General features: G+C 72.1%; 199 protein-coding genes, 4 tRNA genes, 2 pseudogenes and 1 riboswitch (1 of these 206 only partly in view). Of the genes and pseudogenes, 77 read left to right on the forward strand and 128 right to left on the reverse strand.

What is annotated here, in order from left to right; genetic code table 11:
- Positions 1 to 466: 466 nt before the first annotated feature.
- Entirely contained in the window at positions 467 to 1,474 is a 1,008-nt protein-coding gene (locus tag OG737_RS10885) for a stage II sporulation protein M (protein ID WP_328925998.1), read from the reverse strand.
- Positions 1,475 to 1,585: 111 nt separating this feature from the next.
- Between OG737_RS10885 and OG737_RS10890 the strand changes: the two genes are divergently transcribed.
- Entirely contained in the window at positions 1,586 to 2,509 is a 924-nt protein-coding gene (locus tag OG737_RS10890) for an RDD family protein (RefSeq protein ID WP_405679851.1), read from the forward strand.
- A 3-nt stretch (positions 2,510 to 2,512) separates the two neighbouring features.
- Here OG737_RS10890 and OG737_RS10895 read toward each other — a convergent pair whose 3' ends face one another.
- The 8 genes from OG737_RS10895 to OG737_RS10930 form a co-directional block, all read right to left on the reverse strand.
- Positions 2,513 to 3,130, reverse strand: coding sequence for a hypothetical protein (locus OG737_RS10895; protein ID WP_328926000.1), 618 nt, complete (start codon positions 3,128 to 3,130; stop codon positions 2,513 to 2,515).
- 77 nt (positions 3,131 to 3,207) lie between these two features.
- Positions 3,208 to 4,644 (reverse strand): adenosylhomocysteinase, encoded by a 1,437-nt coding sequence (gene ahcY / locus OG737_RS10900; RefSeq protein WP_328926001.1) that lies wholly within the window; start codon positions 4,642 to 4,644, stop codon positions 3,208 to 3,210.
- 270 nt (positions 4,645 to 4,914) lie between these two features.
- Complete coding sequence (locus OG737_RS10905) at positions 4,915 to 5,838, reverse strand: cation diffusion facilitator family transporter (protein WP_328926002.1); 924 nt, start codon at positions 5,836 to 5,838, stop codon at positions 4,915 to 4,917.
- Positions 5,839 to 5,910: 72 nt separating this feature from the next.
- Entirely contained in the window at positions 5,911 to 7,068 is a 1,158-nt protein-coding gene (gene manA, locus OG737_RS10910; RefSeq protein WP_328926003.1) for a mannose-6-phosphate isomerase, class I, read from the reverse strand.
- A 37-nt stretch (positions 7,069 to 7,105) separates the two neighbouring features.
- On the reverse strand, positions 7,106 to 8,239 hold the full coding sequence (locus OG737_RS10915) for an SIS domain-containing protein (protein ID WP_405921473.1): 1,134 nt from the start codon (positions 8,237 to 8,239) through the stop codon (positions 7,106 to 7,108).
- A gap of 69 nt (positions 8,240 to 8,308) precedes the next feature.
- Complete coding sequence (locus OG737_RS10920) at positions 8,309 to 8,494, reverse strand: Trm112 family protein (protein WP_037797711.1); 186 nt, start codon at positions 8,492 to 8,494, stop codon at positions 8,309 to 8,311.
- Between the two features lie 230 nt (positions 8,495 to 8,724).
- Positions 8,725 to 10,095: a phosphomannomutase/phosphoglucomutase gene (locus tag OG737_RS10925; RefSeq protein WP_405679850.1), complete on the reverse strand. Its 1,371-nt coding sequence runs from the start codon at positions 10,093 to 10,095 to the stop codon at positions 8,725 to 8,727.
- Between the two features lie 78 nt (positions 10,096 to 10,173).
- Positions 10,174 to 10,575, reverse strand: a complete 402-nt coding sequence (locus OG737_RS10930) for a DUF3499 domain-containing protein (RefSeq protein ID WP_405921474.1) — start codon at positions 10,573 to 10,575, stop codon at positions 10,174 to 10,176.
- Between the two features lie 90 nt (positions 10,576 to 10,665).
- Here OG737_RS10930 and OG737_RS10935 point away from each other — a divergent pair, with 90 nt between their 5' ends.
- Positions 10,666 to 11,133 (forward strand): metallopeptidase family protein, encoded by a 468-nt coding sequence (locus tag OG737_RS10935; protein ID WP_405679848.1) that lies wholly within the window; start codon positions 10,666 to 10,668, stop codon positions 11,131 to 11,133.
- A gap of 93 nt (positions 11,134 to 11,226) precedes the next feature.
- On the opposite strand, the gene OG737_RS10940 is transcribed toward OG737_RS10935, so the two are convergent.
- From OG737_RS10940 to OG737_RS10950, 3 genes are all read right to left on the reverse strand, one after another.
- Positions 11,227 to 12,717, reverse strand: coding sequence for a DUF5719 family protein (locus OG737_RS10940; protein WP_328926007.1), 1,491 nt, complete (start codon positions 12,715 to 12,717; stop codon positions 11,227 to 11,229).
- Positions 12,714 to 16,292, reverse strand: a complete 3,579-nt coding sequence (locus tag OG737_RS10945) for a glycosyltransferase family 2 protein (RefSeq protein WP_405921475.1) — start codon at positions 16,290 to 16,292, stop codon at positions 12,714 to 12,716. The genes OG737_RS10940 and OG737_RS10945 overlap by 4 nt, the downstream gene beginning before the upstream one ends.
- Positions 16,293 to 16,545: 253 nt before the next feature.
- Entirely contained in the window at positions 16,546 to 16,809 is a 264-nt protein-coding gene (locus OG737_RS10950; RefSeq protein ID WP_003983763.1) for a WhiB family transcriptional regulator, read from the reverse strand.
- A gap of 630 nt (positions 16,810 to 17,439) precedes the next feature.
- Between OG737_RS10950 and OG737_RS10955 the strand changes: the two genes are divergently transcribed.
- The 3 genes from OG737_RS10955 to OG737_RS10965 are packed head-to-tail and all read left to right on the forward strand — an operon-like array spanning position 17,440 to position 20,263.
- Positions 17,440 to 17,955, forward strand: a complete 516-nt coding sequence (locus OG737_RS10955; RefSeq protein ID WP_328926009.1) for a cysteine dioxygenase family protein — start codon at positions 17,440 to 17,442, stop codon at positions 17,953 to 17,955.
- Between the two features lie 32 nt (positions 17,956 to 17,987).
- Positions 17,988 to 18,947, forward strand: coding sequence for a 2-phospho-L-lactate transferase (cofD, locus tag OG737_RS10960; protein ID WP_328926010.1), 960 nt, complete (start codon positions 17,988 to 17,990; stop codon positions 18,945 to 18,947).
- Positions 18,944 to 20,263 (forward strand): coenzyme F420-0:L-glutamate ligase, encoded by a 1,320-nt coding sequence (locus OG737_RS10965; protein WP_405921476.1) that lies wholly within the window; start codon positions 18,944 to 18,946, stop codon positions 20,261 to 20,263. Before cofD ends, OG737_RS10965 begins: the two co-directional genes overlap by 4 nt.
- A gap of 36 nt (positions 20,264 to 20,299) precedes the next feature.
- Here the strand turns inward: OG737_RS10965 and OG737_RS10970 are convergent, their stop codons facing one another.
- A complete protein-coding gene (locus tag OG737_RS10970; protein ID WP_328926012.1) occupies positions 20,300 to 21,310 on the reverse strand; it encodes a DNA-3-methyladenine glycosylase 2 family protein in 1,011 nt (336 codons plus the stop codon).
- A gap of 134 nt (positions 21,311 to 21,444) precedes the next feature.
- Complete coding sequence (locus tag OG737_RS10975; RefSeq protein WP_405679845.1) at positions 21,445 to 22,821, reverse strand: peptidoglycan recognition protein; 1,377 nt, start codon at positions 22,819 to 22,821, stop codon at positions 21,445 to 21,447.
- A gap of 139 nt (positions 22,822 to 22,960) precedes the next feature.
- On the opposite strand from OG737_RS10975, the gene OG737_RS10980 reads away from it, so the two are divergent.
- The 4 genes from OG737_RS10980 (at position 22,961) to OG737_RS10995 (ending at position 28,867) form a co-directional block, all read left to right on the forward strand.
- Positions 22,961 to 23,710, forward strand: coding sequence for a TIGR03089 family protein (locus OG737_RS10980; RefSeq protein WP_328926014.1), 750 nt, complete (start codon positions 22,961 to 22,963; stop codon positions 23,708 to 23,710).
- Between the two features lie 210 nt (positions 23,711 to 23,920).
- On the forward strand, positions 23,921 to 25,138 hold the full coding sequence (locus tag OG737_RS10985; protein WP_328926015.1) for an LCP family protein: 1,218 nt from the start codon (positions 23,921 to 23,923) through the stop codon (positions 25,136 to 25,138).
- Between the two features lie 223 nt (positions 25,139 to 25,361).
- Positions 25,362 to 27,101 carry an LCP family protein gene (locus OG737_RS10990; protein WP_328926016.1) on the forward strand — a complete coding sequence of 580 codons (1,740 nt, stop codon included), beginning with the start codon at positions 25,362 to 25,364 and terminating at the stop codon, positions 27,099 to 27,101.
- A gap of 62 nt (positions 27,102 to 27,163) precedes the next feature.
- A complete protein-coding gene (locus OG737_RS10995) occupies positions 27,164 to 28,867 on the forward strand; it encodes an LCP family protein (RefSeq protein WP_405679842.1) in 1,704 nt (567 codons plus the stop codon).
- 73 nt (positions 28,868 to 28,940) lie between these two features.
- Here the strand turns inward: OG737_RS10995 and OG737_RS11000 are convergent, their stop codons facing one another.
- Entirely contained in the window at positions 28,941 to 29,966 is a 1,026-nt protein-coding gene (locus tag OG737_RS11000) for a glycosyltransferase family 2 protein (protein WP_328926018.1), read from the reverse strand.
- A gap of 300 nt (positions 29,967 to 30,266) precedes the next feature.
- Here OG737_RS11000 and OG737_RS11005 point away from each other — a divergent pair, with 300 nt between their 5' ends.
- Entirely contained in the window at positions 30,267 to 31,649 is a 1,383-nt protein-coding gene (locus OG737_RS11005; protein ID WP_328930286.1) for an LCP family protein, read from the forward strand.
- Between the two features lie 44 nt (positions 31,650 to 31,693).
- Here OG737_RS11005 and OG737_RS11010 read toward each other — a convergent pair whose 3' ends face one another.
- Positions 31,694 to 32,230: an acyl-CoA thioesterase gene (locus OG737_RS11010; protein WP_328926019.1), complete on the reverse strand. Its 537-nt coding sequence runs from the start codon at positions 32,228 to 32,230 to the stop codon at positions 31,694 to 31,696.
- Positions 32,231 to 32,336: 106 nt separating this feature from the next.
- Here OG737_RS11010 and OG737_RS11015 point away from each other — a divergent pair, with 106 nt between their 5' ends.
- The gene (locus OG737_RS11015) at positions 32,337 to 33,671 is read left to right on the forward strand and encodes an LCP family protein (protein ID WP_328926020.1); all 1,335 of its coding nucleotides are present in this window, start codon (positions 32,337 to 32,339) and stop codon (positions 33,669 to 33,671) included.
- A 143-nt stretch (positions 33,672 to 33,814) separates the two neighbouring features.
- Here OG737_RS11015 and OG737_RS11020 read toward each other — a convergent pair whose 3' ends face one another.
- The 3 genes from OG737_RS11020 to OG737_RS11030 form a co-directional block, all read right to left on the reverse strand.
- On the reverse strand, positions 33,815 to 34,897 hold the full coding sequence (locus OG737_RS11020) for an NDP-sugar synthase (protein WP_328926021.1): 1,083 nt from the start codon (positions 34,895 to 34,897) through the stop codon (positions 33,815 to 33,817).
- Between the two features lie 152 nt (positions 34,898 to 35,049).
- Positions 35,050 to 35,697, reverse strand: a complete 648-nt coding sequence (locus OG737_RS11025; protein ID WP_328926022.1) for a hypothetical protein — start codon at positions 35,695 to 35,697, stop codon at positions 35,050 to 35,052.
- Between the two features lie 130 nt (positions 35,698 to 35,827).
- The gene (locus tag OG737_RS11030; protein WP_328926023.1) at positions 35,828 to 36,985 is read right to left on the reverse strand and encodes an acyl-CoA dehydrogenase family protein; all 1,158 of its coding nucleotides are present in this window, start codon (positions 36,983 to 36,985) and stop codon (positions 35,828 to 35,830) included.
- Positions 36,986 to 37,181: 196 nt separating this feature from the next.
- On the opposite strand from OG737_RS11030, the gene OG737_RS11035 reads away from it, so the two are divergent.
- Entirely contained in the window at positions 37,182 to 38,525 is a 1,344-nt protein-coding gene (locus OG737_RS11035) for a UDP-glucose/GDP-mannose dehydrogenase family protein (protein WP_328926024.1), read from the forward strand.
- 87 nt (positions 38,526 to 38,612) lie between these two features.
- Here OG737_RS11035 and OG737_RS11040 read toward each other — a convergent pair whose 3' ends face one another.
- From OG737_RS11040 to OG737_RS11055, 4 genes are all read right to left on the reverse strand, one after another.
- A complete protein-coding gene (locus OG737_RS11040) occupies positions 38,613 to 39,680 on the reverse strand; it encodes a membrane dipeptidase (protein ID WP_405679838.1) in 1,068 nt (355 codons plus the stop codon).
- Between the two features lie 146 nt (positions 39,681 to 39,826).
- Positions 39,827 to 41,005, reverse strand: a complete 1,179-nt coding sequence (locus OG737_RS11045) for a dipeptidase (protein ID WP_405921477.1) — start codon at positions 41,003 to 41,005, stop codon at positions 39,827 to 39,829.
- Positions 41,002 to 41,538, reverse strand: a complete 537-nt coding sequence (gene purE, locus OG737_RS11050; protein ID WP_328926027.1) for a 5-(carboxyamino)imidazole ribonucleotide mutase — start codon at positions 41,536 to 41,538, stop codon at positions 41,002 to 41,004. Before purE ends, OG737_RS11045 begins: the two co-directional genes overlap by 4 nt.
- The gene (locus OG737_RS11055; protein WP_328926028.1) at positions 41,535 to 42,674 is read right to left on the reverse strand and encodes a 5-(carboxyamino)imidazole ribonucleotide synthase; all 1,140 of its coding nucleotides are present in this window, start codon (positions 42,672 to 42,674) and stop codon (positions 41,535 to 41,537) included. Before OG737_RS11055 ends, purE begins: the two co-directional genes overlap by 4 nt.
- A gap of 199 nt (positions 42,675 to 42,873) precedes the next feature.
- Between OG737_RS11055 and OG737_RS11060 the strand changes: the two genes are divergently transcribed.
- Positions 42,874 to 43,464 (forward strand): GtrA family protein, encoded by a 591-nt coding sequence (locus OG737_RS11060; protein ID WP_328930287.1) that lies wholly within the window; start codon positions 42,874 to 42,876, stop codon positions 43,462 to 43,464.
- Positions 43,465 to 43,534: 70 nt separating this feature from the next.
- On the opposite strand, the gene OG737_RS11065 is transcribed toward OG737_RS11060, so the two are convergent.
- Positions 43,535 to 44,803, reverse strand: a complete 1,269-nt coding sequence (locus OG737_RS11065; protein WP_328926029.1) for an ATP-binding protein — start codon at positions 44,801 to 44,803, stop codon at positions 43,535 to 43,537.
- 14 nt (positions 44,804 to 44,817) lie between these two features.
- On the reverse strand, positions 44,818 to 45,495 hold the full coding sequence (locus tag OG737_RS11070; protein ID WP_030296931.1) for a response regulator transcription factor: 678 nt from the start codon (positions 45,493 to 45,495) through the stop codon (positions 44,818 to 44,820).
- Between the two features lie 477 nt (positions 45,496 to 45,972).
- Here OG737_RS11070 and OG737_RS11075 point away from each other — a divergent pair, with 477 nt between their 5' ends.
- Positions 45,973 to 47,490 carry an oligopeptide:H+ symporter gene (locus tag OG737_RS11075; RefSeq protein ID WP_328926030.1) on the forward strand — a complete coding sequence of 506 codons (1,518 nt, stop codon included), beginning with the start codon at positions 45,973 to 45,975 and terminating at the stop codon, positions 47,488 to 47,490.
- A 67-nt stretch (positions 47,491 to 47,557) separates the two neighbouring features.
- Here the strand turns inward: OG737_RS11075 and OG737_RS11080 are convergent, their stop codons facing one another.
- The 8 genes from OG737_RS11080 to hutU form a co-directional block, all read right to left on the reverse strand.
- Entirely contained in the window at positions 47,558 to 48,874 is a 1,317-nt protein-coding gene (locus OG737_RS11080; protein WP_328926031.1) for a hypothetical protein, read from the reverse strand.
- Complete coding sequence (locus OG737_RS11085) at positions 48,871 to 49,902, reverse strand: hypothetical protein (RefSeq protein WP_328926032.1); 1,032 nt, start codon at positions 49,900 to 49,902, stop codon at positions 48,871 to 48,873. Before OG737_RS11085 ends, OG737_RS11080 begins: the two co-directional genes overlap by 4 nt.
- Positions 49,899 to 50,924 (reverse strand): hypothetical protein, encoded by a 1,026-nt coding sequence (locus OG737_RS11090; protein WP_328926033.1) that lies wholly within the window; start codon positions 50,922 to 50,924, stop codon positions 49,899 to 49,901. The genes OG737_RS11085 and OG737_RS11090 overlap by 4 nt, the downstream gene beginning before the upstream one ends.
- Before the next feature lie 16 nt (positions 50,925 to 50,940).
- Positions 50,941 to 51,615, reverse strand: a complete 675-nt coding sequence (locus OG737_RS11095; protein WP_328926034.1) for an LPXTG cell wall anchor domain-containing protein — start codon at positions 51,613 to 51,615, stop codon at positions 50,941 to 50,943.
- Between the two features lie 113 nt (positions 51,616 to 51,728).
- A complete protein-coding gene (hutI, locus tag OG737_RS11100) occupies positions 51,729 to 52,907 on the reverse strand; it encodes an imidazolonepropionase (RefSeq protein WP_328926035.1) in 1,179 nt (392 codons plus the stop codon).
- Positions 52,908 to 52,950: 43 nt separating this feature from the next.
- A complete protein-coding gene (locus tag OG737_RS11105) occupies positions 52,951 to 54,306 on the reverse strand; it encodes a formimidoylglutamate deiminase (protein ID WP_328926036.1) in 1,356 nt (451 codons plus the stop codon).
- Positions 54,297 to 55,487 (reverse strand): allantoate amidohydrolase, encoded by a 1,191-nt coding sequence (locus tag OG737_RS11110; RefSeq protein ID WP_328930288.1) that lies wholly within the window; start codon positions 55,485 to 55,487, stop codon positions 54,297 to 54,299. The genes OG737_RS11105 and OG737_RS11110 overlap by 10 nt, the downstream gene beginning before the upstream one ends.
- Before the next feature lie 23 nt (positions 55,488 to 55,510).
- Positions 55,511 to 57,175 carry a urocanate hydratase gene (hutU, locus tag OG737_RS11115; protein ID WP_328926037.1) on the reverse strand — a complete coding sequence of 555 codons (1,665 nt, stop codon included), beginning with the start codon at positions 57,173 to 57,175 and terminating at the stop codon, positions 55,511 to 55,513.
- Between the two features lie 105 nt (positions 57,176 to 57,280).
- On the opposite strand from hutU, the gene OG737_RS11120 reads away from it, so the two are divergent.
- The gene (locus OG737_RS11120; protein ID WP_328926038.1) at positions 57,281 to 58,660 is read left to right on the forward strand and encodes a diaminopimelate decarboxylase; all 1,380 of its coding nucleotides are present in this window, start codon (positions 57,281 to 57,283) and stop codon (positions 58,658 to 58,660) included.
- 73 nt (positions 58,661 to 58,733) lie between these two features.
- On the opposite strand, the gene OG737_RS11125 is transcribed toward OG737_RS11120, so the two are convergent.
- Entirely contained in the window at positions 58,734 to 59,291 is a 558-nt protein-coding gene (locus tag OG737_RS11125; RefSeq protein ID WP_405679829.1) for a TetR family transcriptional regulator, read from the reverse strand.
- Between the two features lie 106 nt (positions 59,292 to 59,397).
- On the opposite strand from OG737_RS11125, the gene OG737_RS11130 reads away from it, so the two are divergent.
- Positions 59,398 to 60,573: an FAD-dependent monooxygenase gene (locus OG737_RS11130; RefSeq protein ID WP_328926040.1), complete on the forward strand. Its 1,176-nt coding sequence runs from the start codon at positions 59,398 to 59,400 to the stop codon at positions 60,571 to 60,573.
- A 3-nt stretch (positions 60,574 to 60,576) separates the two neighbouring features.
- Here OG737_RS11130 and OG737_RS11135 read toward each other — a convergent pair whose 3' ends face one another.
- The gene (locus OG737_RS11135; protein WP_328926041.1) at positions 60,577 to 61,419 is read right to left on the reverse strand and encodes a MurR/RpiR family transcriptional regulator; all 843 of its coding nucleotides are present in this window, start codon (positions 61,417 to 61,419) and stop codon (positions 60,577 to 60,579) included.
- A gap of 141 nt (positions 61,420 to 61,560) precedes the next feature.
- On the opposite strand from OG737_RS11135, the gene OG737_RS11140 reads away from it, so the two are divergent.
- On the forward strand, positions 61,561 to 61,932 hold the full coding sequence (locus OG737_RS11140; protein ID WP_328926042.1) for a hypothetical protein: 372 nt from the start codon (positions 61,561 to 61,563) through the stop codon (positions 61,930 to 61,932).
- 311 nt (positions 61,933 to 62,243) lie between these two features.
- Here OG737_RS11140 and OG737_RS11145 read toward each other — a convergent pair whose 3' ends face one another.
- On the reverse strand, positions 62,244 to 63,629 hold the full coding sequence (locus OG737_RS11145; RefSeq protein ID WP_328930289.1) for a cystathionine beta-synthase: 1,386 nt from the start codon (positions 63,627 to 63,629) through the stop codon (positions 62,244 to 62,246).
- 134 nt (positions 63,630 to 63,763) lie between these two features.
- On the opposite strand from OG737_RS11145, the gene OG737_RS11150 reads away from it, so the two are divergent.
- The 3 genes from OG737_RS11150 to OG737_RS11160 all read left to right on the forward strand — a co-directional run bounded on the left by OG737_RS11150 (position 63,764) and on the right by OG737_RS11160 (position 67,523).
- Positions 63,764 to 64,849 carry an SGNH/GDSL hydrolase family protein gene (locus OG737_RS11150; RefSeq protein ID WP_328926043.1) on the forward strand — a complete coding sequence of 362 codons (1,086 nt, stop codon included), beginning with the start codon at positions 63,764 to 63,766 and terminating at the stop codon, positions 64,847 to 64,849.
- Positions 64,850 to 64,919: 70 nt separating this feature from the next.
- Complete coding sequence (locus OG737_RS11155; RefSeq protein WP_328926044.1) at positions 64,920 to 66,140, forward strand: acetyl-CoA C-acetyltransferase; 1,221 nt, start codon at positions 64,920 to 64,922, stop codon at positions 66,138 to 66,140.
- 576 nt (positions 66,141 to 66,716) lie between these two features.
- Positions 66,717 to 67,523, forward strand: coding sequence for a hypothetical protein (locus OG737_RS11160; protein WP_405681412.1), 807 nt, complete (start codon positions 66,717 to 66,719; stop codon positions 67,521 to 67,523).
- Here the strand turns inward: OG737_RS11160 and OG737_RS11165 are convergent.
- A complete protein-coding gene (locus OG737_RS11165; protein ID WP_328926045.1) occupies positions 67,507 to 67,842 on the reverse strand; it encodes a hypothetical protein in 336 nt (111 codons plus the stop codon). The two genes, OG737_RS11160 and OG737_RS11165, sit on opposite strands and share 17 nt — an antisense overlap.
- A 100-nt stretch (positions 67,843 to 67,942) precedes the next feature.
- Here OG737_RS11165 and OG737_RS11170 point away from each other — a divergent pair, with 100 nt between their 5' ends.
- Complete coding sequence (locus tag OG737_RS11170; protein WP_069920555.1) at positions 67,943 to 68,173, forward strand: DUF4287 domain-containing protein; 231 nt, start codon at positions 67,943 to 67,945, stop codon at positions 68,171 to 68,173.
- 106 nt (positions 68,174 to 68,279) lie between these two features.
- Here OG737_RS11170 and OG737_RS11175 read toward each other — a convergent pair whose 3' ends face one another.
- Together OG737_RS11175 and OG737_RS11180 are read right to left on the reverse strand one after the other, a co-directional pair.
- Positions 68,280 to 69,134, reverse strand: a complete 855-nt coding sequence (locus tag OG737_RS11175) for a Bax inhibitor-1/YccA family protein (RefSeq protein WP_405679823.1) — start codon at positions 69,132 to 69,134, stop codon at positions 68,280 to 68,282.
- A gap of 177 nt (positions 69,135 to 69,311) precedes the next feature.
- A tRNA-Leu gene (locus OG737_RS11180) sits at positions 69,312 to 69,393 on the reverse strand.
- A gap of 440 nt (positions 69,394 to 69,833) precedes the next feature.
- Here OG737_RS11180 and OG737_RS11185 point away from each other — a divergent pair.
- Both OG737_RS11185 and OG737_RS11190 read left to right on the forward strand, forming a co-directional pair.
- Entirely contained in the window at positions 69,834 to 70,607 is a 774-nt protein-coding gene (locus tag OG737_RS11185; RefSeq protein WP_328926047.1) for an ABC transporter ATP-binding protein, read from the forward strand.
- Between the two features lie 68 nt (positions 70,608 to 70,675).
- On the forward strand, positions 70,676 to 73,219 hold the full coding sequence (locus OG737_RS11190) for an FtsX-like permease family protein (RefSeq protein WP_328926048.1): 2,544 nt from the start codon (positions 70,676 to 70,678) through the stop codon (positions 73,217 to 73,219).
- 81 nt (positions 73,220 to 73,300) lie between these two features.
- On the opposite strand, the gene OG737_RS11195 is transcribed toward OG737_RS11190, so the two are convergent.
- Positions 73,301 to 74,692: a cyclopropane-fatty-acyl-phospholipid synthase family protein gene (locus OG737_RS11195; protein WP_328926049.1), complete on the reverse strand. Its 1,392-nt coding sequence runs from the start codon at positions 74,690 to 74,692 to the stop codon at positions 73,301 to 73,303.
- Positions 74,693 to 74,838: 146 nt separating this feature from the next.
- Entirely contained in the window at positions 74,839 to 76,215 is a 1,377-nt protein-coding gene (locus OG737_RS11200; protein ID WP_328926050.1) for an NAD(P)/FAD-dependent oxidoreductase, read from the reverse strand.
- A gap of 411 nt (positions 76,216 to 76,626) precedes the next feature.
- Between OG737_RS11200 and OG737_RS11205 the strand changes: the two genes are divergently transcribed.
- On the forward strand, positions 76,627 to 76,851 hold the full coding sequence (locus tag OG737_RS11205; protein WP_328930291.1) for a type II toxin-antitoxin system RelE/ParE family toxin: 225 nt from the start codon (positions 76,627 to 76,629) through the stop codon (positions 76,849 to 76,851).
- 64 nt (positions 76,852 to 76,915) lie between these two features.
- Here OG737_RS11205 and OG737_RS11210 read toward each other — a convergent pair whose 3' ends face one another.
- From OG737_RS11210 to OG737_RS11240, 7 genes are all read right to left on the reverse strand, one after another.
- Positions 76,916 to 77,914, reverse strand: a complete 999-nt coding sequence (locus OG737_RS11210; protein ID WP_405679822.1) for an exopolyphosphatase — start codon at positions 77,912 to 77,914, stop codon at positions 76,916 to 76,918.
- Positions 77,911 to 78,447, reverse strand: coding sequence for a DUF501 domain-containing protein (locus OG737_RS11215; protein WP_405679821.1), 537 nt, complete (start codon positions 78,445 to 78,447; stop codon positions 77,911 to 77,913). Before OG737_RS11215 ends, OG737_RS11210 begins: the two co-directional genes overlap by 4 nt.
- Before the next feature lie 49 nt (positions 78,448 to 78,496).
- The gene (locus OG737_RS11220; protein ID WP_328926053.1) at positions 78,497 to 78,985 is read right to left on the reverse strand and encodes a septum formation initiator family protein; all 489 of its coding nucleotides are present in this window, start codon (positions 78,983 to 78,985) and stop codon (positions 78,497 to 78,499) included.
- Positions 78,986 to 79,076: 91 nt separating this feature from the next.
- Positions 79,077 to 80,363: a phosphopyruvate hydratase gene (gene eno / locus OG737_RS11225; RefSeq protein ID WP_030028493.1), complete on the reverse strand. Its 1,287-nt coding sequence runs from the start codon at positions 80,361 to 80,363 to the stop codon at positions 79,077 to 79,079.
- 272 nt (positions 80,364 to 80,635) lie between these two features.
- Entirely contained in the window at positions 80,636 to 81,343 is a 708-nt protein-coding gene (locus tag OG737_RS11230) for a transglycosylase family protein (protein ID WP_328926054.1), read from the reverse strand.
- A 3-nt stretch (positions 81,344 to 81,346) separates the two neighbouring features.
- Positions 81,347 to 81,519, reverse strand: a riboswitch (cyclic di-AMP (ydaO/yuaA leader).
- A gap of 276 nt (positions 81,520 to 81,795) precedes the next feature.
- Complete coding sequence (locus tag OG737_RS11235) at positions 81,796 to 82,854, reverse strand: transglycosylase family protein (protein ID WP_405679819.1); 1,059 nt, start codon at positions 82,852 to 82,854, stop codon at positions 81,796 to 81,798.
- Between the two features lie 103 nt (positions 82,855 to 82,957).
- A complete protein-coding gene (locus OG737_RS11240) occupies positions 82,958 to 84,238 on the reverse strand; it encodes a cytochrome P450 (RefSeq protein WP_328926056.1) in 1,281 nt (426 codons plus the stop codon).
- A 121-nt stretch (positions 84,239 to 84,359) separates the two neighbouring features.
- On the opposite strand from OG737_RS11240, the gene OG737_RS11245 reads away from it, so the two are divergent.
- Positions 84,360 to 85,571, forward strand: coding sequence for a globin domain-containing protein (locus OG737_RS11245; RefSeq protein WP_328926057.1), 1,212 nt, complete (start codon positions 84,360 to 84,362; stop codon positions 85,569 to 85,571).
- A 22-nt stretch (positions 85,572 to 85,593) separates the two neighbouring features.
- Here OG737_RS11245 and OG737_RS11250 read toward each other — a convergent pair whose 3' ends face one another.
- Positions 85,594 to 86,595, reverse strand: coding sequence for a nucleoside triphosphate pyrophosphohydrolase (locus tag OG737_RS11250; RefSeq protein WP_328926058.1), 1,002 nt, complete (start codon positions 86,593 to 86,595; stop codon positions 85,594 to 85,596).
- Positions 86,596 to 86,650: 55 nt separating this feature from the next.
- Positions 86,651 to 87,274, reverse strand: coding sequence for a SurA N-terminal domain-containing protein (locus OG737_RS11255; protein WP_328926059.1), 624 nt, complete (start codon positions 87,272 to 87,274; stop codon positions 86,651 to 86,653).
- A gap of 192 nt (positions 87,275 to 87,466) precedes the next feature.
- On the opposite strand from OG737_RS11255, the gene OG737_RS11260 reads away from it, so the two are divergent.
- Positions 87,467 to 89,845 (forward strand): YfhO family protein, encoded by a 2,379-nt coding sequence (locus OG737_RS11260; RefSeq protein WP_405921478.1) that lies wholly within the window; start codon positions 87,467 to 87,469, stop codon positions 89,843 to 89,845.
- Here OG737_RS11260 and OG737_RS11265 read toward each other — a convergent pair.
- From OG737_RS11265 to mfd, 3 genes are all read right to left on the reverse strand, one after another.
- Positions 89,833 to 91,338, reverse strand: a complete 1,506-nt coding sequence (locus tag OG737_RS11265) for a serine/threonine-protein kinase (protein WP_328926061.1) — start codon at positions 91,336 to 91,338, stop codon at positions 89,833 to 89,835. The genes OG737_RS11260 and OG737_RS11265 overlap by 13 nt on opposite strands.
- The gene (locus OG737_RS11270; RefSeq protein WP_328926062.1) at positions 91,335 to 91,874 is read right to left on the reverse strand and encodes a hypothetical protein; all 540 of its coding nucleotides are present in this window, start codon (positions 91,872 to 91,874) and stop codon (positions 91,335 to 91,337) included. Before OG737_RS11270 ends, OG737_RS11265 begins: the two co-directional genes overlap by 4 nt.
- A gap of 303 nt (positions 91,875 to 92,177) precedes the next feature.
- Positions 92,178 to 95,714, reverse strand: a complete 3,537-nt coding sequence (mfd, locus tag OG737_RS11275; RefSeq protein ID WP_328926063.1) for a transcription-repair coupling factor — start codon at positions 95,712 to 95,714, stop codon at positions 92,178 to 92,180.
- Between the two features lie 209 nt (positions 95,715 to 95,923).
- Between mfd and OG737_RS11280 the strand changes: the two genes are divergently transcribed.
- Genes OG737_RS11280 through OG737_RS11290 form a run of 3 tightly spaced genes read left to right on the forward strand, consistent with a single transcriptional unit; the run spans position 95,924 to position 98,030 of the window.
- On the forward strand, positions 95,924 to 96,193 hold the full coding sequence (locus tag OG737_RS11280; RefSeq protein WP_328926064.1) for a type II toxin-antitoxin system prevent-host-death family antitoxin: 270 nt from the start codon (positions 95,924 to 95,926) through the stop codon (positions 96,191 to 96,193).
- The gene (locus OG737_RS11285) at positions 96,190 to 96,564 is read left to right on the forward strand and encodes a type II toxin-antitoxin system VapC family toxin (protein WP_328926065.1); all 375 of its coding nucleotides are present in this window, start codon (positions 96,190 to 96,192) and stop codon (positions 96,562 to 96,564) included. The genes OG737_RS11280 and OG737_RS11285 overlap by 4 nt, the downstream gene beginning before the upstream one ends.
- Positions 96,565 to 96,620: 56 nt before the next feature.
- Entirely contained in the window at positions 96,621 to 98,030 is a 1,410-nt protein-coding gene (locus OG737_RS11290) for a DUF2079 domain-containing protein (RefSeq protein ID WP_405921479.1), read from the forward strand.
- Between the two features lie 101 nt (positions 98,031 to 98,131).
- Here the strand turns inward: OG737_RS11290 and OG737_RS11295 are convergent, their stop codons facing one another.
- Both OG737_RS11295 and OG737_RS11300 read right to left on the reverse strand, forming a co-directional pair.
- Entirely contained in the window at positions 98,132 to 100,660 is a 2,529-nt protein-coding gene (locus OG737_RS11295) for an ABC transporter permease (protein WP_405922412.1), read from the reverse strand.
- 53 nt (positions 100,661 to 100,713) lie between these two features.
- Entirely contained in the window at positions 100,714 to 101,490 is a 777-nt protein-coding gene (locus tag OG737_RS11300; protein ID WP_405681411.1) for an ABC transporter ATP-binding protein, read from the reverse strand.
- A 331-nt stretch (positions 101,491 to 101,821) separates the two neighbouring features.
- Between OG737_RS11300 and OG737_RS11305 the strand changes: the two genes are divergently transcribed.
- Entirely contained in the window at positions 101,822 to 103,444 is a 1,623-nt protein-coding gene (locus OG737_RS11305) for an MFS transporter (protein ID WP_405679816.1), read from the forward strand.
- A gap of 79 nt (positions 103,445 to 103,523) precedes the next feature.
- Complete coding sequence (locus OG737_RS11310; protein WP_328926067.1) at positions 103,524 to 104,345, forward strand: hypothetical protein; 822 nt, start codon at positions 103,524 to 103,526, stop codon at positions 104,343 to 104,345.
- 9 nt (positions 104,346 to 104,354) lie between these two features.
- Here the strand turns inward: OG737_RS11310 and OG737_RS11315 are convergent, their stop codons facing one another.
- The gene (locus tag OG737_RS11315; protein ID WP_328926068.1) at positions 104,355 to 104,906 is read right to left on the reverse strand and encodes an ABATE domain-containing protein; all 552 of its coding nucleotides are present in this window, start codon (positions 104,904 to 104,906) and stop codon (positions 104,355 to 104,357) included.
- Positions 104,907 to 104,988: 82 nt separating this feature from the next.
- Here OG737_RS11315 and OG737_RS11320 point away from each other — a divergent pair, with 82 nt between their 5' ends.
- On the forward strand, positions 104,989 to 105,849 hold the full coding sequence (locus OG737_RS11320) for an alpha/beta hydrolase (protein WP_328926069.1): 861 nt from the start codon (positions 104,989 to 104,991) through the stop codon (positions 105,847 to 105,849).
- Positions 105,850 to 106,050: 201 nt separating this feature from the next.
- Here the strand turns inward: OG737_RS11320 and OG737_RS11325 are convergent, their stop codons facing one another.
- The 3 genes from OG737_RS11325 to OG737_RS11335 all read right to left on the reverse strand — a co-directional run bounded on the left by OG737_RS11325 (position 106,051) and on the right by OG737_RS11335 (position 110,542).
- Positions 106,051 to 106,923, reverse strand: coding sequence for a DivIVA domain-containing protein (locus OG737_RS11325; protein WP_405921480.1), 873 nt, complete (start codon positions 106,921 to 106,923; stop codon positions 106,051 to 106,053).
- Between the two features lie 123 nt (positions 106,924 to 107,046).
- Positions 107,047 to 109,521, reverse strand: a complete 2,475-nt coding sequence (locus OG737_RS11330; protein WP_405921481.1) for an SUKH-4 family immunity protein — start codon at positions 109,519 to 109,521, stop codon at positions 107,047 to 107,049.
- A 7-nt stretch (positions 109,522 to 109,528) separates the two neighbouring features.
- Positions 109,529 to 110,542, reverse strand: a complete 1,014-nt coding sequence (locus tag OG737_RS11335; RefSeq protein WP_328926072.1) for an SMI1/KNR4 family protein — start codon at positions 110,540 to 110,542, stop codon at positions 109,529 to 109,531.
- 335 nt (positions 110,543 to 110,877) lie between these two features.
- Between OG737_RS11335 and OG737_RS11340 the strand changes: the two genes are divergently transcribed.
- Both OG737_RS11340 and OG737_RS11345 read left to right on the forward strand, forming a co-directional pair.
- Positions 110,878 to 111,396, forward strand: a complete 519-nt coding sequence (locus OG737_RS11340; protein WP_328926073.1) for a YwqJ-related putative deaminase — start codon at positions 110,878 to 110,880, stop codon at positions 111,394 to 111,396.
- Between the two features lie 2 nt (positions 111,397 to 111,398).
- A complete protein-coding gene (locus tag OG737_RS11345; RefSeq protein ID WP_328926074.1) occupies positions 111,399 to 111,923 on the forward strand; it encodes an SUKH-3 domain-containing protein in 525 nt (174 codons plus the stop codon).
- 58 nt (positions 111,924 to 111,981) lie between these two features.
- On the opposite strand, the gene OG737_RS11350 is transcribed toward OG737_RS11345, so the two are convergent.
- A complete protein-coding gene (locus tag OG737_RS11350; protein ID WP_328926075.1) occupies positions 111,982 to 113,274 on the reverse strand; it encodes a histidine kinase in 1,293 nt (430 codons plus the stop codon).
- Positions 113,275 to 113,405: 131 nt separating this feature from the next.
- Here OG737_RS11350 and OG737_RS11355 point away from each other — a divergent pair.
- From OG737_RS11355 to pth, 6 genes and pseudogenes are all read left to right on the forward strand, one after another.
- Positions 113,406 to 114,018 (forward strand): annotated as a pseudogene (locus tag OG737_RS11355) (hypothetical protein).
- A gap of 37 nt (positions 114,019 to 114,055) precedes the next feature.
- A tRNA-Gln gene (locus tag OG737_RS11360) sits at positions 114,056 to 114,127 on the forward strand.
- Between the two features lie 109 nt (positions 114,128 to 114,236).
- The gene (gene glmU / locus OG737_RS11365; protein ID WP_328926076.1) at positions 114,237 to 115,682 is read left to right on the forward strand and encodes a bifunctional UDP-N-acetylglucosamine diphosphorylase/glucosamine-1-phosphate N-acetyltransferase GlmU; all 1,446 of its coding nucleotides are present in this window, start codon (positions 114,237 to 114,239) and stop codon (positions 115,680 to 115,682) included.
- 134 nt (positions 115,683 to 115,816) lie between these two features.
- Entirely contained in the window at positions 115,817 to 116,794 is a 978-nt protein-coding gene (locus OG737_RS11370; protein WP_030723354.1) for a ribose-phosphate diphosphokinase, read from the forward strand.
- Between the two features lie 192 nt (positions 116,795 to 116,986).
- Positions 116,987 to 117,571: a 50S ribosomal protein L25/general stress protein Ctc gene (locus OG737_RS11375; RefSeq protein WP_328926077.1), complete on the forward strand. Its 585-nt coding sequence runs from the start codon at positions 116,987 to 116,989 to the stop codon at positions 117,569 to 117,571.
- 99 nt (positions 117,572 to 117,670) lie between these two features.
- Positions 117,671 to 118,261: an aminoacyl-tRNA hydrolase gene (gene pth, locus OG737_RS11380; RefSeq protein WP_405921482.1), complete on the forward strand. Its 591-nt coding sequence runs from the start codon at positions 117,671 to 117,673 to the stop codon at positions 118,259 to 118,261.
- 3 nt (positions 118,262 to 118,264) lie between these two features.
- Here pth and OG737_RS11385 read toward each other — a convergent pair whose 3' ends face one another.
- Both OG737_RS11385 and ppc read right to left on the reverse strand, forming a co-directional pair.
- Positions 118,265 to 118,852: a Uma2 family endonuclease gene (locus OG737_RS11385; protein ID WP_328930295.1), complete on the reverse strand. Its 588-nt coding sequence runs from the start codon at positions 118,850 to 118,852 to the stop codon at positions 118,265 to 118,267.
- Positions 118,853 to 118,957: 105 nt separating this feature from the next.
- Complete coding sequence (gene ppc, locus OG737_RS11390; RefSeq protein WP_405921483.1) at positions 118,958 to 121,726, reverse strand: phosphoenolpyruvate carboxylase; 2,769 nt, start codon at positions 121,724 to 121,726, stop codon at positions 118,958 to 118,960.
- 378 nt (positions 121,727 to 122,104) lie between these two features.
- On the opposite strand from ppc, the gene OG737_RS11395 reads away from it, so the two are divergent.
- Together OG737_RS11395 and OG737_RS11400 are read left to right on the forward strand one after the other, a co-directional pair.
- Positions 122,105 to 123,103 (forward strand): acyl-CoA desaturase, encoded by a 999-nt coding sequence (locus tag OG737_RS11395; protein WP_328926079.1) that lies wholly within the window; start codon positions 122,105 to 122,107, stop codon positions 123,101 to 123,103.
- A complete protein-coding gene (locus OG737_RS11400; protein WP_386186608.1) occupies positions 123,100 to 123,774 on the forward strand; it encodes a TetR family transcriptional regulator in 675 nt (224 codons plus the stop codon). Before OG737_RS11395 ends, OG737_RS11400 begins: the two co-directional genes overlap by 4 nt.
- Positions 123,775 to 123,854: 80 nt before the next feature.
- Here the strand turns inward: OG737_RS11400 and OG737_RS11405 are convergent, their stop codons facing one another.
- The gene (locus OG737_RS11405) at positions 123,855 to 124,247 is read right to left on the reverse strand and encodes a VOC family protein (RefSeq protein WP_328926080.1); all 393 of its coding nucleotides are present in this window, start codon (positions 124,245 to 124,247) and stop codon (positions 123,855 to 123,857) included.
- 2 nt (positions 124,248 to 124,249) lie between these two features.
- Positions 124,250 to 125,107, reverse strand: coding sequence for a trans-aconitate 2-methyltransferase (locus tag OG737_RS11410; protein ID WP_328926081.1), 858 nt, complete (start codon positions 125,105 to 125,107; stop codon positions 124,250 to 124,252).
- Positions 125,108 to 125,267: 160 nt separating this feature from the next.
- On the opposite strand from OG737_RS11410, the gene OG737_RS11415 reads away from it, so the two are divergent.
- The gene (locus tag OG737_RS11415) at positions 125,268 to 125,765 is read left to right on the forward strand and encodes a MarR family transcriptional regulator (protein ID WP_328926082.1); all 498 of its coding nucleotides are present in this window, start codon (positions 125,268 to 125,270) and stop codon (positions 125,763 to 125,765) included.
- Here the strand turns inward: OG737_RS11415 and OG737_RS11420 are convergent.
- The 13 genes from OG737_RS11420 to rsmI all read right to left on the reverse strand — a co-directional run bounded on the left by OG737_RS11420 (position 125,724) and on the right by rsmI (position 141,772).
- Positions 125,724 to 126,506 (reverse strand): LuxR C-terminal-related transcriptional regulator, encoded by a 783-nt coding sequence (locus tag OG737_RS11420; protein WP_405679808.1) that lies wholly within the window; start codon positions 126,504 to 126,506, stop codon positions 125,724 to 125,726. The genes OG737_RS11415 and OG737_RS11420 overlap by 42 nt on opposite strands.
- A 476-nt stretch (positions 126,507 to 126,982) precedes the next feature.
- On the reverse strand, positions 126,983 to 127,954 hold the full coding sequence (gene galE, locus OG737_RS11425; RefSeq protein ID WP_405921484.1) for a UDP-glucose 4-epimerase GalE: 972 nt from the start codon (positions 127,952 to 127,954) through the stop codon (positions 126,983 to 126,985).
- Positions 127,955 to 128,051: 97 nt separating this feature from the next.
- Positions 128,052 to 128,744: a LuxR C-terminal-related transcriptional regulator gene (locus OG737_RS11430; RefSeq protein WP_328930297.1), complete on the reverse strand. Its 693-nt coding sequence runs from the start codon at positions 128,742 to 128,744 to the stop codon at positions 128,052 to 128,054.
- 125 nt (positions 128,745 to 128,869) lie between these two features.
- A complete protein-coding gene (locus OG737_RS11435; RefSeq protein ID WP_405921485.1) occupies positions 128,870 to 130,633 on the reverse strand; it encodes a PQQ-binding-like beta-propeller repeat protein in 1,764 nt (587 codons plus the stop codon).
- 40 nt (positions 130,634 to 130,673) lie between these two features.
- Positions 130,674 to 132,335 (reverse strand): PQQ-binding-like beta-propeller repeat protein, encoded by a 1,662-nt coding sequence (locus OG737_RS11440; protein ID WP_328926086.1) that lies wholly within the window; start codon positions 132,333 to 132,335, stop codon positions 130,674 to 130,676.
- A gap of 155 nt (positions 132,336 to 132,490) precedes the next feature.
- The gene (locus OG737_RS11445; RefSeq protein ID WP_328926087.1) at positions 132,491 to 134,293 is read right to left on the reverse strand and encodes an ABC-F family ATP-binding cassette domain-containing protein; all 1,803 of its coding nucleotides are present in this window, start codon (positions 134,291 to 134,293) and stop codon (positions 132,491 to 132,493) included.
- A 29-nt stretch (positions 134,294 to 134,322) separates the two neighbouring features.
- The gene (locus OG737_RS11450) at positions 134,323 to 135,645 is read right to left on the reverse strand and encodes an acyltransferase family protein (protein WP_405921486.1); all 1,323 of its coding nucleotides are present in this window, start codon (positions 135,643 to 135,645) and stop codon (positions 134,323 to 134,325) included.
- Between the two features lie 123 nt (positions 135,646 to 135,768).
- Positions 135,769 to 136,677, reverse strand: coding sequence for a 4-(cytidine 5'-diphospho)-2-C-methyl-D-erythritol kinase (locus OG737_RS11455; RefSeq protein ID WP_328926089.1), 909 nt, complete (start codon positions 136,675 to 136,677; stop codon positions 135,769 to 135,771).
- Entirely contained in the window at positions 136,674 to 137,576 is a 903-nt protein-coding gene (rsmA, locus tag OG737_RS11460; protein ID WP_328926090.1) for a 16S rRNA (adenine(1518)-N(6)/adenine(1519)-N(6))-dimethyltransferase RsmA, read from the reverse strand. The genes OG737_RS11455 and rsmA overlap by 4 nt, the downstream gene beginning before the upstream one ends.
- The gene (locus OG737_RS11465; protein ID WP_328930298.1) at positions 137,573 to 138,793 is read right to left on the reverse strand and encodes a ubiquitin-like domain-containing protein; all 1,221 of its coding nucleotides are present in this window, start codon (positions 138,791 to 138,793) and stop codon (positions 137,573 to 137,575) included. Before OG737_RS11465 ends, rsmA begins: the two co-directional genes overlap by 4 nt.
- A 531-nt stretch (positions 138,794 to 139,324) precedes the next feature.
- Positions 139,325 to 140,206: a TatD family hydrolase gene (locus OG737_RS11470; protein WP_328926091.1), complete on the reverse strand. Its 882-nt coding sequence runs from the start codon at positions 140,204 to 140,206 to the stop codon at positions 139,325 to 139,327.
- A 10-nt stretch (positions 140,207 to 140,216) separates the two neighbouring features.
- Complete coding sequence (locus tag OG737_RS11475) at positions 140,217 to 140,702, reverse strand: hypothetical protein (RefSeq protein WP_405679800.1); 486 nt, start codon at positions 140,700 to 140,702, stop codon at positions 140,217 to 140,219.
- A 161-nt stretch (positions 140,703 to 140,863) separates the two neighbouring features.
- Positions 140,864 to 141,772 (reverse strand): 16S rRNA (cytidine(1402)-2'-O)-methyltransferase, encoded by a 909-nt coding sequence (gene rsmI / locus OG737_RS11480; protein ID WP_328926092.1) that lies wholly within the window; start codon positions 141,770 to 141,772, stop codon positions 140,864 to 140,866.
- Between the two features lie 78 nt (positions 141,773 to 141,850).
- On the opposite strand from rsmI, the gene OG737_RS11485 reads away from it, so the two are divergent.
- Entirely contained in the window at positions 141,851 to 143,653 is a 1,803-nt protein-coding gene (locus OG737_RS11485) for a dolichyl-phosphate-mannose--protein mannosyltransferase (protein WP_405679799.1), read from the forward strand.
- Positions 143,654 to 144,163: 510 nt separating this feature from the next.
- On the forward strand, positions 144,164 to 144,640 hold the full coding sequence (locus OG737_RS11490; protein ID WP_405921487.1) for a hypothetical protein: 477 nt from the start codon (positions 144,164 to 144,166) through the stop codon (positions 144,638 to 144,640).
- A gap of 282 nt (positions 144,641 to 144,922) precedes the next feature.
- Here OG737_RS11490 and OG737_RS11495 read toward each other — a convergent pair.
- Positions 144,923 to 145,041, reverse strand: a tRNA-Gly gene (locus tag OG737_RS11495).
- A 343-nt stretch (positions 145,042 to 145,384) separates the two neighbouring features.
- Here OG737_RS11495 and OG737_RS11500 point away from each other — a divergent pair.
- Positions 145,385 to 147,031 (forward strand): penicillin-binding transpeptidase domain-containing protein, encoded by a 1,647-nt coding sequence (locus OG737_RS11500; RefSeq protein ID WP_405921488.1) that lies wholly within the window; start codon positions 145,385 to 145,387, stop codon positions 147,029 to 147,031.
- A gap of 133 nt (positions 147,032 to 147,164) precedes the next feature.
- Here the strand turns inward: OG737_RS11500 and OG737_RS11505 are convergent, their stop codons facing one another.
- Genes OG737_RS11505 through OG737_RS11520 form a run of 4 tightly spaced genes read right to left on the reverse strand, consistent with a single transcriptional unit; the run spans position 147,165 to position 150,972 of the window.
- Positions 147,165 to 148,337, reverse strand: a complete 1,173-nt coding sequence (locus OG737_RS11505; RefSeq protein ID WP_405681409.1) for a serine hydrolase domain-containing protein — start codon at positions 148,335 to 148,337, stop codon at positions 147,165 to 147,167.
- A 22-nt stretch (positions 148,338 to 148,359) separates the two neighbouring features.
- Positions 148,360 to 149,175 carry an energy-coupling factor ABC transporter ATP-binding protein gene (locus tag OG737_RS11510; protein WP_405679794.1) on the reverse strand — a complete coding sequence of 272 codons (816 nt, stop codon included), beginning with the start codon at positions 149,173 to 149,175 and terminating at the stop codon, positions 148,360 to 148,362.
- Positions 149,163 to 149,924: a cobalt ECF transporter T component CbiQ gene (cbiQ, locus tag OG737_RS11515; RefSeq protein ID WP_328926096.1), complete on the reverse strand. Its 762-nt coding sequence runs from the start codon at positions 149,922 to 149,924 to the stop codon at positions 149,163 to 149,165. Before cbiQ ends, OG737_RS11510 begins: the two co-directional genes overlap by 13 nt.
- Before the next feature lies 1 nt (position 149,925).
- Positions 149,926 to 150,972 (reverse strand): energy-coupling factor ABC transporter permease, encoded by a 1,047-nt coding sequence (locus OG737_RS11520; RefSeq protein WP_328926097.1) that lies wholly within the window; start codon positions 150,970 to 150,972, stop codon positions 149,926 to 149,928.
- Positions 150,973 to 151,155: 183 nt separating this feature from the next.
- Between OG737_RS11520 and OG737_RS11525 the strand changes: the two genes are divergently transcribed.
- Positions 151,156 to 151,572 carry an SsgA family sporulation/cell division regulator gene (locus tag OG737_RS11525; RefSeq protein ID WP_328926098.1) on the forward strand — a complete coding sequence of 139 codons (417 nt, stop codon included), beginning with the start codon at positions 151,156 to 151,158 and terminating at the stop codon, positions 151,570 to 151,572.
- Positions 151,573 to 151,643: 71 nt separating this feature from the next.
- Here the strand turns inward: OG737_RS11525 and OG737_RS11530 are convergent, their stop codons facing one another.
- Together OG737_RS11530 and OG737_RS11535 are read right to left on the reverse strand one after the other, a co-directional pair.
- The gene (locus tag OG737_RS11530; RefSeq protein WP_328926099.1) at positions 151,644 to 153,839 is read right to left on the reverse strand and encodes an MMPL family transporter; all 2,196 of its coding nucleotides are present in this window, start codon (positions 153,837 to 153,839) and stop codon (positions 151,644 to 151,646) included.
- Positions 153,840 to 153,975: 136 nt separating this feature from the next.
- Entirely contained in the window at positions 153,976 to 154,554 is a 579-nt protein-coding gene (locus OG737_RS11535) for a TetR/AcrR family transcriptional regulator (RefSeq protein ID WP_405922413.1), read from the reverse strand.
- Between the two features lie 188 nt (positions 154,555 to 154,742).
- On the opposite strand from OG737_RS11535, the gene OG737_RS11540 reads away from it, so the two are divergent.
- Entirely contained in the window at positions 154,743 to 158,033 is a 3,291-nt protein-coding gene (locus OG737_RS11540; protein WP_328926101.1) for a S41 family peptidase, read from the forward strand.
- Between the two features lie 82 nt (positions 158,034 to 158,115).
- On the opposite strand, the gene OG737_RS11545 is transcribed toward OG737_RS11540, so the two are convergent.
- From OG737_RS11545 to OG737_RS11560, 4 genes are all read right to left on the reverse strand, one after another.
- The gene (locus tag OG737_RS11545; protein ID WP_328926102.1) at positions 158,116 to 158,289 is read right to left on the reverse strand and encodes a hypothetical protein; all 174 of its coding nucleotides are present in this window, start codon (positions 158,287 to 158,289) and stop codon (positions 158,116 to 158,118) included.
- Between the two features lie 90 nt (positions 158,290 to 158,379).
- On the reverse strand, positions 158,380 to 159,273 hold the full coding sequence (locus OG737_RS11550; protein ID WP_328926103.1) for an SDR family oxidoreductase: 894 nt from the start codon (positions 159,271 to 159,273) through the stop codon (positions 158,380 to 158,382).
- Positions 159,270 to 160,205: an alpha/beta hydrolase gene (locus tag OG737_RS11555; RefSeq protein ID WP_328926104.1), complete on the reverse strand. Its 936-nt coding sequence runs from the start codon at positions 160,203 to 160,205 to the stop codon at positions 159,270 to 159,272. Before OG737_RS11555 ends, OG737_RS11550 begins: the two co-directional genes overlap by 4 nt.
- A complete protein-coding gene (locus OG737_RS11560) occupies positions 160,202 to 161,809 on the reverse strand; it encodes a flavin-containing monooxygenase (protein WP_405922414.1) in 1,608 nt (535 codons plus the stop codon). The genes OG737_RS11555 and OG737_RS11560 overlap by 4 nt, the downstream gene beginning before the upstream one ends.
- Before the next feature lie 159 nt (positions 161,810 to 161,968).
- On the opposite strand from OG737_RS11560, the gene OG737_RS11565 reads away from it, so the two are divergent.
- Positions 161,969 to 162,658 carry a MerR family transcriptional regulator gene (locus tag OG737_RS11565; protein WP_328926105.1) on the forward strand — a complete coding sequence of 230 codons (690 nt, stop codon included), beginning with the start codon at positions 161,969 to 161,971 and terminating at the stop codon, positions 162,656 to 162,658.
- Here OG737_RS11565 and OG737_RS11570 read toward each other — a convergent pair.
- Positions 162,640 to 163,443, reverse strand: a complete 804-nt coding sequence (locus OG737_RS11570; protein ID WP_328926106.1) for an exodeoxyribonuclease III — start codon at positions 163,441 to 163,443, stop codon at positions 162,640 to 162,642. The genes OG737_RS11565 and OG737_RS11570 overlap by 19 nt on opposite strands.
- A gap of 38 nt (positions 163,444 to 163,481) precedes the next feature.
- Here OG737_RS11570 and OG737_RS11575 point away from each other — a divergent pair, with 38 nt between their 5' ends.
- Positions 163,482 to 163,985 carry a GNAT family N-acetyltransferase gene (locus OG737_RS11575; protein ID WP_328926107.1) on the forward strand — a complete coding sequence of 168 codons (504 nt, stop codon included), beginning with the start codon at positions 163,482 to 163,484 and terminating at the stop codon, positions 163,983 to 163,985.
- Positions 163,986 to 164,168: 183 nt separating this feature from the next.
- Here OG737_RS11575 and OG737_RS11580 read toward each other — a convergent pair whose 3' ends face one another.
- Positions 164,169 to 165,515 (reverse strand): CoA transferase, encoded by a 1,347-nt coding sequence (locus tag OG737_RS11580; RefSeq protein ID WP_405921489.1) that lies wholly within the window; start codon positions 165,513 to 165,515, stop codon positions 164,169 to 164,171.
- 75 nt (positions 165,516 to 165,590) lie between these two features.
- Here OG737_RS11580 and OG737_RS11585 point away from each other — a divergent pair, with 75 nt between their 5' ends.
- Complete coding sequence (locus OG737_RS11585) at positions 165,591 to 166,577, forward strand: aldo/keto reductase (protein ID WP_405921490.1); 987 nt, start codon at positions 165,591 to 165,593, stop codon at positions 166,575 to 166,577.
- 71 nt (positions 166,578 to 166,648) lie between these two features.
- Here the strand turns inward: OG737_RS11585 and OG737_RS11590 are convergent, their stop codons facing one another.
- The 8 genes from OG737_RS11590 to galU form a co-directional block, all read right to left on the reverse strand.
- Positions 166,649 to 167,278 carry a hypothetical protein gene (locus OG737_RS11590; RefSeq protein WP_405921491.1) on the reverse strand — a complete coding sequence of 210 codons (630 nt, stop codon included), beginning with the start codon at positions 167,276 to 167,278 and terminating at the stop codon, positions 166,649 to 166,651.
- 275 nt (positions 167,279 to 167,553) lie between these two features.
- Positions 167,554 to 167,627: transfer RNA gene (locus tag OG737_RS11595), tRNA-Ala, on the reverse strand.
- A gap of 78 nt (positions 167,628 to 167,705) precedes the next feature.
- The gene (locus OG737_RS11600; RefSeq protein WP_405921492.1) at positions 167,706 to 168,740 is read right to left on the reverse strand and encodes a hypothetical protein; all 1,035 of its coding nucleotides are present in this window, start codon (positions 168,738 to 168,740) and stop codon (positions 167,706 to 167,708) included.
- A gap of 177 nt (positions 168,741 to 168,917) precedes the next feature.
- A complete protein-coding gene (locus OG737_RS11605) occupies positions 168,918 to 169,538 on the reverse strand; it encodes a GNAT family protein (RefSeq protein ID WP_328930303.1) in 621 nt (206 codons plus the stop codon).
- Positions 169,535 to 170,101, reverse strand: coding sequence for a molybdenum cofactor biosynthesis protein B (locus OG737_RS11610; RefSeq protein WP_405681408.1), 567 nt, complete (start codon positions 170,099 to 170,101; stop codon positions 169,535 to 169,537). Before OG737_RS11610 ends, OG737_RS11605 begins: the two co-directional genes overlap by 4 nt.
- Before the next feature lie 20 nt (positions 170,102 to 170,121).
- Positions 170,122 to 170,601 (reverse strand): cyclic pyranopterin monophosphate synthase MoaC, encoded by a 480-nt coding sequence (gene moaC, locus OG737_RS11615; protein WP_328926112.1) that lies wholly within the window; start codon positions 170,599 to 170,601, stop codon positions 170,122 to 170,124.
- Between the two features lie 74 nt (positions 170,602 to 170,675).
- Complete coding sequence (gene glp, locus OG737_RS11620) at positions 170,676 to 172,022, reverse strand: gephyrin-like molybdotransferase Glp (RefSeq protein ID WP_328926113.1); 1,347 nt, start codon at positions 172,020 to 172,022, stop codon at positions 170,676 to 170,678.
- Between the two features lie 4 nt (positions 172,023 to 172,026).
- On the reverse strand, positions 172,027 to 172,929 hold the full coding sequence (gene galU, locus OG737_RS11625) for a UTP--glucose-1-phosphate uridylyltransferase GalU (RefSeq protein WP_328926114.1): 903 nt from the start codon (positions 172,927 to 172,929) through the stop codon (positions 172,027 to 172,029).
- A 95-nt stretch (positions 172,930 to 173,024) separates the two neighbouring features.
- Here galU and OG737_RS11630 point away from each other — a divergent pair, with 95 nt between their 5' ends.
- Positions 173,025 to 173,645, forward strand: a complete 621-nt coding sequence (locus OG737_RS11630) for a 5-formyltetrahydrofolate cyclo-ligase (RefSeq protein WP_405921493.1) — start codon at positions 173,025 to 173,027, stop codon at positions 173,643 to 173,645.
- Here OG737_RS11630 and OG737_RS11635 read toward each other — a convergent pair.
- Entirely contained in the window at positions 173,629 to 176,472 is a 2,844-nt protein-coding gene (locus OG737_RS11635) for a penicillin acylase family protein (protein ID WP_328926116.1), read from the reverse strand. The two genes, OG737_RS11630 and OG737_RS11635, sit on opposite strands and share 17 nt — an antisense overlap.
- 307 nt (positions 176,473 to 176,779) lie before the next feature.
- On the opposite strand from OG737_RS11635, the gene OG737_RS11640 reads away from it, so the two are divergent.
- The 8 genes from OG737_RS11640 (at position 176,780) to mscL (ending at position 184,014) form a co-directional block, all read left to right on the forward strand.
- On the forward strand, positions 176,780 to 178,255 hold the full coding sequence (locus tag OG737_RS11640; RefSeq protein WP_405679790.1) for a potassium/proton antiporter: 1,476 nt from the start codon (positions 176,780 to 176,782) through the stop codon (positions 178,253 to 178,255).
- Between the two features lie 423 nt (positions 178,256 to 178,678).
- The gene (locus OG737_RS11645; RefSeq protein WP_405679788.1) at positions 178,679 to 180,088 is read left to right on the forward strand and encodes an MFS transporter; all 1,410 of its coding nucleotides are present in this window, start codon (positions 178,679 to 178,681) and stop codon (positions 180,086 to 180,088) included.
- Between the two features lie 67 nt (positions 180,089 to 180,155).
- The gene (locus OG737_RS11650) at positions 180,156 to 180,461 is read left to right on the forward strand and encodes an FmdB family zinc ribbon protein (protein ID WP_328926118.1); all 306 of its coding nucleotides are present in this window, start codon (positions 180,156 to 180,158) and stop codon (positions 180,459 to 180,461) included.
- Between the two features lie 72 nt (positions 180,462 to 180,533).
- Complete coding sequence (locus OG737_RS11655; protein ID WP_328926119.1) at positions 180,534 to 181,367, forward strand: S-methyl-5'-thioadenosine phosphorylase; 834 nt, start codon at positions 180,534 to 180,536, stop codon at positions 181,365 to 181,367.
- Positions 181,368 to 181,404: 37 nt separating this feature from the next.
- Complete coding sequence (locus tag OG737_RS11660; protein ID WP_405921494.1) at positions 181,405 to 181,887, forward strand: hypothetical protein; 483 nt, start codon at positions 181,405 to 181,407, stop codon at positions 181,885 to 181,887.
- A gap of 58 nt (positions 181,888 to 181,945) precedes the next feature.
- Entirely contained in the window at positions 181,946 to 182,638 is a 693-nt protein-coding gene (gene pyrF, locus OG737_RS11665; RefSeq protein WP_405921495.1) for an orotidine-5'-phosphate decarboxylase, read from the forward strand.
- 140 nt (positions 182,639 to 182,778) lie between these two features.
- Entirely contained in the window at positions 182,779 to 183,393 is a 615-nt protein-coding gene (locus OG737_RS11670) for a hypothetical protein (RefSeq protein WP_405921496.1), read from the forward strand.
- Positions 183,394 to 183,513: 120 nt separating this feature from the next.
- On the forward strand, positions 183,514 to 184,014 hold the full coding sequence (gene mscL, locus OG737_RS11675; RefSeq protein WP_328926123.1) for a large conductance mechanosensitive channel protein MscL: 501 nt from the start codon (positions 183,514 to 183,516) through the stop codon (positions 184,012 to 184,014).
- Between the two features lie 22 nt (positions 184,015 to 184,036).
- On the opposite strand, the gene OG737_RS11680 is transcribed toward mscL, so the two are convergent.
- The 4 genes and pseudogenes from OG737_RS11680 to OG737_RS11695 all read right to left on the reverse strand — a co-directional run bounded on the left by OG737_RS11680 (position 184,037) and on the right by OG737_RS11695 (position 186,079).
- Positions 184,037 to 184,249, reverse strand: coding sequence for a hypothetical protein (locus OG737_RS11680; RefSeq protein ID WP_328926124.1), 213 nt, complete (start codon positions 184,247 to 184,249; stop codon positions 184,037 to 184,039).
- A gap of 95 nt (positions 184,250 to 184,344) precedes the next feature.
- Positions 184,345 to 184,716 (reverse strand): hypothetical protein, encoded by a 372-nt coding sequence (locus OG737_RS11685; protein WP_328930306.1) that lies wholly within the window; start codon positions 184,714 to 184,716, stop codon positions 184,345 to 184,347.
- Positions 184,686 to 185,084, reverse strand: a pseudogene (locus OG737_RS11690) (molybdopterin-dependent oxidoreductase); the annotation flags it as partial. The pseudogene OG737_RS11690 and the gene OG737_RS11685, both read right to left, overlap by 31 nt.
- Positions 185,081 to 186,079 carry an MFS transporter gene (locus OG737_RS11695; protein WP_405681407.1) on the reverse strand — a complete coding sequence of 333 codons (999 nt, stop codon included), beginning with the start codon at positions 186,077 to 186,079 and terminating at the stop codon, positions 185,081 to 185,083. The gene OG737_RS11695 and the pseudogene OG737_RS11690, both read right to left, overlap by 4 nt.
- A 301-nt stretch (positions 186,080 to 186,380) precedes the next feature.
- On the opposite strand from OG737_RS11695, the gene OG737_RS11700 reads away from it, so the two are divergent.
- From OG737_RS11700 to OG737_RS11710, 3 genes are all read left to right on the forward strand, one after another.
- Positions 186,381 to 187,466 carry a MerR family transcriptional regulator gene (locus tag OG737_RS11700; RefSeq protein WP_328926125.1) on the forward strand — a complete coding sequence of 362 codons (1,086 nt, stop codon included), beginning with the start codon at positions 186,381 to 186,383 and terminating at the stop codon, positions 187,464 to 187,466.
- Between the two features lie 75 nt (positions 187,467 to 187,541).
- Positions 187,542 to 188,693: a low temperature requirement protein A gene (locus OG737_RS11705; protein WP_328926126.1), complete on the forward strand. Its 1,152-nt coding sequence runs from the start codon at positions 187,542 to 187,544 to the stop codon at positions 188,691 to 188,693.
- Between the two features lie 113 nt (positions 188,694 to 188,806).
- Positions 188,807 to 190,054, forward strand: coding sequence for a cytochrome P450 (locus OG737_RS11710; RefSeq protein ID WP_328926127.1), 1,248 nt, complete (start codon positions 188,807 to 188,809; stop codon positions 190,052 to 190,054).
- Positions 190,055 to 190,175: 121 nt separating this feature from the next.
- On the opposite strand, the gene OG737_RS11715 is transcribed toward OG737_RS11710, so the two are convergent.
- Together OG737_RS11715 and OG737_RS11720 are read right to left on the reverse strand one after the other, a co-directional pair.
- Positions 190,176 to 190,670 carry a DUF5949 family protein gene (locus tag OG737_RS11715; protein ID WP_328926128.1) on the reverse strand — a complete coding sequence of 165 codons (495 nt, stop codon included), beginning with the start codon at positions 190,668 to 190,670 and terminating at the stop codon, positions 190,176 to 190,178.
- Between the two features lie 57 nt (positions 190,671 to 190,727).
- Complete coding sequence (locus OG737_RS11720; RefSeq protein ID WP_328926129.1) at positions 190,728 to 191,381, reverse strand: hypothetical protein; 654 nt, start codon at positions 191,379 to 191,381, stop codon at positions 190,728 to 190,730.
- Positions 191,382 to 191,535: 154 nt separating this feature from the next.
- On the opposite strand from OG737_RS11720, the gene OG737_RS11725 reads away from it, so the two are divergent.
- Positions 191,536 to 191,982, forward strand: coding sequence for a DUF6299 family protein (locus tag OG737_RS11725; protein WP_328926130.1), 447 nt, complete (start codon positions 191,536 to 191,538; stop codon positions 191,980 to 191,982).
- Positions 191,983 to 192,074: 92 nt separating this feature from the next.
- On the opposite strand, the gene OG737_RS11730 is transcribed toward OG737_RS11725, so the two are convergent.
- The 5 genes from OG737_RS11730 to OG737_RS11750 form a co-directional block, all read right to left on the reverse strand.
- A complete protein-coding gene (locus OG737_RS11730; protein WP_328926131.1) occupies positions 192,075 to 192,242 on the reverse strand; it encodes a hypothetical protein in 168 nt (55 codons plus the stop codon).
- Positions 192,243 to 192,313: 71 nt separating this feature from the next.
- Complete coding sequence (locus tag OG737_RS11735) at positions 192,314 to 194,401, reverse strand: SpoIIE family protein phosphatase (protein ID WP_328930308.1); 2,088 nt, start codon at positions 194,399 to 194,401, stop codon at positions 192,314 to 192,316.
- Positions 194,402 to 194,415: 14 nt separating this feature from the next.
- Entirely contained in the window at positions 194,416 to 194,676 is a 261-nt protein-coding gene (locus tag OG737_RS11740; RefSeq protein ID WP_405921497.1) for a hypothetical protein, read from the reverse strand.
- Between the two features lie 22 nt (positions 194,677 to 194,698).
- Entirely contained in the window at positions 194,699 to 196,000 is a 1,302-nt protein-coding gene (locus OG737_RS11745; protein ID WP_405679779.1) for an NAD(P)-binding domain-containing protein, read from the reverse strand.
- A gap of 54 nt (positions 196,001 to 196,054) precedes the next feature.
- Complete coding sequence (locus tag OG737_RS11750) at positions 196,055 to 197,389, reverse strand: ATP-grasp domain-containing protein (RefSeq protein ID WP_405679778.1); 1,335 nt, start codon at positions 197,387 to 197,389, stop codon at positions 196,055 to 196,057.
- 294 nt (positions 197,390 to 197,683) lie between these two features.
- Here OG737_RS11750 and OG737_RS11755 point away from each other — a divergent pair, with 294 nt between their 5' ends.
- Positions 197,684 to 199,150: a glycoside hydrolase family 26 protein gene (locus OG737_RS11755; protein ID WP_405679777.1), complete on the forward strand. Its 1,467-nt coding sequence runs from the start codon at positions 197,684 to 197,686 to the stop codon at positions 199,148 to 199,150.
- Positions 199,151 to 199,155: 5 nt separating this feature from the next.
- Here the strand turns inward: OG737_RS11755 and OG737_RS11760 are convergent, their stop codons facing one another.
- The 9 genes from OG737_RS11760 to OG737_RS11800 all read right to left on the reverse strand — a co-directional run bounded on the left by OG737_RS11760 (position 199,156) and on the right by OG737_RS11800 (position 210,402).
- Positions 199,156 to 200,298, reverse strand: a complete 1,143-nt coding sequence (locus OG737_RS11760; RefSeq protein WP_328926136.1) for a GNAT family N-acetyltransferase — start codon at positions 200,296 to 200,298, stop codon at positions 199,156 to 199,158.
- A complete protein-coding gene (locus OG737_RS11765; RefSeq protein WP_328926137.1) occupies positions 200,295 to 201,077 on the reverse strand; it encodes a lipopolysaccharide biosynthesis protein in 783 nt (260 codons plus the stop codon). The genes OG737_RS11760 and OG737_RS11765 overlap by 4 nt, the downstream gene beginning before the upstream one ends.
- Before the next feature lie 53 nt (positions 201,078 to 201,130).
- The gene (locus OG737_RS11770; protein WP_405921498.1) at positions 201,131 to 202,360 is read right to left on the reverse strand and encodes a glycosyltransferase; all 1,230 of its coding nucleotides are present in this window, start codon (positions 202,358 to 202,360) and stop codon (positions 201,131 to 201,133) included.
- Positions 202,357 to 203,133: a polysaccharide deacetylase family protein gene (locus OG737_RS11775; RefSeq protein WP_405679773.1), complete on the reverse strand. Its 777-nt coding sequence runs from the start codon at positions 203,131 to 203,133 to the stop codon at positions 202,357 to 202,359. The genes OG737_RS11770 and OG737_RS11775 overlap by 4 nt, the downstream gene beginning before the upstream one ends.
- Positions 203,123 to 204,862 (reverse strand): lipid II flippase MurJ, encoded by a 1,740-nt coding sequence (locus tag OG737_RS11780; protein ID WP_328930309.1) that lies wholly within the window; start codon positions 204,860 to 204,862, stop codon positions 203,123 to 203,125. The genes OG737_RS11775 and OG737_RS11780 overlap by 11 nt, the downstream gene beginning before the upstream one ends.
- A 251-nt stretch (positions 204,863 to 205,113) precedes the next feature.
- Positions 205,114 to 206,520 (reverse strand): O-antigen ligase family protein, encoded by a 1,407-nt coding sequence (locus OG737_RS11785; RefSeq protein ID WP_328926140.1) that lies wholly within the window; start codon positions 206,518 to 206,520, stop codon positions 205,114 to 205,116.
- The gene (locus OG737_RS11790; protein WP_405679768.1) at positions 206,520 to 208,022 is read right to left on the reverse strand and encodes an exopolysaccharide biosynthesis polyprenyl glycosylphosphotransferase; all 1,503 of its coding nucleotides are present in this window, start codon (positions 208,020 to 208,022) and stop codon (positions 206,520 to 206,522) included. Before OG737_RS11790 ends, OG737_RS11785 begins: the two co-directional genes overlap by 1 nt.
- A complete protein-coding gene (locus OG737_RS11795) occupies positions 208,019 to 209,206 on the reverse strand; it encodes a glycosyltransferase family 4 protein (protein WP_328926141.1) in 1,188 nt (395 codons plus the stop codon). Before OG737_RS11795 ends, OG737_RS11790 begins: the two co-directional genes overlap by 4 nt.
- A 20-nt stretch (positions 209,207 to 209,226) precedes the next feature.
- On the reverse strand, positions 209,227 to 210,402 hold the full coding sequence (locus OG737_RS11800) for a DUF3344 domain-containing protein (protein WP_405921499.1): 1,176 nt from the start codon (positions 210,400 to 210,402) through the stop codon (positions 209,227 to 209,229).
- A 102-nt stretch (positions 210,403 to 210,504) separates the two neighbouring features.
- Between OG737_RS11800 and OG737_RS11805 the strand changes: the two genes are divergently transcribed.
- The 4 genes from OG737_RS11805 to OG737_RS11820 all read left to right on the forward strand — a co-directional run bounded on the left by OG737_RS11805 (position 210,505) and on the right by OG737_RS11820 (position 213,009).
- Positions 210,505 to 210,756 (forward strand): chaplin, encoded by a 252-nt coding sequence (locus tag OG737_RS11805; protein ID WP_328926143.1) that lies wholly within the window; start codon positions 210,505 to 210,507, stop codon positions 210,754 to 210,756.
- A 118-nt stretch (positions 210,757 to 210,874) separates the two neighbouring features.
- Complete coding sequence (locus tag OG737_RS11810; protein ID WP_328926144.1) at positions 210,875 to 211,285, forward strand: rodlin; 411 nt, start codon at positions 210,875 to 210,877, stop codon at positions 211,283 to 211,285.
- A 238-nt stretch (positions 211,286 to 211,523) separates the two neighbouring features.
- A complete protein-coding gene (locus OG737_RS11815; protein ID WP_328926145.1) occupies positions 211,524 to 211,757 on the forward strand; it encodes a chaplin in 234 nt (77 codons plus the stop codon).
- A 121-nt stretch (positions 211,758 to 211,878) separates the two neighbouring features.
- The gene (locus OG737_RS11820; RefSeq protein ID WP_405921500.1) at positions 211,879 to 213,009 is read left to right on the forward strand and encodes a chaplin; all 1,131 of its coding nucleotides are present in this window, start codon (positions 211,879 to 211,881) and stop codon (positions 213,007 to 213,009) included.
- A gap of 6 nt (positions 213,010 to 213,015) precedes the next feature.
- Here the strand turns inward: OG737_RS11820 and OG737_RS11825 are convergent, their stop codons facing one another.
- Positions 213,016 to 213,213, reverse strand: a complete 198-nt coding sequence (locus OG737_RS11825; RefSeq protein ID WP_328926147.1) for a hypothetical protein — start codon at positions 213,211 to 213,213, stop codon at positions 213,016 to 213,018.
- Between OG737_RS11825 and OG737_RS11830 the strand changes: the two genes are divergently transcribed.
- Positions 213,203 to 213,547 (forward strand): hypothetical protein, encoded by a 345-nt coding sequence (locus tag OG737_RS11830; RefSeq protein WP_328926148.1) that lies wholly within the window; start codon positions 213,203 to 213,205, stop codon positions 213,545 to 213,547. The two genes, OG737_RS11825 and OG737_RS11830, sit on opposite strands and share 11 nt — an antisense overlap.
- Positions 213,548 to 213,617: 70 nt before the next feature.
- Here OG737_RS11830 and OG737_RS11835 read toward each other — a convergent pair whose 3' ends face one another.
- Together OG737_RS11835 and OG737_RS11840 are read right to left on the reverse strand one after the other, a co-directional pair.
- On the reverse strand, positions 213,618 to 213,857 hold the full coding sequence (locus OG737_RS11835; RefSeq protein WP_328926149.1) for a chaplin: 240 nt from the start codon (positions 213,855 to 213,857) through the stop codon (positions 213,618 to 213,620).
- Positions 213,858 to 214,001: 144 nt separating this feature from the next.
- Complete coding sequence (locus OG737_RS11840; protein WP_405921501.1) at positions 214,002 to 214,481, reverse strand: hypothetical protein; 480 nt, start codon at positions 214,479 to 214,481, stop codon at positions 214,002 to 214,004.
- A gap of 272 nt (positions 214,482 to 214,753) precedes the next feature.
- Here OG737_RS11840 and OG737_RS11845 point away from each other — a divergent pair, with 272 nt between their 5' ends.
- Positions 214,754 to 215,164 carry a rodlin gene (locus tag OG737_RS11845; protein ID WP_328926151.1) on the forward strand — a complete coding sequence of 137 codons (411 nt, stop codon included), beginning with the start codon at positions 214,754 to 214,756 and terminating at the stop codon, positions 215,162 to 215,164.
- A 92-nt stretch (positions 215,165 to 215,256) separates the two neighbouring features.
- Here OG737_RS11845 and OG737_RS11850 read toward each other — a convergent pair whose 3' ends face one another.
- Entirely contained in the window at positions 215,257 to 215,898 is a 642-nt protein-coding gene (locus OG737_RS11850) for a vitamin K epoxide reductase family protein (protein ID WP_328926152.1), read from the reverse strand.
- Between the two features lie 192 nt (positions 215,899 to 216,090).
- On the opposite strand from OG737_RS11850, the gene OG737_RS11855 reads away from it, so the two are divergent.
- Positions 216,091 to 216,861, forward strand: a complete 771-nt coding sequence (locus OG737_RS11855) for a DUF6227 family protein (RefSeq protein ID WP_328926153.1) — start codon at positions 216,091 to 216,093, stop codon at positions 216,859 to 216,861.
- Between the two features lie 60 nt (positions 216,862 to 216,921).
- Here the strand turns inward: OG737_RS11855 and OG737_RS11860 are convergent, their stop codons facing one another.
- Entirely contained in the window at positions 216,922 to 218,526 is a 1,605-nt protein-coding gene (locus tag OG737_RS11860; RefSeq protein WP_328926154.1) for an MFS transporter, read from the reverse strand.
- Positions 218,527 to 218,589: 63 nt separating this feature from the next.
- On the opposite strand from OG737_RS11860, the gene OG737_RS11865 reads away from it, so the two are divergent.
- Complete coding sequence (locus tag OG737_RS11865) at positions 218,590 to 219,558, forward strand: WYL domain-containing protein (protein ID WP_328926155.1); 969 nt, start codon at positions 218,590 to 218,592, stop codon at positions 219,556 to 219,558.
- 87 nt (positions 219,559 to 219,645) lie between these two features.
- On the opposite strand, the gene OG737_RS11870 is transcribed toward OG737_RS11865, so the two are convergent.
- On the reverse strand, positions 219,646 to 220,623 hold the full coding sequence (locus OG737_RS11870) for a sigma-70 family RNA polymerase sigma factor (RefSeq protein ID WP_328926156.1): 978 nt from the start codon (positions 220,621 to 220,623) through the stop codon (positions 219,646 to 219,648).
- Positions 220,624 to 220,818: 195 nt separating this feature from the next.
- On the opposite strand from OG737_RS11870, the gene OG737_RS11875 reads away from it, so the two are divergent.
- Positions 220,819 to 221,352, forward strand: a complete 534-nt coding sequence (locus OG737_RS11875) for a GNAT family N-acetyltransferase (protein WP_405921502.1) — start codon at positions 220,819 to 220,821, stop codon at positions 221,350 to 221,352.
- Between the two features lie 61 nt (positions 221,353 to 221,413).
- On the opposite strand, the gene OG737_RS11880 is transcribed toward OG737_RS11875, so the two are convergent.
- From OG737_RS11880 to OG737_RS11890, 3 genes are all read right to left on the reverse strand, one after another.
- Positions 221,414 to 222,181, reverse strand: coding sequence for a class III extradiol ring-cleavage dioxygenase (locus tag OG737_RS11880; protein ID WP_328930311.1), 768 nt, complete (start codon positions 222,179 to 222,181; stop codon positions 221,414 to 221,416).
- Positions 222,182 to 222,310: 129 nt separating this feature from the next.
- Positions 222,311 to 223,855 carry an MFS transporter gene (locus tag OG737_RS11885; protein WP_328926158.1) on the reverse strand — a complete coding sequence of 515 codons (1,545 nt, stop codon included), beginning with the start codon at positions 223,853 to 223,855 and terminating at the stop codon, positions 222,311 to 222,313.
- A 62-nt stretch (positions 223,856 to 223,917) separates the two neighbouring features.
- On the reverse strand, positions 223,918 to 224,658 hold the full coding sequence (locus OG737_RS11890; RefSeq protein WP_405679762.1) for a TetR/AcrR family transcriptional regulator: 741 nt from the start codon (positions 224,656 to 224,658) through the stop codon (positions 223,918 to 223,920).
- Positions 224,659 to 224,906: 248 nt separating this feature from the next.
- Between OG737_RS11890 and OG737_RS11895 the strand changes: the two genes are divergently transcribed.
- The 3 genes from OG737_RS11895 to OG737_RS11905 all read left to right on the forward strand — a co-directional run.
- Complete coding sequence (locus OG737_RS11895) at positions 224,907 to 226,184, forward strand: M6 family metalloprotease domain-containing protein (RefSeq protein ID WP_328926160.1); 1,278 nt, start codon at positions 224,907 to 224,909, stop codon at positions 226,182 to 226,184.
- A gap of 32 nt (positions 226,185 to 226,216) precedes the next feature.
- The gene (locus OG737_RS11900) at positions 226,217 to 226,609 is read left to right on the forward strand and encodes a TOBE domain-containing protein (protein WP_328926161.1); all 393 of its coding nucleotides are present in this window, start codon (positions 226,217 to 226,219) and stop codon (positions 226,607 to 226,609) included.
- Between the two features lie 72 nt (positions 226,610 to 226,681).
- Positions 226,682 to 227,134, forward strand: partial view of an RNA polymerase sigma factor gene (locus tag OG737_RS11905; protein ID WP_405679761.1) — the 5' portion only. Its footprint extends 261 nt past the window's final position; only the first 453 of its 714 coding nucleotides appear in the window; the start codon lies at positions 226,682 to 226,684; its stop codon lies off the right edge, out of view.

The raw sequence follows: 227,134 nt of genomic DNA on the forward strand, positions 1-227,134 counted from the left end.
AACCTCATCCACCGAAGTGGACGGGGTATCAACTTCTGGCGTTGATTTTTGGCACGCTGTTGAGTTCTCAAGGAACGGACGCTTCCTTTGTACTCACCCTCTCGGGCTTTCCTCCGGGCTTTCGTTCTGTGTTCTTGCGTTTCCGACTCTATCAGACTCTTTCGTGTCCGACTTCCTCGGCGCTTTCCAGGTTCTACGCTTTCGCGCTTTCCCTTTCCGGCGATTCCGACTCTATCAGAAGTTCTCCACCGGATTTACCGGCTTCGGATTCCTGAATGAGGAGTCGACTGCGTCCCACCGGAATTCAATTCCTTGATTCCTCAGCAGGAGCGAGAGAGATTATAAACCGTCGCTGCCGGACCTGTCCAGCCCAGGCAACCGTTCAAATCTACCTCCCCGTCGCGGATGTGTCAACACCCGTTCCGGGACCTGTGGAGACTAGCAGCTCAGTGGGGTCCGGCGCACATCAGGCCGCCGTCGGGAGCGTCGCCGTGCGGTCGGCGGCCTCCACGTCGCCCGTCTCACCGGCGCGGGAGGCCCTGCCGCCCAGGATGTAGACGTAGAGCAGGAAGGCGGCCTCGGCCACGACGCCAATGGTGACGCGAGCCCAGGTGGGCAGGCCCGACGGGGTCACGAAGCCTTCGATCAGGCCCGAGACGAACAGGACCACGGCGAGGCCGATGGCCATGCCGAGGGCGGCGCGGCCCTGTTCGGCGAGGGCGGCGCGGCGGGTGCGGGGGCCCGGGTCGATGACCGTCCAGCCCAGGCGCAGGCCCGTGCCCGCGGCGACGAAGACCGCCGTCAGTTCGAGCAGGCCGTGGGGGAGGATCAGGCCGAGGAAGACGTCGAGTCGGCCGGCGGAGGCCATCAGGCCGAGCCCGACGCCGAGGTTGGCCATGTTCAGGAAGAGGATCCAGAGCACCGGGATCCCCAGGAACGCACCCAGCACCAGGCAGATCGCCGCCGCCTGGGCATTGTTCGTCCACACCTTCGCGGCGAAGGAGCTCGCCGGGTGGCTGGAGTAGTACGTCTCGTACTCGCCGCCCGGCTTCGTGAGGGCCTGGAGGTCTTCGGGGGCCGCGATGGCGCCCTGGACCTCGGGGTGCGTGGCGATCCACCAGCCGATGAGCACGCCGAGCGCCGTGGAGATCAGCGCGGTCGGTATCCACCAGCGGCGGCTGCGGTAGACCGCTGCCGGGAAGCCCACGGTGAAGAAGAGGACCGCGTCGCGCCAGCCGGCGCGGCGGGTGCCCGTCACCGTGGCACGGGCCCGCGCGACCAGCTGGGTCAGTCGGCCGGTGAGCATCGGGTCCGGGGCGCTGGACTGGACGAGGGACAGGTGGGTGGAGGTGCGCTGGTAGAGGGCGACGAGTTCGTCGGCCTCGGCGCCGGTGAGCTTGCGGCCGCGGCCCAGGAGCTGCTCCAGGCGGTCCCATTCCGCGCGGTGTGCCGTCACGAAGACGTCGAGATCCATCCGGTTGCCGCTCCCCTGCCCCAGTGCCCCTGCTTCTGCCTGTTCCTCGTGTGGTCAGCTTGGCAGACTGAATGACGATGGGGCGGGGCAGGTCACGTGAAAGGTGATGTGGTGAGCGATCTGGTGACGGGGGACGCGGTCGTCCTGGGGTTGAGGCCGGCGAGGGTGCCGAGCCGGGCGCTGGCGATCGTCCTCGACCTGGCCGTGTACATCGCCGGGTACCTGATCCTCTCGGTCGGCCTGACCGTCGCGACCGCCTCGCTGGACGACGCCGCGCAGGCGGCCGTAGGCGTGGCCGGTTTCGTGCTGCTGCTGGTCGGCGTACCGATCGCGGTGGAGACGCTCAGCCACGGACGGTCCCTGGGCAAGCTCGCGTGCGGGCTGCGGGTGGTGCGGGACGACGGCGGGCCGATCCGGTTCCGTCACGCGCTGGTGCGCGGGGCCATGGGGGTCGTCGAGCTGATCATGACCTTCGGCGCGGTGGCGTGCATCGCTTCGCTGGTGTCGGCGCGCGGCCGGCGGCTCGGGGACGTCTTCGCGGGGACCCTGGTGATCCGGGAGCGGGTGCCGGGGACGCGGGTGATGCCGGTGCCTCCGCCGCCGCCCTGGCTGGCCGGGCGGTTCTCCGGACTGGATCTGTCGGCGGTGCCGGACGGGCTGTGGCTGGCGATCCGCCAGTACCTGACGCGGATGAACCAGCTGGATCCGCAGGTGGGTGCGGCGATGGCGGCGCGGCTCGCGGACGACCTGGTGTCCCGTACGGGGGCGCCGCCGCCGGCCGGGATCCCGGCGGCCGCGTTCCTGATGGCCGTGGTGCACGAGCGGCAGTCGCGGGACGCGGCGCGGGCTTTCGCCCCGGTGCCCCCGCACGTTTCCGGGCCTGTGCCTGCCGCGATGCCCGGCGCAGTTCCCGCCGCGGTGCCCGTCCCTGTGACGACCCCTGTGGCCACCCCCGCCCCCCTGACGGCTCCGCCCGTCGTACCCGCCGCGCCCTCGGCGCCGCCGCGCGCCGGCGGGTTCGCGCCGCCCGCCTGAGGGTTACTGCTCGAAGGTCGAGGGCGGGGTCTCCAGGTGCTCCAGCTCGATGCCCGGGGCGGACAGGACCACGTCGCCGGCGATGTGGACGGTATGGACCTCGCCGGTGTCCAGGGCGCTGACCTGGTACTCGTCCACCAGGAGCGGGCCGCTGTCGGTGGGGTGCTCCTCGCGGCGCAGCAGGGCCCAGGCCTGGTCGACCGTACGCGGGGCCAGGACCGGGTCGGTGAGGGCGAGGAGACGTACGCGCGTGGCGGGGGCGCCCGGGGTCAGGCGCAGCAGGCGGGCCGTCGCGATCAGGAAGGCCGGTGAGGTGCCCGTGAAGCCGGGGGCCTGGACGTTGCCCTCGGTGGCCTCTGCGCCGGTGGGGTCGGTACGGACCCAGGTGACGCCGTCGATGGCGGCTCCGCGGACCTGCCAGCTGGAGGCGTTCACTTCGAGGCGGATGGGCCGGCCCAGTTCGTCGACGGCCAGGTCGACGGAGCCCCGGTGGTCGCCGTTGGGGGCCGTCAGCTGGGAGACGTAGCGCCAGCCGGAGGGGCCGGGGGCGCAGTGGAAGTGCTCCTCGCCGAGAGGGGTGTGGTCGTGCGGGTCGTGGAGGGAGTAGCGGCCGCGTGGCATGACGATCCTTGGGTACGGGGCAGGCCCCCGGCGGAGGTGCCGGGGGCCTGCCTGAGGTGCTGCGGATCCGCGGGAGATCAGTAGCGGTAGTGGTCCGGCTTGTACGGGCCCTCGACGGGGACGCCGATGTAGTCGGCCTGCTCCTGGCGCAGGGTGGTGAGCCTGACGCCGAGGGCGTCGAGGTGGAGGCGGGCGACCTTCTCGTCGAGGTGCTTGGGGAGCACGTAGACGTCGGTCGGGTACTCGGCCGGCTTGGTGAAGAGCTCGATCTGGGCCAGCGTCTGGTCCGCGAAGGAGTTCGACATCACGAAGGACGGGTGACCGGTCGCGTTGCCCAGGTTCAGCAGACGGCCCTCGGACAGCACGATCAGGACCTTGCCGTCGGGGAACTTCCACGTGTGGACCTGCGGCTTGACCTCGTCCTTCACGATGCCCTCGACCTTGGCCAGACCGGCCATGTCGATCTCGTTGTCGAAGTGGCCGATGTTGCCCACGATCGCCTGGTGCTTCATCTTGACCATGTCCGAGGCCATGATGATGTCCTTGTTGCCCGTGGTCGTGATGAAGATGTCCGCCGTCTCCACCACGTCGTCCAGCGTCGCGACCTGGTAGCCGTCCATCGCCGCCTGCAGCGCGCAGATCGGGTCGATCTCGGTGACGATGACACGCGCGCCCTGGCCGCGCAGCGACTCCGCGCAGCCCTTGCCGACGTCGCCGTAGCCGCAGACGACCGCGACCTTGCCGCCGATGAGGACGTCGGTGGCGCGGTTGATGCCGTCGATCAGCGAGTGGCGGCAGCCGTACTTGTTGTCGAACTTCGACTTGGTGACGGCGTCGTTCACGTTGATCGCCGGGAAGAGCAGCGTGCCCTCGTCCATCATCTCGTAGAGGCGGTGGACACCGGTGGTGGTCTCCTCGGTCACGCCGCGGATCTCGGACGCGAGCTGCGTCCACTTCTGCGGGGCTTCGCCGAGGGTGCGGTTCAGCAGGGTGAGGATGTGCGCGTACTCCTCGGAGTCCGCCGTGGACGGGTCCGGGGCCGCGCCGGCCTTCTCGAACTCGACGCCCTTGTGGACCAGCAGGGTGGCGTCACCACCGTCGTCGAGGATCATGTTCGGGCCGCCGGTGGGGGTGTTCGGCCAGGTCAGCGCCTGCTCCGTGCACCACCAGTACTCCTCCAGCGTCTCGCCCTTCCAGGCGAAGACGGGGACGCCCTGCGGGTTCTCCGGGGTGCCGTTCGGACCCACCGCGATGGCGGCGGCCGCGTGGTCCTGGGTGGAGAAGATGTTGCAGGAGGCCCAGCGGACGTCGGCGCCGAGGGCGACGAGGGTCTCGATGAGCACGGCCGTCTGCACGGTCATGTGCAGCGAGCCGGTGATGCGCGCCCCGGCCAGCGGCTGGGCGGCCGCGTACTCGGCGCGGATCGACATCAGGCCCGGCATCTCGTGCTCGGCCAGCGTGATCTCCTTGCGGCCGAACGCGGCAAGGGAAAGGTCTGCGACCTTGAAGTCCATGGGTGCTGCTCCTCATGGTTCGAGAGGGTGGGTACGGCTGAGCCGTGCGCCTGCCGTGCCTGAGCAGCGGGCGGCGCACCGAGCACAGTCCGTCGGGGGCCCTCTCTCCCCTCGGCCGGTCGCGAGACCGCCCGACCGCCATCAGCAGCGACGCCTGACACTGATGACGAATCTACACCGATCAACGCGGCGCGCCCCAGTCGGCCGAGGGGGAATGTACGAAGGCCCCCGCGGGCTGCTGCTCGCGGGGGGCCTTCGGTTGTCCGTGGGTTACTTGGCGGCGTCCGGACGGTAGATGTCCGGCTCCAGGTAGATCACGCGGGCGATCGGGACGGCCTCCCGAATGCGCGCCTCGGCGGCGTCGATCGCGTGCGCCACCTGGGTCGCGGTCTCGTCGTGCTCGACCGCGATCTTGGCCGCGACCAGCAGCTCCTCCGGGCCCAGGTGCAGGGTGCGCATGTGGATCAGGCGGGTGACGGTGACCCCGTCGACGAGCGCGGTCTTGATCTTCTCGATCTCTTCGGTGCCCGCGGCCTCACCGAGCAGCAGGGACTTGGTCTCGGCGGCCAGGATGATCGCGATGACGATCAGCAGGGTGCCGATGCACAGGGTGCCGATGCCGTCCCAGACGCCGTTCTCGGTGAGCAGGGCGAGGCCGACGCCGCCGAAGGCCAGGACCAGGCCGACCAGGGCCCCGAAGTCCTCCAGGAGGACGACGGGCAGCTCGGGGGCCTTGGCCCGCCGGATGAACTGGGTCCAGGTCTGGCGGCCGCGGAGCTCGTTCGACTCCTTGATCGCGGTGCGGAAGGAGAAGGACTCGGCGATGATCGCGAAGACGAGCACGCCGATCGGCCAGTACCAGTCCTCGATGGGGTGCGGGTGCTGGATCTTCTCGATGCCCTCGTAGATGGCGAACATGCCACCGACGGTGAAGAGCACGATGGAGACGAGGAAGGCGTAGATGTAGCGCTCGCGCCCGTACCCGAAGGGGTGCTGCGGCGTCGCCTCGCGCTGGGCCTTCTTTCCGCCCAGGAGCAGCAGCGCCTGGTTTCCGGAGTCGGCCAGCGAGTGGACGCTTTCCGCGAGCATCGACGAGGAGCCGCTGAAGACGAATGCCACGAATTTGGCCACAGCGATGGCGAGGTTGGCGGCGAGTGCCGCCACGATCGCCTTGGTACCGCCCGACGCGCTCATGGGTGCAGGGTGTCCTTCCTAGCCGCTGACTACCGGCCGCACATTGTTGCAGCTGGCACCGGGGACGCTACGTCAGACCAGCACGGTGGCCCGGAAGACGGTACCCGTTCCGGACAGTTCGGCCTTTTCGCCCACCGGTACGAAGACCGACTCGCCGGGGGCCAGGGCCAGTTCGCCGACCCGCGGTGAACCCGCCGTGCAGAGCAGGATCTGCGGGGTGTCCCCGGGGAGCACGCGGGAGGCCGCACCGGGCGCCAGGAGGAAGCGGGAGAGCCGGAATTCGTCGATGGGGGTCTCGTAGACCTCCTCGCCCTCGTCCTCCGGGCGCAGCAGGTGCGGGTCGCCCGATTCCAGCTTGACGATCTTCATCAGCTCCGGCACGTCCACGTGTTTGGGGGTGAGTCCCGCGCGCAGCACGTTGTCGGAGTTGGCCAGCAACTCGACGCCGAGGCCCTGGATGTAGGCGTGCGGGATGCCCGCGCCGAGGAACACCGCCTCGCCCGGCTGGAGTCGGAAGTAGTTGAGCAGCATGGCCGCGATGACGCCCGGGTCGCCGGGGAACTCGTGGGCCAGGGTGGCGTACGGGGCGTACGGGCCGCCCAGGCGCTCGGCGGCGGCCGCGACCTCGGTGACGGTGTGGGCCATCTCCTCGCGGTCCGCGGTCAGGACGGCGGTGAGCATCTCGCGCAGCGCGGCGTCCTCGGGGTGGGCCCGCAGCAGGTCGGCGTACGGCTTGAGCGAGTCGACCCCGAGGCCTTCGAGCAGATCGGCGGACTGCTGCGGCGGCCGGAAGCCGCACAGTCCGTCGAACGGGGTGAGCGCGCAGAGCATCTCGGGCTTGTGGTTGGGGTCCTTGTAGTTGCGGTGGCCCGCGTCCATCGGGATCCCGCGGCGCTCCTCGTCCTCGAAGCCGGCCCTGGCCTGGGCGAGGTCGGGGTGGACCTGGAGGGAGAGGGGGGCGCCCGCGGCGAGGATCTTGAGGAGGAAGGGCAGCCGGGGACCGAACTTGGCGACGACGGCGGCGCCCAGCTCGCCCTCGGGGTCGGCGGCGATGACCTCCGACAGAGCCGTCTCTCCGGCGCCGCGGTCGACGCGGGAGGGGGCGCCCGGGTGGGCTCCCATCCACATCTCGGCCTGGGGCTCACCGGTGGGTTCCACGCCGAGGAGCGTGGGGATGGCGGTGGTCGACCCCCAGGCGTAGGGGCGGATCGTGTTCGTCAGGCGGTCCATCGTCGTCTTCCTGGATAGAGCCGGGTACGGACGTACCTCAGCTGTGACCCGCGGAAGCCAACGCCAGGTAGGCGGTGGCGAAATCCGTGACGGCGAGGAGTTCGGCGAGCTGTTCCAGCTCCACGCCCTCCTCCGGTTCGAGTTCGCTGACGGCCGTGTCGTGGCTGAGGGCGAGCTCGCGTGCGGCGGGGGCGGCGGTGAGGCCGCCGGCCGGCCGGTCACGCAGCAGGACGACGCGGGCGCGCAGGGCCTGGGGCTCTTCGACGCGGTCACGGAAGAAGTCTTCGGGGTCGGCGCCGGCGGCGAAGGAGCCGGCGAGCAGGACGCCGTGGGCGGGGAGCGCCTCGGGGAGCGCCGCGGACAGGGCGGGACGGCCCGCGAGCTCGGCGAGGGTGGCGGCGAAGCGCCGTCCCGCCGGTCCGGCTCCGGCGCCCTCGCTCCAGATGAGGGGGAGGGAGTCGGCCAGCTCGGCCGCGAGGGTCTTGGCCGGGTTGGAGTAGGTGGCGATGGCGGGCCCGCAGCGCTCGGCGGTGCGGTCGAGCCGGTCGGCGACGAGCTGGAGGGTGTCGGGGGCGGCGGAGATCAGGCCGACCTTGTCGAGGAGCACCAGCAGCGGCGTCAGCAGGGCCCACAGGGCGCCGGGTCCGGCCGCGGCGGACTCGTCGTACTCCTGGTACGGGGCCTTGGCCATCGGTACGAGGAGTCCGTGCGCGCCGTCCACCGCCTCGCTCAGCGGTGAGCGCTCGGGGGCGACGGCGACGACGCTGCAGCCGCGCCGGTACGCCTGCTCGGCGAGGACGCCGAGCCCGGGCTCGGTGCCGTCGGTGGTGGCGATGAGCAGCAGGTCGACGGGGCCGGCCCAGCCGGGCAGGGCCCAGCGCAGGGCTCCGGCGGCGTGTGCGACGCCGGTGGGGTCCAGCCGGGTGACGGGCGCGGAGGCTCCGGCGAGGGCGCCGAGCAGGTCGGCGACGCCGGTGGCGGCCGTGCCGGGCCCGGCGATCAGAACGGAGCGTGGGCGGCCGTCCGGATGAAGGTCGCCCAGGCCCGCCTCGGCCGCGTGCCGGGCCGCGGTGCGGACCCTGGCCCCGGCTTCGGCGGCGCCACGGAGCAGGCCCCGTCGGTCGGCGCGGGCGAGATCGTCCGGTGCGTCGAGGAGCGACTCGTCGAGCATGGTGGCCTCCGGCTGTTGTGTGACGGAACCAGTCTGCGCGTCTCGTGGTGCGGAGGGGAGCGGCGCGGCCTAGGCGGGGCGGCGGGCCTCGTCCACGAGGAGCACGGGGATGCCGTCCCGGACCGGGTAGGCGAGGCCGCAGTCCTGGCCGGTGCAGATCAGCTCGGGTGCCGTCTCGTCGGCCGACTTGTCCTCGAGGGGCGAGTGGCAGGCGGGGCAGGCGAGGATCTCCAGAAGACCGGCTTCGAGCGGCATGGGGCGCGTTTCCCTTCGAACATGCGGATTGGGCGTGGTCAGCGTACCGCCGAGTCACCTCCGGTGCGGTGTTGTGCCGTCCGGAGGTGCCGCGAGGGCGGGTGTGGCGCCGCGGCCCGGGCTCCGCGGGGCGCGATCCCGGATCCCTGCCCCGGGGGGTGTCCCCGGGGGGGCCGGATGGCCTCGGCGCCGGGCAGGGCCGGATTCGCGCGGAGCGCGGTCCGGTCCCGTCAGGCCCGGATGAGGGACAGGACCTCGTCGCGGACCTTGGCGAGGGTGGCCGTGTCGCGGGCCTCGACGTTGAGGCGCAGGAGCGGCTCGGTGTTGGAGGCGCGGACGTTGAACCACCAGTCGGCGCCGGTGGCGGTCAGGCCGTCCAGCTCGTCGAGGGTGACCCCGTCGCGGCTGCCGTAGGCCTCCTTGACGGCGGCGAGGCGGGCGGCCTGGTCCGCGACGGTCGAGTTGATCTCGCCCGAGCCGGCGTAGCGGTCGTAGGAGGAGACCAGCTCGGACAGCGGGCCGTCCTGGCCGCCGAGGGCCGCGAGGACGTGGAGCGCGGCGAGCATGCCGGTGTCCGCGTTCCAGAAGTCCTTGAAGTAGTAGTGCGCGGAGTGCTCGCCGCCGAAGATGGCGCCGGTCTTGGCCATCTCCTCCTTGATGAAGGAGTGGCCGACGCGGGTGCGGACGGGGGTGCCGCCGTTCTCCCGGACGACCTCGGGGACGGACCACGAGGTGATCAGGTTGTGGATCACGGTGCCGGTGCCGCCGTTGCGGGCGAGCTCGCGGGCCGCGACGAGGGCGGTGATCGCGGACGGGGAGACGCCCTGGCCGCGCTCGTCGACGATGAAGCAGCGGTCGGCGTCGCCGTCGAAGGCGATGCCGAGGTCGGCGCCCTCGCCGAGGACGCGGGCCTGCAGGTCGACGACGTTCTTCGGGTCGAGGGGGTTGGCCTCGTGGTTGGGGAAGGTCCCGTCCAGCTCGAAGTACATCGGTACGAGGTCCAGCGGGAGGCCCTCGAAGACGGTCGGGACGGTGTGGCCGCCCATGCCGTTGCCCGCGTCGACGACGACCTTGAGGGGGCGGACGGCGGTGAGGTCGACCAGGCCCTTGAGGTGTGCGGCGTAGCCGGTGAGGGTGTCCTGCTCGGTGATCGTGCCGGGGACGGTGCCGGCCGCGACGGCGGGCGCGCCCTCGTCGGACCACTTCTCGACCAGTTCGCGGATCTGGGAGAGGCCGGTGTCCTGGCCGACCGGGGCGGCGCCCGCGCGGCACAGCTTGATGCCGTTGTACTTGGCCGGGTTGTGCGAGGCCGTGAACATCGCGCCGGGCAGGTTCAGGGAACCGGAGGCGTAGTAGAGCTGGTCGGTGGAGCACAGCCCGATGAGGGTCACGTCGACACCGCGGGCGGCGGCGCCGCGGGCGAAGGCGGCGGACAGGCCCGGGGAGGAGGGGCGCATGTCGTGGCCGATCACGATCGCCGTGGCGCCGGTGACCTCGACGAACGCGGCACCGAACAGCTCGGCCAGGGACTCGTCCCACTCGTCCGGTACGACGCCCCGTACGTCGTATGCCTTGACGATGTTCGAAAGATCTGCGGCCACTGCCTGCCCTCCTGAAGGTCCTGTGCGGTTTGGCAAACCTACCCTGCCCACTGCGCTGCTCTTCAGGCGATCGGAGTGTCAGGAATCGGGCGAACGAAGGACGCGCAGGTGTCCGCGGCGGGTCTCGCCCGTGGCCGGGCCCCTTTGGCCGGGACCTCCCCCGGAGTCCTTCCGGGCGGATCCCCAGGCCTCGGCGGCGCGCTCGGGCGGGCGAGCCGCCTCGCGTACGGCGTTGGCGAGGGCTTCGAGGTCGTCGCCGCTGGGGCGCGACGGCGCGGAGCCGTCGGACAGGCGGACGACTTCCCAGCCGCGCGGGGCGGTCAGGCGCTCGGAGTGCTCGGCGCACAGGTCGTAGCAGTGGGGTTCGGCGTAGGTGGCGAGCGGGCCGAGAACTGCGGTCGAATCGGCGTAGACGTACGTCAGTGTCGCGACGGCAGGGCGGCCGCACGCGGTGCGCGAACAACGACGTACAAGGCTCACGACGTTGGACGGTACCGCACTCTTGACCGGGCCGCGACGACTCTCCCGCCGCTCACTCCCCCGTGTCGTACCGGGAGATACCCTGCGGGGGTGACCGACAGCCCTCTGACTTCCCGTCCCGCAGAGCCCCCCGCCGAGCCTCGGCCGCGCCGGCGGGACCGGCACGGGCGCGGGATGCGCGGGCCGGTGGCGCCGCCGCAGGTGCCGCTGTCGGCGAGCCGGTCGGAGCTGTTCGGGGACCTCGTACGGGACTCCGTGGAGCGGCTGGAGCGGCGCTGGCCGCAGCTGGCCGAGGTGGAGTTCCTGGTCGGTGACGTGCCGGGGCCGTCGGGTGGCGCGGACGGCGGCTGGAATGACGAGGCGGTGCCGCTGGGCGCGGTCGCGGAGTCCCGCCAGGGCCGGCCGGCCCGGATCGTGGTCTTCCGCCGGCCGGTGGAGATCCGCACCAAGACGCGGGACGAGAAGGCGCTGCTGGTCCACGAGATCGTGGTGGAGCAGGTGGCGGAGCTGCTGGGACTCTCGCCGGAGACCGTGGACCCGCGCTACGGCCAGGACTGAGCGGCCTCGGGGAAGTAGGGCACGTCCCCGAGGCCGCTTGGGTCCTGCCGGGTCCTGTCGTAGCGCGGGGCCGGGCGGTCAGCGGGTCAGGGGTCAGCGGGTCAGGACCGACAGGTCCTGCGTCGCTCGGGGGACCGAGACCGTGGAGTGGTCGTCCGACAGGGTCTGGACGGTGAACATCGCGATGCCCTCGTGCGGGAGGGACAGGGTGCGGGCCGCGTGGACCGGGCCGCCGGAGAGGGTTTCGACGGTGAGGGCGTAGGAGCCTTTGGCGCCTGCCGGGGCCACGGCCACCGTCTGGGTGGTGCCCGCCTTGACGGTCACCTCCTGGGAGGACGCCTCCCCGCCGCCGGTGCCCGGCGAGGCCGTCACCTTGACCTTCGCGTCCTTGTCGCCCACCGCCGTCAGCGACAGGACGGTCGCGTTCTCCTCGGGCCGGTTGTCGGCCACGGTCGCCCGCGTGCCCACCGGCCCGGAGGCCGGGACGAAGCCCAGATCCTGCTTCGCGCCGGAGCCGCGCACCACCCGTACCGCCGCGACCAGCGGGGCGGCCTTCTTGGCGTCCACCGGCGTCAGCAGCAGTGAGCCCGGCTCGCCGCGGGTCACGTCCTTGAGGTCCACGCTCGCCGTCATACCGGCCTTGACGTGCAGTTGTTCGTTGCCCGCCGGGGTGATGGTGCCGCCGGGCCCGGCCAGCCGGATCTTCACGTCCGCGTCGTCCTCGCCGGGTACGAAGGCGACCAGCCTGACGGAGGCGGCGTCGGCCGGGATGCCCGGCAGGACGAGGGAGCCCGCCGGGTCGGTGGCGGCGGGCAGCCAGTCGGCGCCCACGCCTTCCTCGCCGACCTGCACGGAGGCGCCGACCCGGCCTGCCCGGGTCGTCACGTGGGCGGTGGCGTCCGCGAGCTGCGCCCCCGGGATCAGGGAGGAGAGCAGGACGGACTTGCTGGACTTGGGGTCGATGCGGATGTTCTCGCTGGTGCCCGCGTCGGGCTTGGCCACGCCGTCCGGGCCGAAGAGCTTGATGTCGACGACGGCGGCGGCGTCGTCGGGGTTGGTGAGGTGTACGTAGTCCTCGCGTCCCTTGGCGGTGCTCACCGCGGGGAACCAGAAGTCGGTGCCGGGAGCGGTGCAGCCGGCGCCGAGGACGCCCCGGGCCCGGCCGACGGAGACCTTGGTGGTCAGCTGCGCGGTCCAGCCGGGGGCGAGGATCCCGTCGGCGCTGCCGGTGAGCGCGGGGGCGTCGGCGCCGGAGGCGGTGGCCCCGAAGGGCTTGCCCGCCTCCTTGGGCTCCAGCACCGGCTTGGCGTCCTTGGTGGCGCCGAGCAGCCGGGCCGAGCCCTTGCCCTCGGCGGATCCGGCCGAGCCGGGGGTGAACGCCGTGTACGTGGTGTCCGCGATGTCCGAGGAGCTCGGCGCCGGGCAGACCAGCAGGGACCGCTCCACCGGCATCCGGGCGGCGGCCGCGGCCTTGCCGTCGGCCGCGGTGCCCTCGGCGGCGGGGGCCGTGAGGGCGGCGACGGCGGTGAGGGCGGCCAGCGCCGCGGTCACGGCCGCGAGCGTCAGGGGTGCGCGCTGCTTCACTGCTGGGGGCTCCCGTCCGGACGCGGGTCGTACTGTCCGTAGGTGTCGTACGGGTAGGGGTACTGCTGCTGGTCCGGGTCCTGGACCGGCTGCTGTTGCTGCGGGAACGGGTACTGCTCGTACCCCGGCGCCTGACCGTACGGCTGCGCCTGCGGCTCGTAGGCGTAGCCGCCCTGGTCCGGGTGGGGCTGGTAGGCGTACGCGTCCTGCCCGTACGCCTCTTCGCCGTACACCGGCTGCGCCGGGATGTCCGCGTACGGGTCGGCGGCCACGGCGGCCTCGACCGGTACGGGGGCGGGCGCGGCCTGTTCGCGCAGGCGGCGGGCGCGGCGGCCCTCGCCGGCCTCGCCCGGGCCGGGCTGGGCGGGGATCACGGCCTCTTCCTCGGGCAGGTCGTCGTCGAGCCGTTCGCGGCGGCCGGGCAGGGCCATGACGAGCAGGACCAGGGCGAGGACGCCCTGCGCCCAGTGCCAGACGGTGCGCACGAGGGAGTGCTCGTGGACGAGGTCGAGGCGGCCGGCGTCGGCGGGCAGTTCGAAGCCCTGTGCCCAGCCGTCGAGGGTCTTCGGCTTGAGGGGCTTGCCGTCGAGGGTGGCCCGCCAGCCGGAGTCGGCGCGGTCGGCGATGCGCAGCACGCGGCCCGCCTCACCGGCCGGGATCTTGCCGTGGGCCTCGACGGGACCGGCGGCGACCGGGATCGGGGCCTCGCCCTGCTTGCCGGAGACGATGACGGCGCGCGGCAGCCAGGGCTCGACGCCCCAGAGCGCGGTGCCGTCCTGCTGGTGGCGCCGGCTGAGCCCCGGGGTGGCGTCGAGGACGCGGCGGATGTCCTCGGGTCCGCCGGGGCGGAACATGACGAAGCGGATGGCGTAGGCGCTGAGCTGGCTGGACTGGTCGGCGCCGGAGCCGGCGACGAGGTTGGAGACGACCTTGTCGAGGCGGGGGTCGCTGCCGGTGCGGGCGGCGGTCTCGGCGTCGCCGAGGCGGCCGCCGGAGCCGCGGACGAGGCTGTAGGAGACGGTGGCGGGCTGGTCCACGGCGAGGATCAGGGTGCGGGTCTGGTTGTCGTCACCGCCCGCCTCGGCGACGAAGGCGGGCACCTGCACCGGGTCGCGGCGCTGGAGCGGGCCGTCGGCTCCGGCGATGAGCCAGCCGGCCGCGGTGAGGAGCGGTCCGGCGGCGGCGGTGAGGGCGATGAGCGCGGCCAGCGGCTGGCGCCAGCCGAAGTTGCGGGCGGCGACCCGCTCCCTGGCGCCGTCCGCGCCGAGCGCGGCGGCCACCAGCAGGGCGAGCCCGTAGACGAGGGTGGCGGGTCCGGCCCAGGCGGTCCGGTTGAGGAGGACGGCGAGGAGCAGCCCTGCGAGGGCGGTGGCCCAGGCGGCGCGGACGGCGAACCGCCGGTCGGTCCGCAGCAGGGCGCCCAGGGCGGCGAGGACGATGCCGAGCAGCAGCACGCCGCCGGTGGTGCCGGGGCCGCCGGGGCTGGTACCGAGCAGGTCCAGGGCGGAGGCGGAGCCGGCTCCGTAGGGCAGTCCGGCTTCGTGCAGCAGGCTGCCGGGGTGTGTGAACAGGCCCAGCGACCAGGGGGCGAGCACGAGGACGGGGACGGCGAGGCCGGCGATCAGCCGCGGTCCGTACGTCTTCCACTGCGCTCGGCGCATGACCAGCGCGGCGGCCCCGAGGGCGGCGGCGAGCGGCCACACGACGGGGGTGAAGGCGGTGGCCACGGTCAGCAGGAGGGTGTACGTCCACACCGCGCGCCAGCTCGTCCGCTCCCCGTCGGCTGCGCCGAGGGCGAAGGCGGCGACGGCGGAGCGGGCGATCAGCGGGAGCAGGACGGCGAGCACGGCGGTGCCGAGGCGGCCGCCGGCGAGGGCTCCGGTGACGGCGGGGAGGAAGGCGTAGGCGACGGCGGCCCAGGCGCGCAGCAGCCGGGAGGCGACGAGCGGCCGGGAGGCGAAGTACGCGGTGAGTCCGGCGAGCGGGACCGAGCCGACGAGCAGCAGGGTCAGGGCGGCCTGGGTGGAGCCGAAGAGCAGGGTGGCGAGGGCGCCGAGGACGGCGATGTACGGGGGTGCGGCGGCGGTGGAGCCGGTGGAGACGGGCTGCCAGCCGTCGGTGTAGGCACGCCAGAGATCGAAGCCGCCGTCGGGGGCGGGGAGCAGGGCGCCGCCCATGAGGGAGCCGCCGCCGATGAGGGAGCGGCAGGCTGCGAGGGAGACGAGCAGGAGGAGGCCGAAGAGGACGGGCGCGGGGTTGCGGGCGATCCGCTTGAGGCGCGCGAACCGCTCGGTGTCCCGGAAGTCGTCCTCGCCGGGCGCGTTGAGGATGCTGCCGCCGCCGTGCCGGCCGGCGGGGGCGGCCTCGGAGTCGCGGCCGTCGGCGAAGTAGCCGGCGAGCTGTTCGGCGTTGGCCCGCAGGGAGGCGCCCGGCGGGGGGAAGAGCGGGCGCAGGTCCGCGGCGGGGACGACGGGTCGGCGGCGGCGCTTGCGGGCGGCGAGGATCCGGCCCGGGCGGAGCAGGGTTGCCAGGAGGCCGGTGAACTCGTCGACGGCCTGGCCGGGGGCCTTGCCGATGAGGTAGGCGAGGGTGCGCAGCACGGTGCCGAGCAGGACGCGCAGCAGGACGTAGGGCAGGGCGCGGCCGGAGCTGTTGGCGAGCATCGTGTAGACGGCGCCGGCCTTGTCGACGCGGTGCGGGCTCGCGCTCGTACGGCCCGCGCAGTCGACGGTGCGGCGTTCGCGGGCGGAGGCCTCGGCGTGGCGCATGACGGCGTCGGGGGCGACGAGGACGGTGTGGCCGGCGCTCTGGGCGCGCCAGCAGAGGTCGACGTCGTCGCGCATCAGGGGCAGGCGTCTGTCGAAGCCGCCGAGCTCGTCGTAGACGTCGCGGCGCACCAGCATGCCCGCCGTGGAGACGGACAGGACGGGGCGGACCTGGTCGTGCTGGCCCTGGTCCTGTTCGCGGCGGTCGAGTCCGGTCCAGCGGCGGCCGCTGCGGGCGATGGTGACGCCGGCTTCGAGGAGCTGCTTCTTGTCGTACCAGCCGCGCAGCTTGGGGCCGATGACGGCGGCGTCGGGGTTCTCCTCGGCGACGCGGAGCAGCTCGGTGAGGGCGTCGGGCTCGGGCGCGCTGTCGTCGTGCAGGAGCCAGAGCCACTGGACGGGTTCGCCGTGGGGGAGGTCGGGCAGGTCGTACGCGTCGTCGCGCCAGGTGCGGCTGACGGGGTCCCAGCCGCTGGGGCGCTTGAGGTACGGGAGGTCCTCGGGGGTCAGGGTGCCCGCGTTGCGGGCGGATTCGTCGACGGCGGTGCCGAATCCGGTGCGGCGGGCGAGGTGCAGGACGCGGTCGTCGCCGAACGCCTCGGTGAGCAGCCGCGCGGAGTCGTCGGCGCTGCCGGTGTCGGCGGCGACGTGGTTCTGCGCGGGGCGTTCCTGGCCGAGGAGGCCGGCGAGTGTCCGGGGCAGCCAGCGGGCGCCGTCGTGGGCGACGAGGACCGCGGTGACGACGTGCCGGGGGAACTCGGGTGTGGCGGGGGCCTGGTAAGAGGCCGTCGACTGGCTGTGCGGGGACATCGCGCTACTGGCCCTCCGGCCTGGGGGTCCTCCCGGACGGAGTCCGGGGGGAGGGTCCGGGGGTGGTGTGCCCTCGGAGGCTGCTGGACAGCGCCACACTAACGGCTGGAAAAGCGACGGTCCGCCTCCTGCGGGGAAGGTGCAGGAGGCGGACCGTTTGCTCTGCTCGGTACGTTGCGGGCCGGGCAGTTCGATATGTCGTGGGATGTGCGATAGGTGCGGAAGGTACCTGTTGGGAAGCGTCCCGGGCGTATCAGACCGCTGCCTTTTTCAGCCGGCGGCGCTCGCGCTCGGACAGGCCGCCCCAGATGCCGAATCGCTCGTCGTTGGCGAGGGCGTACTCAAGGCATTCGGAGCGGACCTCGCAGGCGAGGCAGACCTTCTTGGCCTCGCGGGTGGAGCCGCCCTTCTCGGGAAAGAAGGACTCGGGGTCGGTCTGGGCGCACAGAGCGCGCTCCTGCCAGCCGAGCTCCTCGTCCGCCTCCTCGACCAGCAGTTCCTGAAACAGCTCGGTCATGTGCGCCCCTCGCTCTGTCTATGCGTCCCCGTGGTGGCGTCGTCACTGATTGCTACGTAACGACACGAGTGAAATTACAAGTGCGTGGCTCCGGAGCAGTCAAGCCGAGATCTGCTATTGGGCCCCTTATTCACTCTGCGGAACCAAGCCTATGCAGAAAGTGTTCATATCGCCAAAAATCGTGACACATGCAACGGGCGTCACATGATGCCCGCCTTTACCCGTAATCCACGCGCCACCCCGGGGCAGGGTTGCGATCCAGCCAAAGAAGCGGCGCAGATCACATTCCGGTCACGAAGCTGCGGGTGTGGTTTGAACTCGGTTGCAGCGCCACATCCCCGGACGCCGACTGCACAAACCTTTCTCCGTGCACAGCAACCGGATGAGGTGAAACTTTTCCGCCAAACCGGACATTGGGTTGACAGTCCGACCCCCGACCCGCTCTCCTTGCTCTCATGTCAGCGACCGCAGCCACCACCCGGACCCCCATTCGTGGGTTCCTGTGCGCTGCCCAGGTTCGCTGTTGCTGTTGCAGCTGTTGATGCCTCCGGAGCTCCGACTCCGTACCGGCTCCAGCCCGCCCCCGCAGCAACCGCCAGCACCACTGACATCCGTCGAGGTATCCCCACGATGAACAGCGCCAGCACCCCCACGTACGCCGAGAGCGACCTCCAGATCGCCGGCGACATCCTCGCCGTCCAGCACCTCCTCCAGCCCGCCCGCGAGCACCCGGCCACCGTCGCCGAGTTCGTCGGCCTCGCCCGCTCCATCGCCGAGGACCGCGCCTCCTGGGAGCACCTCGTCCAGTACGACGCCACCACCCGCTGGTACCACCGGCTGCGCACCGGCCCCGGCTACGAGGTGTGGCTGCTCAGCTGGGTCCCCGGCCAGGGCAGCGGCCCGCACGACCACGGCGCCTCCTCCGGCGTCCTGACCGTCCTCGAAGGCGAGCTCACCGAACACCACACCCGCGGACGGCTCGCCCTCGGCGCCGGCTCCCAGCGGGTCTTCGCCCCCGGCTACGCCCACGAGGTCGTCAACGACACCCTCGAAGGCGCCGTCAGCCTGCACGTCTACTTCCCCGGCCTGACCGAGATGCCGATGCACAGCTGCTCCCCGGCGCGCCAGGAGTCGGTCCCCGCCTGACCGCGGCCCTGCGGCCTGACAGACTTCGGCGCATGCGCATTGTTGTTCTGGCCGGCGGTATAGGCGGCGCCCGGTTCCTCCGCGGCCTCAAGGTCGCAGTCCCCGACGCGGACATCACGGTCATCGGCAACACCGGTGACGACATTCACCTGTTCGGGCTCAAGGTGTGCCCCGATCTGGACACGGTGATGTACACCCTCGGCGGTGGCATCAACGAGGACCAGGGCTGGGGCCGTACCGACGAGTCCTTCACCGTCAAGGAGGAACTCGCGGCGTACGGGGTCGGGCCCACCTGGTTCGGCCTCGGCGACCGCGACTTCGCCACCCACATCGTCCGTACGCAGATGCTCGGCGCGGGCTACCCGCTGAGCGCCGTCACCGAGGCCCTGTGCGACCGCTGGCAGCCCGGGGTACGGCTGCTGCCCATGTCCGACGACCGGGTCGAGACCCACGTCGCGATCACCGATCCCGCCACCGGCGAACGGCGGGTCGTCCACTTCCAGGAGTACTGGGTCCGGCTGCGCGCCGCCGTGGACGCGGAGGCCGTCGTCCCCGTCGGAGCCGAGCAGGCCAAGCCCGCGCCGGGCGTGCTGGAGGCCGTCGCAGCCGCCGACGTGATCATCTTCCCGCCGTCGAATCCGGTGGTCTCGGTGGGGACGATCCTCGCCGTGCCCGGCATCCGGGAGGCCGTGGCCGCCGCCGGGGCGCCCGTCGTGGGCCTCTCCCCCATCGTCGGGGGCGCGCCGGTGCGCGGAATGGCGGACAAGGTGCTGGCCGCGGTCGGCGTGGAGGCCACGGCCGCCGCGGTCGCCCGCCACTACGGGACCGGGCTGCTCGACGGCTGGCTGGTGGACACGGCCGACGCGGACGCCGTCGCCGAGGTCGAGGCCGCCGGGATCTCCTGCCGCGCGGTGCCGCTGATGATGACCGACCTGGAGGCCACCGCGGAGATGGCCCGGGCGGCGCTGGAACTGGCGGAGGCCTCGCGGTGACCGACGCGCACGCCTCCGCCGCGCCCGTTCCCTCCTACGAGGTACGGGCCGTCGAGGGCATACCCGAGGTCAGGCCGGGCGACGACCTGGCGAAACTGATCACGGTGGCCGCGCCCGACCTGCGGGACGGGGACGTCCTGCTGGTCACCTCGAAGATCGTCTCCAAGGCCGAGGGCCGGATCGTGGCGGCGGACTCGCGCGAGGACGCCATAGACGCGGAGACCGTACGCGTGGTCGCGCGCCGGGGTCCCCTGCGGATCGTCGAGAACCGGCAGGGCCTGGTGATGGCGGCCGCCGGGGTCGACGCCTCCAACACCGCCCCCGGCACGGTGCTGCTGCTGCCCGAGGACCCGGATGCCTCGGCCGCCGCGATCCGCGCGGGGGTGCGCGACGTCCTCTCCGTGGACGTGGGCGTGGTCGTCACCGACACCTTCGGGCGGCCCTGGCGCAACGGGCTCACGGACGTGGCGATCGGCTCGGCCGGAGTGCGGGTCCTGGACGACCTGCGGGGAGGCACGGACGCGCACGGAAACGCCCTGAGCGCGACGGTCGTGGCGACCGCGGACGAGCTGGCCGCCGCCGGCGACCTGGTCAAGGGCAAGGCGGCCGGGCTGCCGGTGGCCGTCGTCCGCGGGCTGGCCCACGTACTCGGCGAGGGCTCCGCGGCGCGCGACCTGGTGCGCACCCCGGCCGACGACATGTTCCGGCTGGGCACCTCGGAGGCGGTACGGGAGGCCGTGACGCAGCGCCGTACCGTACGGGCCTTCACGGCCGAGCCGGTGGACCCGGGCGCCGTACGGCGGGCGGTGGCGGCGGCCGTGACGGCGCCCGCCCCGCACCACACGACGCCGTGGCGGTTCGTGCTGCTGGAGTCCGAGGCCTCGCGGGTGCGGCTGCTGGACGCGATGCGGGACGCGTGGATCGCGGACCTGCGGTCGGACGGCAAGTCCGAGGAGTCCATCGCCAAGCGGGTGCGGCGGGGTGAGGTGCTGCGCGGCGCGCCGTACCTGGTGGTGCCGTGCATGGTGACGGACGGCTCGCACGACTACGGGCACGCCCGCCGGGACGCGGCGGAGCGCGAGATGTTCGTGGTCGCGATGGGCGCGGGCGTGCAGAACTTCCTGGTGGCGCTGGCCGGGGAGCGGCTGGGCTCGGCGTGGGTGTCCTCGACGATGTTCTGCCGGGACGTGGTCCGGGAGGTGCTGGGGCTGCCGGAGGACTGGGACCCGATGGGGGCGGTGGCCGTGGGTCACGCGGCCCAGCCGCCACGGGAGCGGCCCTCGCGGTCCGCCGCGGACTTCATCGAGGTGCGGTAGCCGGATCGGTCAGCGCTGACGGAGCTGACGGAGCTGTCAGAGCCTTCCGATGTCCGTCCGGGGCATGCGGGGCATGCGGCGGGGCGGCGTGTGACCGGCGAGGAGGATGAGGCGGGCGGCGCGGTGGCGCTGGCCCGCGTACGGGGCGAGGAGCTCCAGCATGGCGGCGTCGTCGGCGTCGCGGTCCCCGGCGAGGGCGTAGCCGATGATGCCGGGGAGGTGGAGGTCGCCGGTCGTGACGGCGTCGGGGTCGCCGTTGCTGCGCTGGAGGGTCTCGGCGGAGGTCCACGGGCCGATGCCGGGAACGGCCTCCAGCCGTCGCGCGGCCTCGGGCAGGGCCATGGCGGCCGCCTCCTCCAGGCGGTTCGCCACGCGGGCGGCCCGGACGATCGCCGCGGCGCGCTTGGCGTCGACCCCGGCCTTGTGCCAGTCCCAGGACGGGATCATCGCCCAGGTGCGGGCGGTGGGCATGACGTGCAGGCCGAGGTCCTGCGGACCGGGGGCGGGCTCGCCGTACTGGCGTACGAGGCGGCGCCAGGCGCGGTAGGCCTCGTCGGCGGTGATCTTCTGCTCCAGCACGGTGGGGATCAGGGACTCCAGGACCAGGCCGGTACGGGTGAGGCGCAGACCCGGGCGGCGGCGGTGGCTGGCGTGCACGAGGCGGTGGCGGGGGACGAAGACGGCGGGGTCGTCGCCGGCGCCGAGGAGCGCGGGCAGCTGTTCGAGGATCCAGTCGGCGCCGGGGCCCCAGGCCTCGGCGTGCACTTCCTGGCCGGGCCGCCCGGCCAGGCGCAGGGTGGCGGGGCCGTCGGGGGTCCGGGTCGCCCTCCAGACCGAGCCGTCGGGGGTGGTGCGGAAGGTGGGGTCGGCGGGGCCCCGTCTGAGCGGGCCGAGGGTGAGCCCGAGGTCGACCGGCCCCTCGGGGGTCCACCGGCGTTCCTTGGCGCCCGCGCCGACCGGTCGCCCCTGCCCGGCGGGCACGGCGGTCCGGCCGCCGCGCACGGTGGTGCGGGTGAGGGGATCGACGGGGTCGAAGCGGCCGGCCATGCGTCGAGCGTAGCCCTGCGGGGCTCCGGCCCACCCCGCCCCCTTCTCCCCCGGCCACCGCTGGGTGCCCCCGGAAACAGGGACCCGGGCCCGGACCCGCGGCCCGGGCCCGAGTCCGGCCGCAGCCCTGGTGGCTACGGGCGGCCCTGGAGCTTCGCCGATGAGGTGCGGGTCGTCGGGAGTTTGCCGTAGAGCTTCTTGCCCGGGCATTCGGTCGCGAAGCCGTCCCGGTGGCCCGAGATCACGTTCATCTTCACGTTCGTGCCCTTGGTGTAGAGGTTGCCGCCGCCCGACCTCAGGGTGGTCTTCGCGCGCGGGTCCCTGCCGAAGAGGCCGAGCTTCCAGGCCGTGAGGCGGGCGATCGCGTCGACCGCCGCCGTGGGGGGCGCCGTGGAGGTGTACGTGCCCAGCACCGCCACGCCCATGCTGTCGGTGTTGAAGCCCATGGTGTGCGCGCCGAGCACCGGCCTGGAGACTCCGCCCGCGCGGCCCTCGTACACCGTGCCGCACTTGTCGACGGCGAAGTTGTAGCCGAAGTCGCGCCAGCCGCTGCTGAGTACGTGGTAGCGGTACAGGCTGCGCAGCACCGCCGGGGCGTCCTTGCAGGCGTAGTTGTTGCCCGAGGCGCTGTGGTGGACGAAGGCCGCCTTCACGGTGTTCGTGTAGACGAAGCCGGGCTCTCGCAGGCTCTCGTCCGCGCCCCACCCCCTGCGCGTGACGATCCGCGGGCGCGGACCGATGAACGGGGCGGCCGCCTCGCTCAGTTCACCGTCACTCGCGTAGATCGCGTCGGCGGTGGAGTCGGCCTTGTCGAGGGCGATGATCTCGTTCGCGCCCAGCTCGGCGTGCGGGAGGTTCGCCGCGGAGGACTCGGCCATCTCCATCGTCAGGCCGTCTCCCTTGTCGTCGCCCACGGGGCCGCCGTTCTTGCCGTCCGGCCCCGCGCCGGGCGCCTCCGCGCCCGGGTCGACCAGCTCGATCCGCATGCCCGTGGGCAGCCGGGACGGAGCGCGGGTGGACGGTGCCGCCGGTTCCGCCTGGACGCGGACCTCCACGCCGTCGGACTCGCCGACCCACAGCGGGGCGGTGGCGCCGCGGACCCGGCCGGAACCTCTCTCCACCGCGTCGGGGTCGGCCGCGTGCTCGCTGTTGTGGGTCTCGACGTCCTGCCAGCCGGACCAGGCCGAGGTCTTCGCCGAGCGGGTACGGACCTGGACCCGGCCGTGGAGCTCGGTGGCGACGTCGTCCCAGACGACGCCGACCAGCGAGAACGTCTTGACCTCACGTGCGGCCAGGCCCTGTGCCTCGGGGAGGCGGGGCGAGGCGCTCATGCCGGGAACGCCGGGGGTCCGGTCCGCCGAGGGTCCCAGCGGGACGAGCGGCAGCGACTGGGTGGTCCCGGCGGGGGTGACCGGGGAGGCCTCTGCCAGGGCCGGAGTAGGGAGCGCGACGGGGAGGGCCAGTGCGGCAGCCGTCACGACGCCGATCGAGGAAGCAAGGAATCCACGCATGAAAAGGATGGTGAGTACGCTCAGCGCCCGGCGCCATCCGGGAACTGACGCTCCGTCTGGTGACACGCCGACACCCCTCCCCCGTACGGCGCAGTCACGGGCCACCGGACGGAGGACGCGCCCGCGTAACCTGGGCCGGGTGAACTCCACTGACCGCACCCCTGCCGACCTGCTGCGATCCGCGCTCGCCGCCGATCCGGGCCGCCCGCTCGTCACCTTCTACGACGACGCCACGGGCGAGCGCGTGGAATTGTCCGTCGCCACCTTCGCCAATTGGGTGGCCAAGACCGCGAATCTGCTCCAGGGCGACCTGGGCGCCGGGCCCGGTGACCGGCTCGCGCTGATGCTGCCGGCGCACTGGCAGAGTGCCGCCTGGCTGCTCGCCTGCGCCTCGGTCGGGGTCGTCGCCGAGGTGGGCGGCGACCCGGCCGGTGCCGACCTCGTCGTCAGCGGGCCGGACTCGCTGGAGGAGGCCCGGGCCTGCTCCGGGGAGCGCGTGGCGCTCGCGCTGCGGCCGCTGGGCGGGCGGTTCCCGCAGCCGCCGGCCGGGTTCGCGGACTACGCGGTGGAGGTGCCGGGGCAGGGCGACCGGTTCGCGCCGTTCGCGCCGGTGGACCCCGAGGGGCCCGGGCTGGTCGTCGGCGGCCAGGAGCTCTCGTACGCGGAGCTGACGGACCGCGCCCGCGAGGACGCGGCGAGGCTCGGCCTCGGGGAGGGCTCCCGGGTGCTGAGCGGGCTCGGCTACGACACGTGGGACGGCCTCTCGGCCGGGCTCTACGCCGCACTGGCGTCGGGCGGATCCGTGGTGCTGTGCCGGAACCTGGACCGGCTGTCGAAGGACGCGCTGGCGCAGCGGATCGAGAGCGAGCGCGTCACCCACACGGTCTGATCCCCGCCTGACCGCCGCCTGACCGCCTTCGGCCCGCCGTCGGCCCGCCCGTCACCCGGACTGGCCAACGGCGGAAACGGGCGATTTGTCACCCGCATGGCTCTAGACACGCCCCTGCCCCCGGGCCGCTGCCACAGCCCAGGGGCAGGATCGGCAGTGGCCGCACTCACCCGTACGGCCCGCGGTCGCAGCGGCGAGAGGTAGACGCCAGTGACGGACAGCGCAGGCATACCAGGCGGAAAGCAGACGGCCGCGGGCTCCCCGAAGCCTCCGCGCAGCCGTCGGCGCCGGCTGTTGCGCTGGATCGGGGTCGGGGCGACCGCCGTGGTCCTGGCGGGCTCGGCCACCGGGTGGTGGCTCTACCGCAAGCTCGACGGGAACATCACCGAGGACGCTTCGGCGGAGGCCGAGCTGCGGCGCTACGAGCGCGACCGGCCGGCGCACCTCGCGAGCGGCGCCCAGAACATCCTGCTGATCGGCTCGGACTCGCGCTCGGGCAAGGACAACGCCCGGTACGGGCAGGACCAGAGCGGGCAGCGCTCGGACACCACCATCCTGCTGCACCTGCCGGCGGACCGGCTGAGCGCGACGGCCGTGTCGATACCGCGGGACCTGATGACGGACATCCCCGCCTGCCTGATGGCGGACGGAAGGCGCACCCGCGAACAGTTCGCCCAGTTCAACTGGGCCTTCCAGTGGGGCGGGGCCGCCTGCACGATCCGTACGGCCGAGAAGCTCACCGGGATCCGGATCGACCACCACATGGTGATCGACTTCGGTGGCTTCAAGCAGATGGTCGACGCCATAGACGGCGTGGAGGTCTGCCTCAAGCAGCCGGTCAACGACTCCGAGGCCAAACTGAGGCTGCCCGCCGGGCGGCAGACCCTCCAGGGCGAGCAGGCGCTCGGCTTCGTGCGCGCCCGCTACAGCCTGGGCAACGGCAGCGACACGGAACGGATGGAGCGCCAGCAGCAGTTCCTCGGCTCGCTCGTCAAGAAGGTGCAGAGCAACGGGGTGCTGCTGAACCCGGCCCGGCTGTATCCGCTGCTGGACGCGGCGACCTCCTCGGTGACCACGGATCCGGGGCTGGCCTCCCTGCGCGGCCTGTACGAACTCGTACGGGGCGCACGGGACATACCGACCGACCAGGTGAAGTTCCTGACCGTTCCCCGCAGACCGTACTCCGGGAATCCGAACCGCGACGAGCTGGTGGAGCCCGACGCGGCGCAATTGTTCGAGCAGTTGCGGACGGACAGGCCCGTGACGGTCGCCCCGCCGAAGCCCGAGAGCGGGATCGCGCCGGTGGAGTCCGCGCCGAGCGCGGCGCGGACGGGCGGAACGAATGAGGGGCGCGAGGGAACCGCCACGCCCTCCGCACCCGTCCCCACCTTTACCGGAACGACGGCGGGAGTCGCCGACTGCCGGTAAAGCAATCCCAAAAGCCGGTGACCGAACCGAGTGGGATGGGTGGTTCGCCCCGTTATAAGGGGAGTGGAATTTGTCACCAGCATGGTTTGCATCCGAACCTGACGGATAGGGTGAGCGATCCGGTGCCCCGGCCGAACCAGAGGCCTGGCACCAGTAGCCGGACGTTGACCGTGCGCCTTGGGGGAGGCGCGTCGCGAGGCACCGACGGAGGATTCGAGCAACCGTGGATGCGCAAAGCCGTGGCCGGGCCGAGGAAATCGACCCCGCAGACCAGTGGGTGCTCAACCCCCGCACCGGTCACTACGAACTGCGACTGGCCGACTCCGCAGCGCAGCAGCGGCCCAAAGTCTCAGCCCCCCGCAGAGCGGCGGCGCCCTCGGCGCCCACCGCCCCCTCCCCTTCCCCCTCCCCCTCCGTGCCGAAGCCGCGGCGCGGCGACCCGCCTCCCGGCGGCAGGCGCGGCGGACGCTCCCGCAAGATCGGCGGCGGAGGCCGCAAGAAGGCGCTGATCATCACCGGTGGGACCCTGGCGTTCCTGTTGGTCGCCGGCTCGGTGGGCGCGTACCTCTACTACGAACACCTGAACGGCAACCTCAGCGTCACCGACGTGGCCGGAGCGGGCACCGGCGGTTTCAAGAAGGACCAGCCCATCAACATCCTGGTCATCGGAACCGACAAGCGCACCGGTGCGGGCAACGAGAGCTACGGGGACAAGGACAGCGTCGGCCACGCCGACACCACGATCCTGTTCCACGTCTCGAAGGACCGGACGAACGCGACCGCGCTGTCCATCCCCCGCGACCTGATCAGCAACATCCCGGCCTGCCCGACGAAGCAGCCGGACGGATCGACGAAGACGATCCCACCCACCAAGGGCACCCGCTTCAACACCAGCCTGGGCCAGGAAGGCCGCGACGCGGGCTGCACCATGCGAACGGTCAAGGAACTCACCGGCATCGAGGTCGACCACTTCATGATGGCCGACTTCAACGCCGTCAAGACGCTGAGCACGGCGGTCGGCGGAGTACCGGTGTGCCTGGCCAAGCCCGTCAACGACGAGGAAGGCTCCCACCTCAAGCTGGACGCCGGCGAACACCGGCTGGAGGGCGAACAGGCCCTCGCCTTCGTCCGCACCCGGCACGGCTTCGGCAACAACAGCGACCTCGACCGGATCAAGATCCAGCAGCAGTTCCTGGGTTCGATGATGCGTGAGATGAAGTCGAAGGAGACGCTGACCAGCCCCAAGAAGTTCCTCTCCCTCGCGGAGGCCGCCACCAAGTCGCTGGGTGTGGACTCGGGGATCGGGTCCATCGGCAAACTCACCGATCTGGCGGGTGAGTTGAAGGGCATCGACACGAAGAACATCACCTTCACCACCCTTCCGGTGCTCGACAACCCGGCCGAACCGGAGGGCAAGAAGGCCACCGTCGTCCTCGACAAGGCCCTGGCCGAACCGCTGCTGCAGATGATCCGGGGGGACGTCTCGCTCACGGAGGTCGAGAAGAAGGAACAGGCCGCCAAGGAGGCGGCCGACGCGGACGCGAAGGCCAAGCAGGACGCGCTGCTCCAGGGCAACAAGGCGCCCGCCGCGGACGTACGGGTGAACGTGTACAACGGCGGCGGCCCCTCGGGCTCCGCCTCCACCACCTTGAAGTGGCTGCAGATCACCAAGGGCGTGTCCAAGGCCAGCAACCTCGGCAACGCGCCCGCGAAGGTCGGGGCCACGCAGCTGGAGTACGCGCCCAACCAGGCCGACCAGGCCCGGGCGCTGGCGGAGATGATGGGGCTGTCGGCCTCGGCGATGAAGATCGGGACGGCCGACGCCGCGGCGAAGACGCCGATGAAGCTGACGCTGGGCCCGGACTTCCAGCAGCCGGGCAGCCCTCTGGCGGCGCCCGCTCCGCAGGAGTTGCCCAAGGACGTCCAGCAGGCCCAGGCCGACAAGGCCGTCTGCGCCAAATAAGCGCCCGTAGCGGGCAGTACCGGCACCATGCCGAGTCATCAGGACCTTGAGGGGGAGTACGCGTGAGGCAGAGCAGTGTGCGGGGGGAGGGGGCGACAGCCCGCGCCGCCGACGACACGTCCGGGGACATATCCGGGGGTGGTACGGGCGCGACCGGCTCGCCGCCCCCGCCGCGGGGCGGATCCCGCGCCGCCCGTCGGGCGGCCGGCGGCCGCCCGAGCAGGCGGGGTCGCCGGCGCGTGCTGCGCTGGGTGGCCTCCGTACTGGCCCTGCTCATACTCGGAACGGCGGCGGCCGGTTACCTGTACTACCGCCATCTCAACGGCAGCATCAAGACGGACCCGCTGAACCTGGGCGAGACCAAACTGGGCGGTTCCAAGCCCAACGCCTTCGGGCAGACCCCGCTGAACATCCTTCTCATCGGCTCCGACGCGCGCGACGACGCGGCGAACCAGGCCCTCGGCGGGGCGACCAACACCTTCGGCGGACCGCCGCTGGCGGACGTGCAGATGCTCCTGCACCTGTCCGCGGACCGCAGCAACATGTCCGTGGTGTCGATGCCCCGCGACACGATCCTGATGATGCCCAAGTGCACCGAGCCGGGCGGCAAGGTGCACCCCGCCAGCAAGGGGCTCGTCCAGACGAACGAGTCGCTCCAGCGCGGCGGACCGGGCTGCACGGTCGCCACCTGGACCGAGCTGACGAAGATTCCCATCGACCACTTCATGATGATCGACTTCAAGGGCGTGGTCTCGATGGCGGACGCCATCGGAGGCGTCCCCGTCTGCGTCCAGGAGAACGTCTACTCCCGCAACCGCGAGGGCAAGGGCTCCGGCCTGAAGCTGGCGAAGGGCACGACCGTCATCCAGGGCGAGCAGGCCCTGCAGTGGCTGCGCACCCGCTACGGCTTCGAGGACGGCACCGACATCGGCCGGACCCACGCCCAGCACCAGTACATGAACTCGATGGCCCGCGAGTTCCGCAAGAACGCCAAGCTCACCAACCCGGTCAAGCTCAACAGCCTGGCGCAGGCGGCCATCCAGGCCATGGTCGTGGACCCCGGCCTGAACAAGATCGACAAGCTGTACGACCTCAGCATGGAGCTCAAGAAGGTCCCGCCGGGGCGGATCACCATGACCACCATGCCGTGGGTCTACAGCACGAAGCCCGGCATGGACGGACGGGTCGAGCCCATGGCGGGCGAGGCCGAGGACGTGTTCCGGATGGTCCGCGAGGACATCGCGCTCGACGGCAAGGGATCGGGAACGCCGGGCGCCGCCGCCTCCCCTGGGGCGGCCGCCTCCACGGCCCCGACTCCCTCGGCCGCCCCGACCACGGCTCCCGCATCCGCTCCGGCCAAGATCGCGGTCTCCGTGCGCAACTCCACCGGCGGCAAGGACGGCGCCCAGGCCAAGGCCAAGGGCCGGGCGAGCGAGGTCGCCACGCTGCTGACCGGCAAGGGCTTCACCAAGGCCACCGCCGACAGCCAGACCGGGGCCGAGGACACCACCGTGATCCGCTTCGCCTCCGACGGGCAGGCGGCCGACGCCGCCGCCGTGGCCACCGCGCTCGGCCTGCCGGCCTCCTCCGTGCAGAAGTCCGACGAGGTACCGGGCATCACGCTGTTCGTCGGCAAGGACTGGCGGACCGGCGACGCACCGACCGCGCCGCCGCCCGCCCCCACCAAGGCCCCGGACTCCGCCCACGCCCTCAACGGCGACAACGACCAGGCCTGCATGGAGGTGCAGCAGGGCTTCACCTGGTAGGCGCGTACGCGAAAGGGGCCCGGCGCTGCGGCTGTGATCAACTCAGCCGCCGCGCCGGGCCCCTTCGTACGTCTCAGACCTGCGAGGCGTTGCGGTGCACGGCCGGGCGGCGGCTCGCGATCAGCTTGTTCGCGAGCGAGCGCGGGCTCGTCAGGAAGCCGTAGCCCCAGCACAGGTGCATGGTGGCCAGGGCGACCGGGATCTGCGCCCGGGCCTTGAGGGACAGGCCCTTGCCCGCCGGGACGGAGCCCGCGGCGATCGCCGCGAGGTAGCCGGCCGGAACGGCGAAGCCCAGCGGGCTCACGGTCACGCCCACGGCCACGCCGGCCGCGATCGCGCAGACCAGGGTCGGCGGGGCCAGGTAGCGCAGGTTGATGGAGCCCTCGTGGTAGCGGGCCACCACGTGCCGCCACCGGCCGTAGTCCTTGTACTGCTTGGCCAGGGCCCGTACGGAACGCCGCGGGCGGTACTGGACCTTCAGCTCCGGGGAGAACCAGATCAGGCCGCCGGCCTCACGGATGCGGAAGTTCAGCTCCCAGTCCTGGGCGCGGATGAACTCCTCGTTGTAGCCGCCCTGCTGCTCCAGCGCCTCGCGGCGGAAGACACCGAGGTAGACGGTCTCGGCCGGTCCCGCCTGGCCGCCGGTGTGGAAGGGAGCGTTACCGACGCCGATCTTGGACGTCATCGCGGCGGCGACGGCGTCTTCCCAGGCGTTCTGGCCCTCGGCGTGCATGATGCCGCCGACGTTCTGCGCGCCGGTCTCCTCCAGGAGGCGGACGGCGGTGGCGATGTAGTTCGGCGAGAGCATGCCGTGGCCGTCGACGCGTACCACGATCGGGTGACGCGAAGCCTTGATGGCGGCGTTGAGGGCCGCCGGGGTCCGGCCGGTGGGATTCGGGACGGTGTGGACTCGGGGATCCTCGGCGACGAGCTCGGCGGCGATCTCGTCGGTGCGGTCCGTGGACGGCCCGAGCGCGATCACCACCTCCATCTCGCCCGCGTACTCCTGTTCCAGGATGTGGCGGACGGAGTCGCGGAGGTAGTGCTCCTCGTCGAGCACCGGCATGATCACCGAGACTGCGGGCTGCTGGGCGGGCATGTGGTCCTTCAAGGTCGGGTATCGGTGTCACGTTACCGCTTACGGGGGAACCGGGTGCGCGCCGAGCGAGCGGTACGGACAGATGCTGATCGTATGGGCCTACTGTTCTGGCGAATCAGACCGATCTGGCCCGTCCGTCGACCGGGGTTCCTGCCGATCCCCGCGGAGGTGTCCACCGTGCCCCAGCCGCACCGTCCCGCCCGTCCCGCCAGGCCGCCCCAGCCGCAGCCGCAGCGCGCACGGCGCGGCGGTGGGGGCGGCGGTCCGGCCCGGCACCGGGGGGACAGACCCCGGTGGGGGGTGCGGATCGCGGCCGGGCTGTCGGTGGTGGTGCTGGGCTCCGGGGCCGTCGGGCACGCCGTGATGACCGGGCTGGACACCGGGATCGAGCGGGTGGACCCGTTCAAGGACATGAAGAACCGCCCGCAGGCCGGGCACGGCCTGAACTTCCTGCTCGTGGGCACCGACGGCCGGGAGAAGGTCAGCCCCGAGGAGAAGCGCGACTACCGCCTCGGCGGAGCGCCCTGCCACTGCACCGACACGATCATGCTGGTGCACCTGTCGGCGGACCGGAAACGGGCGAGCGTGATCAGCCTGCCCCGCGACAGCTACGCCGAGATCCCCGAGCACCAGGACCTGAACAGCGGCAAGCCGCACAAGGGGCACCCCGTGAAGCTGAACGCCGCGTACGCGGAGGGCGGGCCCAACCTGACCGTGCGGACCGTCGAGAACATGACCCGGGTGAAGATCGACCATTACCTGGAGGTCGACTTCACCAGCTTCATGAAGACGGTCGACGCCGTCGGCGGCGTGGAGATCTGCACCGCCAAGACCATGCGCGACGCGAACACCGGCCTCGACCTGCTGCCCGGCACCCACCGGCTGACCGGCGGGCAGGCCCTGCAGTACGTACGCTCACGCCACGTCGACGGGGCCTCCGACCTCGGCCGGATGCAGCGCCAGCAGCGGTTCGTCGCCGCCCTGATCCAGCAGGCGACCGGCGGCGGGGTACTGCTCAACCCGGTGAAGTTCAAGCAGGTCAGCTCCACGCTGCTCGGCTCGGTCCGGGCGGACACGGGCTTCGGCTCGGAGCAGATGCTCGCGCTCGGGCAGGCCATGCGGGACTTCACCCCGTCGTCCTCGGAGTTCGCCTCCGTGCCCGTCGGCGACCCCTCGTACCCGGTCAAGGGCATCGGCTCCACGGTGAAGTGGGACGAGCCGAAGGCCGCGAAGCTGTTCGAGGCGTTGCGGCAGGACCGGCCGCTCGCCCCGGCCCGGCCCGGGAAACCCGGCGGCCAGCCGGCGGCGGTACCGGTGGACGTGCCCCCTCAGCAGATCCGGGTCCAGGTGGAGAACGGGACCCGGATCGACGGACTGGGCGGCCGGGTCGACGCGGCGCTGCGCGCCACCGGCTTCGACACCACCCGGGCGCCGGGCAACGGCGCCAGCCGCGACGTCAAGCGCACGGTGGTCTCCTACGACCCGCGCTGGGACCGCTCCGCCCGCTCGTTGGCGACCGCGCTGCCGGGCAGCGAGCTGCGGGCGGTGGCCGGCCAGGGGCGGACGGTGCTGGTGGTCGCGGGCTCGGACTACCGCAAGGTGGTGCCGGTGCGCGCGGAGGACCCGTACCAGGGCGGCGAGACCGGGGTGATCACGGGCGACGACGTGGTCTGCGGGAGCTAGGGCCTCTCGTCAATTCCCGTCTGCCCCGCGGAGCCCGGCGGCGCTCATTCGTCGAAGCCCCGCGCCGCCCGCTCCTCGCGCAGGGCCATGATCGCCTTGCGGCGGGCGAGCCGGTGCGTGCGGCGGATCTGGGCCTCCTGGTAGCGCCGCTCGTCCTGTTCCGTCTCCGGGAGGACGGGCGGGACCTTGCGGGGCTTGCCCTCGGCGTCCACGGCCGCGAAGACGAGGTAGGCGCTGCCGACCTGGGTGGCGGGCGTGGACTCGTTCCACCGCTCCGCGAGGACGCGTACGCCGATCTCCATGGAGGACCGGCCGGTCCAGTTGCACTGGGCCTTCACGTGCACGAGGTCACCGACGCGTACGGGGGCGAGGAAGACCATCTCGTCCATGGACGCAGTGACCGCCGGGCCTCCGCAGTGGCGGCCGGCCACGGCGCCCGCCGCGTCGTCCACCAGCTTCATGATCACGCCGCCGTGCACCGTGCCCAGGAGGTTGGTGTCGTTGGCGGTCATGATGTGGCTGAGGGTCGTACGGGAGGCCGCGGTCGGCTTCCCGGGCAGCTCGCCCGGTATCTGTGTCATACGGACACCTTAGATGCGTATCGGAGGCATCAGCTCTGCAACAGCCCCGGCACGGATCGCACCCCGGGCTGTCGGACGACGCGCCCGGGCAGGCATCCTTGGGCGCATGAATGACTGGCCAGAGGGGTGGAGCGGCGACCGCGACGAGCGTGGCCGCCGTGACGACGGGTACGGACGCGGCAGCGGGCAGGCGCAGCCCGAGGGCGCGCAGCGGATGCGGCACGTCCAGCGGCAGCAGCCTGCGCGCCCGGCGGTCCCGGCGCCCGCCCGACGGCCCGGAATGCCGCCGTCCGCACCGGGTGTGCCCCCGCAGCAGACCCAGAGCCCCGACACGTACGGCGGCTACGACAGCGGTTACAACACGGGCCAGGTCTACGGCTCGCCCGCGGGGCCCGGCGGCCCCGCGCAGCCGCCGTCCGGGCCCGGCGGCCCCGGCGGCCCGGGGCGGGCGCCCGGCCCGGCGCCGGACTGGCGCAAGCGGATCAAGATCGGCTCGATCGTGCTGGTCTCCGCGCTGCTGGTGACCACCGTCTCCACCTACTTCTGGGCCGACTCCAAGGTGCGCCGCGAGGTGGACCTCTCCAAGGTCATCGAGCGCCCGAAGGAGGGCGACTGCACGACGTACCTGATCGTGGGCTCCGACAGCCGCGAGGGGATGTCCGACGAGGAGAAGAAGAAGCTCCACACGGGCTCGGCCGAGGGCAAGCGGACCGACTCGATGATGATCCTGGCGAAGTGCTCCAGCGGGAACACGATGATCTCGCTGCCGCGCGACTCGGACGTGGAGATCCCGTCCTTCGTGGGCTCCCAGTCCGGCAAGAAGTACCCGGGCACGGGCAAGCGCACCAAGCTGAACGCGGCGTACGCCGAGGACGGCCCCGAGCTGCTGGTGCGGACGGTGGAGTTCAACACCGGCCTGCGCATCGACCACTACGCGGAGATCGGCTTCGCCGGCTTCGCGAACATCGTGGACTCGCTGGGCGGGGTGGAGCTGGACATCGAGGAGGGCTTCAAGGACGAGAAGTCGGGCGCCGACTTCAAGGCGGGCAAGCAGACGCTGAACGGCGAGCAGTCCCTGGCCTTCGTCCGGACCCGGTACGCCTTCGCGGAGTCGGACCTCCAGCGGACGAAGAACCAGCAGAAGTTCCTGTCGGCGCTCGCCAACCAGGCGGCGACCCCGTCCACGATCCTCAACCCGTTCAAGCTCTACCCGCTGATGGGCGCGGGCCTGGACACGCTGATCGTGGACAAGGACATGGGCCTGTACGACATGGGCCAGATGTTCTTCGCGATGAAGGGCGTCAACGGCGGTGACGGCGTCTCGATGAACATGCCGATCTCCGGCCAGCGCGGCGGCAACCTCGTGTGGGACAAGGCGAAGGTGCAGCAGCTGGTGAAGCAGATCCAGAACGACGAGAAGGTCACCGTCCGCGGCAACTGACCGGGCCGGTCCGGGCGCCTGGTCTCCAGGCGCCCGGGATCGGACAGCCGGGGATCAGGCAGCCGGGGATCAGGCAGCCCGGGGTCAGGCAGCCCGGGGTCAGGCAGCCCGGGGTCAGGCAGCCCGGGGTCAGGCGTCTGTGATCAGGCGTCCGGGGAGAAGCGGATGGCGGCGGCGGGCAGCTGCGCCCCGCACCACACCCGGGCGCCCGCGCGGAGTTCGTTGTCGGCCCCCACGACGGCGTCGTCACCGATGACGGCGCCGTCCAGCACGGTCCGCGCGCCCACCGAGGCGCGGGCACCGATCAGGCCGGCGGTCACCTGCGCGTCGGGGCCGATGAACGCGCCCTCCAGCACGATGGAGCCCTGGACGACCGCCCCCGCTTCGATCCGGGCGCCGGCGCCCACGACGGTGCCCCCCGACAGCTTGGCCCCGGCGTCCACCTGGGCGCCGGGCAGCACGAGGGACTCGCCGCGCCGTCCGGGGACGGCCGGGGAGGACACCACGCCGCGGACCAGGTCGGCGGAGGCCTGGACGATGGCCTCCGGCCTGCCGAGGTCCATCCAGTACGTGTTCTCGGTGACGCCGTGCAGCGTGGCCCCGGAGGCGAGCAGACCGGGGAAGGTCTCTCGCTCGACGGAGACCGGGCGGCCGGCCGGGATGGAGTCGATCACGCTGCGCCGGAAGACGTAGCAGCCGGCGTTGATCTGGTCGGTGATGATCTCCTCGGGGGTCTGCGGCTTCTCGGTGAAGGCCAGCACCCGCCCCTCGGAGTCGGTGGGGACCAGACCGAAGGCGCGCGGGTCGTCGACCTGCACCAGGTGCAGCGAAACGTCGGCGTCGGCCGTTTCGTGGGCCTCCACGAGGCCGGCGATGTCCAGGCCGGTGAGGATGTCGCCGTTGAAGACGAGGACGGAGGAGTCGGGGCCGCCCGTGAGCAGCTGCGCGGCGTTGCGGATGGCACCGCCGGTGCCGAGCGGCTCGTCCTCGACGACGTACTCCAGGTGGACGCCGAACTCGGATCCGTCGCCGAAGTAGGGCTCGAAGACCTCGGCGAGGTAGCAGGTGGCCATGACGATGTGCGTGACACCGGCGGCGGCGGCCCTGGCTATCTGGTGGGCGAGGAACGGGACGCCGGCCGTGGGGACCATGGGCTTGGGCGTGTTCACCGTCACGGGACGCAGCCGCGTCCCCTGTCCGCCGACCAGCAGGATCGCTTCCGTCATTGCGTTCTCCCCAACCGATTCCGGCGTACGAAGGTCCAAATTTAGCCCATCCGGGAGCGCCCGGAGGCCGGTGCCGGATGTGTCGACCGGCGCGCGCACGCATACGGACGCCGCGCTCGGTATGTCATGGAATGAGTGTGTTGTTCGCCCGGTCAGGGGGCGAACGGATTGGCGTGGCCGGGCAGTTGCTGCCCGGGCCGCAGGAAGCTCTGCCTGCCGCGCTCGTCCCGTACCTGGATGAACCCGGCGTCCGTCAGCCGCCGGGCGATCCGCTGTCGGCGGATGTCGCCCAGTTTGAACGCGCCGGCCAGGAACGCGGCGAGCGCGCCTCCGCCGGCCAGCGCGACGAACGGCTTCCCGGACACGAGCAGGACGAGGGCCAGGACCACGCACATCGCGTAGCCGACCATCTTCCGGCCGCCGTCCGCGGCGTGGGAGGACAGGGCGTCGAACATGATCCGGTCCTTGACCCGGGCGACGGCGTCGGCCGCCCCGGGGAGGGGCCGGTAGGACCCCTGGAGCATCCCGGGCACCGCGCCGCCGTTGCCCGCCTGCGGGTACGCGGCGATGGTGGCCGCCCCGCGGGCGCGGGCCCCGGGGCTGGGGTCCCGGTACATCTCGACCAGGGCGAGCTGCTTCTTGTGCCCGGTCCGGTGCGTGCGCCCGTACTCGAAGCCGTAGTGCTCAGCCACGTGGGCCAGGGCCGCCATCCGCCCCAGGGCGGCCGAGGGGCCGATCTCGATGACGTCCTTGTGGGCGATCTGCCGTAGCAGCCCCGCCATCTCGCGTTCCACGGACATGTCTTTCCGCCCCACCCCACGCACCACGCACCGACGACTGGACCGGCGCACAGCCTAGCCCGCCGCCCCGTGCGCGAACGTCCCCGGCGGGCTGCCGGGGGCGTTCGCGTCGGTGCAGGTCAGACCCGGGTTACGGCAGGTTGCGGGCCATGACGATCCGCTGGACCTGGTTGGTGCCCTCGTAGATCTGCGTGATCTTGGCATCGCGCATCATGCGCTCGACCGGGTAGTCACGCGTGTAGCCGTAGCCGCCGAGGAGCTGGACGGCGTCCGTGGTGACCTCCATGGCGATGTCGGAGGCGAAGCACTTGGCCGCGGCGCCGAGGTACGTCAGGTCGGCGTCGCCGCGCTCGGAGGCGGCGGCGGCCTGGTAGGTCAGGGCGCGGGCGGCCGAGACCTTCATGGCCATGTCCGCGAGCATGAACTGAACGCCCTGGAAGTCGCCGATCGGCTTGCCGAACTGCTTGCGCTCCTGGACGTAGCCCTTGGCGTAGTCCAGGGCGCCCTGGGCGATGCCGAGCGCCTGGGCGGCGATCGTGATGCGGGTGTGGTCGAGGGTCTTCATCGCGGTGGCGAAGCCGGTGCCCTCGGCGCCGATCATGCGGTCGGCGGGGATCCGGACGTTGTCGAGGTAGACCTCGCGGGTCGGGGAGCCCTTGATGCCGAGCTTCTTCTCCGGGGCGCCGAAGGAGACGCCCTCGTCGCCCTTCTCGACGACGAAGGCGGAAATGCCCTTGGAGCGCTTCTCGGGGTCGGTGACGGCCATGACCGTGTAGTACTCGGAGACGCCCGCGTTGGTGATCCAGCGCTTGACGCCGTTGAGGACCCAGAAGTCGCCGTCGCGCACGGCGCGCGTCTTCATGCCGGCGGCGTCGGAGCCCGCGTCCGGCTCGGAGAGCGCGTACGAGAACATCGCGTCGCCCTTGGCCAGGGGACCGAGGTACTTGGCCTTGAGCTCCTCGGAGCCGGAGAGGATCACCGGGAGGGAGCCGAGCTTGTTGACGGCCGGGATCAGGGAGGAGGAGGCGCAGACGCGGGCCACTTCCTCGATCACGATCACGGTCGCGAGGGCGTCGGCACCCGCACCGCCGTAGGTCTCGGGCACGTGGACGGCGTGCAGGTCGCTGGCGACCAGGGCGTCCAGGGCCTCCTGCGGGAAGCGGGACTCCTCGTCGACCGCGGCGGCGAACGGGAGGATCTTCGCCTCGGCGAGCGAGCGGACCGACTCGCGGAGCATGTCGTGCTCCTCGGCCGGGCGGTACAGGTCGAAGTCGGCAGAACCCGCCAAGATCTCTCACTCCCCAAGGGTGATGCGTGATGCTAACTACCGTTAAGTAACCCAAGCTTAGTCGCCCGGTCACGGATGGCGATATGGACGGCCGACGTGAGTTGCGTGACAGCGGTGGTGCTCCTGGGGAACGTCCCCGGGGGTGGGCCCGACTATGCTCAGTGGCCGCAAACGGCCCCGCACCTCTGGAGCACCCATGGCCCCCCTCAGGATCACTGTGATCGGCACCGGATACCTCGGCGCGACCCACGCCGCGGCGATGGCGGAGCTGGGCTTCGAGGTGCTGGGGCTGGACGTGGTGCCGGAGAAGATCGAGATGCTGGCGGCGGGCCGGGTGCCGATGTACGAGCCCGGGCTGGAGGAGCTGCTCGCCGCGCACGTGGCCGGGCTGCCGGGCTCGACGGGGCGGCTGCGGTTCACGACCTCCTGGGAGGAGGTCGGGGAGTTCGGCGACGTCCACTTCGTGTGCGTGAACACTCCGCAGAAGCACGGCGAGTACGCCTGCGACATGTCCTACGTCGACGCGGCGATGGCCTCGCTGGCCCCGCACCTGACGCGGCCGGTCCTCGTGGTCGGCAAGTCGACGGTGCCGGTGGGATCGGCGGAGCGGCTGGCGGCGAAGCTCGTGGAGCTCGCTCCGGCGGGCGCGGACGTGGAGCTGGCCTGGAACCCGGAGTTCCTGCGCGAGGGCTTCGCGGTGCAGGACACCCTGCACCCCGACCGGATCGTGATCGGCGTGCAGGGCGAGCGCGCGGAGAAGCTGCTGCGCGAGGTGTACGAGACGCCGATGTCGGAGGGGACCCCGCTGGTGGTCACCGACTTCCCGACCGCCGAGCTGGTGAAGACCGCCGCCAACTCCTTCCTCGCCACCAAGATCTCGTTCATCAACGCGATGGCGGAGGTGTGCGAGGCCGCGGGCGGTGACGTGGTGAAGCTGGCGGAGGCCATCGGCTACGACGAGCGGATCGGCGCGAAGTTCCTGCGGGCCGGGATCGGCTTCGGCGGCGGCTGCCTGCCCAAGGACATCCGGGCCTTCATGGCGCGCGCGGGCGAGCTCGGCGCCGACCAGGCGCTGACCTTCCTGCGTGAGGTCGACTCCATCAACATGCGGCGCCGCGGACACATGGTGGAGCTGGCCCGGGAAGCGGTGGGCGGGTCCTTCCTCGGCAAGCGGGTCGCGGTTCTGGGTGCGACCTTCAAGCCCGACTCGGACGACGTACGCGACTCCCCCGCCCTGAACGTGGCCGGGCAGATCCACCTCCAGGGCGGCCAGGTCACCGTCTACGACCCCAAGGGCATGGACAACGCCCGTCGCGTCTTCCCCACCCTGGGGTACGCGGACTCCGCGCTGGAGGCGGCGCGTGGTGCGGAGGTGGTCCTGCACCTGACCGAGTGGCGCGAGTTCCGCGACCTGGACCCGGTGGAGCTGGGCCGCGTCGTCACCGACCCGCTGATCCTGGACGGCCGCAACGCCCTCGATCCCGAGCTCTGGCGCGCGGCGGGCTGGACGTACCGGGCGATGGGCCGCCCTCGCGCGTAGCGCCCGGCCGCCGCCCCGGACCCCGCCTCGCCGAAGCCCGGGGACCCGGTCGGGGCCGGGGCGCGCGAGGGCCCGTCGGGCGGTGCGTCATGAAGGGCTGCGCCGGTGCTGGGCGGCGCGGGAGGTGAATTCCACGTCGCGCAGGACCCGTTGGGCGTTGCCCCAGGTCAGCAGGGCCAGGTCGGCTTCCGGCCAGCCTCGGTCCAGGAGTTCCGCGATCAGGCGGGGGTAGCCCGAGGGGTCGGTCAGGCCGGTCGGGCGGGAGGTGCCCTGTTCGGTGCCGAAGGCGGCGCCGAGGCCGACACTGTGGGGGCCGGCGACCGCGCGGACGTGGTCCACGTGGTCCGCCACCGCGTGCAGGGAGTCCCCGGTCCGCGTGGCGTCGAAGGTGACCATCGCCAGGCCGTTCGCCTCCCGCAGCGCGAGCAGGACCTCGTCCGTGGCGTTGCCCGGGTGCGGGTTCAGGGCCGCGGCCGCCGTGTTCGAGATGACCACCGGGGCCTTGGAGGCCGCCGCGATCTGACGGGCCACGGTCGGCGGGCACCCGGTCAGGTCCAGCACGATCCCCAGCCTGTTGGCCTCCTGGACCACCTCGTGGCCGAAGGCCGTCAGGTCCTGCTGGGCCCAGGGCGCTCCGGCGGGCGCGAAGATCCGTACGCCCAGCGCGTGGAAGGCGTGCAGCGCGCCCAGGGAGTCGGTCAGGGTCCGGCCGGGCACCGGGCCGAGGAACGAGGCGATCCGGCCGCGGTTGCGGGCGTCGGACATGTCGTCGGCGGTCAGCGCGAGGCAGAGGCTGTCCGGGTAGCGGCGGATCAGGGCCAGCGCCACGTCGATCTGTTCCAGGGTGTCGGAGACGACCTGGTCCGTCGGGGCCCCCGCCTCGTGCGGGGTCAGCAGCGACCAGAACTGCGCGCCGACTCCGCCCGCGCGCAGCCGGGGGATGTCGGTGTCGACTCCGCTGTCCCCCGGCTTGTCGATGTCGTGGTACGGGCTCTGGCGCAGCGTCCAGACGAGCGTGTTGCACCCGTCGGCGACGGGCTGCGCCGACAGCAGCGCGGCGGCCCGTTCCAGGGCGCCGACCGCCGTTTCGGCTGGTGCGGGGAGATCTTCTGCTCCGATGCCCACGGAGTGGGGTTCATCCTGCAGGTCGGCCATGGCGTTCGCTCCGGTCTCGGCGGCAGCAGGGAGAGATGGTGCCACCGTGACATGTGGGACGCCTGGGTCGCCCGGCAGATGTGGCATTCGGGTGTAACTCGCAGGTCAGCGAGTCACACCCGGTCGCCGTATCCGCCCCGCTCCCGCTAGATCACCGCGTTGGACGGGCCCCGGGACGCCGAGAGGTCCCGCGCCACCGCCTCCGCGTCGCGCAGCGCCCGTACCGCGTTGGACCAGGTCAGCTTGGCCAGGTCGGCCTTCGACCAGCCGCGCGCCAGCAGCTCCGCGATCAGGTTCGGGTAGCCCGCCACGTCGTCCAGGCCGGACGGGGTGAAGGCCGTGCCGTCGTAGTCCCCGCCGATGCCGATGTGGTCGACCCCGGCCACCTCGCGCATGTGGTCCAGGTGGTCGGCGACCGTGGCGGCGGTGGCCATCGGGCGCGGGCTCTGCGCCTCGAAGGCCCGGTGCAGGGCCATCGCCTCGGGCGTGGTGTCCAGGTGGTGGAAGCCGTGCGCCCGCAGGTTCGCGTCCGCGGCCAGCGTCCACTGGACGGCCGCCGGGAGGATGAACTTCGGCACGAAGGTGGCCATCGCCACCCCGCCGTTGGCCGGGAGCCGCTCCAGCACGTCGTCCGGGATGTTGCGCGGGTGGTCGCACACCGCGCGCGCCGAGGAGTGCGAGAAGACCACGGGCGCGGCCGAGACGGCCAGTGCGTCGCGCATCGTCGTCGCCGCCACGTGCGAGAGGTCCACCAGCATGCCGACGCGGTTCATCTCGCGGACGACCTCGCGGCCGAAGTCGGTGAGGCCGCCGTGCCGGGGCTCGTCGGTCGCCGAATCCGCCCAGTCGATGGTGTCGTTGTGCGTGAGCGTCATGTACCGCACGCCCAGCTGGTGCAGGGCCCGCAGGGTGGCGAGCGAGTTGTTGATGGAGTGGCCGCCCTCGGCGCCCATCAGCGAGGCGATCCGGCCGTCGGCGCGGGCCGCCTCCATGTCGTCCGCCGTCAGCGCCCGCACCAGGTCGCCCGGGTAACGGTCGATCAGCTGGTCCACCGCGTCCACCTGTTCCAGCGTGGCGCTGACCGCCTCGTCGCCGGTCAGTTCGGTGCTCACGTACACCGACCAGAACTGCGCGCCGACCCCGCCGGCCCGCAGCCGCGGGATGTCGGTGTGCAGGTACGCCGACTGGTCGCCGGCGATGTCCCGCTGGTCCAGGTCGTAGCGGACCTGCTTGCGCAGCGCCCAGGGGAGGTCGTTGTGGCCGTCCACGACGGGGTGCTCGGCCAGGAGCTCTCGCGCCTCGTCCAGGCGCTGCGCCGCGCTCACTTGCCGAATCCGAAGGACTCCGTGCCCGCGACCTTCGCTCGCAGCCGCTTGCCCTTCTCGGTGGCCTGGTCGTTCAGCTCCTGCTGGAAGTCGCGCATCCGGGCCAGCAGCTCGGTGTCGTGCGCGGCCAGCATCCGTACGGCCAGCAGGCCCGCGTTGCGCGCCCCGGCGACCGAGACGGTGGCGACGGGAACGCCCGCGGGCATCTGGACGATCGACATCAGCGAGTCCATGCCGTCGAGGTACTTCAGCGGCACCGGCACGCCGATGACCGGCAGCGGGGTGACGGAGGCGAGCATGCCGGGCAGGTGGGCGGCGCCGCCGGCACCCGCGATGATCGCCTTGAGGCCGCGGCCGGCGGCCTGCTCCCCGTACTCGATCATCTCGCGCGGCATCCGGTGGGCGGAGACGACGTCGACCTCGTACGGGATCTCGAACTCGTCCAGGGCCTGGGCGGCGGCCTCCATGACTGGCCAGTCGGAGTCCGAGCCCATGACGATGCCGATGACGGGACCAGCGGCGGAAGTGCTCATTGGGTGACCGTTCCTCTGAGGTAGTCGGCAGCGTGGCGTGCGCGCTCCAGCACATCGTCCAGGTCGTCGCCGTAGGTGTTGACGTGGCCGACCTTGCGGCCGTGTTTCACGTCCTTGCCGTACATGTGGATCTTCACCTGCGGGTCGTGGGCCATGCAGTGCAGGTACGCCGCGTACATGTCGGGGTAGTCCCCGCCGAGCACGTTCGCCATGACCGTCCAGCGGGCACGCGGGCGCGGGTCGCCCAGCGGGAGGTCCAGGACGGCCCGCACGTGGTTGGCGAACTGCGAGGTGATGGCCCCGTCCTGGGTCCAGTGGCCGCTGTTGTGCGGGCGCATGGCCAGTTCGTTGACCAGGATCCGGCCGTCGGCGGTCTCGAACAGCTCCACGGCCAGGTGGCCGGTCACGTCGAGCTCCTTGGCGATGCGCAGGGCGAGCGCCTGCGCCTCGCCGGCCAGCTCCTCCGAGAGGTTCGGGGCGGGGGCGATCACCGTGTCGCAGACCCCGTCCACCTGGACGGACTCCACCACCGGATAGGCCACCGCCTGGCCGTGCGGGGAGCGGACGATGTTGGCCGCGAGCTCGCGGACGTACTCGACCTTCTCCTCCGCCAGGACGGGGACGCCCGCCCTGAAGGGCGCCTCCGCGTCGTCGGGGGTGCGGACGAACCACACGCCCTTGCCGTCGTATCCGCCGCGCACCGTCTTGAGGATGACCGGGAAGCCGCCCACCTCGTCCGCGAAGGCCGCCACGTCCGCCGGATCGCGCACGATCCGGTGGCGGGGGCTGGGCGCGCCGATCTCGTCGAGCTTGGCGCGCATCACCCCCTTGTCCTGGGCGTGCACCAACGCGTGGGGCCCCGGGCGGACGGGGATGCCGTCCGCTTCCAGAGCCCTGAGGTGTTCGGTGGGTACGTGCTCGTGATCGAAGGTGATCACGTCGCAGCCGCGCGCGAAGGCGCGCAGCGTCTCCAGATCGCGATAGTCGCCGATGACGACGTCGCTCACGACCTGGGCCGCCGAGTCCTGTGGGGTGTCACTGAGGATCTTGAATCTGATGCCGAGGGGGATGCCCGCCTCGTGGGTCATGCGGGCGAGCTGTCCGCCGCCGACCATGCCGACTACCGGGAACGTCACGCCTCCAGGGTATCCGGCGGGATTCCGCCATATGGACGTGGCCTGGCGCGGACCTGTCGGTGAGGCCCCGGTGTGCCGTGCGTCGCACGGTGTCCGAAGGCACAGACGGGCCACAGGGGGGACACTTACCATGTGGGGGTTGACGGACAAGACCGGACGCCCCGAGCGGGGCGGTGACCGACAGGGACTGACCATTCAGATGAGCACGCCGGGGAACGGATCGGTTCTCGAACGCGTACGCGGTCTCGTTCGGGAGGTCGCCAAGTTCGGGGCGGTCGGCGGTCTGGGTGTGCTGGTCAACCTGGGTGTCTTCAACCTGATCCGCAGCACGACCGACCTCCAGGTGGTGCGCGCGAGCGTGATAGCCACCGTCGTCGCCATCGCCACGAACTACCTCGGCTTCCGCTACTTCGCCTACCGGGACCGCGCCCAGAGCGGCCGCACCCGCGAGCTGACCCTGTTCGCCGCCTTCAGCGCGATCGGCCTGGTCATCGAGAACGGCGTGCTGTACGCGGCCACGTACGGCCTCGGCTGGGACGCTCCGGTCGCCAGCAACGTCTTCAAGTTCATCGGCATCGCCACCGCCACCGTCTTCCGCTTCTGGTCGTACCGGACCTGGGTCTTCAAGGCCCTGCCCGTGGCCGTACCCGTGGCCGCAGCGGCATTCGAGCAGTCCGAGCCGATGCCCGATCCGGCGCCGCTGCCCCGGCCCGAGCCCGGGCCGGAGCCGATGCCCGATCCGCTGCCGGATCCGGTGCCCAGTCCGATCCCCGCGCCCGCGAGCACCTAAGCGGCCTCGGGGAAGTAGGGCACGTCCCCGAGACCGCTTAGACCTGTCCTGGCGGGACCCGACCGGTCCCCTACCGGACGGTGGCCTCCTCCGGCTCGGCCCGCGGCGGTGCCGTACGGCTGAGGAAGAGCGCGAAGACCGGCGGCTGCGCCTGCAGCAGTTCGAGGCGCCCGCCGTCCGCCTCCGCGAGGTCCCGGGCGACGGCCAGTCCGATCCCCGTGGAGTTGCGGCCGCTGATCGCCCGCTCGAAGATCCGGCTCCCCAGATCGGGCGGGACCCCCGGCCCCTCGTCCGTGACCTCCAGCACCGCCTGGTTGCCGACCACCCGCGTGCGCAGCGCGACGGTGCCGCCGCCGTGCATCAGCGCGTTCTCCACCAGGGTCGCCACCACCTGCGAGACCGCTCCCGGAGTGCCGACGGCCCGTACGCCCTGCTTGCCGGAGCGCACGATCGCCCGGCCCGCGCTGCGGTAGGCGGGGCGCCACTCCTCCACCTGCTGTTTGACGACCTCGTCGAGGTCGAAGGGGACCGCCGAGCCGGTCCGCGGGTCCCGCGAGTTCGTCAGGAGGCGCTCCACGACGTCCGTGAGCCGCTCCACCTGGGTGAGGGCGATCGACGCCTCCTCCCGCACGGTCTCCAGGTCGTCGGTGACGGTGATCTCCTCCAGCCGCATCGACAGCGCCGTGAGCGGGGTGCGCAGCTGGTGGGAGGCGTCCGCGGCGAGGCGGCGCTCTGCGGTCAGCATCCGGCCGATCCGCTCGGCGCTGGAGTCGAGGACGTCGGCGACCCGGTCCAGCTCGGGGACCCCGTACCGCTTGTGCCGGGGCCGCGGGTCGCCGGACCCCAGCCGCTCCGCCGTCTCGGCGAGGTCGGTGAGCGGGGAGGCCAGCCGGTTCGCCTGCCGTACGGCGAGCAGTACGGCCGCCACGACGGCCAGCAGCGCCACGGCGCCGACCACGGCCAGGGTCCGCCCGACCTCCTTGGTCACGGTGGCGCGGGACTCCTCGACCGTCACGATCTCGCCCTGCTCGCCGCGTGAGGTGCCCCGGATGACGTCGTCGTCGATGCGGTCGCCGACCTCCACGGGCGGCTGCCCGGGGACGGTGATCCTGGCGTGGTGGCCGATGTCGAGCTGGTCGGCGAGCGCCTGGGGGTCGATGGGCTTCTTCTCGAGGACGTTCGCCTCGACGATGCCCACCAGACGCAGCGCCTCGGACTCGATGCGGTCCTGGGCGCTGCTGGTGATGGTCCGGGTCTCCACGATGACCAGGGAGACCCCGAAGACGGCGATCACGACGAGCACCACGGCGAGCGTGGAGTTGATCAGGCGGCGGCGCATGGCTCAGTCAACGCTCAGCTCTTCTCGAAGCGGAAGCCGACGCCGCGGACGGTGGCGATGTAGCGGGGGTTGGCGGCGTCGTCGCCGAGCTTCTTGCGCAGCCAGGAGATGTGCATGTCGAGGGTCTTGGTGGAGGACCACCAGGTGGTGTCCCAGACCTCGCGCATGAGCTGGTCCCGGGTGACGACCCGGCCCGCGTCGCGGACCAGGACCCGCAGCAGGTCGAATTCCTTCGCGGTGAGCTGGAGCTCCTCCTCCCCCATCCAGGCGCGGTGCGACTCGACGTCGATGCGCACGCCGTGGGTGGCGGGGGCCTGGGCGGCCTCGTTCGCGCCGCGCCGGAGCAGGGCCCGGACCCGGGCCAGCAGTTCGGCGAGCCGGAAGGGCTTGGTCACGTAGTCGTCGGCGCCGGCGTCCAGGCCCACGACCGTGTCGACCTCGTCCGCGCGGGCGGTGAGGACCAGGATCGGGAAGCCGTGGCCCTCGGCGCGCAGCCGGCGGGCGACCTCCAGGCCGTCCATGCCGGGCAGGCCCAGGTCCAGGACGACCAGGTCGACGCCGCCCTGCAGTCCGGCGTCCAGGGCCGTGGGGCCGTCCTCCCGGACCTCGACTTCGTACCCTTCCCGGCGCAGGGCGCGGGCCAGGGGTTCCGAGATGGATGCGTCGTCCTCGGCGAGCAGTACACGCGTCATGTGGGTGATGGTAGTCCGCAGCGGCTGCCAGGAGGGGCACGCCTGCGGGACCCTCCTGATCTGTGGTTATGAGCGAGGGGGTGCCTTCGAATATGGTTGATCGGTTCCCGGCTTACCTGTGATCCATGTCTCAAGTCCTTCCATATGCCGCAGTGTCCTGTCGTATGGTGGCGAGACGCCTGATGCACCACTCAGGGGATCTTTGTGCCGAAAAGCGAGCCAAAGACCTCAAATTCTGCTCTGGTCGGTTTGTTCGACCCAGATGGCAGTGAATGACCTGTGGGCCGGGCCTTGTCAGCGCGAAGGTGCGCGACAGGGCGTGGATCCCGGTTACGGCTGACCCTTCGCCTCCGATCCGTCGGAGGCGGGACCCCGGGGCGTGGGGCGGGTCACCCGCTGCCGGTGCCGGCCACCCCCCACCGGGCGTTGAACAGCTCACGAAGCGAAGCGCGTCCCGACCAAGCAAGGATCTCGACCATGGCTTCCAGCCTGACGAGGGACTCGGCGGATCCGTCCACCGAGAAGACCTTCTTCGGCCACCCCCGTGGCCTGGCCACTCTGTTCATGACCGAGATGTGGGAGCGCTTCTCCTACTACGGCATGCGCGCACTTCTCGTGTACTACCTGGTCTCGGGCGGCGCCGACGCAGCCACGGGCAGCCAGGGCGGCGGTCTGGCCATGACCGCGGCCACGACCACGGCGATCTACTCCGTGTACGTCTCCATGGTCTACCTGATGGCCATGCCGGGCGGATGGTTCGGTGACCGCGTCTGGGGCGCCCGCAAGACCGTCGCCATCGCCGGCTTCGTGATCATGGCTGGTCACCTCTCGCTGGCCCTCCCCGGCCAGGCGATGTTCTTCGTCGGTCTGATCCTCGTGGCGGCCGGTTCCGGTCTGCTGAAGGCCAACATCTCCACGATGGTCGGCCACCTGTACGACGGCCCGGAGGACCCGCGCCGCGACGGTGGCTTCACCCTCTTCTACATCGGCATCAACCTCGGCGCCTTCGTCGCCCCGCTCGTCGTCGGCACGGTCGGCAAGGAGCACAACTGGCACCTGGGCTTCGCCCTCGCCGCCGTCGGCATGGGCCTGGGTCTCACCCAGTTCCTGCTCGGCACCAAGCACCTGAGCCCGAAGAGCAGCGTGGTCCCGAACCCGCTGTCTGCGGAGGAGCGCAAGGCCGTCCTCACGAAGCTCGTCTTCGCGGTCCTGGGTATCGCCGTCTTCTACGGCGCCGTGGTCGCCCTCGGTGCCTACACGCTGAACTGGGCCCTGGTCCCGCTGACGCTGGCCGGCCTGTTCATCCCGATCGCCGTCCTGGCCCGCATCAAGCGCGACAAGGACCTGTCGGGGGCCGAGCAGTCGAAGATGACCGCGTACATCTGGTTCTTCATCGCGGCCGCCGTCTTCTGGATGATCTACGACCAGGGTGGCTCCACGCTGTCCCTGTTCGCGGACGACAAGACCGCCGGCACCATGTTCGGCTTCGACTTCTCGGCCACCTGGTACCAGTCGCTGAACCCGCTGTTCGTGATGGCCCTGGCCCCGGTCTTCGCCTGGCTGTGGCTGTGGCTGGCCCGCAAGAACCAGGAGCCGAACACCATCGTGAAGTTCGCGATGGGCCTGGTCCTGATCGGCGCCTCGTTCTTCGTCTTCATCGTCCCGATGGGCATGGCGACCGGCGACGTCAAGGTCTCCCCAATGTGGCTGGTCTCGATCTACATGATCCAGACCATCGGCGAGCTGTGCGTCTCCCCGGTCGGCCTCTCCGTCACCACGAAGATGGCCCCGCAGAAGTACGCCTCCCAGATGATGGGTGTCTGGTTCCTCGCGGTCACCGCCGGTGACTGCATCACCAGCCTCCTGTCGATCGGCGGGGTGGACCTCAACGGCACCTGGGTGATCGCCTTCCAGGCGCTCGCCGCGGTCCTGGCCGGCTTCGCGGTCTACACGTACCGCAAGAAGGTCCAGACCCTCATGGGCGGCGTGCACTGACGCACCCCCCTGGCACGTGAGCGGCCCGGCACACCGAACGGTGTGCCGGGCCGCTCGCGTTCGCGGGTCAGCGCGTGCCGCGCAGGCGGCGCCACGGAGTGAAGGTGAAGACCGCGCCGCCGAGCAGGATCACCGTGCCGGCGACGAGGGCCAGGGCCTGGATGCCGCCCTCGTCCTCGGCGCCGGTTTCGGCGAGGCCGCCCGAAGTGCCGGTGCCGGTGCTGGTGCCCGTGCTGGTCGAGGAGCCGGAGCCGCCCGGCTGGGCGGTGGTGTCCAGCTCCAGCGAGACGCCGCTGCTGGCCGCCTTGCAGGGGACGTTGATCGGCGGCGAGCCCGCGGCCATCGTGACGTCGATCGTCAGCCGGTCCGGGCTGAGCGTCACCTTGCCGGTCTTGCCGGGCTTGTAGGTGCCGGTCATGTCACTGAGGCTGACCGGCCCCTTGTCGGGGATCGCCTCGGCGTTGGCCGGGCCGGAGACCTTGACCGTGCCGCTGTCGGCGCCGCCGAGCTTGACGTCCATCGAGGGCTTGAGGGCCCCCGCCGGCAGGGGCACGGGCGCGGCCATCGCGCCCTTGGCGGTCTTGACGGTCAGGTCGTAGCTGCCGCCGTTCTTCTTAGCGTTGATCGTGACCGGGGTCTTGATGCCGCCCGGGACGACCGGCCCGCAGTCGAAGGAAACCTCGACGGGCTTGCCCGGGAAGTCGGTCTGGCCGCCGCCTCCCCCGGTGGTGGAGCCGCCCGAGGTGGTGGATCCGCCGGTCGTGGAGCCGCCGGTCGTGGTGGATCCGCCGGTGGTCGCCCCGCCCGTGGTCGTGCCGCCGCTCGTCGTGCCGCCGCTGGAGCCGGCCGACACGTCGATGGTCGCCCCGCCCTTCACCTCGCCCACCGGTGCGCACTTGGTGACGAAGGTGCCGAAGGAGAACGTGACGGCGACGTCGTACTTGCCGGGGGTCAGGGTGATCTTGCCAGCCTTGGTGAGCTTCAGCTTGCCCTTCATGGGCGACATGACCATGGGGGCCTTCTTGGGGATCGGCGGGTTCTTCTTCTCCCCGACGACCTTCAGCTCGCCCATCCCCCCGCCCAGCGTGATCCAGCCGGTGGGCTGGACCGCGTCCTTCGGGATGTCCATCAGGTCCGTGTTGTTCGAGGCGGGCTTGACCGTCTCCCAGACCACGTCGACCTCGTCGCCGACCTTGGCCGCGGCCGGGGCGGTGATCTTGGCAGTGGTCTCGCCCTCCACCGGGTCGCCACCGCCGGCCGGCGGCACGCATTTGACCTTGTACGTGGCCTCGGCGGCCACGGCGGGAGAAGCCGAAATGGCGATACCCGCGCCGCCGAGCAGCAGCGCGACCACGGCCGCGCTCACCCTCCGTTGGGTCTTCACGAATGTCCCTTCGTCGTCGAACGGTTCTCAGACGGTGCGGACGTCTGTGGTGCTGTCTCCGGCGCGCTGTCCGGGTTGAACCACGGCAGGACCGCCGTGGTGGTCTCAGGAGGCTCCGGTGCCTTCGCGGAGCGGGCCGGAAGGGGCCCCCGGTGGCGGCCTCCGGCGGCCGCGGCGCGCGGCCGGACCTTGTCGACGGCGGCCATGCCGACGCGGAAGAGGGCGGCCGGGATCACCAGCAGGAGCAGACCCCAGAAGAGCAGGACCCCGTACGGCCGGTCCACGCCCCAGGGCTGGGTGGCCACGACGGTCTCGCCGTACTTGAGGGAGATCGTGTAGTCGCCGTAGGCGCCCGCGGTGAGGGCGACGTCCAGGGCGATCTCCGCCTTGCCGCCCGGCGGGATGCTGCCCTTCCACCGGGCCTCCTCCCACAGGGGCGCGAACACCCCGTGGGCGGTGCCGAGCTGGAAGACCGGGTCCTTGACCGGGGCCGAGCCGAGGTTGCCGACGGTGACCTTGAACTTCCGGCTGGGCGGGGCTCCGAACCAGGTCAGCACCCCGTCCTCGCCTTCCAGCCGGACCCCGGTGAGCATCGCGAGGCGGGGCGTGCCGGATTCGGCGGGCAGCTCGGCCACCGCGTGGTCGGTGATCTTCAGGGGCGCAGCGACGGTGGACTGGTCGCCGTTGACGGAGGTGACGTTGACGACGCAGGGGCAGGGCTTGGGCGGGGCCACCACGGGCAGCCCTGCGGCGAAGTGCCCGTCCTCGGCGACGGAGACGGCCGCACCGTCGGCGTTGGCGCAGCTGTTGGTGCCGCCGATCATGTTCTGCCCGCAGACCAGCAGCATCACCAGCGTCCTGGGCCGCCACCCGGTGCCGGTGACGGTGATCTCGGTGCCCATGGCGGCCTCCTGGAGCGAGAGCGCCACGGCGGGCTTGCCCTCGTCGGCGGCGGCCGGGGTCGCCGGGAACAGCGCCAGCGCGCACACCGCCAGCCCCACCGCGAGCAGGGCTCCGACTCTTCTCACCTGGAGGCTCCCGTCAGTTCGTGTTCGGGTGCGGGGGTCGGCGCGGGCGGCTCGTCGTCCGACGGGCGCCGGCGGGGCCGCCGGCCGCGTACGAGGAACAGCGCGGCCGCGGCGGTCCCGCCGAGGCCGAGCAGGCCGAGACCCGTCCAGCCGGCGAGGTCCCAGGGCACGAGCCAGCGCGTACCGCTCCCGACGGCCCGGGCGGCGCCGGGGGCGGTGACGGTGAGGGTGACGCGGACCCGGTCCGCCACGGGGGCGCCGGGCCAGGGCTCGGTCAGCTCCACCCGCTGGCCGGGGAGCAGTTCCACCGGCAAGGCCCGGGCGCCGCGGCCCGGGACCTCGCCGAGGAGGCCCTCGGCGTGGATCGCGAGCTCGGGGGCGAGGGCCACGTTCCCCCGGTTGACCAGGGTGTAGGCGACGACCGCGGCCGGGCCCCGGCCCCGTACGGCGACGTCCTCGACGGTGAGGGCGGCCAGGGTGGGGCCGCTGACCCTCAGATGGATCCGTACGCCCACCTCGTGGCCGCTCTCGGTCGCGACCACCGCGGCGGGGTGGTCGCCGGGCGGGGACGCGGGCGGCACGGTGACGGTGAAGGGGACCACCGCGCGGGTGCGGGGAGGGATCTTCACCGTGGCTCCGGCGCCGAAGCTGATCCAGGCTCCGGCGCCGTGCACGGCACCCGCCGAGCTGCCTTCGGCCGCGGGCCCGGCCGGGCGCACCGCGAAGGCGCCGTCGGCCGTGTTGTAGGCGTCGGCCCCGCGCAGGGTGACGGTGCGTTCCCGGTCGGTGGTGTTGGCCAGGGCGAGGCGGTCCTCCAGCACGGTGCCGGGGGTGCCTGACATGTAGTAATACGGGCGCGGGAAGTACGGGCGGACCGCGCCGGGCCGGGCGGCCGTCCCGGCGGCGGGCTCGGCGGTCCAGCCCGGGTCGTCGGCCGCCGCGGGGGCCGCGGCGGCCGCGTACAGCGCGGTGGCCGCGAGGAGCGGCACCCCGAGCCGTCGGAAGGTGTGGAGCACGCGCATGGCCGGGGTGCTCCGTTCAGGACCGGGCCCGCTGGCCGCGCCGGGTCAGCCAGAGCACGCCGGCGGCGCCGGACAGCAGCACGGTGCCGCCGAGGGTGCCGAGGGCGAGGGCGGAGTCGGTGGGGCCGGTCTGCGGGAGGGTGCCGTCCGTGTCGCCGCCGGACTGCGCGGCGGCGCCGCCCGCGGCGGTGACGTCCAGTTCCAGGGACGGTCCGGGGCTGTTGCCGGGGGTGCAGGTGGTCGTGGTGCCCATCGCCTTGATGGTGAGCACTCCGGCGGTGAAGGTGACCTTGCCGCTCTTCTTGGGCGTGTAGGTGCCCGACAGGTCGGTGATCTTGATCGGGGTGTTGGCGGGCGCGGCCTCGGGGTTGGGCGGGCCGGAGACCGGTACGGAGACCTTCTCGGCCCCGCCGACGAGGATGACGGCGCTGGGGCTCATCGCGCCCTTGCCGAGTTCGATCGGGCTGGACGAGACACCCTTCTGGAAGGACATCGTCAGCTTGTAGGCGTCGCCCTCCTTGACGGCCTTGATGTCGATGGGCGATACCGCCGACTTGTCCCCGATCGGGGTCTTGCAGTCGTAGGCCACGTCGACGACGGCGGCGTGCGCTGCGGGGGCGGCCAGTAGGACCGCCGATCCGGCCAGCGCGGACGCCAGCGCGAGCGCGGTGGAGCGTTTCCGGTCGGACACCTTCGTCTTCCCCTCGGGCCACAAATTCCTGACGACACATCAGATTGGTGGCTCAAGGTACGCCCGGGACCTTGCGGAGGGAAGACAAAGGGCAGGCCGGAATTGACTGTTCGTCAGCGGACGCGGACACCCTTCTGCCACACCGCGGAAACGAGCGGGACACCGGGGCGGTAGGCCAGGTGGACGTGGCTGGGAGCGTCCAGGAGGGCCAGGTCGGCGCGGGCTCCGGGCGTGACGGCGCCGATGTCGGTGCGGCGCAGCGCGCGGGCGCCGCCGGCCGTCGCGGACCACAGGGCCTCGTCGGGGGTCATCCGCATGTCGCGGACGGCGAGCGCGATGCAGAACGGCATCGAGCTGGTGTAGGAGGAGCCGGGGTTGCAGTCCGTGGACAGCGCGACGGTGGCTCCCGCGTCGATCAGGCGCCGGGCGTCGGGCCACTGGGCGCGGGTGGAGAACTCGGCGCCGGGCAGCAGGGTGGCCACCGTGGTGGCGGCGGCCTGGGCCAGGGCGTCGACGTCCGCGTCGGTGAGGTGGGTGCAATGGTCCGCGGAGGCGGCTTCGAGCTCGACGGCGAGCTGGACGCCGGGGCCGTAGGAGAGCTGGTTGGCGTGGACGCGCGGGATCAGCCCGGCGCCGGCGCCCGCGGTGAGGATCACGCGGGCCTGGTCCCCGTCGAAGGCGCCCTTCTCGCAGAAGACGTCCACCCAGCGGGCGTACGGGGCGCAGGCGGCCAGCATCTCGCCGGTGACGAGGTCCACGTAGCCGGCCGGGTCCTCGGCGTAGTCCGGGGAGACGATGTGCGCGCCGAGGTAGGTGACCTCTTCGGTGTGCGCGGCGGCGATGCGCAGGGCGCGGGCCTCGTCGGCGGTGGTGAGGCCGTAGCCCGACTTGGTCTCGAAGGTGGTGGTGCCCTGGCGGCGGGCCTCGTCCAGGTGGCGCACCAGGTTGGCTTCGAGCTCGGCGTCTGTGGCGGCGCGGGTGGCGGCGACGGTGGTCCGGATGCCGCCGGCGGAGTAACTGCGGCCGGACATTCGGGCGTTGAACTCCGCGGTGCGGTCGCCCGCGAAGACCAGGTGCGAGTGGGAGTCGACGAAGCCGGGGATGACGGCCCGGCCGTCGGCGTCGTACGTGCCGTCCGCCGCCGGAGCCTTGTCGGCGGGGCCGACCCAGGCGATGCGGTCCGCGTCGACGACGACCGCGGCGTCCTGGATCAGACCCAGAGGGGATCCGTCGCCGAGGGCGGGGTCGTTGGTGACGAGGCTTGCGATGTTGGTGATGACGGTGGTGGCCATGGGGGTTCCTCTCAGAGGGTTCCTGGGGGGAACCCCCACAACGTCAGCCGCGGACGGCCGCGATGGACTCGGTCAGGGCGGACGGGACGTCCGGGACCAGGGTGTGGGCTCCGTCGCGGACCACGTGACGGCCGCCCACCACCGTGTGGCGGACATCGGCGGCCGTCGCGGCGAAGACCGCCGTCTCGGCGCCGAGGCTCGGCAGCGGGCCCGCCGTCCGTACGGAGTCCAGGGCGATGGTGGTGAAGTCCGCGAGCGCGCCCGCCTCCAGGCGGCCCGCGTCGGGCCGGCCGAGCGCCGCGTGGCCGTCGGCGGTCGCCGCGGTCAGCAGCGCGTTCGCCGTCCAGTGGCCCCGGGTACGGCTGCGCAGGCGCTCGTCGAGCTCCATCGCGCGGGCCTCTTCGAGCAGGTCGATCACGGCGTGGCTGTCGCTGCCGAGGGAGAGCGGGCTGCCCGCGCGCTGGAGGCGGGTCGCCGGGCCGATGCCGTCGGCGAGGTCGCGTTCCGTGGTGGGGCACATGCAGGTGCCGGTGGTGGTGGTGCCGAGGAGGGCGATGTCCCCGTCGGTGAGGTGCGTGTTGTGGACGCCGGTGGTGCGCGGCCCGAGCACGCCGTGGTCGGCGAGGAGCTGGGTCGGGGTCCGGCCGTGCGCGGCCTGGCACGCGTCGTTCTCCGCGGTCTGCTCGGAGAGGTGGACGTGCAGCGGGGCCCGGCGCTCCTCGGCCCAGCGTGCGACGGTGGCCAGCTGTTCGGCGGGCACGGCGCGCACCGAGTGGATCGCCGCGCCGATCAGGGCGTGCTCGCGCGGCCCCAGGGCGCTCACCCGCTCCGCCCACGCGTCGGCGGTGCCGTCGGAGAAGCGCAGCTGGTGCGGGTTCGGGGCCTCGCCGAAGCCCGCCGAGAGGTAGGCGGTGTCGAGGAGGGTGATCCGGATGCCCGCCTCGGCGGCGGCCTCGATCAGGGCCTCGCCCATCGCGTTCGGGTCGGCGTACGGGGCGCCGCCCGGGGCGTGGTGGACGTAGTGGAACTCGCCGACGTTCGTGATGCCGGCCAGCGCCATCTCCGCGTACACGGCGCGGGCGAGCGCGAAGTACGTGTCGGGGGTGAGGTTCTGGGCGACCTTGTACATGAAGTCGCGCCAGGTCCAGAAGGTGCCGGAGCCGACCTGGACCGTGGAGCGCAGGGCCCGGTGGAAGGCGTGGCTGTGGGCGTTGGCCAGACCCGGGAGGGTGAGGCCGCGCAGGATCTCCGCGCCGGGGGGCGGGGTCGCGACGCCGGTGCGCACCGCGGCGATCCGGCCGTCGGCCCCTGTTTCCAGGGCCACGCCCGGCTCGACACGAGTGCCGAGCCAGGCGTGCTCCAGCCAGTACGTCTTGCGGCCGTGCGTGTTCAACGGCATGCCAGACCTTCCAGTACGTCGGCGAGGGCGAGGACGCCGGCCACGCAGTCGTCCTCGGCGGCGAACTCCCGCGGGGAGTGGGAGACGCCGGTGGGGTTGCGCACGAACAGCATCGCGGTCGGGACGGCCGCGGAGAGGATTCCGGCGTCGTGTCCCGCCCCGGTGCCGAGTACGGGGACGGCTCCGCCCAGGATCCGGTTCATCTCGTCGCGCAGGGCGTGCTCGAACTCGACGACCGGGGTGAAGGACTCCCGGACGATTCCGAGGTCGATGCCGTCCTGGTCGGCGCGCTCGCGGGCGGCCTTCTCGATGGCGGTGACGACCGTGTCGAGGGTGGCCTGGTCGGCGGCGCGGGAGTCGAGCCAGCCCCGCACGAGGGAGGGGATGGCGTTGACCCCGTTGGGCTCGACCGAGATCTTCCCGAAGGTGGCCACGGCCCCGGCGAGGGCCGCCTCGGTACGGGCGGCCAGCACGGTCGCCGCGTACGTGAGCATCGGGTCGCGGCGGTCCACCAGGCGGGTGGTGCCCGCGTGGTTGGCCTCGCCGCGGAAGTCGAACCGCCAGCGGCCGTGCGGCCAGATCGCGGAGGCGATGCCGACGCGGTCCCCGGACAGGTCCAGGGCCCGGCCCTGCTCCACGTGCAGTTCGACGAAGGCGCCGATCCGGCCGAGACGGTCGGGGTCGGCCCCGATGCCCTCGGGGTCGTATCCGGCGGCCTCCATGGCCTGGGGCAGGGAGATGCCGTCGGCGTCGCGGAGCTCGTACGCCTTCTCCTTGGTCAGCTGCCCGGCGGCGAGCCGGGAGCCGACGCAGGCGAGCCCGAAGCGGGCCCCTTCCTCGTCACCGAAGTTGGTGATGGCGAGCGGCCTGGTGAACTCCGCGCCCTTCCTGCGGAGTTCGTCCAGGGCCGCGAAGGAGGACACCACGCCGAGGGGGCCGTCGAAGGCCCCGCCGTCGGGGACGGAGTCCAGGTGGGAGCCGGTGACCACGGCGTCCCCCGCGAGGGGGTCGCCGAGCCAGGCCCACTGGTTGCCGTTGCGGTCGGTCTCGTACGTCAGCCCGCGCGCCTCGGCCTGCTCCTGGAACCAGGTCCGGCAGTCGGCGTCGGCCCCGCTCCAGGCGTACCGTCGGTACCCGCCGCTGCCGGCGTCGCGCCCGACGGGAGCGAGTTCCGCCCACATGGTGTGGAAGGAGGAAGCCTCACTCACGCGGAGTCACCCTCGCGCATGGGGACGCGGACGCCGCGCTCGTCGGCCACCGTCTCGGCGATGTCGTAGCCGGCGTCGACGTGGCGGATGACGCCCATGCCCGGGTCGTTGGTGAGGACGCGGCGGATCTTCTCGCCCGCGAGCTTGGTGCCGTCGGCGACGGTGACCTGGCCCGCGTGGATCGAGCGGCCCATGCCGACGCCGCCGCCGTGGTGGATCGAGACCCAGGAGGCGCCGGAGGCGACGTTGACCATGGCGTTGAGCAGCGGCCAGTCGGCGATCGCGTCGGAGCCGTCGAGCATGGCCTCGGTCTCGCGGTACGGGGAGGCCACCGAACCGCAGTCGAGGTGGTCGCGGCCGATGACCAGCGGGGCGGCGAGGGTGCCGTCGGCGACCATCTCGTTGAAGCGCTCGCCGGCCTTGTCGCGCTCGCCGTAGCCGAGCCAGCAGATGCGCGCGGGCAGGCCCTGGAAGTGGACGCGCTCGCCGGCCATCTTGATCCAGCGGTGCAGGGACTCGTTCTCGGGGAAGAGCTCCAGCATCGCCTTGTCGGTCTTGTGGATGTCCGAGGCCTCGCCGGACAGCGCCGCCCAGCGGAAGGGGCCCTTGCCCTCGCAGAACAGCGGGCGGATGTAGGCGGGGACGAAGCCGGGGAAGGCGAAGGCGCGGTCGTAGCCTGCCAGCTGGGCCTCGCCGCGGATGGAGTTGCCGTAGTCGAAGACCTCGGAGCCCGCGTCCATGAAGCCGACCATGGCCTCGACGTGCTTGGCCATGGACTCGCGGGCCCGCGTGGTGAAGCCGGCCGGGTCCTTGGCCGCGTAGTCCGCCATGTCCTCGAAGTCGACGCCGGTCGGCAGGTAGGCGAGCGGGTCGTGGGCGGAGGTCTGGTCCGTCACGATGTCGATCGGGGCGCCCTCGGCGAGCATCTGCGGGAGCAGGTCGGCGGCGTTGCCGAGCAGGCCGATGGAGAGCGGCTTGCGGGCGTCGCGGGCCTCGACGGCGAGCTGGAGGGCGTGCTGGAGGTTGTCGGCCTTCACGTCCAGGTAGCGGTGCTCGATGCGGCGCTCGATGGCGCGCGGGTCGACGTCGATGCAGATCGCAACGCCGTCGTTCATCGTCACGGCCAGCGGCTGGGCGCCGCCCATGCCGCCGAGGCCGGCGGTCAGGGTGATGGTGCCGGCGAGGGTGCCGCCGAACTTCTTGGCGGCGACGGCGGCGAAGGTCTCGTAGGTGCCCTGGAGGATGCCCTGGGTGCCGATGTAGATCCAGGAGCCGGCGGTCATCTGGCCGTACATGGTCAGGCCGAGGTGCTCCAGGCGGCGGAACTCCTCCCAGTTGGCCCAGTCGCCGACGAGGTTGGAGTTGGCCAGCAGGACGCGCGGGGCCCACTCGTGGGTCTGCATGACGCCGACCGGGCGGCCGGACTGGACGAGCATCGTCTCGTCCTGCTTGAGCGTCCGCAGAGTGCGGACCATGGCGTCGTACGAGCGCCAGTCGCGGGCGGCCTTGCCGGTGCCGCCGTAGACGACGAGCTTGTCGGGGTGCTCGGCGACCTCGGGGTCGAGGTTGTTCTGCAGCATGCGGAGGGCGGCTTCCTGCTGCCATCCCAGGGTGCTCAGCTCGGTGCCTCGCGCGGCGCGTACGGGGCGGGGTCCTGACATGGCGGTGCCTCCTCCGGTGTTGGTTCAATCTATTCACATCCTGACTTCCTGAATAGATTCAGTCAACAGCTGCGGGCCGACCCGCCGGATGATTGGCTGGCGGACATGGCTGCCGAGGTGCCTTCGGGCATGCACGCGAGGACGCACGAGGAGGGCGCCACAGCGCGCCGTGACCTGGCCGTACGGGCCGCGGTCGAGCAGGGTCTGGTGGGCGGGGCGGACGGCTCCGATCCCCTGGTCTGCCTGCTGGACGTGGCCGGGATCCGGTCCTCCGCCACCGCCCTGACCAGCGCATTCGAGGCCGCGGTGGCGCCCGGGACCCCCGTCCTGCACACCTTCGCGGTCAAGGCCGCCCCGCTCGTCCCGGTGCTGCGGCTGCTGGCGGACTCGGGGGTCGGCTGCGAGGTGGCCAGCCCCGGCGAGCTGGCGCTGGCCCGGGCGGCCGGGGTGGAGGCGGAGCGGACCGTCCTGGACTCCCCCGCCAAGACGGCGGCCGAGCTGCGCGAGGCCCTGGACCTCGGCGTCGCCGTCAACGCCGACAACCGGCAGGAGCTGGAGCGGCTGGACGCCCTGGTCGCCGCGGCCCCGTCCCGGTCCCCGATCGGGGTCCGGATCAACCCCCAGACCGGGGCCGGATCCATCGACGCCCTGTCCACCGCCACGGCGACCTCGAAGTTCGGGATCGCGCTGCGCGACCCGGGCGCGCGCGAGTGGCTCGTACGGGCCTTCCTCGACCGCCCGTGGCTGACCCGGCTGCACACCCACTCGGGCTCGCAGGGCGTCCCGCTGCCGCTGATCGCGCAGGGCGTGCGGGAGCTGCACGCGCTGGCCGAGGAGATCAACGCGGCGGCGGGACGCCGCCAGGTCGACACCCTCGACATCGGCGGCGGCCTGCCGGTGAACTTCGCCTCGGACGAGCGGACCCCGACGTACGCGCAGTACGTGAGCGCCCTGCGCGAGGCGGCTCCCGCGCTCTTCGACGGCTCGTACGGCCTGGTCACGGAGTTCGGCCGGTCCCTGCTGGCCAAGCACGGGCTGGTCCTCGCCCGGGTGGAGTACACCAAGACCACCGGGGCCCGCCCGATCGCCCTCACCCACGCGGGGGTCCAGCTGGCGACCCGGACGGTGTACGCCCCGGCGGCCTGGCCGCTGCGGATCCTGCCGTACGACGCGAAGGGCGCCCCGAAGGACGGTGACCCCGTCGCCCAGGACGTCGCCGGCCCGGCCTGCTTCGCGGGCGACCTGCTCGCCACGGCCCGGGAGCTGCCGCGGCTGGACCCGGGCGACCTGATCGGCGTCCCCGACACGGGCGCGTACTTCTTCACCGCCCACTACGGCTACAACAGCCTGCCGCGCCCGGCGGTCCACGGCTTCGCGGTCACCCCGGAGGGGGAGGTCCGCTTCGCCCTGGTCCGCCCGGCGCAGTCCCTCACGGAAATCGTCGCGGAGGCCGGCGGCGCGTTCGGGGACGCGCTGCTGCTCTAGGCGCTGTCCGCCTGGCCGTTGACGGCCTTGTCGTGGCGCGGGGCGACGTAGCCGGACGGAGCCCGGACGGGGTTCAGCCGGCGAGCGTGACCGCCAGGGCCGGGGCCAGGCCCGCGACGAGGCCGTCCGGGGTCAGGGCGGTCACCGCGGGCAGCCGCAGGAGGTAGCGGGTCAGGGCCAGGCCCAGCAGCTGGGTGGAGACCAGGCCCGCCACGCGGGCGGCCCGCTCGGGACCGAGGGCCGCCGCCAGCGCCGGGGCGACCTGGGCGGCGAACACCTCCCGCATCCGCTCCGCCGCCCGCTCGTTCGTCACCGCCGAGCGCAGCAGCACCAGGAGCGCGTCGTCGGCCGGATCACCCTCCCACCGCTGCACGAAGTGCCGTACGAGGGCGGCGGGGAGCTCGGCCACGGGCACGGCACCCAGGTCCGGCAGCCGCAGGTCCACGGCCAGGGCGGCGTCGAAGAGCTGCTCCTTGCTGCCGAAGTAGCGCATGACCATCGACGGGTCGATCTCCGCGTCCGCCGCGACGGCCCGGATGGTGGTGCGCTCGTACCCCTGCGCGGCGAAGCGCTCGCGCGCCGCCCGCAGGATGGCCGTCTTGGTGGTGTCGGAGGTGCGTCGCGCCGTCATGCCAACAACCGTAGGCCAACAGCCGTTGACATGCCAGCCCCGGCAGGCGCATCCTGATGTCAACAGCCGTTGGCCAACAAACGTTGGCCCGCCGGAGGAGGCCCGCATGACCAGCACCGCACTCCCCGCCACCACGGACGTCGCCATCGTCGGCGCCGGACCCACCGGTCTCGCCCTCGCCGTCACCCTGGCCGAGGCGGGCCTCGGCTTCGTCCTCCTCGACCGGCAGGCCGAGGGCGCCAACACGTCCCGCGCGGCCGTCGTGCACGCCCGGACCCTGGAGGTCCTGGACGAGCTCGACCCGACCGGCGCCCTCTCGGCCGACCTGATCGGCCGCGGCATCCCGGTCAGCCGGTTCCGGATCCGCGACGGGGCCCGCCCGCTCGCCGCGATCCCCTTCGACGGCCTGCGCACCGCCCACCCGTACGCGCTGATGGTCCCCCAGTACGAGACCGAGGCCGTGCTCCTGGCGCGCCTGCGCGCCCTCGGCGGGGACGTCCACCGCCCGTACGAGGTCACCGCAGTCGCCCAGAGCGCGGACGGGGCCACCCTCACGACGGCCACGGGCGAGACCCTGCGCGCCTCCTACGCCGTCGGCGCCGACGGAATGCACAGCAAGGTCCGCGAGGCCGCCGGGATCGGCTTCAGCGGCAGCCCCTACGAGGAGTCCTTCGTGCTGGCCGACGTCGCCATGGACTGGGTTCCGGGCCCGGGCGAGGTCTCCCTCACCTTCGGCGCCGCCGGGCTGGCCGTGGTCGCACCGCTGCCCGCGGGCACCTCCCCCGCCGCAGGCCCCGGAGGAAGGCGCTACCGGGTCGTCGCGACGGCCGCCGAGGCCCCCGCCGAGCCGGACCTCGCCTTCGTGCAGCACCTGCTGGACGAGCGCGCCCCCGGCCAGGCCACCGTCACCGCCCTCGTCTGGTCCTCCCGGTTCCGGATCCACCACCGGGTCGCCGACCGCTACCGCGTCGGCCGGCTGCTCCTCGCCGGTGACGCCGCCCACGTGCACAGCCCGGCCGGCGGGCAGGGCATGAACACCGGCGTCCAGGACGCGTACGCCCTCGGCCGCGCACTGGCCACCGGCGACCTCGACGGCTACGAGGCGCGCCGCCGCCCGGTCGCCCTGCGGGTGGTCGCCCTCACCGACCGGATGACCCGCGTCGCCACCACCCGGAACCCGGCCCTGCGCGCCCTACGCAACACCCTGCTCCCCGTCCTCGCCCGCATCCCGGCGCTGCGCACCCGCCTGGCCACCGAGCTGGCCGAGCTCAATTACCGCTGAGCCCTACTCCACGAACAGTCCCCGCGCCGCGGCCTGCGTGTCGAAGACCTCCAGCCGGGCCTGTGCGTCCGGCAGGGCGTCCGCCATCGCCTCCAGCAGCACCCGGCCCAGCAGCATCGGCGCACACGCCGTGTCGAAGGCCAGCCCGGTCCCGACCGGCGCCGGGATCAGCAGGTCCGAGTGGCGGGCCACCGGCGCGAAGACCGAGTCCGCGACCGTCACCACGGTCAGCCCGGCCCGCCGGGAGCGCTCCAGGGTGTCCACGACCTCCCGGGGGTGGCGGGGCAGCGCGAAGCAGAGCAGCGCCGAGGCGCCCGCGCCGACGGCCGCGTCGATCCGGTCCTCCAGCATCGAGCCGCCCTCGTCGAGGAGCCGTACGTCCGGATGCACCTTCGCGGCGAAGTACGCGAACCCGCGCGCCTGCGAGGACGCCGCCCGCAGCCCCAGCACCGGCAGCGGGGTCGAGGCGGCGAGCAGCCGGCCCGCCTCCTGGACGGGCGCGGGATCGGCGAGCATCGCCGCGAGCCGGCGCAGGTTCTCGATCTCGCCCTGGACCGCCTGCTGGTACTCGTTGTACGCGTCCTCGTGCCCCGTCTCCGCCCGCTCGGCGGGGGCCACCTCGCGCAGGTGCCGGCGCAGTGCGGGATACCCGTCGAAGCCCAGCGCCACGGCGAACCGGGTCACCGACGGCTGGCTCACCCCGGCCAGCTCGGCGAGCTCCACGCTCGACAGGAACGGCACCTCCGCCGCTCCGCGCACCATGCAGTGCGCGATCCGCCGCTGGGTCGGCGTCAGCCGGTGCCCCTCGAAGAGCTTCTGCAGCCGCGCGGCCGGGCTGTCGCTCATGCCCGTCCCCTCCGTCCCGGTGAGATATTCAGTCACCGAGCACTCTGCATGTGGTTATGCAGCACGGCAAGCCGCGCCCGCGATCCGGATTCGGGGGCTAGCCCCAGTGCCGGGGCCCGCGGCCGTTCCTACGGTGGGGGGATGGACGTGCATGCCCGAGAGCTGAAGAAGGAACTCGCCGCCACGCTGGACGCCCGGCGGGAGCTGGGTCCGGAGTACGAGGCCGCGCTGGTGGACTCGTTCGTCGAGAAGGTCGACACGCAGGTCAGGCGGCGGCTCGCGGAGGACCGCCTGTCCGCCGCGCGGGGCCCCGCCGGTCCGTCCGCCCCGGCGGAGGGGAACTTCGGCGAACGCTTCGGCTTCGCCATCGTCACGCTGGTCCTGGCGATCCCGCTGTCGGCCATCGGCGCCGCCCACGCCCACCTGAGCGGGCTCCTGGTCGCCTGGGCCGGGATCCTGGGCGTGAACTTCGTCCACGCCTCGAAGCGGCTGCGGCGCCCCGGGAAGAGTTAGCGCGGGGAAGAGTTAGCGCGGGGAAGAGTTAGCGCGGGGACCGCCGCACCCCGGTTGCCCGGGGTCGGGACGACGGCGGTCCCCGCGAAGGACACGGGCCGGGTCAGGGCCGTCCGCGTCCGGTGGCGTCCACGCGGTCCGGGAGCCGCTCCGGAGGCACGCAACGCCGTTCGGTGGTGCCGGCCGGGCCCCGGTCTCCCGGGCTTCCCTGCCGACAACCACCACTGTGCCGGAGGCGTGTTAAGACGGTGCTGCCGTCACGTGTCGTGCCCGTACCGTTTGCGCGACGGCCGTGCGCCTCTGCGTAGCCGCTACTTCGCGCCCTTGGCCAGGAACGCCAGCAGGTCCTGGCGGCTGACGACGCCGGTCGGCTTGCCCTCCACCAGCACGATCGCCGCGTCCGCCTCGCCCAGCACCGCCATCAGCTCGGACACCGGCTCGCCGGAGCCGACCTGGGGCAGCGGCGAGCTCATGTGCTTCTCCAGCGGGTCGCCCAGCGAGGCCCGCTGCGCGAACAGCGCCGCCAACAGCTCCTTCTCGACCACGGAGCCGATGACCTCGGCGGCCATCACGTCCGGGTGACCGGCGCCCGGCTTGACGATCGGCATCTGCGAGACGCCGTACTCGCGCAGCACGTCGATCGCCTCGCCGACCGTCTCCTCGGGGTGCATGTGGACGAGGGAGGGGATACCGCCCTCCTTGTCGTCGAGCACGTCTCCGATGCGGGCGGACGGTCCGGCCTCCTCCAGGAAGCCGTGTCCCGCCATCCACTCGTCGCTGAAGATCTTGCTCATGTAGCCGCGGCCGCTGTCCGGCAGCAGGACGACGACGACGTCGTCCGGGCCCAGGCCCTCGGCCGCCTTCAGCGCGGCGACGACCGCCATGCCGCAGGAGCCGCCGACGAGGAGGCCCTCCTCCTTGGCGAGGCGGCGGGTCATCTGGAAGGAGTCCTTGTCGGACACCGCGATGATCTCGTCCGTCACGTTCGGGTCGTAGGCCGTCGGCCAGAAGTCCTCGCCGACGCCCTCGACGAGGTACGGACGGCCGCTGCCGCCGGAGTACACCGAGCCCTCGGGGTCGGCGCCGATGACCTTGACCTTCCCGCCGCTGACCTCCTTGAGGTAGTTGCCGGTACCGGAGATCGTGCCGCCCGTGCCGACGCCGGCGACGAAGTGGGTGATCTTCCCGTCCGTCTGCTCCCACAGCTCGGGACCGGTGGTCTCGTAGTGCGAACGGGGGTTGTTCGGGTTGCTGTACTGGTCGGGCTTCCAGGCGCCCGGGGTCTCGCGCACGAGGCGGTCGGACACGTTGTAGTACGAGTCCGGGTGCTCGGGGTCGACGGCGGTCGGGCAGACCACGACGTCGGCGCCGTACGCGCGCAGCACGTTGATCTTGTCCATGGACACCTTGTCAGGGCAGACGAAGATGCACTTGTAGCCCTTCTGCTGGGCCACGATGGCGAGTCCTACACCCGTGTTGCCGCTGGTCGGCTCCACGATGGTGCCACCGGGCTTGAGGGCTCCGCTCTGCTCGGCGGCCTCGATCATCCGTACGGCGATCCGGTCCTTCACGGATCCACCGGGATTGAAGTACTCGACCTTCGCAAGGACGGTGGCCTGCAGGCCTTCGGTCACACGGTTGAGCTTCACCAGCGGGGTGTTGCCGACGAGGCTGATCATCGAGTCGTGGAATTGCACCATGTTCTCCAAGGACGGGACTCCACGGGTTCTCCGGGAGGCATGGCCAGACTATGCGGAAAGGGATTGACCGACCGTACGTACGGGGCAGGTACGTCAACAAGGCCCGACAAGGGAGCGAGGTGGCCTGAAGGGTGTCCAGGGCGAGAACGGCCCGCCGGATCGCGGCGGGCGCAGCGTACGGCGGGGGCGGACTCGGGCTGGTCGGGGTCGCCGCCGTGGGGCTGGTGCTGGCGGAGGTCCAGTTCGCCAAGCGGACCGTGGGCACCGGGCTCGGCGATCCGCCGCGCGCGGACGGGCTGTACGGGAGCGAGTTCGGCGGCCCGGAGCTGAGCCCCGGCCCGCTGCGCCTGGGCATGCTGGGCGACTCCACGGCCGCGGGGCTCGGCGTACGGCGGGCCCGGCAGACTCCGGCGGCCCTGCTGGCCTCCGGGCTGGCGGCGGTGGCCGAGCGGCCGGTCGAGCTGCGCAACGCGGCCCTGTCGGGTGCCATGTCGGACGACCTGGACCGGCAGGTGACGGTGCTCCTGGACGGCGACGCGCCCGCCCCGGACGTGTGCGTGATCATGATCGGCGCGAACGACGTGACCCGGCGTATGCCGCCGACCCACTCCGTGCGGTGCCTCACCGGGGCGGTACGCCGGCTGCGGCTGGCGGGCTCCGAGGTCGTCGTGGGCACCTGCCCGGACCTGGGCACCATCGAGCCCGTGTACCAGCCGCTGCGGTGGCTGGCCCGGCGCGTCTCGCGCCAGCTGGCCGCCGCGCAGACCATAGGGGTGGTCGCCCTGGGCGCCCGTACGGTCTCGATGGGGGACCTGCTGGGCCCCGAGTTCGCCGCGAACCCGCGCGAGATGTTCGGCCCGGACTCCTACCACCCGTCGGCGGAGGGCTACGCGACCGCCGCCATGGCCATGCTGCCGACCCTGTGCGCGGCGCTCGAACTGTGGCCGGAGTCCGACCGGCTGGACGTGTCCCGGGACGAGGACATGCTTCCGGTGGCCAAGGCCGCCTCGGCCGCGGCCGGACAGGCCGGTACGGAGGTCACGGCGGCCCGCGGCCCCTGGGCCCTGCTCAAGCACCGGCGCCGTCGGCGGGTCCCGGGCGAGGAGCTCCCGGCCGTCCACGCGGCCGGGGCGACGGGGGCGGCCGCCCCGGGCGCCGGGGCCCCGGACACCCCGGCGAGCAGCGGAGCGACCGGCATCACACCCCAAGGCCGGTGACCTCGACCATACGGGGCGGTAACTTCGCTTGCGGTCCGGATAGAGCCGCAACACACCCTTGGAGCCTTCGATGCCCGAAGCCGTCATCGTTTCCACTGCCCGCTCCCCGATCGGGCGCGCCGGCAAGGGGTCCCTCAAGGACGTCCGTCCGGACGACCTGACCGCCACGATCATCCAGGCCGCCCTCGCCAAGGTCCCCGAGCTGGACCCGCGCCAGATCGACGACCTGATGCTCGGCTGCGGCCTCCCCGGCGGCGAGCAGGGCCACAACCTGGCCCGCATCGTGGCCGTGCAGATGGGCATGGACTACCTGCCGGGCACCACGATCACCCGGTACTGCTCCTCCTCGCTCCAGACCTCCCGCATGGCGCTGCACGCCATCAAGGCCGGCGAGGGCGACGTCTTCATCTCCGCGGGCGTCGAGACGGTCTCCCGGTTCATGAAGGGCTCCTCGGACGGCCTGCCGGACACCCACAACCCGCTCTTCGCCGACGCGGAGGCCCGTACGGCCGCCGTCGCGCAGAGCGAGGGCTCCTCCTGGCACGACCCGCGCGAGGACGGCCTGATCCCGGACGCCTACATCTCGATGGGGCAGACCGCGGAGAACCTGGCCCGGCTCAAGGGCGTGACCCGCCAGGACATGGACGAGTTCGGTGTCCGCTCCCAGAACCTGGCCGAGGAGGCCATCAAGAACGGCTTCTGGGCCCGCGAGATCACCCCGGTCACCACCCCCGACGGCACGGTCGTCTCCACCGACGACGGCCCGCGCGCCGGTGTCACCATGGAGGGCGTCTCGGGCCTCAAGCCCGTCTTCCGCCCCGACGGCCTGGTCACGGCCGCCAACTGCTGCCCGCTCAACGACGGCGCCGCCGCGCTGGTCATCATGAGCGACACCAAGGCGCGGGAGCTGGGCCTGACCCCGCTGGCGCGGATCGTCTCCACCGGTGTCACCGGCCTCTCCCCGGAGATCATGGGCCTCGGCCCGGTCGAGGCGTCGAAGCAGGCCCTGAAGCGGGCCGGGCTGACCGTCGGCGACATCGACCTGTTCGAGATCAACGAGGCCTTCGCGGCCCAGGTCATCCCGTCCTACCGGGACCTGGAGATCCCGCTGGACAAGCTGAACGTCAACGGTGGGGCCATCGCCGTCGGTCACCCGTTCGGGATGACCGGCGCCCGCATCACCGGCACGCTGATCAACAGCCTGCAGTTCCACGACAAGCAGTTCGGTCTGGAGACGATGTGCGTGGGCGGCGGCCAGGGCATGGCCATGGTCATCGAGCGGCTGAGCTGAGCCGGAGCGGAGGGTAGGGGTCGCCCGAGGAACGAGGGCGGCACCTGCCCGCAGCGGTGGCGAAGCTCAGCGCGACCAAGAAAGCGAGCGGCTGAGCTGAGCCGGAGCGGAGGGTAGGGGTCGTCGTGAGGAACGAGCGACGGCACCTGCCCGCAGCGGTGGCGAAGCTCAGCGCGACCAAGAAAGCGAGCGGCTGAGCTGAGCCGGAGCGGAGGGTAGGGGTCGCCCGAGGAACGAGGGCGGCACCTGCCCGCAGCGGTGGCGAAGATCGGTACCGAGCGGCTGAGCCGACGCGGGCCCCAGTCGCCGCAAGGGATCCGGCCGGATCCCTTGCCCCGTACTGACACCGGATCTAACCGCGTCGCGGCCGACCTGTGACCGAATCTCCCCCAGGATGTGACCTATGTCCCGGGGGAGTGGCATGTCCGCAGGTCAGAGATGGTACGGATGGGCCGGGTGTGACCAAAGCCCTGTCCAATTCGTGACGTAATGCACTGCACGCCATTCCCAGGTCGGGACACTCTGATGTAGGAAGTCGGGGGATCGAATCACCTCAGGAGTTAGTCAGTGAGCGCCATGTCTCTTGCCCTGCTGCTGACCACGGCCGCTGCCACGGCCGTGGGCGCTGCTGCGCTGCACGCCGTCCACGGTCTCCGTAAGCAGGTCACGGCCCTGCGCGGCGAGCTGGCGATGCCGGCCCACGCCCGCGCCGCGACCGTCCCGCACGCCCGCAGCGCCGTGGAGTCCCCCGCCGCCGAGATACGAGCCGCCGTGGCCGAAGCCCTCGCCGAGGAGCGCGAGCGCGAGCTCGCCGAGGCGCGCGCCTTCTGGGCCGCGCAGGAGGCCCGCGACTCCGCCGACGCCCCGTCGCTGCTGGGCGGCCTGCCCGGCCTCGGCGAGGACAGCCCCGTCTTCCTGCCCCGGCAGGCCGACCTGGTGGGCCTGGAGCCGCTGCTCGGCGAGGACTCCGTGGAGGAGTACCCCGAGGATTCGGCCGAGCTGGCCGCCGCCCGCCGGCGCCACCCCTCGCACCCCGACTTCGTGCCGGTCCAGGCCCCGGCCCCCGGCGCCGACCACGAGCGCACCGTCAGCCGCCTGGAGGAGCTCGCGGAGGCCCGTACGGCCCTCGCGGACGTCCGCCCGGGGCCGCTGGGCACGCTGGACGTGTACGTCTTCACGGACGGCACCACGCTCTGCATGACCCCCGGCCACCGGGAGACCGCGGAGCGCCTCGCCGAGGCCCTGCGCTCGGGCACCGCGCCGGTCCTGCTGGGCGGCTCGGGCATCTCCGGCGCCTACGCGCTCACCTTCTCCTGCGGCGACGCCGAGGACCCCGACAGCAACGTCTACATCCTCGCGGACCGCGTCATCGCATCGCTCTGACTTCCGCCTGCTCCACCAGCCCCACGGCCTCGTCCAGCATCCCGGACGGGGCCGTCGTGCCGTCCCCCTCGCGTACGGCGCGCAGCGCCTCGGCGAGGTCCAGCCCGGCCACCGCCACCTGGTCGCCGACGACGAACATCCCCGCGTCCGGCATCTGCCGTACGGGCACGCCCTCCAAGGTCTGCGCCCGTGCGGAGAGTTCGCGTGCCAGTTCCAGCGCCGCCGCGGCGGCTCCCTGCTGCAGGCGGCTCTGAGGCGCGGCCCGCAGCCGGTCTGCGAAACGTTCCACGGCGGCGGTCAGGGGTGAAGTATCGAGCACCCGGCCGACCTTACGCGCCGCCCCGGCACCATTGCCAACGGGCGAACTCTCCGGCACGGTGACGTGAAGAGAACAGCACGGCAACCTTCCGGAGGCGCCAATGTCCGTAGAGTTCTCCGAACAGACCCACCGCAACATGATCGACAGAATCCCCCAGGCCACCGGTCGTGAGCTCTCCGACTGGCTCCGCACCGTCGACGAAGGCCCCTCCCTCGTCCGGTTCGAGGAGAAGGTCAGCTGGCTGCGCGGCGCGCACGAACTGTCGTACGGCCAGGCCAAGGCGATCATCCACGAGTACGACCTGCGCAGAGCCGCCCGCCGGTTCGGCTGAGCCCTCCCCCGACTCCCGACCCCCAGATGCGGGAAGGCCCCGCGAGCGTGTGCTCGCGGGGCCTTCCCCAGGCTGTGGACGGCGGTCGGGACGACCGCCGTCCCTGCTAGTCGTCGCCCGACAGGATCTGGAAGATGCGCAGCATCTCCATGTAGATCCACACCAGGGTCATGGTGAGGCCGAAGGCCGCCAGCCAGGACTCCTCGCGCGGGGCGCCGTAGGCCACGCCGTCCTCGACCTGCTTGAAGTCCAGGGCGAGGAAGCAGGCTCCGAGGATGACGCCGATGGCGCCGAACAGGAGGCCCAGGCCGCCGCTGCGGAAGCCGAGGCCGTCACCGCCGCCGAAGACCGCGAAGAGCGTGTTCGCCACCATGAGCAGGATGAAGCCCAGGGCCGCGGCCATCACGAAGCCGTAGAAACGGCGGTTGACCCGGATCCAGCCCATCTTGTAGGCGAAGAGCACGGCGGCGAAGACGCACATCGTGCCCATCACGGCCTGGATGACCACGCCGGCGCCCAGGTAGGTGCTGGTGGCCGCGCTGATGACGCCGAGGAAGACACCCTCGAACGCCGCGTAGCCCAGGATCAGCGCCGGGACCGGCTTGCGCTTGAACGACTGGACCATCGCCAGCACGAACGCGACGATGGCCGCGCCGACGCCGATGGCGTACGACTTGTTCAGGTTGGCCGGGTCGACGGGCAGGAGGACCCAGGCGAGGGTCGCCGTCAGGATGACCGTGCCGAGCGTCATGGCCGTACGGCTCACGACGTCGTCCATGGTCATCACGTTGGCGCGCGCCGGCGCCTGCGGCATGCCCATGGCCGGGTCGGTCGCGTACGGGTTGGTCGCGTACGGGTTGGTCGCGGTCCCGGCCTGCTGGTACTGCGCGTCGAACCCCGCGTAGCCACCGTTGTCGCGGCTGAACCCCCGTCGCGAGAAGACCGGGTTACTGCTCCTCATCTCACTCCTCCGTGGCCACCGAGCGCGGCCTCGCATCAAGAGTAATGCGCTCGCAAAGAAAGCACCCTACTGCTGGAGGAGGATCTTAAGAGAAGGCGCGGCGAAGCGCAGGTGATAAACGAAGGGGACCTCGGGGAGCTCCGCCGGGCCTCGCGGGACGTGCAGGGAGCTGCGGAGTGCCCGGAGCCGGACTTGAACCGGCACGGCCCGAAGGCCAGCGAGGTTTAAGCTCGCCGTGTCTGCATTCCACCATCCGGGCAGGGCGTGGCGGCCCCCGTGAAAAAGCCTTGAACGCTGAGCCGAGCCTATCCGGAACGCCATCGCGGCCAACGGGCCGTCTATCCGATGTTGTCTGATTTTATTGGCGCTTGAGGGTGCGTCAGGCCCGAGAACGCACGGTGGGCCCCTTCTCGGCGACGATCACGCGCGACCTGGGATTGACGGGATTTCGATGGCCGCGCCACCCGTACGCCACCCCGCTCCCGGGCCGGGCTTCCGCCCCGGCTTCTCCCTCCCCGTCAGGGCTCCTGTCATACCAGAGGGGGAGAGCGGCATGCCCGCGTCAGACTCAAGTGGGCCAGGGAAAGGGGCACCTCGGCTGATCCGGAGCGGGGGTGGGCGCGGCGACGATGGAAACGTCCCGCCGATGAGCGGACCGCGACCGGTCCGCAGTCCCCCGCCCTGACAGGAGTCGCTTCCGTGACCACCACGAACTACGCCCCGCACACCATCCAGGCCGTGGCCGCCCGCGCCACCGGCCTCTCCAAGGTGTACGGCCAGGGCGAGACCCAGGTGGTCGCCCTGGACAACGTCTCCGTGGACTTCGCCCAGGGGCAGTTCACCGCGATCATGGGCCCCTCGGGCTCCGGCAAGTCCACGCTGATGCACTGCGTCGCGGGCCTGGACACCTTCTCCTCCGGTTCCGTGCGCATCGGCGAGACCGAACTGGGCTCCCTCAAGGACAAGCAGCTCACCCAGCTGCGCCGGGACAAGATCGGCTTCATCTTCCAGGCCTTCAACCTGCTGCCGACCCTGACGGCCCTGGAGAACATCACGCTCCCCATGGACATCGCCGGGCGCAAGCCCGACAAGCAGTGGCTGGAGTCGGTGATCAGCATGGTCGGCCTGGCCGACCGCCTCACCCACCGTCCCACCCAGCTCTCCGGCGGCCAGCAGCAGCGCGTCGCCGTGGCCCGCGCCCTGGCCTCCCGCCCCGAGATCATCTTCGGCGACGAGCCGACCGGAAACCTCGACTCCCGCTCCGGCGCCGAAGTCCTCGGCTTCCTGCGCAACTCGGTGCGCGAGCTGGGCCAGACCGTCGTGATGGTCACCCACGACCCGGTCGCCGCCTCCTACGCGGACCGCGTCATCTTCCTCGCCGACGGCCGCATCGTCGACGAGATGCTCAGCCCCACCGCCGACGGCGTGCTGGACCGCATGAAGGCGTTCGACGCCAAGGGCCGCACCAGCTGAAGCCCCGCCGCCCAGCGGCTTCCCGCAGCCCTCCGCACACAGACCTCCAGCCCCAGGACTGAGATCCCATGTTCCGTACCGCCCTGCGCAACGTCCTCGCGCACAAGGCCCGACTGCTGATGACGGTGCTCGCCGTCACACTCGGCGTCGCCTTCGTCTCCGGCACCCTCGTCTTCACCGACACGCTCGGCAAGGCCATGTCCAGCCAGTCCGCGAAGTCCTACGAAGGCGTCGCGGTCTCCGTCACCGACTACGGCCGCCACCGTGACGAGGACGGCCAGAAGCAGGGCGAGCCCGGCATCAGCCAGCAGACCCTCGACAAGATCAAGACCCTTGACGGGGTCGACTCCGTCTCCGGCCGCGTCCAGGGCTTTGCCGGCGTCGGCGACGAGAACGGCAAGCTGATCGGCAGCGGCTGGGCCAACGCCGGCTCCAACTTCGACCCCGTCAAGGACGGCAAGGACCCGCGCTACCACTTCACGGACGGCACGGGCCCGGTCAAGGACGACCAGATCGCCCTCGACAAGGAGAGCGCGGCCAAGGGCAAGTACGAGGTCGGCGACAAGATCGGCGTCGCCACCAACCGCCCGGTCAAGGAGTACACCCTCTCCGGCATCTTCACCACCGAGGACGGCGCGGTCAACGCGGGCGGCAGCCTCGTCCTGTTCGACACCAAGGTCGCCCAGGAGCTCTACCTCCAGCCCGGCTTCTACAGCGAGCTCTCCATCGGGGCCAAGGCCGGCACCACCGCCGACCGGCTGCTGGCCGATGTCAAGCCGCTGATCTCCAAGAACTCCCAGGCCAAGACCGGCGCCGCCCTCGCGGCCCAGCAGGCCAAGGACATCGAGCGGGCCATGTCCGGCATGAGCACCGGCCTGCTGATCTTCGCCGGCGTCTCCCTCTTCGTCGGCATCTTCCTGATCTACAACACCTTCACCATGCTGGTCGCCCAGCGCACCAGGGAACTGGCCCTGCTGCGCGCCATCGGCGCCAACCGCGGCCAGGTCAAGCGCTCGGTCCTCGCCGAGGCCGGGGTCGTCGGCCTCGTCTCCTCGGTCATCGGAATGGTCTCGGGCATCGGCCTCGCGGTCGCCATGCGCTCCGCGATGGACCTCTTCGACGCCAAGATCCCCGCCGGTCCGCTGATCATCGCCCCGGGCACCATCGTCATCGCGCTGGTCATCGGTGTCCTCGTGACGATGCTCGCCGCCTGGCTGCCCGCCCGCCGGACCGCCAAGATCGCCCCGGTCGCCGCCATGGGCAGTGCCCACCTCCCGGCCACCATGAAGTCCCTCGTCGTGCGCAACATCATCGGCAGCCTCCTCGCCCTCATCGGCGTCGGTGTGGTCATGCTCGGGGTCAGCCAGAAGAGCGACGGCCGCATGGTCATCGCGGGCGGCGCGTTCTTCCTGCTCATCGGCCTGTTCGTGCTGCTGCCGATGCTGTCCCGCCCGGTCATCGCCCTGGTCCGCCCGCCGCTGGAGAAGGTCTTCGGCGTCGCCGGCAAGCTCGCCGCGCAGAACGCCGTCCGCAACCCGCGCCGTACCGCCGTCACCGCCGCCTCCCTGACCATCGGCCTGACCCTGGTCACCGCGATGTCCGTCATGGGCATCACCGTCGGCCAGGCCATCGACAAGGCGACCACGCAGAACATCAAGGCCGACTACCGGGTCACCATGGCCGCCGAGGGCATGAACCTCGACAAGTCCGTGCTCCCCGCGCTGGAGAAGGGCAAGGGCGTCAGCGCCGTCTCGCCGAAGACCACCGAGATGTTCAAGATCGGCGGCAAATTCCAGCTCGTCAGCGGCGTCAACCCGGCTGCCCTGTCCCAGGTGCTGACCGTCAAGACCACCGGCGGCGACCTCGCCTCCCTGGGCCAGGGCAAGCTGCTGGTCTCCGCCGAGGAAGCGAAGAAGCAGGGGCTGGCGCCCGGCTCCACCGTCGATGCCCAGTACGAGGACGGCCAGCAGGCCAAGCTCCAGATCGGCGCGATCTTCGAGAACAAGGGCCAGCTCGGCGACTACGTCTTCGATTACAAGATCCTCGCCGCACACAACGAAGAGCAGTACCTGCCCGAGGTCCTCGTCAAGGTCGACGGCGGCCCCTCCAAGGCGAGCCAGCAGGCCGTGATCGACGCCCTCGGCAAGAACCCGGCCATCAAGGTCTCCACGCAGGCCGACATCCGCGACCAGATGGCCGGCGAGATCAACATGGCGCTGAACGTCATGTACGGACTGCTCGGCATGGCCCTGATCATCTCCGTCCTCGGCGTCATCAACACCCTGGCGATGTCCGTCTACGAGCGCCAGCAGGAGATCGGCATGCTGCGGGCGGTCGGGCTCGACCGGGGCCGGGTCAAGAACATGATCCGCCTGGAGGCCGTGGTCATCTCCCTCTTCGGCGCGGTCCTCGGCATCGGGGTCGGCATCTTCCTCGCCTGGGCCGGCGGCAAGACCATCGCCGCCTCCATCCCGGGCTACGCGCTGGTCATCCCCTACGACCGGATCGGAGTGTTCCTCGCGCTCGCCGGACTGGTCGGTGTCCTGGCCGCCATGTGGCCGGCCCGCAGCGCCGCCCGCCTGAACATGCTGACGGCCATCAAGACCGAGTAGCCCCGTCAGGAAGCGGAACGCGGACGGAACATCGGGACACGGAAGGGCCCGGGGCACACGCCCCGGGCCCTTCCGGCGTTCCTACCCGGCGCCCCAGGTGCGCAGCCGCAGCGGCAGCCCGGACGCGCCGCCGTACCCCGGCCGCACCGCCAGCACCTGGTTGACGCCGAGCCGGCCGTGCTCGAAGGCGAGCGCGGAGGCCGCCATGTACAGCAGCCAGACCCGGGCCCGGCCGGGGGAGGTCAGGCGTACGGCCTCGTCCCAGCGCTCCTCCAGCCGCGCCACCCAGGCCCGCAGCGTCAGCGCGTAGTGCTCGCGCAGCGCCTCCACGTCGCGGACCTCGAAGCCGGCCCGCTCCAGCTCGCCCACGGTGCTGCCGAGCGGGGACAGCTCCCCGTCGGGGAAGACGTACGCGTCGATGAACTCGTCGACCCTGTACGCCTCTTCGTCGGGCTCCGGGGGCCGGGCGATCTGGTGGTTCAGCAGGCGGCCGCCGGGGCTCAGCAGGCCGAACAGGGTGCCCGCGTACTCGCGGTAGCGGGCGGAGCCGACGTGTTCGGCCATGCCGATCGAGGAAATGGCCTCGTACGGCCGGTCCCTGACGTCCCGGTAGTCCTGGACCCGGATCTCGATCTGGTCGGCGAGACCCTCTTCGGCGACCCGCTTGCGGGCGTGGGCGGCCTGCTCGCGCGAGAGCGTGATGCCGGTGACCTGGGCTCCGTACTCCCGGGCCGCGTGCAGGGCCATGGAGCCCCAACCGCAGCCGACGTCGAGGAGCCGGGTGCCGGGCGCGAGGTCGAGCTTGCGGCAGACCAGGTCGAGTTTGTCGCGCTGGGCGTCCTCCAGGGTGGAGCCGGGGCTCCAGTAGGCGCAGGAGTACACCATGGACGGGCCCAGCACGTGCCCGTAGAACTCGTTGCCGACGTCGTAGTGGTGGATGACGGCCGCGCGGTCGCGGCCTTTGGTGTGCGCGGCCCCGTTGCGGCGGACGCTCGCCTCCTCGGGCGGCGGCGCGGGCGCGGGCCACGGGCGGGCCAGCGCGGTGAGTTCGCGTACGGCGGCCCGCGCGGCCGGGTCGCGCAGCAGCGCGAGCGTGCCGGAGGCGGTCCCGACGGCGCCGGAGGCGCGCGCGGGCAGGTACGGGCGCAGGACGGCCAGCTTGGCCAGGCCGGCGCGGGGAAGGGCCGGGGCGGCCGTGCGGCTCTCCCGTTCCCAGAGCAGGCCCCCGACCCGGTCGAGCAGCTCGAACAGGTCGCCGTCGACCGTCAGGTCCCCGGCGACCCAGGCGCGGGCCAGGCCCAGCTCGCCCGGCTTCCACAGCATGCGGCGCAGGGCGCGCCGGTTCGTCAGCACGAGGACGGGACCGCTGGACGGTCCGGCTTCACTGCCGTCCCAGGCCCGTATGCGCACGGGCAGCGGGGCGCCCAGCAAGGTCTCGGCAAGAGCGGCCAGCCGCGGCGCGGCGTCGGTCATGGCAGGCACCTCCGATGAGTTCCGACGGATCGGCCTACCCATTTCCGGCGGCGGTCAATCGGAAAACACGCCGAAGGGGCCGCCCGCACCACGGATGGCGGGCGGCCCCTTCGGGGTCGTGCTGGAAAGCTCCGGTCGCAGCCGGGTCAGGAGGCCTTGGCCTTCTGGGCCGGAGCCGCGGCGGCCGGGGCCGGCTTGGCGGCCTCGTAGAACTCCTCGCGCGGGGTCTCCAGCGCACCGAGGGAGACGACCTCGCGCTTGAGGAACATGCCGAGGGTCCAGTCGGCGAAGACGCGGATCTTGCGGTTCCAGGTCGGCATGGCCATGCCGTGGTAGCCACGGTGCATGTACCAGGCGAGCCGGCCCTTGAGCTTGATCTTCATCTTGCCCATGACGATCATCGCGACGCCCTTGTGGAGGCCGAGGCCCGCCACCGCACCCTTGTTGGAGTGCGAGTACTCGTGCTGCGGGAAGCCGCGCATGCCCGAGATGACGTTGTCGCCGAGGACCTTGGCCTGGCGCAGCGCGTGCTGGGCGTTCGGCGGGCACCAGGCGTTCTCGACGCCGGCCTTGCGGGAGGCCATGTCCGGAACCTGGGCGTTGTCGCCGGCGGTCCAGATGTAGTCCGTGCCCTTGACCTGGAGGGTCGGCTCGGCGTCGACGTGGCCGCGCGGGCCCAGCGGCAGGCCGAAGCGGGCCAGGGCCGGGTTCGGCTTGACGCCGGCGGTCCACACGATGGTGTTGGAGTCGACCTCGAGGCCGTTCTTCAGCACCACGTGGCCGTCCACGCAGGAGTCCATGGAGGTGTTGAGGTAGATCTCGATGCCGCGGGACTCGAGGTGCTCCTTGCCCCAGGTGCCGAGCTTGGGCCCGACCTCGGGAAGGATCTTGTCGGCCGCGTCGACCAGGATGAAGCGCATGTCCTCGCGCTTGATCGTGGAGTAGTACTTCGCGGCGTCGCGGGCCATGTCCTCGACCTCGCCGATGGTCTCCGCACCGGCGAAGCCGCCGCCGACGAAGACGAAGGTGAGGGCCTTGCGGCGGACGTTCTCGTCCGTCGTGGACTCGGCCTTGTCGAGCTGTTCGAGGACGTGGTTGCGCAGGCCGATGCCCTCTTCGACGCCCTTCATGCCGATGCCCTGTTCGGCGAGGCCGGGGATCGGGAAGGTGCGGGAGACGGCGCCGAGCGCGATGACCAGGTAGTCGAAGGGCAGCTCGTACGCCTCGCCGACCAGCGGCGTGACGACGGCGACCTTGCGGTCCTGGTCGATGCTGGTGACCCGGCCGGTGAGAACCTCTGCCTTGGGCAGCACGCGTCGCAGCGGGACGACGACGTGCCGAGGCGAGATGCTGCCTGCGGCCACTTCGGGGAGGAAGGGCTGGTAGGTCATGTACGACCGCGGGTCGACGACCGTGACGGTCGCCTCGCCATAGCGCATCTTCTTCATGATCCGCTTGGCCGCGTACAGGCCTACGTACCCACCTCCTACAACGAGGATCCTGGGACGCTCCGTGGTGCTCATGGAACGAGTATCCAGCACCCAATGGGGTGTCGCTCGTGAGCCCCTTCACAAGGAGTCGGAGGGCCTCTGCTACACTCCGCGGCCCACGTGACGTGGGTCATGCCGCGCAACGGGAACCACGGTGCAACGGGAGTCGTTGAATACCCGTTCTGAGCTGGCCTTCAGGCGCTCAAGCGGACTGGACCACCAGGTTTCGTCGGTACCTCTGACACGGAACACGTCGTGTCCGCACTTCGCACAAACGGGCGCCGAAACGGCCCCGAGGGCCTCCGAAGAGGCCCGAACGGCCCTTCCGTCGACCCGTCCGGCGTCTTTTCCTTGTGAAGAACTTCACGAAGTTCATGTGGATCAAGGGACTTAAGGCCCCCTCGGACCCCCCTTTTCCTTCGAAGTCCCCCTCATGGGCGGAGGATTCGAAGGGTCGCACCGGCCGCAATGCGCGTCCTCGCCGCACTGACCGCGCTGGAAGACGATCCGTACGGCGAGGACGCCGACGTCAAGAAGCTCACCGGGCCGTCCGGGCTCTACCGGCTCCGGGTGGGTACGTACCGGATCGCCTATCAGGTCTTGGACGGCGAGCTCGTCATCCTCGTCGTCAAGGTCGGCGACCGGCGCGACATCTACCGCACCATCTGACTCCGGCACGACGACGGTGCTCCGGTCGACTGACCGGAGCACCGTCGTTCAGCGATTCGGCAGGTCAGACCCGCCCTTTGTCGGTCTCGGCCTCTTCGGCGGCGCTGATCGCGATGCCGTCGAGGATGTCGTGCTCCGAGACCACGACCTCCGAGGCTCCGATGCGCTCCATGATGGCCAGCAGGACCAGCGCGCCGGCGCCGATCACGTCCACCCGGCCCGGGTGCATCACGGGGATCGCCGCGCGCTCGGCGTGGGTCGACGTCAGCATCCGGCCGGTGATCTCGCGGACCTGGTCGTAGGAGATCCGGGAGTGGTGGACGGCCGCCGAGTCGTACTCCGGCAGCCCGAGGGCGATCGCGGCGACCGTGGTCACCGAGCCGGCCAGGCCCACCAGGGTGCGGGCCTCGGCCAGCGGGACCGTCTCGGCCGCCAGGTCCAGCGCCGCCTCGATGTCGGCCCGTACGGCGGCGATCTGCGCCTCGGTCGGCGGGTCGGTGACTTGGCCGTCCACCACCAGGTGGCGCTCGGTCATCCGGACGCAGCCCACGTCCACGGAACGCGCCGCCCGGACGTGCTCCTCGCCGACCACGAACTCCGTCGAGCCGCCGCCGATGTCCACGACCAGGAACGGCCGCTCCATGGGGGTCCTCCCGGACGGAGTCTGGGGGAGCTCGTGCGCGGTGAGCTCCTTGGTGGCGCCGGTGAAGGAGAACTCCGCCTCCTGGTCGCCGGAGATCACCTCGGGCTCGACGCCCAGGATGTCCACGACGCCCCGGACGAACTCGTCCCGGTTCTCGGCGTCCCGGGAAGCCGAGGTCGCCACGAAGCGCACCCGCTCGGCGCCCAGTTCCTCGATGACCGCCGCGTACTCGCGGCAGGCGGCGAAGGTGCGCTCCAGCGCCTCCGGGGCGAGGCGGCCGGTCTTGTCCACACCCTGGCCGAGGCGGACGATGATCATCCGCCGGTCCAGCTCGACCAGTTCGCCCGTCGCGGGGTCGTAGTCCGCGACGAGCAGCCGGATGGAGTTCGTACCGCAGTCGATGCCGGCGACCCGGGTCACGCCCGGTCCTCCTTGTCCCCGCACGGGGTGACGCAGGGGCCCTTGGCCCACCACTCCGGCAGCATCGCCAGGGCCTCGTCGCCGAACGGGTTCACGCCCGGGCCCGCGGCCAGGGAGTGGCCGACCAGGACGTGCAGGCACTTGACCCGGTCCGGCATCCCGCCGGCGCTCGGGAAGCCCTGGAGCACATCGATGGCGTCGCGGCGCCGGATGTAGTCCTCGTGCGCGGCCTGGTAGGCGGCGGCGAGCTCGGGGTCCTCGGCGAGCCGGGCCTGCATCTCCTTCATCACGCCGTTGGCCTCCAGCGTGCCGATCGCGGAGGCCGCGCGCGGGCACGTCAGGTAGTACAGCGTCGGGAAGGGGGTGCCGTCGGGGAGCCGCGGCGCGGTCTCCACCACGTCCGGCTGGCCGCAGGGGCAGCGGTGCGCGATGGCGCGCAGCCCGCGCGGCGGGCGTCCGAGCTGCTGCTCGAACGCCTCGATGTCCGCGTCGGTCGGCTCGGTCCGGTCGGTCTGGGGCGGGGGCGTCTGCATGCCTGGAGGGAGTCTCTTCGTTCGCGGTTCTATGACGGGTGGAACTGGTTCAGTCGCCGGGGCGGTCGGCCTTGTCGACGCCGTCCCAGACGTTGGAGTACCAGGGGCGGTCCGAGCCGGCCTGGCCGGTCCGGTGCTGCTCGGCGCCCTGCGCCCCGGGGTCGGTCATGATGTAGCCGATCTCCCCCGGGCGCAGGAAGTGCAGGTGCTTGCGCGCCTGCTGCTCCGCGTAGGCGTTGTCCTGCCAGCGGGCCTTCTCGTCGCGGAGCCGTTCCAGGCGGTCCCGCGCGGCGGCGGCGGCCCGCTGCTGCTTCGCGATCTCCGAGCGCTGGGACACGTACTGGCGCATCGGATACGCGAGGGCGACGACCAGCGTACAGAGGACGAGCACGAGGAGGGCCGCGCGGCCGGTGAGCCGGCTGCGGCGGACCTGGCGGCGCGACTGCGAGCGGTAGACGTGGGCGGCGGTCCGCTCGCCGAGCTGCTTGAGCCTGGTCGCGGTCGAGAAGGTGGAGAACCGATCACGGTTCCCGGCCATTGGTCCCGCCTCCCCTGTGTACGCACTACGCAATACGTCCCCGCACACGGTACGGGACCGAGTGCGGGGACGTACGGAAGCAAGAGCGTGATTAGCCCTTGAAGCGCGGGAAGGCGCTGCGGCCCGCGTACACCGCGGCGTCGTCGAGGATCTCCTCGATGCGCAGCAGCTGGTTGTACTTGGCGACGCGGTCCGAGCGGGCCGGGGCGCCGGTCTTGATCTGGCCGCAGTTCACGGCGACGGCGAGGTCGGCGATGGTGACGTCCTCGGTCTCACCGGAGCGGTGCGACATCATGCACTTGAAGCCGTTGCGCTGGGCCATCTCGACGGCGTCCAGGGTCTCGGTCAGCGAACCGATCTGGTTCACCTTCACGAGCAGGGCGTTCGCGGAGCCCTCCTCGATACCGCGGGCCAGGCGCTCCGGGTTGGTGACGAAGAGGTCGTCGCCGACGATCTGGACCTTGGCGCCCAGGCGGTCGGTGATGGTCTTCCAGCCGGCCCAGTCGTCCTCGAACAGCGGGTCCTCGATGGAGACCAGCGGGTACGCCTCGACGAGCTCGGCGTAGTAGTCGGTCATCTCGGCGGCCGAGCGGGACTGGCCCTCGAACTCGTACTTGCCGTCCTTGTAGAACTCGGACGCGGCGACGTCGAGGGCGAGCGCGATGTCCTTGCCCGGGGTGTAGCCGGCCTGCTTGATGGCCTCGATGATGAGGTCGAGCGCGGCGCGGTTGGACTCCAGGTTCGGGGCGAAGCCGCCCTCGTCACCGAGACCGGTGGACAGGCCCTTGGTGTGCAGGACCTTCTTGAGGGTGTGGTAGACCTCGGCACCCCAGCGCAGCGCCTCGGAGAAGGACTCCGCGCCGATCGGGGCGATCATGAACTCCTGGATGTCCACGTTGGAGTCGGCGTGCGACCCCCCGTTGAGGATGTTCATCATCGGAACGGGCAGCAGGTGCGCGTTCGGACCGCCGAGGTAGCGGAAGAGCGGAAGGTCCGAGGCCTCCGACGCGGCGTGCGCGACGGCGAGGGACACGCCGAGGATGGCGTTCGCGCCGAGGGAGCCCTTGTTGTCGGTGGCGTCCAGGTCGAACATGGCCTGGTCGATCAGACGCTGCTCGGTGGCGTCGTAGCCGACGAGCTCCGGGCCGATCTGCTCGATGACGGCGAGGACGGCCTTCTCGACACCCTTGCCCATGTAACGGTTGGGGTCACCGTCACGGAGCTCGATGGCCTCGAATGCACCGGTGGAGGCGCCGGACGGAACTGCAGCACGGCCGGTGCTGCCATCGTCGAGGCCCACCTCGACCTCGACCGTGGGGTTGCCTCGGGAGTCCAGGATTTCCCGGGCTACGACGACGTCGATGGACGGCACGAGCATCTCCTTCTGGGATGTGACGCTGGGTGTGCGGTGGCGTCAGGCCGTGGGACGGCCTGGCCGACTAGAGCCTAACCGGATCCGGGCACTCACCCTGCCGACCGCCCGGTTCCTGGGACGAAAAAGGGCCCGAATACCCCTCTTCCCGGACATAGAGGCCTCGGTGACGGGGGTTCTGCAGCCGCACACACCACCGCCCGGCGCGTGGGGGGAGACGCGCCGGGCGGTGGGGATGGTGAGCGTTGCTGCGACTCCTGCGGCTATTGCCGCAGTGTTCAGCTGAGCTTCAGCTTCTGACCCGGGAAGATCAGGTCGGCGTCCGAGACGATGTCCTTGTTCAGCTCGAAGAGCTTCTCCCAGCCGCCCTTGACGCCGTTGGCCTCGGCGATGGTGCCCAGGGTGTCTCCGGACTTGACCTCGTACGAGCCGTTGCCGGTCTTCGGGGCCGGGGCCTCGGAGCGCTCGGAGCGGGTGGTCGGGGCCGGGGCCTCGGAGCGCTTCGTCTCCTTCTTCGGCTCGGTCTTCTTCGGCTGGGTCTTCTTGGTCTCGGTCTTCTTCTCCGTCTGCTTCGGGGTTTCGGCCGCGCCGCCCCCGCTGTAGGAGGAGTTCGACAGACCCACGCCACAGGACGGCCAGGCGCCCTTGCCCTGGCCCTTGAGGACCTTCTCCGCGACGGCTATCTGCTGGGACTTCGAGGCCTGGTTGGCCTGCCCGGCGTACGCCTTGCCGCCGTACGCGGCCCAGGTGGACGACGAGAACTGCAGGCCGCCGTAGTAGCCGTTGCCCGTGTTGATGGCCCAGTTGCCGCCGGACTCGCACTGCGCGACGCGGTCCCACTCGGAGGAGGTGGCGGCACTGGCGGAGCCGGCGGCCATCAGGGGGGCGGCGACGGCCACACCGGCGACACCGGCGAGCGTGACGATGCGGGCGGTGCGCTCGATGGCGGTACCGCGGCGGTGCTTGCCCTTGCCGGAAAGCAGCATGGAGTTTCTCCTCACCGACGCCTACGAGGTGAGCTGTCGGGTTCGGGCGAGTGAGTTGCCCGGCCGTGCGACCTAGCGCACGTCTTAACCCCTAGCCGGTGGCGTGACCGTCTCTCAACGGCCGCTCCCGGCACCTACCTTGGTTCCCCCGCTCCTGCCTTCGGCGCTTGACGCGACGACTGTTCCCTCCGTCCGCCGGCAGGACTCGGCGATGCGGTCGAAGGAGCTCGCGGTGGCGAGCGATTCAGAAGGTAGACAGGTCTCCCCCCGATGTTCAACGACCGACATCGGGGGGAGACGACCCCTACTTGCGCTGCCAGTACGGGTGTTTGCGCAGGTGAGGGCGGGGTTTGCGGAAGCCCCGGGGCGAGACACGCCAGTTGACCGGAAGAGACGCATGTCTCACTTACAGAAAACGGACAATCGACTCTTTCCGGATGGCTCAAGTGTCCTTATTGCACGGTTAGATCCAGGTTCTGTCCGGGCTTGATCAGATCCGCGTTGCCGCCGATGACCTGCTCATTGGCCGCGTAGAGCCCCTTCCAGCCGCCCTTGACCCCCTTGGCATCCGCGATGGTGACCAGGCTGTCGCCCGCCTGCACGGTGTACGAGGGGGCCGACGCGGCATCAGATGCGGCCGGCGTCTCGGTCGCGGGGGCTCCGCGGTGCTTGCCGTTGCCCTCAGCTGCCGTGACGGGCGGTGCGGTGGGGCCGGTGGAGGTGCCCGGGGTGGCCGGGGCGCCCTGGGTGGCCGGTGCCGTCGGGTCCGTCGTGGCGCCAGGAGTGGTGGGGGCCGCGGGGTCGGCCGGGGTCACCGGGGGCTGGCCCGGGGTGCCGGGCGGCGTGGTGGGCGCGTTCGGGTCCACGGGGGCGGTCGGTGCGCCCGGGGCGGTCGGGGTCGGCGTCACCTCGTCCGGCGAGGGCATGACGGGCAGTCCGAGGGAGGGCGCGAGCGGGCCGTCGGGAATGACGAACGACGGGGTGGCCGACGGGCTCGGGGCGGGGGTGGGAGCGCCGAAGTCCGTGGACGGCTTCCCCTTCCCCGTGGAGGGCACGTCCTCGTCCGGCCGAGTCGGCGCCGGGCCCTTCACGGCGGAACCGCCGGGCAGGCCGGGGTCGACGACCGCGGCGGGGCTCTGCCCCTCCAGCCCGGCCGACGCCGCGCACAGCGGCCACGCCTGCGGGCCCTGGGAAGCCAGAATGCGCTCGGCCACGGCGATCTGCTGGGACCGGCTCGCGAGGTCGGGCCGCTTGGCGAAGTCGGAGCCGCCGGCGCTCTGCCACTCGTCCTGGCTGAACTGGAGGCCGCCGTACTGGCCGCTGCCGTAGTTGGCGCTCCAGCTGCCGCCGCTCTCGCATTCGGCGACCTTGTCCCACGTGGAGGTGTCGGCCGCGGAGGCGTTGGTGGCGGCAAGAAGCGGCAGTGCCAGCGCGGAGCCTGTGACTCCTGCGGTGACGACTATCGCGGGCACCTGACGGGGGCGTCTGTGACGGCCGTTCCCGGAACGCATGAGGCTGCACCTTTCGCATAACGGCTGGGTAACGGCAGAACCTAGCGGCCCTCGAACGATTGTCACAACTCGGGTCTGCTACTGACTTTCGGTCAGATGACCTTCAAATGTTTCGGGGTGTGAAGCGCACGGGTAGGGTGCGCAGACCGCGCATGATCAGACCACCGCGCCAACGCAGGTCAGTTGACGGAATGGCGAGTTCCAGATCCGGCAGACGCGTGAGCAAAGTCGCAAGCGCCGTCTTTCCTTCAAGTCGCGCGAGCGGAGCACCCAGGCAGTAGTGGATGCCGTGCCCGTATCCGAGGTGCTGGTTGTCGGTGCGCGAGAGGTCGAGGGTGTCCGGCTCGGCGAACCGCCCGGGATCGCGGTCGGCCGCCGCCAGGACGACCAGGACCGGATCCCCGGCCGCGATCGACTGCCCGCCGAGGGTCAGCGGCTCGGTGGCGAACCGCCAGGTGGCCAGCTCCACCGGGCCGTCGTAGCGCAGGAGTTCCTCGATCCCGGTCTCCAGCAGGCCGCTCTCGCCCGCGGCGAGGGAGCGCTGGAGGCGCTCGCGCTCGCCGGGGTTCATGAAGAGGGAGTGGACGCCGTTGCCGATGAGGTTCACGGTCGTCTCGAAACCGGCGAAAAGCAGGATGAAAGCCATGGCGGTGGCCTCGGCCTCCGTGAGGTGGTCGCCGTGGTCGCTCGCCCGGATCAGGTCCGAGATCAGATCATTGCCCAGATCATCCCTTTTGCGATGGATGAGTTCACCGAGATAGGTCCGCATCTGCTTCACCGAGCGGGCGACACCGCCGCGCGGTCCGCCGCCGTGCCGGATCATCATCCCGGCCCAGTCGCGGAAGTCGTCCTGGTCCTCGCGCGGTACGCCGAGCATCTCGCAGATGGCGTAGATGGGGAGCGGGAAGGCGAACTCGTGGATGAGGTCGGCCTCCCCCCTGTCCGCGAACCCGTCGATGAGGTGGTCGGTGAGCTCCTGCACGCGCGGGGTGAACTCGGCGACCCTGCGCGGGGTGAAGGCCTTCGCCACCAGCCGCCGCAGGCGGGTGTGGTCCGGCGGGTCGATGTTGAGCAGATGCGTCATCAGCTCCGCCTTGCGCTCCCCCGGGATCCCGGTCTTGCCCTTGGCGTGTCCCTCGTGGCGGTCCGGATTCTTGCTCAGCCTCTGGTCAGCCAGCGCTCGGCGGGCGTCCGCGTACCGGGTGACCAGCCAGGCCTCGACCCCGCTGGGGAGCTTGGTGCGGTGCACCGGCGCGTGCTCGCGCAGCCAGGCGTAGGCGGGGTAGGGATCGGTCGCGAACTCCCAGTCGAACAGGGTCGGTCCCCGGCGGGAAGGGGAGGTCGAAGGGGTGTCGGCGGAGGCTGCGGGGGTCTGCTCATGCACCTGCTGACCGTATCCCGGCACCCGACCCCGATCCCATATGGGTGGTTCGTCGCGGCTGTCCGTAGATCTGCCATCACTTGACCTCATCTTCTCCGACATTCCTACTTTCGGTTTTGTGGATGTGAGGATCTTGAAAAGCAGCTTCGCGGTGGTGGAGAGACGGGCCGAGCACGCGGTCAAGTTCTTCTACTCCCACCTGTTCTGGCACAACCCCGGAGTCCGTGAGCTCTTCCCGGCCTCCTTCGAGGAAATGGAGCGACAGCGGGACCGGCTCTTCGCCGCGCTCACCCACGTGATCGCCCACCTGGAGAACGAGACCCTCGTCCCCTATCTCCATGAGCTGGGCCGCGACCACCGCAAGTTCCAGGCCCGCCCCGAGCACTACGCGGCCGTGGGCGAAAGCCTGCTCGCCGCCCTCGCCGCGACCTCCGGATCGGCGTGGACCCCGACGGTGGAGAAGGCATGGAGCGAGGCGTACCAGGTGATCGCCGACACGATGACGGCCGGCGCCGCCGCGGCCGAGGACCCGCCCTGGTGGGACGCGGAGGTCGTGCGCCACCTCCAGTACGGAAAGGACATCGGCGTGCTGACCCTGGCGCCGCACGCCCCCTTCCCCTATGTACCCGGCCAGTACACGAGCGTGAGCAGCGAGCGGGTCCCGAAGACCTGGCGCACGTACTCCATCGGCAACGCACCCCGCCCGGACGGCACCCTGGACCTGCACGTCAGCCGGATCCAGCGGGGGCGGGTCAGCACCGCCCTGGTCCGCGACGTCCAGCCGGGCGAGCGCCTGCGGCTCGCCGCCGCCGGCGGGCAGCTGACCTTCCGCCGCGCGGACCGCCCGGCCAGCTTCATCGCCGCCGGGACCGGCTGGGCGCCGGTCCGGGCCATGCTGGAGGATCTCGGGAAACACCCGCCCGACCAGGACGTGCGGCTCTTCGTGGTGGGACGGGACCCGGCCCACCTCTACGACCGCCCGCTGATCGACGAGTGGGCCGCCGCCTGCGACTGGCTCGGCGTCACCTACATCACGCCCGCTCCCGGGCGGCACCGCAACCAGGCCACCGACCGGCTGGCCACCGCGCTCAGCAACCGGGCCCTGTGGCCCGACCAGGACGTCTACCTCAGCGGGCCGCCGCCGTTCGTCGAGGAGACCGCGTACCTCCTGGAGGAGCTCGGCGCCCGACCGGGCCGGATCTTCTACGACTCCGTCCCCGACGCCGGAAAGGGCCACGGCCCGAACGGCCGCCCGCTGGGCTTCGGGGAATGGTTCCTGAACCGCCCGCCGCCTCACTGGCACGACCCCGCGGGCCGCGCGCCCCGGGCCGACTGAGACGCCATACCGCTGCTGAGGGCTACTCGCCGACGCCCTCGGCCGCACGGATCGCGTCCCGGTAGACGCGGGCCGCCGCCCGCAGCGCGGTCTCGGGGTCGATCCCCTCCGCCTCGGCGCGCGCCGCCAGTTCCAGCAGCTCGTACCCGATGCCCTCACCGCGGGGCAGTTCGACGGCCACGCCGCCCGTACGCACCCGGCCCGCAAGTTTGGCCGCGAGCGCGAGGCCCGGCTGGCCCACCGGAATCCCGTCCGTGACGGACTCCCGCCGCTTCTCGGCCGCCTTGGTGCGCTGCCAGTGGGCGCTGACGTCCTCCGGAGTCTCGGCCGTCTCGTCGCCGAAGACGTGCGGGTGGCGGTGGATCAGCTTCTCCACCAGGGCCCCGGCCACGTCGTCGATGGAGAACGCCTCGTCGCCGTCCCCGGTGCCCTCCTCCGCGATCCGGGCGTGGAAGACCACCTGGAGCAGGACGTCGCCGAGCTCCTCCCGCAGTTCCTCCCGGTCCCCGTCCTCGATCGCCTCGACCAGCTCGTACGCCTCCTCGATCGCGTACTTGGCCAGCCCCCGGTGGGTCTGCCGCGACGTCCAAGGGCATTCGCGCCGCACCCGGTCCATCACCTGGACCAGGTCGAGCAGACGGGCACCCGGCAGGTCGTACGAGCCGGGCAGCAGTTCCAGGTCGGGCATGGAGACCCGGCCCGATCCGGCCAGGCGCGCCAGCCCGTCGGTGAGCCGCTGGTCACCCTCGCCGCCCGGGAGCACCACGACGGTGCGGCCGCCGGCGCAGGCCTCGACCAGCGCGTGCGCCTCCGGGCTCTCGTGGACCACCTCGACACCCGCCTCCCGCAGGTACGGGAGCTGCGGGTGGCCGGGGTCGGCGCAGACCACCCGGTCCGCGGCGTGCAGGGCCTGCCACGCGGGCCAGGACAGCACGCCGGGGGCGACCCGGTGGCTGGTGGTCAGCAGGACGATGCGGCCGGTGGGCTCGGCCGTGGTGGATTCGGAGGGGTCGTGGTCGGTCACCCTCCGAACCTACCTCCGTCCGCCGTCCCGCGGCCCGGAGGGGCCCCGGTCGGTGTCAGGCTCCGGCGGGTTCCTGCTCGGGCCGGGTCCGCTGGGTGATCCAGGGGGTCTGTCCGGTGCCGAGCTTGATCTGCTGGGCGTCCCAGGCGCCGTAGCGCGGGTTGACCTCGATGCGCAGGGCCTTCGCGGCGGCCCGGGCCGGCTCCTCCAGCTTCCCGTTCCCGTACTTGGCGGCCAGCTTGGTGAGCAGCACGCGGTCCCGGATGAACCGGTCGGCCTGGCCGGGGGCCATGTGGCCCTTCTGCAGGAGCAGCGCCTCGAACTGCTCCGCTCCCTTGTTGTCCTCCACGTACGCCTTGCGCTCGTCCTCGATCTCCTTGGTGGAGACCGCGATTCCGGCCGTCGTGGCCATCTTGTCGATGATCCGGTTCTGGAGGATCGAGTCGAGCCGCTCCCGCTCCAGGTTCGGGGTGCTCGCGATGAGCTCGGCGGCGGCCTGCCCGGTCTTGTTCTGCGCCGCGCGCACGTCGTTGACCTGTGCCTGGAGTGCGGAGGTGGTGATGCGTTCGCCGCCGACGACGGCCGCGGTACCGGGGCGGGCTTCGCCCGAGCAGGCGGCCAGCAGCGGGGCCGCCAGGAGCAGGGCGGCGGAGACGGAGAGCGCTGTGCGACGGTGCAAAGGAGCCTCCAGGGCCGGGAGATTGTGCGTCGGTGCACAAGGGCCGTGCGGTGATCGATGGTATGAGGTCGCGGTGGTCCGGGCCACCGGTTCGACCAACGATTCCCGAGGTGTCGGGGTGCGCGGTTGTTCGTGTCGGGGTCACTCCGCGGCCACCCTCCGGCCCTCCCGTGCTGCCAAGGTCGGCCCACCATGTCGACACCGCACCGCTCGCCGCACGGCTCACCGCGCCGCCTGAGCTTGCTCGGCTCGGCCCTGGCCGCCCTGCTCACGGTGGTGGCCGTGTGCGCCGGGGACGCCGTGGCCCGCGTCTTCCCGTACGGCCCACGCCACCGCAGCATCAACGACCTCGGCAATCAGTTCGTCCCCTTCCACGCGCACCTGTGGGACCTCCTGCACGGCCGCGCGCGGGGCGGACTGCTGTTCAACTGGCAGTCCGGATACGGCACCAGCTTCCTGCCCGACCTCGGGACCTACCTCACCAGCCCGTTCTCCGTCCTGGTCGGTCTCTTCCCGCGCGACGGCATAGACCTCGCGGTGTACGTGGTCACCGTCCTGAAGACGGCGGCCGCGGCGGCGGCGATGACCTGGCTGCTGCGCACGCAGCGCCGCGGGGCCTGGTGGGCGGCGGGGCTGCTCGGGGCCTCGTACGCGCTGTGCGGCTGGTCGGTGATCGAGGCCTCCTACAACCCGATGTGGCTCGACGGGCTGATCGCCTTCCCCCTGCTGTGCCTGACCGGTGAATGGGCCCTGCGCGGGCGGCGGATCGTGCTGTCGCCGCTGGTCGTCGCCGTCTGCTGGACGGCGAACTTCTACACCGCCTACATGGCGACGCTGGGTGCGGCGCTGGTGCTGCTGGTACGGGTGGTACTGACGCGTGAGGGGGTCCGGACCCGGCTCGCAGTGATCGGGCGGGCGGCCGCGACGACCGTGCTGGGGATCGCCCTCGCGGCGCCGGTCCTGGCCCCCCTGTTCCTCAGCTCCGGGCAGGCCTACCCGGGCTGGGTCAAGGAGTTCAGGCCGGTGTCCTGGGCGGACCTCTTCGCCCGCCTGATGCCGGCCACGTACTCCTTCTCCTCCCCCGCCGTCTTCCTGGGCACCGGGACACTGCTGCTGGTGGCCGCGCTCCCCTTCCACCGGGCCGTGCCGCCGCGCACCCGGCTGGCGTGGGCGGGGCTGACGGCGGCCGTGGCGCTCTCCCTCCAGTGGGCGCCGACGCACCTGGCCTGGCACCTGTTCGCGACCCCGAACGGAAGCCCGTACCGGCAGACCTTCGTGCTGGCCGGGATCGCCGTGCTCGCCGCCTGGACCGGACTCTCGGCGGGGCTGCCGGGGCCGCGCGCGCTGGCGGCGGGAGCGGGCCTGCTGGCGGCCGCGGCGCTGTGGGCACGCGGCAGCACGCTGACGACGGCGTGGGGGTACGTGCTCTTCGGCGGCGGGCTGGCGCTGGCCGCCGCGGGCTGGTGGGCGCTGCAGCTGCGCCACCGCCGCCTGGCGCTCCCGGCGGCCGCGCTCCTGGCGGCCGTACTCGTCGGCCAGGCCGCCGCGACGACCGCGTACGGGCACAAGGGCAAGCTGGGCGGCCTCGACGACTACCCGTCCTGGTCCTCGGCGCACACCGCGCGCGCCGAGGCCCTGGCCGGCGCCGAGGGCTGGCCGGCGTACCGGACCGACCCGAGTCGGCCGGCCCTGACGGGCAACGACCCGATGCTGCTGGGCGGGGAGGGCGGCTCGTACTACAGCAGCCACACCCCGGACGTGTTCACCCGGACGATGGTGGCGCTGGGCGCGGGCTGGACCTCGCGCGGGCGCAACGTACAGAGCATCGACAACCCGGTGACGGACGCCGTCTTCGCGGTCGGCGCCCGGCTGCGGCCGGACGGCACGGTCGCCCGCGCCGAGGTCCCTCCGCTGGTCACGACCCGCCCGCCGGGCGCTCCCGCCGCCTACGGCGACTCCCCCTTCGCCAACCAGGAACTGCTGCTGGGCGCGCGGGTGTACGAGGACCCAGCTGCGCCGGGGATCTGCCGCGCGGGCACGGAGGCCTACCTGTGGGCGCCGGAGTACAACGCGACGGCCCGGCTCGTCGGCGGCCCGCCGCTGCGGCTGAACGGCAACGCCCCGCGCAACCGGGCGGCCGTCCAGCCGCTGGGCGTCTCGCGGGGGGAGTCCTCACCGCTGGTCTTCGACCAGGCCGCGCCCGCGCGGTGGACGCTGTCCTGCCTGGACCGGGGCCGGCTGGACGCGGCCGTGGACCGGCTGCGCGCCACGGCCGCCACGTCGGTCGTGGTCGGCTCCTCGCGGGTCCGGGCCACGCTCCCGCCGGGCAGCACGGGCACGGCGGTCCTGTCGGTCCCCGCGATCTCGGGGTGGAGCTGCAACGACCGTCCGGCGTCGGCCTATCTGGGCCTGGTCGCGGTCCCGTTGGAGCCCGGAACCACCCGCCTCGACTGCACCTTCCGCCCCCCGGGTCTCATCCCGGGCGCGGCGGTGGCCGCCCTGGCCCTGACCGTCGTACCGGTCCTTGCCCTGTGGCAGCGGCGTCACGGGCAGCGGCGTCAGCGGACCTGACCGAGCCAGTGCAGGGTGCGGCGGACCTCACCCGGGAAGGGGTGGTTCGGGCCGTGCAGGCGCTCCGCGTCGAACAGCAGGCGGGCCAGGGTCTCGTGGGCCGCCTGCCGGTCGCCGAGGGAGAGCAGCAGGTGCGCGATCCGGCGGCGGACCTCCAGGGGGAGTCCCGGGTCCGGGTTGGCGTAGTGGTTCTCGAAGAGCGGCAGCAGCGAGCGGTACTCCGCCAGGGCCGCGGCCGGTTCGCCGAGCTGCTCCAGGCACTGCGCCGAGTCGTAGCGGAAGCGCAGCGACTGGGGGTCACCGGCCGGGAACTCGTCGGCCAGACGGCGCAGCTCCGGCAGGGCGCGGCGGTACTGGCCGTCGTCCATCAGCGTAGCGGCGTACTGCTTGCGCAGGGAGCGGACCACCGGCGAGTGCTCGCCGTGCTGGGCGGCGGCGGCCGGGAGGATCCCGCCGAGGATGTCGCCGGCCTGGGTCAGCTGCCCCTGGTCCAGCAGCTTGCGCGCCTCGTCCACGGCGCCGGGGATGTCGGGCTGCGCCGTGGGCGGGGACGTCGGCTGGGGCGGGATCACGGTGGCCCGGTCCGGCCAGGGGGCGTGCGGGCGCAGGAAGGGGCGGGTCGGGTCGAGGGGGCCCACGGGGGTGCGGCTGCCGGCGGCGGGCAGCAGCGGCGCGAGGGCCTCGTAGACCTCCTGCGCTGAGGCGGGGCGGTCCTGCGGGTCCTTGGCCAGCAGGCGCAGCAGGATCGCCTCCAGCTCCGCCGGGATCTCCGGGCGCTTGGGGCGGACCGGGGCCGGGGGCTCGTACAGGTGGCGGTGGAGCACGCCCAGGGCGGTGGACCCGGCGAAGGGGACGTTTCCGCTGAGGAGTTCGTACAGCAGCACGCCCAGCGCGTAGAGGTCGGTGTACGGGCCCACCGCGCCGCTCATGGCCTGCTCGGGCGCCATGTAGGCGGGGCTGCCGATCGGCGTGCCGGTGCTGGTGAGGCGGGTGGTGTCGGTGTCCATCACCGAGGCCACGCCGAGGTCCAGGACCAGGACGGTGCCGTCCGGGCGGACCATCACGTTGCGCGGCTTCAGGTCGCGGTGGACGATCGGTACGGCGTGCACGGCCGAGAGGACCGAGCACAGCTGCGCGGCGACCGAGACCGCCCACTGCCAGGGGTACGGGTCGTGCTGGGCGATGTGGTCGGCGAGGTCGGTGCCCTCGACGTATCCCATGACGAGGAAGAGCTCGTCGCCGTCGCTGCCCGCGTCGTGCACGGTGACCAGACCGGGGTGGTCCACCTGCGCCGTGACCCGGCACTCGCGCACGAAACGGCGGCGCAGTTCCTCGGCGACGGTGCCGGGGCCGGCGACCTTGTCGGGACGCAGCAGTTTGACGGCGACGCGGCGGTCCAAGCGCTTGTCGTACGCCGTCCAGACCTGGCCCATGCCGCCCTGTCCCAGGATGGAGGCCAGCTGGTAGCGGTCTCCGATGAGCCGGTCGGTCACTGATTCGGGTCCTGGATCGCGGTCGTGTTCGGGTCCTGGTAGGGACCGCCGGGCGGCGGGGTCTGCTTGCGCAGCAGTTCGCTGAGCTCGTCGAGTTCGGCGCGGACCTGCCCGATGCGCGGGGGCGGGGTCGGCTGCGGCGGGACCTGCGGGGGCAGGGGCGCCGGGGCGGGAGCCTGCGCGGGCGGGTAGCCGTAGGCGGGGCGGGCGGGCTGCGCCGGCGGGTACCACTGCGCGGACGGGACGGCCGCCCGCTTCTCGTAGTGCCGGATGTCGGCGACGAGGAAGTACACACAGGTCGCGAGGCCGGTGATGAGGGTGCCGAAGGCTCCGGTGTTGCCCTGCCAGCCGTCGGTGTCGGGGGTCGGGTCGAGGCCGATCAGCACGACCCAGCTGACGGACAGCACGAAACTGACCGCGAGCAGCGCCCAGTCGCGGGCCGCGCGGGTCACGAGCGCGAGCCTCAGCATCGAGCCCCAGGCCAGGAAGCCACAGGTCAGGATCGGCAGCAGCGAGAACAGCACGCGCAGGGTCACCACAGCCCCGGTATTGGGCTGGTGACCATGCTGCGGCGGGTAGCCGGGGCCGTGCATCGGTGCTCCTGACAGGCCGTGCGGAAAAGGGATTCAGGGTCTGAGCGTATACAGCGATTCCGGCCATGGTGAGGGGATGGACCCAACCGTTGCACGGTCGCCGCAGAGGCGGTCCCGGCAGCGGGTCGCGGACCGCGGCGAGCGGATCACCCCAAGCGGGCGTACCACCACGAACGGGACCGGAAGCCGCGCGGGTGCGGCCGCGGTCCGGGACCCTCCGGTCCCCGGCCGCGGCCGGCCGTGTTCCTACGAGCCGAGGATCGTGGCGAGGAACTCCCCCGTCCATGCCAGCAGTTCCCGCCCGACCAACGGCTTCCCGCCGATCTTCCCGGTCTTCGGGCGCGGGATGAGCACCTGCGAGGTGGCGGGCTTGAGCACCGCCCCCGGGTAGAGCCGCTTCAGGCGCAGCTCCTGCGACTCGCGCAGTTCCACCGGCCCGAAACGGATGTTGGCGCCCTGCAGGGTGATGTCGGCGACCCCGCACGCACGCGCCAGCATCCGCAGCCCGGCCACCAGCAGCAGGTTCTCCACCGGCTCCGGCAGCTTGCCGTAGCGGTCGGTGAGTTCCTCCCGTACGGCCTTGACGTCCGCCTCGGAGTTCGCCGAGGCGATGGACCGGTACGCCTGCAGGCGCAGCCGCTCGCCGGGCGCGTAGTCGTGCGGGACGTGCGCGTCGACCGGCAGCTCGATCTTGACGTCCAGCGGCGGCTCCTCCTCCACCCCGCCCTCGACGGCGGCCCGGTAGTCGGCCACCGCCTCGCCGACCATCCGGATGTACAGGTCGAAGCCGACGCCCGCGATGTGACCGGACTGCTCGCCGCCGAGCAGGTTGCCCGCGCCGCGGATCTCCAGGTCCTTCATCGCCACGTACATGCCGGCGCCCATCTCGGTGTGCTGGGCGATCGTCGCGAGCCGCTCGTGCGCGGTCTCGGTCAGCGGCTTCTCCGGCGGGTAAAGGAAGTACGCGTACCCGCGCTCGCGGCCTCGGCCCACACGCCCGCGCAGCTGGTGCAGCTGGGAAAGGCCGAAGTTGTCGCCGCGCTCCACGATCAGGGTGTTGGCGTTGGAGATGTCGATGCCCGACTCGACGATCGTGGTCGACACCAGCACGTCGAACTTCTTCTCCCAGAAGTCCACGACGACCTGTTCCAGGGCCTGTTCGGACATCTGACCGTGCGCGGTCGCGATCCGCGCCTCGGGCACGATCTCACGCAGCTTGGCCGCCGCCCGGTCGATGGACTCGACCCGGTTGTGGATGTAGAAGCACTGGCCCTCGCGCAGCAGTTCACGGCGGACGGCCGCGCCGATCTGCTTCTCCTCGTACGGACCGACGAAGGTGAGCACCGGGTGCCGCTCCTCCGGCGGGGTGGTGATCGTCGACATCTCACGGATGCCGGTCACCGCCATCTCCAGGGTGCGCGGGATCGGCGTCGCGGACATGGTGAGCACGTCGACGTTGGCACGGAGCTTCTTCAGCTGCTCCTTGTGCTCGACGCCGAACCGCTGCTCCTCGTCGACGATGACCAGGCCCAGGTCCTTGAACTTCGTCTCCTGCGAGAACAGCCGGTGGGTACCGATGACCACGTCCACCGCTCCCTCGCGCAGACCCTCCAGCGTGGCCTTGGACTCCGCCTCGCCCTGGAACCGGGACAGCGCCTTCACCTTCACGGGGAACTGGCTGTAGCGCTCGGAGAAGGTGCCGAAGTGCTGCTGCACGAGGAGCGTCGTCGGAACGAGGACGGCGACCTGCTTTCCGTCCTGGACCGCCTTGAAAGCGGCGCGCACGGCGATCTCGGTCTTGCCGTAGCCGACGTCGCCGCAGATCAGCCGGTCCATGGGGACCGACTTCTCCATGTCCTCCTTGACCTCGGCGATGGTGGTGAGCTGGTCGGGCGTCTCCGCGTACGGGAAGGCGTCCTCCAGTTCGCGCTGCCAGGGGGTGTCCGGGCCGAAGACGTGGCCGGGGGCCGCCATGCGCGCGCTGTACAGCTTGATGAGGTCGGCGGCGATCTCCTTGACCGCCTTCTTCGCGCGCGCCTTCGTCTTGGTCCAGTCGGCGCCGCCGAGCCGGTGCAGGGTCGGGGCCTCGCCGCCGACGTACTTGGTGACCTGCTCCAGCTGGTCGGTGGGGATGTAGAGGCGGTCGCCGGGCTGGCCGCGCTTGGCGGGGGCGTACTCGACGAGGAGGTACTCGCGGGTCGCGCCCTGGACGGTGCGCTGGACCATCTCGATGTAGCGGCCCACGCCGTGCTGCTCGTGGACGATGTAGTCGCCGGCCTCCAGGGTCAGCGGGTCGATCGTCTTGCGCCGCCGGGTCGGCATCCGGCCGAGGTCCTTGGTGGCGGTGCGCTGCCCGGTGAGGTCGGTCTCGGTGAGGACGGCCAGCTTGAGGGCCGGGTCGACGAAGCCGTTGTCGATCGAGCCGCAGGCGACGTGCACGATGCTCGGCTCCAGCGTGCCCAGGTCCGCTTCCAGGCGGGCCGCGATGCCCTCGCCGCCGAGCACCTCGACGGTGCGGGCGGCCGGGCCGTGGCCCTCGGTGAGGTAGACGGTGTGCCAGCCGTCGGCGATCCAGCCCTTGGTGTCGGCGAGCGCGCGGGCGGTGTCGCCGCGGTAGGCCTCGGGGGCGTGCATGCCGAGCTTCAACGTGTCGCCGCCGACCGCCTCTTCGTCCGCGGCGAAGGGGGAGACCGACCACCACATCATGCCGAGCTCGCGGGCGTGGTCGCGTACGTCGGCGAGGCCGCGCAGCGAGGCCGCGCCGACGTCGATGGGGGCCTCGCCGCCGCCCGCGGTGGCGGCCCAGGACGCCATCAGGAACTCCTGGCTGGTGGCGACCAGGTCGGCGGCCCGGGTCCGTACCCGCTCGGGGTCGCAGACGACGGCCATCGCCCCGGCGGGCAGGACGTCGATCAGCAGCTCCATGTCGTCGACCAGGACCGGGGCCAGGGACTCCATGCCCTCGACGGCGATCCCCTCGGCGATCTTGTTCAGCAGCTCGCCGAGCTCGGGGTGGTCCTCGGCGAGGGCCGCCGCCCGCTCCCGTACCTCGTCGGTCAGCAGCAGCTCACGGCAGGGCGGTGCCCACAGGCCGTGCTCGGCGATCTCCAGCGACCGCTGGTCGGCGACCTTGAAGTAACGGATCTCCTCGACCTCGTCGCCCCAGAACTCGATGCGCAGCGGGTGTTCCTCGGTGGGCGGGAACACGTCGAGGATGCCGCCGCGCACGGCGAACTCGCCGCGCTTCTCGACGAGCTCCACGCGCGCGTACGCGGCCGCCGCCAGCGCCTGCGTCACCTCGCCGAGGTCGACGCTCTGCCCCTGCCGCAGGGCCACCGGCACCAGATCGCCGAGCCCCTTGACCTGCGGCTGGAGCACGGAGCGGATCGGCGCGACGACCACGGAGACGGGCCCTGCGGCCGGGTCGTCCTTGCTCGGGTGCGCGAGGCGGCGCAGTACGGCGATCCGGCGGCCCACGGTGTCGCTGCGCGGGCTGAGCCGCTCGTGCGGGAGCGTCTCCCAGGACGGGTAGTCCACCACCTCGTCGGGCGACGGCATGAGCGAGCGCAGCGCAGCGGCCAGGTCCTCGGCCTCGCGCCCGGTCGCGGTGACCGCGAGGACGGTCCGCCCGGTCTGCCGGGCCAGCGCGGCGATCGCGAAGGGCCGCGCGGCGGCGGGGCCGACCAGGTCCACATGCATGCGGTTGCCGTCCCCGGCCGCGGTGACCGCCTCGGTGAGGGCGGGATCCCGGGTGACGGCGTCGAGCAGTCCGTGCAGGCTCATGTAGAGGCTTTCCATCCGGTGAGGGGGCAACGCGAAGGGCCCGACACGCTCGCGGGCCGGGGGTTCCCACCCTACGACGCCCCCCGGCGCCACGCGCGGGGGATTCGGGTCACCCGTGGGGGTGACGGAGCTGGCGCCCACTGGGCCGATCCGATTACGCTTGGTCCAGCAATTAGTCCACCTCTGGCGTCCCCGTCGAAGGAGTCCCCATGGAAGGGGCCCGGCAGTACAACGTCCACGAGGCGAAAACCAACTTCTCCAAGATCCTGGAGGCGGTCGCCACCGGCGAGGAGGTGATCATCAGCAAGGCGGGGGAGCCCGTCGCCAAGGTGATCCCGCTCGCGGGGAAGGTCTTGCGGACCTCGCGAGGATCCGTCAGGGAGCCCGTGGTGTTCGCCGACGACTTCGACGACATGTCCGATGACGCCGGCTTCGCCGAGGCCTTCGGGCTGCTCCCCCACACCGAGGCCGCCGAGTGAAGCTCCTGGCGGACACTCACGTCATCGTGTGGTGGCTGACGGACTCCCCACAGCTGTCCGACGAGGTCAAGGACCTGCTGGACACCGAGCGCCTCGCGTACGTCAGCGCGGTCACCCCGTGGGAACTGGCGGTCAAGCAGGCTCTCGGCAAGCTCGACGGCCCGGAGGACCTGCCGGAGCGAGCCAGGGACTGTCAGCTCAGGCCGCTGCCGGTCACCGCGCTCCATGGCATCCGGGCGGGACAGCTGCCCCTCCACCACAGGGATCCCTTCGACCGCATGCTGATCGCCCAGGCCCAGTCGGAAGGGCTGACCCTCGTCACGCGTGACAAGTTCATCCCGCTTTACGATGTCCCGGTACTGACCGTCTGAGCTCGCCGCGACGCTTTCCGCCGGAGAGACGCCGACCGGCCGAGGAGCACGAGTCCGTGACGAGCGATGCGATAGCCCGCCCCGCCGCGCCGGCGGCCACAGCCGCCGTGAAGGCGGGGAGCCGACGGTGGGCCGGGCCCTGGATGGTGGCCGCCGGGCTGTTCCTCGTCTACCTCGTGCTGTCCGTCGGACGGTTCCGGCGGATGGAGTGGGCCTCCTGGGACCTGGGCATCTTCGAGCAGGCGATCCGCGCGTACGCGCACCTGCGCGAGCCCGTCGCCGATCTGAAGGGGCCGGGGGCCAACATCCTCGGCGACCACTTCAGCCCGGTCATCGCGACCCTCGCCCCCTTCTACCGGATCTTCCCGGGCCCCGTGACCCTGCTCGTCGCGCAGGCCGCGCTCTTCGCGCTCTCCGCCGTCCCCGTCACCAGGGCGGCCGGGCGGTTCCTGGGCCGGCCCCGCGGGCTCGCCGTCGGGATCGCGTACGGGCTGTCCTGGGGGATCCAGCGGGCCGTCGAGTTCGACTTCCACGAGATCGCCTTCGCCGTGCCCCTGCTGGCCTTCGCCCTGGAGGCGGTCCTCGCCCGGCGCTGGCGGGCCGCCCTGTTGTGGGGGCTGCCGCTGCTCCTCGTCAAGGAGGACCTCGGTTTCACCCTCGCCGCCCTGGCCGTGGTCGTCGCCTGGCGGGCCCGGCCCACCGACCGGCGGGCCGCCGCGGTCGCCCTCGGCGTCGCCGCCCTGGCCACCGTCCTCGCCGCCCTGGTGTTCACCGTCGTCATACCGGCCTTCGCCACGGCGGGCTACGGCTACTGGGACAAGATCCACGGCGCGGGCCCCCTCGACGGCTTCGGCACCAAGCTCACCACCCTGGCCTGGGTGCTGATCCCGACCTCCGGACTGCTGGCCCTGCGCTCACCGCTGCTGCTGGTCGCCGCCCCCACCCTCGGCTGGCGGTTCCTGTCCGGCGACGACCACTACTGGTCCACCGACTGGCACTACAGCGCCGTCCTCATGCCCGTCGTGGCCCTCGCCCTCGTCGACGCGATCGACACCGCCCGGCGCGGTGAGCGGGCCTGGCTGCGCGCGTACGCACTCCAGCTGCCCACCGCCGTCCTCGCCGCCGGCCTCGCCCTCAGCGTGACCAGCCTGCCGACCGAGAAGCTCGCGCAGGCCCGTACGTACGAGAAGCCCGCCCGGGTCACCGCGATCGAGGAACTCCTCGACCGGATCCCCGACGGGGCGACGGTGGAGGCCGACACCGCGCCGCTGACCCGGCTGACCTCCCGCTGCCGCGTGCTGTGGATCGGCGGCAGCAAGGGCGTCGTCCCCGACTGGATCACCCTGGACAACTCCTCCAAGTGGGCCGGTCAGGACCCGACCGGTTATGCCCGGCAGCTGCACCCCGGCGAGCGGTTCGAGCTCGTGGGCGAGGCCGAGGGCGTCGTCCTGATGCGCCACGAATGACGCGACGACGGTCCGGGACCCCAAGGTCCCGGACCGGCGCCTCCCCCGTGCTCCCCCGCTTCCCCCCGCTTTCCCCCGTACGAACGCGGCGGCAGGTACCCCTACTCGCTCGCGATCGCGTTCAGAACGTTCATCCGCCCCGCCCGGAAGGCCGGGACCAGCGCGGCGAACAGGCCCACGAAGGCCGAGGCGGCGAACACCCCGAGGATCGTCGGCCAGGGGATCTCCAGCACCTTGAGGCCTTCGAGCGCGAGCAGCTGCTGCGCGGTGGCGCCCCAGCCCATGCCCAGCCCGAGGCCGAGCAGGGCGCCGAAGAGGGCGATGACCACCGACTCCAGGCGGATCATGCGGCGCAGCTGGCGGCGGGAGAGGCCGATGGCGCGCATCAGGCCGATCTCGCGGGTCCGCTCCACCACCGACAGGGCCAGGGTGTTCACGACCCCCAGGACCGCGACGATGATGGCGAGGCCGAGGAGCCCGTAGACCATGTTCAGGAGCTGGCCGACCTGGTCCTTGAGCGCCTGCTTGTAGTCGGCCCGGTTGCGCACGTCGTACTGCGGGTACTCCGCCACCGCCGCCTTGACCGCCTGGTACGCGGCGGCGTCGGACTCCCCGTCCTTCGCGCTGGCCAGCAGCATGAAGGGGAGCGGCATCCGGTCGGCCGGCACGTTCGCCTGGGCGACCGCGGTGCTGACGAACATCATGCCGCTGTCGAAGGTGCCCTCGTCGCTGGTGATCGCCGCGACCTTCAGCTTGACGGCGCTGCCGCCCGTGAAGGCGACCGTCAGCTCGTCACCGAGCTTGACGTGGTGCGCGGTGGCGTAGATCGAACCGACCGACATCGAGCCCTTGCCGTACGCCGCCGCCTGCTCTCCGGCGACCATCTTGCGCCGCATGTCCCCGGCGTACGTCGGGTCGGTGGCGCCGATGCCCTCCTCGACGGTGGAGCCGTCGGGGGCGGTGACCTTCGCCTCCACCTGGCGGTAGGCGGTGACGTGGTCGAGGCCCTTGACGGCACGCAGCGCCTGCTCGGCCTGCGGCACGACCATCTGCCCGGACTGGGAACTGAGCATGAAGTCGGCGCCGACGGACTTGTCGAGTTCCTCGGTGGCGGAGGCCACCATCGAGGAGCCGACCACCGACAGGCAGGCGACCAGGGCCAGGCCGATCATCAGCGCGGCGGCGGTGGCGCCGGTGCGGCGCGGGTTGCGCAGGGCGTTGCGCTCGGCGAGCCGGCCCACGGACCCGAAGGGCCGCAGCACCACGCCGGACAGCGCCCGCACCACGCCCGCGGCGAGCAGCGGGCCGATCACGATGAAGCCGATGAGGGTGAGGACGACGCCCAGGCCCAGCCAGAGCGATCCGGGTCCGGCCTTCTCCGCGGCGGAGGCGAGGTAGAGCCCCGCGCCGCCGATGCCGGTGAGGACCAGGCCGAGGACGGCGCGGACGACGCCGGCCTTCTTGTCCCCGGGGGTGCCGGACTCGCGCAGGGCGGCCATCGGGGAGACCTTGCCGGCCCGGCGGGCCGGGATGAAGGCGGCGACGGCGGTGACCTTGATGCCGAGCAGCAGGCCGATGGCCGGGGTGGTCCAGGCGACGGTCAGATCGTCGGTGGACAGGTGCATGCCCATCTGGCCCATGACCTTCATCAGGCCGACGGCCAGGCCCACACCCGCGCCGACGCCCAGCACGGAGCCGACGAAGCCGAGGATGTAGGCCTCCAGGACGACGGACTTGAGGACCTGTCCGCTGTCCGCGCCGATGGCGCGCATCAGGCCGATCTCGCGGGTGCGCTGGGCGACCAGCATCGAGAAGGTGTTGAAGATCAGGAAGATGCCGACGAGGAAGGCGATCCCGGCGAAGCCGAGCATCACGTACTTCATGACGTCGAGGAAGGAACCGACGTCCTTGCGGTTGGCGTCCGCGGCTTCCTTGGCGGTCTGCAGCTTGTACGTGTCCGCGCCGACGGCGCTCGCGATGCCCTGCTTGAGCTGCTCGTCGCTCACCCCGTCCTTGGCGGTGACGTTGACGTGCGTGAAGGAGCCGGGGGAACCGAGCAGCGCCTGCTGCGCGGTGGCGGTGTCGAAGTAGACGACGGCCGCACCCGGGTTGGTGACGGTGAAGGCGGCGATACCGGTGATCTTGGCGCGGATGTCACCGGTGACGGCGATGGTGCGCAGTTCGTCACCGAGCCCCAGGTGGTGCTTTTCCGCGGTGTCGGAGTCGACCATCACCTCGGTGGGGCCGCGCGGCGCCCGGCCGGCGGTGATCTTCATGGACTTGAGCTCGTTGTCGTTCCAGTTGCCCGCGATGGTCGGGGCACCGGTGGTCGAGCCCATGTTCTCGTTCTTGGAGTTGACGACCGTGACGGACGTCGACATGACGGCGCCCTCGGCGCTCTTGACGCCCTCGGCCTTCTTCACCTGCTCGACGGTGGGCCCTGCCAGCGTCTCGGGCTTGCCGCGCTCCGGGGTCTCCTCCCCGCCCTTCGCCTCCTTCGGGCTGACCGTCACATCGGCGCTGGTGACGGCGAACAGCTTGTCGAAGGTGGTGTTCATGGTGTCGGTGAACACCAGGGTGCCGCAGACGAAGGCGACGGAGAGCATGACGGCGACGGCCGAGAGCGCCATCCGTCCCTTGTGCGCGACGAAGTTGCGCCGGGAGGTCTTCAGGACGGTGTTGCTCACGAGGTCCGCCCGCGCGCGTCGAAGTCCTTCATGCGGTCCAGGACCTGCTCGGCCGTGGGCCCGTACATCTCGTCGACGATCTTGCCGTCGGCGAGGAAGATGACCCGGTCCGCGTACGAGGCGGCCACCGGGTCGTGCGTGACCATCACGATGGTCTGGCCGAGTTCGTCCACCGAGCGGCGCAGGAAGCCGAGGACCTCGGCGCCGGCCCGCGAGTCCAGGTTTCCGGTCGGCTCGTCGCCGAAGATGATCTGCGGGCGGGCGGCGAGGGCGCGGGCGACCGCCACGCGCTGCTGCTGGCCGCCGGAGAGCTCGGTCGGGCGGTGCTTCAGGCGCCCGGCCAGGCCGACGGTCTCCACGACCCGGTTCAGCCACTGGGCATCGGGCTTGCGGCCCGCGATGTCCATGGGGAGCGTGATGTTCTCCAGGGCGTTCAGGGTGGGCAGCAGGTTGAACGCCTGGAAGATGAAGCCGATCCGGTCACGGCGCAGCTGCGTGAGCTTCTTGTCCTTCAGCCCGGTGATCTCGGTGTCGTCGAGGTGGATCTGCCCGCTGGTCACCGTGTCGAGACCGGCGAGGCAGTGCATCAGCGTGGACTTGCCGGAGCCCGAAGGACCCATGATCGCGGTGAACTGGCCGCGGTGGATGTCCACGTCCACCGTGTCAAGGGCCATGACGCGCGTCTCGCCGGAGCCGTAGGCCTTGACGACCTTCCGCGCCCGGGCCGCGACGGCTGCGTGCCCCTGGCCGTCCCCGTGCCTGGTTTCGGTCATAGCCGTTGTCACGGTGTTTCTCCTTCTCGTCTTCTGCGTGCGTCGCCGTCGTGAAGTCTGTTGCGCGGCGGGCTCCGGCGCGCTGGTGCCCATTGCCGTATCGGTCCGGGGGTTAACCCCACCCCTCGGGCTCCCGGCCCCATGTGAACCAGTTAAGGACGCGCCGCGGCCCGTCTCCTCCTCCGCCGGGACGAAAGACCCCCGGCACCTTGTGCGGAGCGTCCCCTAGGGGTTCTCCGCCCTTCGGGGGACCTGCTCTGGGGGATACCGCCGCATACGGCAGCGGTGAGAAGGTGTTCCCCGCATGTGCGTGCAGGGGGAAGGAATCTTCGTGGGGTCTGGGGAGAGAGCGGACGGAAGTCCGGACGGCATAGCCGGGGGGAGCGACGGCCCCTCCGGGAGCACGGTTTCGGCCAAAGGCGCGGGGCCCGGCACGGCGGCGGGGGCCGGGGTGGCGGCGCCGGGGCGCCCGCCCGCCCCCGTGGTCGCCTCACTGATGCTCGGCATGGCGCTCGTCGCCCTCGACAGCACCATCGTCTCCACCGCGGTGCCCCAGATCGTGGGCGACATCGGCGGGTTCTCCGTCTTCTCCTGGCTCTTCTCCGGCTACCTGCTGTCCGTCACCGTCACCCTGCCCGTGTACGGGAAGCTGTCCGACACCTTCGGCCGCAAGCCCGTGCTGCTCTTCGGCATCGGGCTCTTCCTCGTCGGCTCGCTGCTGTGCGCGCTCGCCTGGAACATGGCCGCCCTCATCGCCTTCCGGATCATCCAGGGCCTGGGCGGCGGCGCCCTCCAGGGCACCGTCCAGACCCTGGCCGGCGACCTCTACCCGCTCAAGGACCGGCCGAAGATCCAGGCCCGGATGTCGACCGTCTGGGCCACCTCCGCCGTGGCCGGGCCGGCCCTCGGCGGGCTGCTCGCCTCGTACGCGCACTGGCGCTGGATCTTCCTGATCAACCTGCCGCTGGCCGCCCTCGCCCTGTGGATGATCGCCCGTCACCTCACGGAGCCCGTACGGTCCCCCGGGCGCCGGGGCCCGGTCGACTGGGCCGGGGCACTGGGCATCTTCGCCTGCGGCGGCCTGCTGCTGTTCGCGCTCGTCCAGGGCGGGGTCGCCTGGCCCTGGCTGTCCGCGCCCTCGCTGGGACTGCTGGGCACGAGCGCCGTACTGGCCGCCGTGGTGGTCCGGATCGAGCGCCGGGCCGAGGAGCCGATCCTGCCCGGCTGGGTGTGGCGCCGGCGCACCATCGCCGCCGTCAACCTGGCCATGGGGGCGCTCGGCCTGCTGATGGTCGCCCCGATGGTGTTCATGCCCACGTACGCCCAGTCCGTTCTCGGGCTCGGGCCCATCAGCGCCGGGCTGGTCATGTCCGTGATGACCCTCAGCTGGCCCATCACCGCCGCGTTCAGCCAGCACGTCTACCGGCGCATCGGCTTCCGGAACACCGCGGCCGTCGGGATCGGGCTGGCCGCGGTGATCCTGTACTCCTTCACCCTGCTCCCCTATCCCGCCCTGCCCTGGCAGCCCGCGCTGATCATGCTGCTGCTGGGCGGCGCCCTCGGCATCTTCCAGCTCCCGCTGGTCGTCGGGGTCCAGTCCACCGTCGGCTGGGCGGAGCGCGGGACCGCGACGGCCTCGGTGCTGTTCTCCCGCCAGGTCGGCCAGAGCATCGGCGCCGCCCTGCTGGGCGCCGTCGCCAACGCCACCATCGCCGCCCGGCTGGTGGACGCCCCCATGCCGGGCCTTCCGGACAAGCTGGACGACGTGTCCAAGGCCCTGGACCAGCCGGGGCTGCTCCCCCAGGCCGCCGCCGACTACCTGCGGGAGGCCGTGGCCGCCGCCGTGGACCACATCTTCCTCGGCGCGACGGGCGCAGCCGTGGCCTCGCTGCTGATCCTGCTGCTGGTGGCGCCGCGCAGGTTCCCGGTGCTGCCCGAGCAGAGCGAGGAGTAACGGGCCTTCCCAGGAAGCGACTTGTCATGCCCTCAGCCAACGGGTAAGTGTGGGGCACAACCGTTTCCGGGGGGACGACATGGCATCCGCACTCTTCGCACTGGCGTTACTCGCCGCGCTCGCCGGGCCGCTCGCCCAGCGGCTGCGCCGCCACCCGGCCTTCGTCACCGGGCGCGACGGCCGGCTCTCCACCTCCACCGCGCTCGCCCTGGCGTGGACGGTGGTCCTGGTCTGGCTGCTGCTCACGACCCTCGGCTACGGACTCACCGCGGGCGGCGGCATCGGCTGGTTCCAGGGCGAGCACGGCCCGCTGTCCTCACTGACGACGGTGTACCTGCCGCTGATCGGGGGCCCGTACGCGGCCATGATCGCCGCGAAGACGGTGGTCGGCATCCGCGTGGAGAACGGCAGCATGGCCAAGCCGGCGCCGAAGCCGGCGGCCACGGGCGGCCGCCCGCTGCGGGAGCTGATCGCGAACGACAGCGGCCGGACCGACCTCGTCGACCTCCAGTACGTCGCGCTCAGCGCGGTCACGATGCTCTACGTCGTCCTGTTCTTCCTCTCCGACGTGGGCGCCGGACTCCCCCGCCTCCCCGACGAGATCTGGGCTCTTACGGGCGCACCGGCGGGGGCGTACCTCGTGAACAAGATGGCCACCCGCGCCAACCCGGTGATCACGGACGTCACCGTCTCCGACGGCCTGCTCACGGTCGAGGGCGGCGGCTTCACCGACCCCCGCCTCACGGTGGCCGACACCACGCTGCCCGCCACCCCGGACCCCGTGACGGGCGCCCTGACGGCCCCGCTGCCGGCCACGACGCAGCCCCCGTTCACGGTGGTGGTCACCTCCCGCGGCCTGCGCAGCGACCCCTACCGCTACGAGGCCCCGGCCGCGGGCTGAGCGCCGCGGCTACGGGAGCTTGTGGCGGGCGTAGTAGCGAGCCACCCGGGCCCGGTTGCCGCAGGCCGACGCCACGCACCAGCGGCGCCTCGGGTGCAGCGGAAGGAACAGCAGGACGCAGTCCTGCGCTTCGCAGCCGCGGACCGACGTCACACGCGGGTCCGTCAGGAACTCCGCGACCACCTCGGCCAGTTCCGCCGCGAGCCGCCGCGCCGGGTCCGCCGCCCGGTGCGAAGCCGCCGCCAGGCCCGCCTGCGCACTCCAGGCCAGCTCACGGTGGGCGGGCGCCGCGGCCATGGCCTCGTTCAGCGCGCGCAGCGCATCGCCCGGCGGCCGCTCCCCGCACCGTACGGCCGCGAGCGCGGGCCGCGCGGCCTCCCGCACGGCCCGTACGGCGGCCACCTCGGCCGCACCCACGTCCACGACCGGGGTCAGTCGGCCGGCCTGCTCGGCCAGCCATGCCGCGAGACCCTCCGGCCCGGCGACCAGGTCGCCCTCGGCGGTCAGGGTGTTGAGGAGGTCCAGGGCGAGGGGCTCGCCGGTCAGCGGGAAGACTGTCACGCCACTAACGCTACCTGAAGCACTTGACCCGTTAGCCATCCCCGGGCAAAACTAATGGAACTAAGCCACCAGGAGGCATGTGATGATCGCGTCCGTCCAGCACCGAACCGTCGACGTCGACGGTGTGCGCGTCGCCTACCGCGAAAGCGGCCCCGCCGACGGCCCCGTCCTGCTGCTCCTCCACGGCTTCCCCACCGCCTCGCACCAGTTCGCCCGCCTGATGGACGCCCTCGGCGACACCCCGTACCGCCTGATCGCCCCCGACTACCCCGGCTTCGGCCGGACCGAGGCACCGGACGGCTTCGCCTACACCTTCGACCGGCTCGCCGACGTCATGGAGGGCTTCACCGACGCCCTCGGCCTCGACCGCTACGCCCTGTACGTCTTCGACTTCGGCGCCCCGGTCGGCCTACGGCTCGCCACCCGCCGCCCGGACCGCGTCACGGGCCTGATCGTCCAGAACGGCAACGCGTACGACGAGGGACTCTCCGAGGCGGCCCGCGAGTTCGCCGGCCTGCGGCGCGAGGTGTCCGGCAACGAGGAGCGGGTCCGGGGCCTCTTCACCCCGGAAGGCACCCGCTTCCAGTACGAGACCGGGGTCGCGGACACCACCCTGATCTCCCCGGACAACTGGACGCTCGACATCCACTACCTCGGCCTGCCCGGGCGCGCCGACGCCCAGGCCGACCTCGCCTTCGACTACGCCTCCAACTTCGCCCACTACCCGGCCTGGCAGTCCTGGCTGCGCACCGCACGGCCGCCGGTCCTGGTCGTCTGGGGCGCGGGCGACCCCTTCTTCACCCCGGCGGGAGCGAAGGCCTACCTCCGGGACGTCCCCGACGCCGCCGTCCACGTCTTCGACGGCGCGGGCCACTTCGCCCTGGAGACCCACCTCCCCGCCATCACCCCCCTGATCGCCACCTTCCTCACGAACCTCCCCTAGCCGAGCAGGAACCAAGACGGAGGGGCCGGGGCCGGGGACGGGGACGGGGTGGGGTGCCGGCCGGGACGTAAAACGTGATGTGTGGCGCGACCGCAGGTCGCGCCACCTGATCCCGATCAGAAGCCATAAATCATGCAGTCCCGGCCGGCACCCCACCCCGGCACCGGCACCGGCACCGGCACAGCCGAGCCCCCACCCAGTTCAGCCCTCCGCAGGAGCCCGGCCCGTCAGCGCCGCCAGACTGGACCGCACATGGCTCATGTGCGCCCGCATCTCCTCCTGCGACTCCGCATGCTCCCGCAGGATCCGCTCCGTCTCCCGACCCACCCGCTCCTCCGCCACCCGCGCCTGCGCGACCAGCTCGGCCGCCAGCGCCTCCGCGTCCTCCTGCCCGTGCCGCGCCGACTCCTCGGCCTCCGCGAACCCCCGACGCGCCTCCGCCAGCCGCCCCTCCGCGTACCGCTCCGCCTCCTCCGCCCACGCCGCGAACTCCGCCTCCCGCGCCGCCAGATCCCGCTCGGCCGCCTCCCACCGCTCCGCCTGCTCCTGCTCGCGCTCCACGAGCAACGCGTCCGACCGCCGCCGCATCTGCGTCAGCGCGGCCACCGCCTCCGCCCGCCACCCCTCCGCGTCCGCCCGCGCCTCCGCCCGCGCGTCGTCCGCCTCCCGCTGCGCCCGCAGCAGCCCCTGCCGGGCCCGGACCTCCGTCTGCTCGCGCACCGCCTCCGCGTCCGCCCGCGCCAGCTCCGCCCCCCGGTCCGCATGCGCCTCGGCCGCGCCCAGCGTCTCGGACGCGTCCGCCCGCGCCTCCGCCCGAACGCAGTCCGCCTCCTCCTGCGCCAGCAGCAGGATCCGGCGGGCGCGCTCGCTCAGGTCCTCGTACGTCTGCGGAGCCAGCGCGGCCACCGTCTCGCGCAGCCGCGCCGCCTCCTCCTCCATCTGCCTCGCCAGGACGGTCAGCCGGGCCACGCGCTCCCAGGCCTCGTCACGGCTGCCGGAGAGCCGCGCGAGATACCGGTCGACCTCTTCCGTGCGGTAGCCACGACCGCGCACAGTCGCAATGGGTGCACTCATCCTGGAAGCGCCTCTCTCGCGGGGATTCCTGTCAAGGATGCGCCATTTGCTCCCAGAAGCCGGAATGGCCGGGCCGAGACCCTGTTCGGGGGTCTCGGCCCGGCCACTCAACTGATCATCCGATCAGAGCAGTCCGTCCCACATCTGCTCCAGCAGCACCGACCACCAGCTCTCCGGAGAGGCCAGCGCCGCACTGTCCAGCCCCGCCAGATTCGCCTGGAAATCGACGGTCCAGCGACCCGCCTGTTCCGGCGTCAGATGCTGGCGCAGGCGCCACATGTGACCCAGCATCGCGAGGGACCGCACGAACTGCGGCAGGCTGGAGTTCACGAACTGCGGCGGCACCGGAGCACCGCCCGGACCGCCCTCCACCGGCACCGCCACGATGTGCGCGGTGCCGTACTGCACGCACAGCGCCTTGCCGAAGTCGCTGCCGACGACGAGGTACGAGCCCGCGTCCGAAGCCGGCGCCACCTGCCGCTGCGCGGCCATCTCGGCCAGCGTCGGCACCGGCTGGCCCGGCACCGCCTGTGCCCAGAAGAACGGCCCGAAATCGACGGGCAGGCCCGACCACATCAGCGTCTGCGCCACGATCTCCGGCACACCCTGACGGGACACCGCCCGCTGGTCGAAGCGGAACACGCCCTGCGGGCCGAACGCCCCCACCAGCTCCTGCGCGATCGCGTCCAGCGGGATCGCCGGCTGGAGCGGAACCTGCGGCAGGGGCACCCGTACCGGCGCGGGGCGCGCCGGACCGTCCGCCACCTGGTGCAGCTCGCCCTGATGGGTGAGCAGGTGACGCATGCCCTGCTGACGGCCCGCGTGGTCCTGGCCGTACGGGGCCACGCTGGTGATCCGCACCTGCGGCCAGGTCTCCCGGATCATCCTGGCGCAGTAACCGCCGGGCAGCTCGCAGGACTCCAGCTCGGTGTGCAGCTCCAGCACCTGCTGCGGCGGCACGTTCATGGCGCGCAGCTCGTGCAGGATCTGCCACTCGGGGTGCGGGGTACCGGGCGCGGAACGGCGGATGAGCTGCTGCTCGGAGCCGTCGGGAGCGCGGTAGCGCAGTACGGCCTGGTAGCCGGGGCCGACCGTGGGCGCACCGGTGTGCGCCGGGGGCTGCGCGACGGGACCGGCAGGCGCCGGCCCGGGCGGACCGGGAGGCGCGGGCGGCTGACCCGTCACGGCGGGACCGGCCAGCATCGTCGCCGCATGGTCGAGCCCACGCCCCTGCGAACCACCCGGAACACCAGGCGGACCAGGCGGCTGCGGCACACCGGCACCCGGAGCACCGGGCGGACCGGGAGGCGCCGGCGGCTGACCCGTCACCGCAGGACCCGCCAGCATCGTCGCCGCATGATCAAGCCCACGCCCCTGCGAACCACCCGGAACACCAGGCGGACCAGGCGGCTGCGGCACACCGGCACCCGGAGCACCGGGCGGACCGGGAGGCGCCGGCGGCTGACCCGTCACCGCAGGACCCGCCAGCATCGTCGCCGCATGATCAAGCCCACGACCCTGCGAACCACCCGGAACACCAGGCGGCTGCGGCGGCTGCGGCACACCGGCACCCGGAGCACCGGGCGGACCGGGAGGCGCCGGCGGCTGACCCGTCACCGCAGGACCCGCCAGCATCGTCGCCGCATGATCAAGCCCACGACCCTGCGAACCACCCGGAACACCAGGCGGCTGCGGCGGCTGACCCGCACCCGGAACACCGGGAGCACCGGGAGCACCGGCGGGGCCACCCTGACCGGAGACCGGCCGGGAGATCTGGGCCTTGCTCGTCGGCGCGTCGGCGATGCTGTCCGCCTGCGGCGCCAGCGTCGGCACCACAGCGGTCCGCGGCAGCTGGCTGCCACCCGGCATCAGCGTGGTCTGGGCCTCCGGCGCCGACCTGGACGACAGCGCCTCGTCCAGGTCCGACCCGGACAGCGGCGGCGCGAACACGGTCGCGGGCAGCGGCACGGACGCGTCGTCCGCACCCGGATTCACATCGGTCCCGGCCCACGGCGTGGCCCCGGTCGGAACGGCCGCCGCAGCAGCCGCCGGAACCCCGTCGTTGGCCGTCGGCTCGTACGGGACCTCGCCCCCGCGCCGCAGCGGCACCGCGTCCGTCGGCGCCGGCGCGGCGGCAACGGCCGGAACGGGTGCCGGTGCCGGATCGGCCGGAGCCTGAACCGGCGAAGACGAGGCCGAAGACGAAGGCACGGCAGCCGGAATCCCCGCCCGGTCCGCCGCCTCCTGCAGCCACTCCGGCGGGCTCAGCATGAACGACGTCTGCTCCGAGTCGATCCGCGGCGGCGGAACCGAAGCCTCCGAAGCCGCCGCGGCAGCCGACGCCCCGTACTCCTCCTCGTACCGGCGGATCACCTCACCCACCGGCAGCCCCGGCCACAGCGTCACCTCCCCGCTGTCCCGCGCGATGACCAGCCGCTGCCGCCCACCACCGGACACCGGACCGGCCGCGCGGTCCTCCGCCCACACCACGAACCCGAGCCCGAACTCCCGTACACGCACCTCACGGTGCTGGTACGCGGGCACATCGCCGTTGATCCATTCCTCAGCGCGCTCCTGCGCCTGCGCAAATGTCACCACCGCGCCGTCACCCCTCATCCGAACCGGCACGCATCGCCGCAGCCGGCCCCGCCACGGGAACCGACCGCGCGAATCCGCCGTCCACCATCAGACCGGCCACCGTCTCAAGCTCCGGCGGATTGCCCGCCAACCGCTCCAGAAAGGCGTCGAAATCAACGCCGCACGGCAGCAACAGCCGCTCCACGCGCTCCTGCACCGACCAGCCGTCCTGGTCACGCGCATCGTCGTACGGGGAGAACCACACCGAACCGACGCCCTCGCCCTTCACCTTCAGGGCGAGCAGGCCGCCCTGCACGAAGGCCACGCACAGGTAGTCCTTCGTCAGGTGGTCCCGCAGACACTTGTTGACGTACACCAGGTCGTTGACCGCCGCCTCCTCACGCACCGTGAAGAACGGCTGGTCCACCAGCAGGCCGAGGTCCACGTCCAGCGCCGCGCCGACCGGCGCGCAGCCGCCCGCGGCCTTCAGGAACGAGCGGTACGCCTCCGGCAGCCGGTAGCCGAGGTCCTCCTCGACTCCCTGCACCTGCTGCTCGGAAACCGACACCACCGACTTCGGCAGCCCCAGATGGGCCGGACGCAGCTCCTGCAACGGACGCGTCCCGCGCTTGGTGTGGTCCACCGGCGCCGTCACCAGCCCCGCGTGATGCCGCAGCAGGGCCTTCACCTCGACCGGGACCAGCTCCATGCGCCGCGAACCCGACACGTGGTGCCAGGTCCAGCCGTGCGGGGTGGCCACCGCGCCGACCGTGTCCCACAAGTCGTGCCCGGCCGCCTTCATCGCGGCGTTCGCGGACACGTAGTCCGTCAGCCGCAACTCGTCCACGCCGAAGCCCTCCGGCGGCTCTGCGATCTCCACGGCCGCACGCGCGTACGCGGAGAAGTCCGGATGCCCGTTGCCGCCCATCCGCACTCCATGGGGATGCCGAGCAGCCCGGACCGGGTCCGGGAAATGCACGACCTGCCCCGAATAAGCGGCGTTGGGTGGCGCGGCCTGCTGCCCGAGCCGACCTGTCGTCATGGCGGTAGCCCCCTGCTGGATCTGGCTGGTTCACCACAGCCTATGCGCTGGGGCAAGGGGCTCACCCGCGCACGACCGGCACACCCGGCCCGCGGCCGGGAACATCCGAATTGATACGAATATTCGACCCCGCTTCCGCATGACAGGTGCCATTTGGCAGGCTGGGCCCTCAGCACGGGGGCGTGCGCGACAGCGGCCACCACCGCCGCCACGGGAGGGAAAGCGCGACCATGCACAACACGGCAGCACGCACAGATCCGGCCGACGCCACCCCGGGAACCCCCGGACCAGCAGGCCCACCCGGACCGCCGGCACCCGTGGGACCACCCGTCCCCATGCCACCACCGGCCACGGCCTCCGAAGCCGGCGGCCCCACAGGCGACCCCCGCCTGCGCTGGAGCAGCACCGACGGCCGCCCCGCCGCACCCGTCCTGCGCTTCCGCCGCGACGGCATCCTCCCCACCATCGCCGCCGCCCTCTCCGTACGCGGCGAAACCCTCACCGGCACCGCGGGCAAAGCCGACCACCCACCCGTACTCCACCCCCTCGTGCAGGACTTCCTCGACACCCTCACCAGCGGCCAGCGCGAACGGTTCACCGGCCGCTGCCCGGAAGCGATCCTGCTCTCCCGCCACCTCGCCGCCGTCGAAGGCGCCCGCTCCCGGCGCGCCTCCCGCAAACCCCTCTCCCCGAGCGAAGCCCGCCGCTCCCTCAAACACGCGAAAATCACCGCCCGCCGCATCCGCGAGGACGGCGACCCCCTCCACGGCAGCTACGCACCCCCCTGCCGCTCCTGCGACGCACTCCTCGCCCACTTCGGCGTACGCCCCGTCGACCTCACCCCCTCCGAGTAGCCATGACCACCGCCTCAGCCTCCTACGACCGCTCCTCGGCCACCCGCTTCCCCGTCGCCGTGGACTCCGCCCTGCGCACCGCCGGCTGGGAATCCGGCCGCTGGGACATCAAACAGGCCGAATTCTGGGCCGATGCCCTCCGCGACCACACCACCCCCGCCGGACACCGGCACGAGGTCTTCCCCGCCGCCGTCGAAGCCTGGGCCGAATTCGGCGGCCTCACCGTCAACGCCTCCGGCACGGGCCGCCAGATAGCCCCCGTCACCATCCGCCTCGACCCGCTCACCGGCCTGCACCTCGCCCGCACCTTCGCCGACCTCGGCCGCGCCCTGTCCACCCAGCTCTGCCCACTCGGCGTCGAGGCCGACGGAAGCTCCCACCTCGCCATCGACCGCGAAGGCCGCGTCTACGGCATCGACCACACCGGTGACTGGTACCTCGGCGGCAGCCTCGACGAGGCCCTCACCCTCCTCCTCACCGGCCTCCAGCCGACCCGCCTCACCACCGGCCAGGACCCCGCTCCGTAGCGACGAGGCGGGGCGGGTCGGGTCGGGGCGGGGCGATCCACGAATCACCGGCGAGGACCTACGGACAATGGCCCGGCAGCACCGCCGACACCTTGAAACCCCCCGCGTCCGTCGGACCCGAGACGAACACCCCGCCCAGCCCGAGCACCCGCTCCCGCATCCCCACCAGCCCGTTGCCCCCGCTGGGCAGACCCGGCTGGGCGGCCATCCCGTCGCACGGCCCGTTCTCCACCTGCATCGCCACCTCCCCCTCCCGGTGCGCGAGCCGGACGGTCACCCGCGCGCCGGGAGCGTGCTTGTGACAGTTCGTGAGGGCCTCCTGCACCACCCGGTACGCCGTCTGCTCCACCTCCGCCGCGTACCCCGCCCCCTCGCCCTGCACCACCACCTCCACGGCCATCCCGGCCGCGCGCGACTGCCCCACCAGCGCCTCCAGCTCGTCCAGCGAAGGCCCGTCGTCGAAACCCCCCACGTGGGGGTACGTCCCAGCCGTAGCCGGGGGAGCCACCGACGTGGCGGCCACCGCCGCCACCGCGGGCCTCACCGGCTTCTCGGCGGCCCGCAGCACCCCCAGCATCTCCCGCAGCTCCGTCAGCGCCTGCCGGCCCATGTCCCCCACCAGCGCGGCGTTCCTCGCCGCCCGCGCCGGATCCTTCGCCGCGATCGCCTCCAGCGCCGCCGCGTGCACCACCATCAACGACACCCGGTGCGCCACGACGTCGTGCATCTCCCGCGCGATCCGGGTCCGCTCCTCCGTACGGGCCCACTCGGCCCGCTCCTCCGCCCGGTCCGCCAGCAGCGACAACTCCCGTTCCAGCGAATCCGCCCGCTCCTGCAAGCTCTCCATCAGCCGCCGCCGGGCCCCCATGTACAGCCCGGACAGCACCGGCGGCACGGTCAGCGCCACCGCCACGAACCCGGACAGCGCGACCACGAGCAGGGGGTCGGCCTCGACATCCCCCCTCGTCCGCAGATACATCACCACGAACGTCGCGGCCAGCGACATCGAGGCCAGCGTCGCGATGATCCGCCGCGGCACCTCGGACGAGGCCAGCGTGTACAGCCCCACCACCGCGAGCAGGAACCCCATCGCGGCCGGCGCCACGGCGATCCCCACCAGCACCACGGCGACCGGCCACCGCCGCCGCAGCACGAGCACGGCCCCCACGACGAACCCGAACAGCACCCCGACCGCGGTCGGCACCCCGGCCGCACGCGCGAAGTCGATGCCCTCCCAGGCGCACTCCAGGGCGGACACGCCGCCGAGCACCACGTCCGCGACGGCATCCCGCCGCCGCGCCCACCACAAAGGCGGCCCAGCGCGCCCTTCCACTTCCCCCGTACCGGTCATGCCGACCAGCGTACGCAGCGCCCCCAGCACAGACAGGGTCGGAATTCCGGCAAACCCCCGGTCATCGCACGCACGACTGAACCGTCCGCTGACCGAGACCTGAATCCCGTATTCCGGACGACACTGGCGGCATGACCGCAATCCGACGTCGCCCCGGCGACGGCACCGGCGGCCTCCGCACGGGCACCGCGACCTTCGACTCCCTCCGCGAGAAGGCGGTGGCCCTGCGCCGCGAGGACCTCAGCCGCCGCGAGATCCGCGACCGCCTGCCGCCCACAACAACGACATCCTCAACCGGCTCCTGGAGGGCGAGCCGCCCCCGGAATGGACCAAGCGCCCCAACGCCGAGGACGACCTGCGCGACCGGGCCCGCGAGCTCCGCCTCCAGGGCATGACTTACGACCGGATCCAGGTCGAGCTCGACTACTCGAAGAGCTCGATCTCCCTCTGGGTCCGCGCCCTCCCGAAGCCGACCGGACGAAGGACCCCCGCGGAACAGGCCCGACCGGCCTCACGTCGTCGCTGGGAGCACGAGAACACCGTCCGGGACGAGCAGCGGAGCCGCGCCAAAGAGTCGGCGGCGCGTTCGCCAGGACGACCCTCAAGAAGCACAACCCCAAGACCACCCGGAAGAACGTCGGCGAGAACTACCGGGGCTGCCCCGTCCTTTGCGTCAGCCGAAGCGCGGACATCTACCGTCGCATCGAAGGCGCCTGGTGCGGCATAGTAGGAGCCGTCGGCTAGATCACCGGGCAGAGATGTCCGTTTCAGTCGGAAATAGTCCCCTGTGGTGTAATTGGCAGCACTGAGGCTTTTGGTGCCTTATGTCCGGGTTCGAGTCCTGGCGGGGGAGCCTTATGGGTTCGGGTCCTGACCTCCACGGTCAGGACCCGCCCTCGTTTCCGGCCCTTAACGCCCCGGTATCCTTCACGGGTCCACCCCCGAAGCCGAAGGGCATCCCCGTGAGCGCCAACCGCCCGGCAGCCGTCGTCGTACTCGCAGCGGGTGAAGGCACCCGCATGAAGTCGGCCACTCCCAAGGTCCTGCACGAGATCTGCGGGCGCTCGCTCGTCGGTCACGTCGTCGCCGCCTCCCGTGAGCTGGACCCCGCCCACCTCGTCGTGGTCGTCGGGCACGCCCGGGAGCAGGTCACCGCGCACCTCGGCGCGATCGACGCCGGAGTGCGCACGGCCGTCCAGTACGAGCAGAACGGCACCGGCCACGCCGTCCGGATGGCCCTCGAAGAGCTCGGCGGGGTCGTCGACGGCACCGTGATCGTCGTCTGCGGCGACACCCCGCTGCTGACCGGCGAGACCCTCAAGCAGCTCGCGGCGACGCACGAGGCCGACGGCAACGCCGTCACCGTGCTCACCGCCGAGGTGCCGGACTCCACCGGCTACGGGCGCATCGTCCGGGACGCCGGCGGCGCCGTGACCGCCATCGTCGAGCACAAGGACGCCACCGACACCCAGCGCGCCATCCGCGAGATCAACTCCGGCGTCTTCGCCTTCGACGGCGCCCTGCTCGCCGACGCGCTCGGCAAGGTGCGCACCGACAACAGCCAGGGCGAGGAGTACCTCACCGACGTGCTGGGGATCCTGCGCGAGGCCGGCCACCGCGTCGGTGCGGCCGTCGGCAGCGACCACCGCCAGATCCTGGGCATCAACAACCGCGTCCAGCTCGCCGAGGCCCGTGCCCTGCTGAACGCGCGGCTGCTGGAGCAGGCCATGCTCGCGGGTGTGACGGTCGTGGATCCGGCCAGCACGTCTCTGGACGTCACCGTCACCTTCGGGCAGGACGCCCTCATCCACCCGGGGACGCAGCTCCTCGGCTCCACCCACATCGCCGAGGGGGCCGAGGTCGGCCCGAACACCCGGCTGAAGGACACCCGGGTGGGCCAGGGCGCGCGCGTGGACAACACGGTGGCGGACGGTGCCGTCATCGGCGAGCTGGCTTCCGTGGGTCCGTTCGCGTACCTGCGTCCGGGGACGACCCTCGGCACGAAGGCCAAGGCCGGTACGTACGTGGAGATGAAGAACGCGACGATCGGCGAGGGCACCAAGGTGCCGCACCTGTCGTACGTGGGCGACGCGACGATCGGCGAGTACACGAACATCGGCGCGGCGAGCGTCTTCGTGAACTACGACGGTGAGCACAAGCACCACACCACCGTCGGCTCACACTGCAAGACGGGCTCGGACAACATGTTTGTGGCGCCCGTCACCATCGGGGACGGCGCCTACACGGCCGCCGGGTCCGTGATCACGAAGGACGTTCCGCCCGGTGCGCTGGCCGTGGCCCGTGGCCAGCAGCGGAATATCGAGGGCTGGGTGGCCCGCAAGCGTCCGGGAAGCGCTGCCGCGACGGCGGCCCAGTCGGCGGTCCAGGTGGACTCCGACAGCCGTTGAGGTGAACTGACCGGAAACGGGTACGCCTGGGACGGCGTACCGTGATAGGTGCACGCAATTCGGCTGGCTCACCGTGTGCGGGACGGACGCACGCGGGGGCGAGCAGCTTTCAACACGTCTGAGGAGACAGTGCTGTGACCGGGATCAAGACGACCGGCGAGAAGAAGCTGATGCTCTTCTCCGGCCGCGCCCACCCCGAGCTGGCCGAGGAGGTCGCGCACCAGCTGGGAGTCGGCCTCGTGCCGACCAAGGCTTTCGACTTCGCGAACGGTGAGATCTACGTCCGCTTCCAGGAGTCGGCTCGTGGCGCGGACTGCTTCCTGATCCAGAGCCACACGGCTCCGATCAACAAGTGGATCATGGAGCAGCTGATCATGATCGACGCGCTGAAGCGCGCGTCGGCGCGCTCCATCACCGTGATCATCCCCTCCTACGGGTACGCCCGCCAGGACAAGAAGCACAAGGGCCGCGAGCCGATCTCGGCCCGCCTGGTCGCGGACCTGCTGAAGACCTCGGGTGCGGACCGCATCCTGACGGTCGACCTGCACACCGACCAGATCCAGGGCTTCTTCGACGGCCCGGTGGACCACCTGTCGGCCCTGAACGTCCTCGCGGACTACGTGGGCGCCAAGGTGGACCGTACGAAGCTGACGATCGTCTCCCCGGACGCCGGCCGCGTGCGTGTCGCCGACCGCTGGTGCGACCGCCTGGACGCGCCGCTGGCGATCGTGCACAAGCGCCGTGACAAGGACGTCGCCAACCAGGTGACCGTCCACGAGGTCGTCGGTGAGGTCAAGGGCCGCGTCTGCGTCCTGGTCGACGACATGATCGACACGGGTGGCACCATCTGTGCCGCGGCCGACGCGCTGTTCGCGCACGGTGCCGAGGACGTCATCGTGACGGCCACGCACGGCATCCTGTCGGGCCCGGCCGCCGACCGTCTGAAGAACTCCAAGGTCAGCGAGTTCGTCTTCACGAACACCCTGCCGGACCCGTCCGACCTGGAGCTCGACAAGATCACGGTGCTGTCGATCGCCCCGATGATCGCGCGCGCGGTGCGCGAGGTCTTCGAGGACGGCTCGGTCACCAGCCTGTTCGAAGAGCAGCAGTAGGCGTCACAGCAGATCCTTATGCTGTGATCATTTTTGTGGGCGGCCTCCCCGCCGGGTAGACTCGTGAAGTTGCTCGGCGAGGGAGGCCGCACTTTCATGTGCGGGCACTCCGTTATCGACGCGCTCTTCGTAGCAGGCCGTTCCGGCCGGGTGACTGTCGTCCTTTTTTCCGTCACCCCACGAGGAGTGAGCATGTCCGAGGTCAAGCTTTCCGCCAAGCTCCGTGATTCCTTCGGCAAGGGCTCTGCCCGCCAGGCCCGTCGTGACGCCCTGACCCCGGGTGTCATCTACGGCCACGGCACCGACCCGAAGCACGTCAACGTCGACGCCCACGCGCTGCAGCTGGCGCTGCGCACCCCGAACGTCCTGATCTCCCTGGACATCGCGGGCGGCGGCACCGAGCTGGTCATCCCGAAGGCCGTGCAGAAGCACCCCCTGAAGCGCTCGATCTCCCACGTCGACTTCCTGATCGTCAAGAAGGGCGAGAAGGTCACCGTCGACGTCGCGATCGTCACCGAGGGCGAGCTGGCCGCCGGCGGCAACATGCTGGAGACCCTCCAGAACACCATCTCCGTCGAGGCCGAGGCCACCCACATCCCGACCGAGGTCACCGTCTCGATCGCGGGCCTGGAGGCCGGCGCCACCATCCACGCCTCCGACCTGGTCCTGCCGGCCGGCACCACCCTGGCCGTCGACGGCGACATCGCCGTCCTGCAGGTCGTCTCCCCGCAGGCCGAGGAGCCGGCCGCCGAGGAGACCGAGGGCGCCGAGGCCTGAGCCTCGCCCTCTCCCCTCAGCAGTTGCTGACCGACCGCCGTCCGGCTCCACTGGAGCGGGACGGCGGTCGTGTTTCGCCCAGGACCTAAGGAGCTTTTGATGTCGGACGACACGGCGCCCTGGCTGATCGTCGGCCTCGGCAATCCGGGGCCGGAGTACGCGGGCAACCGCCACAACATCGGTTTCATGGTGGCCGACCTGCTGGCGGAGCGGATCCGCGGGAAGTTCAAGGCGCACAAGGCCCGGGCGCAGGTGGTGGAGGGTCGCATGGGCCTGCCGGGGCCGGCCAATCGGCGGGTGGTGCTGGCCAAGCCGATGACGTACATGAACCTGTCGGGCGGGCCGGTGACGGCGTTGCGTGACTTCTACAAGGTGCCGGTGGAGCGGATCGTCGCGATCCATGACGAGCTCGACATCGACTACCCGACGCTGCGTCTGAAGCTGGGTGGCGGGGACAACGGTCACAACGGTCTGAAGTCGATGACGAAGTCGATGGGTCCGGACTACCACCGGGTGCGCTGCGGTATCGGCCGGCCGCCGGGCCGGATGCAGGTGGCGGACTTCGTGCTGAAGGACTTCTCCTCGACGGAGCGCAAGGAGCTGGACTGGTTCGTGGACCGGGCGGCGGATTCCGTGGAGTGCCTGATCCAGGAGGGCCTGGAGCGGGCCCAGTCCACCTACAACTCCTGAGGGCTACAGCTCGTCGAGCCCGTCGAAGTCGATTTCAGCGGCGAAGGGCCGGTCGACGCTGAACGGCTTGGTGTGGATCCCCTGGCAGACGTAGGCGCGTGTGTGGGGGTCCAGCTCGTAGACGTACACGACCGGCTCGATCGCTTCGTCGCCCTCGATCTTGACGATCCAGTAGTTCGGGATGCCGGCAGCGGCGTACTTGTGCAGTTTGGTCTTGGTGTCCCGAGCCTCGGACTCGGGCGAGACCACTTCGACTGCGAGCAGGACGTCGGCGGCGTAGAAGTGGGTCTGCATGGGGCTCGTGCAGGCTTCTCGCCGCACGACTGAGATGTCCGGTTCGGGCCCGTTGCGCTTGTCGATCACCACGGTCATCTCTCGCGCGACCCTCGTGTGCCGGGGGGCAGTCAGCCGCAGCCGGGTGACAAGGAAGTCGATCAGATCGGAGTGGATGAAGCGTTGCGGACTCACGAAGACCAGGCTCCCGTCGATCAGCTCTGTGTGTCGCGGGAGGTCCGGCAGCGTCAGCAGGTCGTCCACCGTGTACCCGTCCAACGGCGGCCTTGACCAGTCGTGTACGGGCTCGGCAGTCATGGTTGCTCCCATGGACGGCATTCTGATCCTGGGAACCCACGGTAGCGCCCGGTATCCGCGTCCGTCATCACAAAGGGTGACGGACACGGATACCGGGGCGCCGCGTCAGCCGGTGTTGCGCAGGCCGGCCGCGACGCCGTTGACGGTGAGCAGCAGGGCGCGGGCGAGGAGCGGGTCGGGCTCCTCGCCGCGGGCGGCGGCGGCGCGCTGGCGGGCGAGCAGGGACACCTGGAGGTAGGAGATGGGGTCGAGGTAGGCGTCGCGTACGGCGAAGGTCTGCTGGAGCACCGGGTGGGAGTCCAGGAGCTTCTCGCCGCCGGTGATGCGCAGGACCTCGCGGACGGTGAGCTCGTGCTCGGCCTCGATGCGGGCGAAGACGTGCTTGAGGTCGTCCGGTACGAGGGTGTCGACGTAGTGGCGGGCGATCCGCAGGTCGGTCTTGGCCAGCGTCATCTCGACGTTGGACAGGAAGTTGCGGAAGAAGTGCCACCGCTCGCCCATTTCGGCGAGGACGTCTCCTTGGCCGGCTTCGCGCAGGGCCTTGAGGCCGGAGCCGACTCCGTACCAGCCGGGGACGATCTGGCGGGACTGGGTCCAGCCGAAGACCCACGGGATGGCGCGCAGGCCGTCGAGGCCGGCGCCGGAGTCGGGGCGGCGGGAGGGGCGGGAGCCGAGGTGGAGGTCGGCGAGCTGGTCGACCGGGGTCGCGGCGAAGAAGTACGAGGGGAGGTCCGGGTCCTCGACGAGTTCGCGGTAGGCGGCGTGCGCGGCGTCGGAGACGGTGTCCATGGCCGCGTCCCAGCGGGCGAGGGCCTCGTCGGACTGGCGGGGCGCGGTGTGCAGGGCGGAGGCCTGCAGGGTGGCCGCGACGGTCAGTTCGAGGTTCTCGCGGGCGAGGGAGGGGACGAGGTACTTGTCGGAGATGACCTCGCCCTGTTCGGTGACCTTGATCTCGCCTTCGAGGGTGCCCCAGGGCTGGGCGAGGATCGCGTCGTGGGAGGGGCCGCCGCCGCGGCCGACGGTGCCGCCGCGGCCGTGGAAGAGGCGCAGGCGCACCCCGTAGCGGTGGGCGACGTCGCGGAGCCGGCGCTGGGCGCGGTGGATCTCCCACTGGCTGGTGGTGATGCCGCCGAACTTGGAGGAGTCGGAGTAGCCGAGCATGACCTCCTGGACGTCGCCGCGCAGGGAGACCAGGCGCCGGTAGGAGGGGTCGGCGAGCATCTCGTCGAGGATGACGTCGGCGGCGCGGAGCTCGTCGGTGGTCTCCAGGAGCGGGACGATGCCGATCTTGGCCCAGCCGGCGTGGAGGTCGATGAGGCCGGCTTCGCGGGCGAGGACGGCGGCGGCGAAGACGTCGTCGGCGCCCTGGCACATCGAGATGATGTAGGACTCGATGACCTCGGGGCCGAACTTCTCGAAGGCGTCCTTGATGGCGAGGAAGACGCCGAGGGTCTTGTGGCCGGCGGCGTCGAGGGGGGCCGGGGTGGGGGCGAGGGGGCGGCGGGAGCGGAGTTCCTTGGCGAGGAGCTTGCCGCGGTAGTCGCGCGGCATGTCGGCGTAGCGCCAGGACTCCTCGCCGAGCCGGTCGAAGAGCTGGCCGAGCGCGTGGTGGTGGGCGTCGGCGTGCTCGCGTACGTCCATGGTGGCGAGCTGGAGGCCGAAGGCGGCCAGGGTGCGGATGGTGCGGTCCATGCGGCCGTCGGCGAAGAGGGCGCCGCGGTGTTCGCGCAGGGAGGTCTGGATGAGGGTGAGGTCGGTGAGCAGCTCGGCGGTGCCGAGGTAGTCGCGGCCTTCCTCGTGGGGGGTGCCCTTGGCGAGGCGCTCGCGGGTGTTGAGGAGCTTCTGCCGGATGCAGGTGGCCTTGAGGCGGTACGGCTCCTCGGCGTTCAGCCGCTTGTAGCGCGGGCTGATCTCGGGGAGGCGTTCGAGGTCGGCCTGGAGGGAGGCGAGGAGTTCCTCGGTGGCGCCGGTGTAGCGGATGGAGTTGGACAGCAGGCCGCGCAGGAAGTCGATGAGTTCGAGTGCGTCGGTGATGCCGTGTTCGTGCTGGAGGATCAGCACGTCCCGGGTGACGTCGGGGGTGACGTTGGGGTTGCCGTCGCGGTCGCCGCCGATCCAGGTGCCGAAGGTGAGGGGGCGGGTGCCGGCGGGGAGTTCGACGCCGACGCGCTGGAGTTCGGCGGCGAGGTCTTCGAGGACGTCGCCGACGGCGCCGGCGTGCAGCTCGTCGAGGTAGTAGATGGCGTTGCGGGCCTCGTCGGCGGGCTCTGGGCGGACGACACGCAGTTCGTCGGTCTGCCAGACGAGGTCGATGTTCTCGGCGAGGCGCAGGTCGTGGCGGCGGCGGTCGCCGGCGCCGGTGACGGGCTCCTCCAGGAGGGCGGCGATGCGGCGCAGCTTGCCCAGGACGCTGCGGCGGGCCGCCTCGGTGGGGTGCGCCGTGAAGACGGGGCGGACGTTGAGGTTCTTGACCGTCTCGCGCAGGTGCGCGGGGTCGGCGTCCTTGAGCATGTCGGCGGTGCGGGCGAGGAGCCCGCCTTCGGCGGCGCGGTGGGCGCGCAGTTCCTTGCCGCGGTGCACCTGCTCGGTGACGTTGGCGAGGTGGAAGTAGGTGGAGAAGGCGCGCACGAGCTTGGCGGCGGTCTCCAGGTCGGTGTCGCCGAGGAGGGCGGCGGCTGCCTCGCCGTCGGTGCGGGTGAGGGCACGGACGCGTTCGACGAGGTCGAGGAGGTCCTGGCCTTCCTGGCGGACGAGGGTCTCCCCGAGGAGGTCGCCGAGGCGGCGGATGTCCGCCCGCAGCTCCGCGTTGGCGGTGGCGGTGGCGGCCGGGGTGACGGGGGCCTGGCCCTGGGGGGCCTGGTCAGCACTGCTCACAGGTGCGGCTCCTTGCAGTGTTCGAGCGCTACTGGGCGGTGGGCTCCCGGCCGTGCGCGGCGTCGCCGCTCCTGAGGTGCGCAGCTCGGGCTGCCCGTGCGGACCGCGCTGTCCGACGGGACCAGGATAGGTGTCCGAGGCGCGTGCCTGGGCAAATGTCTCAGCAGGCGGCTGGTGAACCGCTCGCGGCGCGCTCTTGTGTGGTAACCGGGGCGCCTCGTTGCGGTCACTTCGCCGCCGTCCGGCCGTCCCGGCCGCGCTCCTGTTGCCTCGGGCCCGCCCTTTGCCATACTTACGATGCCGTAGGTTACGGGTCCGTAGGGTCCGCGATCAGGCTTCCTTGCTCCTCACCCTCTCCTCACCCCCCAGGGGACACCTATGACCATCAGTCCCGATCTGGCCGAGGACGTCGCCGCGTCCTCCGGCACGTCCACGCCGTCCGCGTCGTCCGTGCCTTCCGCGACGCTCGGCGGCGAGAACAAGCGTTCCATCGAGCAGATCGCCCTCCTGCTGTTCATCACCGTTCCCTTCCTGGCGCTGCTGGCGGCGGTTCCGCTGGCCTGGGGCTGGGGGGTGAGCTGGCTGGACCTCGGCCTGATGGTCTTCATGTACTTCCTGGCCTGCCACGGGATCACGATCGGCTTCCACCGTTACTTCACGCACGGTTCCTTCAAGGCGAAGCGGCCGCTGCGGATCGTTCTCGCCGTGATGGGTTCGATGGCGGTGGAGGGCCCGCTGGTGCGCTGGGTGGCGGACCACCGCAAGCACCACAAGTACTCGGACCACGAGGGCGACCCGCATTCGCCGTGGCGGTTCGGCGAGACGCTGCCGGCGCTGATGAAGGGCCTGTGGTGGGCGCACATCGGCTGGCTCTTCGACGAGGAGCAGACCGATCAGCAGAAGTACGCCCCTGACCTGATCAAGGATCCGGCGATCCGGCGCATCTCGCGGGACTTCATCTTCTGGACGATGGTGTCGCTGGCGATCCCGCCGCTGGTGGGCGGTCTGGTGACGATGTCCTGGTGGGGTGCGTTCACGGCGTTCTTCTGGGGCTCGCTGGTGCGTGTCGCGCTGCTGCACCACGTGACGTGGTCGATCAACTCGATCTGTCACGCGGTGGGCAAGCGGCCGTTCAAGTCCCGGGACCGCTCGGGCAACGTGTGGTGGCTGGCGGTGCTGTCCTGCGGGGAGTCCTGGCACAACCTGCACCACGCCGACCCGACGTCGGCCCGGCACGGGGTGCTGCGCGGCCAGGTCGACTCCAGTGCCCGGCTGATCCGCTGGTTCGAGCAGCTGGGCTGGGCCACGGACGTGCGCTGGCCCTCGCAGGGCCGCATCGACGCCCGGCGCAGGGAAAACGAACCGAACGCGGCATGATGGGGGGTGTGGCGATCGACGGCGGTAATTCCAGCAGCGACAAGCCCAGGCGTGGCCGCCGGGTGAGGATGACGGGCGCGGAGCGGCGCCAGCAGCTGCTGGACATCGGCCGGACCCTGTTCGCGGAGAAGGGTTTCGAAGGCACCTCGGTGGAGGAGATCGCGGCGAAGGCCGGGGTGTCCAAGCCTGTGGTGTACGAGCACTTCGGGGGCAAGGAGGGGCTCTACGCGGTCGTCGTGGACCGGGAGATGCGCCAGCTGCTGGACGGGGTGACGGGCGCGCTGACGGCAGGGCATCCGCGGGAGCTGCTGGAGCAGGCGGCGTTCGCGCTGCTGGACTACATCGAGTCCTACACGGACGGCTTCCGGATCCTCGTACGTGACTCCCCGGTCGCGCAGTCGACGGGCACCTTCGCCTCGCTGATCAGTGACATCGCCACGCAGGTGGAGGACATCCTGGGCCTGGAGTTCAAGGCCCGGGGCTTCGACCCGAAGCTGGCCCCGCTGTACGCGCAGGCGCTGGTGGGAATGGTGGCGCTGACGGGGCAGTGGTGGCTGGACGTCCGCCGCCCGAAGAAGGCCGAGGTGGCGGCGCACCTGGTGAACCTGGCCTGGCACGGGCTGGACGGGCTGGAGTCGAAGCCGCAGCTGGTGGGCCGGCGCAAGAGCTGAGCCGCGTACCGTGCGCGGCCCTGTACGACGGCGCCCCGCCACCGGATCTCCGGTGGCGGGGCGCCGTCGTACAGCCGGCGTCAGCCGACCGGGTCCGGGCCGTGCGGCTGCGGGCTGTGCGGTTCCAGGAATTCGAGCCGGTTGCCCACGGGGTCCTCGGAGTAGAAGCGGCGGTGGCCCGGCAGGTTGTCGTCCCAGACGACCGTGGCGCCCCGCTCCCGGAGTCTGCTCGCGTAGGCGACGATGCCGGTCACCCGCAGTCCCGGGTGGGCCTTGCGGGCGGCCCGGAAGTCCTCCTCCACGCCGAGGTGCAGCTGGACCGGGCCGGCGGCGAACCAGCAGCCGCCCCGCGCGGCGAGGACGGCCGGTTTGGGGATCTCGTTCATGCCGAGGACCTCGGTGTAATAGGCCCGCAGCCGGCCCTCCGATCCGGGCGGCGCGGCGAGTTGGACGTGGTCGACGGCGGTCAGCACGGTCAGGCCTCCTTGCGGGCGATGGCGAAGATCCTTCGGAACGGGAAGACGGTGCCGCGCGGCCCGGACGGGTAGGCCTCGCGCAGCCGGTCGCGGTACTCGGCGAGGAAGGCGTTCACGGCGTCCCGGTCGTCGCCGAGGGCGGTGAGGACGGGCCGCAGCGCGGTGCCCTTGACCCAGTCGAGCACCGGGTCGGGGCCTTGGAGCAGTTGGTGGTAGGTGGTCTCCCAGACGTCCGCGGCGCAGCCGAGCTCGGTGAACCGGGCGAGGTATTCGGCGGGTTCGAGGAGATGGATGTAGCGGGTGCCGTGCCCGGCGAGGCGGGACCGCCAGCGCGGGGCGTCGCAGAGTTCGGCGAGTATGGCGTGGCTGGGGGCGCTGAAGTTGCCGGGGACCTGGAAGGCGAAGGTGCCGCCGGGGCGCAGGCCGTTGATCCAGGCGCCGAAGGAGCCGGGGTGGCCCGGGACCCACTGGAGGGCGGCGTTGGAGACGATCAGGTCGTAGGGCTCTTCGGGCAGCCAGCCGACGAGGTCCGCGTGGCGGAAGTCGAGGCTGCCGCCGCCGTCGGTGGGGCCGCCGTACTCCTCGGCGGCGCGGTGGAGCATCTGCGGCGAGAGGTCGAAGCCGGTGATGCGGGCCTCGGGCCAGCGTCCGGCGATCAGGGCGGTGACGTTGCCGGGTCCGCAGCCGAGGTCGGCGATGCGGGCGGGCCTGGTGGGGAGTTCGGGTATGCGGGTCAGGAGGTCCAGGAACGGGCGGGTTCGATGGCCGGCGTGCCGGAGGTACTGATGGGGATCCCAGGTGGGTGCGGAGGGCGCGGTGGCCGCGGGAATCCCGGCCTGTGCCGTGTCGGAATGCATGTTCGAGCCTCCCTGCTGGCGGGTCGGTCGGAAGCGGAATCTGCTCCGGCCCCTCCATGCCCCATGCTCGCTCCCTTTATATCTCGATGTCAAGATACTTGATCACGAGATGCATGACATGAAGAGACTTCATGTCGACAGACCCCTTACACTGATCCGCATGGAGGACGAGGTCGACCGACTTGTAGCGGCATGGCGGCGGGAGCGCCCTGACCTCGACGTGGAACCGCTCGAGGTGCTGAGCCGCGTCAGCAGGCTCGCGCGCCACCTCGACCGGGCACGTCGGCTGGCCTTCTCCGAGCACGGCCTGGAGCCGTGGGAGTTCGACGTCCTGACCTCGCTGCGGCGCGCGGGCGCGCCCTACCAGCTCTCTCCCGGCCAGTTGCTGACGCAGACCCTGGTCACCTCCGGCACGATGACCAACCGCATCGACCGGCTCGCCAAGAAGGGCCTCGTCGAGCGGCTGCCGGACCCCAGCGACCGCCGGGGGGTCCTGGTGCGGCTGACCCCCGAGGGCCGGGACCGCGCCGACCAGGCCCTCGCCGGACTGCTGGCCCAGGAACGGGCGATCCTGGCCCAGCTCTCGCAGAACCAGCGCGGCGATCTCGCCGCGCTGCTACGCCAGTTGACCGCTCCGTTCGACAACATCCCCGGCTAGGTCGGCGGGCCGTACGCCGGCCCGCCGGGCCAGCGCCACCGCGGCGAGGGTGGAGTGCACCCCGAGCTTGCCCAGCACGTTCTGCATGTGGGTGCGGACGGTGTGCGGGGACAGGAACAGCCGCGCCGCCACGTCCTTGCGGCCCAGCCCCGCCACCATGCAGCGCAGCACCTCGTGCTCGCGCGGGGTGAGCGACTCGACGAGACGTTCGCTGTCCGTACGGTGCTTGCGCGCCGCGGTCAGTTCGCGCAGGACTCCGGTGAGCAGCGCGGGCGGCAGGTGGGTCTCCTCGCGCAGGACACCCCGGATGACGGCCAGCAGCCGCGAGAGCGAGCAGTCCTTCGCCACCCAGCCCGAGGCTCCGGCCTGCAGCGCGAGGGCCGCCCGGCGGGGGTCGTCGCGCTCCGCGAGGACGACCGTGCGCACCCCGGGGTGGGACACCCGCACCCCGGCGACCAGCGCGATCCCGTCCGATGCGGGCGGCGGCCCGGAGCCGGAGCCCGGCTCCCGCTGGCCGGGCACTCCCCCGGCGGCGGTGCCCACGACGGCGCCGAGATCGGCGTCGACCAGCATGACGTCGAAGCGGCGGCCCTCGGCCGCCGCGCGTTCGAGACAGCGCAGCGCGGCGGGGCCGCTGCCGGCCGCGGACACGTCCACGTCCGGCTCGGCCGTGAGCGCGGCCGCGAGCGATTCGGCGAAGATGCGGTGATCGTCGACCACGAGAACCCGGATACGAGCCACAAAACCCCCAAGGGTCGGGGAACGGACGACGGCGGGTACGACGCCCGGACCGGGTGATCCGCAGCTGCCGCGACCGCCGCCGTGACATCTCTGCACTACCCCGGACCGGACGTCGTACCCGACTTGTCTCGACCCCTGATCAACACCGGCCCCCACCGGTGTCACGCATCAGCGTAGGGCGCCGGGGGCTCGGGGTTGGCCGAATAGCAGAAGTTTTTCCCGCGATTTTCCGGCGAGGGAGTGCTGAACCGCCTTTATGGTGGCTTGATTTCACCTGCACTGATGGCCCGGATGGCGGCTTGCGGACCGGCGCGTGCCACCGGCAGTTGCACGCTGCGCGTTTCACCCGGCGTGTGCACGCCGGGCGCCCGCGCAGAGCGCCCGGCGCCAGCGCGTTCCGGATGGGCGCACGCCCCCCGGACCGGAGGGCCGGGGGGCGTGCGGGGAAAGCAGTGGTGCGGGTGGGCACCCGTGGTTCAGGAAGTGTGCGTCCTCGCGAAGTTCCACGCGTCCGTGATGATGCCGGTGAGGTCCGGGCGGCTCGGGGTCCAGCCCAGGCGCTCGTGGGCGGTGCGGGCGGAGGCGACGAGCGTCGCCGGGTCGCCGGCCCGGCGCGGGGCGATCACCTCGGGGATCTCCTGCCCGGTCACCTTGCGGACCGTCTCGACGACCTCGCGGACCGAGAACCCGGCGCCGTTGCCCAGGTTGCAGATCAGGTGCTCGCCGGCGGCGGCCGCCTGCAGCGCCGCCAGGTGGGCCTCCGCCAGGTCCGCGACGTGGATGTAGTCGCGTACGCAGGTGCCGTCCGGGGTCGGGTAGTCCTCGCCGAACACCGAGATCGACTCCCGCTCGCCCAGGGCGACCTGGAGGACCAGCGGGATCAGGTGGGTCTCGGGGCTGTGCCGCTCACCGAACTCCCCGTACGCGCCCGCCACGTTGAAGTACCGCAGCGACACCGCGGCCAGGCCGTGCGCCACGCACTCCCCCGCGATCATGTGGTCCACGGCCAGCTTCGAGGCCCCGTACGGGTTGGTCGGCGCGGTCACCGAGGCCTCCGTCAGCAGGCCCTCCGTCGGCTCCCCGTAGGTGGCGGCGGTGGAGGAGAACACCAGCTTGCGCACGCCCGCACCGCGCATGGCGGCGAGCAGGGCGAGGGTGCCGCCGACGTTGTTCTCCCAGTACTTGCCCGGGTTCACCACGGACTCGCCGACCTGCGAGAAGGCCGCGAAGTGCAGCACCGCGTCGTAGGAGGAGTCCAGGTACTCGGCGGCGTCCTGGATCCGGCCTTCGATGAACTCGGCACCCGCCGGCACTCCTGCGCGGAAGCCGGTGCTGAGGTCGTCGAGGACGGTGACCTCGTGGCCCGCCTCCAGGAGGTGGGCCGCGACCACGCTGCCGACGTAGCCGGCGCCGCCGGTCACCAGGTACTTGTTCGCCGTCTTGCTCACTCGCCTACTGCCTCTCGCGGGGGACCACGCGCCGGGTGTCTGCGCATGCAGACACTGGCTTACCCGATGAGGGCGCCCGCGGGGAAATCGGCCCCCGTCAGGCCTGGACGGCAGCGGGCGGCGCCGCCGGCACCGCCCGGTCCAGCAGACCGGTACGGGCGGCCAGCGCGGCGGCCTCCAGCCGGGAGCCCACGCCCAGCTTCATCAGCACCCGCTGTACGTGGGTACGGGCGGTGCTCGGCGCGATGGCCATGCCCGCCGCGATGAGACGCGTGTCCTCGCCCTCGGCGACCCGGACCAGCACCTCCACCTCGCGCGGGGTGAGCAGCCGCAGCAGCCGGCTGCCCTCGTCGTCGGGCTGGGCCGCGGGGTTGAGGAGCTCCGCGAAGGCTCCGTGCAGCAGCTGCGGGGCGATCGCCACCTCGCCCGCCCTGGCCTTGGCCAGCGCCCGCTCCACGCCCTCGATGCGCTCGTCGTGGCGTACGTACCCCGAGGCGCCGGCGGCGAAGGCGGCCGCGATCCCGCGCGGGCTGGGCACTGGGCCGAGGACGACGACGGCGATCTGCGGGCGCTCCCGCCTGATGCGGACGACGGGCTCGAACACGCCCGGCTCGGCGGGGGTGGCGGTGCCGAAGAGGCAGACCTCCGGGGCGCGGCCGACGACCAGTTCGGCGGCTCCCGCGGCCGGGGCGGCGGCGGCGAGCACCCGGTGTCCCCGCAGTTTCAGGGCAGAGGCGAGCGCCTCGGCCAGCAGCCGGTGCTCGTCGACCACGACGACCCGTACGCCCATTGCGGCACCCACCCCCCACCCTTCTGCCCCGGCAAGCTACACGCTTGTTCGACGGCGCGCGGGTGTTACCGCGCAGAAGCCCCCGGAAGGCGGACCTTCCGGGGGCTTCGTGGACGCGGGGCCGGTCAGCTCGCGGTGAAGGCGGTGAAGATGTACTCCGGGTCGGACGTGGCGGAGTACGGCTTCTTGACCGTCGTACGCGCGATGAAGAGCTTGCCGTTGTGGTAGCGGTACTCGTGGTGGTCGGGCAGGTAGGCCGTCTCGATGCGCTGGGTCACCTTGTCCGACGGGTTCTCCATCAGGACGGTTTCCTTCATCGTCTTGCCGTCGATGCTGACGATCTGGCCGCCCTTGTCGTACGGGGGGTCCTTGTAGACGATGATGTTCGACCCGTCCATGCGCAGCGGGTACAGCTGGTACCGCTCGCCCGCGTCGGCGCGGTCGCTGGTCTGCTTACCGGTCTCCAGGTCGAAGGAGAGCAGCTCGTTGGTCTTGGCGTAGGGGTCCTGGCCCTGGTGCTCGTACGAGGGCAGGTAGAGCTTGCCGTTGCCGACGACGAAGCTGGTGCACGTCTCGACCTCGGTGCCGCAGTCACCGCCGAAGTTGCCGGAAGAGAGCGAGATGCGCGCCTTCAGCTGGCCCGCCGGGTCGACGACGAAGAGGTCGCTGACGCCGCTGGCGTTCTTGGCGGTCTTGCCGACGTCGGCGGAGACGATCAGGGGCTTGGTGGAGACGATGCCGGCGTTCTCGATGCCCGCGGAGAGCTTGTACGAGGACTGCGGGGCGCCGGTGGCCGGGTCGAGGACCTGTGCGTACAGGGTTTGGTTGGGGCTCCGGCCGCACTTGCGGATGGCGGCGAGGGCCTCGCCGCCGGCGTAGCCCGCGTCGTAGCAGCCTTCACCGTCCGTCTTGGGCACCCACAGCGACTTGCCGTCGGCGAGGTTCCAGGCGGCGCCGCCCGAGGAACCGCCCGCGGCGACGGTCTGCCCGCTGAGGGTGACCTCGTAGTAGGACGCGGGCTTGTCGCCGCTGGTGGCGCTCTTGGCGTTGCCGGTCCAGACGAGCTTGCCGGCGTTCAGGTCGATGACGCCGACCTCGGTGCACGGCGGGTACTTGTTCTCCGGCGTGGCCGCCGCGGGCCTGAAGAGCACCGCCGACTTGTTGTCGCTGACGTGCGAGGTGGCGCCGCAGATTTCTCCCGGGAGGGGCACCTCCCACTTCTTGCCGCCGTCGACGAGGTTGTAGCCGACGATCTTCGACACGTCGGACTTGATGTAGGTGGTGTCGGTCAGCCAGGAGCCGGCGACCTGGACCATCTCCTCCGGCGTCGGGCTCGGCTGGTTGACCAGCACCTTCGACTTGGTGCTGGCGGGCACCTTCTCGGTGCCGCCCGCGCCTGCCTGGCCCTTGTCCTCGCCCGGTTTGGCGGGACCGCCGTCCGCGGTGTCCTGCTTGCCGCCGCCGTCGCCGGAGACGTACCAGAGGCCGCCGCCGACGATGAGGACGATGGCCAGGAGGGCCGCGCCGACGATCATCAGCTGGTTGCGCTTGTCGTTGCTGCCGCCGCCGCCCGCGCCGGCTGCCGCCGGGGGCTGGGCGGTGTGCATGGGCGTGGTGGGCGGTCCGAAGGGCGCCGGGGTGCCGGGCTGCTGTGGGTAGCCGTAGCCGGGTCCGGGCTGCTGCGGGTATCCGTACGCGGGCTGCCCGGCGGGCGGCGCGGCGGGCGGCGCGGCCGGCTGCTGCTGCTGCGGGGACGCGGCGGGTGGCTGCTGCGGGGGCGCCGGCGGTACGGGCGGTGCCGGCGGCTGACCGAACCCGCCCGGCGGCGGATCCTGCGGCGCTCCGAAGCCGCCGGACGGCGGCTGGCTGGGGGGCGGCGGGGTACTCATGTGTCGCTACTGCCTCTCGGTGGACTGCTCGGGGACGCGTTCACTTGCCGAAGACCATCAGGAACTTCTCGTCCTTGCCCCGGGCGAGCAGATGCGTGACGGAGAGGAAGAACCGCCCGTCCACGTAGTCGGCCTTCGGGGAGTAGAAGGAGCTCTCCACCGGGGCGGCCGGGCCTGACGGGTGGCGCAGGAGCGCGGTGGGCTCGCCGCCCGCGGCCGGGATCGACAGGACCTCGCCGCCCTTGTCGTACTCCGCCTTGCGGTAGGCGATCAGCTGGCCGTTCGCGGCCTCGACGAGGGTGAGGGTGCGCTTGTCGCCAGCCGGGGTGCGCCACTTGGCCTTGCCGGAGGCCAGGTCGAAGGCGACGATCTCGTTGCCGGTGCCGGCCTCGGTCGCCGTGGGCAGGTAGAGCGTGTTGGAGTCGACGAGGCCTGCGGCGCAGCCCTGGAGGGACCGGCTGAAGGAGCTCTTGCAGCCGCTCGCGAAGCTGCCCTCGCCGGTGACGGTGGCGCGCTGCTTGCCGTCGGGTCCGATGACGACGATGGAGCGTTCCTTCTTCTCCTCGTTGCCGATGTCGAGGACGAGCGGGTCCACCGAGTAGACGCTGGAGACCTTGAAGCCCTTGGGGAGCTTGAAGGACCAGGTCGACTTGCCGGTGGCCGGGTCGGCGTCCTTGACCTCGACGGTGCGGTCGGCGTCCTGGCAGGTGGCGATGCCGATCATCTTGCCGTTGCCGCCGAGGTAGGAGCCGGTCATGCAGCCCTCGGACGGGGTCGCGAAGAGCTTGTCGCCGGTGCTGACCTTGAAGACGCTGGCGCGGGTGACCCGGTTGACGGAGACGGCGTCGCCGGTAAGGCTCAGGCTGGGACCGGCGAAGAGGTCGAAGATGCCGTCCTTGGGCACTTCCTTCGTCCAGCCCTCCTTGCCCGCCTTGAGGTCGACCATGCGCATCTGATTGCAGTCGGCGGTGTCGCTCTCGCCGTTCCTGAACAGGACGACGGTCTTGCCGTCGGCGGTCATCTGGTCCGTGACGGCGCAGATGTCACCGGGGAAGGAGATCGTCCACTTCTCCTTGCCGTCGGCCGCGCCGTAGCCGGTGAGGTTCTTCCAGACGGTCTTGGCGACGGTGTCGCCGACGACCCACTGGCCGTCGGTGTCGGCTCCGACGCCGGGGCCGTCGATCTTGGCGGTCTTGAGCCAGAGGACCTTGTCCTCGCCCTGCTTGCGGGCGGAGTTGAGGTCGCCTTCCCCGGCTCCGTTGCCGCTGCCGTCGCCGTTGTCGACGGAAGGGGAGCCGGAGGGCTTGGCGTCGGGGGACGTGGACTCCTGCGCGACGGGCGGCTTGGGGTCCTTGTCGTCCTTGAGGAAGCCGACGTATGCGACGGTGCCGGCGACGAGCACGGCGGCGACCGAGGCGGCGATCAGGACGCCTCGCTTCTTCTTCGGCGTCATGCCGGAGGAGGGCTGCGGCATTCCCGGCAGGCCGGGGGGCGGCGGCGGGTAGTAGGCCGGCTGCTGCGGGGCGGTGGGCGGCTGCTGGGCGTACGGGTTCTCGCCCTGCTGCGGCGCGGTGGGCGGCTGCTGGGCGTACGGGTTCTCGCCCTGCTGCGGGTAGCCGTAGCCGGGCTGCGGCGGGCCGGGGAGGTGCCCGTAACCGGAAGGAGTCGGCGGCTGGTTCGGCGGCTGGGGCGGCTCGGTCATCAGCGCGTACCTTCGGTGTCAGGGTGGTGGAAGATGACCTTTCTATCACTCACACCGGCCTTGGGCCGGGCCGGTCCGCCCCCTGTTCCCAAGGGAGGACCGGCCCGTGACGCCCCCGTTATCCGGCCAGTTGGCCGCGCGGGGCGGCCCGGGGCCTACGCCTCCTCGGCCAGCTCCAGCCAGCGCATCTCCAAATCGTCGCGGTCCGCGAGGAGTTCCCGGAGCTCCGCGTCGAGCTTGGCCACCTTGTCGTAGTCGGTGGAGTGCTCGGCGATCTGGGCGTGCAGGCTGCTCTCGCGGTCCGAGAGCTTGTTCAGCTGCCGCTCGATCTTCTGGAGTTCCTTCTTCGCGGCGCGGGAGTCCCCGGAGGCGCTGGACTTCGCGGCGGCCGCGGCCGGGACGGGCGCCGGGGCGGCCGCCTCGATCATCCGCTGGCGGCGCTCCAGGTACTCGTCCAGGCCGCGCGGCAGCATCCGCAGGCTCGCGTCGCCGAGCAGCGCCATCACGGTGTCGGTGGTGCGCTCGATGAAGAACCGGTCGTGGGAGATCACGATCATCGATCCGGGCCAGCCGTCGAGGAGGTCCTCCAGCTGGGTCAGGGTCTCGATGTCGAGGTCGTTGGTGGGCTCGTCGAGGAAGAGGACGTTGGGCTCGTCCATCAGCAGGCGCAGGATCTGCAGTCGGCGCCGCTCGCCGCCGGAGAGGTCGCCGACGGGCGTCCACTGCTTCTCCTTGGTGAAGCCGAACTGCTCGCACAGCTGGCCCGCCGTCATCTCGCGGCCCTGGCCGAGGTCGACGCGGTCGCGGACGCGCTGGACGGCCTCCAGGACGCGCAGGGACGGGTCGAGTTCGCCGACCTCCTGGGAGAGGTAGGCCAGCTTGACGGTCTTGCCGACGGCGATCTGTCCGGCGGCGGGCTGGGTCTCGCCCTGGGTGCGGGCGGCCTCGGCCAGGGCGCGCAGCAGGGAGGTCTTGCCGGCGCCGTTGACGCCGACGAGGCCGATGCGGTCGCCGGGGCCCAGGTGCCAGGTGAGGTGCTTCAGCAGCGTCTTGGGGCCGGCCTGGACGGTGACGTCCTCCAGTTCGAACACGGTCTTGCCGAGGCGGGCGTTGGCGAAGCGCATCAGTTCCGAGCGGTCGCGCGGCGGCGGCACGTCGGCGATGAGCTCGTTGGCGGCCTCGATGCGGTAGCGGGGCTTGGAGGTCCGGGCGGGGGCGCCGCGGCGCAGCCAGGCCAGCTCCTTGCGCATCAGGTTCTGCCGCTTGGACTCCTCGGTGGCGGCGATCCGCTCGCGCTCGGCGCGGGCGAAGACGTAGTCGCTGTAGCCGCCGTCGTATTCGTGCACGTCGCCGCGCTGGACGTCCCACATGCGGGTGCAGACCTGGTCGAGGAACCAGCGGTCGTGGGTGACGCAGACCAGGGCCGAGCGGCGTTCCTGGAGGTGTCGGGCGAGCCAGGCGATGCCCTCGACGTCGAGGTGGTTGGTGGGCTCGTCGAGTACGAGGAGGTCCTGGTCGGCGATGAGCAGCTTGGCGAGCGCGATGCGGCGGCGCTCGCCGCCGGAGAGCGGGCCGATGACGGTGTCGAGGCCCTGGCCGAAGCCGGGCAGGTCGAGTCCGCCGAACAGGCCGGTCAGCACGTCGCGGATCTTGGCGTTGCCGGCCCACTCGTGGTCGGCCATGTCCCGGATGATCTCGTGGCGGATGGTGGCCGCGGGATCGAGGGAGTCGTGCTGGGTGAGGACGCCCATGCGCAGGCCGCTGTTCTGGGTGACGCGGCCGCTGTCGGGCTCCTCCAGTTTGGCCAGCATCCGGATGAGGGTGGTCTTCCCGTCGCCGTTGCGGCCGACGACACCGATCCGGTCCCCCTCGGACACGCCGAGGGAGATGCCGTCGAGCAGGGTACGTGTGCCGTACACCTTGCTGACTGCCTCGACATTGACCAGATTGACGGCCATCAGACGCGCTCCAGGGAAGGGTTTATGGATCAGCCCCTCAGCCTAACGCTCCGGGACGACGCAGACCGTTCCACCAGGACCCAGCCGCCCAGCGCCATGGCGATCGCGGCGGGCGCGGTGACGGGAAGGGCGACGAGGACGGCGCTGTGGCCGTCGAGCAGGCCCCCGAGGCCGGTCATGGACAGGCCCAGGACGCCGAGCAGGCACAGGGTGATGCCCGCGGCGGCGCGGGGGCCGCTGCCGGGGGCGGCGGCAGCGCGGCCGGGGCCCTCGAAGCGCCGGAAGAGGGCGACGAGCACGCCGGTCAGCGCCGCGGCGGCGAGGAACCTGACCGGGACCTGGGCCCACCAGGCGGCGGAGGCCGGTGCGGGGAGCCCGATCCCGAGGGCGAGCTGGGCGGCGTACACGGCGAGCATGGCGGTGAGGTGCCAGAGGAAGGCGGTCATGGCGATCCCGTTGGCGGCGACGACCCCGCGCCAGACGCGGGGGCGGGCGAGCCAGGCGGTGCCGGGGCGGGCCAGGAGCTGGACGGCGCCGACGAGCCACATGCCGTGCGCGAGCAGGGCGAGGGTGGGCGGTGCCATGTTGGACACCTTTTCTCCCGGCATCCCGACCATGGACAGCGGGTACGGGCCGTAGGCGACCAGCGCCGCGGCCGCGGCGAGCCCGGCTGCGGCCAGGGCGGCGGGGAAGCGGATCCGCCCGTCGGCGCGCAGGAAGCCGAGCTGGTGGACGGCGAGCCAGACGAAGGCGAAGTTCAGGAACTCGACGTACGGGATCCCGAGCGCGAAGCGCAGTACGTCGACGAGCGCGGCGGCGGCGAGGAGCCCGGCGAAGGCCCCCCACCCCCACCGCTCGTGCAGCTTCAGCAGCGGCGGGGTGAAGGCGACCATCGCGAGGTAGATCCCGATGAACCAGAGCGGCTGGGTGACCAGCCGCAGCGCGGCCCCGGTCAGCCCGCCCGCGCCGTGGCCCGCGAGCTGCACGGCGAACGCGGCCGCGGTCCAGACGAGGACGAAGACGAGGGTGGGCCGCAGCAGCCGCTGGAGCCGGGCCCGCAGGAAGGCGGCGTAGACGGGCCCTCCGTCGGCCCGGCGGGCCAGGGAGCGGTAGGACAGGGCGTGCGAGAACCCGCCGACGAAGAAGAAGACGGGCATGACCTGGAGCCCCCAGGTGAGGACCTGCAGCGGGGGCACGAGGGCGAGCAGGTTCCCTATGCCGTCGCCGCTGACCGCGGCCATCAGCCAGTGCCCGGCGATGACGGTGGCGAGGGAGGCGACCCGCAGGAGGTCGACGTACCGGTCCCGCGTGGCAGGGGTGGCGGCGGCCATGTCGCGTGCGCTGACTGTCATGGCCTCACGGTCGCCGCCGACGGGGGCCTCCCGACAGGGCGCGGATACTCAACTCCCGCCTGAGTACCCGGCTGCCCCGCCGGAGGGGGGTCCGGGGCGGAGCCCCGGCGGTCGGCCCGCAGATCAGGCCGGCAGGACCGTGGCTCCCGGCGACGGGGAGGACGCCACGCGGGTGGTGCGGCACGTGCCCGAGGCTTCGAGGGCCGCGGCCACCTTCTCGGCGGATTCCGGGTCGCGGACCAGGAAGGCCGTCGTCGGGCCCGATCCGGAGACCAGTGCGGCCAGCGCCCCGGCCTCCGTGCCCGCGGCCAGCGTCCCGGCCAGCTGCGGGCGCAGCGACAGGGCCGCCCGCTGGAGGTCGTTCGCCAGTACGGGGGCCAGCGCGTCCGGGTCTCCCGAGGCCAGGGCCGCGAGCAGGGCCGGTGAGGCCTCGGGCTCGGGGATCCTCGTACCGGCGGTGAGGCGGTCGAACTCGCGGAACACCGCCGGGGTGGACAGGCCCCCGTCGGCCACCGCGAACACCCAGTGGAACGACCCCGCGTCGACCGGCGTCAGCAGCTCGCCGCGCCCGGTGCCGAGTGCGGCGCCGCCGACGAGGCTGAAGGGGACGTCGCTGCCCAGCTGGGCGCAGATGTCGAGCAGTTCGGCGCGCGGGGTGCCCAGACCCCACAGGGCGTCGCAGGCCAGCAGGGCCGCGGCGCCGTCCGCGCTGCCGCCCGCCATGCCGCCCGCGACCGGGATGTTCTTCGCGATGTGGAGGTGGACGGCGGGGTCGATGCCGGCCCGGGCCGCCAGGATCTCGGCGGCGCGCGCGGCGAGGTTGGTGCGGTCCAGGGGGACCTGGTCGGCGTCGGGGCCGGCGCAGGTCACGGTCAGTCCGTCGGCCGCCGTCGCCGTGACCTCGTCGAAGAGGGAGACGGCGAGGAAGACGTTGGCGAGGTCGTGGAAGCCGTCGGGGCGGGCCGCGCCCACCGCCAGCTGCACGTTGACCTTCGCGGGGACCCGTACGGTCACGCTCGTGCGGGAGCTCACAGCGCGGGCCTCTCCGCCGCGGGCTTGTTCTCGGCGATCGCGGCGAACTCCTCCACCGTCAGCGATTCGCCGCGGGCCTGCGGCGAGACACCCGCGGCGACGAGCGCGGCCTCGGCCCCGGCCGCCGAGCCGGCCCAGCCGGCCAGGGCCGCGCGCAGGGTCTTGCGGCGCTGCGCGAAGGCCGCGTCCACGACCGCGAAGACCTCGGCCTTCGTGGCGGTGGTCTTGATCGGCTCGGCGCGCCGCACCAGCGAGACGAGGCCGGAGTCGACGTTCGGCGCGGGCCAGAAGACCTTGCGGCCGATGGATCCGGCGCGCTTGACGTGTGCGTACCAGTTGGCCTTGACGGAGGGGACCCCGTACACCTTGTTGCCCGGCTCGGCGGCGAGCCGGTCGGCGACCTCGGCCTGCACCATCACCAGGGTCCGTTCGATGCTCGGGAAGCGGTCGAGCATGGTGAGCAGGACGGGCACGGCCACGTTGTACGGCAGGTTCGCGACGAGCGCGGTCGGCGCCGGGCCGGGCAGTTCGGTCACCAGCATGGCGTCGGAGTGGACCAGCGCGAAGCGGTCCTTGCGCCCGGGCATCCGGGCCTCGATGGTCGCGGGCAGCGCCGCCGCCAGGATGTCGTCGATCTCGACGGCGGTGACCCGGTCGGCGGCCTCCAGCAGCGCGAGCGTCAGCGAGCCCAGCCCGGGACCGACCTCGACGACGACGTCGTCCGGCCGCACCTCGGCGGTGCGCACGATCCGGCGCACCGTGTTGGCGTCGATGACGAAGTTCTGGCCCTTCTGCTTCGTCGGGCGTACGCCGAGGGCGGCGGCCAGTTCCCGGATGTCGGCGGGGCCGAGGAGGGCGTCAGAAGGGTTCTCGTTGGGCTGCTGCTCTGCGGTGCTCACCGGCTAAGCGTACGGCCGCAGTGCGGCCACGGACTCGCCCCCCGCTGCACGTAGAGCTTCTTGGCCCGGTAGGTCTGCTCGGCGCCCGAGGCGTCCTGGGGGCGGCCGCTGCCGCCGAGGGCGTGCCAGGTGTGGACGTCGAACTGGTAGAGGCCGCCGTAGGTGCCCGAGGCGTCGGTGGCGGTCGGGCGGCCGCCGGACTCGCACTGGGCGAGGGCTTCCCAGTTGAGGTCGTCGGCGCCGGAGACGGAGGCCGGCAGCGGCTGCGTGCCGACCCTGACGAGCTGGGTGACGGGTTCGCGGACGGTCTCCTCCGCGATGGGGCGGGGCTTCTGCCGGACGCCGTTGACGGTGCGCAGGCTGTAGGTGACCCGGCGCGCCCCGGGCCGGCCGGCCCGCTCGACGACCTCGGTCCCGGCGAAGAGGGTGTCGTCCTCGGTCCGCTCCGTCGCGTACGGGATGCGCTCCTCGCGGACCTCTCGGGTGCCGGTGATGCGCAGCACGGTGACGGTCTGGCCGTCGCGCGGGAAGGCGGTGGGGGGCACGGAGGTGGTGTCCTGGCCGTGCAGGGTGATTCCGGCCTGGTCGAGGGCCTCCTGGACGGTGGAGGCGTTGGTGCGGATGGTGCGTTCGCGGCCGTCGGCCATGAAGGTGACGCTGCGTTCGGTGCGGACGCTGAGGGTCAGGCCGGCGCGTGGGACGGGGGCGGTGCGGGGGGCGGAGAGGTAGGCGCCCTCGGCGCGGATGCCGAACTGGCGCAGTGCGCCCTCGACGGTGCGGGCGGTGGTCCACATCTGGCGCTGCTGCCCGTCGAGGGTGAGGAGCAGGGGGCGGCCGTAGCGGACGACGACCTGCTCGCCGTCTTCGAGGGGTTCGCCGGGGGCGGGGGCGACGAGGTCGTGGGGTCCGGTGCCGAGGCCTTCGGCGGCCAGCAGTTCGTCGACGTCGTCGGCGAAGGTGTGCAGGGTGCGGGGGACGCCGTCCACGGTGAGCCGTACCGACTTGTCGGCGGCGACGAAGGCGGTGGTGCCGCCTGCGAGGAAGGCGACGACCAGCGCCTGGGGCACGATCCGCCGCCAGTCCCCGCCGGGGATCTCCAGGGTGAGGAGTCCGGGCCCGGCGGACCGGCCGCGGGAGCGGTGGCCGCTGCCGGTGGCGGCTCCCGCGGCCGCGGGAGCCGCCGCGCGGCGCCGGCCGGTGCCCGCCGTGGCGGGCACGGGGTCGGGCCCGAGCGGTTCTCCGGGGCCGCGGCGCCGGCCGGTGCCCGCCGGGGGCTCGTCGGTGGTGGCACGGCCACGGGCCCGGCGGCCCGAGCCCCCCGTGCCGGCGGCGACGGCCGTGTCGGCGCCGGGCGTCGGCCCCGGGGCCCGGCGGCGGCCCGGGCCGGGTGCGGGGGCCGCGTCGGGCCATGGGGTGTCCGGATCCCCGGCGTCCGGCCGGGCGGACGGGGCCGAGCGGCCGCGGGCCCGGCGGCGGCCCGCCCGCCGGTCGCCGTCGCGCGGCGCGGGAACTGCGGGGTCGGGGTCCCCCGGTCCGGCCGGCCGGGCTGTTCGGGCCGTGGGATCGGCCTCGTACGCCTCCGGGACGGGACCGCTGCGGCGGTGACTGCCCTGTGTATCGCTCACGAAGCTCGCTCCACTGGTCCGGACCCTCATGGTTCGGGCACGGCACGATAGCGGAGCGGACATCACCCAACAAAGTCGGACGGCTACACAGCGTGTCGGATTGACGAGGTGTCGCGGAGGGGCTCAGTAGGCGAAGGCGCGAGCCGTGTTGGCGGCCAGGGCGGTGGCCATCGCGTCCTCGTCGAGGCCGCGGACCGCCGCCATGGCCCGTACGGTCAGCGGAATGAGGTAGGGCGCGTTGGGCCGTCCGCGGTACGGGGCCGGGGTCAGGTACGGCGCGTCCGTCTCGACGAGGACCAGTTCCAGCGGGGCCACGGCCAGGGCCTCGCGCAGCGGCGCCGCGTTCTTGAAGGTGACCGTGCCGGCGAAGGACATGTAGTACCCGGCGGCGGCGCACTCCCGGGCCATCTCGGCGTCCCCGGAGTAGCAGTGGAACACGGTGCGCTCGGGCGCGCCCTCCTCGCGCAGCACGCGCAGCACGTCCGCGTGGGCCTCGCGGTCGTGGATGACCAGTGCCTTGCCCTGCCGCTTGGCGATCTCGATATGGGCGCGGAAGGAACGCTCCTGCGCGGCCATGCCCTCCGGTCCGGTGCGGAAGTAGTCCAGCCCGGTCTCACCGACGGCCTTGACGTGGTCGAGCGCGGCGAGGGCCTCGATCTCGGCGAGCGCGTCGTCCAGCGCCGCCTCGCCGCCGCCGGTCCGGGCTCCCTGGCGCGACCAGCCGTCGGGATCGCCGAGCACGATCCGGGGCGCTTCGTTCGGGTGGAGGGCCACGGCCGCGTGGACGTTCTCGTACGCGGCGGCCGTCTCTGCGGCCCACCGGGAGCCCTTCACGTCGCAGCCCACCTGGACGACCGTGGTGACGCCCACCGAGGCGGCCTTCGCGAGGCCCTCCTCGACGGTGCCGGACTGCATGTCCAGGTGGGTGTGCGAGTCCGCGACCGCCACCCGCAGGGGTTCGGGCAGCGGCGGCGGTGCGTCCTTCGAAGCAGAGGAAGAGCTCATACGGCCGATCTTATGACCGGCGGAAGAGCCCCAGCAGACGGGAGATCAGGCCCCCGCGCTTCTCGGGCTCGTCGATGGCGACGGGTCCGGGGGCGTCGTGGTGCCGGGGCGCCCTGCGCGCCTTCGGGGTACGGGGGACGTCCGCGCCCGCGGGGACGGGCCCGGCGATCCCGGGCGCGATCTGGTGGTGGTAGATCCGGTCGATCGTGCCGAGCACCGAGGAGACCTGGCCCGCGCGCATGATCCGTACGACGTGTCCGCCGCAGTTCAGGCAGGTCGGGTTGGACAGCGGGGAGGGCACCCGCTCGCTGTTGACCGTGTACATGATGAACGGCTGGCCCTTGCCGTCGACGTGGTGTTCTATCGCGTACGCCTGCTCCCAGCCGTAGCCGCACCTCATGCAGGCGAAGGAGTACGCCTCGCGCACGGTGTGCACGCCGGCGGCCGTCTCGATGGGTACGGAAACAGGTACCGGGGTGTCAGCGATCTCACTCATGCCAGCTCCTCTTGTTCCACTGGTGCCATTGCCAGTGGACGCCTCTTCGGGCGGGAGCGCATCAGGCCCTGTCTACTGTTGGACGGTCTTTGGGCGACTCATGCCCCAAAGCGCCCGGTGCGCGGTCTGAGCTTTGCTTTTCAGGTTAGCTCTTTACCGACCTACGGCATCTTTTGTGCCGCATTCTTTGCCGCGACCACCGCGTCGAACACCTCGCGCTTGGGTAGCCCTGCCTCGGCGGCGACCGCCGCGATGGCCTCCTTGCGCCGCTCCCCCGCCTCCTCGCGCACCTTCACCCGGCGCACCAGCTCCTCGTCGTCCACATCTCCGGGGGCGGCCGCCGGGGCGCCCTCGACGACGACGGTGATCTCCCCGCGGACGCCCTCGGCGGCCCAGGCCGCCAGCTCGCCGAGCCCGCCGCGCTTGACCTCCTCGTAGGTCTTGGTCAGCTCGCGGCACACGGCGGCGCGGCGCTCGGCGCCGAAGACCTCGGCCATCGCGGCCAGGGTGTCGTCGAGCCGGTGCGGGGCCTCGAAGTAGACGAGCGTGCGCCGCTCGCCCTCCACCTCGCGCAGTCGGCCGAGGCGCTCGCCCGCCTTGCGCGGCAGGAACCCCTCGAAGCAGAACCGGTCCACCGGAAGCCCGGACATGGCCAGCGCGGTGAGCACCGCGGACGGCCCGGGGACCGCGGTGACCTTGATGTCCTTCTCCACGGCGGCGGCGACCAGCCGGTAGCCGGGGTCGGAGACCGAGGGCATCCCCGCGTCGGTCACCAGCAGCACCCGCGCCCCGCGGGCCAGGGCCTCGACCAGCTCCGGGGTGCGCGCCGACTCGTTGCCCTCGAAGTACGACAGGACGCGCCCGGTGGTGTGCACGCCGAGCCCCTGGGTCAGCCGGCGCAGCCGCCGGGTGTCCTCGGCGGCGATCACGTCGGCGCGCTCCAGCTCGGCCGCGAGCCGCGGCGGGGCGTCCGCGAGATCGCCGATGGGGGTGCCCGCGAGCACGAGCGTGCCCGTCGCGTCGGCGGCGGAGGCGGGGGTTTCGGAGCCGAGGGGCTGGTCAGTCGTCACCCGTCCATCCTCTCAGCCCCGCACCCCGACCCTCCCCGCCACTGGGGCACTCACAGATCCTTTCCCTACGATGGCCCGGTGACCAAGACCGCGACGCCGCCGCCCAGCCCCGCGGGGGCCCCTCCCGCCCTGTCGGCGGGACGCGAAGAAGAGCCGCCCACCTGGCTGCGCCGCCTGCGCGCCTTCGGCTACGCGCCGCCCGGCGCCGCGGCGCGGCGCACGGACGTCCGCACCCGCCTGGTGCCGCCGTACGCCCAGCCGTCCCCGCAGTTGTGGCTGACCTTCGGCCTGCCGCAGCAGGTGTGGGGCACGTGGCAGCGCATCATGTCGTGGGCGGGGCCGCTGCTGGTGGCGCTGGTCGCGGGTTGGCTGCGGTTCGTGCACCTGGGCAGCCCCAAGGCGGTGATATTCGACGAGACGTACTACGCCAAGGACGCCTGGGCCACGATCAAGCAGGGCTACGAGGCGAGCTGGCCCAAGGACATCGACAAGTCGATCCTCGCCAATCCGGACGGGGTCGCCCTCCCGCTGGACCCGGGCTACGTCGTGCACCCGCCCGTCGGCAAGTGGGTCATCGGGCTCGGCGAGTGGATGTTCGGCTTCACCCCCTTCGGCTGGCGGTTCATGACCGCCGTGCTCGGCACCCTGTCGGTGCTGATGCTGTGCCGGATCGGGCGGCGCCTCTTCCGCTCGACGTTCCTGGGCTGCCTGGCGGGCGCGCTGCTGGCGGTGGACGGCCTGCACCTGGTGATGAGCCGCACCGCGCTGCTCGACCTGGTGCTGATGTTCTTCGTGCTCGCCGCCTTCGGGGCGCTGCTCATCGACCGGGACAAGTCCCGCGCCCGACTCGCGGACGCGCTCCCGCTGGACGACGGTGGGGGTGCCTCCCAGCCCCCTGGGGCTGGGGGAGGCCGGACGCGGCCCGACACGAAGATCGCCGAGACGCTGCGGCTGGGCTGGCGCCCGTACCGGATCCTGGCCGGGGTCTGCCTGGGCCTGGCCGCGGGCACGAAGTGGAACGGCTTCGTCGTGCTGGCCTTCTTCGGCGTCCTCACGGTGCTGTGGGACGCGGCCGCGCGGCGCACCGCGGGCGCGGGCGCCCCGTACGCGGCGATGCTGCGCCGCGACGCGCTGCCGGCCTTCGTGTCCACCGTGCCGGTGGCGATCGTGACGTACCTGGCCTCGTGGTCGGGCTGGATCTTCAGCCCGGACAACGGCAAGGGCGGCTATCTGCGCGACTGGGCCGCCAAGAACGACCAGGGCAGTGCGCTGTCGTTCCTGCCGGAGTGGGTGCGCAGCCTGTGGCACTACGAGACCGAGGTGTACAAGTTCCACGTCGGTCTGACGTCGGGGCACACCTACGAGTCGAACCCGTGGAGCTGGCTGGTCCTGGGCCGGCCCGTGTCGTACTTCTACGAGTCCCCCGAGCCGGGCACCGACGGCTGCCCGGCGACGGAGGCCGGCAAGTGCGCCCGCGAGGTACTGGCCCTGGGCACACCGCTGCTGTGGTGGGCGGGCTGCTTCGCGCTGCTGTACGTGCTGTGGCGGTGGTTCTTCCGCCGCGACTGGCGGGCGGGCGCGATCGCGTGCGCGCTGGGCGCGGGCCTGCTGCCCTGGTTCAACTACCAGGAGCGGACCATCTTCTTCTTCTACGCCGTGGTCTTCGTGCCGTACCTGTGCCTGGCGGTGGCGATGATGATCGGCGCGCTGCTCGGTCCGGCGGGTTCGACCGAGAGACGCCGGACGCTGGGCGCGATCGGGGCGGGGGTGCTGGTCCTGCTGATCGTGTGGAACTTCATCTACTTCTGGCCGATCTACACGGGCCAGAGCATCCCGATGGACTCCTGGCGGGCCCGCATGTGGCTGGACACCTGGGTGTAGCAGCGAGAACGACGGCCCCGGCGCTCGGTGAGCGCCGGGGCCGTCGTGGTTGTCGCGGTCGTCGTGGTCGTCGTGGGTCGTCGGCGGGCGTCACCGGGGCAGGGCCGAGCAGAGGCGACGTCAGGTCCGGATCCTGGAGTTGCCGGCCAACTCCACGCGTCCATGCCCCCTTTACGGGACGCACGCGGGGCTCTTCCGGCTCCGCCGGTTCACCGCCCACCGTGATTTCCCCTCCGACGTGTTCCCGCACGAAACGATTCGCAACCGCTGCGCACGCGCGGGGGCCGGCACGTCCTCTCGCCGTTCCCCCGATTCGACATGCCGTGTATCCGGCGGGACGATGGAACGGCGTCCCGGGACTTCTGGAGCCGCGGTCGGCCCTGCAATACAGAGGGTTTACGACCGGGTGGCCTCTCGGGGGCTGATACGGGCTACCCAGGCTGGTACGGCATACCGGTTTGCCCGCGACCTCCCCACGAAGAAGGTGCAACGATGAACAGGCGTATGCGAATGGCCGTACTGCCTCCCCTCACGATTTCGGCACTGGCGCTCGGGTCGGTGACGTTGTTCGCGACACCGGCACAATCGGCCGGTCCCTCCTGCGCGATGGCCCAGGGCGCAGCGGGAACTCCGGTCACGGTCACCGGCAAGAGTTTCGTGCCGAACAAGACCGTGATCGTCGACTCCGGCGGCTCGGACGCCAGTATCAAAGCGAACGTCACCGGCGCCTTCACGGTGACGTTGCCTGACGCAACAGGCACGGTCACCGCACAGCAGCTCAATGGACCTGCGGTCAAATGCGGAACGGTCGAGGAGCAGGAGGCGTCCGAAAGCAAGGCCTCGTTCGACGAGGGCTGGCAGATGGGATTCAAGAGGGGCAAGGCCACCTGCAAGACGACGATGCCGCAGGGCGCCGTTGCGAACGAGGAGCAATTCAACAAGGGATTCGCGGCCGGCGCGAAGGCCGCAGTGGACAAGTTCTGCTAGCCCGTATGTGACTGGGCACCTGGGTGCAACAACGAAAGCGAAGGCCCCGACGCCTGCCAGGCGTCGGGGCCTTCGTGCTCACCCTCTCGCCTCGGGAAGGACCGGCACCGGCTCCTGCCGCCTGGCCGCCACCCGTCCCCGGACAGTTGGCACCCGGCGTCGCGAAGCGATTGAGTCCGGACGTCAAGTGATCCAGAAGTCAGAGGGGTTGGCGGTGTTCAAAGCGGTACGGGGGATCGCGACGCGGCAGTGCCGCGCCCTGGACCAAGTGCAGGTCGGCTGCGGTGCCGACGGGATTCGAACCCGCGGACAGATGGGAGCAGGTCCGCCCCTTCTCCGTCAGTCGTCGTGGGAGGGACCTCGCCCACGTCGATCGCATTGGGCCGCTCTGCCACGGCACCGCAACCTGCGGGAATGCGCGCGCTCCCGCTCCGGCTCAGGGTAGAGACATCGTTCTCCGCGGACAAATCCTTATCGGGGACACCGGCGATCCCCTGTGCGCACAACAGCCGTGCCGGACAGGCCACTTCCCAGCGTGACGAACGTCCGACAGGGGGTCCGGCGCCGCGTTCGCAGGAGGGCCTTCCCGGGCAGGGAGGGTCCTCCTGCCGTTTCACGCTCTTTTTCGGCCATCGATGTTCCGGTCAGGTAACAAGAGGCGCCCCATCCGCTCGCGGAGCGTAAGGTCCGCACCAGAGGTTCTTTGAACACGTTCAGGGAACGGGGACTCTGGAGGGGACTCAAGTGAACGGGGTAGCGAAGGGCGCCGTCATCGGCGGGGTATTCCTCGCGATGGTCGGCGGCGCCGGGTACGGGGTGTACGCCCTGGTCGGGGACGCCGGCGACGGCGACGGCAAGGGGGGCGGGAAGGCGGAGGCCTCCGCCCAGCCGACCAAGGGCAGCGGGCCCGTCACCGAGAAGGAGACCGCCGCGACCGCCAAGGCCTTCCTGGCCGCGTGGGCGGACGGAAACGAGCAGGCGGCCGCCGAACTGACCAACAACGACCAGGCCGCCCGGACCGCGGTGGCCGACTTCAAGGCCAAGGCGTACGTCTCCAAGGCCGTGATCACCCCCGGCACACCGCAGGGCGACACCGTGCCCTTCACGGTCGCCGCGGAGATCTCGTACGAGGGCACGACCAAGCCCCTCGCCTACGAGTCCAAGCTGACCGTGGTGCGCGGCCTGACCAGCGGGAAGCCGCTGGTCGACTGGCAGGCCTCGGTGATCCACCCGCAGCTCCAGCGGGACGAGAAGCTGCGCGCGGGCGCCCCGGCGAGCCCGCCGGTCAAGGCGGTCGACCGCAACGGCGAGGAGCTGACCGCGGAGAAGTACCCCTCGCTGCGGCCGGTCCTCGACCAGCTGCGCGAGACGTACGGCAGCAAGGCGGGCGGCAAACCGGGGGCTGAGGTCTGGATCGAGCCGGCCACCCCGAACGAGCCCAAGCGGACGCTGCTGGCCCTGGTCGAGGGGGAGCCGAGCACCATCAAGACGTACCTGGACGCGAAGGTGCAGGCGGCCGCCGAGCAGGCGGTCACCAGGTTCCCCGAGGCGTCGGTGGTCGCCGTCAAGCCCAGCAACGGGCACATCCTGGCCGTCGCCAACAACCGCAAGGACGGCTACAACGCGGCGCTGACCGGCAACCGGGCGCCCGGCTCGACGATGAAGATCGTGACCGGCGAGATGCTGATGGACCGCGGCAAGGTGGCGGCCGACAGACCGGCGGAATGCCCGAAGCAGGTGTCCTGGGGCGGCCGTTCCTTCCACAACCTGGACAACTTCGAGCTGCCCGGCACCGCGACCTTCGCGACCAGCTTCGCCAAGTCCTGCAACACCGCCTTCATCAAGCAGATCTCGGCGGTCGACGACGACGGCGCGCTGGCGAAGGAAGCCACGGAGGTCTTCGGCATCGGGCTGGACTGGAAGACGGGCGTCAAGTCCACGGACGGCAAGGTCCCGGCGGCGACGGGCGCGGAGGCGGCCGCCGCGTACATCGGCCAGGGCAAGATCACCATGAACCCGCTGAACGTCGCTTCCATCACGGCGACCGCCCGCACCGGCGTGTTCCGCCAGCCGCTGCTGGTCTCGCCGGACCTCGACGGCCGTACGATCGCCACGGCGCAGCGCCGGATGAAGTCCTCGGTGCAGCAGCAGCTGGTATCGATGATGCGGCTGACGGCGACGAGCGGAACCGGCCAGAAGGTGATGTCCACGGTCAGCGGCTCGGACAAGGGCGCGAAGACCGGCTCGGCGGAGGTCGGCGGCTCGGGCAGCCCGGACAGCTGGTTCACCGGCTACAGCGACGACGTGGCCGCGGCGGCCATGGTCGAGGGCGGCGGCCACGGCGGGGAAGCGGCGGGCCCGATCGTGGCCGCCGTCCTGAACGCGGGCTGACGCGCGGGGCCGGGCGCCACACCGCCCGGTCCCGTCGGTCGCGGTCCCGTCGGTCGCGGTCCCGTCGGTCCCGGTCCCGTCGGTCGCGGTCCCGTCGGTCGCGGTCCCGTCGGTCCCGGTCCCGTCGGTCCCGTCAGAGCACGGAGCGCAGGGCCCGGACCAGCGCCTGCGCGCGCGGGTCGGCGGTGACCGACTTGGCGTGGGCGTTGGTGACGTAGCCGAATCCGATGCCCGCCTCCGGATCCGCGAAGGCCAGCGAGCCGCCGCGGCCCGGGTGGCCGAAGGAGGCCGGAGAAAGCAGCGGCGAGGCCGGGCCGTGCAGCATGTAGCCGGGGCCGAAGCGGGTGTTCACCACCAGGACGCGGTCCGGGCCCGACGAGAACTCCTTGCCCGCGAGCGCGGTGGTGGCCGGTGTGAAGATCCGCGCGCCGTCCTCCACCACGCCGATGGTGGCCCCGTAGAAGCGGGCCAGGGCGCGGGCCGTGCCGATGCCCGCCGAGGCCGGCAGCTCGGCCGCCCGGTAGGCGGGGTCGTTCTCGTCCGGCAGGGGGTCGATGGCCGCGAAGGCGCGGCGGGTGAGGGAGTCCGGGTCGGCGTAGGCCTCCGAAACGTTTCGCCTCGGCCGGGTCCTGAGCAGGCCCGCACTCTCCGGCGGGTCGACCGGGGCCACCCGGCCCACCCGGTGCGCCTGCGCCTCCGGCAGCCCGATCCAGAAGTCCAGGCCCAGCGGCTCGGCGATCTCCTCGGCCAGGATGCCGCCGATGGTGCGGCCGGTCGCCCGCAGCACCAGCTCGGACAGCAGCCAGCTGAAGGTCTGCGCGTGGTAGCCGTGCTCGGTGCCGGGCTCCCAGAAGGCCCGCTGCGCGGCGACCGCGCGCGCCCCGGACACGCCGTCCGAGGCCTCCGCCACGGTCAGCCCGCGGTCCAGGGCCGGGACTCCGGCGCGGTGCGCGAGCAGGTCGCGGACCAGGGTCTTCTCCTTGCCGCCCGCCTTGAACTCCGGCCAGTACGAGGCCACGGGCGCGTCCAGGTCGAGCAGTCCGCGCTGGTGGAGCAGCAGCGGTACGGCGGCGGCCACTCCCTTGGTCGCGGAGCGGACGATCTGCACGGTGTCTGCGGTCCAAGGGGGCCGCGGCTCGGTGCCGTCGGCGTCCTTGGTGCCGCCCCAGAGGTCGACGACCTTGCGCCCGTCCCGGTACACGGCCACCGCCGCGCCCCGGTCCCCGAGCACCTCGAAGTTGCGTACGAACGCGTCCCTGACGGGCTCGAAGCCCTCCGTCACCACACCCTGGATGTCCACGGGCAGTCCAACAACCGGCGACCGGTGCTTATGCCACCGAGACCGAACGCGGATCGAAGCCGAAGGGCAGCTCAAGGCGGTGGGCGCGCATGAGGTCCTCGTCGCACAGGAGGTCCTGGGTGCGGCCGTCGGCCGTGATCGCGCCGCCGCTCAGGATGACCGAGCGCGGGCACAGCTCCAGCGCGTACGGCAGGTCGTGGGTCACCATCAGCACCGTCACGTCCAGCGAGCGCAGGATGTCGGCGAGCTCGCGCCGCGAAGCCGGGTCCAGGTTGGACGAGGGCTCGTCCAGGACCAGGATCTCGGGCCGCATGGCCAGTACGGTCGCCACCGCGACCCGGCGGCGCTGCCCGAAGGACAGGTGGTGCGGCGGCCGGTCGGCGAATTCGGCCATCCCCACCTGGTCCAGGGCGTGGCGGACCCGCTGCTCCAGTTCGGCGCCGCGCAGGCCGGCCGCGGCCGGGCCGAAGGCCACGTCCTCGCGGACGGTCGGCATGAACAGCTGGTCGTCGGGGTCCTGGAAGACGATGCCGACCCGGCGGCGGATCTCGGCGAGGTTGCGCTTCTCCACCGGCAGCCCGGCCACGGTCACGGTGCCGACGCCGCCGCCGAGGATGCCGTTGAGGTGCAGCACCAGGGTCGTCTTGCCGGCGCCGTTCGGTCCGAGGAGGGCGACCCGCTCGCCCTGTGCGATGGCCAGGTCGACCCCGAAGAGGGCCTGGTGGCCGTCGGGGTAGGCGTAGGCGAGGCCGGTCACTTCCAGCGAGGGCGAAGGGGCGCTGATCACAGGCTCGCTCACGGGGGCGGTCGCGGAATCGGTCACGGGGTCGGTCACAGGGTCCATCCCATCAGACAGACGGCGAGGGCCGTCACCGGGAGCGCGGCCGCGTACGCCCACTGCGCACGCGTGGCCACCACCTCGTCGATCACCGGCATCGAACCGGCGTAGCCGCGGCTGACCATGGCCAGGTAGACCCGCTCGCCGCGTTCGTAGGAGCGGATGAACAGCGCGCCCGCCGTCTTGGCCAGCACCCCCCAGTGCCGGATCCCCCGCGCCTCGAACCCGCGCGAGCGCCGGGCGATGGACATCCGCCGCAGCTCGCCGGTGACCACGTCGCCGTACCGGATCATGAACGAGGCGATCTGCACCAGCAGCGGCGGCAGCTTCAGCCGCTGCAGGCCCAGCAGCAGCGCCCGCAGCTCCGTCGTCGAGGCGAGCAGTACGGACGCGGCCACCCCGAGCGTGCCCTTGGCCAGGACGTTCCAGGCGCCCCACAGTCCGGAGACGCTGAGCGACAGGCCCAGTACGTCCACCCGCTCGCCCTCGGCCACGAACGGCATGAGCACCGCGAACGCCACGAACGGGATCTCGATCAGCAGCCGCCGCAGCAGGAAGCCGGCCGGTACCCGGGCCGCGGCCGCGACCCCGGCGAGCAGGACGGCGTACAGCCCGAAGGCCCACACCGCCTCGCGCGGTGTGGAGACGACGACGACCACGAAGGCGAAGGTCGCGGCGAGCTTGCAGTGCGGCGGCAGCGCGTGCACCGGTGAGTGCCCGTGCCGGTAGAGCCGGTGGGCGTGGCCCGCACCCATCTCAGACCGCCGATGCCCCGGCCGCGGCCGGCTCGGCGGTACGACGGCGGCGCACGACCCAGAAGACACCGGTGCCTGCGGCGACGGTCGCGCCGACGCCGAGGGCGCCCGCGAGGCCGCCGGAGAGGCGGGCGTCGGCGACGTCCTTGACGGCGTAGTCGGCGAGCGGGGAGTCCTTCGCGGCGTGCTCCTCGACCTTGGCGTCGATGCCCTTGTCGGCGGCGACCTTCTCCAGGCCGTCGGGGCTGGCCGAGGCGTAGAAGGAGACGAACCCGGCGAGGACGAGCGCGGTGACCAGGCCGGTGGCCCACACCTTCGTGGTGGAGCGGGCCGCGACGGGGGCAGGGGCGGCGGCCGGCGCGTCGACGAGTGCGCCGCCCACGCGCAGCTTCAGCGGCGTGGCCAGTCCGCGCGCCCCGTGCACCAGGTCGGGCCGTACGGCGATCACGGCGCCGACGGTCGCGGCGGTGATGACGGCCTCGCCGATGCCGATGAGCACGTGCACGCCGACCATGGCGGTGAACACCTTGCCGATGGGCACGTCGGTGGTGCCGCCGAGGGCGTAGATCGCGGTGAAGGCGGCGGCCGCGCCGGGCACCGAGAGCAGGGCGCCGGCGAAGGCGGCGACGGTCACCGAGCGGCGGGTGCGGGGCAGCACCCTCAGCAGCCCGCGGAAGATCGCGTAGGAGACGACGACGGTGACGACACCCATGACGGTGACGTTCACGCCGAGGGCGGTCAGCCCGCCGTCGGCGAAGAGGATGCCCTGCATGAGCAGGACCACGGACACGCACAGCACACCCGTGTACGGGCCGACGAGTATCGCGGCGAGCGCCCCGCCCAGCAGGTGCCCGCTGGTGCCGGCGGCGACCGGGAAGTTCAGCATCTGCACGGCGAAGATGAAGGCGGCGACGAGACCGGCGAGCGGCGCCGTGCGCTCGTCGAGTTCCCGCCGGGCGCCGCGGAGGCTGACGGCCACAGCGGCGGCGGCCGTCACTCCGGCGGCCACCGAGACGGGTGCGTTGATGAATCCGTCGGGCACATGCATGAAATGGCTCCGCTTCTCACAGTTTTCAGCCGTCCAAGAATAGTGCCCTCTTGCAAATGGTTAGCAACAGCGTCTCCGGCACAAATACGCTCTCGCACTTCCGTCGGAATGTGCGAGGCTGGACGGGACAAAAGAGCACATACGGCACTTTTGTTCAACGCTCCGACGCGAGGAGTCTTGTCGATGTCATCCACCGCCGAGAATCCACCAGCCACCGCGACCGCCGCTGCGACCGCCACGGCGACCGTCCCGCTCGTCGAGGAGCGCGTCAGAGCCCGCGTGATCACCGATGATCCGCTCTTCCGGGCGATCCCCGTCGTCCTGCGCTTCGTCCCCGCGGAACCGCTGGCCGTACGGATCGTCTTCCCGGCGGACCTGTCCCCCGAGGGCACCGACAACGAGTGGGTCTTCCCCCGCGCCCTCCTGGAGGCGGGCCTGCAGGCCCCGAGCGGAACCGGGGACGTACGCGTCTGGCCCTGCGGCCGCGTCCAGGCCGTCGTCGAGTTCCACTCCCCCGAAGGCGTGGCCGTGGTCCAGTTCGACATCGCCGGGCTGCGCCGCTTCCTGCGCCGTACGTATGCCACCCGGTCCACCCGTTAGGCGCAACGGGCCCGGCCCCGCACCTGAGGCTCAGGTGCGGGGCCGGGCTGTCGTACGTACGGGCCTGGACGTCAGGCGTTGACCAGTTCGCGGTCCTTGCCGTGGCCGTCGGAGCTGCCGGAGAGGTGCTTGCGCAGGCTCTCGCCCTCCACGTCCACGTTCGGCAGCAGCCGGTCCAGCCAGCGCGGCAGCCACCAGGCCTTGTGCCCGAGCAGTGCGAGCACCGCCGGGACGATGGCCATCCGGACCACGAAGGCGTCGAAGAAGACGGCGACGGCCAGACCGAAGCCGATCATCTTGACCATCTGCTCACTGGCTCCGATGAAGCCCGCGAACACGGCGATCATGATGATGGCGGCGGCCACGACCACCCGCGCGCTGTACTGGAAGCCGGTCACGACGGCCTGGCCCGGGCGCTCGCCGTGCACGTACGCCTCGCGCATCCGGGTGACGAGGAAGACCTCGTAGTCCATGGCCAGGCCGAAGACGACACCCACCATGAAGATCGGCATCATCGACATGATCGGGCCGGTCTGCTCCACGCCGAAGAGCGAGCCCAGCCAGCCCCACTGGAAGACCGCGACGACCGCGCCGAGGGCGGCGACGACCGAGAGCAGGAAGCCGAGGGCCGCCTTGAGCGGGACCAGGACCGAGCGGAACACCAGCATCAGCAGCAGGAAGGCGAGGCCGACGACGAGCGCGAGGTAGGGCAGCAGCGCGTCGTTCATCTTCTGCGAGAAGTCGATGTTCATCGCGGTGGCGCCGGTGACCATGACGTCGTCCCCGCTGCCGTCGCGGATCGTGTGGACCAGGTCCTCCGTCTGGGTGGAGGACGGACGGTCCTTCGGAATGACGGTGATCATCGAGGCGTCGCCGGCCTCGTTGGGCATCGGCGGCATGACCGCGGCCACGCCCTCCAGGCCCTTGATCCGCTCGACGGTGGAGTCGGCCAGGGCCTTGTCCCCGTCCACGACGACCATCAGCGGGCCGTTGAAGCCCGGGCCGAAGCCGTCGGACAGCAGGTCGTACGCCTGGCGCTGGGTGGTGGAGACCGGCTGGGCACCGTCGTCCGGCAGGCCCATCTCCAGCTTGCTCGCCGGGATGGCGATGACGCCGAGGCCGATCACGCCGGCCAGCAGGACCATGACCGGACGGCGCAGCACGAAGCGGGCCCAGCGGGTGCCGCCGTTGGCCTTCTTCTCGGCGCCGGAGGCCTGCTTCCCCTTGCCGAACAGCTTGCTCTTCTCGCCGGCCGGCAGGACCTTCTTGCCCGCGAAGCCCAGGATGGCCGGGACCAGCGTGAGGGCGACCAGCACCGCGATGACCACGGTTCCGGCGGCCGCGAAGCCCATCTTGGTCAGCATCGGGATGTTGACGACGGCCAGGCCCACGAGGGCGATGACCACGGTCAGGCCGGCGAAGACGACGGCGGAGCCGGCCGTTCCGGCGGCCCGCCCGGCGGCCTCGTCGCGTTCGCGGCCCTCGGCGAGCTCCACGCGGTAGCGGGAGACGATGAACAGGGCGTAGTCGATGCCGACCGCGAGGCCGATCATCATCGCGAGGGTGGAGGTGGTGGACCCGAGGTCCAGCACGTTGGCCAGCGCGGTGATGGAGGAGACGCCGATGCCCACGCCGATCAGCGCGGTCAGCAGCGGCAGCCCGGCCGCCATCAGCGAGCCGAAGGTGATGACGAGGACGATCGCGGCGATCAGGATGCCGATGATCTCGCCGGAGCCGGTCTCGGGGGCCGCCATGAGCGCGTCGCCGCCGATCTCGACGGTGAGCCCGTGTCCCTGGGCGTCCTTGCCGGACTCCTTGAGCGCGTCGCGGGTGGCGTCGGTCAGCTCCATGCCGCTGACCTTGTACTTGGCGCTGATGTAGGCGGTGGAGCCGTCCTGGCTCACGGCCTGGCTCTGGTACGGGTCGGCGACCGAGGAGATCTGGTCCTTGCCCGGACCGGACTTCAGACCCTCGACGATCTTCTCGACCTCGGTCTTGGTGCCCGGGTCGGTGACCTTGGCGCCCGCCGGGGCCTTGATGACGATCCGGGCGGTCGCGCCGTCGGCGGACATTCCCGGGAACTTCTTGTCGAGCACGTCGAAGGCCTTCTGGGCCTCCGTGCCGGGTATCGAGAAGGAGCCTGAGGTGGGGGCGGACGCCGAGGCCGCGCCGAAGCCGGCGACGAACAGCAGCGCCACCCAGAGGAGGGCGACGAGACGGCGGCGCCGGAAGGCGCCCCGGCCGAGTCTGTAAAGGAAGGTGGCCACGTCGGTGGTTCTCCCGTTCGGGTCGTGGGATGGATCCGGAAAACCGGATCTGGGCATGAGGAGCCGGCCCGACGACGAGAGCGGCGTGTCAGGAACAGCGGGAAAGCAGCGGGGACGGGAAAGAGGAGAAGGGGAGTCAGACGCCGAGGGCGGGGAAGACCACTGCGTCGATGAAGTCACCGAGGAAGGCCCGGTCGACCGACCGGTCCTCGATCAGCGGGAGCGCGATGAACGCCCCGATGAGCATGTGCGGCACGAAGGCCAGTGCAGGGCAGTCCGGGCGGATCTCGCCCCGGTCCACCGCGCGCTGGAGCATCGCCTGCAGGCCGTTGATCTCCGGATCGACCAGCAGGTCCCGCAGTGCCTTGTGGAGCTCCGGGCTCTCGTGGACGGCATGGGCCAGACCCCGCATCAGCGCGGTGTCCTTGGCCATCTGCGCGTCGTCCGAGTGCTCCACCATGCGCGCGAAGTCCGTGCGCAGGCTGCCCGTGTCGATCTCCCGCAGCGAGACGGGCTGGGTACATCGCAGGGCCTTGGCGACCAGCTCCGGCTTGCTCCCCCACTGGCGGTAGAGGGTGGCCTTGCTGGACTTGGTGCGGGCGGCGACCGCGTCCATGGTCAGCGCCTCATAGCCCACCTCGCGGAGCAAGTCGAGGACCGCCCCGTGGAGTTCGGCTTCCCGTTCGGGGGTGATCCGGCTGCGCCGGGCCGCCATCGCCTCGGTCATCTCCGTGCCTCCGTCCGAACGTCCGAACACGTCTCTTATCGAAACGAAAGTGTTCCGTACGCATACGACGATACCCCCGCCCCTAGCGAAACGAAACCGTTCCGTTTCGCTTCACGCAGTGGCATGGATCACGTGTACGAGTTGCCAGGCCCCCCTGGCGCGGAAAGCATTGGGGGGTGAGTCACGACGTCGCGTACCTCCGCTTCCCGCACCTCCACGACGACCTGCTGTGCTTCGCCACCGAGGACGATCTTTGGGTGGCGCCCTTGGTTCCCCCTGGAGATCCGGTCGGCCGGGCCTGGCGGATCACCGTCGACCGGACCCGGGTCAGCCACCCGCGCTTCTCCCCGGACGGCAGGCACATCGCCTACACCACCTGGCGGAGCCTCGACCCCGAGATCCACCTGGCCCCCGTCGACGGCGGCCCGGCCCGCCAGCTGAGCTACTGGGGCGCCACCGACACCCGCGTCTGCGGCTGGACCCCGCCCGACGAGGACGGCCGCAGCGACATCCTGGCCGTCTCCTCGCACGGCCAGCCCTTCTCCTACTTCGCCTGGGCGTACAGCCTGCCCACCGACGGCAGCCCCGGCGGGCGCCTGCCCTGGGGGCCGGTCTCCGACATCCAGGTCCACGAGGACGAGTCGGGCGAGCGGCGCACCCTGCTGCTGACCGGCAAACCCCCGCACGAACCCGCCGCCTGGAAGCGCTACCGCGGCGGCGCCACCGGCCGGCTGTGGCTGCACGGCCGGCGGCTCCTGGAGGACATCGAGGGCCACCTCGACTCCCCGATGTTCGTCGACGGCCGGATCGCCTTCCTCTCCGACCACGAGGGCATCGGCAACCTCTACTCCTGCCTGCCCGACGGCACCGACCTGCGCCGGCACACCGACCACGAGGAGTTCTACGCCCGGCACGCCTCCAGCGACGGCTCCCGGATCGTCTACCAGTGCGCGGGGGACATCTGGCTGGTGGACTCGCTGGCCCAGGGCGCCGCCGCGCGCAAGCTGGAGGTCCGGCTCGGCGGCCCGCGCGCGGGCCGGCGCACGTACCAGGTGCCGGCCGCCAGCCACGTCGACTCGCTGTCCGTGGACGCCACCGGGCGGGCCAGCGCGGTCGTGGTGCGCGGCAGCCTGTACTGGCTGACCCACCGCGACGGCCCCGCCCGGACCATCGCCGACACCCCTGGCGTACGGGTGCGGCTGCCCGAGATGCTCGGCAGCGGCGGGCAGGTCGCCTACGTCACCGACGCCGAGGGCGAGGACGCGATCGAGATCGCCTACCTGCCGCGGGCCTCCGGGGAGCGCGAGCCGCGCCGGCTGGCCTCCGGCGAGCTGGGGCGCGTACTGGAGCTGCTGTCGGACCCGGACGGCGAGCGGCTCGCCGTCGCCTCCAACGACGGGCGGCTGCTGCTGCTCGACACCACCGAGCAGTCCGAAGGCTCCGGGGGAGTCACCGAGCTGATCCGGTCCATCAACGGGCCCGTCACCGACCTGGCGTTCTCCCCCGACGGATGCTGGCTGACCTGGTCCCATCCGGGCATCGGACGGTCGCTGCGGCAGATCAAGATGGCCCGGATCTCCGGCCCGGGCGGACGCGCGGTCATCGACGTCACCAACGGCCGCTTCGAGGACGAGAGTCCGGTCTTCACCCGGGACGGGCGCTACCTCGCCTTCCTGTCGTGGCGCGGTTTCGACCCGGTGTACGACGTGCACACCGGCGACCTGTCCTTCCCGCTGGGCTGCCGCCCGTACCTGGTACCGCTGTCCTCGGCGACCCCCTCCCCCTTCGCGCTGTCCGCCGAGGGGCGGCCCGCGGCGGGTGGACTCGACCCGGTGGAAGGGGACTCGGGCGACACCGGCGACGGCGCGGTGATGGTGGAGGTGGAGGGGCTGGAGAGCCGCGTCACGCCCTTCCCGGTGTCGGCGTCCAAGTACTCGGCCCTGTACCCGGTGCACGGCGGCGGGCTGGTGTGGCTGCGCTGGCCGATCTCGGGCGCGCTCGGCGAGACCTTCGCCAACCCCGCCGACATCAGCGGCAAGCCCACGCTGGAGCACTTCGACCTCACCAAGGCCCGCAAGACGGAACTGGCCTCCGGACTGGACTGGTTCGCACTCAGCGGTGACGGCACCCGGCTCGTGATCAACGACGACGGCGACCTGCGGGCCGTCCCGGCCACCGAGTCCGGCGACAGCGACTCGACCGTCTACCTGGACCTGCGGCGCATCCTGCACGAGGTGGACCCGGCGGCCGAGTGGCGCCAGGCCTACGAGGAGGCCGGGCGGATCATCCGCGCCTACTTCTGGGAGCCGAAGATGTGCGGCATCGACTGGGACGGGGTGCTGAACCAGTACCGCTCCCTCGTCGAACGGGTCGCGTCCCCCGACGAGTTCGCCGACCTGCTGCGCGAGGTCCTCGGCGAACTGGGCACCTCGCACGCCTACGTCTCCCCCGCCCGCCGCAACGAAGGCCCTCCGCACTACCAGCGGGCGATCGGGCTGCTCGGTGCCAACCTCGTTCCCCGGGACGGGACATGGGTGGTCAGCCGGATCCTGCCCGGCGAGTCCTCCGACTCCAAGGCCCGCTCCCCGCTGGCCGGCACCGGCATCCGGGACGGCGCGGTGCTCACCCATATCGACGGGCGCCCGGTGGACCCGGTGGCCGGCCCGTACCCGCTGCTGTCCGCGGCAGGCGGAACGACCGTGGAGCTCACCTTCCGGCCCGCCGATGGCGAGGGCGGGGCCCGCAGGGTCGCGATCGTGCCGCTGATCGACGAGCGGCCGCTGCGCTACCAGGACTGGGTGTCCAAGCGGCGGGCCGTGGTCCGGGAGCTCAGCGGCGGCCGGTGCGGCTACCTGCACATCCCCGACATGGGCGGCTCGGGCTGGGCGCAGTTCAACCGCGACCTGCGGATGGAGATGTCCAGGCCCGCGCTGATCGTGGACGTACGCGGCAACGCGGGCGGGCACATCAGCGAGCTGGTGGTGGAGAAGCTGACCCGCTCGATCCTCGGCTGGGACCTGACGCGGAACGCCCAGCCGGTCAGTTACGCCTCCAACGCGCCCCGCGGTCCGATCGTGGCGCTCGCCGACGAGGCGACCTCCTCGGACGGGGACATGATCACCGCGGCCTTCAAGCTGCTGGGTCTGGGCCCGGTGGTGGGCCAGCGCACCTGGGGCGGGGTGGTCGGCATGACCGGCCGGCACACCCTGGGCGACGGCACGGTGATCACCGTGCCGATGAATGCCGCGTGGTTCCCGGAGTACGGGTGGTCGGTGGAGAACAACGGCGTGGAACCGGACTTCGCGGTCCTGCGCACCCCGCTCGACTGGGCGGAGGGGCGGCACGCGGGGCTGGACGACGCCGTGAACCTGGCGCTGGAACTGCTGGAGCAGGACCCGGCCGCGGTGCCGCCCGGCTACACGGACGTGCCGGACCTGCGCCGCCCGAAGCTGCCGCCCAGGCCGTAGGCGCGCGGAAGGGGCGCGACCCGTGGAACCGCACGGGCCGCGCCCCTTCACCTAGTACGCGAGGTACCTGAGGTACGCCGGATCAGTCTTCGAAGCGGTCGCCGTAGACGTCCCGGGCCTTGCTCGACTGGTCCTTCGCGTCCTGCCGGTGCTGCGGGGAGCGTTCGGAGGCCTGGTCCTTGGTGCCTGCCGCCCTGGCCTTGGCCTGCTCCGCGAGCTGCTTCGCCTTGTCCTGGAACTGGTCCTTGATACCCATGCTCTTCACTCCATGAGGGGTGTTGGTGGTGGGGCCTCGACCAGACTTGCACGAGGGAACACAGCACGCATTTCGATCAGTCACTCCCCGCTACCGCGCGGAGGTGCCCCCAGTGCGCGCCTGCTCGTCCGCGGCCCCGCCCGCCCCCACAAGTCCCTTGGAGACACCGGCCAGTCGCGGCTCGAACCGCTTCATCTCGCGCTGCCCGACGGCCCCGATGATCCCGGGCAGGTAGCCGCGCACGCCCTGCATCCCGCGCAGCCACCACTGGGCGTACACGTGCGCCGAGCGCCGCTCGATGCCCGCGACGATCCGGTCGACGGCCGGGCCCAGCGGGTAGGTGCGGTTCGAGGGCCACGGCAGCCGCTGGCGCAGCTCCCGCATGACCTCGTCCCGGTCGGCGCCGCGCACCATGTCGGTGTCGGTCCAGGAGAGGTAGCCGACGCCGACCTTGACGCCCTTGTGGCCGACCTCGGCGCGCAGGCAGTGGGCGAAGGCCTCGACGCCGGACTTGGAGGCGCAGTAGGCGGTCATCATGGGCGCCGGGGTGATCGCGGCGAGCGAGGCGATCTGCAGGAAGTAGCCGCGGCTCTCGGTCAGGACGGGCAGGAAGGCCCGGGCGGTGACGGCCCCGCCGATGAGGTTGACCTCGATCACCCGGCGCCAGGCGTCGGGGTCGGAGTCGGCGAACGGCCCGCCGGAGGCCACGCCCGCGTTGGCGACGACGATGTCGACCTTGCCGAAGCGCTGCTTGACCTCCTGCGCGACCCGGGCCATTGCCTCGTGGTCGGTGACGTCGGCGTACCAGTGTTCGCTGTCGGTGTGCAGCCGCTCGGAGACCTCCTTGAGGGCCTCCGGCTCCAGGCCGACGAGGGCGATCTTCGCGCCGCGCGCGGAGAGTTTGCGGGCGAGCAGTTCGCCGACCCCGCGGGCGGCGCCGGTGACGACGGCGACCTGGCCTTCCAGACTCCTGCGAGCGCTCACGGCGTCTTCTCCTTCTCGGTGGTGTTCGGCGCGGCGAGATACAGCGAGGCCAGCTCGCGCACGGCGTCGGTGACGGCCTCCGGGGCCTCGATCGGTGTCATGTGCCCCATGCCGGTGAGCTCGGTGAGCCCCACGCAGTGCGGGAGCGCGGCCGCGAGCCCGCGGGCGTGCACGACGGGGGTGAGCCGGTCGTCCTTGCCGCCGATGACGGCGGTGGGCACGGTGAGCCGGGCAACGTCTGCGTCCAGGTCCAGTCCGGCCAGCACGTGGGACCACGCGCGGCGGACCGCGGTGGGGCAGGCGTGCACGATACGGGCGCACGCCTCGACCTTGTCGGGCGCGGAACCGGCGCCCATGGTCGCGTACTTGAGGACCTTCTTCGTGACGGGCGTGACGGGCCCGAGCGGGGCGCGGGAGCCGAGGACCGCGCCGGTGATACGCGTCCGCGCGCTCCCGGGGCGCAGGGGCACGACGCGCGCCTCCGCGACCAGCCGGGCGCTGCCGGTGCTGCACAGCAGCGCGGCCGCCACACGTTCGGCGAACTCCGGGCGGGCCGCGGCCGCCATGATCGTCATGCCGCCCATGGAGTGCCCGGCGACGACCGCCCGCTCCCCCGGGGCGAGGGCCGCTTCGAGTACGGCGACCAGGTCGTCGGCGAGGGCGGTGGTGCTGTGCTCCCGGGCGGCGGGGCTGCGCCCGTGGCCGCGCTGGTCGTAGGCGATGACCCGGTGGTCCTCGGCCAGTTCCCGTATCTGGGCGGCCCAGAACGCGGTGGAGCAGGTCCAGCCGTGCGCCAGCACCACAGCCGGCGCGCCCTCGTCCCCGTGGACCTCGACGTGCAGCCGGGCCCCGTCGGCGGAGACGGCGGCGAACTCGCGGCGCGCGACCGGGGGCGCGTACCGGCCGGTGGTGACGTGCGGCGGGCGGCTCACGCGGCGCTCTCCTCGGCGGTGACTTCGGCGGTCGCCTCGACGCTCGCCTCGGCTGTTGTCCCGGCTGCCTTCGCGGCGACCCTCGCGGCGCCCCTGGAGGCGGCCTTCGCGGCGGCCGGTACAGGCTCGCGGTCCCGGACGCGCAGGACCTCGTACTCCGAGAGGTCGACGCCCCTCGTCTCTTTGCGGAACTCGCCGGTCGTGCCGGGCCAGACGGTGGTGTTGCGGCCCTGGGCGTCCAGGTACCAGCTGGTGCAGCCGCCGGTGTTCCACACCGTGCGCTCCATCCGGGCCTGCACGTGCCGGTTCCACTTGTTGACGGCGGACGGCCTGGCCGCGAGCGCGACCCGCCCTCCCAGCACGCTCAGCTGCCGCAGGTAATCGGCCATGTAGTTGAGCTGCGACTCGATCATCAGGATCATCGAGCTGTTCCCGAGCCCGGTGTTCGGGCCGATGATCGTCATCCAGTTGGGGAAGCCGGCCGCGGTGGCCCCGCGCAGCGCCTGCATCCCGTCCTTCCACTCGTCCGCGAGGGTCATGCCCTCCGCGCCCACCACCCGGTCCGCGATCGGCATGTCCGTGACGTGGAAGCCGGTGCCGAAGACGATCGCGTCGACCTCTGTCTCCGTCCCGTCGGCGGCGACCAGCACCGAGCCGCGGATCTCCTTCAGCCCGGAGGCGACCAGGTCCACATCGGGCCGGGCCAGGGCCGGGTAGTACTCGCTGGAGAGCAGGATCCGCTTGCAGCCGATCCGGTACGAGGGGGTCAGCTTGGCGCGCAGCGCCGGGTCCTTGATCGAGCGCGCCATGTTGGCCTTGGCGAGCGATTCGATGAGCCCGAGCTGGTTCGGCCGCTTGGTGAAGGCGCTGACCTGGAGTTCCCGGATGCCCCACAGCAGCCCGCGCCGCGCCGCCCGGGTGAACGGCAGCTGGCGGTGCAGCCAGCGCTCGACGGCGGTGATGGCCCGGTCGGTGCGCGGCATCACCCACGGCGGGGTCCGCTGGAAGAGCGTCAGGCGCTCCACCTCGGGGGCGATGGCCGGCACGATCTGGATGGCGGAGGCACCCGTACCGATCATGGCGACGCGCTTGCCGCGGAGGTCGTAGTCGTGGTCCCAGCGCGCGGAGTGGAAGACCTTGCCGGGGAACTCGGCGAGCCCGGGGATCTCCGGCATCTTCGGGTCGGACAGCGGCCCGGTCGCCGACACCACCACGTCGGCGGTGAGCGCACCGGCGGAGGTCTCGATCTCCCAGCGCAGCGCGTCCGCGTCCCAGCGCATCATCCGGACCTCGGAGTCGAGGCGGATGTGCGGGCGCAGGCCGAAGGTGTCGGCGACGTGCTCCAGGTAGGCGCGGATGGCCGGCTGTCCCGAGAAGGTCCGGGGCCAGTCGGGATTGGGCGCGAAGGAGAAGGAGTACAGGTGGGAGGGGACGTCGCAGGCGCACCCGGGGTAGCTGTTGTCGCGCCAGGTCCCGCCGACCGAGTCGGCCCGCTCCAGTACGACGAAGTCGGTGATCCCCTCGCGTCGCAGTCGCACGGCCGCGCCGAGCCCGCCGAATCCGGACCCGATCACCGCCACGCGTACGTGCTCACGTTGTGCGATGTCACTGCCGTTCATGCCGCCCATGCCCGCCGCCTTCCGCATCCGCGCCCGCAACACTGCCAGCAATCACTGGCACAATCGGGAGAGTAGAGCAGCCCCGTACTCATGGGTAGGGGTCACACCCGGAAAGTTACTGCCGGTACGCCATAGGCTGCGGCTGTGGCGAAGGAAGAGACGGAAGCGAAGACAGTGCGCGAGTACCGCACGGAGGAACTGGCCGAGGCGGCCGGCATCCCCGTCCGCACCCTGCGCTTCTACCGCGAGCGCAAGCTCCTGCCGCCACCGCGCCGCGAGGGCCGCATCGCCTGGTACGACGACCACCACCTGGCCCGGCTGCGCACCATCGCCGCCCTGCTGGAGCGCGGCCACACCCTCGGCGGCATCGCGGAGCTGACCGCCGCCTTCGAGAGCGGCCGCGACGTCAGCCAGCTCGGTCAGCTGCTCGGCATCGGCTGGTCGGAGGAGACCCCGGTCCGGCTGACCCCGGAGGCGCTGGCCGACTACTTCGAGGGCGAGGTCACCCCGGAGAACCTGGCGGCCTCGCTCGACCTCGGCTACCTCGCCACCGACGGCGACGAGATCGTGCACGTCAGCCGGCGCCTGCTGGACGTCTCCTCGGCCCTGGTCCGCGAGGGCGTCCCGCTCTCGGCCGTCCTGGAGACGGGCCGCCGCGTGCGCGAGCACGCGGACGCGATGGCGGCCCTGTTCACCGAGCTGATCACGGTCCACATCTCGCAGGATGCCCTCCCGCGCCTGCGCCCGCTGGCCAAGAGCGTGGTCGAGGCCGAACTGGCGATGGCGATGGACCGCCTCCTGGCGTCCGGATCCGGTCAAACACCCAGCTCGTAGACGACGGTCACGGGCGCGTGGTCGGACCAGCGCTCGGGGTGCGTCTCGGCGCGCTCGACGAACGCCTTCACCGCCTTCGCGGCCAGCCCGGGCGTCGCGACCTGGAGGTCGATGCGCCAGCCGGCGTCGTTGTCGAAGGCCCGCCCACGGTAGGACCACCAGGAGTACGGGCCCTCCGTGTCGGGGTGCAGCGCGCGCACCACGTCGACATAGCCGGCGTCGCCGTACACCTTCCCCAGCCACTCCCGCTCCTCGGGGAGGAAGCCCGCGTTCTTCCGGTTGGTCTTCCAGTTCTTGAGGTCGGCTTCCTGGTGGCAGATGTTCCAGTCGCCGCAGACCACGACCTCGCGGCCGTCCGCGGCGGCCCGCGCCTTCAGCGCCCGGAGGTAGGTGTGGAACTCCGCCATGAACCGGTACTTCTCGTCCTGCTTCTCGGTCCCGGCCTCGCCGGAGGGCAGGTAGAGGCTGGCGACCGTCACACCGGGCAGATCGATCTCCAGGTACCGCCCGCTGGCGTCGAACTCGTCACTCCCGAATCCGACCTGCACCCGCTCGGGCGCGCGGCGCGTGTACAGCGCGACCCCGGCCCGTCCCTTGGCGGCGGCCGGCGCGAACACGGTGTGCCAGCCCGCGGGAGTCCGGACCTCCTCCGGGATCTGCCCCTCCTCGGCCCGTACCTCCTGAAGGCAGACCACATCGGCGTCGGATCCTTCGAGCCACGCCCCGAAGCCCTTCTTGGCGGCGGCGCGGATCCCATTCACATTCACGGAGGTCACGGTGAGCATCCCTGCACCTTAGCGGGATGGTTCCGTACGATATTCAAATGTCTCACGGTATAAACCTCCACGCTGTGCCGTACGACCATCCGGACGCGGCCAAGCTCGATGCCCAGGTCCAGCTGGAGTACCAGGCGCGCTACGACGACGGTGAGGGCGACGCCACGTTCCTCGACCCCGCCATGTTCGCCCCGCCGCAGGGCCTCTACCTGCTGGCGTACGACGCCGCGGGCGCCCCGGTCGCCAGCGGCGGGTGGCGCAGCCAGGAGCTGAACGACGAGGGCTACGCGGACGGCGACGCCGAGCTGAAGCGCATGTACGTCATACCGGAGGCCCGCGGCCTGGGCCTGGCCCGCCGGATCCTGGCAGTCCTGGAGGACGACGCCCGCGCGGCGGGCCGTACCCGGATGGTCCTGGAAACGGGCGACCAGCAGCCGGAGGCGATCGCCCTCTACCTGTCGTCCGGCTACGCCCTGTCCGCCAAGTTCGGCTACTACCGCTTCCACGACTCCAGCCGCTGCATGACGAAGCCGCTCCACAGCCAGGACTAAGCGGCCTCGGGGAAGCGGGGTGCGTTTCCGCGTCGTCCGGTGCGGTGCATCGCACGGCGGAGCAGTGCCCTTGTACTGGACGCACTCGGGCACTGCGACAACGCGACGAGGTGCCGTGCGGGGCACCTCCCAGCGGTAGCTGGGGAAGCGGCACGGGGACGTGCCCCACTTCCCCGAGGCCGCTCAGGGCCGGCGCGGGAGCCAGGCGGCGCGATCCGTGCCCCAGCGGGACGGACCCGCCGCCCAGTCCCCGAAGGGACTGATGGCGTACCGCAGCCGTCCGTATCCCGAGTCCGTTTCCCGGAGCCACGGCCGCGCCGAGTAGCCCGGTGCGCCGGGCCCGGCCGCCGGGACGTCGCGGGCCAGCCACGACGCCGTTCCCGCCAGCGAGAACCGCAGCGCCCGCCCGCGCCCGTCCGCCAGCGCCCTCAGCACCCCGGCCGCCACCAGGTATCCCGTGCCGTGGTCGAGCGCCTGCGCCGGCAGCACCCCCGGCACGCCGTCCGGACCGGCGTACCGGGCGGCGATCCCGTAGCCCGCCTGGACCAGCGAGTCGAACCCCCGCCGGCCGGCCCACGGCCCGTCCCAGCCCCACGCGCACAGCTGGGCCACCACCAGGCCCGGCCGCCGCTCCAGCAGCTGCGCCGCCCCGAGCCCGTGCCGCTCCAGAGCCCCCGGCCGGTAGCCCGTCACCACCACGTCCGCCTCGGACAGCAGCCCCTCGAACACCGCCCGGTCCGCCGTGGCCGCGAGGTCCAGCAGCGCCGATCGCTTGCCGAATCCGGTGTCCGCGTACGCGTCGGCCGCCTCCGGCAGCCCGGGCGGGTCGATCCGGAGCACGTCCGCGCCCAGCAGCCCGAGCGTGCGCGTCGCGACCGGCCCCGCGATCACCCGGGTCAGGTCCAGCACCCTCACCCCGGCCGCCGGCAGCCCCGCGGGGGCCGGCCCCAGCGGCCGGCCCTGCGCCCCGGATTCCTCCGCGGCCTCGACCAGCGGCCGCGGGTCCCCGTACTCCCGCGCCACGGCCACCGCGAGGCCGCCCTCCCCGTACACGCGTTCCTGCACCTCTGCGGCCGCCCGGCCCGCCACGGCGGCCCGTACCGCCTCCGGCGTCGCGGACGGCAGCCGCAGTGCCCGTACCAGCGCGGCCTCGTGGTGCGGATAGTTGGCGTGGGTGCGCACCCAGCCGTCGGCCGCCCGCCAGAAACCGGACAGCGGCGCGAAGCCCACCGGCTCCCGCCCCCGCACCCGCAGGTGCCGCTCGCTGACGAAGGCCGTCGCGACCGCGCCCTCGTCCACGACGGGCGGGGCCGCGTCGCCGGCCCCGCCCCCGGCCCGTACGGCGGCCAGCTCCGCCGCGGCCAGCGCGCACGCCCCGACCGTGGCCCGCGCCAGCTCCCGTACGGGCAGCGGCCCCCGCCCCAGCCCCGGCGCCCCTCGGTACCGCACCCGCCCGGCGAGCTCCGGTGCCCCGCCGAGCGCGACCCACGCCTGCACCGTCGCGCCGTCCCGCCCGCTCGTGATCGTCATGGGATCCATTCAACCCACTCAACACCCTTGCGGCTTGGATAGGTTGTGCGGATCCCGCTCTCGAAAGGCACCACCGTGAAATATCGCGTCATCGGCTCGGCGCCCGCAACGCGCCGCGAAGTGAGCGTGCTGAGCCTCGGCACCATGACCTTCGGCACCACCGTCGACGAGGCCACCTCGTACGCGATCCTCGACCGGTTCGCGGAGGCGGGCGGCACCTTCATCGACACCTCCAACAACTACGCCTTCTGGGTGAACGGCACGCAGGGCGGCGAGAGCGAGGAACTGGTCGGCCGCTGGCTGCGCAGCCGCGGCATCGGCGACGAGATCACCGTCGCCACCAAGCTCGGCGCCCGCCCCAACCAGCCGACCAGCGGTTTCAGCCTCGACGTGGAGGGCCTGTCCGCCAAGGTCATCCGCGAGTCCGCGGAGCGCAGCCGCGAGCGTCTCGGCATCGAGCGCATCCACCTGCTGTACGCGCACGTCATGGACGAGAACACCCCGCTGGAGGAGACCGTCCGGGGATTCGCCGAGGTCGTCGCGGACGGCACGGCCGGCCTGCTCGGCGCGAGCAACCACTGGGCCTGGCGCGTGGAGCGCGCCCGTACGCTGGCCGCCGCGGCCGGCGTACCGGGCTACGAGGTGCTCCAGCACCACCACAGCTACCTGCGCCAGCGCACCGACATCCCCAGCCTGCGCTCGCCCGACGGCAACCAGGGCCTGGTCAGCGGCGACCTGCTCAGCTACCTCCGGGACAACCCGTCGCTCACGCAGGTCTCGTACTCCCCGCTGATCGCGGGCGCCTACGTACGCGACGACAAGCCGCTCGGCCCCGGCTTCGAGCACGCGGGCACCGAGCCCCGCCTGCGCGCGGTCCGCGAGGTCGCCGCCGAGACCGGCGCCACCGTCAACCAGGTCGTCCTGTCCTGGCTGATGGGCGGCGACATCCCGGTGCTCCCGCTGGTCGGCGCCTCCTCGGTGGCCCAGCTGGAGGAGAGCCTGGGCGCGGTGGAACTCGAACTGACGGCGGAGCAGCGCGCCACGCTCGACTCGGTGAACTGACGGCCGAAGTCAGGCAGATCGTTTCCCGTGGGCAGGGCGCTGGGGCCGGAGGCAGGATCAGGGACGCGCGATCATTCGAACTCCGTGCCGAAGTACGGGTCGGGTTCGCCCGTGTAGGGGTCGATGCCGGACTCCCAGCGCCGTTGCTCCTCGCGCCAGTGGACGAAGTGCGGTGCGGGCTCTCCCCAGAGGGACGCATCGCTGAGCGGGCACTCGTCGAAGCCCTCGACGAACAGACGGCGGAGGAACTCCGCCATACCGCAGTCGTAGATCTTCCAGTGGGGCCGGCCGTGCCGTTCCCACACGATGACCGGCCAGTGGTCGGGGTCCTCGTCAACGGCGACCCAGCCGAGGATGTCGGCTCCGCAGCTGACACCCCACGCGATGACGGAGTCAGGGCCGGCGGTGGTTCCGTCGGGGCCTCCTTCGGTCGCCCATAGGTGCCGCATGGTGGCGGTCTCACCCGCCATGCTCCCGAGTTCCTGCCCGAAGGCCGGCTGCGTGGCCGCTTCGGGAGTGAGGACGCTGAACGCGTCATCGATGCCCCCGGCTCCGTAAGTGGCCATGAAGGCTCTGTAGTCGGACGGGAATCCGACCCGCCACGCTCCTCGCAGCGCGTCCCAGTCCACCTGCTCATCCGCACCGTCATGGGCCGGCATGACGGCCAGGAGTGCGGCGAGACGTGTTTCTTCAGGAGACATGGCCCCTCCAGCGGTGTGTACGTCCGCCGCAACGTATCCGGCGTCACGGACATCGGGCCTCCAGGGGCATGGAAGCGGAGCAGCGCCCCGCCGCCCCTCGCGCACCCGAGCCACCGCGAACCCCAGGCCGGTCCTCCGCCGGGCAACCGCCCGGGTTCCCGCCCGCGTTCGGACATCACCTCGAACGCACCCACAAACGCCGAGATCCCGCCCAGCCTTTCGGCTGAACGGGATCTCGTGACGATTCCCGAGAGCTACTCGAGAACTGTCGTCTGTGGACCTGTGGGGATTTGAACCCCAGACCCCCTCGATGCGAACGAGGTGCGCTACCAGACTGCGCCACAGGCCCTTGCGACGTGTGAAACATTAGCATCCCCACGCGGGTGCTCCAAAACCGGTATCGGGGAGCGTCCGCGCAGGTCACCGATCACTCGTTCGCGGCCCGCGGCCGGCCGTCGCTCTCGTACTGGTCGAAGAGCGGGGTACGGCCGCGCTCGCGGCCGCGCGGGCGCGGGGTGCTCGGGGTCTTCGGCTCCGGCTTGGGGGCCCCGGGCTGGGCGCGCAGGCGCGGCTCCGTCGGCTCGGCCGTGCTGGAGCGGGTCGGGCTCCACGCGTCCGGGGACGCCGGGCCCGTGGCGCGCGGGGCGACCGGAGCGGTCACGTACGTGGGCAGCGGGACCGGGACCGGCTCCCAGCTGTCACCGCGGGCGGGGCCGCGTTCGCGCTCGCGCTGCTGGTCCACCCACTCGGCGTGGTCGGTCTGCTCGACCAGCGCGCGCCGTCCGGCTTCCTGCGGGGAGACCGGTGGCGCGGGGTCCGGTTCGGTGTCCGCGGCGGCGGTGTCCTCGGGGTGGCGGCGGCGCGGGCGGTGCTCCCGCAGGTGCCGCGCGGCCGCCTCGGCACGCCGCCGGTCCATCGTGAACTCGTAGCGCCGCCGCTCCTGCACCCGCAGGTGGACGATGTAGGTGCTCAGCAGCAGGGCCGGCACGGCGGGGGCCCACAGGAAGCGCAGCCCGCCCACCGCGGCGACGACCGCGCCGAGGGTGAAGACGAGGAAGAGGAGCGCGGTCGTGCGCCGACGGCGCGCGAGGACCTGGAGCCGCTGTTCGCGCCGGGCCCGCTCCGCGCGGTGCTCCCGCTCGGCGGTGGCCGGTCTCGGCTCCGCCCTGGTCGGGGGCACGACGACGGCCCGGGCGTCGGCGTCCACGGAATTCACCGTTTCCGTCGCGGCGTCCGGGTCCGCGTGGGGCTGGGGCCCCGCCTGCTCGTCACCGCGCTCACGCAGCCCCTTGGCGTAACGGCGCTCCATTCCCGCCCGGCCGGAAAGCAGCCGAATGGCAGTGGAGAAGCGTTCCGTCGGACGGGCTTCGTTCAGCTCGTCCTGCCTCCGGAGCCACATGGGCACCAAGTAGGCGGCCCAGGCCCCGACAATGACTGCGTAGATGAGGCCGCTGCTGCTCACACATCACACCGTAGAGGGACACGGGCGAGGGGATCGGCCAATTGGGCCGGTGTGTCGCGCGATCTCGCTGATATCACGGACTTTTTTTGTGATTCTTCGGATCAGGTTATGGGCGAATCGGTTCCGCGCCCGCATGAATTCGAACAGATATTCGCCTATGGTTTCAGCGGGCACGGGTCATTTCAGCGACTGCCGGGTCCGGTGCCAGCGGCGCAGCAGGCCGTCCGGCACCTCCTCCACCGTGACCGCGTACACGAGGTGGTCGCGCCAGGCCCCGTCGATGTGCAGGTACCGGGGCCGCAGTCCCTCCTCGCGCAGGCCCAGCTTCTCCACGACGCGCCGGCTCGGCTTGTTCTCCGGGCGGATGCACACCTCGATCCGGTGCAGCCCGACCTTCCCGAAGCAGTGGTCGATCGCGAGCGCGACCGCCGTCGGCATCACACCGCGGCCCGCCACGTCGCGGTCCACCCAGTAGCCGATGTGGCCGGCGCACATCGAGCCCCAGGTGATCCCGGCGACCGTCAGCTGTCCGACGAGCCGGCCCTGGTACTCGATGACGAAGGGCAGCATCCGGCCCGCGTTCGCCTCCGCCCGCAGGTGGCGGACCATCTGGCGGTACGTCGGCCGCTGGATCACCGGCCCCCACGGCGCGGGAGGCGGAATCGTCGCCTCCCACGGACGCAGCCAGTCGCGGTTGCGCCGGTTGGCCTCGCGCCAGGCCTTCTGGTCCCGCAGTTTTATCGGCCGGAGCGTGACGTCGCCGTCCGTCAGGACCGCCGGCCAGGAGGGGCCGTTCAGCTCGTGCTCCCTGGGGCGTCCGCCGGTCTGGGGTGGTCGCCGCCGCGGATCTGCTCCACGGCGTGCGGCAGGAGGCGGGACAGGACGGCGAGGCCGTCGCGCACGCCGCCCGTCGACCCCGGCAGGTTGACGATCAGCGTGCGTCCGGCCACGCCCGCCATTCCCCGGGACAGGGCCGCGGTCGGCACCTTCGCCAGCCCTTCGGCGCGGATGGCCTGCGGGATGCCCGGGATCTCGTAATCCAGCACCGCCGCGGTGGCCTCCGGCGTCCGGTCGGTCGGCGAGATGCCGGTCCCGCCCGTGGTCAGGATGACGTCGTAGCCGGCTGCCACGCCCTCGCGCAGCGCCTGCCCGACGGGATCCCCGTCGGGCACGACCCGGGGGCCGTCCACCTGGAAACCGAGCTTCTCCAGCGCCTCGGCCAGCAGCGGGCCGCCCTTGTCGGCGTACACGCCCTGCGAGGCCCGGTTCGAGGCCGTCACCACCAGGCCGCGCGGCGCGGGGGCCGCGGAGCCGGCAGGGGCGGCGGAGGGTTCGGCCGCCGGGGGGACGTGGCTGTGCACCTCGCCGCCGCGCGGGGCGTTCACGAGCGCGTCCAGTCGCCGGACTTGCCGCCGGTCTTCTCCTCCACCCGGACGTCCGTGATGACCGCGCCCTTGTCGACGGCCTTCACCATGTCGATCACCGTGAGCCCGGCGACCGCGACGGCGGTCAGGGCCTCCATCTCGACGCCCGTGCGGTCGGTCGTCTTCACCGTGGCGAGGATCTCGACGGCGTCGTCGGCGACCGACAGGTCGACCTTCACGCCCGACACCGCCAGCGGGTGGCAGAGCGGGATCAGGTCGGGGGTCTTCTTCGCGCCCATGATCCCGGCGATCCGCGCGGTGGCGAGGGCATCGCCCTTGGGGACGCCCTCGCCGCGCAGCAGCTCGATCACCCGGGGGGAGACGAGTACGCGGCCGCTGGCGCGGGCCGTCCGGGTGGTGACGTCCTTCTCCGAGACGTCGACCATCCGGGCCGCGCCGGCCTCGTCGATGTGGGTCAGCCTGCTCTGCGTACTCATACTCTGCGCGTCGCTTCCGTCCGGGCCCCCGAGGGGCCTGTGTGGTGCAACACGCTACCCGCACCCGCCGGTCCTCAGCTGAGCAGGACCACTTCCAGCTCGCTCCCTGGCTCCACCGAGGTGACGTCCTCCGGTACGACCATCAGCGAGTCCGCGTGGGCCAGCGCGGCGATCAGATGGGAGCCCGATCCGCCGACCGGGCTGACCGTGCCGCCCTGCGCGTCGTACTTGCCCCGCAGGAACTGGCGGCGGCCGGCCGGGGAGCCGAGCGCCTTGTCGGCCTTGAGCACCGCCCGTACGGTCGGCCGGCCCACCTCGGACTCCGGCAGGCCCATGAGGGCGCGGATCGCGGGCCGCACGAACAGCTCGAAGGAGACGTACGAGGACACCGGGTTGCCGGGCAGCGCCAGCAGCGGGGTGTGGTCCGGGCCGATGGTGCCGAAGCCCTGCGGCTTGCCGGGCTGCATGGCGAGCTTGCGGAAGTCGATCCCGCCGCCGTCGATGTCCCCGGCGGCCGCGTCGCCCGCGGACACCGCGGTCAGCGCCTCCTTGACGACGTCGTACGCCCCGACGCTGACGCCGCCGGTGGTGACCAGCAGGTCGGCCCGGATCAGCTGGTCCTCGATCGTGGCGCGCAGGGTGTCGGCGTCGTCCGCGACGGCCCCGACCCGGTAGGCGATGGCCCCGGCGTCCCGTGCGGCCGCGGCCAGCGCGAAGCTGTTGGAGTCGTAGATCGTCCCGGCGGCCAGCGACTCGCCCGGCTGGACCAGCTCGCTGCCGGTGGACAGCACGACCACGCGCGGGCGCGGCCGCACCCGTACGGTGCCGCGCCCGATGGCGGCCAGCAGGGCGATCTGCGGCGGCCCGAGGACCGTGCCGGCCGCCAGGGCCAGGTCGCCGGCCTGTACGTCGCTGCCCCGCGAGCGGACGTGCGCCCGCGCCTCGGCCGCGCGGTGCACCCGCACCTCGCCGCCCGCGCCCTCGGGGGCGGCGCTGGCCGGGGTCATCCCGGAGGCCGCGCCTTCACCCGTACCGCCGTCGGTCCACTCGACCGGTACGACGGCTTCGGCACCGGGCGGCAGCGGGGCGCCGGTCATGATGCGGGCGGCCTCGCCGGGGCCCACGGTGGGCAGCTCGCCGCTGCCCGCCGCGACGTCCCCGATGACCGTCAGCACCGCGGGGAACTCCTCGCTCGCACCCTGGACGTCGGCCGTACGGACGGCGTAGCCGTCCATGGAGCTGTTGTCGAAGGGCGGGAGGGCGACGGGCACGGTGACGTCCTCGACCAGGACACAGCCCTGGGCGTCCAGCAGCTGGAGCTCGATGGGCTCCAGCGGCCGGACGGTGGCGAGGACGTCCGCGAGGTGCTCGTCCACGGACCACAGACGGTGGCCGGTGTCCTGCGGTGCGGAACTGGTCAAGGTGCTACATCTCCTCCGTGACGTAACGGTGAAGCCAGGTGCGGAACTCCGGGCCCAGGTCCTCACGCTCACACGCGAGGCGGACGATGGCCCGCAGGTAGTCGCCGCGGTCGCCGGTGTCGTAGCGGCGGCCCCGGAAGACCACTCCGTGCACCGGACCGCCGATGGTCTCGTCGGCGGCCAGCTTCTGCAGGGCGTCGGTGAGCTGGATCTCCCCACCTCGGCCCGGCTCGGTCTCCCGCAGTATGTCGAAGATCGCGGGGTTGAGGACGTAACGTCCGATGACCGCGTAGTTGCTGGGGGCGTCCTCGGGCTCCGGCTTCTCGACGAGGCCGGTGATCCGGACCACGTCCTCCTCGCCGGTGGCCTCGACGGCGGCGCAGCCGTAGAGGTGGACGCTGGCCGGGTCCACCTCCATGAGGGCGATGACGGTGCCGCCGGTGCGGGCGTAGATGTCCGACATCTGACGCAGCAGCGGGTCGCGCGGGTCGATCAGGTCGTCGCCGAGCAGGACGGCGAAGGGCTCGCGGCCGACGTGCGGCTCGGCGCACAGCACGGCGTGGCCGAGGCCTCGCGGGTCGCCCTGGCGGACGTAGTGCATGGTGGCCAGGTCGCTGGATTCCTGGACCTTCTTCAGCCGGTCGTCGTCGCCCTTGGCGATGAGGGCCGACTCCAGCTCGTAGTTCCGGTCGAAGTGGTCTTCCAGCGCACGCTTGTTACGCCCAGTGATCATCAGTATGTCGTCGAGCCCGGCCGCCACGGCCTCCTCGACCACGTACTGGATGGCCGGCTTGTCCACAACGGGGAGCATTTCCTTCGGGGTCGCCTTGGTCGCCGGAAGGAAGCGAGTGCCGAGGCCAGCAGCCGGAATCACGGCCTTCTTGATCACGGGGTGCAACATAGTCATGCCCCGAACGATAGTGGGTCCTGCCGAACGCCAGCCCAGATCCCGGTAGGTAGGTCCACTTATGTGCCGATTTCACGACGAGATTTGAATCCCCTGTGACAGAGAACCCGCGCCCCGTCTCCGCCAAGGCGCAGCTGCGCCGAGAACTCCTCGCCGCCCGCCGCGCCTTGTCCCCCGAGACCTGCCGTACGGCGGCCACCGCGCTCGCCGTCACCGCACTGGACCTGCCCGAACTGGCCGACGCCCGCACGGTCGCGGCGTACGTCTCCGTCGGCACGGAGCCCGGCACCCGCGCCCTGCTCGACGCCCTGCGCTCGGCCGGCAAGCGGGTGCTGCTCCCCCTGCTGCTGCCCGACAACGACCTCGACTGGGCGGCGTACGAGGGTCCGGGCAGCCTCGCCGAGGCCGCGCACCCGGGGAAGATGCGGCTGCTGGAGCCGACCGGACCGGCGCTCGGGCCGGACGCGGTGACGGCGGCCGACGCCGTACTGCTGCCCGGGCTCGCGGTGGACGCGCGCGGGATGCGCCTGGGCCGCGGCGGGGGCTCGTACGACCGGGTCCTGGAGCGGCTGGAGCGCGCCGGGGCGGATCCCGCGCTGGTCGTGCTCCTCTACGACGACGAGGTGGTCGCGCGGGTCCCGGAGGAACCGCACGACCACCCCGTTCAGGCGGTGGCCACCCCGTCGGGGGTGGTCCGTTTCACGGCTTCAGCGTGAGGGTGTCGACCGTGGCCTTGTCGACCGCGTCCTTCCCGAAGGGCCAGTCGAGCAGTTCGCCCTTGGCCCACATCGTCGTCTGGTCCGTGTAGTTGCCGTTGTACGCGTGACCCGAGGCGCCCGTCAGGTTGATCCAGCGGGACTTGTCGAGGTCGTTGAGGTTGACGACCATCCGCATCGACGGCACCCAGGTGACCCCGTAGCCGCTGGAGGCGTTCCACCCGGTCGCGTTGACGGTGGCCTCGCCGCCGCCCAGGTTCCACGGGCCGCGGTTGAGGAGCCACTGCATGAAGCCGGGGCCCTCCTTGCCGATGGTCTGGTTCTTCAGCGTCAGCTGGTGCAGCCGGCCCCAGCTCCAGGTGGACTGGTCCTTGCCGAGCTTGGCGGTCAGCTCCCACCGGGCGTCGTGCATGGCCCGGGCGAACAGCTCGTCGCGGGTGGCGGTCGCCGGCTGGGTGAAGCCCTTCTTGGGCGAGGACCACCACTGCGACTTCTCGTCCTTGACCAGGCGGCGGACCACCTCGAACCAGCGGTCGCCGCCGTCCGGCTGCGCCGAGTCGGGGCCGCGGGTACCGCATTCGCGGACCACTTCGGCGAGCTCGTCGGCCGGGCCCCTGCTGTCGGCGCGGACGTTCATGCAGCTGCCCTCGATGCGCAGCTCCTTGGGCATCTTGTCGCCGAAGGCCAGCTTGAGGATGTTGCGCCAGACCGCGTTGAAGTAGGCGGCGGCCGCCGAGTCGGGCTCCTGGGTGTAGTTCCATCCGTCCAGGAGCTTCTGCGCGGAGCGCACGTCCGGGTCGGAGACCTCGATCTTGGCCAGCATCGGGGTCAGCAGCGCGGCGATCTCGCTGCTGTTGTCCATCTGCATGGCCCGCATGTCGTCGGTCGAGATCTTGCCGCTGTCCTTGATCTTCGCCTCGATGAGGTCGTTGATCCGCTGGCTGCGGGCGCCGTAGCCCCAGTCGGTGGTCAGCATGTAGGGGTACTTGCCCGAGCCGGTGCCGGACTCCACGACCGCCTGGTTGGCGGTGACGATGTAGCCGCGGGACGGGTTGAAGTCCCAGGGCATCTCGTTCTGCGGGATGTATCCGGCGTTGCCGTCCTTGCCGCCCTTCCAGGCGTACTTGGAGTCCCAGCCGGGGGCCGGCATGCGGCCGTCGCCCTGGCTGCGGACCGGGATCCGGCCGGGGGCCTGGTAGCCGATGTTGCCCTTGCCGTCGGCGTAGATCAGGTTCTGGGAGGGGACCTCGAAGTCCGCGGCCGCCTCCCGGAAGGACTTGAAGTCCTTGGCCTTGTCCAGCTTGAAGACCGCGTCCATCGACTTGCCCGCGTCCAGGGCGGTCCAGCGCAGGGCGACGGCGTAGCCGTTGCCGCGGTCGGGGGCCGAGCTGCCCACCGGGGCGCGGGCGCCGACCGTGGCGAGGTCGTCGCTGCGGTCGGAGACCAGCGGGCCGTTGTTCGTGGTGCGGACGGTCATCTTCTTGCTGGCGCCGCCCGCGACCTTGATGACCTCTTCGCGGGTCTCGAAGGGGACCACCCTGTTGTCGTAGACGTAGCCCTCGGGCTTCACCTGCTCCAGGTAGAGGTCGGTGACGTCCGCGCCGAGGTTGGTCATGCCCCAGGCGATGTCGGCGTTGTGGCCTATGACCACGCCGGGCATGCCGGAGAAGGTGTAGCCCGCCACGTCGTACTGGCACTGGGGCGAGGCCGTGCGGCAGTGCAGGCCCATCTGGTACCAGACCGAGGGCAGCTGCGGGGACAGGTGCGGGTCGTTCGCGAGCAGCGGCTTGCCGGTGGTCGTGTAGCGGCCGGAGATCACCCAGGAGTTCGATCCGATGCCGCTGCCGTTGGGGCCGAGGATCGCGGGGATCTCGTCCAGGGTCTTGGCGAGGGAGGTCAGCTGGGTGCGCAGGCCCACGGTCGCGCCCTGGGCGGTGGCGTTGTCGGCGAGGCCGGACGCGGTGCTGGTGGCGGTGCCGGTGCCCGTTCCCGTGGAGGTCTGGGAGCCCGTGGCGGAGGCGGAGCCGCCGCCCGTCGAACCGGAGCCGCCGGAGCCGCCGGGGCTCTGGGGCGCGTACTTGCCGCCCTCGACCTTGCCGCCCTCGACGATCGGCTTGTTCCGGTCGAAGGGGTACGGCGGGTAGAGCTCGTCGATCTGCGCCTGCGAGAGCTTGCTCGACATCAGCGCGCGGTCGATCTCGTCCTGCATGTTGCCGCGCAGGTCCCACGCCATCGCCTTGAGCCAGGCCACCGAGTCCACCGGCGACCACTGCTCGGGCTGGTAGTCGTCGCTGAGCTTGAGGGCGGCGTGCTCGACGGAGAGGTCCTTGCCGGACTTCCCCTTCAGGTACGCGTTGACCCCGTCGGCGTAGGCCTGGAGGTTCTTCTTCGTCTCTTCCGAGAGTTTCTTGTCGTACTCGGTCTGGGCGACCTGGCGCCAGCCCAGCGTGCGCAGGAAGGCGTCGGTCTCGACCTGGCCGGAGCCGAACATCTCCGAGAGCCGCCCCGACGTCATGTGACGGCGTACGTCCATCTCCCAGAACCGGTCCTGCGCGTGCACGAAACCCTGTGCGCGGAAGAGGTCGTCGTCGTTGTCGGCGTAGAGCTGGGGAATGCCGTGGGCGTCGCGTTTGACCTCGACGGTCCCGGTGAGGCCCGGCACCTTGAGGGAGCCGGTGGTCTGGGGGAAGGAGGCGCGCACGCTGTCGACGCCCCAGTACGCCCCGTAGCCGAGGCCCGCGAAGAGAGCCAGGACCAGGACGAGCACGATCAGACGGGCGCGTCGTCCCTTCTTCTTGACGGGAGGAGCGGTTTCGTTGGCGGGCATCGCTGTCCTTAGAGGGGCAGGGTGGTCCTGGGAGTGCTGGGAGCAACCATAGGCGCAGGACCGTACCCGTTGATCCGCCAGGGTGGAGAGCCGGATTCGGCGGGACGCGGACCGGCATCCGAGGACAGGGCCGAACATGCGTTTCACAATGTGGTTATCACGTAAAAACTCCGTCAAAGATTAGGTAAGGTAACGAAGTACTTGCCGACATATGCCACCGGCGGACGGATCCGTCGGCGCGCTTTGAGGAAAGGGCCGCCCGCTGACTGTCCACACGCTCAATGAGCTTCTGCTGGTCTGCTCGCTCGTGCTGCTCATCGCCGTCGCGGCGGTACGCATCTCTTCACGCAGCGGCCTCCCCAGCCTGCTCATCTACCTCGGCATAGGCATCGCGATAGGCCAGGACGGCATCGGGCACGTCGTATTCGACAACGCCGAGCTGACGCAGGTCATCGGCTACGCCGCACTCGTCGTGATCCTCGCCGAGGGTGGTCTGGGCACCAAGTGGAAAGAGATCAAACCGGCCCTGCCGGCCGCGATCGTGCTGTCGCTGGTGGGCGTCGCGGTCAGCGTCGGCGTCACGGCCGCGGGGGCGCACTACCTCGTCGGACTGGACTGGCGCCAGGCACTGCTGATCGGCGCGGTCGTCTCGTCGACCGACGCGGCCGCCGTCTTCTCCGTCCTGCGCAAGGTCCCCCTCCCCTCCCGGATCACGGGCGTCCTGGAAGCGGAGTCCGGCTTCAACGACGCCCCCGTCGTCATCCTCGTCGTGACCTTCTCCACCACCGCCGGACCGGTGGACGACTGGTACGTCCTCGTCGGCAAGATCGCCCTTGAGCTGGCGATCGGCGTCGCGATAGGCCTGACCGTCGGCTTCCTCGGCGCGTACGGCCTGCGGCACGTGGCACTGCCCGCCTCCGGCCTCTACCCGATCGCCGTGATGGCGATCGCCGTGGCCGCGTACGCGGCCGGCGCGCTGGCGCACGGCTCCGGCTTCCTCGCCGTGTACCTGGCGGCGATGGTGCTCGGGAACGCGAAGCTCCCCCACTGGCCGGCCACCCGGGGGTTCGCGGACGGCCTCGGCTGGATCGCGCAGATCGGCATGTTCGTCCTGCTCGGCCTGCTGGTCACGCCGCACGAGCTGGTCAACGACTTCTGGCCCGCCGTGGTCATCGGGCTGGTGCTGACGATGCTGGCGCGGCCGCTGGAGGTCTTCGTCAGCCTGCTGCCCTTCCGGATTCCGTGGCGGGAGCAGGTCCTGATGTCGTGGGCGGGCCTGCGCGGCGCCGTGCCCATCATCCTGGCGACCATCCCGATGGTGTCCGGGATCGAGGGCAGCGACCGCGTCTTCAACATCGTCTTCGTGCTCGTCGTCGTCTACACCCTGGTGCAGGGGCCGACGCTGCCCTGGCTGGCGCGCAAGCTCAGGCTCGGGGAGTCGGAGGAGACCGCTTCCGACCTCGGCATCGAGTCGGCTCCGCTGGAGAAGCTGCGCGGACACCTCCTCTCCTTCGCGATCCCGCCGGCCTCGCGCATGCACGGCGTCGAGGTCAGCGAGCTGCGGCTGCCGCCCGGGGCTTCGGTCACGCTGGTGGTCCGGGACGCGAAGAGCTTCGTACCGATGCCGTCGACCGTGCTGCGGCGCGGGGACGAGCTGCTGGTGGTGGCCACGGATCCGGTGCGGGACGCGGCCGAGGCGCGACTGCGGGCGGTGGCCCGGGGCGGAAAGCTGGCCGGGTGGCTGGGGACGGGCGGGGACGGGTCTCCGCGATCCCGGAGCTGACATCCGGAATCGGACAACACCCGGAATCGGACATTCCGATAGAGGAACAGTTTAGAGCGGCGTTCTAATTCGGCCATTTTCGGTGCACTCTGAACTGCTTTGCCCCTGTTTACCGGGGCCTGGGATGGCGAAGCTCCCGTTAATCGCAGGTGAAGACACACCTTGTCACCGTAATCACAGGGCGTGGTAAGGCATCCCCCTGTACGATGAAGGCACACCAGATCGAACCAACTCTGCCTGACGCAGAGCTGGCGCGACCGCAAAGCGGCCGTGGCACCCTCCCGCAGTGGGCGCCCAGGTATCACTCGGTTCTGCGCAAGAGGACAGCTCTCGGGGCTCCCACATGTACGGGTGCGGCCGCTCACAAGGCGAAGCACCGTCCGCAGACGGGGACGCTCTACCAGGCAGCGGAAAGGCAAGGCCGTGACATCCGCGGTCACGACCGACACGTCCGCCCGCCCCGGCTACGGGCAGCTGCTGCGCACACCCGGCGCCCTCGGCTTCGTACTCCCCGGCTTCGCCGCCCGGCTCCCCTTCGGCATGCTGACCATCGGCATGCTGCTGCTCATCCAGCACACCACCGGTTCCTACGGCAGCGCCGGCATCGTCGCCGCCGTCACCGGCGTCTCGATGGCTCTGTCCGCCCCGCTGATGGGCATCTTCACCGACCGCTTCGGCCAGAGCGCCGTCCTGGTCCCCGTCGTGCTCACGCACGCCGCCTCCGTCAGCGGCCTGGCGGCGCTCGCCCTGCTGGACGCGCCGGTCTGGGCGCTGGCGCTCGCCGCCGTACCCGCCGGCGCCTCGGTACCGCAGGTCGGACCGATGGTCCGGGCGCGCTGGGCCGCCAAGCTGGAGGGCTCGCCCCTGCTGCCGACGGCCGCCGCCTTCGAGTCCGTCACCGACGAGTTCACCTTCGTCGTCGGCCCGGTCCTGGCGACCGCGCTGTGCACCGGCGTCCACCCGGCCGCCGGCCTGGTCACCGAGGCCACGCTGACGCTCTTCGGCGGTCTGCTCTTCGCGGCCCGGCGGGCCACCCAGCCCAAGCCGCACGCCCCGTCGGCCACCGGTGAGAAGCGCGCCTTCGCGCTGTCCTTCCCGGGCCTGCGCGTCCTGATCTTCGCCTTCCTCGGGATCGGCGCCGTCTTCGGCGGCATGCAGGTCTCGCTGGCCGCCTTCTCCAACGAGATCGGCAACCCCGGCGCCAACGGCCTGCTCTACGGCGTCTTCGCGGCCGGCAACATGATCGCCGGCATCGCGATGGGTGCCGTCGCCTGGAAGATCGGCCCGCGTCGCCGCCTGATCCTCGGCTACATCGGCCTCACCGCCGCCGCGTCCGTGCTGTGGGCCGCCCACTCGATGATCCTGCTGGGCGCGCTCGGCCTGGTCGTCGGCCTGTTCATCGCCCCCGCCCTGATCACCGGCTACACGATGGTCGAGCAGCTGGTCCCGGCCAACGCCCGGACCGAGGCGTTCACCTGGCTGACCGGTTCCATCGCCTTCGGGCAGGCCATCGCGGTCACCCTGGCCGGCCGCCTGACGGACGCGCACGGGTCCTCGTACGGCTTCCTGGTGCCGATGGGTGCCACGGCGCTCGCGCTGGCCACGCTGCTGGCGCTGCGCGCGAAGCTGGCGCCGAAGGCTCCGAGCCGGGTCGTGAACGCGTCCGCGCCGGCCGGCGCCGCTGCTGCAGAGGCCGCCGCCCCTACCGAGGCCGCCACCGCGGCCGAGGCGCCGAGCACCGCCCCGCGTACCGCGCGGACCGCCTCGCCGGCCGCCCGGAACCGCGTGAACGAGCGTGGGATGGGTCACCGCGTGCCGGTGACGGTGGACTGATCGACCGGAATACGTCACCATGGAGCGTCGTTAGCACTCATTGAGTCAGAGTGCCAGGAGGATATTCGTGCCGACCTACCAGTACCAGTGCACCGAGTGCGGTGAGGGCCTTGAGGCCGTGCAGAAGTTCACCGATGACGCACTGACCGTGTGCCCGAGTTGTGACGGACGCCTGAAGAAGGTGTTCTCCGCGGTCGGCATCGTCTTCAAGGGCTCCGGTTTCTACCGGAACGACAGCCGTGGCGCCTCGTCGAGCAGCACGCCTGCCTCGAAGCCGGCCTCGTCGTCCACGACGACGGCTGCCGCCGCCCCCGCCGCAGCGTCCTCCTCGACGTCGTCGAGCACGGGCAGCAGCTCGACCTCGGCCGCCTGACCGTTTCCCCCTAGGCCCCGCCCGCCCTGACCGGCAGCGGGGCCTTCGGCATGCCCGGTTAGGGTGGGCCGCATGGTGAACGCAGAGATCGGTGTCATTGGCGGTTCGGGCTTCTACTCGTTCCTGGAGGACGTCTCCGAGATCCAGGTGGAGACCCCGTACGGGCCCCCGAGCGACTCCCTGTACGTGGGTGAGCTGGCCGGCCGCCAGGTGGCCTTCCTGCCCCGGCACGGGCGCAGCCACACCGTCCCGCCGCACAAGATCAACTACCGGGCCAACCTGTGGGCCCTGCGTTCGGTCGGCGTCCGCCAGGTACTCGGCCCGTGCGCGGTCGGCGGCCTGCGGGCCGAGTACGGGCCGGGCACGCTGCTCGTACCCGACCAGCTGGTCGACCGTACGAAGTCCCGGGCGCAGACCTTCTTCGACGGGGAGCCGCTGCCCGACGGCAGCGTCCCGAACGTCGTGCACACCACCTTCGCGGACCCGTACTGTCCGGTGGGGCGCGAGGTGGCGCTGGCGGCGGCACGGGAACGGGACTGGGAGCCGGTGGACGGCGGCACCATGGTCGTCATCGAGGGGCCGCGCTTCTCCACGCGCGCCGAGTCGCGGTGGCACGCGGCGGCGGGCTGGTCGGTGGTCGGCATGACGGGGCACCCGGAGGCGGTCCTCGCTCGCGAGCTGGGGCTCTGCTACACCTCGATGGCGCTGGTCACGGACCTGGACGCGGGCGCGGAGACCGGTGAGGGCGTGTCGCACACGGAGGTCCTGAAGGTCTTCGGCGAGAACGTCGGCCGCCTGCGCGAGGTGCTCTTCGACGCGGTGGCGGCCCTGCCGGCGACGGAATCCCGCGCCTGCCTGTGCACGCACGCCCACGACGGCTGGGACCTGGGCATCGAGCTGCCTTAGCGGAGGCTTTGTCAGCGCCTCGGCCTAGCCTCCACGCATGGGGAATTCAGGGGGGACGGCCATGGCCCGCGCCACGGTGGAGGAGCTGCGGCAGTTCGCTGCCGAGGCCGGGTTCGGTGCGGCCGGGGGCGGTGAGGAAGCCGCTGAGCTGGGCGGAGGCTGGGTGATGTTGCACGTCGCCGATCAGCCGGCCGGCGGGGCCGCGGCACTGTCGCGACGGACCGGGGCGCCGGTGATCACGGTGGCCTACCTCGACAGCGACGTCGGCTTCGTCGAGGCCGCCACGTTCGCCGGCGGTCACTGGAAGGCCCTGCTGAACCGGGACACGGCACAGGACTACGGGATACCGCTCGACCGGTTCCCCGTCCAGCCGGCCCTTGAGGGCGCGCTCGACTGGTCGGCGGCCGCCGGTCTGACCGCCGACCCGGCGGGAGTCCGGACCGCCCTCACCGGCTCCGAGCCCTTCGCGGAGGACCTCGCCGACCGGCTGCTCACGGCCCTCGGCCTGGACCTCGCGTGATCGGATCCCGCGCCTTCCCGCACGTTCCCGGGGAAGCGGCGGCCACGACAATGGCGACGTGAACACCGAGAACCGGATCATCGTCGCCCTCGACTTCGACGACCACGCGGCCGCGGAGACACTCGTCGCGCGGCTCGGCGACACCTGCGGCCACTACAAGGTCGGCCTGGAACTGCTCACCAGCGCGGGCCCCGGGCTCGTCCGGGACCTCGCCGCCCGGGGGTACGAGGTCTTCCTCGACCTGAAGCTCTTCGAGATACCCCACTCCGTGGCCGGCGCGGTCCGGGCGGCGGGCACGCTGGGCGCGTCGATGGTGACCGTGCACGCCATGGGCGGTACGGGCATCCTGACGGCGGCGGTCGAAGCGGCGCGGGAGTTCCCCGGGCTGAAGGTGCTCGCGCTGACCGTGGTCACGAGCATGACCGCGAGCGACCTCGCCGACGTCGGCGTCGTCGCCGCGAGTACCGACGAACAGGTGCTGCGCCTGGGTCGGCTCGCGGTGGTCGCCGGCTGCGACGGACTCGTCGCCTCGCCCCGGGAAGCCGGCGCCTTGCGTGCCGCCCTGGGACCGGAGCCGCTGATCGTCACCCCGGGGGTGACGATGCCGGGCGGGGCCGGGGGCGGGCACGCGCGGGGCGGGACGCCGGGAGCGGCCTTCGGGGCGGGGGCGTCGCACATCGTGGTCGGGCGATCGGTGACGCGGGCGGCGGACCCGGTGGCGGCGCTGGAGCGGATCCGGGCGGGCCTCTGAACCCTTGCGGGTGACGCCGTTGTCCACAACCTGGGGATCGTCCACAGGGCGGAGCGGGATCCGGCGGGAGGCCGGATCGTGAGGTGTGTCCGGGCGCAAGGTCCGGGCACAGCGACTCACTCCGTCTGGTGGTGGCCCTCATGTCCCGTACGCCCACGCCCTCTTCGGCATCTTCCCCGGCTTCACCCTCGGCTTCTCCCTCGGCGCCCTCTTCGAGTTCCTCCTCGTCGTCCGCTCCTGTCTTCCCTTCCGCGTGCTCGTCCGCGTGTCCCCCCGCGCGGCCGGTCCCGCCGTTTCCCCCGCTGCGGGTCGGACGGGGCGGGGACCGGCTGCGCAGGGCCCTGCGGCGCCGGCGGCGGGCCGTCTCGGCCGGGCTGGCGGTCGCGGCGGCGGCACTGGCCGTCGGCGGGACGGAGGCTCAGGCCTCGCGGGGCGCCGCGCCCGCGGCGGTACGGGTCTCCCCGGAGCCGGCGCAGCAGCCCGCGGCGGTGCGGATGGTGTCGGCCCCGGTGCGCATCGCGGACGCGGCGACGGTGCGGCTGCTGCGGCCCGGGGACCGCGTCGACGTGGTCGCGGCGGAGCGCGCCGGACCGCCCAGGGTGGTGGCCGAGGGGGCCCGGGTTGCCGAACTGCCCGATCCCGACCAGGGTGTTGGGGACGGTGGGGCGCTCGTGGTCCTGTCCGTGCCCCGGGATACCGCACGCGCGCTCGTGGGGGTGGGCACGACGGCCCGACTGGCGGTGACGTTGTGTTGATTCCCACATGCGGGCAGTCAAGTCGCCTCAGGGTGGGGGCCGATTGGACACGCCGCGCCCGGACTGCCGTAGCTTTCGGAACCGTTGGCTCCGTGTTCGGCACATGCGAAGAAAGGCTCAGTGGTGAGCGAGAAGAAGAAGGAGAGCGTCCTGGCGGGCTTCAAAGCCTTCCTGATGCGCGGCAACGTGGTCGACCTGGCGGTGGCCGTGGTCATCGGCGCCGCGTTCACGAACATCGTGAACTCGGTGGTCAAGGGGATCATCAGCCCGGTGGTGGGCGCGGTGGGCACGCAGAGCCTGGACGGCTACAAGACGTGCATCAAGAACCCTTGCGCCATCGGCGCGGACGGCCAGCCGACGGGGGTCGAGATCCTCTGGGGCTCCGTGCTGAACGCCACGCTGACCTTCGTGATCACCGCCGCGGTCGTCTACTTCCTGATGGTGCTGCCGATGGCGAAGTACCTCGCCAAGCAGGAGGCGCGGCGCAAGGCCCGGCAGGGCGTCCAGGAGACCATGGAGATCACCGAGCTGGAGGTCCTCAAGGAGATCCGGGACGCGCTCGTCGCGCAGCGCACCAACGGTGGCGGGACCGGTTCCGCGGGTCCGCGCGACGTGTTCTAGCCGCTCCGGCCGCCCCGGCCGGTCAGATGTGGTGCGGGGGTTTCTCGTCGAGGAAGCGGGCCAGGTCGGCCGCGCTTCCGCCGGCGTGCGGCCGCTCGCCCCAGCCCCGGTCGGTGTCGTCCGACGACTGCTGGTCCAGCGGGTCGTCGAAGACCAGCCGGGGCTTCGGCCGGGGCTTGTCGGCCCCGGGCACGGGCTGCGCGGGCTGTGGGTCGGAGGCGGGGGCGGTGCTCATGCCTCCAGGGTACGGCCGCCCCCCGCGCGTTCCCGCCTCCGGCCCCGGTCGCCCGGGGGGCACCGGGGAGCCGCTGCTCGTGCGGACGGACGTGGTCACCGGTCCTTCGGGTCGAGGAGCCACAGTCCGATCACGACGACGAACGACAGGATCAGGAATCCCGCCCCCCACCAGGCCGTGCCGGTGTTGCCCTTCATCCACTCGTTGACGGTCACGGTCAGCCCCCAGAGCTGCCCGATGACGACGGTGAGGGCCAGGGCCAGACGGGCGTTGAGCTTCGAGGACCGCTCCGGCTCCTGTTCCGTGCCGGCTCCCGGGCCGGGGCCCGTGTGCCGGATCCGCGGGTCGCCGTAGCCGCTGGTGGAGCGGATCTGCGGATACCGCTCACGCACCGGCCGGTTCAGCCGGGGCTGGGCGCTCCCGGGGTGGTAGTCGGAGAGACGATGAAGTCGAGGGCCTCGTCCCAGGAGACCTCCCGGAACTCCTCGTCCCGGGAGCGGCGCATCAGCGGGGCCGTCAGCCGGTCGGGGTGGTTGACCTGCTGGTACGCGTTGATGCCCTTGAGGCACAGCCGCATCCGGTTGATGTCGTGGTTGCGGGGTTCCACGCCGAAGACCTTGCCGCCCTTGTCCACGCGCAGGTACATCCCGCACTGCACGCCGCAGAAGCAGCAGTGGGTGGGGACGAGGGTCTCGCCGTTCTGGTCGGCGTGCCACCGGTCGGCGGGGAAGCCGCCGGCGTCGCGGAAGTTCCGGGTGCCGGGCGGGGCGATGGACGGGTCGATGGAGACGGGCACGGGCCGGGACGCGGCCTCGTCGGGTTCGGCCGAGGTCACTTGAAGCCCTTCTTGACGCGGGTCAGGTAGGCGTTGCCGCGCAGCACCCGCTTGCAGCGCGGGCAGTACTCGGCCCAGGCGTCGAAGTCGAGCTTCAGGTCCTTCATCGTGCCGCGCAGGTTCTCCACGTACGGGGTGGTGTCGATGGGCTCCTCGCAGCGCTTGCAGGCGAAGACCTGCTCGTCCCGGCGGGCCGTGTACTTGAAGAGCTGCATGCCGACGGCTGCCGGGCGCTGGACGATGTGGAAGAACTTCCCGAACGGGATGTAGATGAGGGTGAACACCACCGACACCATGTGCAGGATCGCGAGGAACTCGTAGCCGCCGCCGTGCAGGAAGATCGACGAGAAGGTCAGCAGGAGCCCCGTCACGGAGATCACGATCAGGCAGATCAGCGGCAGCAGGTCGTAGGCGAAGCGCTGGCCGGTGATGGCGCCGCGGTCCTTCATCCGGCGCCACAGGAAGTACGAGGCCCCGGGAATGACCAGTACGGCGGCGACGTCCAGGCCGTGGAACATCGCCCAGCCCAGGAGGCTCAGCGAGTCGAAGCCGAGGACCTTGAAGCCCCAGATCCGCATCTCGTAGCCGGGGCCGGAACCGCTGTCGGAGGTGAAGGTGAACGAGCCCCAGGTCAGCGGGAAGGTGATGAGCGCGGCCAGGACGCAGCCCCAGAAGATGAGCTGGTGGGCGGCCCAGCGGGCGTGGGAGCGGGCGCCGAGGAACTTCTGGAAGCCGAGGTAGGTGGCGATCATCCTCGGCAGCGCGGTGGGCGCCTTCTTGAAGTTGTCCGCCGAGAAGAGGCTGCCGACGCCTTGTCTGAAGAGGCGGCGGGCGCCGGGCGCGGAGACCCAGACCGTGTACCGGTAGGCCACGCCGAAGGCCAGGAAGACGGTGGCGACGGCGTACGGCAGCAGGGCCGAGTCGAAGTCGCGCAGCACCCGGCTGCCCAGCACGATCGCCGCGATGAGCAGGAGCGAGACGACGGTGCCGGCCAGGGTGGCCCGGGCGGTGACGGGCCGTCGCCCCGCGGGGGCGGTTCCCGGGTCCGACGGGGTCCCGCCGGACCCGTCGGAACTGGCAGTGCCGGGGCCCCGGGTGGCGGAGGCGGGACGTCAAGGGCTTCTGAGGGCTCGGGCACATCACCACGCTAGGCGGCATGTTCCGATTCAGCCCGTTATGCCGTATCCACGATGACGCCGAGCGGGGCCAGACGGCCCACAGCCCCCCGGGGGTCCGCCGACGGTGATTGACCCTCGACCTGGTCCAGGGCTCAGAGTTCGGGGTGTGGAGAGCGAGATGCGCAGTATCGGGGAAATGGCTCGGGACAGTGGACTGGGCGTGAGCGCCCTGCGGTTCTACGACGGTGCCGGCGTGCTCGTCCCGGCCTGGGTGGATCCGGTGAGCGGCTATCGCTGGTACGCCCCCGAGCAGCTCGGCGAGTCCCTGCTGCTGGCGCGGCTGCGCCGGGCGGGCATGCCGCTGGCGGACATCCGGCTCGTGCTGGCCGGCTGGTCCCGTGCGGACACCGACCTGGTGCGGAACCTGCTTCAGGGGCACCTGCGCCGTCTGGAACGGGGGCTGTCCGACGCCCGAGTCGAGTTCTCCACGATCCGAGCGCTACTCGAACACAGGGAGAACCCCATGACTTCGCTCCGCACCGCCTCCGTCCGGTCGGTCGTCTCCGCCCCCGAGCTGGCCGCCGCGCTGGACGCGGTCCGTTTCGCCGCCAGTACCGACCCGGAGCTGCCGATGCTCGGCGGCGTCCTGTTCGACATCGAGGGCGACGCACTCGGTGTCGTGGCCACCGACCGGTACCGGATGGCTGTCGCCCGAGCCGGTGCCGACGGGCACGGCGGTCCCCGTGTGCAGGTCATCGTGCCGTCCCCGCTCGCCGACGCGATGCGGGCGCTGCTGACCGACGACGCGTCCGTCCAGCTCACCGTCGACGGTGACCGCGTGGCCTTGGAGACCGGGAACCGCCAGGCCGCCGGCCAGTGCCTCGATCACGACTTCCCCGATTACCGTCGCCTCGTCCGCCTGCCCGCCGACCGGCGCCGAGCCGTCGTCGATGTCCGGGCGTTCCGGGAAGCGGTGGCGACCGGTCCCGTCCGCGCGAGCGAGGTGCGCGAGCAGGACGGTCCGTCGCGCGACCTCAGCGTCCTCAAGGTGACGTCCGAGGGCGCCGTCACCGTCTGCGAGGACGGTGACGCCGACCGGGACACCGTCGCCGTGAACCGGGACTTCCTGCTGGACGCCCTCACCGCCGGAGCCGCGGACCGGCTGATTCTGGAGTTCGGCGCCCCCGACGCCCCCCTGGCGATCCGCCGCACCGACACCGAGGACACGTTTTCGCTCCTGATGCCCGTCCGCCTGGCCGACTAGCAGGCCCTCTCCCGCACGGCGTCCGTCAGCGCGTCCGGCCCGGCGAAGGGCGCGTCCTCTGGTGTGCTGGCCTGTATGGCCTACACCCCCATGACCGCCCGCAGCCGCGACGAGGACCACCGCGCGTCCACCCCGCTGGAGCTGTTCTTCGACCTCTGTTTCGTCGTCGCGATCGCGCAGGCCGGAGCCCGGCTGGTGCACGCGCTGGCGGAGGGCCATCCCGGCGCCGGAGTGATCGGCTACTTCTTCGTCTTCTTCGGCGTGTGGTGGGCGTGGATGAACTTCACTTGGTTCGCCTCCGCCTACGACGTCGACGACGTGCCGTACCGGATCGCGACCCTCGTACAGATCGCCGGCGTGCTCGTCTACGCGGCCGGGGTGGGCCAGGCCTTCGACGAGAACGACTGGACGGTCGCCGTCATCGGCTACGTCATCATGCGCGTCGCCCTGACGGCGCAGTGGCTGCGGGCCGCCGCCGGGGAGAGCGGCGAGGCACGGTCGGCGGCGCTGAAGTACGCGGCCGGGCTGGTGATCTGCCAGGTCGGCTGGGTGTCGCTGCTGTTCGTCCCGGACGACGCCAAGCGCTGGCTGTTCCTGATCCTGGCCGCCGCCGAGCTGATCGTCCCGGTGATCGCCGAGCACGGGCACCAGACGCCCTGGCACGCGCACCACATCGTGGAGCGGTACGGCCTGTTCACCATCATCGTGCTGGGCGAGACGATCGCCGCGAGCACGGTGGCGGTGCAGTCGGCGATCAGCGAGCACGAGGAGCTGGGGCACTTGCTGCCCATCGCGGCCGGCGGACTGCTGATCGTCTTCGCCGCGTGGTGGATCTACTTCGCGGTGCCGATGCACGAGCACCTGACCTCCAACCGCGAGGCCATCCCATGGGGTTACGGCCATCTGCTGATCTTCGCCTCGGGTGCGGCGATTGGTGCCGGCATCGAGGTCGCGGTCGAGCACACGGTGGGCAAGGCCCACATCTCGCAGCTGTCCGCCAACGCGGCCGTCACCGTCCCGGCCGCGCTCTTCCTGTTCATGGTCTGGCTGCTGCACTCCCGCCACTTCAAGCGGGGACCCGCCCAGCAGCTGACCATCCCGCTCTCCGCCGCCGCGATCCTCGCCTGCACCTGGACGGGCTCGTACGCGGTCCTCTACGCGGGCCTGGTCGCGACGGCCACGGTGGCGATCGGCGTCACCCTGGCCGCCAGGTCCGACTCGGCCTGACGCACGGGGCTCCGGGGCAGCGCCCGGCAACGGCGCCGCCCCGAACCCGTCACTCCCGCACCACCGCCGCCGTTCTCCAGCGCAGAACGACGCGCAGCAACTGGAGGCATGCCATGACACTCCCCGCACAACGCCAAGGCACCGGCCCCGGAGGGGAGCTGGCCGAGCCGGGCTTCTGGCAGCAACCCCCCTCGCACCGCCTGGCGGCCTTCGCCCGCCTGCGCGCCCTCGACTCCCCCGTCTTCGTACCCGAAGGGAGCGGCCACTGGGCTCTGGTCCGCCACGCCCAGGTGCAGGAGGCGAGCCGGCTGCCCAAGGTCTTCGCCAGCGCCCCCGGCGTCACCACCCCCGAACCCGCCCGCTGGGTCCGCGCCCTGTTCGGGGACTCGATGGTCAACCTGGACGGCCCCGACCACGCCCAGCTGCGCAAGATCGTGCAGCGTGCCTTCACGCCCCGCCTGCTGGCGGCCGCCGAGGAGGACATCCACGCGGTGGCGGCCCGCATCGTGGACGACGTACTCGCGGACGAGCCCGACGAGTTCGTCTCGGCGGTGGCCTCCCGGCTGCCCCTGGAGGTCATCTGCAACATGATGGGCATCCCGGAGCACTTCCGTGCGGAGATCGCCGACCGCGTCAACCACGCCTCCGAGAACATCGGCGTGGAGCGCGGACTGGCCGCCCGGCTGCGGATGCCCGGGCGCGGCCTGCGGGCGCTCGCCAGGATGCAGCGGATGGTGGCCGGCATCGGACGGGAGCGGCGCAAGAACCCCACGGACGACCTGATCTCGGCTCTGGTGTGCGCGAACGTCGACGGCCAGGCCCTCGGTGCCCGCCAGCTCGGCGCCTTCTTCTCGCTCCTGATGGTGGCCGGGGTGGAGACGACCCGCAACGCGATCACGCACGGGCTGACCCTGCTGACCGACAACCCGGACCAACGCGACCTGCTGCTCTCGGACTTCGAGAAGTACGCGGACGGCGCGGTGGACGAGATGATCCGCCACTCGACGCCGATCATCCAGTTCCGCCGGACGGTGGCCGCCGAGCACACCCTGGACGGGCACCTGTTCAGGCCCGGCGACAAGGTGGTCCTGTACTACGCCTCCGCCAACCGCGACGAGGCGGTCTTCCCGGACCCCGACGCCTTCGACATCACCCGCTCGCCCAACCCGCACCTGGGCTTCGGCGGCGGCGGTCCGCACTTCTGCCTGGGCGCGCACCTGGCCCGGGTGGAGATGAAGGCCCTCTTCCGCGAGCTGCTGACCCGCCCGGTGGGGCTGCGCGCGGTGGGACTGCCCGATCTGGCCGGGTCGAACTTCGACAACCGGGTCCGCTCGCTCAAGTTCGCCTTCGAACGGCCCTGAACAGGAGCCGGGCGCGGAATCCCGGACACGGGAACCCGTGGGCCCGGGCACACGGAACCGGCCACCGGGCAGGCTGGGAGCCCGGCGGCCGGAGCGAGGGGGCCGCAGGCCCGGTACGCGCCTACTGCTGCAGGCTCTGCACCGTGATGACGCAGTGGGCGCTGCTGGTCAGCACTTCCTCGTCACCCGCGAACGCCTGGAGGACCTCGGCCGACACCGGCTGCCCCGGGACGGCTTCGGCCCAGGGCCGCGTGGCGAAGAGGAAGTACGCTTGGCCGCTCTCGCGGGCCGCGGCGACCCACTCGTCCGGGGCGGTGCAGGTCGCGTTCAGCCCGGGCAGGGTGAGCGCGATCTGGTTGCCCGCGAGCAGGATCTGCACCGCGAAGGTGCGCGGGCTGCGGGTGCCGTCCATGACCACGTCGCCGATGGGCAGGCCGATCTCCTCCAGGAGCCCGCGGGCAGCCTCCCCGCTGGCCTTCTCGCCCTTCGGGCCGTCGCCGAGGGTGTAGGCGAGGAGGTACGGGATGTCGTGGCCTTCGGAGGGGTCGCCGATCCAGGCGAGCACCGAAAGGGTGCCGAGCACGGACCGGTCGATTTCGGCTTGAGTAGAAGTCATGCGCCGCACCCTAGTGGTCTGATGCCCGGCCCTTTCACGGCCTTTCACCCGGGCGGGCTAGACGGCCCAGAATCCCGATCCGGAATTCGCCTGCATGTTCGCGTCCTGGTACTGGAGGCGCACAATGCGCGCGTTTTCCGGGATTTCGAACACCACCCATCCCTCGGCCCGCTCACCGACCGCGAGGGAATCGAAGACGAGTGGTTTGCCGGTCGTCAGTTCACCGGTGGGCACCACCGGGTGGCGCTGCCCCGCGCTGTCGTGCGCCCACATGCGTCCGAGCGCCCCGTACGAGGCCCCGCCCACGTTGACGAACGACATCGACGCGGCCACCCAGCGCTTGCCGGCCGGCGGGGCGAAGTTCTTCTCCACGCTGACCGCGGGGTCCACGTACGCGCCCAGTACGGCCTGCAGGTGCCGGCCGATCTGGTCACCGTGCACCCGCACGGCTTCACCCACATGGGCATCCTTCGCCCCGGTCCGTACGGGAGCCTCCTCCGCACCGGGCGCCCCGTCGTCCATCACACCGCCGTCCACGGGGACGGGGGGCGCCGCGGCGGGCGCGAGCGAGGCCCCCTCGGGCGCACTCTGGCAGGCCGTGGCGCCCAGCAGGAGGAGCGGGAGGAGAGCGGCGGCGAGGACGGGACGGCGGAGCGCGGAACGGACCGGGAGCCGGGCGGGAAAACGGGCGGGAACGGCGGACTGGCGCATGCGGGATCCCTTCGGGGGATGTATTTCGGTCAGTCTCACGCGCCCGAGCGGGCAATTGCACACACCGACACGAGCGTGGGAAGAGAGTTGCCGCCCATATGCCAGCACAATGCGTTCCGGCGGATCACCGCCCCCGCTTCCACCAGGAGGAACAATGCGCACCATCGGCCGCCGTCTGACCCTGACCGCCTTCTCCGCACTGACCGCCGCCACGGTATTCACCGGCTCGGCACAGGCCACCGTTTTCGACCAGGGAATTTCCGTACGGCCGTATGGTCACATTTCCGAGGACGGCACGGTCACCCTTTTCGGCACCTACCACTGCAACGCCCCGTCACCCAAGGGGACGAAGCTGCAGATCTCGGCCGCCGTCGTCCAGGACGGCACCCGGCTCGCCTTCGGCGGCGGCGAGGCGGACTGCGACGGGCAGGAGCACAAGTGGCAGGCCTCCGGCTCGCTCCGGTTCACCCCGGACGTCCACCCCGGCCCGGCGCTCGCCGAGGCCCAGCTCAACGAGATCCACTTCTCGGGTCTGATGCCGCGCTCCGTCGACACGGTCGCGGAGGACCGCCAGGAGATCAAGCTGACCGCCCACCGCTAGGACCACCGGGGCAACCGGGGCAACCGGGCCACCGGGCCACCGGGCCACCGGGGCCGCAGCGGCCGAGGGGACGCGAGTGCCGGTAGCAGCCGCTACCGGCACTCGGGCGCGACGCCCGTCATCGACATGAACGCCACCGACTGGCAGCCGGGGTCCGTGTGGGGCCGCCCCGTCGTCCAGTCCACGACCGTCGGTACTCCGGCGGCCAGCAGCAGCACGGCCAGGATGCCCGTCACGGCGCCCTTGCTCAGCCTGCGCACAGCACGTTCCGTTTCATGGTCCGCATCATCACCCCGCCCCCGGCGCCCCACAACTCGACGTGACGGCACGCTCACCCGGCGCTCCGGGGGCTGCCCGCAACATCGAACTCGCACCACACGGCCTTGCCGTCGCCCCGGGGCTCCACACCCCAGTGCGTGGCCAGCGCGTCCACCAGCAGCAGCCCGCGCCCCGTCGTGGCGGCCTCGCCCGGGGTGCGCCGGCGCGGCCACACGCTGGAACGGTCCTTGACCCACAGCCGGATCCGCCGGACCGGCTCGGGCAGTACCTCCATGGTCAGCACCGCCCCGCCGTCGGTGTGCAGCAGGGCGTTGACCAGCAGCTCCCCGGCCGCCAGCTCCACGTCGTCGGCGAGGTCCGGCATGCCCCAGTCGCGCAGGGCCTGGCGCAGCGCGTAGCGGGCCTCCGACAGCCCTTCCGGGTCGGCCTGGTGGACGTACTGGTGGATGCGCGGGGCCCGGTGGGTGCCCGGGTCGGGGGCCCGGCGCAGCACCAGCAGGGCCACGTCGTCGCCGGAGCCCCAGCGCTCCCAGAGCCGGTCCAGGAGGTGGTCGGCGAGCGCCCCGGCCTCCTGCGGGCCGCTGCGCACCACGTGGGCGAGGGCCTCCATGCCCTGGCTGATGGCCGTGCCCGGCTCCTCCACCAGGCCGTCCGTGCACAGCACCAGCGTCTCCCCGGGCACCAGGTCGAGGCGGGTCTCGGGGAACTCCTCCTGCTCGAAGACCGAGGCCAGCCCGAGCGGCAGGCCGCCGCGCACGTTGGGCCAGCCCGTACGGCCGTCGGTGTGCCGGATCAGCGGGCCGAGGTGGCCCGCGCGGACGGCCCGTACGCCGCCGCTCTCCAGGTCCACCTGGGCGTACATGCAGGTCGCGAAGCGCTCGGTGTCCAGCTCGGCGAGGAAGCGCGAGGCCCGCGCCAGCACCGTGGACGGGGGATGGCCCTCCCCCGCGTACGCCCGCAGCGCGATCCGCAGCTGGCCCATGATGGCCGCCGCGTGCGTGTCGTGGCCCTGTACGTCGCCCACGACGATGCCGACCCGGTCCCGGGGCAGCGAGATCACGTCGTACCAGTCCCCGCCGACCTCCCGCCCGCTCCAGGCGGAGTGGTAGCGGACCGCGATCTCCCCGCCCGTGATCTCGGGGATCCGGCGCGGCAGCATGGCCGCCTGCAGACCCGTCGCGAACTCCCGCTCCTGGTCGAAGAGGAGCGCCCGCTGGAGCGACTGGGCCACGATTCCCGCCAGACCCAGGCAGAGGTTCTTCTCCTCCGGGCTGAACTCGACGCGCCGGCGGTAGAAGAGGACCAGCCCGCCGATGGCCTTGGCCTGGGCGATCAGCGGCAGATAGGCGGCCGCGTCGTACTGGATCCGGTTCAGATAGTCCCTGAGCAGCGGGAACTCCTCGCCGAGCGTGGTGAGCGAGGTGACGAAGCGTGGCTGCCGGGTGATCACCGCGTGCGACAGCGGCAGTGTCCCGTCCAGCCGGGTGAGGTTGCGCTCGCTGAGGATCTCCAGCGTCTCCCCGCTCATCGCGATCATCTTGATCGTGCCGCCCTCGACCAGTCCCAGGGCCAGCCCGTCCGCGCCGAGCCGCTCCAGCGCGCCCGCGCCGGTCAGCGTGGCCGTGACGTCGTCGACGGTCACCGCCCGGGAAAGGGCCTCCGTGGTCCGCTGGACGATCGTCGTCTGCTGGGCCCGGGCCGTCTCCAGTTTGCGCAGGAGCGTGGCCTGCGCCAGCTCCGCCGTCGCGTCCCGGACGATCCCCACGATCCGCCGCGGGTGCCCGTCCTCGTCCCGGATCACCCGGCCCTGTGTGTGCGTCCACTGGTCGCGGCCGTCGCGCCGCTGCACCGTGAAGTAGGCGCCGTACGACTCCCCGCCGCTCTCCAGGACCGCCGCGACGCCGTCGCGCAGCCGGACGCCGTCCTTCGGCGGGATCCGCCGCCCGAGCCCTTCCGGGGTGCCGTCGTACTCCTGCGGATCGACGTCGAAGACGACCGACCCGGCCTCGTCCAGGACGAGCGTGTTCGCGTCCAGGTCCCACTCGAAACTGCCCATGCCGTTGAGCGCGAGCCGTTCCCCGGGCCCGGTCACGGGGGACGGCCGGCTCTGCTCGGGGCTTTCGCGCTCCGCCGCTGCCAAGAGACTCACACCACCTAACGGCCGGGCCAGTACGGCTGGGAGATCAGCCGCTCCCACTCCTCGTCGGGATGACCGGGAAGGGTGCGGCCGGCCTCCCTCCAGCGCTTGACGAGGGAGAGGTAGATCGGGGGCGAGGCGGCATGGGGGGCCGTCGCGTACGGGGCACGGTCGTACCCGGCGGGCCTGGCCGCGGCGGGCCTGGCCGCGGCGGGCTGTTCCGCACGGCTGGCGGGAATGCGTACCCAGCCGCGGCCCTGTGCTCGCTCCGCGCTCATCGCGGACCCCTCTCACCGCGTCTCACCGCGGATACGTCTTCGGATGCCCGGCCGCGGCCCCCGGGGGTCCTCCCGGACCTGGTCCGGGGGAGTACCGGACGTCAGCGGTGGAACCCGACAGCGGGCCCCGGGCACCGAGGCGCTTTCGGACTCCTCTCACCAGTCTCCCCGCCGTGAAGCCCGCACCATGCACGAATCGCATGGAAGGGCCGAATGAGGGAGCCGTCAGCAGCCCCGCGAAGAACAGTCCCGGCCACGAGGACTCGAAGCCGGGGCTCAGCTCCGGCGTCCCGCTCCCCCCTACGGTCTCCAGCGCGGCCCGCAGCCCCGCGTCGAGCAGCTCCAGCCGGCCCAGGTCCGGGGTGAAGCCGGTGGCCGCGATGACGTGCGCGGTGTCCAGGACCACGGACTCCCCCGCCCTGGTGGTCAGCCCGAGCCGGGTCCGCTCGCCCACCGCGACGGCCCGGTGCAGGTGGTGCCCGAGGAGTACGGGGACGCGCCGCTCGAAGCGGTCCCGCAGCCACCAGGCGCCGGCCGGGCCGAGCGCGGTCGCCGCGATCCGCTCCCGGGTGGCCGCGGGCAGCTGCCGGACCGCCCAGGGCAGCTCCGACCACACCCAGCTGCGCCAGCCGGTGCCGAGGCCGCTGTGCGGATCGCGCAGCGCGCGCAGCCGGGGCCTGGCCAGGGGCTGCGGCACGGTGTTCCAGTTCAGCCGGGAGCGCCGCGCGACCAGGCACGGCCGGGCGCCGTGCTCGGCCAGCAGGGCGGCGGTCTCCAGGGCCGCCTGCCCGGCGCCGAGCACGGCGACCTCGTGGCCCGCGAAGCGGGTCAGGTCCCGGTGGCCGCTGCTGTGCGAGCAGTGGCCCGGCGGCAGGTCCCGCAGCGCCGGGGGGAGGTGGACGAACGGCATCACCCCGACCGCGAGGGCGACCGTACGGGCGAGCAGCGGCGGTCCCTCGGCGATGCGGACGCGGAAACCGTCGCCCTGCGGGGTCACCTCCGTGACGGTCACCTCCTCCACCTCGGGCGCGGCAAGGCGGGCGAACCACATCCCGTACGCGCTGAACGTGCCGATGGGCAGCGGAGTGCCGTGTTCCGCGGCCAGTCCGCGCGTGGCGCAGTAGTCGGCCAGCGTGTACCGCCCGTCCGGCGCGGACAGGTTGGAGGACCAGGGCTCCGACTTCAGGTACATGCCCTCGGGCATGTGGTCGCGCCAGGACGCCATGGGCCGCCCCAGCAGCCGTACGGACAGCCCCGCACCCGCCGCGTGCGCGGCGATCGACAGCCCGTACGGGCCCGCGCCGACCACCACGAGATCGTCCATCCGCCTCACGGCCGTTCCTCCAGCTCCATGGTCATCGACCCGGCCCGGGCGGGGTCAACGGGTCACCAGCTCGTCGGGCTCCGCGGATGCCTCCGGCGGCGCGGGCCGGAGGAGCGCCGGAGCGGGCTCCGGCTGCTCGCGGCCCCGCTGACGGGGTGTCCGGACCACCGCACGGGCCGTGCGACGCCCCTGCGCGGGGACGCCCCGCAGGACTCGCGCGCCCTTTCCGAACCCGCGCCCGAGGAAGGCGCCGAGCATCGCGAGGAACGGCAGCGGGTCGTCGGAGGCGAACCAGGCGGTCTCGACCCGTTCCCGCTCGGCCTTCGGCGGCGGCCCCGCCGTCCGGGCCCGCCCGCGGCCGCCCGGATGCCCCGCCGCGGCCGCCGTCCCCGTGCCCGCCGGCGAAGGCGCCGCGCCCGGCTCCGGCGGGCCCGCCTGGACCGCCGTCGGACGGCGCGGCAGCGAGCGGCCCCGAACCGCCGCCAGCAGCGCGTAGTTCTCCGCGACGAACACCCGGCCCGGTCCGCCCGAGGGGGCCGGCACCTGCTGGCCCGTCAGATCCAGGTACATCGCCCGTACGACGTCCAGCCCGGCGGAATCCGTGAACAGCCGGAACTGGGCGCCCGGGCGGGGGTTGAAGTCCACCAGCCGGAAGGTGCCCCGCTCGTCCCGGCGGAAGTCCAGGTCCAGGATCCCTTGGTAGCCGAGGCGTCCGGCGAGCCGCAGCCCCGCCTCCTCCACCGCCGGATCCGGCAGCCAGCGCCCCACCGCCGTCAGTCCCGTGCGCACCGGCCAGGACAGCTCCTTGCGGCCCGATCCCACGAGCAGCGGTTGCCCGCCGCGGCCGAAGGCGCCGTGGAAGAACCAGTCGGTGTCCGTCCCGGCCGGCAGGAACCGCTGGAGCAGCAGCCGGCTCCCCGCCTCGGCGGAGCGCTCGTACAGCCGCCGCGCGTCGGCGGCGGTGTGCACCAGCGTGGTGCTCCGCAACCCGTCGGACCCGGCCGGCAGCAGCCAGGGCCGGCTCCACTTGGCGATCACCGGCAGGCCGAGCCGCCACGCCGCCTCCGCCGCCTCGGCGCCGCTCGCCGGGACGACGGTCTCCGGGTGCGGGATGTCCCACCGCGCGCACAGCCGCGCCAGCTCGCCCTTGTCGGCCACCCGGGCGGGCAGGTTGTCGGGCTGATGGGGAATCCGGAAACGGTCCGTCAGCATCGACGCCACCCGGGACACGGCGATGGCGCTCAGATCGTCCATGGCGACGAGCACCGCCGGCCGGCCGATCCGCTCCGACACCCCGGTCAGGCACTCCAGCAACGGCTCGGGCGCCTCGGGGTCCAGTCCGCCGGGCGGCCCCGGATGCACGGCGCGCAGATACCTCGAACGCACCATGGGTCCTCCCCCGGCCTCGACGACGGCATGCACCTCCACGCCTTCGCGGCCAAGGGATCTGACGGCGCCAAGGGTTCCGTGGTGGAACGGATTCCGATCGAGTCTGAGCAGAACTGCGGGCACATGGTTGAGATACGCGTGCATGGCAACGGTGTCTTTCACCTAGTCGGACCAAGCGGGGGTGATACGCAGCTGCGAATGGCCTATGCGGCAGTCACCGGACAGGCCATTCGTCAGATCTGATGTCTAACGTCTTTGGTAAGCACACCGGTTCAGGAAAGCTCGGGAGACGCCATGCCCACACCACGCCGCCGACTGGCGAGCACCTGCATCGGTACGGTCACGGCCGGACTGCTCGCCACCGGGGCCGCCCTCGCGGAACCCGAGAGGGACCGGGCCCAGGGCTCGGACATCGCCATGGGCGCCTACCTCGACTACGGCCCGCCCGGCGTGGCCCGGATCCCCTACCTGTCGCGCTGGCTCGGCGGCAGGAAGATCCGGGTCGGGCACACGTACCTGCCCGGCGACCGGTGGGCGGGCATCGAGGGCAACGTCACGTTCCTGGAGAGCTGGGCGCAGTGGCGCCGGGCCGAGGACGACCGGATGCTCGTCCTCAACGTGCCCATGCAGGAGCGGAACGAAGGCGGGCTGTCCGACCGTCAGGTGGCCCGGCTGATCAGGGCGGGCGCGTCGGGGCAGTACGACTTCCACTTCAAGTGGCTCGCCGAGCGGCTGGTGTCCCTGGGCGTCCCGGACACGGTGATCGTGCTCGGCTGGGAGATGAACGGCAGCACCTACTCCCACCGCTGCGGGCCCGACCCGGAGAACTGGAAGGCGTACTGGAGGCGCGTCGTCAACTCGATGCGCTCGGTACCCGGCCAGAAGTTCACGTTCGACTTCGCCCCGAACAGGGGTACGGACGCCATCGGCTGGACGTCCTGCTACCCCGGCGACGACGTGGTCGACGTCATCGGAATGGATTCGTACGACCAGGGTCCCGGCCGGGACTTCGACGATCAGATCACCCAGCCGTACGGACTCCAGCATCACGTCGACTTCGCGAAAGCACACGGCAAGGAGATCTCCTACCCGGAGTGGGGGCTCTTCCGGCGCGGGGACAACGCGGAGTACGTCCGGCGCATGCTGAAGTGGATCGAGGAGCACAAGCCGCTCTACCACACCATCACCGACTACTGCCCGCACGGCGTGTGGCAGTGCAAGCAGAACCCGGAGTCCGCCAAGGTCTTCCGCAAGGCGCTGAAGCTGGAGAAGCCCGACCCGGTGATCCCGACCCCGGTGGTGCCCACGCCCGTGGTCCCGACCCCCGTCGTGCCCACACCGGCCGTCCCGACGCCCGAGGTCCCGAGCCCCACGGCCCCGACGCCCGCGGCCCCGGAGCCCTCGCCCGAGGTCCCGGTCCCGGTGACCCCGCTCCCCGTGACCCCCAGCCCGCTCGTCCCGACGCCCGAGGTCCCCGAGCCCGAGGTCCCCGAGCCGACCCCGACCCCGACCCCGAGCCCCGTGCCGTCCCCCGTCGTCCCGAGCCCGGTCGTGCCGAAGCCCGAGCCGGCGCCCTCGACGGCGGCACCCACGCCGACCCCGCCGCCCCGGCCGCTGCCGGAACCGGAGAAGCCGTCGGTCAACAGCAGGCAGTGGTGCATCCCGCTCAACTTCGGCGAGTGGCTCTCCAAGCTGGTCGGCATGCAGTCGGTCTGCGTCGAGCTCGACTGGGACGAGAGGTCGGGCTTCTGGCCCTTCTAGACGGGTCATCGCACCCGCAGTTCGTTGAGCCGCGCCCGCCAGTCCCGGGCGGCCGGCAGCGCCTCCCGCAGCGCGTCCACCGCCCGCTCGCGCCCCGTCAGCTGCGACTCGTGCAGCCGCAGCAGGGGCGTGAGCGCGCTCGTGGCCAGCAGGAGCCGCTGGTTCACCACGGTCTCGGGCCGCCAGTGGTTCTTGTACGGCTCGTTGCCGCGCAGGAAGCTCACCACCGGCCGGCCGTCGGCGAGCGCCCGCCCGGCCTCGTAGCGCAGCAGCAGCGTCGCCACGTCCACCTTGCGCGCGCGCAGGTCCGGATCGGCGCCGTACAGGTAGCCGCCGCTCAGCCCTGCCGACAGCAGCGTGACGTTGGCCGCGACCACCTTCCCGTCCAGCCGGAACTCCGTCAGCCGGCCCTCCCCCGCCCGCACCATCCGCCGGGTGGCCCGGGTCAGGTGCTCGGCGAAGCGGGGCCGCAGGTGTTCCGGGGTCACCCCGCGGCCGCGCCACTGCTTCTCGTGCAGCCGCAGCAGCGTCCGTACGGCACGCGGCACTTCCTGCTCGGTGACCTCGTGCTCCTCGATCCCGGCCGCGTCGGTCTTGCGGAGCTTGGCCCGCACCCGCTGGGCGCCGGAGGCCGGCATCCGCTTGACCAGCTCGTCGAAGGGCAGCGTGGGCAGCTCCATGCAGGTGGAGTCGGTGAGCTTGCCCCGGGCGCCGGTCCACGCCTCGTACACCGCCTCGGCGGCGGCCCCGGGGCGCACCTCGCGCAGGTCGACGACGGCGCCCCGGGCGGCCCGGTGCAGCCCGCGGGCCAGCGCCGGGACGACCTGGCCCGCGTACTCGGCGGCCACGAGCACGTCGAAGTAGTCGGTGATGGGGCCGCCGAGCGGCACCAGCAGCGGCAGCGGCCGGTGTACGAGCATCAGCGCGGCCGCACCGACCAGTTCCTCGCCGCGCCGTACGAGGACGATCCGGAGCCGGCCCTCCTTGCCGTACGACAGCCACCAGGAGTGCAGCCAGGCGTGGCTCTGGAAGGGGGTGGCGGTGGGGCAGGCGCGCAGGAGCCGGTTCCACGGCTCCTCCAGCGCGGCGAACTGCCGGGAGTCGCGGCACAGCGCAACCGACAGAGCCCCGGCGGAGCCCGGACTCATCGCACGGACTCCTTCTCCTTGGCCGAGGTCGGCTCACCCTGCGCGGGGAGCGAGGCGTACTCCTCGACGACCGGCTGACCGCTCTCCTGCCCGTTCTCCTGCACGTTCTCCGGCCCGCTCTCCTGACCGCCTTCCCGCTCCTCCTTGCGGCGGCCGGGCCGGGCGAGCAGCCACAGCCCGCCGAGCAGGCCGCCGGCGCACATCCCGACGGCGCCGCTGATGGGGGCGGACGGGGAGGCGGGGGCGCCGGGCGCGACGGCCTGGTTGAAGAGGAGCAGCTGCACGCCCGTGTTCTTGGCGGCCTGATTGCTGCTCAGCGACAGGGCGTCGGCGACCGCGTTGGCGATGTCGGCGGCCTCGGCGGGGCTGGTCGACGTACCGGTGATGGCGATCATCGGGGACTCGGGGGAGGTCTCGGCCCGCACCTGGGTCCGCAGCTTCTGGGCGCCGATGCCGGCGCGGGGCTGGGCGTAGGCCAGGGTGGAGCTGCTGGTGGCGATGCGGGCGTAGGCCTGGGCGAAACCGAGGGCGGTGGCCGGCTCGGTGGTGTCGTCCGGCACGGCGACGACGTAACTGGTGGCGGCGTACTCGGGCGCCTTGAGCACCCCGTACGCCCCGCCCGCGGCCAGCCCGAGCAGAGCGCACGCGGGCAGCGGCCACCACATGGGAGGCCGCTTGAACCGCCGCCGCTGCCTCTTCTCGGAGCGGTGGTCGGCCTTCTTCTCGGGCCGCTTCTCAGCCTTCTTCTCGGACGTCTTCTGCTCGGCGGTGTCGGCCATGTTCGTGCTCGCTTCCTGGATGAGGTACGGGGTCCTGCGGGCGGGGGTAGGGATCAACGGGCGCCGGCGCCGCGCCTCTCGGCGGCAGCCCGGGGAGCGTGCGGCGCGGGGTCCGGGGCGGAGCCCCGGGGGGCCCGGGCGGAGCCCGGCACCGGAGCGGCCGAAAGGGCGAGGTCGTACACGTCCAGCAGCTGCCGCGCGCTGCGCGCGATGTCGTAGCGCCGGACCACCGGCGGCGCGGGCAGCCGGCGCGCGCCCGCCTCCATGTGCCCGCGCAGCGCCGCGACCAGCTCCTCCGTGCCGGTTCCGATCCGCCGGGCCCCGGGGGCCTGCGCGGCGGGCAGGTCGTCGATGGCGGGGCAGGTCACGTGCAGCACCGGCAGCCCGGCGGCCAGCGCCTCCACCACCGCCAGGCCGAAGGCCTCCTCCCGCGACGGCGAGACGAAGACGTCCATGGCGGCCAGCAGCGCCGGGATCCCCGGGGTGCGGCCGTCCGCGCTGTCGCCCAGCGGGTCCCGCTCGCCCAGCAGGTGGATCCGGCTCTGCGCGCCGAGCTCGGCGGCGAGCGTGCGCAGGGCGGCGCGCTCGGGCCCGTCCCCGGCCAGCAGCAGGTGCGCCCCCGGCAGCGCGGCCACGGCCCGCACCAGGACGTCGAACCGCTTGCCCGGCACCAGCCGGCCGACCCCGCCGACCACGAAGGCCCGCTCCGGCAGCCCGGTCCGGGCCCGGGCGGCCAGCCGTACGCCCTCGTCGAAGCGGAAACGGACGGCCTCGATCCCGTTCGGCACGACGTGCACCCGCTCGGCCGGCACGCCCCACGCCTCCAGCCGGGCGGCCACGGTGTCCGAGACGGCCACGGTCGCCGCCCCCAGCCGCTCACTGGCCAGGTACAGGGCGCGCACCCCGCCCGACAGCGGCCTTCCCTCGATCTCGCCCTCGCCGAGGGAGTGTTCGGTGGCCACGGTCGCCCCGGCGCCCGCGAGCCGGGCCGCGAGGCGCCCGTACAGGCAGGCCCGGTACAGGTGGGTGTGCACCAGGTCGTACCGGCCGCGCCGGATGAACCTCACCAGCCGCGGCAGCGCCCCCAGGTCCCGGTTGCCCCGCATCCCCAGGTGCACGACCCGGACCCCGTCGGCGCGCAGCCCCTCGGCCACCGGACCGGGGTTGGTCAGCGTCAGTACGTCGCAGCGCATCGGCATGTGCCGCAGCAGCAGCCGCAGTTGCTGCTCGGCGCCGCCGACCCCGAGCCCGGTGATGACGTGCAGGGCCTTGAGGTCCTTCACCGCAGCACCGCCCGCCGCAGCTCCCGCACCTGGTGGCGCAGGTGCTTGACCCGCAGCCGCGCGCCTCCGTCGGCCTGGCTGATGTGCGTACGGGGCAGGGCGTACGGGCCTTCGAGCCGCCCGGGGTCGATGGCGCAGGCGTACCCGTACCCGGCGGCGCTGGTGGCGGCGACGACCCGGGCGTCGAGGTGCCCGTACGGGTAGCAGAACCCCTCGGGCAGGGTCCCGGTCAGCTCGCGCAGCAGGTCGCGGCTGCCCCGCAGCTCCTGCTGGAGCACGTCGTCGGGGGCCGCGGTGAGGTCCTGGTGGAGCAGCCCGTGGGAGCCGATCTCCTGCCCGGCCTCGGCGACCTCGCGGATGCCCTCGGCGGTGAGCAGGGACTTGCGGGGCCCCAGCGGGTCCCACACGTTGTCCACGCCGAGCCGCCCGGGCAGCACGAACAGGGTGGAGGTGCAGTCGTAGCGGCGCAGCAGCGGGAGCGCCTGGGTCAGGAAGTCGGTGTAACCGTCGTCGAAGGTCAGTCCGACCAGCCCGGCCGCGGTCCCGGCCGCCCGGGCCCGGAGCAGCTCGCCGACCGACACGCCGCGCAGGCCCCGGGAGCGCAGCCACTGCAGCTGGACCTCCAGGGCGCGGGGCGTGACGGTGATGCCGTACGGGTCCTCGGCGGGGTCGGTGAACTCGGCGACCGAGTGGTACATCAGGACCCACGGCGATGCGGTCCGGCGGGCGGGGACCACCACGGCGGCGGGCGCCGTGTCGGTGTCAGCGGACATTGCGGAACCTCTGCGTGAACTGGGAGGAGGACTGGGCGATCTGACCGGGCAGGGCAGTGATTTCGAGGGCGCGTATGGCCACGCCGGTGGCTCCGAACATGGCGGGGACCAGCAGGCAGCCGAGCGCGGCGCTGAGCATCGGGTCGGGAACCATGGGCCCGGCGATCCAGCCCGTGGCGCAGGCCGCTGCCGCCGACACCGCGAGCCGGGCGATGCTGACGGCGACCCGGCGGACGTGGATGGCGATGATCTGCGAGCCGAGGCCGGTGAGCAGCAGGACGGCGGTCGTGGTGATGCCGGCCGCGTTGGCCGCGGCGATGCCGTAGATGCCCCACCAGTCGACGGCGAAGGCTCCGGCCACGATGTTGACGAGCAGTCCGGCGCCCATCGCGAGCGCCGGGAACCAGGTGGGCCGGGCGGTCGAGAAGAAGGGCCGGGACAGTGCCCCGACGAGGCAGTGGCCGAGGAGTCCGAGTCCGTAGACCCGCATGACGGAAGCGGTGGCGAGGGTGTCCCGGTGGGTGAAGGCGCCGCGTTCGAAGAGGACCTGGATGATCTGAGGCGCGTAGCCGATGACGAGTGCGCTGCCCAGGAGGACGGCGAGGGCGGCGAGGGCGAGGTCCTGCTCGACCCGGCGCCGGGCCTTCTCGCGCTCGCCGTCGGCCATCGCCTGGGCGACGACGGGGAAGGTGACGGTGCAGATCATCAGGGAGAGCACCATCGGCATCTGTGCGACCTTCTGCGCGTAGTTGAGGTGCGAGATCGCCCCGGGTGGCAGGGAGGCGGCGAGGAACCGCTCGACGAGCACCTGCGACTGCCGGAAGACGGCGAAGAAGATCACGGGGGCGATGAGGCCGAAGGCGAGGAGGGTGGGGCGGTCGCGGTCGCGCTGGCTGCGCGGGGCGCCCTTGGCCCGGGGCGGGCCGAAGCCCACGTTGCGGATGAAGGAGGGCAGTTGGACGAGGACCATCAGCAGTCCGCCGGCGGCGACTCCGGCGGCGGCCGCCCGCACGCCCCACAGGGCGTGCAGCGCGACCATCGTGCCGATGATGCCGATGTTGTACGAGACGTAGATCGCGGCGGGCGGCACGAAGGACCGGTGTGCCCGCAGCGCCGCGCTGAAGTAGCCGGCGAGGCCGAAGGAGATCACGGTCAGGGCCGTCATACGGGTGCACTGGACGGCCAGTTCGGGGTCGGGCAGACCGGGCGCGAGCACGGAGACGACGAGCGGCGCGGCCACGACCAGTACGGAGGCCACGGCGGCCAGGAACACGGCGAGCCGCGGCAGGGTCGCCCCCACGAGCAGCCGTACGGGGTCCTGCGCGCGGGCCTCCTTGCGGGTGAGCCCGACCCGGATGGCCGCCCGCCGGGCCAGGGCCTGGCTGAAGGCGGGCACCATCAGCAGCGCCATGGCGTCCTCGATGAGCAGCGTCGAGGCCATCTCGGGCACGGTCCAGGCGATCAGGAAGGCGTCGCTGTCGTGCCCGGCGCCGAAGAGGTGCGCGATGGTCTGGTCCCGCACGAGCCCGAACACCGCCCCGGCGGCGGTCAGCCCGGCGGTGACGGCGGCGGCCTTGGCCAGGAACCGCCCCAGCGGCGCCGGTCCGCCGCCACCGGGGGCGGCGGGCGCCGCGGGCGCTCCGTCCGCGCGGCGGGCCCGGGCGCGCGAAGCGTCGGCGGTGGCGTAGGCCGCCACCCGCACGCCTGACCGCCCGGCGGCGCCGGGCATCGCTCCGGCGATGAAGCCGGGGTCCTTCGCCGCCGGACCCACCTCGGCCCGGGCCGCCTCACCCGGTCCGGACTCGTCGCCGGAGCCGGGCAGGACCGGGCCCCGGAGCGGCCCCGGGACCGGATCCGGCACACGGGCGGGGACGGCGGGGCCGCCCGGCACACGGGCGGGGACGGCGGGGCCGCCCGGCACACGGGCGGGGCCCGCCCCGGCCGGGGGGCCGGAGGCGGGCCGCCAAGGCGTGGTGTCCGTCACGTGCGGGCCGCAACCCGGGGGGCGCTGCCCCGCGAAACCGAACCGGAGACGGACCCGGCAGCCGAGGAGGCCCCACGCGGTGGACCGGCGTCCCCCGGGGAGGGCAGGGCCCACCAGGCGGCGAGCCCGATGATCACTCCGGTCAGGACGGTGGACGGCCCGCCGATGTCCGCGTAGAGGAAGTCGGTCAGCTGCCACACGAACAGTCCCGTGGCGATCAGCCCGCAGTCCCGCGTGCGCCCGCCGGAGGCGATCCGGCGCAGCCCCGCCACCAGCAGCGCCGCCCAGCCGCCCGCCAGCGCGACCAGCCCGGTCAGCCCTTGCTCGCTCAGGATCAGGAGGTACATGTTGTGCGGGGAGAGCAGCGGCTGGCGGAGGTACGCCTGCCCCGCGCCCGCGGTGTCGCTGCCGGAGGAAAGCCCCAGCGAGGAGTGTCCGTCGCGGTTGGCCGGGAAGCCCTTCAGCCCCACCCCCACCGCCGGCCGCTCCTGCCACATCGACTCGGCGGCGGCCCACATCGTGTAGCGGTCGGTCACCGACTGGTCGGGGGCGCTGGAGACCTGCGTGATGGAGGTCAGCCGCTCCGTGACCATCTCGGAGCCGACCCCGAGCCCGCCCACCAGGACCATGCCCGCCGCGGCGAGCGCGAGGAGTACCTTCAGCGCCCGCCGGATCCCGGCCAGCACCATCACCAGCACCGCCGCGCCGACGGTGGCGATCCACACGCCCCGGCTGAACGACAGCACCAGCGGCAGCACCAGCACCAGCGCCGCGCCCCCGGCGATGCGCCGGGTCCTTTGCGCCTGCCCCGGTGCCAGCGCGACGGCGGTCGCCACGACCAGCCCGTACGCCACCACGGTGGCCATGCCCATGACGTCGCCGGGGCCGAAGGTGCCCACGGCCCGGATGTCCTGGCCCTGGTAGGAGGCCCCGGTGTGGGTCGCGTACTGCACGACCCCCACCGCGCCCTGCACCAGCGCCAGGACCACGAAGCACCCGGCGGCGATCCGGAACTCCCGGGCGCCCTGCACCAGCAGCACCACGGCCGCCGGGACCAGCACGAACACCTGGAGGTAGCGCACGAAGCCGGGCAGGGCGGCGTGCGGGTCCCCCGCGGTCGTCGTCGCGACCGCGAGCCCGACGGCGGGCATCCCGAGCACGAGCACGCCCAGCGGGGTCAGCTCCCGCACCCGGCCGCGCAGCGCCTGCACCACGCAGGCGAACACCAGCAGCAGCGAGGCCGCATCGGCCGGACCGACCTTCCCGGAGGCGGCCGCGTCCCCCGCCGGGAGCGGGGCGAGCAGGAAGAGCACGGTCGCGGCGAGCGGCAGCAGCGGCCAGTGCCGCCGCACCAGGCCCGGCACGTCGGACCGTACACCGTTCAGGGTTACGGCAAGGCTCATCAGCTGCCCCCCAGCCGGAAGCGGAAGAAGGAGGCCGCGGTGCGGGCGAGGATCCACAGGTCCTGCCACAGCGACCAGGTGTCGATGTAGTGGTTGTCGAAGCGGGCCCGGTCCTCGATGGAGGTGTCCCCGCGCAGGCCGTTGATCTGGGCCAGCCCGGTGATGCCGACGGGCATCCGGTGCCGGGCCTCGTAGCCGGGGTGGACGGTGGAGAACTTGGCGACGAAGAACGGCCGTTCGGGCCGCGGGCCGACCAGGCTCATGTCACCGCGTACGACGTTCCACAGCTGCGGCAGCTCGTCCAGCGAGGACTTGCGCAGGAAGGAGCCGACCGGGCTCATCGCGCGGTCGCCCGCCACGGTCCAGCGGGTGGCGGACTCGTGCTCGTCGGCGCGCAGCGTACGGAACTTCAGCAGGGTGAAGGAGCGCCCGTAGAGGCCGACCCGCTCCTGCCGGAAGATCACCCCAGGCCCGTCCCAGACCCGTACGGCCAGCGCACAGGCCCCCATCACGGGCGCGGCGGCGACCAGGGCGAGCAGGGCGAGCACGGCGTCGAGGCCGCGCTTGGCCCAGCGCTCCAGCGGCCGCGCCGACCGGGGCAGCAGCGGCTGTACTGCGTACCCCCACAGCTGGTCGGCGGGGTCCGCCACCCGCATGCCGGTGATCTTGGCGGTGCCGGCCGGGTCGGCGAGCCAGAGCCGGCAGCCGTGGTCGTGGAAGAGGCGGACCAGGGAAGCGGTGCGTTCGTCGGCCTCGGGCGGGCGGCTGAACACCGCGTGCCGCACGGAGTTCTGGATGACGGCGCGCCGGACGTCCTCGTGGGTGGTGAGCACCGGCAGGGGTCCGGTGTCCCCCTCGGCTGCGCCGGTGTCGGCGAGCCCGACGGGGCGCAGCCCGTACTCGGGCCGGCCGTGCAGGGCGGCGGCCACCGCGCCCGCCGCCGCGCCGGGTCCGACGACGAGGACGGAGGCGGGCCGGCGAATGCGGGTGCGGCGGCGGAGCTGGTTGACGAACCCGCGCCCCGCGCACGCCAGTACGACCTGGAGGCACATGGCGGTGAGCAGCACGCTCCAGCCGAGGGCCCGGCCCGGGTCCACGGCGGCCACGACCGTGGCGACCGTGCACCACAGGACGGCGGACCGCCCGGCCACCACGGGCAGTTCGAGGAGGGCCGAGGGGGCGAGCCGCGGCCGGTACAGCCCGGCCTGCGCGTGCAGCGCGGCGAGCAGCACCGCGATCGGCGCGGCCGCCGGGGCCGGCAGGCCCGGTCCGGACAGCGACGCCACGGTGAGTACGGCGGCCAGCGCGTCCGCGGTGAGCAGCGGCAGCACCCCCGTCGTACTCCCGTGGCGGCGGTTCGGGCGTACCGCGGGCCGGGCCTGGCCGGCCCTGGGCCCGCGCGGGGGGTGGATGGCGGTCGCGGAACGGCGAACGGCGGTGACGCCGGCGGGCCCCTTGCCGCCCTGCCCGGTGTGCCGGGCGGGTGCGCTGTCCATCGTCATCGGCTGATGCGCTCCTGGTTCGAGGGCCGGGGCCTGCCCAGCAGTTCGTGGTACAGACCGGTGACCGCGTCCGTGGTCCGCCGCACGTCGAAGTCGGTCCGGGCGTGCTGCCGGGCCTGCTCCCCGAGTTCGGCGAGGAGCCGTGGGTCGGCGAGGAGCCGTCCCAGGGCCTTGGCCAGCGCCGTCGGGTCCTCCGGCGGCACCAGGCACAGGCGTCCCTGGCCGGGCGGCAGGCTCTCCCGGGCACCGCTGACGTCCGAGACCAGGACCGGGCGACCGCAGGCCATGGCTTCGAGCGGGGCGAGCGCCATGCCTTCCCACCGCGACGGCAGTACAACGAGATCGGCGGCCCGAAGCCACGGTCGGATGTCGGTGGCGGTGCCGGCGAAGAGCACTCCGGGCGGGGCGGTGCGGCGCAGCCGTTCGGTGTCGGGGCCGTCGCCGACGAGGGCGAGGCGGGCTCCTGGGACGGTGCCCAGCAGCTCCGGCCAGGCCCGCAGGAGGATGTCCTGCCCCTTCTGGGGGCAGAGCCGGCCCACGCAGACGGCGAGGGGACCGTCGCCGCGGAAGTCGGCTGGCAGCGCGAGCCCGGCGCGGGCCCGGGCCTTGTCCGGGCCGGGTTCGGGTCCGCCGGGGCGGAAGTGTTCCAGGTCCACGCCGTTGCGGATCACCGACCAGCGGGCGGTGACGCCCTCGGCCTCGCCGGCGCGGCGCTCGGCCTCGCTGACGCAGAGCACCCGGTCGGCCCAGCGTGCCCCGTACCTCTCCCAGCGCAGCGCGAGTGCGCCGGTGGCTCCGGTGACGGCGTCGAAGGACCAGGCGTGGGGCTGGAAGACGGTGGGCAGGGACCCGCGCGCGGCGAGCCGCCCGGCCAGCCCGGCCTTGGCGCTGTGGGCGTGCAGGAGGTCGGGCCGGACCCGGCGCAGGAGCCGCCGGACGCCGAGCACCTCGGCGGGCAGCCCGGGCCCGGGGGCCCGCCCTGCGTGCCAGGTGAGCACCTCGGCGCCGGCTTCCCGGGCGGTTTCGGCGAGCGTGCCGCCGGGCGGGCAGCCGACGACGGCGCGCAGGCCGGCGCGGGTCTGGGCGCGCACGAGGTCGGCGACGACCCGGGCGACACCGCCGTCTACGGGCTGGGCTAGATGGAGGACGGTCGTGGGCTTTGCCGCCCATGGCTGTGCGGGCACGGTGGAGTGGTCTCCTACGTTCAGCGGCGCGCGTCTGTCTGAACGAAGAGCACGCCGAGGAAATGACCCTGGCTTTCACCCGTGAACTTGAAACTCAGGCTGCGGGCCCCACCGGAGAGGGCGGGGGTCAGGTCGAACACGTCCGCGTCATAGCCGAGATTGTTCACATAATCGGGCTGCCGCACGAACGCTTGTTGTCCGAATTCCGTGATCGTGGAATTCATAACATCATTAAAGGGATTTTCGGCGTCACTGAGGGCGACGCGGCGGCCACTGTCGGCCGTCACGGTGAGTGAGTCTTCGAGGACGCCCCGGTCTCCGTCGTACGCGACCACCCCGACCTTCCCCGCGGTCCCGGGGGGCGCGTCCAGGCCGTCGAGCTCGACCAGCCCCTCGCCGGCGCGGGCGGCGAGTCCTTCGAAGCCGTCCCACAGCGAGATCCGGCGGACCGGCTGCTGCGGGTGCTCGTAGGCGACGACCAGCGTCCAGCCGCCCCAGGCACCCACCTCGGAGTGGCCCATGGCGATGTTGAGCTGGGCCACCGTCCACATGCCGGCGCCGCCCTTGCGGACCAGCGGGGTCACGTCGGCGGAGGCCTGGTAGGCGTCGCTGCCCGCGTCCGAGCGGTGGCCCATCATCGTGTCGGCGATGACCTCCTTGTACGCGCCGCCCGGCTCGGCGACCAGCACCCGGCCGTTGTCCTCCGGCGGCTTCTGCTCGCCCACCCGGAGGTTCCCGCCCCAGTACAGGCGGGCGTACGAGACCTTCGCGCCCTGCGGGACCTTGAGTTCGGCCCGGGTGGAGTTGTAGGTGTCCGGGTCCTTGTCGACCTCGCTGTAGAACATCTCGAAGTCGCCGTTGACCCCGGCCGCGCCCCGCTTCACGTCGGCGCACGGCTCGGCCTGCGGGGACTCCTCCCGGCGGCAGCTGATGCCGGAGTTGGAGGCCCGTACCAGCCCGCCGTGCTGCACGGCCTGGTAACGCTGGGTGAACGGGACCCGGGGTAGCTCTTTGGGAGCTGGGGCTTTGCGCGGTGGGATCGCCCCCGCCACCGGGACGTTCACGGAAAGGGCGAGGCAGGACAGCAGACCGAGCGTGCCGAGGATTCTGCGGGAGGAACCCATGACCCTGTCTCCATTTTCGATCAAGGGGACAAAACAGGAGTGAACTTTGTCAGAAATCGGGCTGGAAATCACGTCGGACTCGCTCGTACGGCCTTTTGGGCGATAGCACGCACCCTTGAAGCGGGCGGGTCGTTATGGGTTGCACCATCGTTCGAACCGAAAGGAAAAGCGGAGATGAAGAAGACGCTGATGCGCGGCACCACCCTGGCCTTCGCCGGCGCCGCCGTGCTGCTGGGCGGCGCGGGCCTCGCCTCCGCGCACGGCGGCGGCGCGACGGCGGACGGCATCGCGGCCGGATCCCCCGGCGTCGGGAGCGGCAACCTGCTCCAGATCCCCGTCGACGTCCCGGTGAACGTGTGCGGCAACACCGTCAACGTGATCGCCCTGCTGAGCCCCGCGTTCGGCAACACCTGCGTGAACGCCTGAGCGTCAACCGCGCCGCCCCAAACGGCGGCATCCGGGTGAAGCCACGCAACCCGAGCGGGGGCAGGGCCGTTGTTCCGGGTGCTCCAGTACCGGGCAATCCTGCAAAAAAGGGACGACAATGATCAAGAAGATGATGGCCACGGCAGCGGTTGCGGCCTCGGTCGTGGGCATGGGCGCCGCCATGGCGCCGCAGGCGATGGCCATCGGGAACGACAACGGCGTCAACACCGTCAACGGCAACGGCGCCGCGCAGATCTACGGAAACCAGGCCACCTACGGCAACATGAGCCCGCAGATGGCGCTGATCCAGGGCTCCTTCAACAAGCCCTGCATCGCCCTGCCCGCCAAGGCCAACGTGCAGTCCGTGCTCGCCCTGCTCAACGTCGGCGTCCAGGACATCCCGGTCCTGTCCAGCCCGCAGAACCAGCAGTGCACCGAGAACTCGACGCAGGCCAAGGGCGACGAGGCCCTCTCCCACATCCTGGACAACATCCCGATCCTCTCCGGCAACGTCTCCGCCGGCAGCTGACCGCGAACGTCCCTGCGAGGCCGTCGCACCTTCGGGTCGCGACGGCCTCGCCGCGTAAGAATCCGCCGCCCGGGATCCGGCTCCGCGAATAGTGACGCAAAATCCGGACCCCATGAATTCACCCGGACCATCGGGGTGAATTCCCGGCCGGCCGCCGGAATTACGCGGTTTCTTTTTCCCGGACCACTCGTTGTTATTTCTGCAGCGGATACGCCTCTGCGGGAAGGATCGAAATCAAATGAAGTACAAGAAGGCAGTGGTGCTGGCCGCCGGCGCTCTGATGGCCGTCGGCGCCGTCTCTCCCGCCATGGCCGACAGTGAAGCCGCAGGCAACGCCGTGGGCTCCCCCGGCGTCCTGTCCGGCAACAACGTCCAGGTGCCGATCAACATCCCGATCAACATCTGCGGCAACACCGTGAACGTCGCCGCGCTGCTGAACCCCGCGTTCGGCAACGTCTGCGTCAACCACTGACGCAACGCTTGCGCCCGCGAGGGCAAGCCTCCTCGGGGTGGCCCCGGAGTGCACGGCGGTGCACTCCGGGGCCGCCTCCGATTCAGCACCGGCAGCAGCGCCGGTAGACAGGGAAGGACCCATGCGACAGGTACTGAGCCGACAGGTACTGGGCAAGGGGATGCTCACGGCGGCGGCCGCGTCGAGTCTGCTGTCGATCGCGACCGGCGTGGCCTACGCACATTCCGGAGCGACGGCCGAGGCCTCGCATTCACCGGGTGTGCTGGCGGGCAACAGCGTCTCGGTACCGATCACCTTCGCGCCCAACGTGTGCGGCAACAGCGTGGACGGGGGTGCCGCGCTCAACCCCGCGATGGGGAACACCTGCGTCACCACGACCGGCTCGCACACCGGCGACGGCTACGACTACGGGCGCTACCTCAGCCCCGAGAACGCCGAGGCCTTCGACCGCTACCTCCACGAACGGGAAGGGGTGGGGCGGCACAGGGTGCCGGAGCAGCGCCAGGAGACGCCGCGGCACGAGACCCCGGCGCCGCGGCACGCGGCTCCCCGTCATGCTGCTCCCCGCCACGAGGAGCAGCGTGAGGAGGGCGGCTACGGCGGCCCGGAGGAAGAGCAGCACCAGGAGCAGCACGAGGAAGGGTGCGACCACCCCGAGTCCGCGCCGCCCCCCGCCCCGCCGGCGCACCGCGCGCCCCCCGCGGCCCCCGCACCCCCCGCACCCGACCGGCCGCACCCGATGCCCGAGCCGGTCGACGAGCACCCGGCTCCGCTCCCGGCCCCGGCGCCGGAGGAGCCCGCCCCGGTCGAGGAGGCGCCCCATCCGCTCCCCGCCCCCGTCGAGGAGGCCCCCCAGCCGCTCCCCGCCCCGGCGCCCGGACCCGGACCCGAGCCCGCCCCGGAGGCGCCGGCGCCGCTCCCGGCCCCGGTCGAGGAGGAGGCGCCCGTACCGCTGCCGGCTCCGGCCCCGGTCGAGGAAGCGCCCGCACCGCTTCCCGCCCCGGGCCCGGGCCCGGGCCCGGAGGCTCCCGCGCCCCGGCCACCGCACGGGAGCCAGCCGGTGGAGCTCCCGGCAGCTCCGGCTCCGGCTCCGGCCCCCGCTCCGGTTCCCGCACCGGCACCGGCACCGGCTCACGTCAGCTCGCCCGTGCTGGCCGCGACCGGCGCGGGTCAGCCCGCGGCCGCGGCGGCCCTCGCCACGGCGCTGATCCTGGGCGGCGCCATTCTGTACCGGCGGTCGCGCGAAGCCTGACCGGCATTACCGGTAATCAGAAGAAATATCGGCCGGAGAATCCTTGTCGGATTCTCCGGCCGCTGTCATGCCCTTGTTCCCAACCGCGTGCGCGCCGGCGTTTCCGTAGCGGCCGGGAATCGTTACCCAGGGCGAAAGCGGCGCGACGGTCGCCGCTGACGCCTCTGCACACGAAAAGAAGAGGATTTCGATAATGAAGCTCACGAAGGTCGCCGCTGTCGTCGTCGGCTCCGTCGCCGCCCTCGGCTCCTCCGCCACCGCTTTCGCGGCCGAGGCCCCGGCCGCGATGCCCATGAGCCTGACGAGCGGGGTGACCGCGGTGACCGAAGCCGTGAACCCCGTCTCCGAGTCGCTGCCGCAGACCCTGGGCAACGGACTGGCAGAGCAGGGCGAGAACGTCAACAAGGTCGTGGGCACCGTCCAGAGGGTCAACGAGGTCCGCAACAACGCGCCCGGCGAGGTGCTCGGCCTTGCGAACGGCGCCACCCAGGCGTCCCCGCTCCTGGGCGGCGTGAAGCTCAACGGCGGCGCGCACTGAGCGACACCGACACGACTGTGGGCGCCGCCGGCGAGGCCGGGGCGCCCACAGTCGGTTCGTGCAGCCGACGTCAGTCGTTGACGCAGACGTTGCCGAACGCCGGGTTCAGCGCGCCGATGATGCTCACGGAGTTACCGCAGACGTTGATCGGAACGTGGACCGGGACCTGGAGCAGGTTGCCCGAGAGGACACCGGGGGAGCCCACGGCCGCGCCCTCGGCCGACGAGTCGGCCATAGCGGAGCCGGCGGCACCGGCCGCAGCGAGACCAGCGGTGGCCAGGACCAGGGCAGCCTTCTTGGCAGAGTTCATGGGAAGTGCACCTTCTGTTCGATGTTCTGCCCCGATGCCGGGGCTCACACCGAGCGAAACGGTCCGCCTCCCCTGACGACACGGCCACGTCCGCGATCACACCTGTTCAGCTCAATAGTCGTAACCGCAGCACCGTCCGGACCGTTAAGGAAGATCGCTCAGCGGGTCCGGGATCGCCGGGACCTCGACGTCGGGGACCTCCGGCACGACCGGCGCCGCCGGATCCGGCAGCGTGGGCGGTTCGATCCCCGGGATCCCGGGGATCTCCACGCCCGGGATCGCCGGGAGCACCACGCCCGGGATCGCCGGGAGCACCACGCCCGGGATGGCCGGGAGATTGATGCCCGGGATCTCCGGCAGCTTGATCTCGGGGAGCTTGATCTCCGGGATCTTGATGTCCGGCAGGCTGACGCCCGGTGGCAGGAGGGCCTTGATGGCGTCGAGGATGCCCTTCACCAGGTCGTCGACGGGACCGGCCGCCGCCGCTCGCCGGGGGTGGGCGACTCCGTGGTCACTCTCCACGGCGCCCGCGGGGGCCGCCGCGCCGGAGAGTATGACGACGGCGAGGGCCGACGGGACGAGGAGACGGGCGCGGCGCGCACGGGCGGGCTTCATGGAGTGCATGGATGTTCCTCACTGGTGGTCGCGCGGATACGGACCTTGAGCGATCCGCTCCCTCACCCACCGTGCGAACACCTCACACGGAGCGCAACCGGAGATCCGGTGACTGCGGGCTTCGTACGGGCTTCGCGCAGGCGTCCGGGGGCCTCTCACCCGGGACGGGGAAAACCCCGCCGCCCGCAGGCCGTTTGAGTGAAGCAGCGGAACCAACCCCCTGGCAGGGCAGTTGACCAGGGCGCTCCATCAGCGGGCACTCGTGCGACAGAAGGAACAAGATGTTCAAGAAGTTCATGACCGCCGCCGCGGTCTCCGCCGTTGCGGTCGGCGCGGGCGCTGCCGCCGCGGCCCCGGCCATGGCCATCGGCAACGACAACGGGATCAACACCGTCAACGGCAACGGATCCCAGCAGATCTACGGCAACCAGAAGACCCACGGCGACCTGAGCCCGCAGCTCAGCCTGGTCCAGGGCACGCTGAACAAGCCCTGCATCGGTCTGCCGGCCAAGGTCAACGCCCAGTCGCTCATCGCCGCGCTCAACATCGGCGTCCAGGACATCAACGTCCTGTCGAACCCGCAGAACCAGCAGTGCACCGAGAACTCCACCCAGGCCAAGGGTGACGAGCCGCTCTCGCACATCCTGGACAACATCCCGATCCTCTCGGGCAACGCCTCCGTCGGCAGCTGATCGCCGGGCCCCGTGCCCGTGGAGCGATGCGTGACGCATAGAGGGCCCCGGCGGCGTCCAGCTGCCGGGGCCCTCGTGCGCGCCCTCCGCCGTCAGCCGGTCCAGAAGTCCCACCACCGGGTGAGGATCAGCATGCCGATCACTCCGGTGTGCAGGGCGGGCGGCGCCCAGCCGAACTCGGTGAAGAAGCCCCGTAGCGGGCCGGGGGCCGGGAGTACGCCCGTACGCGCGTTGTGCGCGGTGACCGCCCAGAACATCAGCAGCGTGGCCACCCAGGCCAGGCAGCACCACAGGCAGAGCGCGTTGATCTCGTAGAGCGACTGGACCATCAGCCAGGAGCAGAAGCCGACGCCGAAGAGCGTCCCCGCGTTCAGGCCCAACCAGAACCAGCCACGGTAGCGGGCGCCGGCCAGCAGGCCCGCGCCGGCGCACACCACGACGGCGTAACCGACCAGCCCCAGCATGGGGTTGGGGAAGCCGAAGGCCTGCGCCTGCTCGCTCTGCATCACGCTGCCGCAGGAGACCACCGGGTTGAGACTGCAGGCGGGCTTGAAGTCCGGGTCCTCCAGCAGGAGGAACTTGTCGAGGGTGATCACCCAGGAGGCCAGCAGCCCGGCCGCCCCGGTCAGTGCCAGCAGCCAGGCCAACCCTCTCGGTGCGGCCGCCTGTTCGCTCTCGGTCCGGGTGCTGGGCTGCCCCTGCTGACGGGGAACGCCCACTGTATTCGTTGCCATGTGGCCCATAGTCCCGCTCTCCACCACAGAGCGGACCTAACCGTGCCCATCCATACGCAAGTTGACCTGAAGGGGTGGCGGGAACCCCTGTTGCTTCCCGGACGTTTTACCGAACGCCGGACGTGATGTCAGGCCCAGGGGTTACTTTGAGCTTCCGCGAAGTGACAAGCTGCGACGGCCTGGAGACCCACCTTGAGCGATCCGTACGAGACAACCGAGGCGCACCTCGACCGACTCCTCGGTCGCGCCCTGAACTCCTTCGACCTGCCCGACAGGTTGGTCGAGCGCCTCGGTACGGCGCTCGCGCACAGCTCTTCGCTGTACAGCACCCACCACAGCCCGGCGACGGGCGTCTGGCGGGAGACCCACCAGCACACCTACCTGCTGGCCGACGGCGGTTCGGCGGCGCTGTGGGAGCTGGCGTACCGGCAGGAGGGCGACCGGACGGTCCGGCACGAGATCTTCGTGAGCAAGGCGGAGACCTGCCTGGCCGTGGCCCGGCTGTTCGGCGAGGTCCCGGCCCAGGCCGCCCTGGACCCGGCGTTACTCCCGGGCGACGAGGAGCCCGACGACGACGTGGCCGCGCTGGCCGCGCTGTTCGCGGCCGGTGCTCCGGCGCACCGGCACCGGGAGTACGCGGTGGAGCAGTCCGCCGACCACGCCCGGCGGGTGCTGCGCCGCGCTGAGAACCCGGACCGGCCCGGCAAGCCGGTGGCGGAGCGCCTGCGGTCGGCGTATGCCCACCAGATCACGCAGTCGTTCGGCGGCGGGCCGTTCCTGCCGGGCGGGCGGGACGTGGCCTTCAGCCTGTACGAGCACGCCTTCGTCCTGCTGGACGGGAGCGAGGTCAGCCTGTGGGAGGTCGAGCACACGGCGACGCCGGACGGGCGGCACATGTGCGAGGTGTACGAGAGCGAGACCGCCGCGCGGGGAGCCATGGAACTTCGCGCCCGGGTCCGGTGACGGAAACGGACATGCCCGCCCATCAGGGCGGGCATGTCCGTGGACGGGAGTCGGCCCGCGTCAGACGGCCGGGACCTTGTCCGTGGCCGCGTCCGGAGCCTGCGCCGTGTCCGGGGCCTGGTGCTCGGAGCCACCCTCGCGCTGCTCCATCGGGATCGAGGTGCGCGGCAGCATGAACATCACCGCCCAGATCACGACGAGGACGGCGACGATCCACCACATGGCGCTGCGGAACGCCTCTACGTACGGGGCGCCGAAGGCCATCTCGTTCTCGATCACGCCGAAGTACACGACGGAGGTGAGGCCGAGGCCGAGGGCGTTGCCCATCTGCATGGTCGAGTTGATCAGCCCGGAGGCGGATCCGGCGTGCTCGCGCGGCACCTCGGACAGCACGGCGTCGGTGAGCGGGGCCACGATCAGGCCCATGCCGAGACCCATGACGGCGAGCGGCGCGGCCATCTGCCAGGAGGCGATCTCCATGCCGTAGTGCCCGGACTCCCAGATGTAGAGGAGCACACCCGCGGCCATGGTGAGCGCGCCCGCCTGGAGCACCTTGCGGCCGAAGCGCGGTACGAGCTTCTGGACGGACATGCCGGCGGCGACCGAGACGGCGATGGAGAAGGGGATGCCGGTGGTGCCGGCGCGCAGCGCGCTCCAGCCGAGGCCCAACTGCATCATGAGCGTCCACACCAGGAAGAAGATGCCGGTCGCGATCCCGAAGGTGAGCTGGACGGCCATACCGCCGGCGAAGCTCCTGACCTTGAAGAGGGAGAGCTCGACGAGCGGGGAGCCGTCCTTCTTGATCTTGTGCTTCTCGTAGGCGATGAAGCCGACGATCACGAGGGGCACCGCCCCCATGCAGAGGAAGCCCCACAGCGGCCAGTCGTTCTCCCGGCCCTGGGTGAGCGGGTAGATCAGCATGACCATGGCGGCGGTCGCGAGGACGACACCGATCAGGTCCAGGCGCAGCGCGTTCGGGGCCTTGGACTCGGTGATGAACTTGCGGCCCAGGATCACGCCCGCGATGCCGACGGGCAGGTTGATCAGGAAGATCGGGCGCCATTCGAGGCCGAACAGGTTCCACTGGGTGAGCAGCGCGCCGAGCATCGGGCCCGAGACGGCGCCGAGGCCCACGATCGCGCCGAACATGCCGAAGACCTTGCCGCGCTCGTGCGGCGGGAAGGTGACGTGGATGATCGACAGCACCTGCGGCACCATCATGGCGGCCATGCCGCCCTGGAGGAGGCGGGAGGCGACGAGGATGCTCGGGTTGGCGGCGATGCCGCAGAGCAGCGAGGCGGCCGTGAAGCCCGCGATACCGATGAGGAAGAGCCGCTTGCGGCCGTAGATGTCACCGAGGCGACCGCCGGTGATCAGGCCGGCGGCGAAGGCGAGCGCGTAACCGGCGGTGATCCACTGGATCGCGCTGGTGGAGGCGTTCAGGTCCTGGCGCATGCTGGGTATGGCTATGTTGACGATGGTGACGTCGACCAGGTCCATGAAGGCCGCGGTCATCACGATGGCGAGCGCCAGCCAGCGGCGCCGGTCGGCGGCTGAGCCGTTCGTGGGTGAGCCGTTCACGGGTGCGGTGGCTGTCTCGGTCCGCTCTTCTTGTACGGGCCCGTTCTCTCTTTCGGGCGATGTCTTGGACGTCTCGGTGCTCATGGAGAGAAACCTAGACGGGATGTAGGTCAGGCGGTGTCCTATTTCGCTGGCAACCTGGATTCCATGACCGACACCCCGGCACGGCTGCTCTCCCTGCTGTCCCTCCTCCAGACCCCGCGCGAATGGCCCGGGAGCGAGCTGGCGCAGCGGCTGCGGGTGAGCTCCCGGACGATCCGCCGCGACATCGAGCGGCTGCGGGACCTCGGGTACCCGGTGGAGGCCACGCTGGGGGCGGAGGGCGGATACCGGCTGGTGGCGGGGGCTGCGATGCCGCCGCTGCTCCTCGACGACGAGGAGGCGGTGGCGATCGCGGTGGGGCTGCGCGCGGGCGCCGGGCATGCGATCGAGGGGGTCGAGGAGGCCTCCGTACGGGCCCTGGCCAAGCTGGAGCAGGTGCTTCCGTCGCGGCTGCGGCGCCGGGTGAGCGTGCTGCAGTCGGCCACGACCGCGCTGGCCCGGGGGGACGGGCCGAGCGTGGACCCGGGGACGCTGACGACGATGGCGTCGGCGGTGGCGGGTCCCGAGCGGCTGCGGTTCGCGTACCGGGCGGGGGACGGGGTCCGGTCGCGCCGACTGGTGGAGCCGTACCGGCTGGTGAGCACGGGGAGCCGCTGGTACCTGGTCGCCTATGACCTGGAGCGCGAGGACTGGCGGACCTTCCGGGTGGACCGGGTGGGCGAGGTGTTCGCGACGGGGGCCCGGTTCGTGGCGCGGCAGCTGCCGATGGACCCGGAGGAGTTCGTGCGCAGGGGGCTGCGGGGCCGGGAGACGTCGTACGCGGTCGAGGTCACCTTCGCGGCGGACGTGGCGGAGCTGCCGGGGTGGTTGCGGGAGTCGGCGGTCGGCGACGCGGGTGACGCTGCGGGCGGCGGCGACGGCCGGACGCGGGTCCGGTTCGAGACCGCGGACGCCCCGGAGTGGCTGGTGGCGCGGCTGGCGCTGACGGGGGTGCCGTTCACGGTGCAGGCGCCGGCCGCGCTGGCGGCGGCGGCTCGGACGCTGGGGGCGCGGCTGGCGGGGGCCGGGGCGTAGAGGGAGGCGTACCGGCGCCCTGGTTTCCGGGGCGCGAGGGAGCCCCGGCACCTGGGGGGATAGGTGCCGAGGCTCGTCCGGGGGGCGTCAGGCCACGGCGTCGAAGCCGGTGTCGCGGGCCATGCGCTTGAGTTCCAGAAGGGCGTGCTTCTCGATCTGGCGGATCCGCTCACGGGTCAGGCCGTGCTGCTTGCCGACCTCCGTCAGGGTCCGCTCGCGGCCGTCGACGATGCCGTACCGCATCTTGATGATCGACGCGGTGCGCTGGTCGAGCTTGCCGAGCAGGTCCTCCAGCTCCTCGCTGCGCAGCAGCGAGAGCACGGACTGCTCGGGGGAGATCGCGGAGGTGTCCTCCAGGAGGTCACCGAACTGCGTCTCGCCCTGGTCGTCCACCGACATGTTCAGGCTGACCGGGTCGCGCGCCCAGTCCAGTACGTCGCCCACGCGCTTCTCCGTCGAGTCGAGCTCGGCGGCGATCTCGGCGTGCTCCGGGTCCCGGCCGTTCTCGCGGTTGAACTCGCGCTGGATGCGGCGGATCCGGCCGAGCTCCTCGACCAGGTGGACGGGGAGGCGGATGGTGCGGGACTGGTCCGCGATGGAGCGGGTGATGGCCTGGCGGATCCACCACGTCGCGTACGTGGAGAACTTGAAGCCCTTGGCGTAGTCGAACTTCTCGACCGCGCGGACCAGACCGGCGTTGCCCTCCTGGATGAGGTCGAGGAGGGGCAGACCACTGCGCGGGTAGCGGCGGGCGACGGCCACCACGAGGCGCAGGTTGGACCGGATGAAGACTTCCTTGGCGCGCTCACCCTCGGCGGCCAGCGCCTCCAGCTCCTCGCGCGCGGGCGTCTCGCCCTTGCGCTCGATGACGCCGTCGAGGATCTGCTGGGCGTACACGCCCGCCTCGATGATCTGGGAGAGCTCCACTTCCTTGGCGGCGTCGAGCAGCGGGGTGCGTGCGATCTCGTCCAGGTACATGCCGACCAGGTCGCGGTCTGCGATCTCCCCGCCCACAGCGCGAGCGCTGCTCGTGGACTGCTGGCGGGCGACGGCGCGGGTTGCCATGCGTGCTCCCTTGCGATGAGTTCGGTCGCGGTGCGGCTGCCGGACGGGCACCGGTGGTGCGGTGTGCGTCCCCGGACACTCTCCCGAGTGCCCGCATCCGAAGGAAACAACGACTGGAATCAGGACAGAATTCCCACGTCTCCCTCTCATTTTCGAGATCTTGCAGTATCCTGCCTCGCCACGAGAGGGGGCAGGGTGCCGCAAGGACTCGAAGAGGTGCAGGTCAGGCCCGGAACGGAGGCCGACCTGGCAGCCCTCACGGACGTGTACAACCACTACGTCCGCGAGACCGCCGTCACCTTCGACACGGCCGTCTTCACTCCGGAACAGCGCCGCCCATGGCTGCACTCCCACCCTGAAGACGGCCCTCACCGCCTTCTGGTTGCCTGGGCCGGCCATCGAATCGCTGGATACGCGACAAGCAGTCCTTTCCGTCCGAAACCGGCCTACGCGACGTCGGTGGAGGCCAGCGCCTACCTCGCCCCGCACGCGGTGGGCCGGGGCGTGGGAACGGTGCTCTACGACGCCCTCTTCACGGCCCTGGCCGAGGAGCCGGTCCACCGCGTGTTCGCCGGCGTCGCCCTGCCGAACGAGGCCTCGGTCCGCCTCCACGAACGCTTCGGCTTCCGCCGGGTCGGGGAGTTCACGGAGGCGGGCTGGAAGTTCGGCCGCTACTGGGACGTGCGCTGGTACGAGAAGACCCTGGGGCCGGACCGCCTGCACGGGTGAGGTGACGGCCGGCTCGGCGATGCGCGGTCGCCTCGCGCACGGCGGGCGGTCTAAGCGACGCTTAGCCGAACTGGAGCGAGCGCTTCGAGAGGCCCATCCAGAAGCCGTCCACCGCGTCGCGGCGGGCGGTGAGGTCGCCTGCCGCGTCCGCCGCGCCGAGGGTGACGAAGAGCGGGGCGAAGTGTTCCGTACGGGGGTGGGCCAGGCGGCCCGACGGGGATTTGGCCTCGAAGTCGAGCAGGGAGTCCAGGTCGCCCGCGGCCAGCGCCTCGTGGCCCCAGGCGTCGAATTCGGCGGACCAGGACGGCACGCCCGGGCCCGTGTGCCGCAGCGCGGCCAGGTTGTGGGTGAAGAAGCCGCTGCCGACGATCAGGACCCCCTCGTCACGCAGGGGCGCCAGCTTGCGGCCGATGTCCATCAGGCGGCGCGGGTCCAGCGTCGGCATGGAGATCTGCAGGACCGGTATGTCGGCTTCCGGGAACATCTCCACCAGCGGGACGTACGCGCCGTGGTCCAGGCCGCGGTCCGGGATGTCCTGGACCGGGGTGCCGGGAGCCTGGAGGAGGCCCCGCACCGAGGCGGCGAGCCGCGGGGCGCCCGGGGCGTCGTACCGGACCCGGTAGTAGTGCTCGGGGAAGCCCCAGAAGTCGTAGACGAGCGGGGCCGAAACGGTCGCGCCGAGGGCGAGCGGGGCTTCCTCCCAGTGGGCCGAGACCATCAGGATCGCCGTGGGGCGGGGCAGCTCCGCGGACCAGGCGGCCAGCTCACCCGGCCATACGGGGTCGTCCGCGAGCGGCGGCGCGCCGTGACTGAGGTAGAGCGCCGGCATACGGGTCTGGGCGGTGGTCACGGGGGCGCTCCTCGGTCGTCGGTACGGGGTCGCCCGAAAAGCCTAACCCCGCTTGGTTCAAATTTGAACCAAGCGGGGTGGTCAGTCATTCCCGGGTGGGCGCCCCCGTCAGTGGGCGATCACCGGAACCTTGATCTCGGCTTCCTCGGCAGCGCCGGAGCCGGAGCCCGAGGCCACCGGGCTGCCCGCGCCGGGACGGCCTGTGTTGATCAGGGTCAGCGCGATGGCCGAGCTGGTGGCCAGGATGCCGACCGCCCACCAGATGGCGGAGGAGTAGCCCTCGACCATGGCCTGCGCCTGGACGAGCTTGGCCGCGGCGCCGCCCGCCGCGGCCTCGGCCGCGTGGTCGGTCAGGTACGCGGTGGTCGCCGAGGCGGCGATGGTGTTCAGCAGCGCGGTGCCGATGGCGCCGCCGACCTGCTGCGAGGTGTTGACCATGGCGGAGGCGACACCGGCGTCGGCCGGGTTCACCCCGTGCGTGGCCAGGGACATGGCCGGCATGAACGCCGTACCCATACCGAGGCCCAGCAGCAGCTGCGCCGGCAGGATCAGCGCCGGGTAGGAGGACCCGACCTCCAGCTGGGTCAGCAGGAGCATGCCGGTGGCGGCGAGCAGGAAGCCCGGGCCCATCAGCAGGCGCGGCGCGACCCGGGTCATCAGGCGGGCACCGATCTGGGTGGAGCCCGTGATCATGCCCGCGATCATCGGCAGGAAGGCGAAGCCGGTCTTGACGGGCGAGAAGCCCTTCACGACCTGGAGGTAGTAGGTGAGGAAGAGGAACAGGCCGAACATGGCGATGACGGCCAAGCCGAGCGAGAGGTAGACACCGCCGCGGTTGCGCTCCAGCAGGACGCGCAGCGGCAGCAGCGGGGACTTCACCTTGGACTCGGTGTACACGAAGGCCGCCAGCAGGACCGCCGAGGCGATGAACATGCCCACGGTCGTCGCGTCCGACCAGCCGGCCGACTCGGCGCGCGTGAAGCCGTACACCAGGGCGACGAGACCGAGCGTGGACAGGACCACGCCGGGGATGTCGAGCGGAGCGCGGTTGCGGCCGCCGGCGGGCTCACGGATGACCAGCCAGGCACCCGCGGCCGCGACGATCGCGAAGGGGATGTTGACGAAGAAGGTCCAGCGCCAGTTGAGGTACTCGGTGAGGAAGCCGCCGAGGATCAGGCCGACGGCGCCGCCGCCGCCCGCGATCGCACCGTAGATGCCGAAGGCCTTGGCGCGCTCCTTGGCGTCGGTGAACATCACCGCGAGCAGGGAGAGGGCCGCCGGGGCGAGCAGTGCGCCGAAGGCACCCTGGAGGGCGCGGGCGCCCAGCATCATGGCCTCGCCGTTCGCGGCGCCGCCGAGGGCGGAGGCCAGGGCGAAGCCGATGAGGCCGACGACGAAGGCGTTCCTACGGCCCCACTTGTCGGCGATGCGGCCGCCGAAGAGGAGCAGTCCGCCGAAGGCCAGCGCGTACGCGGTGATGACCCACTGGCGGTTGCCGTCGGAGATGCCGAGGTCGGTCTGGGCGGAGGGGAGGGCGATGTTCACGATGGTCGCGTCGAGGACGACCATCAGCTGGGCCAGGGCTATGAAGACGAGTGCCTTCCAGCGGCTGGGGTCTGCAGCCAGCGGGGGTGTCGCGGCTGTTTTTGACATGGGGGTACCCACTTCACTGTGCGGAATGACTGAAAAAAGCTAGTTCGAGAAGCTTGGGCGCGTTACATGGTCTTCTGCCTCAGGTCTTCCAGCGTGGCGGCCGAACCCGGCAGCACGGAGCGCGCCGGGGTGCGCAACCCGTCGAGGAACAGCTGGAGATGACGGTGGACGAAGCGGTCCGCGTCGAGGCATGCGGTGCCGGGGAGGGGGCGGCTGAGCTGGGAGAGGGCGATCATCAGGTCGCCGACGCCGATGTCCGTGCGGACGAGCCCGGCGTCCTGGCCGGCCGCCACCAGGGTCTCCACGGCGGCCTCCAAGGCGCCGCGCGCGGCGAGGAGTTCGGGGTGGTCGTGGTCGAAGTCGTCGGCGAGCATGGGGCACAGGGCCCCGATCCGCTCGTCGGCGGCGGCGTGTGTGAACCGGCACAGCGCGGCGAAGGCGTCGGACTCCTCGGCGAGGGAGGCCTCGGCCGAGGCGGTGACCTTGTCCATGACGAAGAGCACGACGTGGTGGACGAGGGCCGGGCGGTCCGGGAAGTGCCGGTAGAGGGTGGCGTTGCCGATTCCGGCCCGGCGGGCGACCTCGTCGAAGGGGGCGCCGGAGCCGTGCTCGACGAGCACCTCGCGGGCCGCCGCCAGGATCCGCTCGCGGTTGCGGACGGCGTCGGCGCGCGGGCGCGGGACACGGGTCGCGGGGGTCGCGTCGGCCGCCGGGGCGGCGGAGCCGGCGGGCGTCGGCGCCAGGTCCACGGCCGCGCCCGGGACGGGCGGGGCCGCCGGGGCGGTGGTGGTGTGGCGCTTCATTCCGGAGCCTCCCTGACTCGGTGACACGTACGGGCCCGCCCAAAACGGGGAGCCGGTCCCCACTTGGGCGGACTCACGTACAAACGGGGATCCGATCCCCGGTTATTTCACTCACCCGTGTGACCTGACCCACACGCCCCTTCACGTTCGGCCTCTCCCGACGCGCGGGCGCGCCGCAGCCGTCGGAGGGTGGCGAACAGAGCGCAGACCGGGCAGGGCCGGCTGCCGCGGACCCGAAGGCGGTCTCCATGCCGCAGACCCGCCACCGGATACGCAGACCACGCCGCACCAGCGCGTTCATCGCGCTGACCGCGCTGGCGCTCGGGGTCACGGCGACGGCGAGCACGGGGATATCCAGCCGCACCCACTCGGCGGCGGGGCCCGTGGCCACGACCACCGAATCGGCTCTCGCGCCGTGCCGGATCACCGGCACGATGGGCGTGCAGATGTCCGAGGGCATGCCGACCCCGCCCGGGTACTCGCGCTCGACCGGCGAGGTCAGGGCACTGAACCTGATGATCGACTTCCCCGACGCCAAAGGCGAGGGCTCGGCGCTGGACCGGCTGGCGGAGTTCTTCCCCCAGACCTCCGACTGGTTCCGCACCAGCTCCTACGGGCGGCTCAGCTACCGGGCCGAATCGCCGATAAGGACCTGGCTGCGGATGCCGATGCCCTTCGCGGCGTACGGGATCGAGCGCGGGTCGGCGTACGAACCGGGCTACCGGCAGCTCGTCGAGCACATCGCGAAGGCCGCCGACTCCGAGGTGGACTTCAGCAGGTACGACCTGATCAACATCCTGGTCACCCCGAACGCCGGGCCCTCCGCCCTGGACACGGTCCTGTCGGTGACCTTCTCCGGCAACGGGGAGGCGCCGACGGCCGACGGGGTGCCCCTGGCCAACACGTCCTTCGTCTACAGCCGCCAGGACGACGGCTCCGGCACCTACCGGGAGACCGGCTACCGGGTGCTCCCGCACGAGAACGGACACGTCTTCGGACTGCCCGACCTCTACACCACCGACGGCGGCAGCACGGTCGGGCACTGGGACATCATGAGCGAGGACTGGGGCGCCAACAACGACCTGCTGGGCTGGCACAAGTGGAAGCTGGGCTGGCTGGACGGCTCACAGATCAGCTGCGCGTCGAAGTCGGGCGCCAGCGACCACGTCCTGTCGCCGCTGGCGGTGGAGGGCGGGACGAAACTGGCCTTCGTCCCGTTGTCGGAGAGCACCGGGTACGCGGTGGAGGTACGGACGCGGGCCGGCAACGACGAGGCCGTGTGCAAGCCAGGCGTCCTCGTCTACAAGGTGGACTCGGACGTGGACACCGGGCGCGGCCCGGTGACGGTGTCGGACAGCGGGAACGCGAGCGGCGGCTGCACCCGGCGGCCCAATGTGCACGCGGAACTGTCGGACGCGCCGTTCCGGCCGGGCGAGACGTTCACCGACGAGAAGGCGGGCATCAGCGTCTCGGTGGTGGGCGAACTGCGCAACGGCAGCTACCAGGTGCGGATCATCCGGCCCTGACCGCCGGCGCCGCGGCAGCTTAGGGTGAGCGCATGGAGTCCTACACCATCGGACAGGCGGCGCGGCTGCTGGGCGTGAGCGTCGACACCGCTCGGCGGTGGGCGGACGCCGCCCGCTTCCCGACCCGCCGGGACGGCAAGCGCCGCATCGTCGACGGGCCAGACCTGGCGGCCTTCTGCGTGGAAGCCGCCCAGGAAGGCTCCGAGGATGCGGACGCCCCGTACACCTCGGTCCGCAACGCCTTCCCCGGCATCGTGACCGGGATCAAGCTCGGCGATGTCGCTGCGCAGGTCGAGATCCAGGCAGGACCGCACCGGGTGGTGTCTCTGCTGACCCGCGAGGCCGTCGAGGAACTGGGGCTGGAGGTCGGCATGCGGGCCACCGCCCGGGTGAAGTCCACGAGCGTGCACATCGACCGCGACTGAGCGGACCGGGCGCACCTGCTGAGCGGACCGGCTGAGCGCATCGGCTGAGCCGCCCCGGGCGCATGCCGCATCATGTCCCGCGTGCACAGTGCGGAGGAGTTCGGCCCGGCCGACAGCGAAGCAGGCGTCCCCGGTGGCATACGGGATCCGGACGCCATGTCCGACGAGATCAGAGCGGCACGGCAGGGGGACGAGGCGGCGTTCAGGGCGCTGTTCCGGGCGGTGCAGCCGGGGCTGCTGCGCTACCTGACCGTGCTGGTCGGGGCCGACGCCGAGGACGTGGCGTCCGAGACCTGGCTGCAGGCGGCCCGCGATCTGGTCTGCTTCAGCGGGGACTTCGGCGGGTTCCGCGGCTGGGTCTCGACGATCGGCCGCAACCGCGCGCTGGACCTGCTGCGCCGTCGGCCGGTTGCCGGCCCGCCGCCCGAGGACACCGGGGGAGCCGCGTCGGCCGCGTCCGGTACGGCCGGAGCGCTGGCACTCATATCCCGGCTGCCGCGCGATCAGGCAGAGGCCGTCATGCTC

Origin of the sequence: Streptomyces sp. NBC_00122 (genome assembly GCF_045160845.1) — a bacterium.
Lineage (GTDB): Bacteria > Actinomycetota > Actinomycetes > Streptomycetales > Streptomycetaceae > Streptomyces.

Excerpts from the sequence above, each read along its gene's own strand:
- OG737_RS10885 (WP_328925998.1), bottom strand. The coding sequence starts at position 1,474 with ATGGATCTCGACGTCTTCGTGACGGCACACCGCGCGGAATGGGACCGC.
- OG737_RS10895 (WP_328926000.1), bottom strand. The coding sequence starts at position 3,130 with ATGCCACGCGGCCGCTACTCCCTCCACGACCCGCACGACCACACCCCT.
- ahcY (WP_328926001.1), bottom strand. The coding sequence starts at position 4,644 with ATGGACTTCAAGGTCGCAGACCTTTCCCTTGCCGCGTTCGGCCGCAAG.
- OG737_RS10905 (WP_328926002.1), bottom strand. The coding sequence starts at position 5,838 with ATGAGCGCGTCGGGCGGTACCAAGGCGATCGTGGCGGCACTCGCCGCC.
- manA (WP_328926003.1), bottom strand. The coding sequence starts at position 7,068 with ATGGACCGCCTGACGAACACGATCCGCCCCTACGCCTGGGGGTCGACC.
- OG737_RS10915 (WP_405921473.1), bottom strand. The coding sequence starts at position 8,239 with ATGCTCGACGAGTCGCTCCTCGACGCACCGGACGATCTCGCCCGCGCC.
- OG737_RS10920 (WP_037797711.1), bottom strand. The coding sequence starts at position 8,494 with ATGCCGCTCGAAGCCGGTCTTCTGGAGATCCTCGCCTGCCCCGCCTGC.
- OG737_RS10945 (WP_405921475.1), bottom strand. The coding sequence starts at position 16,292 with ATGTCCCCGCACAGCCAGTCGACGGCCTCTTACCAGGCCCCCGCCACA.
- OG737_RS10950 (WP_003983763.1), bottom strand. The coding sequence starts at position 16,809 with ATGACCGAGCTGTTTCAGGAACTGCTGGTCGAGGAGGCGGACGAGGAG.
- OG737_RS10955 (WP_328926009.1), top strand. The coding sequence starts at position 17,440 with ATGAACAGCGCCAGCACCCCCACGTACGCCGAGAGCGACCTCCAGATC.
- cofD (WP_328926010.1), top strand. The coding sequence starts at position 17,988 with ATGCGCATTGTTGTTCTGGCCGGCGGTATAGGCGGCGCCCGGTTCCTC.
- OG737_RS10970 (WP_328926012.1), bottom strand. The coding sequence starts at position 21,310 with ATGGCCGGCCGCTTCGACCCCGTCGATCCCCTCACCCGCACCACCGTG.
- OG737_RS10975 (WP_405679845.1), bottom strand. The coding sequence starts at position 22,821 with ATGCGTGGATTCCTTGCTTCCTCGATCGGCGTCGTGACGGCTGCCGCA.
- OG737_RS11000 (WP_328926018.1), bottom strand. The coding sequence starts at position 29,966 with ATGCCCGCCCAGCAGCCCGCAGTCTCGGTGATCATGCCGGTGCTCGAC.
- OG737_RS11010 (WP_328926019.1), bottom strand. The coding sequence starts at position 32,230 with ATGACACAGATACCGGGCGAGCTGCCCGGGAAGCCGACCGCGGCCTCC.
- OG737_RS11015 (WP_328926020.1), top strand. The coding sequence starts at position 32,337 with ATGAATGACTGGCCAGAGGGGTGGAGCGGCGACCGCGACGAGCGTGGC.
- OG737_RS11020 (WP_328926021.1), bottom strand. The coding sequence starts at position 34,897 with ATGACGGAAGCGATCCTGCTGGTCGGCGGACAGGGGACGCGGCTGCGT.
- OG737_RS11025 (WP_328926022.1), bottom strand. The coding sequence starts at position 35,697 with ATGTCCGTGGAACGCGAGATGGCGGGGCTGCTACGGCAGATCGCCCAC.
- OG737_RS11035 (WP_328926024.1), top strand. The coding sequence starts at position 37,182 with ATGGCCCCCCTCAGGATCACTGTGATCGGCACCGGATACCTCGGCGCG.
- OG737_RS11040 (WP_405679838.1), bottom strand. The coding sequence starts at position 39,680 with ATGGCCGACCTGCAGGATGAACCCCACTCCGTGGGCATCGGAGCAGAA.
- purE (WP_328926027.1), bottom strand. The coding sequence starts at position 41,538 with ATGAGCACTTCCGCCGCTGGTCCCGTCATCGGCATCGTCATGGGCTCG.
- OG737_RS11060 (WP_328930287.1), top strand. The coding sequence starts at position 42,874 with ATGAGCACGCCGGGGAACGGATCGGTTCTCGAACGCGTACGCGGTCTC.
- OG737_RS11065 (WP_328926029.1), bottom strand. The coding sequence starts at position 44,803 with ATGCGCCGCCGCCTGATCAACTCCACGCTCGCCGTGGTGCTCGTCGTG.
- OG737_RS11070 (WP_030296931.1), bottom strand. The coding sequence starts at position 45,495 with ATGACGCGTGTACTGCTCGCCGAGGACGACGCATCCATCTCGGAACCC.
- OG737_RS11075 (WP_328926030.1), top strand. The coding sequence starts at position 45,973 with ATGGCTTCCAGCCTGACGAGGGACTCGGCGGATCCGTCCACCGAGAAG.
- OG737_RS11090 (WP_328926033.1), bottom strand. The coding sequence starts at position 50,924 with ATGCGCGTGCTCCACACCTTCCGACGGCTCGGGGTGCCGCTCCTCGCG.
- hutI (WP_328926035.1), bottom strand. The coding sequence starts at position 52,907 with ATGGCCACCACCGTCATCACCAACATCGCAAGCCTCGTCACCAACGAC.
- OG737_RS11105 (WP_328926036.1), bottom strand. The coding sequence starts at position 54,306 with ATGCCGTTGAACACGCACGGCCGCAAGACGTACTGGCTGGAGCACGCC.
- OG737_RS11110 (WP_328930288.1), bottom strand. The coding sequence starts at position 55,487 with ATGTGGGCGGAACTCGCTCCCGTCGGGCGCGACGCCGGCAGCGGCGGG.
- hutU (WP_328926037.1), bottom strand. The coding sequence starts at position 57,175 with ATGTCAGGACCCCGCCCCGTACGCGCCGCGCGAGGCACCGAGCTGAGC.
- OG737_RS11120 (WP_328926038.1), top strand. The coding sequence starts at position 57,281 with ATGGCTGCCGAGGTGCCTTCGGGCATGCACGCGAGGACGCACGAGGAG.
- OG737_RS11125 (WP_405679829.1), bottom strand. The coding sequence starts at position 59,291 with ATGACGGCGCGACGCACCTCCGACACCACCAAGACGGCCATCCTGCGG.
- OG737_RS11130 (WP_328926040.1), top strand. The coding sequence starts at position 59,398 with ATGACCAGCACCGCACTCCCCGCCACCACGGACGTCGCCATCGTCGGC.
- OG737_RS11135 (WP_328926041.1), bottom strand. The coding sequence starts at position 61,419 with ATGAGCGACAGCCCGGCCGCGCGGCTGCAGAAGCTCTTCGAGGGGCAC.
- OG737_RS11140 (WP_328926042.1), top strand. The coding sequence starts at position 61,561 with ATGGACGTGCATGCCCGAGAGCTGAAGAAGGAACTCGCCGCCACGCTG.
- OG737_RS11155 (WP_328926044.1), top strand. The coding sequence starts at position 64,920 with ATGCCCGAAGCCGTCATCGTTTCCACTGCCCGCTCCCCGATCGGGCGC.
- OG737_RS11160 (WP_405681412.1), top strand. The coding sequence starts at position 66,717 with ATGTCTCTTGCCCTGCTGCTGACCACGGCCGCTGCCACGGCCGTGGGC.
- OG737_RS11170 (WP_069920555.1), top strand. The coding sequence starts at position 67,943 with ATGTCCGTAGAGTTCTCCGAACAGACCCACCGCAACATGATCGACAGA.
- OG737_RS11175 (WP_405679823.1), bottom strand. The coding sequence starts at position 69,134 with ATGAGGAGCAGTAACCCGGTCTTCTCGCGACGGGGGTTCAGCCGCGAC.
- OG737_RS11190 (WP_328926048.1), top strand. The coding sequence starts at position 70,676 with ATGTTCCGTACCGCCCTGCGCAACGTCCTCGCGCACAAGGCCCGACTG.
- OG737_RS11195 (WP_328926049.1), bottom strand. The coding sequence starts at position 74,692 with ATGACCGACGCCGCGCCGCGGCTGGCCGCTCTTGCCGAGACCTTGCTG.
- OG737_RS11200 (WP_328926050.1), bottom strand. The coding sequence starts at position 76,215 with ATGAGCACCACGGAGCGTCCCAGGATCCTCGTTGTAGGAGGTGGGTAC.
- OG737_RS11215 (WP_405679821.1), bottom strand. The coding sequence starts at position 78,447 with ATGCAGACGCCCCCGCCCCAGACCGACCGGACCGAGCCGACCGACGCG.
- OG737_RS11220 (WP_328926053.1), bottom strand. The coding sequence starts at position 78,985 with ATGGCCGGGAACCGTGATCGGTTCTCCACCTTCTCGACCGCGACCAGG.
- eno (WP_030028493.1), bottom strand. The coding sequence starts at position 80,363 with ATGCTCGTGCCGTCCATCGACGTCGTCGTAGCCCGGGAAATCCTGGAC.
- OG737_RS11230 (WP_328926054.1), bottom strand. The coding sequence starts at position 81,343 with ATGCTGCTTTCCGGCAAGGGCAAGCACCGCCGCGGTACCGCCATCGAG.
- OG737_RS11235 (WP_405679819.1), bottom strand. The coding sequence starts at position 82,854 with ATGCGTTCCGGGAACGGCCGTCACAGACGCCCCCGTCAGGTGCCCGCG.
- OG737_RS11260 (WP_405921478.1), top strand. The coding sequence starts at position 87,467 with ATGTCGACACCGCACCGCTCGCCGCACGGCTCACCGCGCCGCCTGAGC.
- mfd (WP_328926063.1), bottom strand. The coding sequence starts at position 95,714 with ATGAGCCTGCACGGACTGCTCGACGCCGTCACCCGGGATCCCGCCCTC.
- OG737_RS11280 (WP_328926064.1), top strand. The coding sequence starts at position 95,924 with ATGGAAGGGGCCCGGCAGTACAACGTCCACGAGGCGAAAACCAACTTC.
- OG737_RS11295 (WP_405922412.1), bottom strand. The coding sequence starts at position 100,660 with ATGGCGCTCTCGGCCGTCGCCGTCATGCTCTCCGTCGCCTTCGTCTGC.
- OG737_RS11300 (WP_405681411.1), bottom strand. The coding sequence starts at position 101,490 with ATGACCGAAACCAGGCACGGGGACGGCCAGGGGCACGCAGCCGTCGCG.
- OG737_RS11310 (WP_328926067.1), top strand. The coding sequence starts at position 103,524 with ATGGCATCCGCACTCTTCGCACTGGCGTTACTCGCCGCGCTCGCCGGG.
- OG737_RS11320 (WP_328926069.1), top strand. The coding sequence starts at position 104,989 with ATGATCGCGTCCGTCCAGCACCGAACCGTCGACGTCGACGGTGTGCGC.
- OG737_RS11325 (WP_405921480.1), bottom strand. The coding sequence starts at position 106,923 with ATGAGTGCACCCATTGCGACTGTGCGCGGTCGTGGCTACCGCACGGAA.
- OG737_RS11335 (WP_328926072.1), bottom strand. The coding sequence starts at position 110,542 with ATGACGACAGGTCGGCTCGGGCAGCAGGCCGCGCCACCCAACGCCGCT.
- OG737_RS11340 (WP_328926073.1), top strand. The coding sequence starts at position 110,878 with ATGCCACCACCGGCCACGGCCTCCGAAGCCGGCGGCCCCACAGGCGAC.
- OG737_RS11345 (WP_328926074.1), top strand. The coding sequence starts at position 111,399 with ATGACCACCGCCTCAGCCTCCTACGACCGCTCCTCGGCCACCCGCTTC.
- OG737_RS11350 (WP_328926075.1), bottom strand. The coding sequence starts at position 113,274 with ATGACCGGTACGGGGGAAGTGGAAGGGCGCGCTGGGCCGCCTTTGTGG.
- OG737_RS11375 (WP_328926077.1), top strand. The coding sequence starts at position 116,987 with ATGTCCGAGGTCAAGCTTTCCGCCAAGCTCCGTGATTCCTTCGGCAAG.
- pth (WP_405921482.1), top strand. The coding sequence starts at position 117,671 with ATGTCGGACGACACGGCGCCCTGGCTGATCGTCGGCCTCGGCAATCCG.
- OG737_RS11385 (WP_328930295.1), bottom strand. The coding sequence starts at position 118,852 with ATGACTGCCGAGCCCGTACACGACTGGTCAAGGCCGCCGTTGGACGGG.
- OG737_RS11395 (WP_328926079.1), top strand. The coding sequence starts at position 122,105 with ATGACCATCAGTCCCGATCTGGCCGAGGACGTCGCCGCGTCCTCCGGC.
- OG737_RS11400 (WP_386186608.1), top strand. The coding sequence starts at position 123,100 with ATGATGGGGGGTGTGGCGATCGACGGCGGTAATTCCAGCAGCGACAAG.
- OG737_RS11410 (WP_328926081.1), bottom strand. The coding sequence starts at position 125,107 with ATGCATTCCGACACGGCACAGGCCGGGATTCCCGCGGCCACCGCGCCC.
- OG737_RS11415 (WP_328926082.1), top strand. The coding sequence starts at position 125,268 with ATGGAGGACGAGGTCGACCGACTTGTAGCGGCATGGCGGCGGGAGCGC.
- OG737_RS11430 (WP_328930297.1), bottom strand. The coding sequence starts at position 128,744 with ATGGGCGTACGGGTCGTCGTGGTCGACGAGCACCGGCTGCTGGCCGAG.
- OG737_RS11435 (WP_405921485.1), bottom strand. The coding sequence starts at position 130,633 with ATGAGTACCCCGCCGCCCCCCAGCCAGCCGCCGTCCGGCGGCTTCGGA.
- OG737_RS11440 (WP_328926086.1), bottom strand. The coding sequence starts at position 132,335 with ATGACCGAGCCGCCCCAGCCGCCGAACCAGCCGCCGACTCCTTCCGGT.
- OG737_RS11445 (WP_328926087.1), bottom strand. The coding sequence starts at position 134,293 with ATGGCCGTCAATCTGGTCAATGTCGAGGCAGTCAGCAAGGTGTACGGC.
- OG737_RS11450 (WP_405921486.1), bottom strand. The coding sequence starts at position 135,645 with ATGACAGTCAGCGCACGCGACATGGCCGCCGCCACCCCTGCCACGCGG.
- OG737_RS11470 (WP_328926091.1), bottom strand. The coding sequence starts at position 140,206 with ATGAGCTCTTCCTCTGCTTCGAAGGACGCACCGCCGCCGCTGCCCGAA.
- OG737_RS11475 (WP_405679800.1), bottom strand. The coding sequence starts at position 140,702 with ATGAGTGAGATCGCTGACACCCCGGTACCTGTTTCCGTACCCATCGAG.
- OG737_RS11490 (WP_405921487.1), top strand. The coding sequence starts at position 144,164 with ATGGCCGTACTGCCTCCCCTCACGATTTCGGCACTGGCGCTCGGGTCG.
- OG737_RS11510 (WP_405679794.1), bottom strand. The coding sequence starts at position 149,175 with ATGGACCCTGTGACCGACCCCGTGACCGATTCCGCGACCGCCCCCGTG.
- cbiQ (WP_328926096.1), bottom strand. The coding sequence starts at position 149,924 with ATGGGTGCGGGCCACGCCCACCGGCTCTACCGGCACGGGCACTCACCG.
- OG737_RS11520 (WP_328926097.1), bottom strand. The coding sequence starts at position 150,972 with ATGCATGTGCCCGACGGATTCATCAACGCACCCGTCTCGGTGGCCGCC.
- OG737_RS11525 (WP_328926098.1), top strand. The coding sequence starts at position 151,156 with ATGTCATCCACCGCCGAGAATCCACCAGCCACCGCGACCGCCGCTGCG.
- OG737_RS11535 (WP_405922413.1), bottom strand. The coding sequence starts at position 154,554 with ATGGCGGCCCGGCGCAGCCGGATCACCCCCGAACGGGAAGCCGAACTC.
- OG737_RS11545 (WP_328926102.1), bottom strand. The coding sequence starts at position 158,289 with ATGGGTATCAAGGACCAGTTCCAGGACAAGGCGAAGCAGCTCGCGGAG.
- OG737_RS11570 (WP_328926106.1), bottom strand. The coding sequence starts at position 163,443 with ATGCTCACCGTGACCTCCGTGAATGTGAATGGGATCCGCGCCGCCGCC.
- OG737_RS11575 (WP_328926107.1), top strand. The coding sequence starts at position 163,482 with ATGTCTCACGGTATAAACCTCCACGCTGTGCCGTACGACCATCCGGAC.
- OG737_RS11580 (WP_405921489.1), bottom strand. The coding sequence starts at position 165,515 with ATGACGATCACGAGCGGGCGGGACGGCGCGACGGTGCAGGCGTGGGTC.
- OG737_RS11590 (WP_405921491.1), bottom strand. The coding sequence starts at position 167,278 with ATGTCTCCTGAAGAAACACGTCTCGCCGCACTCCTGGCCGTCATGCCG.
- moaC (WP_328926112.1), bottom strand. The coding sequence starts at position 170,601 with ATGAGTACGCAGAGCAGGCTGACCCACATCGACGAGGCCGGCGCGGCC.
- galU (WP_328926114.1), bottom strand. The coding sequence starts at position 172,929 with ATGACTATGTTGCACCCCGTGATCAAGAAGGCCGTGATTCCGGCTGCT.
- OG737_RS11635 (WP_328926116.1), bottom strand. The coding sequence starts at position 176,472 with ATGCCCGCCAACGAAACCGCTCCTCCCGTCAAGAAGAAGGGACGACGC.
- OG737_RS11655 (WP_328926119.1), top strand. The coding sequence starts at position 180,534 with ATGGTGAACGCAGAGATCGGTGTCATTGGCGGTTCGGGCTTCTACTCG.
- OG737_RS11660 (WP_405921494.1), top strand. The coding sequence starts at position 181,405 with ATGGGGAATTCAGGGGGGACGGCCATGGCCCGCGCCACGGTGGAGGAG.
- OG737_RS11670 (WP_405921496.1), top strand. The coding sequence starts at position 182,779 with ATGTCCCGTACGCCCACGCCCTCTTCGGCATCTTCCCCGGCTTCACCC.
- OG737_RS11680 (WP_328926124.1), bottom strand. The coding sequence starts at position 184,249 with ATGAGCACCGCCCCCGCCTCCGACCCACAGCCCGCGCAGCCCGTGCCC.
- OG737_RS11700 (WP_328926125.1), top strand. The coding sequence starts at position 186,381 with ATGCGCAGTATCGGGGAAATGGCTCGGGACAGTGGACTGGGCGTGAGC.
- OG737_RS11705 (WP_328926126.1), top strand. The coding sequence starts at position 187,542 with ATGGCCTACACCCCCATGACCGCCCGCAGCCGCGACGAGGACCACCGC.
- OG737_RS11710 (WP_328926127.1), top strand. The coding sequence starts at position 188,807 with ATGACACTCCCCGCACAACGCCAAGGCACCGGCCCCGGAGGGGAGCTG.
- OG737_RS11715 (WP_328926128.1), bottom strand. The coding sequence starts at position 190,670 with ATGACTTCTACTCAAGCCGAAATCGACCGGTCCGTGCTCGGCACCCTT.
- OG737_RS11720 (WP_328926129.1), bottom strand. The coding sequence starts at position 191,381 with ATGCGCCAGTCCGCCGTTCCCGCCCGTTTTCCCGCCCGGCTCCCGGTC.
- OG737_RS11725 (WP_328926130.1), top strand. The coding sequence starts at position 191,536 with ATGCGCACCATCGGCCGCCGTCTGACCCTGACCGCCTTCTCCGCACTG.
- OG737_RS11740 (WP_405921497.1), bottom strand. The coding sequence starts at position 194,676 with ATGAGCGCGGAGCGAGCACAGGGCCGCGGCTGGGTACGCATTCCCGCC.
- OG737_RS11745 (WP_405679779.1), bottom strand. The coding sequence starts at position 196,000 with ATGGACGATCTCGTGGTGGTCGGCGCGGGCCCGTACGGGCTGTCGATC.
- OG737_RS11750 (WP_405679778.1), bottom strand. The coding sequence starts at position 197,389 with ATGGTGCGTTCGAGGTATCTGCGCGCCGTGCATCCGGGGCCGCCCGGC.
- OG737_RS11755 (WP_405679777.1), top strand. The coding sequence starts at position 197,684 with ATGCCCACACCACGCCGCCGACTGGCGAGCACCTGCATCGGTACGGTC.
- OG737_RS11760 (WP_328926136.1), bottom strand. The coding sequence starts at position 200,298 with ATGAGTCCGGGCTCCGCCGGGGCTCTGTCGGTTGCGCTGTGCCGCGAC.
- OG737_RS11765 (WP_328926137.1), bottom strand. The coding sequence starts at position 201,077 with ATGGCCGACACCGCCGAGCAGAAGACGTCCGAGAAGAAGGCTGAGAAG.
- OG737_RS11775 (WP_405679773.1), bottom strand. The coding sequence starts at position 203,133 with ATGTCCGCTGACACCGACACGGCGCCCGCCGCCGTGGTGGTCCCCGCC.
- OG737_RS11780 (WP_328930309.1), bottom strand. The coding sequence starts at position 204,862 with ATGCCCGGCGCCGCCGGGCGGTCAGGCGTGCGGGTGGCGGCCTACGCC.
- OG737_RS11785 (WP_328926140.1), bottom strand. The coding sequence starts at position 206,520 with ATGAGCCTTGCCGTAACCCTGAACGGTGTACGGTCCGACGTGCCGGGC.
- OG737_RS11790 (WP_405679768.1), bottom strand. The coding sequence starts at position 208,022 with ATGACGATGGACAGCGCACCCGCCCGGCACACCGGGCAGGGCGGCAAG.
- OG737_RS11805 (WP_328926143.1), top strand. The coding sequence starts at position 210,505 with ATGAAGAAGACGCTGATGCGCGGCACCACCCTGGCCTTCGCCGGCGCC.
- OG737_RS11810 (WP_328926144.1), top strand. The coding sequence starts at position 210,875 with ATGATCAAGAAGATGATGGCCACGGCAGCGGTTGCGGCCTCGGTCGTG.
- OG737_RS11815 (WP_328926145.1), top strand. The coding sequence starts at position 211,524 with ATGAAGTACAAGAAGGCAGTGGTGCTGGCCGCCGGCGCTCTGATGGCC.
- OG737_RS11820 (WP_405921500.1), top strand. The coding sequence starts at position 211,879 with ATGCGACAGGTACTGAGCCGACAGGTACTGGGCAAGGGGATGCTCACG.
- OG737_RS11830 (WP_328926148.1), top strand. The coding sequence starts at position 213,203 with ATGAAGCTCACGAAGGTCGCCGCTGTCGTCGTCGGCTCCGTCGCCGCC.
- OG737_RS11835 (WP_328926149.1), bottom strand. The coding sequence starts at position 213,857 with ATGAACTCTGCCAAGAAGGCTGCCCTGGTCCTGGCCACCGCTGGTCTC.
- OG737_RS11840 (WP_405921501.1), bottom strand. The coding sequence starts at position 214,481 with ATGCACTCCATGAAGCCCGCCCGTGCGCGCCGCGCCCGTCTCCTCGTC.
- OG737_RS11845 (WP_328926151.1), top strand. The coding sequence starts at position 214,754 with ATGTTCAAGAAGTTCATGACCGCCGCCGCGGTCTCCGCCGTTGCGGTC.
- OG737_RS11850 (WP_328926152.1), bottom strand. The coding sequence starts at position 215,898 with ATGGCAACGAATACAGTGGGCGTTCCCCGTCAGCAGGGGCAGCCCAGC.
- OG737_RS11860 (WP_328926154.1), bottom strand. The coding sequence starts at position 218,526 with ATGAGCACCGAGACGTCCAAGACATCGCCCGAAAGAGAGAACGGGCCC.
- OG737_RS11865 (WP_328926155.1), top strand. The coding sequence starts at position 218,590 with ATGACCGACACCCCGGCACGGCTGCTCTCCCTGCTGTCCCTCCTCCAG.
- OG737_RS11870 (WP_328926156.1), bottom strand. The coding sequence starts at position 220,623 with ATGGCAACCCGCGCCGTCGCCCGCCAGCAGTCCACGAGCAGCGCTCGC.
- OG737_RS11880 (WP_328930311.1), bottom strand. The coding sequence starts at position 222,181 with ATGCCGGCGCTCTACCTCAGTCACGGCGCGCCGCCGCTCGCGGACGAC.
- OG737_RS11885 (WP_328926158.1), bottom strand. The coding sequence starts at position 223,855 with ATGTCAAAAACAGCCGCGACACCCCCGCTGGCTGCAGACCCCAGCCGC.
- OG737_RS11890 (WP_405679762.1), bottom strand. The coding sequence starts at position 224,658 with ATGAAGCGCCACACCACCACCGCCCCGGCGGCCCCGCCCGTCCCGGGC.
- OG737_RS11895 (WP_328926160.1), top strand. The coding sequence starts at position 224,907 with ATGCCGCAGACCCGCCACCGGATACGCAGACCACGCCGCACCAGCGCG.
- OG737_RS11900 (WP_328926161.1), top strand. The coding sequence starts at position 226,217 with ATGGAGTCCTACACCATCGGACAGGCGGCGCGGCTGCTGGGCGTGAGC.